Origin of the sequence: Pseudomonas brassicacearum subsp. brassicacearum (assembly GCF_008801605.1) — a bacterium.
Taxonomy (GTDB): domain Bacteria; phylum Pseudomonadota; class Gammaproteobacteria; order Pseudomonadales; family Pseudomonadaceae; genus Aquipseudomonas; species Aquipseudomonas brassicacearum.
Genome location: NZ_VZPJ01000001.1, coordinates 345,617 through 576,302, shown reverse-complemented (window position 1 = coordinate 576,302; position 230,686 = coordinate 345,617). Strand labels below are relative to the sequence as shown.

Here is a 230,686-nt window from a genome sequence, read left to right as displayed (position 1 = left end):
GTGCCTGCAACCGGGCGTGAAACTGGACTTTCGTCATTTGCCGGATGGCCATGTGGTCAGCGCCGCCGAAGTGCAGGCTGAGCTGGCGCGCATCGAACACGTCCTCCAGCCGTTGGACATTGTCCTGATCAACACCCGCGCCGGGGCGCTGTTTGGCCAGCCTGGGTATCTGGATGCCGGGGTTGGCATCGGCCGCGAGGCCACGTTGTATCTGCTCGAGCGTGGCGTGCGGGTGGTCGGCACCGATGCCTGGAGCTGGGATGCGCCGTTCAAGTACACGCGCGAACGTTTCGCGGCCACGGGCGATGCTTCGATCATCTGGGAAGGGCACAAGGCCGGACGTGACATCGGCTACGGCCAGATGGAGAAACTGGCCAACCTGGAATGCCTGCCAGCCCATGGTTTCCAGGTGTCCTGTTTCCCCTACAAGATCAGGCACGCTTCGGCTGGTTTCGTCCGTGCCGTAGCGATTTTCGAGGAATGAGCGTGACTGCGGACGCTGCTTTGACGATTGTCGATCCTCGATGGACATTGTTTGTGCGGGTCGCGGCGGCTGGAAGTCTCAGTAAAGCGGCTGTTTTACTGGATATGCCGCAGTCCATGGTCAGTCGAAACATTGCTCAGCTCGAATCGCAATGTGGCGAGCGGCTGTTTCATCGTACTGGCCGTGGAGTGCTCCTGACTGAGTTTGGGGAGCAGTTGCTGCCTTGCGTATCGAGTCTTATCGCGGACGCCGAAGGCCTGGCCGATGACATTCGTACCCGGCGTGGGAAACCCGTGGGGGAGGTGGTCGTAGGGATGCTGCCTTCGGCGGTCCGGCGGTTTGCCGGTACGCTTTTCGCGGCGGTACAAGCACAGATGCCGGGTGTGAGATTGCACCTGATCGAGGGCGCGAGTGCGCAACTCGAAGAGCAGCTGCAGGATGGTCGTCTGGATATGGCGCTGGTCCTGCGCGAGAACGAAGCCAGCATCGGCGAGGCGTATCTACTGGCCAGGCTGGCGCTGCATTTGATAGGGCCAGCCAGCGATCCGCTCTTTGCCGAGCGAGACATTGCGTTAGAGCGGCTATCTGGATTGCCACTGGTAGTCCCGGGGCGTCCCCATCTGTTAAGGGCCAGGCTCGATCATCTGGCCGCCGAACAGTGCGTGGAGTTGTGCGTTGCGGTGGAAGCCGACTCCGTCCAGCTCCAGTACGAAGTTGTCGCGGCTGGCGGAGGTTATGCGATTGCCTCTGTGCTGCCGGGCTCGCTGGATCAACGACTGATTTCATCGCGCATTATCGAGCCCGTGCTGGAGCGCTTTGTCGTGCTGGTCGAGTCGCCCCGTCGCCCCTTGACCCGTGCTTCCCGTGAAGTGCGACGGCTGATTTGCAATCTGTCCATGCCATCGATTTGAGCGATAGCTGCTTTCGATCCCAAGCAGTATCCGGTGGGGTGCGCGCCTCGTAGGGTGTCAGTCAATCAATGATTGATACCCGATTGCGAGGTTAGCGATATGCATCATGCCCAAGAGTCCCAAGTCATTACCCCGACGCTTTTTCTCAGCGACGCCGATGTTGCCTCGCTCGCCGACTGGAGCACAGCCGTTGCCGCGCTCGCGCAGGCGTATGCCTGCCCTACGACGGATGCCATGGTGCCGCCTCGTTCCATGGCCCGCGGCGACGGTATCTGGTTGCGCAGTTTGACTGCTGTACCTCCCGCTGGCGGCCAAATGGGCTGCAAGTTGATCGCGGCCTCCATGCGGGCACGCTGCGCCAGCTACCTGATCGCATTGTTCGACCAGCAAACCATGGCGCTTAGCGCTTTGATCGACGGCAATCGGGTGACGGGTTTGCGCACGGCGGCAACCGCTGCGTTGGCGGTCGATTTGCTGGCGCCCAAGCGCGCGCTGCGGGTGGGTGTGATTGGCTCGGGATTTGAGGCCCGTGGCGCGTTGGACTGCCTTAAGTCCGTGCGCGATGTGGCCCATGTCCGGGTGTTCAGTCCAACGCCCGCGAGCCGCGAGCGCTTTGCCGAAAGCTTCAGGCCGGGGCTGGACATCCAGGCGGTGAACAGCGCGCAAGAGGCCGTGCAGGATTGTGATGTGGTGATCTGTGCCGCTCGCAGCCGTGATGAGTCTCCTGTATTGCAAGGCGCCTGGCTTTGCCCGGGCGTCACGGTCGTGTCATTGGGCTCCACCTTGCCAGAGCAACGGGAGGTTGACCCGGCCACGATGGAGCGAGCCGTCTGCATCGTCGCCGATATGCCACAAGAGGTACTTCACGATACCGGCGACGCCATTGCCGCGATCAGTGCCGGCGTTTATGTCGTCGACAAATTGGTCGCGCTGTCGGATCTGGTCGCGGGTCGCGTCAATCCGCGCCAGAAAGAAAGCGACATCGTTCTCTACAAATCGGTTGGCTCGGCGCTGCAGGATGTCGTCATCGCACAAGCGTTGTACGAGCGCGCCAGGCAACAAGGCCTCGGCATCGAGCTGCCTGCCAGCATTGTCCCTGTCTCGAAATAACCCCTCCACTGTTCGAAGGAAAATCATCATGGCCACTTACAAGAAAGCTGATGCCCGCGCCTGGGCCCGTGAATACCTGGTGGGCTGCTCGGCTGTCACCATCCCCAGCTTCAGTGCTGACCTGAAGCGTCTCAATGAGCGTGGCATCCGCCACGACATCGAGCACACGGTTGGCCTGGGCTACAGCAGCACGTTGCTGTGCAGCGAACTGGCGATCTCTGCCCAGGAAAACGCTCAATTCACCGCCTGGGCCCGTGAGTCGGGGAAAAACCTGATCCTGTTCTTCCACGCGGCCTTTGGCACGCTTGCCGAGAATATCGAGGCGGTGAAGCTCGCCGAGAATGCCGGTGCAGACATCGTCCTGCTTTCCTATCCACCACAGTTCTGGCCGACCAGCGAGCAGGAAATCTACGACTACACCAAGGCATTCTGCGACGCGACGGACCTGGCCGTCATGCTCTTCCCGATTCCGCTCTGGGGCTTTGAGCGCGTGCATCCGGCGGGTATGTCGCTGGAATTGGTCCGTCGGCTGCTGGCCGATTGTCCGAACATCGCGGCCATCAAATCGGAGCAAGGGTTTCCGCTGCCGGCGGGCATTTGCGAGATGTATTACCACTTCCGTGATCAGGTGGTGATCAGTTGCCCGATCGAAGGTGACGCCATTCCCTTGATGAGCCTGATGAAGCTGCAGTTTTCCGGCACCAGCAACACCGCCTGGATGAGCGACTACTACCCGAAAGCGTTCGAACTGGCCCGCACGGGCCGCTTCGAAGAAGCGATGGAGCTGTATTGGAAGGTCAACCCGGCACGCAGTGCCAATGGCGCCGCTGCGCAAAGCTATGCCGGCGGTACCGGGGTGCTCAATCGCACGATGTGGAAATACCAGGACTGGCTCGCCGGCTTCAACGGCGGCCCACTGCGTGCCCCGGCGATGCGCGTGCCGGATCGCCTCATGAAATCTTTGCGCCAAGGGTTGGTTGCGGCGGGTCTGCCGGTGACTTCGGATCCGGATAGCGCGTTCATGATCGGGCGTTACCCTTGCTGATTAAGAGGATTGCAAAGTGAAGCATTTACTTAAGGATCCAACGCTGTGGCGCACCGGTGCCTACATCGCCGGCGAGTGGTTGAACGAGACGCCGCACGGTCGGTACACGCTGCGTAATCCGGTGGATCAAGCAGTGCTCATCGAGCTGCCGCGCTGCCGCGAAACTGAAGTTCGGCACGCCATCGATGCGGCGCATGCGGCCTTTGGTCCATGGCGACGCTTGACGGCTAAACGCCGGGGTGAGGTGTTGCGCCGTTGGTATGAGTTGATGGTTGAACATCGGGAGGACATTGCCACGCTGATTACCCTGGAGGAGGGCAAGCCCCTGGAGGAGGCGCGGGGTGAGGTCGATTATGCTGCGTCGTTTGTACGATGGTTTTCCGAAGAAGCCACACGGGTGCGCGGTGATTTGATTCCGGGCGTAAAGGACACTCAGCGTATTGTGGTACTGCGTGAACCCATCGGGGTTTGCGCCGCGATCACGCCCTGGAATTTCCCCGCTGCGATGATCACGCGCAAGGCAGCTCCGGCACTTGCGGCGGGCTGCACGATGGTCGTGAAGCCTGCCAGCCAGACACCCATGACCGCCCTGGCCCTCGCTGAACTTGCGCAGCGGGCGGGTGTGCCGGCTGGTGTGTTCAGTGTGATCACGGGGAATGACACCCGCGACATTGCCGGTGAACTCACGGCCAACCCGTTGGTGCGCAAACTCACCTTCACCGGGTCTACGGAGGTGGGCCGATTGCTGTTGGCGCAAGCGGCGCAGACGGTCAAGAAATGCTCCATGGAGTTGGGCGGCAACGCCCCGTTCATTGTCTTCGACGATGCTGATCTTGATGCGGCGGCTGACGGAGTGATGCTGGCCAAGTTTCGCAATGGCGGGCAGTCCTGTATTGGCGCGAACCGGGTCCTAGTGCAGTCAGGGATTCACGACGCACTGGCCGAGCGCATCGTCGAGCGCATGGCACGCTTGAAGGTGGGCAATGGCCTGGAGCCGGGAGTACAGGTCGGGCCGTTGATCGATGACGCGGCGGTACGAAAATCCCAGGCTCTTGTTGATGATGCACTGGCGCAAGGTGCTCGACTGCTGTCCGGCGGCAAGCCTCATGCGCTGGGTGGGTGTTTCTTCCAGCCCACCTTGTTGGCTAATGTGACTCATGAAATGCGGGTCGCTCGCGAAGAGATCTTCGGCCCGGTCATGCCACTGGTGCGTTTCGACAGTGACGACGAAGCCATTGCGATGGCCAATGACAGCGAGTTTGGATTGGCGGCGTATCTGTACAGCCGTGATGCGGCACGCATCTGGCGTAACGCCGCGCGCATCGAGTCGGGCATGGTGGGCATCAACTGTGGCTTGATTTCAAATGAAGTCGCACCCTTCGGCGGCGTGAAGCAGAGTGGTCTGGGGCGAGAGGGATCTCACCTTGGGATCGACGAATTCCTTGAAGTTAAATACCTCTGCTGGGATGGCTTGGAAAGCGTTTGAACTAACGTCGTGAAAGGCCGATGGATAGCGGTTCGCATGAGCCGCAGTTCGCCGGCCCTTTTTATTTGTTCTGCCGCAAAGGCAGGCATCCCGGTCAAGGCGCCCGGCTCATCTGCGAGACCCATCGCCGCCAGCGATACCTCGGATTGTGCAAAGCGATTTCAGCGCTGATATCCGATTCGATAGTCTCGTGGCTGATCCGGCATTTGCGTCGGCATTCCATGTTTCTGCGGCATTGACGCGATGACGCCGCAGCGCTTGTCGGTGCGCCATGCAATGTCTGCCCGAGTGAATAAGAATAATTAGGAGAGCGTGATGATTGCAGCAGTCGGTAAGGTCCTGGTGATCGGAGGAGGGTTCTCCGGTATGACCGCGGCTATCCAGCTCGCCCGTCAGGGCATCGAAGTGGACCTCGTCGAAATCGACCCTTTGTGGTGTCCTTTGGGAGCGGGAATTACGCTCAGTGGGCCCACGCTGCGAGCACTTGATACGGTTGGGATTCTGGAAAGGGTCGCTGGGGAAGGGTACCTGTCGACCAATTTCGACGTGTTTTCACCGGTGGGCGACCTGATCGTGCAATTGGCGCTTCGACCGCCGGTCAGCGATAAACCGATTCCCTGTGGTGGCGGTATCCTGCGCCCGGTGCTGGCTCGAATCTTTGCCGACAGGACGCGGGAAGTGGGTACCCGAGTACGCCTCGGCATCACCTATGACAGCGTCATCGAGCGTGACGATGGCGTTGAAGTGTCTTTCACCGACGGGACCACTGAACGCTATGATCTGGTCGTCGCCGCTGACGGTGTGCATTCGCGCACGCGAAAGGACTTTTTCCCGGAAGCACCCTCGCCAAAACCCATTCATCAGAGCGTCTGGCGCGCGGTGCTGAAACGTCCGCCGGAAATCGTGCGTCCCAGTCACTGGCTGGGACGCACCAAGGTTGGCGTCAATCCGATTTCCGAAACGCACATGTATATGTTCCTCATGGAAAACCGCGAGTTTTCCGAGTGGATCGATCCGGCCAGCTGGCCGGGTGAAATGGCGCGCCTGTTGAGTGAGTTTCCAGCCCCGATCCTGCAAACGCTGGTGCCGCAACTGTACGAGGCGGGCGCCAATATCGACTATCGTCCGCTGGCCAATCTGTTGGTGCCGTTGCCCTGGCACAAGGGCCGTATCGTGCTGATCGGCGACACGGTGCATGCCACCACGCCGCATCTGGCTTCTGGGGCTGGCATTGGTATTGAGAGCGCCATCGTGCTTGCCGAAGAATTGCTCGCCAGTAGCAATCTACAGACGGCCCTGAGCCGGTTCGAAATGCGGCGCTGGGAGCGTTGCCAACTCGTGGTCGAGAATTCCGCGCGCCTGTGCGAGATAGAGAAAAGTGGTGGGGACAAGGAAGAGCATGCCCAGATCATGCGTGAGTCCACTGCGACGTTGGCTGAGCCTATCTGAGTGATCGCGACCCTTCTGAATGGGAAGGGTCGCGCTGCTTGTCTTCAGGAGCAGTGATCGAAAATAACGACCTCTTTGACGTAGGCAAAAAAAGACGCCGATGTCAGCACCACGCCGTCCTCGGCAAGTTTTTGAAACAGCGCACGCTGATACTGCCGAAAGGTAGAAAAGTCCGCTTCATTTTCAAACCACAGGCTGGAGGCACCTTCGTATACGTTGATGTTTGGACCGAAATAGGCCGTCACCTTGTCACCCTCGGGTAAGTACCGGGAGCGAACATACCGGCGTAAGGCGTTCTGGAAGTCAGGTTGTTCCCGGGTAATGCTCTCGTGAGCTGCGTCCCAAGCGTCGAAAAAACGATCGAGCGCCATGGCTGGATTCTTCTTCAGCAGGATCATCACCTTCCATGGGAGAGGCGCTGTAGCGGTGCTAGCCGTCTCCACTTCATCCATCAATTGAGCAAGCTGCTCGGAAAGGTCAGCGAAGTTCTTTGCATCAGGGCCGACGGTTTGCTGGGTATAGGGATCGCTGAAGGTGCGAATCAAACCTGGCACGTCTTCAAAAAACAGCTCCGTAATGGAGTCTTTGTGAAAGGACTGTGCGTAGGCACTGTCGGCGTCAACCCCGAAAGCCGCGTCGATGACATGGTTCTGCACGTACCGTTTGACACCTAGCGGTTTGGCTTTAGCGATTGCTCCGTGGGTGTGCTCCACATAGTTTAAAAACTCGGCATGCGTCATTCCGGGTTTTCTGCGTACAGCGGCTAGGATTTTTATCATGAGGCGTTCTCGCTTTTGGCAGGGTTGACGGGGTTTGAACCTTAAATGCACTTCGTGCGGTTGGTATTCATCTGATTGTTTTTCAACACCAAAATATAAGGCCAGGTTTGTCCCGCAAACCAATCGGTATTCATGCTGGTAGGTATCGCGCAATAACATGCTTGGTAAGCGCTGAGCTCGTTCCGCCATCGCTCATTGCCACATGCGATTTTTCGTAGGAACTGCACACGAATCAATCAAGACGATTCTCAGAGAGCATTTGGATAACCATGGCTTCGGTGGCGTTGGGATTCATATGGCGGATTCCTCGGCCGCCACTCGACTAAATCCCAATGATCCCTGGGTAGACTTTGCGGTGGCTTCAATTTCTCGCTCGGTTGGACGTGCGCCGGTAGTTCTGCCCAATATCGGTGGGTCTATTCCTAACGATATGTTTGCCCATTCCCTTGGGTTACCGACGCTGTGGATACCTCATGCCTATGCAGCCTGTGCTCAGCATGCGCCGGATGAGCACCTGTTGACCGGTATTGTTCAAGAGGGGCTGAGGATAATGGCAGGGCTGTGGTGGGACTTGGGAACGCTTGAATTCACATCGCGGACTCACGGAATAACCACGTAGTGTTTCGCAGCTTCCTGTAGTGCCGCGACCCGTGATCATGCCAGCGTTGGTCTTTTGAGCGTTCACTCTGCGGCAACGATAAACAAAATTCTTGGTATTGGTTGGACATTATACGGGCGACATACTCGAGGCAGGCTAGTGAGTCTGGTGTTAAAAAATAAGTGATTCCTGATCTCGCCGCAGTACAGCGAGCTAGCGAGTCTCGCATAGACCTCGCGCTGCAACACAAAGCCGGTTTTACGTTTAATCATCGACTAGATCGATTTGCATCTGCCCTGGGTGTCGTCGACACCCCCTGAAAACACAATAACTCTTGATTCGGCCGCCACGGCCATCAGCAGGCGAGGGGAATAACATGCAACATACCCAAACCGTGACGCTCGGTGATAACCGAGCCGTGTCCGCTACAACAAAACTTTATATCTGGGCTGCCGCTATTCTCCTATGTGCAGAACTGATCGGTTCGGTCAGCATTCCCTTGGGCCCCGGGAAGGTCGTGCTTCTTCCTATGGTATGGGCCTTGCTGCTCGGCGCTGCCGTAGGGATTGCCAGCAAGCGCATGCCCGGAACGATTGGTATCGATACCCGCGCTCAGGTGCGTTCCGCCTCAATCCTGCAGCCGGCTCTGTTGATTTTCATCGCCAAGCTCGGCTTGGTGGTGGGCGGGTCTCTGCCGGTGGTGTTTGCGTCCGGTTGGGCCCTGGTCTTTCAGGAGTTCGGCCACTTCGTCGGCACGGTGCTCTTGGGTTTGCCGGTGGCCCTGCTGCTTGGGATCAAGCGAGAGGCGGTAGGTGCGACGTTCTCCGTAGGGCGTGAGCCAAGCCTCGCAATCATTGGCGAACGCTACGGCATGGACTCGCCCGAAGGGCGTGGCGTGCTCGCTGAGTACCTGACCGGTACGCTGTTCGGGGCGTTGTTCATCGCCATCGTTGCCGGCTTCGTCACCAGTCTGGGCATCTTCCACCCGAACTCCCTGGCCATGGGCTCGGGTATCGGCTCAGGCAGCATGATGGCAGCGGCAGCAGGTGCCATCGCTGCCCAACAAACCCCCGATGTGGCCAAGGAAGTCATGACGCTGGCAGCAGCGTCTAACTTGATCACCACGACGATCGGCACCTATTTCACGCTATTCATTTCGCTGCCTTTGGCCGTGTGGGGTTACCGCGTCCTTGAGCCGATGATTGGGCGGACCACCAAGGCGTCTACTGCTCAGCATGGGCCGATGCATGATGAAGTCTCACTTGAGACTGTCGAGCTGGGTTGGCTTGGCAAGGTCAGCGCGTGGTTGGCTGCCTGCGCGCTGGCACTGATCGCCAACTACGTGGGCTACAAGACGCTGTCGGGGGACGCGTTCGTGGGCGTGGCACTCATGTTGTTTGCAGCATTTGTCGGTGAGGGGGTATGTAGCCTGCTGCGCCGCAAGATTCCTGCTGTATGCATCGTCTCGCTGGTGGCGATGTTCATGACCTCTCCGCTCTGCCCCTGGGCTACGGAGATTGCTCGCCTTACCAGCTCGATCAACATCCTGGCCGTCATCACTCCGATGCTGACCTTCGCAGGGCTCTCGATTGCGAAAGATATCCCGGCTTTCCGCCGTTTGGGTTGGAGGATCGTGCTGGTGTCGTTCCTGGCCAACCTCGGTACTTTCATGGGAGCGGTGATGATCGCAGAATTGTTCCATTAACAGCATCCGCTAGGCATGGCGTGGCGCTGCCTAGCGCCGCGCGCAGCCCTGGCGCTTTTCTAACGCAGCAACGCCGGCCGCTATTGGACCTCAACAACATTTCTTCGCCAAATCAGCGATCGCGTAGCCTAACGCCGCGTGATTCTGCCGCATGAATGCTGCGTAGTATTTGACCGATGGTGCTGGAGGATCTGTTATGAGTACCTCCAGTTTTCCTGAATCGATTTCTGACTGGAAAAGCTCCTTGGGCATGCAGCTCGTCCCTAAGCCGGCACAGACAAGTCCCTTCAGCGCAACCGCTGGTGATTGCCAAGTGGGAAGAGAAAAAGGCTGAACCGCGACATTCAAGCACTCGCTCCGCTGCATACCAGCAGAACGAGTCAGCTTGATTGCATGGACACGCCGGCTTCTCCCGCCATGCCCGGCAGAGAATTAACTACCGGGCAAGTCAAGATCAGCGTACAGGCGGAGCGTATTGGAGACCGCCTTGGCTCCACAATGCGTTCAGCCCGCGTTTAATCTTCATGTCACTGCCCGTCCCCAGATTGCGTTCAAAGGATTCGCCGTAGTTGCCGACCTGGGCAATAATTTTCGCCGCCCAGTCATTGGGCAGGTTCAGGTCTTTGCCGAGTGCACCTTCCGTTCCGAGTAACCGCGCGATGTCGGGATTCTTGGAAGATTTGACCATGTCGGCGACGTTCTTCGAGGTAATGCCCAGTTCCTCGGCATTGAGCATCGCGGCGAGCGACCAGCGCACTACGGTGAACCAGTCTTCATCGCCTCTGCGTACCGCAGGGGTCAATGGCTCTTTTGAAATCACGTCGGGAAGAACCGCGAAGTCATCAGGGGTTGCGAGTTTAAGGCGCTGGCCGTAAAGCTGCGATTGGTCCGTGGTCAGAACATCACAACGTCCTGACTCCAGTGCCTTGAAACTCTCATCAGACGTATCAAATGTGATGGGGGTGTACTTCATGCCGTTGCTACGGAAGTAGTCCGACAGATTCAGCTCGGTAACCGTACCGGCCTGGATGCAGAAGGTGGCGCCATCCAGTTCCCTCGCGCTTTTGACGCCGAGCTTTTTATTTATCAGAAAACCCTGGCCGTCATAATAAGCGACGTTGGTGAACTGGATGCCCATGGCTCCATCTCGGGACGACGTCCAGGTCGTGCTTCGAGAGAGCATGTCGACTTCTCCCGATTGCAGTGCGGTAAAGCGCTCCTTGGCGGTCAACTGAGTGTACTTGACCTTCTTTGCGTCGCCGAAAACGGCTGCTGCCACGGCACGACAGACATCGACGTCGAACCCATGGAATTCACCTTTGGCATCCGCATATGAAAACCCCGGAAGGCCGTCGCTGATGCCGCATTGTACGAACCCTTTCTTTTTAACGTTATCAAGCGTTGCCCCCGCATGGGCAGTGATTGCAAACACGCTGCCGAGGGTTAGGCACGCTACGGTTGAGGCCAATTTCAACAGCTTTTTTTCTTGTTTCATTATGATGCTCTCGTGTTTGGGGCGGGTAAGTTGCTAAATCCGCACGCAGCCAGGCCGTCGGCCTGGTGTTCTGGCGTAGCGTTCAACATCAAAATCTGGAGGGCAGAAACAAGAGCAGGGCGTCAGGGAACCCAGCAAGGACTGTATTTCTTTTTATTATTTGGCATGGTTGTCTTCTTATTGTTGTTTCGGCTTTGAGTGCCGGTTTACGGTGGGACGGCAACGTTCCATCAGGTTAACGGTAGTGATTGCTCTACCAATTGGGTCCAAACAGCTACACCAGGCTCAATGACCTGATCGTTAAAGTCGTAGTAAGGGTTATGCAACGCGGCTGACGGTTTCTCTCCATCGACCCCCATCCACAAGTAAGCACCGGGGCAGGCCTGGAGCATGAAAGAGAAGTCTTCCGAGGCCATTGAAGGATTACATCCCCACTGGACTTTTGACTCGCCCACAGCCGCAACCGCCGCCCGGCGAACCATTGAGGCTGCTTGCGGATGGTTTTCCGTGACGGGATAACCAACGAGGTACGTCAACTGTCCCTTGACGTCGAAGGTCACCGGTAACTGTTCTACGAACTGACCTATCAGCGCTTGGACCTTGTCGCGAACCGGAGACTGCAAGCAGCGTACTGTTCCCTTGATCACCGCCGTTTCAGGAATGACATTGATCGCTTCGCCTGCGTTGATTTGGGTGACACTGATCACCGCACTGTCGAGCGGGGATAGCCGCCGAGAGGGGATCGTCTGCAAGGCGAGGATCAGCTGCGCCGCAGCAATGATGGGGTCCGCCCCTTTGTCCGGCATAGCGGCGTGACAGCCTTTGCCTGTCAGGGTGATTTCAAAGGTATCCAGAGACGCCATCATGGGACCGGGATTGATCACCACGTGCCCAGCCGGGGCGCCCGGCCAGTTGTGCAGACCGTAGATGGCATCCATGGGAAATTGCTTGAACAGTCCGTCGTCGATCATTTTTTTTGCCCCCGCGAGACCTTCCTCGGCGGGTTGAAAAACAAAGTGGACGGTTCCGCTGAAATGCCGGGTTTCACTTAGATGGCGAGCGGTGGCCAGCAGAATTGCCGTATGCCCATCATGCCCACAGGCATGCATGCAGCCTTGATGAGTCGATTTGTGGCTACAGTGTCCCAGCTCCTGGATGGGCAGGGCGTCCATGTCGGCTCGAATGCCGATGGTAGGGCCCTGGCCATTGCTCAAGGTGCCGATCACGCCGGTACCGCCCAACCCGCGATGGACTTCGACTCCAAAGCTTTCAAGAAGCTGTGCAACACGGTCAGAGGTCTGCAGTTCGTTGTAGCCGAGCTCGGGGGTCGCGTGAAAACCACGGCGCCAGGTAATGGCGTCTTCTATCAAGGCTTTGGAGATCGACATGGTGCTTACTCCAGGCTCGCGCCGTAGCCGAAGCTGGCGGCAGGTTTAGCAGCGGTTTCGACCCAAACACTTTTCACTTCGCTGTATTCGCGAAGAGCGTCCAGCCCGGAGGAACGACCATAGCCGCTCTCGCCGTAACCGCCGAACGGTGAGCTGACGTGAATAGTCTTGTAGCCGTTGATCCAGAAGGTCCCCGCGCGGACTTGCTTGGCCACTCGGTGTGCACGACCGACATCTCTCGTCCATACACCGCCGGCCAACCCGAAGCGACTGTCGTTGGCGATGCGGATTGCATCGGCTTCGTCTTTGAACGGGATGGCGACCACCACCGGCCCGAAGATCTCCTCCTGTGCGCAGTACAGGTCGTTCGTTCCGGCCAATACGGTTGGGTTGATGTAGTACCCAGGCTTGTCCGGAATGGGATCTGCATCTTGGCCGACCAGTTTCGCGCCATCTTTCAACGCGCCTTCGACCATGGTTTTTACATGGTTGTACTGTTTGGCGTTGTTGATCGGGCCTATCTGCGTTTCAGGATCGCTCGGATCGCCGACCTTGAAGTTCGTGGCTGCCCGGGCAAGGGCTTGGGTGAATTTTTCAAAAATCGACTCCTGGACCAGCAAGCGAGAGCCTGATACACAACTCTGGCCAGCACCGGAGAAAATTGCTGCTTGAGCGCCGCGCAATGCGACGTCAAGATCGGCATCCTCGAACACGATGTTTGCCGATTTTCCACCCAATTCCAGCACCGCAGGGATGCAACGCTGCGCGGCTGCGACGGCGATGTGTCGGCCTGTTGCTGGCGAGCCCACAAAGACAACTTTGCGGATGTCAGCCTTGGCGATAAAGCCTTGGCCGATGGTGTGACCAAAGCCTGCGATGATATTGACCAGACCCTTGGGGACACCTGCACGCTCGATCAATACGCCGACCACGAGCGACGACAAGGCGGTCAGCTCAGAGGGTTTGAGGATGACCGCATTGCCCGCGGCGATGGCCGGTGCGATCTGCCAGCCGCATGTAAAGATCGGAGCGTTCCAGGGCGTAATTTGCAGGACAGTGCCCAGTGGCTCGTAAGTCACGTAGTTTAGATGCGAGGTCGGAACAGGAATGACTTCGCCGTGCAGTTTGTCTGCCCAACCTGCGTAGTATTCGAACATTTCCGCGACCTTGGACACCTCGACCTTGGCGTCACGAATGGGCTTGTTGCCCGTCAACGATTCGATCTGTGCGAGGCTGTCAGTGTTTTCGCGAATAAGCGTGCCGACCTGATACATCGCACGGCCACGCGTTTGGGCAGTGAGCGCCCACCATTGGGCCTGTGCTGCCTTTGCCACTTTGTCGGTCTGTGCAATCAACGTCTCATCAGCATCGGGGAAGGTAAGCAACACGCTGTCATCGTGAGCATTTCGTACTTCTACCGTGGAGCCGTGACCATCGATGAACTCGCCACCGACGAAGCTGCCGACCACACTGCGATCACCCCAGAATGGGCGCATCAGTTCAAGGATTTTTTGAGCGCTCATTGATTATTCTCACGGCCATAAAGTTTGGCATCGGTGCGCTGGACAATCGCGCAGAAGTCTTCGTTATCTGGCAGCGATTCGCTGCTGGCTTCCCAAAGCAGGGCGACGATCCTGGACAGGGGAAGGTCGAGATCCAGGCTGTCGGCCAGGTCACTGGCGAGCCCAACGTCTTTGCGCATCAAACCCATGGTGAAACCCGAGTCATACGCCTTGTTCAGGACCCAGTTAGGGAACATGACCTGGGTAGCGCCACTGCGGCCCGAACCTGCGTTCAACCCCTGCAACAGCTTTTCAGGTTCCACACCTGCTTTAGCGGCCATCGAGACGGCTTCCGCGGTGCTGATCAAGTGACACGCGGCGAGCATGTTGTTGGCGATTTTTGCCACGTTGCCGGCGCCACATTTACCTACATGAACGCGCGTACCGCTCATGCCTTCCAGTACCGGCATGGCGCGAGCCAGATCCGCATCCTCTGCGCCGATGACCATCGACATGGTCCCGGTAGCGGCACCCTTGGGCCCGCCGGAGACTGGTGCATCGATGAAGGCGATACCCATTCTTGCCAGTGCAGTGGCGACCTTGCGGCTGGCTTCAGGGGTGGAGGTGGTGGTGTCCACCACGATCAGGCCTTCACGGCCGAATTCGATAATTCCACCCTGACCCAGGCACACCGCCTCCACATGTTCGGCTTTAGGCAGGGACAGGATCAAAACATCCGATTCCTTGATCAGCTGTTTACGGTCAGTGATCGGTTTGACGCCTTTCTCTTTAGCCTGGGCGAGCGCCGCTTCAGAAAGATCGAAGCCACTCACATCAAAGCCTTTGCCAGCGAGCGTTGCGGCCATGCCACCGCCCATGTTACCCAAACCAATGACGCCAACTTTCATAGTCATTTGAACAGTCTCAGTTAATAGTTCTGTACGAATTCGAGGATGACGTTGCCGGCCGCTTGCGGCTCAACGAAGACCCTACCGGGAAGGTCACGATGGGGAACTTCGTTGTGTTCGAGGATCGATCGCAATGTCATGAGGCTTTTTGTGTGCAGGCGAATGGAAATAGCGTGAGGGGATTGCTGAGCCCTCTTGGGCAGGTCCATGCCTGGAAACTCCTGGGCCGCTGTCGTAGCGTCGATGGCACGCAACACACCGCATTGGGTATCTGCTTCCAGGACGGCGCCTTTATATTTCACCGCATCGCCATAGATGGCGCGCCAGCGAGGTTCAAGCAGCTTGGGGTCTGCCAGATAGGTGATGGCGAGAATCCCGTCCGCGCCATTTGGATGGTTCTGCCAGCCTGGAACCCAGATCAGCTCAGGACGGTGTTGATGGCAGATAAAGTTGGAGGCGTCGGGCAGTGCTGGGTCGATAAAGAGCGCCAGCGACACCACCGCTTCATCGTGGCGACCATCGGGGAGGGTCATTCTGCGGCGGAAATCAATACGCCCCTGGCTGTCGAGTCCAGCCTCGACCATCCGCCCATGATCGGCATCGGCGTCCTTGCTGTGCAGCGCCACCAACGAGACACCTTCCTCGCCGCGGTCAAGGAATTGACCCAACTGGCGTCCGAAGCAGAAGCCGTTCACCGAGTTGGTACCGAACTTGGACGGGTCATCGACACCAATCAGCTCGATGAAGTTGCTGGGGAACATCATCAAGGACGTCACGCTTCCCCACGGGTGATAGCTGACTGGAGAAGGCGCGAATCCCATCCTGCGATAAAGCTCCAAAGCCTCGGCGTGATTTCGCACGGTGACCAGGGGGTGATCGATACCCTGCGGAAATTGAGCAACGGCTGTCATGGTGGTGGCTCCTGGTTAGCCTTGGGATTTTGTTGTGAAGGTGGCGAGAGACGTTGGGGTATTGCCGACAACCTTGGCCGGAGTCCCGGCGACAACCGTTCCAGCGGCCACGGATTTGAGCACTACCGAGTTGGCCGCCACGATCGCGTTGGTGCCAACTTCGATGTTTCCGAGCACGGTCGCTCCCGCGCAAATCAGTGCGCCTCTACGGACTTTCGGGTGTCGGTCGCCGGCTTCGTTGAGCGTGCTGCCCAGCGTCACCCCGTGCCACAGGCTGACCTCATCCTCGACTACGGCGGTTTCGCCAATGACGAGGCCAATGCCGTGATCGACAAAAAGGGATCTGCCCAGGCGCGCCGCCGGATGGATATCGATAGCCCAGGTGTTTGCTGCCCAGTTCTGCACGAGCACGGCGCTTTGCACGTCACCCTCAGTCCACAGCACATGGGCAATGCGATAAGCCTGAACCGCCTGGATGCCACGGAACGTGAGGAAAGCCGTGAGGTGGTCCAGGCAGGCAGGATTGACGACTTCCAAATGGTTGATATCGGCGGCGGCGGCCTGCGCGATGGAGGGGGTGGCGGCGATGATCGACTTGAACCAGCTTTCCAATGCCACGTTGCTGGCTTGCGCTTGCAGCTGACGTGCAAGGTTCGCGGCGAGCGCAGCCTCGAAGGTGGAATAGGCCAGCAGGTGGCTTGTCGCATAGTCGCGTAGTGCCGGGTTGCGCTCGGCCAGTTGGTGGGCTTGATCGCGAAGGCGCTGCCAAAGGGGGCTCATATCCATCTCCTGTTGCTGATGGATCGAGTATGGACACGCCGCGGAAGCTCCAGCAATATTCACAAATTCGAAACTTTGTTGCCTTTAGCGCAACACAGGGAGATGTATGAGCTTGGTGCAGGATCGTCGAATCCTCTATTTCTTCGAGGCCGTAAGACTTGGCAGCGTACGAGCTGCGGCTGATTTCCTGAACGTCGCGCCGTCCGCCGTAAGCCGGCAGATAAGCCAGCTCGAGCAGGAACTCGGTGCGCCACTGCTGGAGCGGCATCGGCGGGGTGTAAAACCTACCGAGGCCGGTGACCGCGTACTGGGCTATTACCGCCAGCGTCTGACGCATCAAGAACTGTTGCTTGATTCCCTGCAGGCGTTGCGAGGGCTTCAGAGCGGATCCGTGGTGCTGGCGGTGGGAGAAGGATTCATCGATGGATTGGCAGGTCCGCTGAGCAACTTCTCAGCGCTCTACCCAAAGGTCGAAATTCAGGTGAATGTATGCGGTAGTAACGAAGTCATACGGCAGGTCGTAGAGGATGAAGCGCATTTAGGCTTGGTATTCAACCCGGCGGCTGATCCGAAAATACGCACCCACGCCTCCCAACCGCAGCCGGTCCGCGTGATCGTTAATCCACAGCACCCTTTGGCCCAAACCAAAAGCCCGATTCCGCTTGAAGGATTGGACTCGTACCGACTGGCGTTGCCAGGTGTCTCCTTTGGCATCAGACAGATTCTCACGCTCGCTGAGCATCAGTTGGGTGTCATGCTAAATCCGACCTTGACCTGCAACACCATCGCCATGCTCAAGCGTTACTCCATGCAAGGCGGAGTGACGCTCCTGCCCACGTTCGTGGTGGACGAAGAGGTGGAGGCCGGTCGCCTTTGTACTCTGGCTCTGCACAACGAAATTTTTGCCAGCCCGCGAGTGCATTTGATCAGCCGCTTGGGAAGGCAACTGAGTGTCGGCTCGAGTCGCTTACTCACCATGTTGCTTCAGGACATGTCTGCGTTTAAATCGCGCTGATCCATCCGATTCTTGATCGACGTTCGTCGCGGGTAGCTGCCTGTCACCAAGGGCCGCTATCGACCCTGATTCGCAGCCCTGAACTAACCCATCATGCTCAGCGACTGGGTGCGTTCTGCCGCTATAGCACTCGGCTGCGAACTCGCAATCCTGTTCACGGCTTCATGGTGGGCAACCACAGGCCGAGTGGCAGATTCATGAACCGATCGCGCGTTCGGCGGGTGTATCTGATCAGGTCATCGAAGCGCTGCGTCAGCAGACATCGCCGCGATTCACCCGAGATGATGAACTGCTGGTTTATCGAGTGGGCAAGACGCTGTACGAGACTCGCCGTATCGACGACGGTCTTTATGCGCAAGCTGTGCAAGCGTTTGGAGAGCCCGCTGTCGTCGAGTTGACGGGGGTATTCGGATATTACGCACTGGTTGCGATGACTCTGAATGTCTTCTCTGTTGCGTTCAAGGTCCAGGATCGAGTCCAGGATGCTGACGTGCACTGAATCGGCTTGTTGCTGGAGCAGTTTGCACCGCGAGATGAGCATCTAGGCCTAACTCTGTTCAGGAACTCGCGATTGCACTCTCAGAAATGACAGTTCGGCATACCAGAATAAGTCCCGTACAGGCGGGGCAGGGACAAGGTGCGCCCATTCCTTCAGGGCATGATCGGTAGTTCAATGAGATTCGGGCAGCCTGAGCGAATACCTTCTTCGACAGCTCCCGCAATATCGCCGGCGCGCTCGATCCTGCGGGAAGGGACCCCCAGGGAGGAGGCGAGGGCCAGGAAATCGATCGCCGGGTCGCAAAGTTCCATGCCGATGAACTGGTCAGTGCTTGCACTTAGATAGTGCGCCTGGCTACGAGCGTAGTTCTTCAAAATGTTGTATTCGCCGTTGTTCATGACAACGAACGTGACCGGCAGCCGTTCATGCGCCGCCGTCCAGAGTGCTTGCGGTGAGTACATTGCCGAGCCATCACCGACCAGACAGACTACCGGGCTGCGGTCCAGGCCAAGCGATGTACCGACGGCCGCCGGCATGCCCCAGCCCAGGATGGCGCTGCGGGTAAAAAGATACTGGCGGGCCGAATGGGAATCCAGGCAGGCACGGACATGAGGAATCGTGGCGGGTGCTTCGTCGACGATCCAGACGTCCGGCCCGATTGCCCGGATAGCCTCGTGGGCAGCCACGAAAGGCGTTGTCACCGGAGTGTTGAATTCGCGACTGACGCGAGCGGCGACGTCGGCACGACGTGTATCGCGTTCTTGGCCCGCGACGTTTCGCAGCGTCGCGATTGCCTCGCTGTGTGGGGCCAATTTCTTGTCCAGTATCGGCAACAGCGTTTGCAAGGAGAGTCTTATATCCCCGATCAGCCCTAGTGCTGTCTCGTGGACTCTGCCTAGTTGGTGTCCATCGCCGGTCAATTGGATAAGGCGACAGTGAGATGGAATAGCGGGGCCCTGGGAATATTGATAGCTGATCAACGAATGGCCGCCGAGCAGGAAGACCGCGTCGAAGTCAGAGAACGTCTCCCTGATATCGCAAGCCTTCGCAGACAGCGTTCCCCGCCACTGCGGATGAGCTGTCGGGAACGGAATATGCCCGGGCCAGGATGGCCCGTAGACCGGCGCGCCGAGTGCTTCGGCGAGCATCACGGCTTCAACTTCCGCGCTCGACTGGATCACTTCTTCGCCAACGATAATCGCCAGACGACCGGGGGTAGTTGTCGCTAAGGCCGCGGCCAATTCCTCAATCGCCCCGGTCACGGCACCGCGCTCGATTCGCGATGGCGGGCCGGCCTTTACATCCGTGTGTTGCTCCATCACGTTAATCGGCAGGGAAAGGAAAACCGGACCGGCCGGCCCCGTGCGACAGTCCTGAAACGCACGACGCAGCAGCATCGGGATGTGTTCGGGATGATGAATTTCCTCCGCCCATTTGACGCTCGGTCTAGCGAGAGCGACGAGGTCTCCGTGGAGCAGCGGGTCGGTCACGCCATGTCGCGTGTCTTGTTGACCCGCCGTGACGACAAGCGGCGTATTCGCCATCTTCGCGTTGAGAATGGCGCCCGTTGCATTGCCGAGTCCACCGGCCGTATGGAGGTTGACGAAGCCAGGGCGACCGGATGCCTGCGCATAACCGTCGGCCATCGCTACGACTGAGGCCTCTTGGAGGCCGAGGATGTATTGGATGTCTGAGGCGCCTGAGAGGGCGTCGAGCAAAGCCAGTTCGGTTGTTCCCGGATTGCCGAAGACGTAGCGTACACCTTCGCTGCGAAGCACTTCTACGAACAGGTCCGCGCCGCGTTGCCCGCGGCTGTTGAAAGAAACATTGGATCTTAAAGGCATGGCGCAGAACCTCATCTGATCTGGAAGCTTTGATTTAGCTGGCTTGCTGTGGCGACTGTCGTGCGGCAATCGCATTGCACAAGGCCCGGGCGACAGGTGCGTAACTGGTCTGGCTGGGCTGGCCGGCTTCGGGAGCCCCGGTGGGATTGATCAGGTGCACGGCGATCTGTCCTGGCAGCCATGAGACGAGTGGCCAACGGGTGCGATAGACAGGTTTGGGCCGGGTATCTCCGGTGGTCGGATCAAAATCGCAGGATGTCACAAACGCTATCCCTATCAGGCAAGCGCCTTGGAGCTGCGAGCGCACACGACCAGGATTTTTCAAGAAGCCCAAGTCCGCGACAACGACCGCGTCATGAATGATCAAGCGGCCTTCGTCGCTCACTTCGATATCGAGAACGACCGCCATGCAGGTCTGCGCGTCATAGTGGGCAGCGATGCCTTGCGCCCGACCATGTCTTGGGGGCTTGCCCCAATGAGCTTTCTTTGCCGCTTCGGTGATGACGCTCCGCATTCGATGGCCATCGACGCTTGATGAGTGCTGAGTGCCGTCGTTCACCGCCAATACCGGATCAATCAGCGAAAGCAGATAGTCCCTGTGATCCAGCTTGCAGGCCCGCACCTGCGCGGCCATGAGTCGCTGTTCGGCGAACAGGCGGAGCAACAGGCCGTTTCTGTCCAGATTGCTGTCGAGCGTCGATTGCCAAGTGAATGGGTCAAGGGCACTGACGTGCGCATCAGGATGGCTCATTGCATTTCTCCTTCCGGTTGATGGCAAGAGGTCCAGCTAAAGCGATGTGTCCTTGGTGCCTGTAACGCTGGCACCGTAGGGGCAGTCATTGAGGGTACTTTAGGGGGAAGGATCTGACGTCAGAGTGACCGGAGGCTGACAGGAACATGTCAGGCGTTGGGCGAGTCGGCTTTCCAACCAGTGGGCCTATGGAGCAGTCACCGGAACGGCTCGGTACACGGCGACCTGGTCTGAACGTATGGTTTCTTTCAACACGTAAGTCGACCCCTCCTTGCTGTCGATCTCCCAGTGTTTTTCCGCCTTTGATGCTTTTGCGTTAAAGCCCGACTCAGGCACGTTGTCGAAGCTGTCGTATCGGTACAGGTTGTAAGGCACGCCTGGCTTGAGTCCCGATACAGTGACAGTCAAGTTCACCTTCGCGGAAGCAGGACGAGTACTGGAGCCTTCGCCCATTGCCGGTTTTTCTTCATTCGCGTCGGTTGTCAGACGAACCGGCAGCGTCTTGCCGTCTCGGTCGATAACCCCGGTTATGGCCACGCCATAGTTTTTTCCGCCGCCAGGCAATGAATACACCGGTCGAGACTCGTCATTGGCCTCTTCGCGGTTCGCCTGAAATGCTCCGAACTTGAAGCGGTAAAGATATGCCGGTTTTCCATTGGGCGACCAAAGACCGTTATCGCTGAACGTAATGACGTCATCAGCGTAATAGGTAGCAGGCTGGGTGACTGGTTTTGTGGAAGAAACGCCAATGACGGGAACGATATGGTCGTATTCGCCATCGCCTTCGCCCCCCTCTTCATTTTCGAATTGGGAAAAATTTTCGTAAACGCCGATGATGACCGGATAACCGGACACTACATTGCCCTTGACCCATGCCAGGAATCTGTTTGCGTTCGCCGTGGTTGGGCTGTCCCACTCAACAGCTTTCAAGCGCATTTGAGCAGCGGTGGCCCCATCGTTCCTCCCCAATAGTAACTGGCTGCCCCGCTTGGATTGTTTAACGTTCGGGCTGGCGATTGCGCGGGCATCGAATTGTGAAACGTATTGGCCATAGTAAAGTCCGGCACTGATGAGCGCGGTCTCACCGCAATAGCCATAGTTCGCTTCCCATTGAAGGCGTGGAGGAATGTCGTTCATTTCGGTGCGGTTTTTTGTTGCGCCTATTTCTGCCGAGTTCGGCTGAGTGTCTGCTGCATAGGCTATTGAGAAAGGTGCACACAGGGTCAAAGCCATTAACAGACACAGAGGTCTTGGGGGCGTGAACTGGCTTTTCATGAGCCTGCTGAAGTCAAACATTCTTATCACCGTTACTGACTGCCATGGGATGTATCAGCAAGTGGAACAGAATAATGTCGTGGTAGTCTTAAAATTTGCCCTTGGCAACGGACTGTTCTTACATGGGGGCGGTCCGCAACGTTGGAGTATTTTTTCCATAGGAGGTCTCGCGTGCCCTGGAAGTCAAATCTTGTAGTGCTCGCCCTGTCTGCCGTTGCCTTTTCGGCGCAGGCCCAATCCGATCGTCAAGTGGTCGAGGACATGGTTACTCGCTCGGCCAATGTCTGCCCGGGCCACAGCACAGAACGCACCACGCCCACGGTGAAGGCGGTGCCTGTCGGCGCGTTGCGGGTTATGCTCGACCGCGGCTTGGTCATGTGTCCTGACCGACGCCTCGATGTCGACGCACCGGCTGTGTTCTACGGTAGAGTTGGCGTGTTTGAATGGAACCCCGAAGTGCCTGCAAGCTCGGAGGTGATCGCCAAGCAGATCGACGCCATGACCCGCAAGGACGAGTACCCATCGGACACCTTGGTTTGGGATGCCAAGGGTATGCCACTTGAGCAGCGCACTGTGCCGGCCTTCGAACCCAAGCCAGGGGCTGCTGTGCTGTACCAGGTACGGTGAGCCCTGTCGGGGAGGCGCTTGGAAGTAAGCCGCTCGGCTTCAGGAAACAGCGGACTGCCTCGACTGACGGCTTAATCCAGGCGTCTTGCCTGTAATACGCTTGAATGCGCGGCTGAAAGCCGCCTGGGATGTATAGCCCAGGCGTTGCGCCACCTCTTCAATCGGCAGCCTTTCAAGCGTCAACCACTGGCTCGCAAGCCGCATCCGCACCTCAGTGACGTAGCGCAGTGGGGCCATGCCAATAGTCGCTTGGAAACGGTCCGCGAAGACCGAGCGAGAGGTATTGCATTGCTCCGCCAGCTGCGCAACGGTCCAGTCGCGCCCCGGTTGTTGATGGAGCGCGAGAAGCGCACTTGCCAAGCGTGGATCGCGTAATGCAGCGACCAGGCCAGAGGCATTACCGCAGGCGCACTCCACCCAGCCGCGAACGACCATGGCGGCCACCACGTCGGCCAAACGCGCGAGGATGCCGGCGAAGCCGACACGTGCGGCGCTGACCTCGCGCTCCATGGTGGCCAGGATAGGCACCAGTCCGGGGTAACGCTGGCCACCGGCATCAATCAGCATCAGGCCCGGCATCAGCCTGCCAAGGCCATGGATACTGCCCAGTTCAAACTCCATGCAGCCACTGAACAAAAGGGTGGTTGGCGTGGGGCTGGCATCGGTCCCGGCATCCACCGCGCTGACCGTATCACCGAGGGAGGCACCGTCTAAACGGTCGATGTCCTGAACAGGCACCTCCGCATGGGAAAGCAGTTGATGGGCCGCGCCATGGGAGATGAATACGGCGTTGCCGGCAGATAGCGCATACGTTGTCCCGTCTTCCATCCGCAGCACTGCATTGCCGACCGCCAGGAAGTGGAACCAGGCATGTCCAGGTTTGGCAGCGAAGCCCAGGCCGAAGGTTGGACCGGCTTGGATACGTCGGTACTCGACGCCACGCAGGCGCATGCCACGCAACAGTTCGTTGATGAGATCCGAGGAGAGGGCAAACTGATCGGTAGGCATCGTTCAGGTGTTTCAGTCAAAAAATCGAGGTTTTTGATCATAGATCATCCAGTACCCCACGCCTAGACTGCGGGTCGCCATTCAAATTGGGAGATCCGTGCAATGACTGATTGTGTGTGTAATGCCGTATCCGACAGCCGTCCCGGCGCCGGGCTGTATGTAGAACCTGCAACCCCTGCGTGGATGGCAGTCTTCTCGTTGGCAATGGGCGTGTTCGGATTACTCACCGCCGAGTACCTTCCGGCCAGCCTGCTAACGCCGATGGCTACCGATCTGGGCGTGTCCGAAGCGCTGGCTGGCCAGGCGGTAACGGTGACAGCAGTGGTGGCGCTGTTCGCTGGTCTGTTGGTGCCAGGCCTGACTCGCGGTATCGACCGCCGCTGGGTGCTGCTGGGTTTTTCCACCTTGATGATCGCATCCAATCTTTTGGTCGCCGTTTCCTCCAGTTTCGCGGTGCTATTGGTGATGCGTATCTTGCTGGGCATCGCCCTTGGTGGGTTCTGGAGCATGGCGGCAGCGGTGGCGATGCGCTTGGTACCGGGAGCTTTGTTGCCTCGAGCGCTCTCGATCATTTTCAGCGGCATTGCCGTCGGGACGGTGGTTGCGGTCCCGCTGGGCAGCTACCTGGGCGGGCTATATGGCTGGCGCAGCGCGTTCTTTGCAGCGGCGGCGGTAGGTCTTGTGACCCTGGCTTTCCAGTCGTTCACGCTGCCGCGCCTTGCGCCGCGCACGCCGGCACGCCTGCGCACCGTACTCGAGGTTTTGCGGCGCCCGGGCATCGCCATGGGGATGTTCGGTTGTGTGCTGGTGCACAGCGGCCACTTTGCGATGTTCACCTATGTTCGGCCATTCCTCGAGGGCACCACCGGCATCGGTCCGCAAGGGTTGTCGCTGATGCTGCTGGGTTTCGGTGTGGCGAACTTCGGCGGCACGCTGTTGGCCGGGTGGCTGCTTGAGCGTCATCCACTGGCCACCCTGGTGTTGATGCCCGCGCTGGTGGGCGTTGCGGCACTGGCGTTGGTTCTGTTGCCGGCCTCGGTGCCAGGGCAGGCGGTGCTGCTGGCGATCTGGGGCCTGGCCTTTGGCGGTGTGCCGGTGGCGTGGTCGAACTGGGTCGCCAGCGCGATACCTGATCAGGCGGAAAGCGCCGGAGGCATGGTGGTGGCTTCTGTGCAGTCGGCCATCGCAACGGGCGCCGCTGCTGGCGGTGCGATGTTCAGCCTCGGTGGCAGCGCAGGCGTATTCGTAGCGGCGGCGGTGCTGATGCTGCTGGCCGCGCTGCTGATTGCGTTGCGTGTTCGAGTCCCTTCGGCCCATGGCAGTGCCCAGGCCAGGCCGGCGCTGCACCTTTGATCCGGCTCCCCCGGTAGCCGCTTGCGGATCACCAGCCGCTTACTGTTCTCGGAACGCTTACGCTGGAAGGCTTGTCACGGCCCACTGACGCACCGGCCCCCTGCGAGCTTGCGCGCACGATCCTGTTCCTCGTTTGGGGGAGCTGGTTTTCATTTTTATTACATCCTTTGGAACGCTTCTCTCTGCACGGTCACTCAGGTGTAAGGATGTCGCCGCTCATACCGGGTCATTTGCATTCTTCTATCTGCCGATCACTAAGAGGACATGCCATGGATACGCCTAATGTACGTGCAAGCCGCGAGCTGACTCGTGTACCTGATGAGATACAGCAGGAAGCAACGCAACAGGCCTCTCACTCTCCTGACCTTGGCCCTATCGGGTTAGCGATGAGCGTGCGGCTCCAAAACCATTTCGAGGCTCACCTTGAAACAGAAGCCGGCTCCGATCAACCCGCTGCCCCTGCTTCAAGCGCACGCAACGCGGAGCTGACCGCCATTCGCGATGACCGTGCTCAACGGTTGGAGGCAGGGGGCTATAACGTCCATGACATGGAGAAGGCGGAAAAAAACGCCGGCAGAGCCGACAGATTGTTTGCGTCAATAAAGTCCGGGATGGGGGGGACGCCCTTTGCGGCGCTCACCGAGGCAGGCAATTTCAAGCCGTCCATCCTCCAGGTAGCGGGCCAGCATGCCAATACCGTACGCGAAGCGGCTATAGAGAACGCGATGGCATGCTTGTATGCCGGTATGGCGGATGCTAGCGGTAACAAGCTGATTGCAGGCTTCAAGCCTGGTTATTACCTTAAACCCGAGAGCAATACGCTGCACCCGGCGCTTCAAGCATCAGTGGCGGAAAAGCTGCTGGCGTTGGACAAAGGTCCATTGCGCAATGCTTTTGACGAAGCCAATAAGTGGCTTACCGGATTTGCCGTACGTAATACTGCAATGTACGCGTCAACACTTGCCATGACGGCTGCTGGCAAAGAGCACCTGGATGCAGTCCTGCAGCCTGCCCTACGGCCGGTCACGGCTATCATCGTGGGTATGGCAATCGAGCATTACAATGTGAGCCGCGATCGCACTAACCATTTAGCTGACCCGGCAATGCTCTATGGTCGTCGCGATGCTGTACCGCAAGGGCAGGCTCATAAGCCTATTGATCAAGATACCGAATGGCTGGATGACTTTCAGACGTTAAAGGATCTCGATGCCACTGCCCTGGTCAAGATGGTCTCCGCGCGGCTGGGTGAAGGCGCGGCTACGGCTCTGAATGCGGTCATCAGCGGCGATGCCTTGAAAGAGATAGCAGACCCGGTCAGTGTTTTAGGAAATGGTCTCCTGATTGGCGGTTTTTCTGCCATGGGCGCGGGTACAACCGCCACAGCCAACTTGGCCAAGTCGAAGGAACTGGGAAAAATGGCGGCTACCGCAGCCTCGGAGGGTGTAAAAAACGTATTGGGTACCCTGGCTTTCGGGCTGTGGGCAGCTGGCGCCTCGCTAGGTGGATCATTGCCGAAAAAAGCCGTCGCTGCTGTCGATGCCCATGTACCAAAAGCAGTAGAAGGAAGCGCAGATGCAGCTGGCAGGGTGGCGGTCAAGGGAGGTGAGCTTGCAGTCAAGACATCGCTCACTGGCGCCAGGTTTGCCAAGGAGACAGCTGTTTCAGCGAGCAACCACGCAAAAAGTGCAGCCCAAGCGGCAGGGGATGGAGTCATTAGCGTTGCTAGCGCCATTGGCACCACCTCCCAATCGGCCTGGGACAAAAGCGTGGGCGCCCTGAGGCAACGCCCCACGGCCACCTCTCAAAGCCAAGTCGTTCATGGTCAGAGCGTGCCCATGCAGCCGCTCGCAGCTACGCAGGTCCAAACGTCGTCCTCAGTACCCGCGCGTCCGCCTGCTCAGGATGATGGCGATATCGTGTAGCAGCCTTCCTCGTCGCGCATTGTCGTCTTTCCCTAATGTCCAGGGATCGGACACCAGATACGAGTCTCGTTCCCCGCTCCAGGATTCAGAAAAAAGCCACTCGGATGAGTGGCTTTTTTGTGCCTGTCGAAAAAAACGAGTTGAGTTATAAAGAAGCTCAAGAGCGCTACGGCACTCAGGGCTAACGCCCGCCCATTAACCAAACGTCAGGCGTTCAAAGATGGGAGGCGTAGTTCAATGTTGACGAGAAGAAAGTTCATCACTGCTGCTGCAGCAACGGGGGTGGGTGCCGCAGGGGCCCTTGCGTTCCACACCTTGAGCAAGGGCAGTGTGGAATATGAGCATGCCGTGAAGCAGATATGGCGTCACAGCGAACTCGATTCGAGTAACGTTCCTGCAGTACTGCGCGAACTTGTGCGCTACGCAACCCTGGCGCCATCCAGTCACAACACCCAGTGCTGGAAGTTCGGGCTGGACGATCAGTCGATTTCAATCCTGCCTGACTATCAACGCAGATGTCCGATTGTCGATCCAGACGATCACCACCTTTTTGTCAGCCTCGGCTGCGCCGCCGAGAACCTTGTGCAGGCAGCGGCAGCGATGGGCTTTAGGGGTGATGCCGTTTTCAATACCGGGAAAAACGAATCATGGAACATCTCCTTGGAGCGCGCAGCGCAGGTCCGAACTCCGCTTTTCGAGGCAATCCCGCGTCGGCAGTCGACCAGGGCCGAATTTGATGCCAAGCCTCTTTCAAACGACGAACTGCGGCTTCTGGAAATAGCCGGCTCGGGAAATGGCGTTCGGGTTCAGTTGCTCACGGATAAACAGGACATGGAGAATGTCCTTGACTTCGTGGTTCAGGGAAACACCGCACAGATGCGTGATCCGGCATTTGTGCGCGAACTCAAAGAATGGTTGCGTTTCAACGGAGGGCAGGCTGCGAGGCAGGGCGACGGACTGTTTACAGGTTCTTCCGGCAACCCAACTGTCCCCAGTTGGCTTGGTGGCCTGATGTTTGATTTCTTTTTTTCCGAAGAGTCCGAAAATGACAAGTACGCGCGACATGTTCGGAGCTCCTCCGGCATTGCGGTATTTGTTTCAGCGCTTGAGGACAAGCATCACTGGATCGAGGTGGGTCGTGCCTTTCAACGGTTTGCTTTGCAGGCAACGGCGATGGATGTTCGAACCGCTCACCTTAATCAGCCGGTGGAAGTCGCGTCACTCAGGCCGCAGTTCGCCAAATCAATCGGTATCTTGGGTGAAAGGCCTGATCTTGTCATTCGGTTCGGTCGTGGACCCGAGATGCCCAGATCCTTGAGGCGCCCAATTGAAGCCGTACTGTTGTAGACGCCTGACAATTCGTTCCAGCGGACGTTGGGGTGAAACAGGTGTAAACCTATTTCAGGACCACCTTGCTCTAGGGTATCGGCATGGTGGCGATCCGGCTTTCCACCTGATTACCTCCCCAGAGCCGGTTGACTACGCCTGAAGTCTTAGCGCGCTGATGATAAAAGCATGAAGGCTATTGACTGCTTTAGACCCGCGAGAGGTTCGGCTACGTAGAATCGACACTTCCATAGGTTCAATGTTTCCTAAGCCGTGTTCGTTGCTTAAGACGTGAAGCGATGGCTGCACGCTGCACTGAGTGATCGCGGCGATAGCGAGTCCTCCCTCGACTGCGGCCACCTGGCCAGCAAGGCTGGAGCTGTTGTATACCACCTTGAATTCACGTCCCTGCTGGGTCAGTGAGTTCACTGCATAGCGTCGAGCCAGGCTCTCCCTTTCGTAGACTGCAATGGGCACCGGGTCTCGCCTCCATAGTTCGAACTGGGGTGAACCCACCCAAACCATAGGTTCCTTGAAGAGGAATGTGCCGCTTTGAGGCGAGTCTCTGGACACCAGCGCAAGATCAAGATCGCCGCTTCGCACACGTGGTATCAGCGTGGTCGACTGTTCACAGGTCAACTCTATTTCCACGCCTGCGTAGCGCGGCGAAAAGCGCTTCAGAACGGGCGTGAGATACTTTGCCGCGTAGTCCTCCGCGACGCCAAGGCGGATTCGTCCGGTTAACTCTTCACCGTGAAATGCCGCTTGGGTTTCTGCATGGAGTGCAAGTATGCGGCGGGCGTAGCCCAGCAGCGTCTGGCCGTCAGCGGTCAGGTGTAGGTGCCTCGGGCCACGACTCAATAGCGGCCGTCCAAGGGCTGCCTCCAGCTTCTTCATCTGCATGCTGACAGCTGATTGCGATCTGTTGACCTCGTGGGCTGCACCCGATAGAGAACCTGCATCCACCACTGCCACGAAACACTTGAGCCAATCGGTCTGCAAATCGCTGGCAGGCATCGCTGTCACCTCTATTCGTTAATCGAATGGCTACGACGTGAATTATGCGCTTTTCATGGCGGCTGTTCACTCGCAGGATGCTGATCAGAATCGACACACTGGGATCGGATCATGCCATTTGAGACTTGGTTGCTCTATCTGTTTACCTGCTGCGGCATAGCGATAGTGCCAGGACCCAATGCGCTATTAGTGCTTACCCATGGAGCCATTCATGGGAGCCGAAAAACGTTGTTCACTATCACGGGTGGCGTTCTCGGCTTTGCCGTCGTGCTTTCACTTTGCGCATTGGGATTGGGAGCGCTGATCCAGGCGTCGGCCACCTGGTTCACAGCGTTGAAGATAATCGGCGGGCTTTATCTGATCTGGTTGGGCTTCGGGCTGTGGCGCTCCCCACCCGTGAGTCTTGATGCGACGGGTACCAAGAACTTCCGAGGCTGGTCTCTGTTCCGCCAGGGGTTGGTATCGGCCATTTCAAATCCCAAGGCGCTGCTGCTATTCACCGCATTTATCCCGCCATTCCTGGACCCCCACAGAAGCATCATCGCGCAGACGGTCGTCATCGCATTGACTTACGCCGTGGTGGAGTTCGTCGTTGAGTATCTAGTGGCCAGCGCTGCGCACCAGGTCAGGCCATGGTTAGCCCGAACCGGGCGGCGATTCAATAAGGTCTGTGGTGGTTTTTTTGTTCTTTTCGGGTTGGTTCTGCCCGTCCATGCTTGAAGCCATGCTTCGTTTTGGAGCCGACGGCGGCAGCGCCCCGCGTTGTGCAAAATACTGTGCGGGCGTGCTCCCCAGGGCCTTTTTGAACATGGTGATAAAGGCGTTGACCGAGTTATAGCCCAGCTCGGTTGCAACGTTCTGCACCTTCGCACCACTGGCCAACTCTCGCAGTGCAACGACAAGGTGCAACTGTTGCCGCCAGCGTCCAAACGTAAGGCCCGTCTCACGAATCATCAATCGAGACAGCGACCTGTCGCTCATCGCCACGCGTTTGGCCCATTCGGCTGACGTACTGCGGTCGGAAGGGTCGAGCGTCAGTGCATGGGCTATCGCACGAATTTTGGGATGACTGGAGATGGGGAGGTTGAAGCGCTCACGCGGCATTTCGACCAGTTCGTCGAGGATCACTCTCGCAAGCCTGGCGGCATGGCCAACCGGAGGATAATCGGCAGGCTCCTGTGCCAGCCGATCAACCATTTCCCGGATCATCGGGGAGATGGACAGCGTGCAGCAATCCTCGGGCAGCTTCGCCGCTCCGGGGTTCACGAACAGATAATTGAGCCGGGCATTCGCTGTCGCCCGTGCGCTATGGGGCACGCCGCCCGGAATCCAGACACCGCAGTTGGGCGGTACGATCCAGATCTCGTTGTCCGCAGTACAAGTGACCGCCCCGTGCAGCGCGAGGATCAGTTGACCCTTGCGATGCACATGCGTCGGCACTTCCGCTTGGTGATCTGCAAAGTCGAGCTGCCGGGCCACCGCCGTCCGATCCGTGAGGTCGGGGTCGAAGACAGAGACGGCTGATGGTGTGGGCGGCATCGGTTGGCAGCTTTTAGGGATATTTTGGAAGAATACTGAATTTATTTGCGTTTGCAACGCAGCAATAATGGTTCGCATGAACATCCTATCTGCTGTGAACAAACCACCTGGGCGCGCCGACGTCGGCATAGCGCACGCGGTAGTGTCTCTCCTGCAAACTCCTGCCATGAGGGCAGATGTGGACGCGTTGCTGTTTTCGGCGAAGAGCTTTGCCGCGGCGATGTTGGCCTACTATGTTTCGCTGCGTATAGGACTTGCCAATCCCTACTGGGCAATAGTGACTGTCTACATCGTCTCGCAGACGTCTGCGGGTGCGTCGCTCAGTCGCGGTGTCTATCGCTTCGTGGGAACCCTCGCCGGGGCGGCGGCAACGGTGGCAATCATTCCGAATTTCGTGAACGACCCTATCGTATGCAGCGTGGTGCTCGCCTGCTGGATCGGCCTGTGTCTTTATTTCTCGCTGCTTGATCGCACGCCAAGAGCCTATGCTTTCGTTCTTGCGGGTTATACCGCGAGCCTGATCGGATTTCCCTGCGTCCTTGATCCAGGCACGGTGTTTGATACAGCCTCTGTGCGGGTCCAGGAAATCTCCATCGGGATACTGTGTGCGGTTCTAGTGCATCGCTACATCCTGCCCAAGCGTATGACGGGTCAGTTCATTGGCAAGCTGTTGGCAGCGCTGCGGGACGCCCGTCAGTTGGCAGCTGACGCCTTGAAGGGAGCGCCGAGCGAGAATCGTCGCGACCGCACCCAGCTCGCAGTAGATCTTCTTGCCCTTCAGGGGCTTGCAACGCACCTACCCTATGATCCTGCCCCTGGGCTGCGGCACGAGTCGGTACAGTTGATCCATGACCGGCTCGCGCGATTGCTTGCGCTCGCTGCGGAGATCGAGGACCGGATCCATTCCCTGGGTATGGACGGCTACAACGCGCCCGATGAACTGGTCGCTTTGCTCGATGACATTGCGACGTGGATCCCGGCTGTCGAGGCGGTCGACCGGGAGGGCGTGGCAATGTGTTTAATCGCCCATGCACGCGAGATCAACAAACGTTTCGACGTAGACGCCGCAGCGCCTGGCGTCAGGCTCGCCGCTAATCTCGCCGGTTATCTTGGCGAAATGATTGGCCTGCTCCAGGACTGCGACAACCTGGGGCGCCACATCGTGACTGCCGACCTATCACACGAGGCGACAGTGCTTCATTGGCCCAAGCCCGCGAAGGGCTACATCTATCACCGCGATCGCTGGATGGCGGGCCGGGCCGCGTTGGGTGCCATCGTCGGCATCCTGATCAGCTGCGCTTTCTGGATCTGGTCGGCCTGGCCTGAGGGCGGGACAGCCGTATCGATTTTCGGCGTATGTTGCACGCTGTTCGGGAATGTCGATGCGCCAGCCCCTAACGTCATCAAATATATGCTCGGCTCGATCTATGGGGTGGTCATCAGCTTTGCCTACAGCTTCGTCATTCTTCCTCAGGTCACGGACTTCGCTCTCCTTGTTGCAGTGCTAGCACCGGCGTTCCTGTTCGCGGGTTCCCTGCAAGCGCGTCCGCCGACAACGTTCATGGCACTCGGTATCACCCTGACCATTCCGATTCTATCGGGGCTGCGCGCCACCTACGCCGGCGACTTCGCTGCATCCCTCAATACTGTTGTTGCGCTCTTCGCGGCGGTCGGATTCGGGGCGGTCAGCATGACCTTGTTCCAGACCGTCCCGGTCGACGCGGCGATCAGCCGGTTGCTTCGATTGAGTCGCAGGGGCGTCAGCCGTCGAGCGCTGGGTAATGTAGCCGATGACCGGCATTGGACGAACCTTATGATCGATCGCACGGCGCTGCTGCTACCAAGGCTACGGGTGTCCAACAAAGGCTATTCAGATGTTCTCGACGATACCTTGCACCATCTGCGCGTCGGGCACGCTGTTGGGTCGCTTCGCAAGATCATCCCGCAGGTTGACGGCAACATTGCCGAAAAGCTGGGTGAGCTGCTTTGCGCGATCGCCGCACGCTTCAGCGCCAGAGACCTTAAGGATCATGTTGATCCGATCGGATTTGACCAGCGTATCGAGACCTTGCAGGTGATGATCGCTGACAGCTCGATCAACGACCGCTCCCGGATCGCCGAGCTGCTCATGGACCTTGGATTTGCACTAGGTCCCAGTCATACGGCGAGTGCGCCTCATGATCGTTGATCTCGACGTCGGTGGCGTCCTCATCCCCGGTTTACTGGCGCTGGTATTCGTCGCCATTTTTGCCACCGTCGCGATAATCCGCGTCCTCCGCGTCGTGGGCATCTACCGCCTGTTCGCTCACTGGCCGCTCGTCGAACTCGCCATTTTCGCGCTCATCTACGGTTTGCTCGTGCAGCATCTGCCCTCAATCGGACACTTATCTTGAAGCCTGTTCTATCCTTGCTCAGCCGCTATGCCCTGACTCTTTGCCTCGTTGCTGGCGCCACGCTCATTGCGCTAGGGGCTTGGAACCATCACGAGCGAACGCCCTGGACTCGCGACGGGCGAGTGAGCGCGGATGTCGTGCAAATCGCACCGGAAGTCTCCGGTACTGTCAGTGCCGTCCCGATCGTTGATAACCAGTATGTCCATCGGGGTGACATTCTTTATGTGATCGACCCGCTGCGGTACCGGCTCGCAGTGGCGGCGGCCGAAGCCGACGTCGAAGCCAAGCGTCAGGATAGGCTCGTTCGCCAGGCGGCGGCGCGGCGGCGCGGCCAACTCCGCGATATCGTGTCCCAAGAAGATGTTCAGCAAACAGGAGGTGCGGCTGCGGTGGCGGGCGCCACCTATCAAGCAGCGCTGGCGGCTCTGGACCTCGCCAAACTCAATCTCGCCCGCTCTACTATCCGCTCGCCGGTCGATGGCTATGTCACTAACCTGAGGTTGCGGCCTGGCGACTATGCGACGGCCGGTTCGGCAACGGTTGCTGTCCTCGACGCGGCGAGCTTCTGGGTCACTGGTTATTTTGAAGAGACGAAGATCCGGCAGATCCACGTCGGCAAACCGGCGCGGATCATGCTGATGGGCTTTGATCAGCCTGTGTCGGGGCATGTCGAAAGCATCGGTCGCGGGATCGAGAACAGTAACGATTCGCCAGGTCATCTCGGCCTGCCAAATGTGGCGGCGACATTTACCTGGGTGCGTCTTGCGCAGCGGATCCCGGTTCGTATCCATATCGACAGGGTGCCAGCAGGCGTTGAATTGGCCGCAGGCATGACCGCGAGTGTTGAGATCATCCCGCTTTGAGGCGTTGTGCTTTTCAGCCAGCCAACCAATCAGGGGAGGGCATGTCCCTCTAAAATCTCGAATCCGTCGTCAATGGGTGCGTAACCAACCACTTCACGGGTCTTATCAATGGAAAGGCGCTTGTATCTATTGTCTGATACGCCATGAACCACATGGAACCCGTTCAGCTCCGCATCCACGCAACTTCTAAGTAACGCTACGACATCCCTCTCGCTGATAAACGCAGCTACATCTCTGTGGCTGTGGGTCTCTCCAGGCTGAAACTCGGCTACGTTTGCAATGCGGACTGCAATGGTCGTCATTTGACCATCGTTTGCATACATCGATGCGAGAGCCTCCCCAAATGCTTTGCTGACCCCATAAAGATTTCCTGGCCTGGGCGACATGTGTTCATGTACCTGGACGTCCTTTGGGTAACCCTCAATGGCTTGGGCACTGCTCGCAAATATGAACCGCCTGCAACCTTGTGCCTTCGCGGCGAACAGCATGTTGTAGGTGCCAACAATATTTACAGGCAGGAGGGAAGTCATGAAGTTAGCGTCTGGACTCGGGTCAGCAGCCAGATGAATCACGGTGTCGATGCCTTCGCAGGCCTCAAGGCAGCTTGACTGATCCCTGACATCAAGAGAGAAACTTTGCGCTGGTTTCGGAAATTTCCGTACATCGATATCAGCGAGGCGCAAATCCAATCTGTCGGCTTGCGCGGTCCAAAAAGCAGTGCCAATCCGACCCGCCGCACCTGTGACTAAAATTTTTCGCGCGCTCATGTGTATGTGTCCTTACCGTTAAGCTGCATTGAGCATTTGAGATCAGCAGTGCCTGATACATGTCGCACCGATCAAGGTGAGCGGTGGGGGGGCCGGCCGATAGTGTTTCAGAAACTTCGGCCCGCGCCGACTCAGGTGGTGTCGGCTACAGTTCCTTGTAACCGCAGGAATGTATCACGACCGCCACGGAATATTGATCATGCCGAAACACCCTCCGTTCCAATCGCTTGGCTGCGCCGAATGCCGCAACCACGAGGCATTGGGGTTTGATTTCACCATGGCCTTCCAGCCTATTTTCAACGTCCGGACACGCGCTGCGTATGCTTATGAGGCGTTGGTCAGAGGCGTCAATGGCGAGTCGGCTGGCTACATCCTGGGGCTCGTGAACGACAGCAACCGCTACCGATTCGACCAGGCCTGCCGGGTGAAAGCCATCGAGGAGGCCGCAAGGCTGGGCCTGCTGGAGATTCCCGATTGCCTGCTGAGCATTAATTTCCTGCCCAACGCCGTATATCGACCAGAGACGTGTATCCGGGCCACCCTGGAAGCGGCGCGCCTGACCCATTTTCCACCGGAAAGGCTCATGTTCGAAGTGACCGAAGGCGAGAAGGTGGTGGACCCTGAGCACCTCAAATCGATTTTCGTGGAGTACGAGCGCCAAGGTTTCATTACCGCCGTCGACGATTTTGGCGCTGGCTATTCGGGCCTTAATCTGCTGGCCATGTTCCAGCCGCAGGTGCTGAAGATTGACATGGCACTGACCCGAGGCATCGATCAAGACTCGGTCAAACAAGCGATTGTCGAAGGCATCATCCTGGTCGCCAGGCGCTTGGATATCCTGGTCATCGCCGAAGGTGTCGAGACCCGTGAAGAAAGCTCGACGCTTCTGGGCATGGGAATCGAGCTGATGCAGGGATATTTGTATGCAAGGCCCGAGGTCGGTCATCTCCCGGCTGGATGCTTTGACTTGGGTTGATGTGCCCAAGCCCTTTGCGTCCACGATATTCGATGGGCCATTATCGGGCCTCGACACAAGGACGCGTCCCATGCCCACACCTGTACTCCACCTCTTGTGCGGTAAAATTGCTTCGGGAAAATCCACGCTGGCCCGATCGTTAAAGGCCGAACATTCAGCCATTTTGTTGAGCGAAGATCACTGGCTTTCAAAGCTCTACCCTGATCAGATCAAATCGGTGGCGGACTACGTCCTGCATGCGCGCCGGATCCGGGATGTCCTGGGGCCGCTGGTCATCGACATGCTCTCGGCGGGGACTCCCGTGGTCCTCGATTTTCCTGCCAACACCCCAGCAGATCGTCATTGGCTACGCAGCCTGGCTGACACTGCGAAAGTCCCTCACCGTGTTCACTACATCGAAGTTGAAGATGACACCTGCCGTCGCAGGCTGCACCACAGGAATGCGCGTGCCGAGCATGACTTCGCAGCCACTGATGCTGAATTCGATCTGATCACGAGCTACTTTCGTGCACCAGACCAGGCGGAAGGGCTGGATGTGGTCATACACCGGACTTGATCCGTTGAAAATGTCGGCGCATTGAAAGTGGGTTTGTAGCTTGCGAAATACGGGGCATCGAATCCATAGGCTCGATACGGCAGGAGTCCTTCACGATCCCATCCAGTTATCCAAGAAATCCGTGAGTATGTCTGTGGATAACTGCGCTGAGGCCAGGTAGGCAGAGCGTTTTAACGGGTGCTCAAAAAATGTACAGGCAGATTGGTATCATCCCGCCGTAGGCCATTGAATTTAAACAGGGCGCTGAAAACCGGGATCACCTTGCATGCATGTTCATCGACTCCATTCGAGAAGTGGCGAGCTTGGCAGCTGGAATGTCTGACAACAAAAAGCCCGCGCATGACGGGCTCTCTGTATGGGGTCAAATCCTTTTGTCTGTTCAATCTGTGCTTCGTACTGTAAATATTTCGTGAAAAGCACGTTGCGGGAGCGAAATAACCGGCCCTCAAAAGCCCGCGTAAGGCGTGCTTCTCCATGAAGAAGATCGGTTAACGGTTGAACCGCTCGACCAATGAGTACTGCGTGGACGCGGTCCTGGTCAGTTCCTTATTCAGATCTGCCGATTGGTGCGCCTGTTCCGAGGATTTATCGGCCAAGTGGGCAATGGTCGTAATGTTTCGGCTGATTTCCTCGGCGACGGCAGTTTGCTCTTCAGTGGCCGCGGCAATCTGGGTGGTCATCTCGGTGATGTGGGAGACCGCTTCGCTGATGCCCACCAATGCCTTGTCTGCCTCCAGTACCCAGGTCACGCCTTCCTGGGCCTGACGATGACCGCTCTCCATGGTCTGCACGGCGTTGTTGGACGACGCCTGGAGCTTGGTGATCAGATCATGGATCTGGGTGGTGGATTGCGAGGTGCGTTGGGCCAGTTGGCGAACCTCATCGGCCACGACGGCGAAACCCCTGCCCATGTCACCGGCGCGCGCTGCTTCGATGGCGGCATTTAATGCCAGCAGATTGGTCTGGTCGGCGATTCCTTTGATCACGTCAACGACTGTCCCTATTTCATTGCTGTCTTTGGCCAGCTGTGCAACGGTCAGGCCTGTCTCGCCGACCGCGGCGGAGAGGCGCTCGATCGCCTCTCGGGTGTCTCGGGCCACATCGCGGCCGCGATTGGTCAGCAGGTTAGCTTGTTGAGTAGCGTCAGCCGTGCGCTGGACGTGGCTGGCGACTTCCTGCGTGGTCGCGGCCATCTGGTTAACCGCGGCAGACACCTGTTCGGTTTCGACGCGCTGACGATCCAGCCCTTTCGAGCTGTCCGTGGCAAGTACATCGGATTGTTCCGCCAGTTTGCTGAGTTGCTCGGCGGTGTCTTGCAGGCGCGTCAGGCAAGTCTTCAGGCGCGAAGTCTGGCTGACGAAGGCGGTTTCCAGGCGCGCTTGTGGTCCGCGCGCATCGCTGTACATCTGAGCGATCAGTAAGTCGGAGGTAGAGGGCTCTGCCATCTGCAGCAGGCGCAAAGTTCCTCGCATCTGCCAGCGTGAAGAGAGCAGGCCGATCGGCACGGCGATGCCTACGGCTACGGCAATCGCAATGGGCGTGCTGAAGAACAAGCCGCCCATGGTGCCTGCCAGCCCCATGGCTAAGAACGGCAAGCAATCCAGCAGGGACGCTTGCCAAGCATCTTGGCGGGGGACGGCTGGTTTTCCCTGGCTGATGCGCTTATACAGGGACTCAGCTCGACGAATCTGATCAGTCGTCGGTTTGATTCTCACCGATTCAAAGCCCACCACCTGACTGCCTTCAAATATTGGTGTGACGTAGGCGTTGACCCAGTAGTGATCGCCGTTCCTGGAACGGTTCTTGACGATACCCATCCATGGGCGGCCTTGCTTGAGCGCACCCCACATATGGGCAAATACGGCAGGGGGGACGTCAGGATGGCGGACGATATTTTGCGGGGCGCCAATTAGATCGGCTCTATCAAACCCACTGATCTCCACGAAGGCGTCGTTGCAGTACGTGATAACGCCTCGCTCATTGGTTGTCGAGATGAGTTTCTGTTGAGGCGCGAGTGAAATTTCACGCTGCGTAACTGGCTGATTATTTCTCATTCCGACTGTTCCTTGATTCCTTGAGGAGGCCATCGGCCGGTATTTGAAAAAAATGAGCGCAGTTCTATAAAAAATTCTTTTATAACAATGAGTTGAATTTATTTTTCAAGCTGTTTTGGTTCGAATCGCTCTTTTGGATATAGGCTTGTTCTTGATTGAAAAAAACCGTTGTTACCATCGAAGAGACTAGCTCTTCTATTAACAATCAGTCAGTTGTCTATCGAGGTTTTTCCCGTGCTATTTCTGTCGCGGAGATCATTGCCAGTGTTCCTCAGTTTTGGGACTTGGAGTATGAGCGGATCAAAGGGGCCCTCTGAAGCCGCATGACGCGATGCGCAAATGCCGTAGGGCACTTCCAATGTCCTGACGTAACGTAAAGGGGATGGCGACAAGGCGCTGAACTTGGAAGGGCACAGGGCAGACCGATCCGGAGTACTTGATGATGCTGATAAAAAACAATTCATCCCAAACTGACGAACCGGGTGTACAGGTTCATCCTCCACGCCGCACAGCGCCTGCCGGCTCCGGGTGTTAACGAGGTGCTTGTATTGCTGCTGCTATTGCCAATGGTGCGGCAGGTGGGAACGGCCATGGAAATGAAACGGTACGCGCCGAACCTGCTTTCAGCTCAGTCTGGTCAGATACGCCGGCACTTGTTGCTCAGGGAGCACTGACAGAACCTTCAACCGCTGCAACATGCGTTGGCGGGCGCGGTGGAGGTGTTCCTTGAGGTTCAGCGCAGCGGCGTCGAATGCGCCATGCAATAGCAGCTCTAGAATCAGGCGGTGCTCGGCCAGCATGGCTTCGTCGGGACCGAGGCCCAACTGACTGTAAAAAATCCGACTGATGATCCTCGGGCTCTGGGCCTGTCGGATCAGTGTTGCGATCTTGCGATTGTTTATTCCGGCGAGGCAGTGGTAATGCAGGTCTTCTTCAAGTTGCTCGATGCATGCGAGGCTGCAATGTGGGTTGCTCTGTGCCTCTTTAACCCGAGCCAGCATCGCTTCAAGGGTCTCCCGGCTAAGTCCTGGTGCGCTCTGGCGTAACGCCTCAGGTTCAAGGCAGGCGCGCAACTCGTAGTCTTCGGTGACCTCCCTGGCGGTGAGCGGGCCGGCCAGCCACTGGGAGTAGGGTTCCTTTTCCACCAGGCCGCGGTCACGCAGACGCATCAATGCCTCGCGTATCACCGCCCGACTGACGCCGTAATGCTCGGCGGCCTTTTGCTCGTCGAGCCGATAGTGCCCGAAAGCAATACAGGTCGATAAAGCCGAGCCAATCTCGTCGAACATCCGCTCGCCCAGCGGCCGGGTATCGACCAGTTCTTCGCTGCTATCGAGGCCGAGTTGCTTGTGGGTAACGGCCAGCCGCAGTGGCTCCACTTCAACCCCCTTCGGGTTGACCAGATAACCGCGGCCGTCGAATCGACTGATCAAGCCTTCCTTGTGCAGCAGGTCCAATGCTTTGCGCACCGGTACGCGGCTGGTTCCGAACAGTTCGGCCAGAGGTGCTTCGAGCAGGACGAGTCCTTGAGCCACCTCTCCATTCACGATGGCGTCACGCAGGAGCTGGCGGATCATGGCGTAGCGCGATGCAGTGCGGTAATCCTCGGCGGTCATCGATCTCATACGCTTCTCGAAAGGCGGGGGCAGATTCTCGCACAAGTCTGTTGTCACCGTGGACCACGTCATTTGTGCGCGTTCGTTGGGCCGTTGTTACTGATCTGCACCAAAACGGATATTTTTCAATTAGTACATTTGGTGTTGTTGGCTGATCATGCATGAAAGGCTTCGCAAAATTGAAATATCCACCCGCTTGGAAAGGTGTCTAGCCCGTGTGCTAGCTGCAGGCTGCTTGCTCAGGTGAGCGCCCTGACATTCCTTCATCGCTCATTCTGGCACGCTATCTGCTCTGTAAAACGTACATTTTAATAATGAATACGTTTTTGGTGGATCAGATGTCCTACACCATTCCTCAATTACCGTTTGAAGCCGATGCATTGGCGATGGCGGACGCATTCGCCTCGGGCAGCAGCGACCCGGTCAAGGCGTTGGAAGAAACGCTGGCCAGGGTGGCGGCAGTCGATGACGTGTTCATCTCTCTCTGTTCGGCGCGTGCCTTTCGCGAAGCCCACTCATCGGCCGCACGCTGGAAGGCCGGACAGCCGGCAAGCAAACTGGACGGCGTCCCCGTTGCTTGGAAAGACATGTTCGACGTCGCAGGCAGTCCAACGACCGCAGGCGCAGCCGTGCGCCGCGACATTACGCCAGCGCTGCTTGACGCTAATGTCGTAGGCCTACTGGCGAAAGCCGGAATGGTCAGCGTCGGCAAAACAAACCTAAGCGAGTTCGCTTACTCAGGCCTTGGACTCAATCCCCATTTTGGAACGCCGCACAATCCAGTCGGGCTGGACCAGCCACGCATTCCGGGCGGCTCGTCCTCAGGCTCAGCGGTCGCGGTCGCGGCGGGAATCGTACCGATTGCCATGGGCACGGATACCGCTGGGTCAATCCGAATTCCAGCGGCCTTCAATGGGCTGGTGGGGGTTCGCAGCAGTTGCAGGCGCTACAGCCGCGAAGGCGTCTTCCCGCTCGCGCATACCCTCGACAGTGTCGGGCCTCTGACACGTAGCGTGCGTGATGCCTTGGCTATCGATGACATCCTGTGCGGGCGCACCAAGTCGACATCACTCATCCCTCACAGTTTGGCAGGGCGGCGTTTTTGGGTCGACCAGGCGGTCCTTGATGATGCACGTGTAGAACCTGCGGTACGTGACAACCTGCTGAACTGCTTGAGCGTATTGAAAGATTACGGTGCGCTGATTGACCTGCGGCCTTCGCCAGCCTTTCAAGCGACGCTTCAGCTTATCGAGCAGCAAGGCTGGCTCGGCGCCCCTGAGGCTTTCGCCCTGCATCAGCCTCTGCTCGACAGCGATGCCGCCACCCGACTCGACCCCCGCGTGCGACGCCGTCTGGAAGCCGCACGTGCATTTCCCGCCAGCCAGTTGATCAACCTCCACAGCGCGCGCAACCGGCTGCAGCAACAAATGACCGATGAGCTGGATGGGGCGTTTTTGATCACACCAAGCGTAGCCCATGTAGCGCCACCTCTGTCGCCACTGGAAGCCGATGACGAGCTTTTCGTGCACACCAATCTCGCTACGTTGCGCCTGACCATGCCCGGCAGTTTGCTGGATCTGCCGGGTGTGTCACTGCCGAGCGGCCGCGATGCGCTCGGTTTGCCCACCGGCATGTTGATTAGCGCGCCTGCGGGCGAAGACTTTCGATTGTTGCGCGCGGCGCTGGCAGTGGAAGCCGCGTTGCGCCAGCCCTGAAACATCCCACGACTGATTTGATAAAACCGCAGGAGAACAACGATGGCTAAAGAAATTCTGTGCGCCTTCGGCGTCGACGTAGACGCCGTGGCAGGCTGGCTGGGCTCATATGGTGGTGAGGATTCGCCCGACGATATTTCCCGCGGTCTGTTCGCCGGCGAAATTGGCGCCCCGCGCTTGCTCAAGTTGTTCGAGCGTTACGGCCTGCGCACCACCTGGTTTATCCCCGGGCACTCGATGGAAACCTTCCCCGAACAGATGAAGGCCGTGGCCGACGCCGGCCACGAAATCGGCGTGCACGGCTACAGCCATGAAAACCCGATTGCCATGACCGCCGAGCAAGAAGAAATCGTGCTCGATAAATCCATCGAGCTGATCACCCAGGTCACCGGCAAACGCCCCACTGGCTACGTCGCGCCGTGGTGGGAGTTCAGCAAAGTCACCAACGAGCTGCTGCTGAAAAAAGGCATCAAATACGACCATAGCCTGATGCACAACGACTTCCATCCCTACTACGTGCGCAAGGGCGACAGCTGGACCAAGATCGACTACAGCCAGCACCCCGACACCTGGATGAAACCCCTGGTGCGCGGCGAAGAAACCGATCTGGTGGAGATTCCGGCCAACTGGTACCTCGACGATTTGCCGCCGATGATGTTCATCAAAAAGGCCCCCAACAGTCACGGTTTCGTCAACCCGCGCCACCTCGAGGAAATGTGGCGCGACCAATTCGACTGGGTCTACCGCGAACACGAATACGCGGTGTTCACCATGACCATCCACCCCGATGTATCCGGTCGCCCGCAAGTGCTGCTGATGCTTGAGCGTCTGATCGAACATATCCAGAGCCATGCCGGCGTGCGCTTCGTCACTTTCGACGAAATCGCCGACGACTTTATCCGCCGCCAACCGCGTACCTGACACCCACCCATTCTCCGAGGCGCGATTCATGTCTATCTACAACAAGCTTGACCTGACTGGTTGGAAACCCCGGCAGTTGACGTCCCAGGAAGTACGCTTCGCCACCTGGATCGCCTTCTTCGCCTGGGTGTTTGCGGTGTATGACTTCATCCTGTTCGGCACCTTGCTGCCCGAGATCGGCCGGCACTTTGGTTGGGGCGAAGTGGAGCAAGCTGAAATCGCGACCTGGGTGGCAGTCGGTACCGCGGTTGTCGCGTTGGCCATCGGGCCGATCGTCGACAAACTGGGGAGACGCAAAGGGATTATCTTCACGGTGGCCGGTTCCGCACTGTGCTCGGCGCTGACCGCGATTGGCGGGGCGTGGGGCAAGTCGCCGCTGATTCTGATCCGTTCGTTGGGCGGCCTGGGCTATGCCGAAGAAACCGTCAATGCCACCTATTTGACCGAGTTGTATGGCGCCTCGGAAGACCCGCGGCTGACCAAACGTCGCGGCTTTATCTACAGCCTGGTGCAGGGTGGCTGGCCGGTCGGTGCGTTGATCGCGGCGGGCTTGACCGCGTTGTTGCTGCCGATTATCGGTTGGCAGGGCTGCTTCATCTTCGCCGCGATTCCGGCGGTGGTGATTGCGATCATGGCGCGCAAGCTCAAGGAGAGCCCGCAGTTTCAGATCCACCAGCGCATCACTGAGCTGCGTAAAAACGGCGCGGTGACCGAGGCGCAGAACGTCGCCGTGACCTACGGCGTCGACTACGACGAACACAGCAAGGCAGGCCTCAAAGCCGCGTTCCGTGGCCCGGCCCGTCGCGCCACCTTGGTGATCGGCGCTGCGCTGTTGCTCAACTGGGCGGCGATCCAGGTGTTCAGCGTGTTGGGCACCTCGGTGATCGTCAGCGTGCACCACATCTCGTTCGAGAACTCGTTGATCATCCTCGTGCTGTCGAACCTGGTGGGTTACTGCGGCTACCTCAGCCACGGCTGGATGGGCGACAAGATTGGCCGCCGCAATGTGATCGGCCTGGGCTGGATGCTCGGTGGCCTGTCGTTTGCCGGGATGCTGTTCGGCCCGAGCAACATGCCGATGGTGGTCGGGCTGTACAGCCTGGGCCTGTTCTTTCTGATCGGGCCGTACTCGGCGGCGCTGTTCTTTATCAGTGAAAGTTTCCCTACCAGCATCCGTGCCACTGGTGGCGCGATCATTCATGCCATGGGTCCGATTGGCGCGGTGGTCGCAGGGTTTGGCGCCACCCAGGTGTTGTCTGCCGGCAGTGACTGGCAGACCGCCGCACTGTGGTTCGGCGCGGTGCCATGCTTCTTGTCCGGTGCCCTGATGTTTGCCGCACGCCATGTGCGTCCGGAAACCGTTCAGTAAGGAGTTTTTGATGAGCCGTAAAGTTGCCTTGATTACCGGTGCCGCCAGCGGCATCGGTCAAGCCCTCGCCGTGGTCTATGCGCGCACTGGTGTGGCGGTCGTCGGCGGGTATTACCCGGCCGATCCCCATGACCCGCAGACCACGGTGGCGTTGGTGGAAGAAGCCGGTGGCGAGTGCCTGATGCTGCCGCTGGACGTGGGCGATACCGCTTCTGTGGACGCCTTGGCCGCACAGGCCGTGGAGCATTTCGGCCGGCTGGATTACGCCGTCGCCAACGCCGGTTTGCTGCGCCGTGCGCCGTTGCTGGAAATGACCGATGCGCTGTGGGACGAGATGCTCAACGTCGACCTGACGGGGGTGATGCGCACCTTTCGCGCGGCGACTCGGCATATGGGCGAAGGCGGCGCGCTGGTGGCGATTTCGTCGATTGCCGGTGGCGTGTATGGCTGGCAAGAGCACAGCCATTACGCAGCGGCCAAGGCAGGTGTGCCAGGGTTGTGTCGTTCGCTGGCGGTGGAGCTGGCGGCCAAGGGCATTCGTTGCAATGCGGTCATCCCGGGGTTGATCGAGACGCCGCAGTCACTGGATGCGAAGAACTCCCTCGGACCGGAAGGCTTGGCGAAAGCGGCGAGGGCGATTCCGTTGGGGCGGGTAGGGCGCGCGGATGAAGTGGCTTCATTGGTGCAGTTCTTGACCAGTGATGCATCGAGTTACCTGACCGGGCAGAGCATCGTGATTGATGGCGGCCTGACCGTACGCTGGCCTGACTGACTGTACTGGATCAAAAGTGTGGGAGCGGACTTGCTCGCTCCCACATTGGAACTGTGTTTTTTTCGGGAGATTGTTTACATGCCCCAACTGACTAATCGCCGCGCCGTGATCACCGGCGCCGGTAGCGGTATCGGTGCCGCCATCGCCCGTGCCTATGCGGCAGAAGGCGCGCGCCTGTTGCTGGCCGACCGCAACGCCGTCAGCCTCGCCGAAACCGCTATCACCTGCCGCAACCTCGGCGCCGAAGTGGTGGAGTGCCTCGCCGATGTGGGCACCGTCGAAGGTGCCCAGGCCAGTGTCGACCGCTGCGTCGAACATTTCGGCGGCATCGACATTCTGGTCAATAACGCTGGCATGCTCACCCAGGCACGCTGCGTCGACCTTTCCATCGAGATGTGGAACGACATGCTGCGCGTCGACCTCACCAGCGTATTCGTGGCCAGCCAGCGTGCCTTGCCGCATATGCTCGCTCAGCGTTGGGGGCGGATCATCAACGTGGCCTCGCAACTGGGCATCAAGGGCGGCGCCGAACTCACCCATTATGCCGCGGCCAAGGCCGGGGTGATCGGCTTCACCAAGTCCCTGGCGCTGGAAGTCGCCAAGGACAACGTGCTGGTCAATGCCATCGCTCCGGGGCCAATTGAAACGCCATTGGTCGTCGGGATCAGCGACGACTGGAAGCGCGCCAAGGCCGCCGAGTTGCCACTCGGCCGTTTCGGCCTGGCGGATGAAGTGGCGCCCACCGCCGTGCTGCTGGCCAGCGAGCCGGGTGGCAACCTGTTTGTTGGCCAGACCCTAGGCCCGAATTCCGGCGATGTCATGCCATGAGTGAGGTGTAGCCATGTGCGGACTCTGCGGTTTGCTCGGCGAAGACCTGCACTGGAGCGACCCCCTGGGCGATGAGCTGCCCAGGCGCCGCGAACGCCTGCGCCGCATCGCGGCAATCAATCAGGTACTGTCGGTGTTCCGGCTCAAGGTCGAAGACTTTCAGGGTGCCTCTTATCTGCTGCTCGGCGCGACCGGCAAGCAAGAACTGGCGAGTGGCCTGGATCAACTCTGGCGAGCGGCCGAAACCATGCTCGGTCGCCCGTTGGACCCCCTGGACCCGCGCCTGTTGGATCACTTGGAGTCAGCCGTATGAGCATCGCTCTCAACGTCATCACCGGTTTCCTCGGCAGCGGCAAGACCACCTTGCTCAAGCGCCTGCTGCAAGGCGAGAGCCTCGGCGATACCGCTTTGCTGATCAATGAATTCGGTGACGTCGGCATCGACCATCTGCTGGTGGAAGAAGTCGCCCCGGATACTGTGCTGCTGCCCAGTGGCTGCATCTGTTGCTCGATTCGTGGCGAACTCAAAGACGCCTTGCTCGGCCTGTTGCAACGCCGTGAGCGTGGCGAAATCCCGGCGTTCAAACGGGTGATCCTGGAGACCACCGGCCTGGCCGACCCGGCGCCAATCCTCGCCACGTTGAACAACGATGTGCAATTGCGCGGACGCTTCCACATCGGCTTGGTAGTCACCTTGGTTGACGCCAGCCATGCCGCGCTGCAAGAGCGCCTGCATCCGGAATGGCTGGCCCAGGTCGCCGCCGCGGACCGCTTGCTGTTGAGCAAGACCGATTTGGTGGAGGACTGCGCCCCACTGCGAGCGCACCTGCAAGCGCTCAATGCCGGTACGCCGATCCTCAATACCTGCGACGTGCGCTGCGGCGATCAACTGTTGCTCGGTGAAGGTCTGCGCAGCGCCGAGCCGACAGTGGAAGTCGGTCGCTGGCAACTGCATCGCAGTACCAGTGCCACCCACGGCGCTGCGCAAGTGTGCAGCCTGACCTTCGACCAGCCGCTGGATTGGGTCGGCTTCGGGGTTTGGTTGTCGATGCTGTTAAGATGCCACGGCGAACGAATTCTTCGTGTCAAAGGACTGCTCAACGTGAACACCAGTAACGCCCCCATCGTCATTCATGGTGTGCAGCATTGTTTGCATGCCCCGGTGCATTTGCCCGCCTGGCCGGGCACTGACCGACAATCGCGGCTGGTGTTTATCCTGCGTGGCCTCGATCCCGCGCTGCTGCGGCGCTCCTTTGATGTGTTCTCCCAGCGGTTCGCCGCATGATCACACTCCGCGTCCTTGGCACCTCTGTGACTTTGCTCGAATGCCTGCGTGTTCGTGCGGAACAGGAGTTGGGCATTCGCCTGGTGTACCAGGTGCACGACGTCGAACAGGCCCAGCGCATCGCGGTGATGCAGCCCGACAGCTACGACCTGTACGACCAGTGGTTCCACAACGTCGACTTCGTATGGCCGGCCCGGGCGATCCAGCCCATCGATACGCGGCGCATTGCGTTGTGGCATGAGATCAACGACCTGCCCAAGCGCGGCCGCCTGTCCGCCAACGATCGGTTGGGCAGCGGCAGCGTGCCTAGCGAGCGCTTATTCGTGCAGCACGATGGCAGCCTCGGCAGCACCGTCACTGAGCGAATCAGCATGCTGCCCTTGACCCATAACGCCGACAGTTTCGCCTACCGGCCCGAGCGCTTGCCCGAGGGTTTTCGCCACGACAATGAAAGTTGGGGGTGGTTGCTCGACCCCGCGTGGCGTGCGCGCACTGCGCTGCAAAGCGATGCGGCCATCGGTGCCCTGGATGCTGCGCTGGCGGCGCAGGGCGCGGGGCTGGCGCGCTTCAAGGACATCGGCAATATGAGCATCGAAGAGATCGATGTGCTGGCCGATATTCTGGTGCGCAAACAGAGGGAAGGTCACTTTGCGGCGTTCTGGTCCGATGACGAGGAGGCCGCGCAATTGATGCTCAGCCCGAGCATCGATATCCAGAGCCTGTGGTCGCCGACGTTGATGCGCCTGCATCGCGCCGGGGTGAAATACCGTCTGGCGGTACCTCGCGAGGGCTACCGCGCCTGGTTCGGCGGTTTGTCATTGTCGCGCCACGCCCAGGGCCCGGTGCTGGATGCGGCCTACGCATACCTCAATTGGTGGTTGTCCGGCTGGCCCGGCGCGGTGATGGCGCGTCAGGGTTACTACATCGGCAACCCGGCGCGCAGCCGCGACCATCTGAGCAGTGCCGAGTGGGATTACTGGTACGCCGGTCAACCTGCGCGAGAGGAGTTGCTGGGCAGTGATGGTTTGCCGCTGATTGACATCGGTGATGTGCGCGATGGCGGTTCCTATGAGCAGCGCATGGGGCACATCGCTGTGTGGAACTCGGTGATGGATGAGCACAACTATCTGGTGCGTCGCTGGGGCGATATTTTACGGGCGGGGGCGAAAGGCTCCCGCAGGCCGGGGAATGGCGGGCCGTGCTGACATCTATGGTGATACCCACAGGTCCTGCTGACGCCGGTCTCATGACCAGCGTCAGCAGCGAAAATAAATGTGCCCCTTTAGCGCCCCAAGCAGGTTTTCAGGCGCGAAGAAAAACTGTCGTAAGACGACTTGCTGCCCGTACCTGGCTTACGTCTCGTAAGCAATGGTGTAGCTGTTACCGGAACGCTTGATATGAGCAAAGCCGAGCGCGGCCAAGTGCATGCCAGCGACCATCAAGTTGTCTGAACTGGCAACATCCAGCAGCCTCGTTCGCGTGGCCGCCGATAGCAATGGGTCCTGGTCGAAGGCAATCGTGACATCGGGGCGCGCGATCTGAATCTGAGGAAAATGAACGATATCGCCCCACACCAGCAGGCTGCTCGCCGCAGACTCGAAGCGGTAGCCGCAATGCCCGACGGTATGCCCAGGCAACGGCATCGCGCTGATTCCAGGCAGTACGTCATTGGCGGTGAACGGGCGCAGATTTTGCCGGTACCGCTCGAACACCCTTCGTGCAAACAGAAAGTTTCCACGCGCGCGTTCACTGGCTTGACCAAGGTGGCCATCGTCCTCCCAGAACGCTAGCTCTCGCTGGTGCACAACCAATTCAGCATTGGTGAAGGCCATTTCTCCCACTGCGTTCAACAAGCCACCGATGTGGTCGGGGTGCGCGTGCGTCAGCAGAATCGTATCTATTTCGCCGGGTTGCACGCCAGCCAATGCAAGATTGGCCAGCAACTCGCCGCCCCATTGATTGAAACCGCCGGCGCCGGCGTCGATCAGAATCGTGCGGCCACGCCCACGTACCAGATAACAATTGATATGGATCGACGCTGGCTCGCTGATCCCGGCGGCCAACTGAAGTCGGGCCGCCTCCGTTGGCGCGATATTGGCGAGAAAATCCAGGCTCGCACCCAAGTAGCCATCGCTGATGGCTGTGATTGAAAACTCGCCGATTTGCTGGCTGGGGAGTCTCCGGTGATTTATGTCCACGTTACTCATGACTGTAACTGCACGGTCATTGCGCAATAGACATCCAGCCCCTGCAGATCGCTGGATTTTGCCTGAGTGCAATCCAGTTTGGCCAGCCAGCGGTGTGCAGGTCTCTTGTCCAAAGCAACTGCGTGTAGCGCTAAAGGTGTAAGGCCTAATTCAATCAGTATTTGAGGGCCTTGTTCACTGAGCAACAGGAATTCGTCCGCGCCCACGGCAACGGCTCGGTCCAGCCCGGCATAGAGGTTGCGCCTCCAATCAGTGATGTGCGACTGCCAACGGGAAAAATTGCCACCCCCTTTTTGGCGGTACTCGTCGCTCTGCAACACGGCTGGCGTGTCGACTGAATGCAGGGCCAGGTAGGCCGGGCAATTGTCGCTCAAGGCTTTGAAACGCTGTGAGGAGCTAAATCCGCTCACCGAGATCAGCGCTGGCAGTTTTTCCAGGCTGTAAAACGCATTCCACTCGGCTTCGCTGGCGGGTTCAGCGTAGTTGCATTCGACTGTGTAAATCATAAATTTCACTTCATGGGTTGATGTTTCATCATGCTAGTGACACGGTAATCGCTTATAAAACGACTTTATTGCACCATTCAGTGACTAAACATCAAGGTGGATGCCTGGACTTGCCTCAGGAAAACCCATGCGTCGAAAACTCCCTAGTAACGCCGCCTTGATAGCCTTTGAAACAGCAGCCCGTCATGGCAGTTTCGCCCGTGCCGCAAACGAATTGGCCTTGACCGAAGGCGCCATCAGTCGGCAGATGGGGCGCCTGGAAGCCTTTCTGGGCGTTACGCTATTCGAGCGCGTTGGCAACCGCGTGCGGCTTTTGCCTAACGGTGAGCGCTACGCTGCCCAAGTGCGCGAACTACTCGACCGGCTCGACAGGGAAAGCCAGTATTTGATGGGCCAGCCCAACGACGGCGCAAGCCTGGATATCGCCGTCAGCCCAACCTTTGCCCTGCGTTGGCTAATTCCTCGGTTGTCCGGCTTTGGCGAGCAACACCCGAATATCTGCGTGCACCTCTCGGAACGTATGGAACCGTTCGTGCTTGCCGGCAGCGGCTTCGATGCCGCTATCCATTTTGAGCACCCAGCTTGGACAGGCATGCATACGCATCGGCTGTTGAGCGAAGTGTTGATTCCGGTCTGTCATCCTGACCTCCTGGACCCGGGCAAGCAGGCAACGGCTCTGGATTCACTGCCGCGATTGCACCGCCGGCAGAACCCGGATGCCTGGCAGCGCTATGCCCAGGAAACCGGGATTGTCCTGAGCAACGCAGCGATGGGCGCGCGCTACGATTTGCATGCGATGTTGATCGAAGCCGCACTGGCTGGTCTCGGCGTGGCCCTTGTACCGCGCTTGTACGTGGAAGCAGAGCTGGCGCAAGGCCGGCTGGTTGCGCCATGGCCGCAGGAGACGAATGTCGCCAAGACTTTTTGCCTCGTGTTACCCGAGCCCCTTGAGCTGAGCCGCGTGCCCATCCAGGCATTTGCGCATTGGCTTTTGAAGGAAGCGCAGGTGAAGTAGGGGCGTGCAGTGGTATCAGTACCGGGTCGATTCCGTAGGCCACGCTAGTATTGATCACCCCCGGGTGACAGTGTCGGTGCGCGACAGGGGCACTCAGTTGGCTGAAATCCTCCATGGCCGCGCGAAGCGGGCACGTTGAGACTATGCTCATTGCCACTGCAGGCAATGTGCTGGTTTCACGTGTCGCCCACCAAGGAAAGGAGTCTGTATGTGTCTGATTCTTCATGCCCGGTTCTATTATCTGAATGGTCGAATGCGCAGTCTGGTAACACGTGTCCATCGGCGTATTTCGAACGCCCACAAAGTCTTCTGGCGCTTCGCCGGCTGCGTGACCGGGCTGGCGCTGGTTGCTGTCAATCCGGCCCAAGCTGCCGACGGCGGCATCGTCGGCGGCTCTACCGCAAGCTATAGCATTGCCTTCAGCAACTCCTACGCGGGCAGCGATTTTCGCAAGGTGATGGTGCGCAATTGGCAGGAGATTGCGGCCCAGGCGCAAAAGGATGGCTTGATCCGCGAGGCTCCGGTGGTCAGCGCCAATAACTCGGCATCGGAACAAGCGGCCCATATCCAGGACATGATCGTCAACGGCGCCAACGCCATCGTCATCCTGGCCGCGTCCGACACGGCCCTCAACGGGGTGATCCGCGATGCCTGCAACGCCGGCATCGTGGTGGTCGTCATGGCCAGCCTGGTCACCGAACCCTGCGTCTATACCGTCGACTACAACTGGTCCGCCATGGGCCGCGTGGAAATGGACTATATCGCCGGGCGCCTCAAGGGGAACGGAACGCTGCTGGAGATTCGCGGCATTGCCGGCGATGCCACCGATAAAAACATCAGCGACGGCATTCGCAAGGCCGCTGGCGACTATCCGGGCCTGAAGTTCGCCAAGACGGTATACGGGAACTGGACGGCTTCTGTCGCACGCAAGGAGGTGGCGCTGGCGCTGCCGTCACTGCCCAGTATTGATGCCGTTGCGACTCAGGGCGGTGACGGTTATGGCGCAGCCATGGCGTTCAAGGCGGCGGGACGCCCTTTGCCAATCATCGTGATGGGGAACCGTCAGGACGAACTCGCCCTGTGGAAACAGGAGCGCGATGCCAATGGCTACGAGACTGTCTCTGTCTCTGCTTCCCCGAGCGTCTCCCAGGTGGGTTTCTGGGTGGCCCAGCAGATTCTGGCGGGCAAGCAGGTGCCGAAGTTCGTCGAGGTGCCGCTGGTACGCATCGATGCGAAAGACCTGGACACCTGGCTCGCCACGATGCCGGTGGGCGGCGCTGCCAATCCTCCCTACAGCCAGGCTTCCGTTGCGGCGATGATCGACGCGGCCATCAGCAACACGGCGCCGCCGACGCCTTTGCCGGAGGTGACGAAGCAGTAGTGGCAGGCGTGGAGCGAGGAGGCGAGGCGCCATGTTGACATTCAAATCCTCCACGGACAGGCCCATTGCCGTCAGGATTGGCCTGGCGGTCGCCGCGCTGGTGTTCCTGATGCTGGTGGTATCGCTCGTGAACCTCTATGGCCTGCGAGGCATGGTTCGTGCGGTGGATTCCGCCAGCCATTCCGCGGAAATTCTGGCCTCGGTCAACGGGGCCACCGGGCGGGTGGAAAACTTCATCGCCACCCGCGACCAGGAAAGCCTGTCCCAGGCCGAAGGCATGGTGGCGACGGCTATCGCCGGCCTCTCCGCCATTCCGGTGGCAGAGGCGCAATCGCTCAAGGGCAGCCTGGAAAGGCTCGCCGCGGCAATCGCCGCCTTGCGGGCGGCGACCCTGACCATGGATGGCGAAACGGAGAACATGACAGCCCACTACGGGCGGATGCGAGAGGCGACGATCCTCGTCGAACAGGGCATCGCCGATGGGCTGAAGGGGATTGATGCCCGCGCCGCTGAGCACGAGGCGCGGGTGAGCAACATCGAAAGTGCTCACCGCATTCTGGATATCCTGCGCGACGGCGAACGGATCATCATCGTCAATGTGGCCAAGATGCTGGTGTCCGGTGATGGGGCGGCCGTCACTGCGGCGCGCAACGCCTGCGCAGCGCTCCCGCCGGTGGTCGAGCAATTGCGCGAGTTGATGGAGGCGCCGCAGGAGCGAGAGACGTTGGACCAGTTGGCGATGGCGGTCGCTGCTGTCAGCAAGGCGGTCGAGCACCTTGGCGAGACGCCCAAGCTCCGGGGAGACGAGGCTTTGCGGCATCTGGCCGCCGTCGAGGATCTGGTCGAGCGCCTCGATGTCATGCTGGGTGAAGTGGACGAGCATGTTTCCCGTGACGAAAATGACATTCAGGCGGCAACCGGCTTGTTGCACAACGCAGCCGCGTTGTCCAAGCGTTTCGCCGAGCGTGTTGCCACCCTGGAGGCGCAGACCTTGTCGTTTCGCCTGTCACCGTCGGCCGAGGTCGCCGGCTCGGTCGGCGAGATTCTGGACGAGCTCTCCCGTCTCGCGCGGGTTCTCCCTTCGTCCGTGGGGCTGCAAGCCAAGGCTACCCCCCTGACTGTCAGCGATCAGATTGCCGGCTACCGGGCGGCATTCGCCCGGTTTAATCAGGCGAGCAACGCCTTGAGCGGCGCGCGCGACCAGGTACGCAACGAGGCACGAAGCGCCGGCCTGTTGGTTGCGCGCTTCGCAGGCCAGGCGCGCTCCGATGCCTTGATCCACAATGACCGCGGCATGCTTGCGACGATCGTTGCGGGTACCGTCGCCATCCTGCTGGCCGGCGCCATCGCCTGGAGCACGTCGCGATTCATCGCCCAGCCCATCGTGGCCCTGGCCTCGGTCATGCGCCGGCTTGCGGCCGGCGACTTGAACGCAAAGATCGCCAGCGCCGAACGCGGCGACGAGATTGGAATCATGACCCGCGCCGTACGGGTGTTCCAGGAGAATGCCCTGCGCATCCGGGTGCTGGAGGCCGAGGCCGAAGCCGAGCGACAGCAAGTCCAGGCCTCTCTGGAGAGAATGGTCGCCGAGCGGACCGACGCGCTGCACCACCAGACCGAGGTGCTGGAGGCACAGGCCATCGAACTCATCCAGGCGCGCAACCAGGCCGAGACGGCTAACCAGGCAAAGAGCGATTTCGTGGCCACCGTCAGCCACGAACTGCGCACCCCCCTGACCCTCATTCTCGCCCCTCTGGAGCAGCTCTCGGCGGCGACCACCCCACCGGCGGACTGGCATGTGCAAGTCGACCGCGCTCAACGCAACGCGTTGCGCTTGATGAACCGGGTGAACGACATCCTCGATTTCTCCAAGGCCGAAGCGGGCAAGTTTGAGTTGTGTCCGATGCCAGTCGATTTGAACAAGACGGTGGGTGTGCTGGCCGAGGATGCCGCCATGGTGGCCGAGGGTAAAGGCTGCACCTTGACCTGCAGCATCGATCCCGCGCTCGGCACGGTGTTCCTGGACCCCCGGCACTTCGAGAAGATTCTCCTCAACCTGGTGAGCAATGCCATCAAGTTCACGCCCGCTGGCGGCACCGTGCACCTGACGGTGACTGCGCTTGATGGCGAGCGATTCGAATTTGCAGTGCAAGACTCGGGGATTGGCATTGCGCCTGACAAACTGCCGTTGCTGTTCCAGCGTTTTTCCCAGATCGACAATTCCGCCACACGCCACTACAGCGGCACCGGCATCGGTCTCGCCCTGGTCAAGGATCTGGTCGAACTAATGGGGGGCGAAGTCGGCGTCAACAGCGAGCCCGGGCAGGGCTCGTGCTTCTTTGTTCGACTTCCGCTGGGGGCCGAGCAAAACACTGTACCGACCGAAGTCAGCAACATGTTCGAGCGATCATCACCGAGCATGGCAAGCACAACCGAGCAGCGCCACCTGCGTTTCGACGACGGTCGCCTTGGCATTCGCAATGACCGGGCGCCGATGGAAGAAGCGGACGAGCAGCACCCGGAACACGCCCTGCGATCCAAAGTGCTGGTAGTCGACGACAGCCCGGAAATGCTTGGCTATCTCAGCGAGCTGTTGCGCGACGACTACAGCGTCGCCACCGCAACTGATGGCGAGCAGGCCTGGGCACTCCTGCAGCGTCGGCCCATCGATGTCGTCGTCTCGGATGTAATGATGCCGAAGCTCGACGGCTTCGGCCTGACTGCCAGAATCAAAGGCAGCCCCGGTTTTGCCCATTTGCCCGTGATCCTGGTGACCGCCCGCGGCGGTAGCGAGGCCTGCGTCTCCGGGCTGGAGAGTGGCGCCGATGACTATATCGCCAAACCCTTCTCGCCGCTGGAGCTCAAGGCTCGCGTACGGGCGGTGCTACGCATGAGCCAGGTGCAAACCGAACTGAATGCAAAGTCCCGTCAGGCGGGCATGGCCGAAATCGCTACGACTGTACTGCACAACGTCGGCAACGTCCTCAACAGCGTGAACGTATCGGCAGAACTGGTCAGCAGCCAGATGCGCACCTCCAAGGCCCAGGGGTTGGGCAAGGTGGCGCAAATGATGAACGAACACGTCCATGACCTGAGCGACTTTCTCACCAAAGACCACAAGGGGAAGATGCTGCCTGATTACCTGCTCAAGCTGGCGAAAGTGGTGGCGCAAGAGCAACAGGGCATCATCGAAGAACTCGGGCAACTCACCAAGGGCATTGACCACATCAAGACCATTGTCGCTGCCCAGCAGTCCTATGCCGTCGCCGTCAGTATCGTCGAGACAGTGCCGGTCGCAGAGTTAATCGACGATGCCTTGCGCATGAGTGCTGGATTACTGGCGCGCCAGGAAGTGACGGTGGTCAAGGACATTGCCGACTTGCCCCTGCTGCCCCTGGACCGGCACCGGATGCTGCTGATTCTGGTGAACCTGATCAACAATGCCAAGCAGGCGTTGGACGGCGTGATCGATCGTAGCCGATGCGTCACGTTCAGCGCGTCTCTCGCTGACGGGGCAGTATTGCGTATCACTGTGGCCGACAACGGCAATGGGATTGCGCCTGAGCACCTGGCGCGCATCTTTTCCCATGGTTTCACGACGCGCAAAGACGGTCACGGTTTTGGCCTGCACAGTTGCGCGCTCGCTGCGCAGGAAATGGGTGGCAGCTTGACCGTGCGCAGCGACGGGGCCGGGCAGGGCGCTACCTTTATCCTCGATATTCCCCTTGATGCGCCGCTGAGTAAGCGATGAATGCCGAACCGGCACATTCTACGGGTCGATGATATGGCGGGCTGACCGGAGCCTCAAAGAGGGATGTGGGTTGTCGACAAGACCTGGCGCAAGCCCATGAACGAGCGAATCTGGCGAACCCCGGGCAGGTAAAGCAATTGCTCCGCGTGGAGCCGGTTGAAACTGTTGCTGTCCTTGGTGCGCAGCAACATGAAGTAGTCGAACTCCCCGGTCACCACATGGCACTCCATGCAGCCGGACACCTTTTGTGCGGCCGCCTCGAATGCGGCGAAGGATTCCGGTGTGGAGCGATCCAGCACTACGCCGATCAAGACCACCATCCCCGCATCCAGCGCTTCATTGTCCAGCAGCGCGACAATGTCCTTGATCAGGCCGACCTGCTTGAGCCGTTCGACGCGCCTGAGGCAAGCAGGGGCACTCAATTTCACCTTCTCTGCCAGCGCCACGTTGGAGATGGAGGCATCTCGTTGCAGGGTCTTGAGAATGGCGCGGTCGGTTCGATCCAGTGGATGCGGCACTGGGTCTGAGGTGGCTGGCTTCTTGTGAGTATTTGTTGCTTTCATATCGATTTCTACGCAATGAAAGTATGTTTTGTGCGGTGTTTGAAAAGTTATGTTTCTTTATGTGGTGGAAACTTGCAACACATATTTTTCGGATTCTTCTTAATATTGAACTCATCGAAGCGCCTCCGGAAAGAGCCTGGAATGCGGCCTTTTCCCTTTCGGTCTGGCGCTTGGATATCCCATATCAAGGAGCAGAGTCATGAATCTGAATCGTTTTGAACGTTATCCATTGACCTTCGGTCCTTCTCCCATCACGCCCTTGAAGCGCCTCAGTCAACATCTGGGGGGCAAGGTCGAGCTGTATGCCAAACGTGAAGACTGCAACAGTGGCCTGGCCTTTGGTGGGAACAAGACGCGCAAGCTCGAATACCTCATTCCCGAAGCGATCGAGCAAGGCTGCGATACGCTGGTCTCCATCGGCGGCATCCAGTCGAACCAGACCCGCCAGGTCGCTGCCGTCGCTGCCCACTTGGGCATGAAGTGCGTGTTGGTGCAGGAAAACTGGGTGAACTATTCCGACGCGGTGTATGACCGCGTAGGCAACATCGAGATGTCGCGGATCATGGGCGCTGATGTGCGGCTTGACGCCGCTGGCTTCGATATTGGCATTCGGCCAAGTTGGGAAAAGGCCATGAGCGATGTCGTGGAGCAGGGTGGCAAACCGTTTCCGATTCCAGCGGGTTGCTCCGAGCATCCCTATGGCGGCCTCGGTTTCGTCGGCTTTGCCGAAGAGGTGCGGCAGCAGGAAAAGGAACTGGGCTTCAAGTTTGACTACATCGTGGTCTGCTCGGTGACCGGCAGTACGCAGGCAGGCATGGTTGTTGGTTTCGCGGCTGACGGTCGTTCGAAGAATGTGATTGGTATCGATGCTTCGGCCAAGCCGGAACAGACCAAGGCACAGATCCTGCGCATCGCCCGACACACCGCTGAGTTGGTGGAGCTGGGGCGCGAGATTACGGAAGAGGACGTGGTGCTCGATACGCGTTTTGCCTACCCGGAATATGGCTTGCCCAACGAAGGCACATTGGAAGCCATCCGACTGTGCGGCAGCCTTGAAGGCGTGCTGACAGACCCGGTATATGAAGGTAAATCGATGCACGGCATGATTGAAATGGTCCGTCGTGGTGAATTCCCCGAAGGTTCCAAAGTGCTTTACGCACACTTGGGTGGGGCGCCGGCGCTGAACGCCTACAGCTTCCTATTTCGTAACGGCTAAGCGTAGAACTGCTTTTGGAGTCATCTGTGGGAGCTCGCTCCCACAGGGAATTGCGTCAGCCTTTAGGCTCAGGAATCACGCCGGGAGTACCACCATGCATGCGATATCGCAGTCTGCAATCTGGGTGAAAGAACCGCTGGCGGATACCGGGGTCGTCATCGTGACCAGCGCCGCGTTGCCCAAGTACCTGATTGACAAGTTGCATATGGAGATCGACGACTGGGACCAGGTTGCTTATCTGGTGGTCCAGCAATCCAGGGCGTTCATGCTCGACTGGTTGCAGTTTGGGGCCAACCCGATAGATACGGCACCGGCGACCACTTGCCGGGCCAGCCAACTGCTGCGCGGTGTATCCAAAGGCTGCTTTTTACTGGATGTCGAAGTCAGCCCGATACCCCGTCTCACCTGGCTGGGATCAGTCTGCGGTCACCCACTGCGTGTCCTCAAACTGGAAGACGCAGCCTCCCATGCAGCGATCGATAAACAGGTGGAAGAGATTTTATCGGTGACCCGGACACTGGTGAAAAGCGGGTTGCAAGAGCGTTGTTTCATTTAGCGAAAGTCATCGCCACATACGCCTGAATTTATGACCCCAATGGAAAGGCCGCACTCATGAGCCGACCTGCCGACTGTCGTTCTAAAACCATGAAGTGGATGCGTGAACCTTCGAGCTGTACCCGCATCGTTGTCATCGTGTCCGCAATTGACAGTGATCATATTGACCTGATGCATCATGGGTTCAGCTGTTTTGACAATATCGCGCTTGTACAGGTTGAAGCTTCGGATACAGGGGCTAACAGGTGCGTTGAAGTACACGTGGCGGGGTGTGATTACAGCTTTCTCGTTTGCGGTGAACTTGAAGAGCATTTGTTGAACAATCTTTCCATTGGCAACCCGTGCATCTACCAGATAGGGCAAGACAGCTGGGCCGAGCGCTCCGTCATTGACGCGGTAGAGCAAGTCAAAAAACTCGCCCGATTGAGCTATTCGCGCCACCTGGAAGCGTTGCCCGACATTTGCAGGAGATGCCCATGAACCTGTTCGATATTCGTGCCCAATGGCCGGACCAGACCACCGAAGATGCTCAAGAAGTTGCTGAATGGCGGGACGCCTTGCTGTCGGTTATCGCCCATAGCGGCACGGCACAGGCCAAACAGATCCTCGACATGCTGGTGGCTGTGGCAAGCACCTCGGACATCGGTTGGCGGCCCAGCCATAGCACGCCTTACATCAATACCATCAGCGTTGAGTGCCAGCCGGTATTTCCAGGGGACCTGGCCATCGAAGAACGGCTGGCCTCGATCATGCGCTGGAATGCGTTGGCCATGGTTGCCAGGGCCAACTATGCCTATGGCGAATTGGGCGGCCATATTGCCAGTTATGCCAGCGCGGCGGATTTGTTCGAAGTGGGCTTCAACCATTTTTTCAAAGCGCGAACCGAAAGCAGCGGTGGCGATCTGGTGTTCTATCAACCGCACTCGGCGCCAGGGGTCTATGCTCGGGCGTTCCTCGAGGGACGCCTGGAAGAAAAGGATCTGCTGCATTATCGGCAAGAGATCAGCGCGCGCGCCAAGGGTGCCCGAGGTCTGTCGAGTTACCCGCATCCTTGGTTGATGCCGGACTTCTGGCAGTTTCCAACGGGCTCCATGGGCATCGGTCCGATCAGCTCGATCTACCAGGCGCGCTTCATGCGTTACTTGGAGCATCGAGGCCTGCAAGACAACGTCGGGCGAACCGTCTGGGGCGTGTTTGGCGACGGGGAAATGGATGAGCCGGAAAGCATGTCGGCACTGACGCTGGCCGCGCGGGAAGGGCTGGATAATCTGGTCTGGGTGGTCAATTGCAACCTGCAACGGCTGGACGGGCCGGTTCGTGGCAATGGCCGCATCATCGACGAGTTGGAGGCGCTGTTTGGTGGTGCAGGCTGGAACGTCATCAAACTGGTTTGGGGCGCCGACTGGGACGGTTTGTTTGCGCGCGATGCGGATGGCGCGCTGGTCAAGGCGCTATCGAGCACCGTCGATGGCCAGTTCCAGACGTTCGCGGCAAAAGACGGGCGCTTTAACCGTGATCATTTCTTTGGCCAGAACGAGGCATTGGCGCAGTTGGCACAAGGCCTGACCGATGAACAGATCGACCGCCTGAAACGTGGCGGTCACGACATGGTGAAAATCTTCGCCGCCTATCAAAGCGCGCTGCTCGAAGGCAAGAAACCCACCGTGATTCTGGCGCAGACCAAGAAGGGCTTCGGCATGGGCGATGCCGGGCAGGGCAAGATGACCGTGCACCAGCAGAAGAAGCTCGACAGGGAGGCGCTGATCGCGTTCCGCAATCGTTTCAACCTGCCGTTGACCGATGAACAGGCTGCCTCGTTGAGCTTCTTCAAACCCGACGAAGACAGTGCAGAAATGCGCTATCTGCATGAGCGCCGCTGTGCATTGGGCGGCTACATGCCATCGCGTCCTTCGAGTGCCGAATCATTGGCGGTGCCTGACGTCAGCAGCTATGGCGCGTTTGCCATTGCTGCCGAAGGCAAGGAAATGTCCACCACCATGGCGTTCGTTCGAATGCTCAGTGGTCTGCTGCGGGACAAACAACTGGGCCCGCGCATCGTGCCGATCGTGGCGGATGAAGCGCGTACGTTCGGCATGGCCAGCCTGTTCAAGCAGATCGGCATTTACTCCAGCGTGGGGCAGCGATATGAGCCGGAAGACATCGGTTCGATCCTGAGCTATCGAGAAGCGCTGGACGGCCAGATTCTCGAAGAGGGCATCAGCGAGGCCGGGGCGATCAGTTCCTGGGTTGCAGCGGCGACCAGCTATTCGGTGCATGGCTTGCCGATGCTGCCGTTCTACATCTACTACTCGATGTTCGGCTTCCAGCGCATCGGCGACCTGATCTGGGCGGCGGCGGATCAACGGGCCCGCGGCTTTCTGCTCGGGGCCACCGCAGGCCGCACGACATTGGGCGGCGAAGGTCTGCAGCACCAGGATGGCAACAGTCATCTGATGGCGGCGATGGTCCCCAATTGCCGTGCTTACGATCCGGCATTTGCCGGCGAGTTCGCGGTGATCCTGGATCACGGCATGCGCCAGATGCTGGAGCGTCAGGTGGACGAGTTTTATTACGTCACCTTGATGAACGAGAACTACCCGCAGCCCAACCTTCCTGCAGGTGTCGAACAGGCGATCATCAAGGGTATGTATCTGTTTGCCCGGCATGAAGTCGAGGGTGCGCGTGGAAGTGTCCAGTTGTTGGGTTCCGGCGCCATCCTGCGCGAAGTGATTGCCGCTGCCGAGTTGCTGGCCAGCGATTGGGACATCAACAGTCAGGTCTGGAGCGTTACCAGCTTTACCGAGCTGGCACGTGATGCCCGTGAAGTGGAACGCTGGAATCGACTGCATCCTGGACAGCCTTCGCGCTGCAGTCATGTCCAGGCGTCGCTCAACGACTCGGCGCCGATCATTGCCTGCACCGATTACGTTCGCGCCTTGCCGCAGTTGATCGCCAGCTATCTCGACGCCCGTTACACCGTACTTGGCACCGATGGATTTGGTCGCAGCGATACTCGCGACCAGTTGCGCAGGTTCTTCGAAGTGGACCGCCACCAGATTGTCTTGAGTGCGCTGACTGCACTGATGCACATGGGGCGCCTCGATGCCAGTGTGTGTGCCGAGGCCATTGAGCGGTACGCCATTGATGTCGATGCGGTGGCCCCCTGGGAAGCTTGATTTCAAGAGGGGGGTATATCCGTTGTTGCGGTAACGGCCGCTTATGGTTCCGCTTTTACAGCGGCTCACTTTTGAAAAGCCCGGGAGCCGGCCCAGTCAAAAGTAAGCAAAACGCTTTTGCCCCACCACTCGGCACCTCGCTTAGGCTCGGTGTGCCTGAACGAAGGCATTGCTCCGTGGGCCGCCGCGAAGGGCCATCCATGGCCCAGCGCGGCTAACCCGGCATCCATGCCGGGTTGCCCACTGCGCAATACCTTCGTTCAGCCAGCGTGGTTAACGGGGCGCCCGAGATCAACGTCCACCGCGAGGCGGCCTGGTAGCCGACCTGGTTCTTGATAGGACCGCGTTTCTTCTGTGGGAGCGGGCTTGCCCGCGAAGGCGGTGTGTCAGTTTGCGGTGATGTTGGATGTGCTGGCCTCATCGCGAGCAAGCTCGCTCCCACAGGTTTTGCGGTGCACATGGATTTTGTGTCTGCCAAAGATCCAATGTGGGAGCGAGCTTGCTCGCGATAGCGGAGGTTCAGCCACATCGGTGCCGAAATGTACCCCGCTCTTGCTCTTGCTCTTGCTCTTGCTTTAGATCTTGATCTGGGTGCCCCGTTAAACCACGTTGGCCGAACGCAGGCATTGCGCAGTGGGCATCCCGGCATGGATGCCGGGATAGCCGCGCTGGGCCATGGATGGCCCTTCGCGGCGGGCCCACGGAGCAATGCCGGAGTGAGGGCACACCGAGCCTAAGCGAGGTGCCGAGTGGTGGGGCATGAGCGCTTTGGTTACTTTCGCGCTTTTCGAAAGTGACCCGCTGTAAGAGCGGAACCCTAAGCCGCCGTTACCAAAAAAACGGATATACACACCCCCCGTCCAGAAAAACGCGAATAGATTCCCCCCCCAAAAAAAGCCTCAACTACCCTAGCCAACAGCCAGAATAGTCGCCACCAACGCCAGAGCCCGAGGCACCAGCGTATCCAGTTCCAGGTACTCACGCTCGGTATGAACCTTGCCACCCACCGGCCCCAGCCCACACAGGGTTGGAATGCCCAGGCTGGCAGTGAATCCGGAGTCAGCACAACCACCGGTGAACTCGCCCTCCACACTGAAACCCAGCGCCAGGGCCTTTTGTTGGTAGATCTGCAGCAGCCGTTCGCTGTGACAGGCTTCCATCGGCAGAAAGGTCGTCGCTTCCTTGAGGATGGCGCGGGTGCCGATCAGCTCTTCTTCCGCGACGATGCCCAGGATCGCGGTAAAGATCTGATCCCAGTGCTCGAGTTCGATGAAGCGCACGTCCAGCCTGGCGGAGGCGCTAGGCGCGACGGTGTTGCTGGACGTGCCACCGGATATCAGGCCAACATTGGTCGTGATGCCTGCTGAGTAATCGGTCAAGGCATGCAGCTTGACGATCTTGCGTGCGAGGGCTTCGATGGCACTGGCTCCGTCGGCATGGTTGACCCCGGCATGCGCCGCGCGGCCGCTGACTTCGATGATCAGCGTGGCGCCGCCTTTGCGTGCGCTGACCACGTTGCCGCTGGCCCGGCCGGGTTCGGTATTGAGCACGGCACGCGCGCCACGGGCGGTTTTTTCGATATGGGTTCTGGCGCTGCCGGAGCCGATTTCTTCGTCCCCGGTGTACAGGACCTGCACCGGATAGGGCAACTCACCGGCGCGTTTGAGAGCCTTGAGCGCGAAGCAATTGAGCACCAGGCCGCCTTTCATGTCGGCGACGCCGGGACCATAGGCGAGGTTGGCGTCGCGGCTGTAGCCGCGAGTCGAGGTGGTGCCTTTGGGGAACACCGTGTCGCGATGGCCCAGCAGCAGCACCGGCTTTCCAGAGGCACCTGGCACTTCGGCGAGCATCACGTCGCCAAAACCATCGACTGGCATGCGCTTGAGCAGGATGCCGTCGGCTTCCAGTTCCGCCGCGAGCAGCGCGCCTACCGCGTCGACGCCCGCCTTGTCATAGCTGTTGGAGTCGGTGTCGACGATACGCTGCAGCAGCGCTTCCATGGCGTGGCGCTGGTCGGCAAGCCAGTCCAGCGCCTGTTGTGGCGTGGCACTCATTGCGCCTGCTCCCGCAACTGATGTTCCTGAGTCAGGCGTGCCGCGTCATTGCCCAGGTCCCAGAACAGACCGGCCATGATTTGCAGGCTTTCCTTGACCACCGGTGCCAGCAAATGCTCGTTCGGCGCATGTTGCGAGCAGGCCGGGTACGAGTGCGGCACCCACAATGTTGGCAGGCCGAGCACGTCGGCGAACACGTCGTTGGGCAGCGAGCCCCCAAGGTTTGGCAGCAGCGCAGGTTTTTTGCCGGTGGTCTGTGTCAAGGAGCTGAGGGCCCAATTGACCCATGGGCTTTGCGGGTCCAGCCGAGTGGCATGCATCACATCGATGCGGCTTTGCTTGACCTCGACATTGCTGAAGCCATGAGCATCCAGGTGGGCACGAACGGCCGGGATGAAGGTCGTGTAGTCGCTGTTCACCACGAAGCGGATATGGCAGTGGGCATTGGCTTTACCTGGGATCGCATGCACCGGGGCGTCCGGGTTGCCGGTCTTGAAGGCAATGACGTCGAGGGTGTTCCAGCCGAATACTTTTTCGCTCAGGGAGAGCTGCGGATTACCCCAGTTGGCGTCGATGTCCGGATCGCCCGGCCCGCCACCCACGTCAATGTCGGCCAGTGCCTGGCGAACCGGCTCCGGCAGTGTCTCGGGCTGCAGGCCTGCCACCTTCACCCGGCCCTGTTCATCGATCATGCTTGCGATGGCATTGGCCAGAATGATGCCAGGGTTGGCCAGCAAGCCGCCCCAGTTGCCAGAGTGATGAGCGCCTTCGCGCAAGTTGACCACCAGCTCGAAGTTGAACACCCCACGCGAGCCGAGAAAAATCGTCGGTCGTGATGCCGCCAGGCGCGGGCCGTCCGAGGCGATGAAAACATCCGCCGCGAGCTCTTCGCTGTGGGCGGCACAGAACGCATTCAGGCCCGGCGAGCCTTCTTCTTCGCCCATTTCCAGCAGCAGTTTGACGTTAAAACCCAGCTTGCCGTCGCGAGCCTTGAGCGTTTGCTCCAGCGCGGTCAGGTTGATCAGGTGCTGGCCTTTGTTGTCCGCCGTGCCGCGGCCGTACCAGCGATCGCCTTCGACCGTGACTTGCCACGGTGACAGGCCTTCACGCCATTGCGCTTCATAGCCGCGCACCACATCACCGTGGCCGTAGCTCAGTACAGTCGGCAGTTCTGGATGCTCAATGCGTGTGGCGATCATGAAGGGCCCACGCTCTGCCACCGGGTTGTCATAGATCTTGACGCTGAAGCCCATGGCCTTGACATGCGGGGTGATGAAGTCATTGAGATAGCGATACAACTCGGGCTGGCTGTCCGTTGCCTGGCTTTCGGTGGGCAAGGCGACGCTACGTTCGAGCAGATTGAAAAAGGCGCCGTTGTCGAATTGCTCTGTGGTGTTGCTGATGGCCAATGAACGACTCATGAGTGGACAAGCTCCAGTGTTTGGGCAGGATTGTCGTGAAGGTGGCAACGCACGTTGCCCCCGATAATGGAATCATTGGCCGGGTAGGCCGTTTTGCACGGTGCGAAGCAGCTCGGGCAGCGCGGGTGGAAAGCGCAACCGGACGGAGGTGACATCGGATTGGGAAAGGTGCCGTGCAGGCCGATGTCGGGAATGCCCAGGTGCGGATCGGGCGTGAGCACCGAATCCAGCAAGGCGCGGGTATAAGGGTGGCCGGGTTCAGCAAACAACGATTCGCGCGTACGCTCTTCGACGATGCGTCCCAGGTACATCACCGCTACCCGGTCGGCGAGGTGTTCGATGACCGCGAGGTTGTGGCTGATCAGCAGATAGGTCAGGCCGAATTCGCGCTTGAGGTCTTGCAGCAGGTTGAGAATCTGCGCCTGCACCGACACATCCAGTGCTGAGGTGGGCTCGTCGCAGATCAGCACATCGGGGCGCATGATCAGCGCCCGTGCGATCGCGACTCGCTGGCGTTGTCCGCCGGACAGCTGGCTCGGGTAGCTGTCGATCACTCGCTTGGGCAGGCCGACCACATCAAGCATCGCTTCGGTCTTCTTGCGCCGCTCGGCGGGACTGCCGATGTCATGCACGATCAGCGGCAGGGTAATGATTTCGCGCAGTGTCTTGCGTGGGTTCAGCGAGGAATACGGGTCCTGGAATATCGGCTGAATATGCCGGGACATTGCCTTGCGATCAGTCGCCGCCAGGTGTTTACCGTTGACCAGCACATCGCCGCTGGTAGGCGGCAGCAGACCGAGCAGCAGCTTTGCCAGGGTACTTTTTCCGCAACCGGACTCACCTACCAGACCGAGAGTCTCGCCCCGCATCAGACGCAGGGAAACGCCATCGACGGCTTTCAGGATGGCGGCGGGTTTGAAAAAGCCCTGGTTGATCCGAAACTCGCGGCGGATGTCACACAGCTCCAAAGCGATGTCTTTTTTCATGACCGTGCACGCTCCTGAAGGCGAATCGGTGCTGGCGCCGGTGCGGCGAACAGGCAGCGCGCCATGTGTCCGTCCTGTTCGACTTCGGGGATGTTCTGCGCGCAGGTCGGTATCGCCTGAGCACAACGATTGCGAAACGCACACCCTTGCTGTTCGCCTACCAGGCTCGGCACCAGGCCTGGAATCGAACCCAGCGCCTCACCCGGCCTGGTCTGGCCAGGGATTGGAATACTGGCCAGCAGACCACGGGTGTACGGATGCTGCGGGTTCTCGAACAGTTGCAGGGCAGGGGCGGTTTCGACGATCTCCCCGGCATACATCACGGCGACCCGATCGGCGATCCGTGCCACCAGCCCAAGATCGTGGGTGATGAAGATCACCGCCAGGCCGAGTTCTTTCTGAATGTCGCGAATCAGGCGCAGGATCTGCGCTTGAATGGTCACGTCCAGTGCAGTGGTGGGCTCATCGGCGATGATCAGGTCCGGTTCGCACATCAACGCCATGGCGATGATCACCCGTTGGCGCAAACCGCCAGACAGTTGATGCGGATACTGCCGCAAGCGCTCGGTGGCATTGCTGATACCGACTTTCTCCAGCATCTGCCCGGCGCGAACCAGAGCATCCTTGCGCGACACCTTGCGATGCCGGGTCAGCACTTCGCTGAGTTGATCGCCAATGCTGTAGGCCGGGTTCAGCGAAGTCATCGGTTCCTGGAAGATCATCGCCAGGCGATTGCCGCGCAGGTCGCACATGTGCCGTTCGCTCTGGCCGATCATGTCGATACCGTCCAGCGTCAGCCGGGACGCGGTACGTTTGGCCTTGCGTGGCAACAGGTCCATCAGCGCCAGCGACGTCAAGGATTTACCGCAGCCTGATTCGCCGACGATGCACAGCATTTCACCGCGCTCGACTTCAAAGCTCAGACCGCGCACTGCATGCAGCGTGTCATCCGGCGTCGGGCTGTTGCCCATGGGGATATCCACGCGCAGGTTTTCTACATGGAGTAGTGCCATGTTCGGTACCCTCTATCAGTTACGGCGTCTATCAGTTACGGCGTCTATCAGCTACGGCTGTCTATCAGTTACGGCCGTCGGGCAGGATCAGATCGCGCAGGCCATCGCCGACCAGGTTGATGCCCAGCACCAGAATCATCAGGGCGACGCCGGGAATGGCGATGACCCACGGGGAAAAGAACATGTAGGGTTTGCCTTCGGCGATCATCAAGCCCCAGGACGGCGTCGGCGGCTGCACACCCACCCCGAGGAATGACAGTGCCGACTCCAGCAGGATTGCGTGGGCCATTTCCAGCGTCGCGACGACGATCAGCGCGCCGACCAGATTGGGCAGGATTTCACTGGCCAGAATGCGCAGGGTCGAGCAGCCCAGCGCCTGGGCCGAGGCCACGTATTCCGCATCGCGAATCTGTTGCACCGAAGCCCTGACCACCACCGCGAAGCGATCCCAGAGCAGGCAGCCGAGCAGCACAATCACCACTTTCAGCGAGCCGCCCATCAGCGAGGCCGAGGCCAGCGCGACCATCACCACCGGCATCGCCAGCCGGGTGGTGATCAGGTAGCTGATGAACGCATCGATCTTGCCGCCGTAGTAACCCGCCAACAGCCCCATGACGGTACCGATAAAGCCGGAGATAAGCGCCGCCGCAATGCCGATGAACAATGAAATACGTGCGCCGTAGAGCAGTCGAGACAGGTAATCACGGCCCAGCTTGTCGGTTCCCAGGACGTATTCCCAGGTGCCGTTGGCCATCCATACCGGCGGTTTCATACGCAGCATCACGTCTTGCGCATAAGGGTCATAAGGTGCCAGCCACGGCGCGAAGAGCGCCCCCGTGAAGATCATCAGCAACAACACCGTGCCGATGGCGAAACCACGATGACGAAAGCTCTTGCCAAGTACGCGGCTCAGGCTGCTGGGGGGTGACAGGTAGTCATTGATCGCGAGGGTAGTGGGGGTGCTCATGTAAGCCTCCTAGCGCACGCGAATGCGCGGGTCGAGCAGTGCGTTGAGCACATCGGCCAGCAAGGTGAGGATGATGTAGATCACTGCGATGAGCAGGACCACGGCCTGTACCACCGGAAAGTCATCACGGGCGATGGCGTCCCAGGCGAGCTGTCCGATACCTTGCAGGGAGAACACGGTTTCGATCACTACCGAACCGCCGAGCATGAAGCCAAACTCCACCGCCGCCAGGGCGACGACCGGAATCAAGGCGTTGCGCAGCGCATGCTTGAACAACACGCGGGCAGGGCGCAGGCCCTTGGCGCGGGCGGTGCGGATGTAATCGGAACTGAGCACATCGAGCATGCCAGCACGGGTCAGACGCATGATTGCCGGCGTCGCGTAATAGCCCAGGGCAATGGCCGGCATGACGAAGTGCAGCATCGTCGAGTTGCCGGACACCGGCAGCCACTTGAGCGTCACCGCGAACACCACGATCAGCATCAGTGCAAACCAGAAACTGGGCATTGCCTGACCCAGCACCGCGATGCTCAAGGCCAGTCGGTCAACCCAGGTGTCGCGTTTGACCGCGGCCAGCACACCCAGTGGAATCGCCACCAGCAAGGCGATAGCCAGCGCCATGGCGCCTAACCCGAGAGTGATCGGCAAGCGGCTGGCGACGAGGTTGTAGACCGACTCCTGAAAGAAAAACGAGTTGCCCAGGTCCAGCCGCAACAAATCGCCCAGCCAGTTGAAGTACTGGGTCGGTAGCGGTTTGTCCAAACCGTACTGCATGCGGATCTGTTCGATCTGCTCGCTGGTGGCTTCCGGTCCGCCGATGGCCGTGGCCAGGTCGCCGGACAGGTGCAAAAGGGAAAAGCTGATCACCGACACGGTAATGGCAACGCAAACAGCGATGCCCAGACGGCGCAGAAGGAATCCAAGCATGGCAAGTTTCCTCATATCCAATGGATGACAGGTATGGGGACGTGTCCGTGGCGCGGGTCAGTCCGCAAGCCACGGCACCTCTCGATCAATCCGCTCGGTTGCGGATTACTTCCAACTGGACTGAACGAAACGCGGCAGCTCATCCGGGTACGACGTGAACGCCAGCTCGGAGGTGTAGGCGTAGTTCATCGAGTAGTTGAACAGCGGCGCCCAGTACGCCTGTTCGCTGATGCGCTGCAACGCCTTGCGGTAGTTGTCCTTGCGCAATTGCGGGTCGAGGGCGTTGTCAGCGGTCTGCAACCAGCTCTGGACTTGCGGATCCTTGATGTTGTCGTCCGGATTGCCCTTGAACCAGGTGCCGGCCGACGCCGAGGTGTCGAGGATCGAGAACGAGCCCCAGGCCTGAAACGACATGGGTACCTTGCCGCCACGTTGCTGATCGCGCAGGGCGGCGTACTTCAAGTAGCGCAGCTTGGCGTTGATGCCCACGGCCCGCAGGTTGCCGATGATGGCTTCGACGTAATCCCGGTCGCGATAAGCGAAGATTTCTGTCTCGAAGCCATTGGGGTAACCGGCTTCGGCGAGCAACGCCTTGGCCTTGGCCGGGTCGTAGTTGTAGACCGTGGCCGCGGTGGTATCGCAGCCGAACTGGCCTGGATAACAGGCCACCTGCAAGGGCTTGGCTTCGCCCCCCACCAGTTGCGTGGCCAGCGCGTTGCGGTTGATCGCATGGTTGATGGCCTGACGCACCTTGAGCTGCTTCATCGGCGAGTTTTCCGTGGAGGTGCCTCGAGCATCGAGAATCAGGAAGCCGATGCGCATGGTTTCGCCGCTGGTCACGGTCAGGTTCTGCATACCTTTAAGGTCGACTGCCTGATCCGGGGTCACACGCCACGTCCAGTCGACACCATCGGTCATCAACTCGGCCAGACGGGTTTCTGCATCCGGAATCACCCGGAACTTCAGGTGGCCGATATGCGGCTTGCCTTGTGGGCTGTCCGGAAAGTAGTCCTTGTTGATCTCCATGGTCACGCCTTCGCCAGCCACCACCGACACGGCTTTATACGGCCCGGTACCCACTGGCTTGCGGCTGAATTCAGCCAGGCCGACCTTCTCGAAGTACTGCTTGGGAAACATGGGAACGGCGTTGGACAGGTATTCCAGTGCCGGAGGGAAAGGTTTTTTCAAATGCAGGCGGACGCTGTAGTCACCGGTTTTTTCGGCGCTCTTGATCCAGTCGACGTTTTGCACGGTAACGACTTTCGCTTCGGGCGACACCACGTAGTTGAGGGTGAACACCACGTCGTCGGCGGTGAAGGCGTCGCCGTTGTGAAATTTGACGCCTTTGCGCAGCTCAAAGTCGATGGTGGTGTCGTCGACCTGTGTCCAGCGGGTGGCCAACATGGGTTTGTATTCGCCGCTCTTGGGATCGCGGTAGATCAGGTTGTCCCAGATCAGCCGGCCGAGAATCACACCTTCGCGTAGATCGTTGTGATAGGGGCTGATGTTTTCAGGCTCGCTGTCGGAAGCGTAAACCAGGGTGTCGTTGGCTTTACCGGCATGCGCCGGAAAACTGCTGATGAGGCCCATCAGCGCAATACTGCAGGCGAAACCTTTGATGCCCATGCCGTCGTCTCCGTTGGCGAGAGTGGTTGAATCAAAGGGCAGCGAATCGCAAATGCGGTAAACGAGGAGGAGAAGCTCAGGCGTAGTTTTTTTTGGTCTGGACACGAATGTAGGGAAAGGCTATCAATGCCACAAGAATAATATTTCGATACTTGCGTTGCCGAAAAGGCAATCCATGGGGGCGCCGATGCAACTGTATGGTGTGCAGTCCACGGCACTGCGTTATTTTCTGGAAGTCGCGCGATGCGGATCGATCAGCGATGCTTCCGTGCGCTTGAATGTCGCCGCGTCAGCAGTGAGCCGACAGATTGCCAAGCTCGAGTTGGCCCTGGATGCCAGCCTGTTTGAGCGTCGTGCCCGAGGGATGGTGCTCAGCGAGGCGGGGGCGCGACTGGCGGCCTATGCGCGCAAGTCGCAGCTTGAGGCTGAGCAGGTGGTGCTGGAGATTACCGAACTGCATGGCTTGCAGCGGGGCCATGTGCATGTTGCCTGCTCGGAAGGCTTTGCACTGGAATACATGCCCAGGAGCATCAGCGCGTTCAGGCGTGAGTATCAGGGCATTCATTTCACCTTGGAGGTCTGTGCGCCTGCCGAAGCGACCGAGAAGGTGCGTTCCGGCGAAGCCGATCTGGCGATGACTTTCAGCCTGACGCCGCAGAAGGAAATCAAGGTCGAACATGTCCTGAGCGGGGCGATTTTTGCCGTGGTCGCCAATTCCCATCCCTTGGCCGGACGTGAAGCGGTCAGCCTCGCCGAGTTACAACCCTGGCCCATTGCGTTACCCAAGGCCGACACCACGATACGGCAACTGTTCGACATCTGTTGCGGTGTACAGGGGTTGTTGTTCGACCCGGTGTTGACCACCAACTACGTTGCCGCGCTCTATAGCTTCGTTCGCGAAGAAGGCGTTATCAGCCTGGCCAGCGAAATGACCTTGCAAAAGCAGGTGGCGGACGGGGTCCTGCAATGCGTGCCGATCCTTGACGAAGGCATGCAGGCACGCCGCATCGAACTGCAAAGCATGGCCGGCCGCAATCTACCGGCAGCGGTTTGTGCCTTCAGGGATTTTCTGATTGCGGATCTGGCGAAAGCGAAGCGCTGAGTCGGGTGAATTTTTGAACATCAGCCGCCGCGCTGTATCTGCTCCAGTATCAGGTTGTCGGTGATGTTCATGTCGTCCAGCAGCAGAAACATCTTGCTCAACACCTCGGCCATTTTCCTGTCGGTGTCGGCGAACGGCAGGTAGAACTCCGTGGAGCTGCTGCCTGCGGGCACGATGCACAGGTAGTTGCCAGGTTCGATATGGATGGCCGCGCTGCCCAGATGAATGCGGTAGTTCGCACGCTGGCCGGTAATGTGCAGAAAATGCCCTTCACATTTAACGTTTCGCAGCCCTAGCCCTCGAACCAACTCACCGACCAGTTCGGCGCGGCGTTGCAGGGTTTCTTGGCTGGTGCTGTAGTCGTCTGCGGTGTGGGCCACGGAGACCAGCAGGTCGGCGTCGCGCATGATTTCCGAGAACAGCAGCGGTGGTACTTGCTCAAGGGGTAGGGCTTTTTGGTCGCGGTGGAACGCAATCGTGTCGAAGGTAAAGTGTTCTGTTTCCGAGAGATAATGGCCGGTATCCAGAAAGTTGAACATGGCGTATATGCCGTGCTCTTTGCTCTCGTAGTAGATGTCCTCGACGCTTGAGGTCGACCAGTTGCGGACCTGCAGCAACCGGGCGGCGACTTTGCCTTTGAGGCGGTGGCCGGCAAATCGGTTGGACCACAGGCCGGTGTCTCGCTCAGCAGGTGTTAACAGGTACAGCTCGCGAAAGGCCTGTTTGAACGGCTGCACGCGGCGCTGGGTCACCACTTCTTTCTGCCAGGCCGACAGTTGTCCGGCCGTGAACAGATGAAAAGGGTGAGCGATACGCAGAGTCTTTTCAGCGACGTGCTGGCGGCCTTCCAGGTCAGTCACCGTCAGCGTTGCGGCATCGAGCCAGCCCAGCGTAGCGTCGTCGGCTTGCACAATCAGCTGTTCGAGCAGCAGGCGAACCGCGGGCATTTTCAACAGCGGCTTCAGGTCGTCCAGAGCCAGGGTTTCGCCGCTGCTCATCATCGTTTCCAGGGTGCGGCAGAAGCGGGCGATCTGTTCCTTGAGCTGGGTCTGCTGCGTTTTGAGGGCGATGAAGTCTGGGTTTTTGCGCACCGCAGGCGGCGCGGTCTTGAGTGTTTTTCCGGCTTTGCAGATGTGCAAGGTGGGCGACAAGCCGTCGATGACGAGCGTGACGTCATAGCCATCGATGGTGGCGGCCGTCAGCGCGGATTCGGCGATCTGCGATTCCATGGCCCATTCCAGGCGAATCGCCGAGGGGTAACCGGCGACACGCGCCAGGTTTTCCAGGCCTGCCTGCACCGCCGCGTGGGAGTTGGCCTGGCGTTGAGCGCCGTATTTGCGCACCTCTTTGTGCAGTTTCTTGAGGGTCAGATAGCGTTGGCGTACGTCGTCCGCATCCTTGACGGGCAGCAGGCCATAGATACGCATGGCCGGCTGTGCGTGGCGGGCCAACTTCTTTTCCAGTGCCGGTCGACCGATGCCCTGGTAGGCGTCGAGCAGCACACGCGTCTCGGGAAATGCCCAGTGCGAGGGTTCAAGTGCCGCGAGGTATTCGCGCAGGTGGTCGGGGTCGGCTTCGGCCAGTGCCTTGTCCAGCAGGTAGCGGTCCACCACACCCACGGTTTCATCCAGCGTATTGGGCAGGTCGGTGCCCCAGCCGGACTGAGGTGCCAGGGCAATGTTCAGGTATTCACGCTGGAAGGCTTGCAGATCACTCCAACCGAGCGCGTCGAGCACCACACGGCTGGCTTGTCCGGCGTAGGGCAGGGCAGTCAGCAGGCTGTTTCTGGACAAACCGGTCAGCGCCGGGAGCAGCTCTGCCGACGGGTGCTTGGGCAACGCCTGAAGCGACAGGAAGCGTTCGAGCACCGCGGCCGTGTAGCCAAATCCGTCGAGAAAGTTATCCGGCGTCATGCCCAGTCGTTCGACGACCGCCAGGGCCTGCAGCAACCAGCGGGTCTGATACACCTCGACCGAACGGAAGGTGTCAGCCAGCTTCTCGGCGTTAGCGGGCAATCCAGCCAGGGCGTCCTCGACATAACGAACGGTGAAGTTCGCCAGTTCAGGGGGCGCCGCAGCAGCTTCTTCAGTGGGGGGCTCATCGCTCTGGGACGACTCATCATCAAGGCCTTCGTCTTCCGCGGCCTCGTCGTTTGAATCGTCCTCGTCGAACGCTTCCTCGGCGTACCGATCCAGGTCCACATCATCGCTGTCCAGCCCGGCGTCGTCGGCGTAGAACATCATGGCGCGGCCCCAGGTATTGGCTGCCCGGACGAAGCGAGGGTAGTCGAGGCGGCCCGCTTCCAGCAGGCCCAGCGCGATGCGCTGGATTTCCTTGTGCACGTAGATATACGCGTCGGCGATTTTCCTTTGTTCGTCACCGGGCGCTGAAGGGGGCTGCTCGCGGTTCCAGCTGCCGTCCAGCAACCATTGGGCGAAGGTCTGCCAGGCCGGGGTGGGCGGGTAATTGCTCAGGCGACTGATGCACGTAGGGACGTCAGGCAAGGCCCAGGCCTGGTCCGGGCTTCTTCGGTAATAGGCCGGGCCATCTTCGTCAGTGGGCAATGGATAGTCACTGTCCTCGAAGGCAAATTGCAGCATGTGCTGCAGCCGCGCGCAGATCTGCTCCAGTGAATAGGCATCCGGGTGAGCCGTGATCCACGCATCGCAGAGTCGATACTGCAGGCCATAGCGCTGTTGATCGCGGCGGTCCTCCAGATCGTCCCAAACGGTCGGGAACACAAAACCATCAGCCAGTGCTTTGGGCCCCTCCTGGGGATGCTGCCTGACCCAGTCATCGGCTATGCGCAGGCAGTCGATGCCGTCCCAGAAATCGGGCTCGAATTGGTCATATGGGCTGAGCTCGGGATAGTCATCCAGCGCTCTATCACAGAATGCTCGCAGCGCAGCGAGGCGTGTGGCTTGTTCGGGCACAGGACGGCGTGATTGCATGAGGGTATCCGAGGAAGAGAGTGACGAGAATCAACCGCCAATCAGCGGCACCAGGCGGATAAACGCGAGGGTGGAAGGGGGGCTCAATTCGATTGTCTCATCGAGACTTTGCAGCATGACGCCGTTGTGCAGGACGCGGAACGCACGGGCCTCAAAACCCTTCAGGGCTCGCTCGACCTCAACGCCGACATCCAGGTCTGGAGGTGCGCTGGCTTGGGGCATGACCACCGCACCTTCACTGGCTTGCTGAAGAACGTCCCGCTCGCTCAGGTATTGGCGGTCGAGCACTTCACGCAGCGATACGTGTTCCAGCCAGTGCTGGACCGACAGCGCGGCGATCTGCTCGGCAACGGTCAGGTGAATGAGCTCGGCGACCGTCAAGGTCAACGAGCTCGGTGTCAGGGTGACAGGGGGCAGCAAAGGCTCCTGGCGTGCGCCTTTCAGGCAATAGCTATGAACCACGAACTCCATGACGCATTCCTTGCAAGCCAGGCCAGCCGGGGGGATGGCGCCTTAGCATATCCGGCTCTGCAATAAATTTCATCGCGCCGCGCGCTCAGGCGTCGTAATAGAAGCCTGACAGGTGCTGGTTTACGACATTACTTTTTCACAATAGCCATCCGGCGACCACTCATGAAGCACAGCAGGCCTCCCATCGCGGTCAGCGCGCTCAACGCATAGAACATCGTCGGTGCCGGGGTGTGCATCAGCAGGTATCCGCAGATCACCGGGCTCAGGGCGCCGCCGAGCGCTGCCAGGTTTTGAGCACCGTAGTAGCTGCCGCGCAGTTTTTCCGGGGCCAGGGTATCGACGAAAAGGAATTCGGCCGGGTAAATGATCATTTCACCGAGGGTGAAAATGAACATCGCCACGCACCAGCTCACCATGTCGTCCGCCAGGCTGAAGCCGATCAGGCCAAGCATGAACAGGCTGGTGCCCGCGGCAATCCAGTAGCGCAACTTCTCGCGATCGAGGAACCGGCCGATCTGGTATTGCAGCACAATTACGGTGATGGCGTTGCAGGCGAGCAGGGCGGCCATGATGTCCAGCGCGCGTTTGGATTCGTGGGTCACCAGCAGGTATTGCGACAAGTAGAGGGTGAAGCGTCCGTGCACCACGGTGCTGAGCAGGCAGCCGCACGTGAACATGATCAGGGTACGGTCGTTTTTCAGGGTCTTGAGCGTCTTGAGAAAACTGGGTGGTTGACCAATGACCGCTGGCGGCGCGGCATCCCTGGGGATGCCGGTCATCAGGAAGATGCTGAAAAACGCGATGCCAGCGGCGATCAGGAACGGCGCTATCGGGTAGACACCGGCAATCACCACGCCGAGCATGGGGCCGGTGGCATAGCCGATGTTGGTCAGGGTGTAGCGCAGGGAAAATGCCTTGGCGCGCTGGCCCATGGGCAGGTTTTCGCTGAGGATCGCTTTCGAACCGATAAGGAACAGCGCTGACGCGGTCTCGGTGATCACCACGGTCATGGTGGTCAGGTAGAGGTTTTCGGCAAAGGTCAGCAGGATGAAACCGATGGCACTGGAGAGCATCGCCAGGATCAGCAGGCGGCGCTTTTCCAGGCGATCGATGACATATCCGCCATACAGCGCCAACAGGGTGGCGATGAACACTGCGATACCGAGCAGCAAGCCGACATCTTGTTGGTTGAGGCCCAACTTGTTGCTCAAAAATAGCGTGAGCAATGGACTGGTAATGGCGCGGCTGACGACGATGGTCAGTGAAACGATCATCAAGCGTCGGATAACGAGCGAGTAAGTGGCCACGGTGGTGCAAATGTCCTTATTCAGATGTTTGGCGTTCGCCGCAATACCGCGTCGCGGCTATCGCGGACAAGCCACCGATCCAGTGTGCGTACCGATTGCAGTTCTTCAATGCGCCACAGTTGCCCCAGCAATCCTTCAGCCTGTTCCCGCGGCATCACCCGCATCGCCAGGCTGAAAAACTTCTGTTCCAGAGCCACATCGGTCAGCGGATTGCCTGGTGCGCCCAATGGCACTTCTACGCACAAGCTCGCCTGCCGGCCATCCACGGTCCGCAGCGTCACCATGGGCTCGCCATCCTCGGACAGACGCGGGTCGACTTCAAGGTGAATGCGCGACAGCCATTGGGTCATGCGCGGATCGTTACGTTGTGAATCGTCATACGCCTGCAATCGACAATGCCCTTGCACCAGTCGTGCGGCCAAGGCATATGACAGGCTCATTTGCGCCGCTGCAAGGGTGCTGACGTCCCGGCCGCCACACATGTTGTGAAGAAACCCGCTCAGCCGCACCAGCACGTCTTCAACCTGGTCGACCTGTGCATTCAATTGATCCAGCAGCAGCCCCAGGGCGTCGATGGCCGAATGGGTCCCGCGGCAGGAGGCATAGGGTTTGATCGAGCAGCGGGCGAGCTTCCAGACCACACCGAGGTCCGCATCCAGCGCTTCGGGCATGGAGGTCTTCGGGGCGAGGGTTTTCAGAAAACCACCCCAGACCTCATCGAACAACTGCGTCGGCCCGCTGATGCCTTGTTGGGCAAACCGCGCCGCCAGTAGCCCACCTTCTGCGGCACGTCCGCTGTGCAGCTTCTTGCTTTGCGAGCCGTCGTGGATGAAGGCCCACAGGCCACCGCTGAAGCTACCGGCAATGCCTAGCGCCGCGAGGGTTTGCCGCGCATCCAGGCCCAGGATCCGCGTGCTGGCTGCTGCCGCACCGAACACTCCACAGGTCGCGGTGGAATGCCAACCGGCGCCGTTGTGGGCTGAATAGCCACCGCATGCTTCGAGCACCCGACGACCCACTTCATAGCCGATCACTACGGCGCTGATGAGCTCACGACCACTCACTGGCCGTGCAAGCTGCGAAACTGCCGCCATCACTGCTGGCAGCACAACGGCACCGGAATGATCGCAGCCACCGGTGTCGTCCAGCTCCAGGGCATGGGCGGCAACACCGTTAAGCATTGCTGCCTGAGCCGCGCCAACCTGCAGATCAGTGCCCCAAACCGACACCTCACCCGTTTCACCGACAAACACCTTGCGCGCCTGTTCTGCGACACCGCTATCGGCTCCGGCCAGCGTGGCGCCGAACGTATCGAGAATGTGCCGCTTGGCTTGCGCCACCAAGGCAGGCGGCAAATCTTCAAACCGCAGGTCCACACAGAATTGCGCCAGACGTTGTAGACGTTCGCTCATAAAACGTAATCCCGATAATGTCGCTCGTAAACTGACGCCGGATGATCCTCGGCGACCGGCGTTGCGGTTTCTGCCCACCACCGCGCGACCTCGGCACCCGTGGCGATCCACACGTCATCGTGCTGCTGAATGCCCTCGATCAACTCGCGCAACACGCCTATCCGTCCCGGCGTGGCGATGATTTCCGGGTGCAGGCGAAGCACGTAGCACAGGCCAAAGCGATGAAACCCGGCGAAGTCCATTCGCAGGTTGCCCAAGGTATGGCTGTAGGACGCGATCCGCGATTGCCCCGGCGGCACCGCCGGGCTCAAGTTGAAGGCGAAGTAAGGCTCGTCTTCCAGTTCATAATGCAGAGGCAGTTCAATGACGCTGGGGGCAGTCGGGTGAGCGAATGGCAAGTCATCGCCGCGCCATGACGAGGACCAATGAATGCCCTGGGCTTTCAAGGTCTCGATGAACCCCGGCGCACCATTGCCCGCCGGGATTCTAAAGCCGAGCGGACGCTGGCCGGTCAGCCCGGCCAGGGCCTCACAGCCCTTGGCGATGTCATCGCTTTGGGCGGCCAGGTCCAGCGTGTCGTAGTCCTGATGACGATAGCCAGCGCAGGCGATTTCATGGCCGTCGGCCTGGATCGCCTGAATGTGTTCGGGGTTTTCCTGCGCAACGATACCGGGGACAAACCAACTGCTGGAGACCCCGAGTTCCTTGAACAGGCCGAGCAACCGCTCCACGCCGCGTTGGGTGCCGTAGCGCCATACCGACAAGGTCTTGTCACGTCCGGCGACTTCCGGGGCTTGGGTCAGGATGCCGTGGATGTCGTTGTAATCGACGGTCAGTACCACGGCGCAGCGATAGCCTTTGGGCCAGAGAGTGGAATCAGCCATGGTGATGCTCCTTCAGCCACCACTGGGCGACGTCGCGGCAGGTGGCGAACCACACGTCGTCGCGCTGGCGCATGTGTTCGAAGAGTTTTTCCAGCAGCAGGATGCGCCCCGGCTTACCGGTAATCTTGGGGTGGAACAGGGTGGTCAGGCATAACCCTTCGTCCATCGCGCCGTCGTATTCGCGGCACCAGTTATCCAAGGTCAGCGCGTAGCTGGCCGTGCGGTCCAGCCCGGATGGGAAGTTCGGCGCGCGGGTGTAGGCGAGGGAGGCGTAGTCGTCCATTTCCCAGCGGCCAGGGATTTCCACCAGCGGCGTATCGAACCCCGGTACGTTCACCAGGTACGGTCGATCATCACCGCGCATGCTGCTGGAGTAGGTAACACCGGCCTCCACCAGCATTGCCGGGGTTTCGGCACGCCAGTCGCCGGACGGCGTACGAAAACCTTCGGCGCGAATGTTCAGGTGTTTCCAGAACACCTCGCGGGAGGTGTTCATCACCTCTTTTTGCTGATCCAGCGTCAGGGCGTAAAAAGATTCGTGTTTGTAGCCGTGATAAGCCACCTCATGCCCGCGCTCGACAATCGCCTGGCACTGTCTCGGCCAGTTCTCTACGATCCAGGCCGGCACGAAGAATGTCGTCGGGATACGGAACTCGTCGAGCAGATCGAGCAGGCGTGGTAGCGCCCGGTAAGGGCCATAGCCACCGAAACCGAAATACTCGGGCTTGCGCCAGATCGAGCCGTTGAGCATGGCGTCACCGGTCGGGCCATCGAGGTCGAAGGCCAGGGCCAGGCAGGCCTTGTATTTGTCAGGCCAGGTGGGTTGGGGCGAGGAGGACATCTGTAGTGCTCCATTGTTTATCTGTAAACACCAGACCCTTGTGGGAGCGGGCTTGCTCGCGAAGGCGTCAAGTCAGGCAGCAGTGACGTTGAATGACACACTGCATGCGCGAGCAAGCTCGCTCCCACATTGGATTCAGGTTGCCTGCGCGGTTACTTCCCGGCGTTGATGGTCACGGTCTTGATCGCACCCAGTTCCAAGTCCCACTTCTTCAGGATCGCCTGGTAGCTGCCGTCATCGATCATGCTCTGCAGCGCAACTTTCACCGCTTCGCTGAGTTCGGGTTTTTTCTTGCTCACACCCATCCCGCTGAACTGCTTGGAGATCGGCAGGCCGACGGTCTTGTACATGTCCTTTTCCTGGGTCTTGAGGTAGGGCAGGGTTTCGCTGCCCTGCATGGCCGCGTCGATGCGGCTCTGGCGCAGTTGCGCACGGGCGTCGGCCGAGCCTTCGGTGCCGATCACATTGATCGCAGGCTTGCCGGCGGCTTCACAGTTGGCCTTGCTCCACTCGGCGATTTCCGTCGGGAAGGTGGTGCGGCGACTGGTGCCGACCTTCTTGCCGCACAGGTCGACGATCTCGTTGGTGTCCTTGTTTTTCTGCAGGGTGTAGAACTGCGGACCGCTGGTGAAGTAGTCGATGAAGGTCACGCTGGCCTGACGTTCGGCGGTGTCGGTCATGCCCGACAGCACCATGTCCACGCGGTCGGTGGTCAGGGCGTTGATCATTTGTTCGAAGCCGGTTTCCTGCCACTTGATCTTCACGCCCAGGCGTTCGGCCAGGGCATTGCCCAGGTCATAGTCCAGACCGGTGAGGGTGTTGGTGGCCGGGTCCTTGAAATCCATCGGCGGGTAGTTCGGCATGATCGCTACGACGATCTCGCCCTTGGCCTTGATGCTGGCCGGCAACTCGGCGGCAAAGGTGAAGCCGGATGCCATAACGCCTGCGAGCAATGCTGGAATAACGAAGTTCTTCATGGTCGTTCTCTTTTGAGTGTTGTGAGCGCCAACGGACGCTTAGGTTCGAACGGCAGAAATGAAGCTTTGGGTGCGAGGGTTTTGCGGACTTATTAGTATTTCTTCGGGGCTTCCAGCCTCCACGATCTGCCCGCCGTCCATGAACACCATGCGGTTGGAAACCTCGCGAGCGAAGCCCAGTTCATGGGTGACGACGATCATGGTCATGCCGGTCTGCGCCAGATCGCGCATCACCGACAGCACCTCACCGACCAGTTCCGGGTCGAGTGCCGAAGTGGGTTCATCGAACAGCATCAGCTTGGGACGCATGGCCAATGCGCGAGCAATGGCGACGCGTTGCTGCTGGCCACCCGAAAGCTCGATCGGGTAGCTGTTGCGCTTGTCGGCCAGGCCGACGCGGGCGAGCAGCTCCAGGGCTTCTTCATTCGCCTCTTTGGGTGAACGCTTGAGTACTTGGCACGGCCCTTCGATGATGTTCTGCAGCACGGTCATGTGCGGGAACAGGTTGAAACGCTGGAACACCATGCCGGTGGACAGGCGTTGGCGGGCGATCTGCGTTTCGTTGAGTTCGTGCAGCTTGTTGCCGACGATCCGGTAACCCACCAGTTCGCCGTCGACCCACAGGCCGCCTTTGTCGATTTTTTCCAGCTGGTTGACGCAGCGCAGCAAGGTGCTCTTGCCCGAGCCGGACGGGCCGATGATGCACAGCACTTCGCCTTGCTCGACTTCGATGTCGATGTCCTTGAGTGCGTGGAACTGGTCGTAATATTTATTCAGGCTCACGGCCTTGACGATGCTTCTCATGTGGGGCTCCTCAAGAACGCTTGCCGGCACCGCGGGCGAAACGACGCTCCAGGCGGCTTTGACCAAAGGACAGGACAGTGACGGTGGCCAGGTACCAGATACCGGCGACGATCAGCAGCTCCATCACGCGGGCGTTGGCGTAGTAGATGTTCTGGGCGTTGTAGAGCAGTTCCGAGTACTGGATGACGCTCGCCAGCGAGGTCATTTTCACCATGCCGATGAACTCGTTGCCCACCGGTGGAATGATGATGCGCATGGCCTGGGGCAGGATGATCCGACGCAGCGCTTGCAGGCGCGGCATGCCGATCGACTTGGCGGCTTCATACTGCCCGGTGTCCACCGAGAGCAGGCCGGCACGCACCACTTCGGCGGTGTAGGCACCCTGGTTGATGCTCAAGCCAAGCAGGGCCGCCACGAATGGGCTCATCAGGCTCACGGTGTCCATTTCGAAAAGGCCCGGGATACCGATAGTGGGAAAGATCAGCGCCAGGTTGAACCACAACAGCAGTTGCAGGATCAGCGGCGTACCGCGAAACAGCCAGGTGTAGGTCAGCGCCACATAGCGCAGGATCGGGTTGGCCGACATGCGCATGATCGCGGTGATCACGCCGAACACGATCCCAAGCGCCATCGCCAGCACCGCCATGACGATGGTATTGAGCAAGCCCCACATGATCGCCTGGGAGGTCAGGAACTGGCCGATGTACGACCATTCGATCTTGCCTTCGGCGAAGGCGCGCACCAGGCCGATGAGTGCGATGACGATCACCGTGGCGAAGAAAATCCGCCCGTAGTAGCGCCGGGGCACATGATCGTACTGGGTGATGTCGAACTGGTTTTCCGCCAGCTTGCGCTCCGCCTGGAGTCGTTCTGCCTGTGTCTGGCTCATGTTTGGTTCTCCATACTCGGTTTCGGCGCTATCGCTGTGGGAGCGAGCTTGCTCGCGATAGCGGTGGGTCAGTCCACGTTGATGTTGAATGTGAAACCGTAATCGCGAGCAAGCTCGCTCCCACAGGTTTTGTGTGCAGCTTCAGAGGCGGAAGCCCTGATAGTCCTCGGTCCATTGCTGCTGGGCGGCGAGGGCGGTTTTCAGCCGGCCGATCTGTTCGCGCACCTGTTGTGGCGCGGTCCCGCCCCAGCCGCTGCGGGCAGCGATGGCGGCTTCGAGGGTCAGGCTTTCGCGTACTTGCGGTGTGAGGCGCGGGTCGATTTCCGCCAGCAGCGCGGGGGAGGCTTCCCACAACTCGATGTCGTGTTTCTCGCAAGCCTGGACCAACGCACCGGTGATCTCGTGAGCTTCCTTGAACGGCACGCCGCGCACCGCCAGCCAATCGGCGACTTCGGTGGCGAGGGTGAAGCCCAGCGGTGCCTGGCGACGCAGTTCTTCGACGTTGACCTTCATGGTCGCAACCATTCCGGCCATGGCCGGCAGCACCAGCAGCAGGGTGTCGACGCTGTCGAGCACGCCGTTCTTGTCTTCGCTCAAGTCGCGGTTGTAGGACAGTGGCAAGGATTTTAGGGTGGACAGTAGGCCGGTCAGGTTGCCGATCAGGCGTCCCGCCTTGCCCCGTGCCAGTTCGGCGATGTCCGGATTCTTTTTCTGCGGCATGATCGAACTGCCGGTGGCGTAGGCGTCATCCAGCGCGACCCAGCGGAACTGCCGCGACGACCACAGGCAAAACTCTTCGGCCAGGCGCGAGATATTGATGCCGAGCATGCTGGCGATGAACAGGAACTCGGCGACGTGATCGCGGCTGGCCACGGCGTCGATGGAGTTTTCGCAAACACCGCTGTAGCCCATTTCCTTTGCCGATTGCTGAGGCAGACGCGCGATAGCCGAGCCAGCCATGGCCGCCGCACCCAGTGGCGACAGCGACGTACGCACGTCCCAGTCCACCAGGCGCTGCACGTCGCGCAGCATCGACTGGGCGTGGGCCAGCAGGTGATGAGCAAACACGATCGGTTGTGCCTGTTGCAGGTGGGTAAAGCCGGGGCAGATGCTCTCGATGTGTTGCTCGGCCTGGTCCACCAGCGCTTGCTGCAAGCCCAGCACTTCAACGGCCAGGGTGCGCACGTGGTCACGCAGGAACAGCCGCAGGTCGTTGGCGGTCTGGTCGTTGCGCGAACGACCGGCACGCAGCTTGCCACCCAGGGCGCCGAGGCGCTCGGTCAGCAGGCGCTCGATGAAGGTGTGGACGTCTTCGTCATCCAGGGTCGGGGCGATGCTGCCAGCGCGAAAATCTGCGCCGATGCGTTCCAGGGCGTCGAGCATGGTCAGGGTTTCCTGCTCGCTCAGCAGCCCGGCGCGCTGCAATTCCCGGGCATGGGCCTTGGAGCCGGCCAGGTCGTACGGGGTCAGTCGGAAGTAGCGTTCAGGGCAACGGGACAGGGCCGCCAAGGCTTCGGAAGGGCCGCTTTTGAAGCGAGCACCCCAGAGACGGTCGGTGGGTTGGGACATTGTTGTTTTCCTCGTCGGTAACGCGAACTGAAATGGGTAATCCGGGCCGAAACGTCGCTGAAAAATAGGCGAGCGAAATCAGGCCAGAGCAGTTTTCAAGGGGGCAGTTGCAACGGAGCGAGAGCTGATCGAAGTGTCAGCTTTTAATGTTTCGAGATCAGTGGTTTGGCACTGATACCGGGGATTTATTGGCGGTTGCCAAGCCTGCTTTTCTGTGTTCATTATTATTAGGTCAGCTATTTTTTTTGTTGTTGGACACAGATTGTTGAATAGGGCGCCAGAGGTAAATAAGCATTATGGAAACCCCACTTTCCAATTCCGGAAACCCGCCGCCGAAACCTCAGCAACGGGCACCGTTAGCCCTCAGTGGGCTGGACTTCAAACTGCTCAAAGTGTTCAAGGCCGTGGTCGAGGCAGGAGGCTTCAGTGCTGCGCAGAATGAGCTGAATGTGGGGTTGGCAGCCATCAGCAAACAGATTTCCGACCTGGAGATTCGTATTGGCATGCGCCTTTGCACGCGGGGTCGAGAGGGCTTTCACCTGACAGAAGAAGGGCGTCTGGTGTATCAGGCGTCAATAGATTTATTTGCCTCGGTCGACAACTTTCGCGACCGTCTTAGTTCTGCACAAAATGAACTTGTCGGTGATCTTGGTGTGGGGGTTATCGACAATACGATCTCCGACGATAATTCACCGTTAGTTGCCGCGCTTAAGCGTATAAATGAACAGTCGCCCAAGGTCAGGTTTCAACTTCAGGCCACGCAACTTGATGAGGTTGAAAGAGGTGTCGTCGAGGGGCGATTGGTGGCGGGAATTGTGCCGATTTATCAGAAGCGCGAAGAGTTTGATTACTACGCGTTATACGAAGAACGCTCGGAGGTTTATTGCGCGCTCGGCCACCCGCTGTTCTCCATGGCGGACGCGGACATGGGGGAAAATGTGCTCAAGGATTACGGGTGCATCAACCATCGCTACGCGATTCATCGCGACAAACTGAAATTTGCCCACTACGACAGCTTTTCCGCCTCGGCAACCCAGGTGGAGGCCGTTGCACTGCTGATCAAGACGGGGCGTTTCCTGGGGTTCCTGCCCCAGCATTACGCCGCGTCGATGGTGGCGCGGGGAGAGTTTCGCGCGGTGCGCCCGGACCTGTTCAACATCGTCACGCCGTTCAGTCTGATACTGCGCCATAACATTGTGCGCAGTCCCCTGGTCAAGGCATTTGCCCAGGCATTGGGCGTGGACTTAAAAGCCCCGGTTTGATTGTTTTTCGCGTTAAGCATTAACGGACACTGATGGCGAACAGAGCGATAGACCAGGCTTAAAGCTCCAGCATTTACAGCAATACTAACGCTGTACTATTGGGCCTATCTGTCGTGTCGACTGATTGAGTCCACAGCCGGTTGCTGTCAGTCAAAACGCGCCTATGGCTGAGCCTGCTTTCGCCTCGGATCGTCACAACGCTTAGACCCTCTTTTTATTTAGGCGGGACTTTAGGCGAGGTCCCCCCTGATCCGATCGTCAGACTGTCATTGCACGATTCATGGCGACAATTTGCTCATGTGTGAACTGACTGCCGGGAGCCATGAACTTGGCCAGAAGTGTGTCCCGGTTTTGAGGCGCTCTCATTTTATCAGCCGCACATAAGGCCGATTTAAGCTCTGGCAATGTGAGTTCCGTGCAGTACGCAGGCGTGCCTGGTTGCTGATGCCACGAGCTCTCAAGGCTGCCAGCGGCAAGCGCGGTGAAGCCGGTATCCTCGACAAGATCCTGCGCGATTGCCTCAGCCTTGATGTCATTCCCGGCTACAGGCAAGGCGATGCGCGCTAAAGACCCGGCGGGTTGGCCTTTGTCGGCAAGCGTCGCTGCGAGAACGGCGTTCCATGCCTTAACGACCGGGCGGCCAATTTGCTCGCTTACCCAGACACTCTCGGGTTTGCCGTCGTCAACCTCTTTGATCCCCCCGTCACGTCCTGGATAGTAATTGGATGTATCGATGACGACGACTTTCTCGGGAGCATTACTCAACGTCTGCTTGAGATCAGGGTATTTAGCGAAGGGGATCGAGAGGATAACAACGTCAACCTCGGACACAGCCTCTTCCTTGGTCACCGCCTGTACACCGATTTCGTTGGCGAGGTTCTGAATGCTCTGGGGGCCCTTCGAGTTTGCCAGTTTAACTTCATGGCCGCAGGCAGCGAGCTTACGGGCAAGGGTAGCCCCAATGTTGCCTGCGCCGATAATTCCGATTTTCATTTCAATAAACTCCTCACCTATCAACAACTATTCAGTTACCGCTTGGCTGGGTGTGCGAATGAATTAAGCGTGTCGCGAAGCGCCAGCAATTCTTCAGGCGTCAGCTGACAAGCGGATTCAATCTTTTCAGTCACTCCCCAAAGCTCATGCCGAAGTGCTTCGCCTGCGCGAGTGAGCGCGATGAGCACGCGACGCTCATCGGCTCGGTCACGCATTCGAGTCGCAACGCCAAGCTGCTCCATCCTCTTCAAAAGCGGCGTGATGGTGCCGGTGTCCATGCCGAGCTTTGTACCGAGATCTCCAGGTGCTACCGACACGGTTAACCTCATTCTGCCGGTGCTTTGTATCCCGCCAGCATGTTCAATACCTCATCATGCGCACCGTTCGCTTCAGCAAACCGCAATGGCTTGGCGCGTTCGACGACAAGCTCGCGTGGGGTCGGGGTGTTCTCGAGTAGCTCGAAGATTTCATTCAAGAACTCGTCCAAAGGCATGGCATGTTCGTCATTTTCCTGCCCAAGCAACGTGGTGCGCACACCCGGTGGCGCAAGCTCGATAACCTCGACTGACGAGTCCTCCAACTGCACGCGAAGACTTTGAGTGAACGAATGAACGGCCGCTTTGGTTGCGCTGTAGGTCGGTGTCGCAGGCAGCGGGACGAATGCCAGAGCCGAGCTGACATTGATGATCGTTGCGCTTGGCTGCTTGATCAGTTGGGGCGTGAAGGCATAGACCATGCGAATCGTGCCGAGCAAGTTCGTGGTCACGATGTCTTCGGCGGTGCTCAGGTTTTGCGGGTCAGTCAGATCCTCCCAGTGCATGATGCCAGCGTTGTTGATGAGCACGTTCAGATTCGGGTGACTGATCGCCAGCGCTTCGCTGGTGCGCTGTATGGATTGTGGATCGCAGACGTCCAGCAATACCGATTCAATACCTGGATGTTCCGACATGATCTTGTCGAGCAGCGCCTTGCGACGTCCCGCGATGATGACGTTGTTTCCCGCCTTGTGAAGCCTGAGCGCCAGGCCAAGGCCTATGCCTGAAGTGCTGCCAGTAACCAGAATCGTGTTGCCTGTGCTGTTCATAGTAAACTCCGGTAAGGGTATTCAAGCGGACAGGTGTCCACTTACAAAAAAACTACCGGACAACTGTCCGCTTTGCAATGCAGCGAAGGAAAAAACTTTGCCCAGGAATGACGAATTGGCGATGCGTTCTGACGCCAAGAAAAACCGAGAACGAATTCTGAAGGTCGCTGTGGCAGAGCTGACACTCGATCCTGCGGTCCCGCTGAGCGCGATTGCGAAGAAAGCCGGCGTGGGGCAGGGCACGTTCTATCGCCATTTCGCCAACAGAGAGGAGCTGGTATTCGAGGTCTACCAATTCGAGATGCAGCAAGTGGCCTCGTTGGCGGAACAACTGCTCGCCACAAAAACCCCTAAGGAGGCCCTCCGAGAGTGGATGGACTGCCTCGTTGAATATGCAATGACAAAGTCGGGACTTGCGGCCGCGATACGGCAAGCAGCCTCTACTTACGAGTTCCCAGGGAAGTCGGGATACGCGCCAGTCCAGGCAGCGGCCGAGTTGCTTTTGAGGGCTAATGAAAAGGCCGGAACGATTCGTAGCGGGGTTACCCACGACGACTTTTTTCTAGCCACTGCCGGAATATGGCAAGTAGATTCCCAGAGCGAATGGCGCTCACGTCTTGCCAGATTGATGGACCTGGTGATGGATGGGTTATGCGCTGGCAGCCCCGAAAGCCTGAAGAAGAGAGACGTGTAGCATTCAAGTTGGCGGTCGGCGAACAGCGTGCCTACAACGAGCGATGCAAAGGCGCTAGCATGAGTGCTTACTCATAGTAGGGAACATCATGAGAAACCTCCCTCCTTCTTCGAGCCTGCGGGCCTTTGAAGCCGCTACCCGGCACGCCACGTTCACTGCGGCAGCAGAGGAGTTGCATGTCACACAGAGCGCAGTGAGCCACCAGCTCAAGCATTTGGAGCAGCTCTGGGGATTGCAGCTGTTTCATCGCAGCAGCTCGCTGCACCTGACCTCGGCAGGAGCCGCGCTTGCACCCATCGTGCGGGAGTTCTTCATGAAGCTCGAGGCCACCCTGGCCGATTTGCGAGAGCAAAACGGCAGGCAGCGGCTGAGCGTCAGCACGACCTATTCCTTTGCCTTGAAGTGGTTACTGCCCAGGCTGCCGGATCTGGCGCAAGCACATCCGGAAATTCTGCTGACGCTGGACAGTACCGATAGTGCCATTAACTTCTCGACGACAGACCCGGACGTTGCGATCCGCCTGGGCAGCGGTCATTTCCCGTCGCTGTTTTCAGAGTTTCTGTTCCGCGAGCAGATTTTCCCTGTCGCCAGCCCGGCTTTGCTTGCGCGCTTTGGTACGCCCCAAACGGCCGCCGAATTGCTGCGCTATCCGCTGCTGACGCGCGATGGTGCAGCGCTGGTGCCGAAATGGGAGCAGTGGTTTGCCCAGGTGGGCGTCGAGGTCACGACTTTGAAGGAAAGCATTCGTTACGCAGACACCAACATGACCATCGAGGCGGCGCTGTTGGGACAAGGTATCGCGCTGGCACGCAGCGGGCATGTTGAGGCCGAGCTCAATGACGGCCGTCTTGAAAGACTTTTCGAACTGCCGTTCGCATCCCCTCTGGCGTATTACTTTGTCTGCCCCAAAGGGATCGAGACTCAACCTCATATTGCCAGCTTTCGTCGTTGGCTGGTCACGCAGGCCGTAGGTGTGCAACACGCTTATGCATGAGATTTTATTCATGCCTGGATGAAGAGACTTTGCTTTTATAGCCTGACTTGAGCGGTCTAGGATGATGCATGCCTTTACACATCATCTGCCTCGTCTTGTTCGCCGCGCTGCTGCACGCCAGTTGGAATGCCATGCTGCGCGGAGGCGCCGACCGTTTGTGGTCGATGACCATCATGTGCATGGCGATAGCCCTGGCGAGCGTCATCGTGGCGACGCTACTGCCTCCGCCCGCCCGTGCAAGCTGGTTCTGCGTCGGACTGTCCGCGGTGTTGCACGTGGGTTACAACCTGTTCCTGGTGCGCAGTTACAAGTCTGGAGACCTGGGCCAGACCTATCCCATCGCCCGCGGTGTCTCTCCAATCCTGATTGTCCTGGCCGCTTCGCTGTTCGCCGGTGAGCGTGTGGCGCCGAGTGGGCTGCTAGGCATTGCGTTGGTGTCGACTGGAATCATCTCGCTGGCCTATACCGGGCGCCGGCGGGCGTTGCCTGACTTGCCCTACGCATTGGGAACCGGTTGTTTCATTGCCGCTTACAGCGTGGTTGATGGCATAGGCGTTCGCCTCTCCGGGACGCCAGTGGCCTACACCGCCTGGATGTGCCTGTTGTGGGGCGTGATGATGCCTCTGGTTTATATCGGACTGCGGGATGCCCGAAGCCTCTTTGCCTTGCGGCCAGGTATCGCCGTGGCCTCCGCTGGCGGGCTGGTTTCATTGCTGGCCTACGGGGTCGTGATCTACGCCATGGCCCATGCACCGATGGGGGCGGTGTCCGCCCTGCGAGAAACCAGCGTCATGTTCGCCGCTTTGATCGGGTACGCCTTTCTTGGCGAAGCATTGACCTTGCGCAAGCTGCTGGCCTGCGCAGTCATTGCCCTCGGTACGCTGGTTATCGGTTGACGTTGCTTGTTTTCATTTAGCCGTGAGGATTGACCATGAATGATGATTCGCAAAAGCCAGTGATCCTGATCACCGGAGGCGGGCGCGGGATCGGGGCGGCGACTGCCATGCTGGCCGCTGAGCAAGGTTACGACGTCGTGCTGACCTACATCGCCGATCAAGCGTCGGCGTTGGCGGTGGCAGAACAGGTCGAGGCCAAGGGTGCCCGTGCCTTGGCGGTACGTGCCGATAACGCGGACCCGCTACAGATCGCTGAACTGTTCGCCACCGTTGACCAGCGCTTCGGACGAATAGATGTGCTGGTCAACAATGCCTCGATACTGGCACAGCAGTCTCGCTTGGAGGATCTTGGCTTCGAGCGCATGCAACGAATATTTGCGGTCAACACATTGGGCCCGATGCTCTGCGCGCAGCAGGCTACCCGGCGCATGGCCTATCGTTATGGCGGGCGTGGCGGTGCCGTCATCAACGTCTCCTCGGCGTCGGCCCGCCTCGGTAGCCCGAATGAATACGTGGACTACGCGGCGTCCAAGGGGGCGGTCGAAACGTTCACGACGGGCTATGCCAAGGAAGTGGCTCGGGAGGGTATTCGGGTCAACTGCGTTCGCCCCGGGCATATCTACACCCAGATGCATGCCAGTGGCGGAGAGCCGGGCAGAGTCGACCGGGTGAAGGAAACGATCCCGATGGGGCGTGGTGGCCAACCGGAGGAGGTGGCGCGGGCCATTCTCTGGTTGGCGGGCGCGGAGGCTTCGTTTGTGACGGGCACCTTCCTGGATGTGACCGGAGGGAAGTAGACCGGCTAGCAAGGTCGTTTTTCCAATAAAAGCGCCCGATTATTGCCGCTGCACCGCGGCCGGTCATGCCGTACTCGGCGTGGCATGACCGGGGCGCTTTGCGGACTACTTTTGCGCCATCAATGCCTTTCTTGCTGCCTTGTCGTGTTTCATGGCAGCGATTTCACGCTCGCAGGCCTCGACGTCGAACGAGTTGTCCCACTTGGCAATAGCGATGGTGCCAATGCCGTTACCGATCAAGTTGGTCACCGCCCGGGCTTCGTTCAGGAACCGGTCAATCCCCAAGAGCAAAACCAGGCCTACCAGAGGAATGGAGTGGATGGTTGTGAGCGTGGCAGCCAGCGTTACGAATCCCGCACCCGCCACGCCAGCCGAGCCTTTTGAGGTCAGCAGGAATACGCCCAGCAGAATCATCTGATCCACAAATGTCAGCGGCGTATTGGTCGCCTGGGCGATAAAGATGGCGGCCATGGTGAGATAGATGCAGGTGCCGTCCGCATTGAAGGTGTACCCGGTTGGCAACACCATGCCCACGACGGATTTTTTGCAGCCAAGCTTTTCAAGCTTCACCATCATTCGCGGCAGCACGGCTTCGGTTGAGCAAGTGCCAAGTGTGATGAGAATTTCATCTTTGAAATAACGAAGAAATTGCAGCAGCGGCATGCCCGACCATCGAGCAACCGTACCCAGCACGACCACGATGAAAATCAAGGTCGTGATGTAGAGCGCGACCAGCAACTGGCCGAGCGACAGCAAGGTACCAATTCCGTATTTGCCAATGGTGAAAGCCATGCCGGCACCGGCACCAATCGGAGCCAGGCGCATGACCATCGCCACGATCTTGAACAGGCCCTGCAGGAACAGATCAAGGGTGTTGATCAGTGGCTTGCTGGTTTCGCCCATTTGAACCAGTGCAACGCCCATCAATACCGAGAGCAGGATGACCTGGAGCATGACGCCGTTGGAGAATGCGCCGATGAAGGTTTGCGGGATGATATTGAGAAAGAAATCAATGGTGCCGCCTTGTGCACTGGCAGCTTGGCTGTATTTGCTGATGGCACCGCCATCAAGCGCACTGGCGTTGATGTTCATGCCGACGCCAGGCTTGACGATGTTGACCACAATAAGGCCAACGACCAGGGCGATGGTTGAAAGAATCTCGAAATAGATCAGCGCTTTTACGCCAATCCGTCCGACTTCTTTGATACAGCCCATCTTGGCGATACCGACAACGACCGTACCGAAAATAATCGGTGCCAACAGCATTTTGATCAGTTTGATGAAGCCATCGGCAAAGGGTTGGAGCTTGGCGCCGATGTCAGGCACGAAGTAACCGATTGCTGCACCGATCACGATGCCGATCAGCACTTGCACATACAGCTGGCTGTACCAGCGGGACTTGGAGATTTCCACGGGAGCACCTCATTTTATTTTTGTGATGGGCTGTGGCTTGGCGTCGAGAGGGGACACCGGGTGCTGCGGCCTCTTTCAGAGAGACCGCAGATCGGCGGTAGTCAGCCTTCGCCCAACTCACGCATGACGGCATACAAGGCGGACTTGGCTTCAAAGCCGACACCAGGAATATCCGGCAGGCCGACATAGCCGTTTTCCACGCGAATGCCGTCAGCGAAGCCGCCGAATGGCTGGAACACGTCCGGGTACGATTCGTTGCCGCCCAAATGCAGGCCCGCGGCGATGTTCAGGGACATCTGGTGCCCCCCGTGAGGCACTACGCGGCGCGAAGACCAGCCCATTTCCTCCATCACTTTCAGGGTGCGCATGTACTCCACGAGTCCGTAGGACAGGGCGCAGTCGAACTGGAGATAGTCGCGATCAGGGCGCATGCCGCCGTGGCGCAGCAGGTTGCGGGCGTCCTGGTGGGAGAACAGGTTTTCCCCGGTGGCCATGGGCAATTCATAGTGATTGGCGAGCTCGGCCTGGAGCGCATAGTCCAGCGGATCACCCACTTCTTCGTACCAGAAGAGGTTGTACTTCTTGATGGCTTCGGCGTAAGCAATACCGGTTTCGAGATCGAAGCGACCATTGGCATCGACCGCCAGTCGACGACCATCGCCTACGACTTCAAGGACCGCTTCGATGCGACGGATATCCTCGTCCAGTGGCACCGCACCGATCTTCATCTTGACGACGTCATAGCCACGATCCAGATAGCTCTGCATTTCTGCCTTGAGCTTGGTCTGATCCTTGCCAGGATAGTAGTAGCCGCCTGCTGCGTAGACCCAGACCTTGTCATCTGCCTCGCCGTTACGGTAACGGTCCGCCAGCAGGCGATAGAGCGGTTTGCCTTCGATCTTGGCGACCGCATCCCACACAGCCATGTCGATGGTGCCCACTGCGACCGAGCGCTCGCCATGACCGCCTGGCTTTTCGTTGGTCATCAGGGTTTTCCAGATGGCGAACGGATCCAGGTTGTTGTTTTCATGGTCGACGAGCGTATCTGGATCGGCTTCCGTGATACGCGCCAGGAAGCGATCACGCATCAGCGCGCCTTGCCCGTAGCGGCCGTTGGAGTTGAAGCCGTAACCGATGACGGGCTTGCCGTCGCGAATCACGTCAGTGATGACAGCGACGACCGAGCAGGTCATTTTTGAAAAATCGATATACGCGTTGGCAATGGGGGAGGCAATAGAAACAGTTTTTTCACGAATGTCTACGATGCGCATGACGGGGTCCTCTTGTTGTTTGTAGTCCCACGTTAGGCTTTGCGATGTCACCCGCCCAATGCTATTAATGCCGCACCCTATGCACAGGAGGCATGGCCCTTGGAACTCGTTTGGCTTGAGGATTTTTCAGCGCTTGCGGAGTACGGCAGCTTCGTTCGGGCAGCTGAGGCGCGGCACGTTACGCAGCCGGCATTCAGTCGCAGAGTGCGCTCGCTGGAGAGCTGGATGGGAGTGCAATTGTTCGTTCGAACGCCTCAGGGCGCGACGCTGACTGAAGCCGGGAGGCAAATTTTGCCAAGTGCCCAGGAGGCTGCCAGGCGCTTGTACAGAATGCGCAACGAGGCTCAAGAGGTTGCTGGGATGGCTGCCAGGTCGCTTCAATTTGCGGCAACGCATTCCCTGTCGTTTACATTTTTTCCCAGGTGGCTTCGAAGCTCGGAGAGCGGTGCCCCCATCGAGGCTGTGCAACTGCACTCCGATAGCATGGCTGTCTGTGAGCAGATGCTGATACATGGCCAGGTCCAGTTTCTACTCTGCCATCGCCATCCCGATGTTCCACCTTTGCTCGCCCCAGATCAGTTCATCGGCAAAAAGGTGGGTGAAGACGTTCTTGTTCCTCTGGCGAGTGCTTCTGCCAACTTCGGCACCTCGCCTGCGGCATTGCCATACCTGGCTTACACCCATGAGTCTGGACTGGGGCGTATCGTCGCCCACAGGCTGCGTGGCAAAGAAGATTACCTGCACCTCAAGCCACTTTTCAGCAGCCACCTTGCTGCGGTGCTGATGTCCATGGCCCTGGAAAGCAAAGGCGTGGCCTGGCTGCCCAAGAGTCTCACCGAGCAGGAAATGCTGGATGGACGCTTAGTCAGAGCGCTCGACGAAAGCTGGGATATACCGCTGGAAATTCATCTGACCCGTCCAACAGCGCCACTCAGTCAATCTGCCGAAGCGTTCTGGGCCCGGGTGGGGCCGTGACCCGGCGCGTTTCAGGTGACACGCTGCGTTGCCCAATAGTGATAGGAGGTGACGTGTCCGTCGCATGACTGCCTGGCGACACGTCAACGGACCCAGAAGGTCAAGGCAGTGAGGTTGGGTTGTACCGACTGACCTCGAACTCCTCCAGAGCATCCAGCAGCGCGTCGTTGAAGTATTGCTTCGAGGCGCGATCCCACAGGATATGAAAGGCCGGTGCCTCCACACTTCCCGTATGGATCACGATCACATTGATCCGCGCCGCCGATGTCTGCGCCACCGCCCCTGGCTTGAAGGCCGGGAAGCTGAGGTCGACCCCGCAGAGCTTGGCCATCACCTGGGCAATCGCACCTCCGCTGAGCACCAGGCAGGCGTGGCTGTCCTGGCGGGGCAGCAGGTAGTTGGCCTGGTGGTCGAGTTCCCAGCGCGCCTCTTCATCGGCAATCCGCTGACCCTGATCCTGGGGGCTGCCCAGCAACACATATTCGGTCTGTGACAGGCGCGCCACCCAGCTGCCGTCGGCCTGGGCGGTGGCGCGGTTGGGGGCGTCCGGCAGGGTGAAGCCGCGCGCTGTGAGGTACTCGGCACTGTGGCTGCCACGAAAGCCGACTCGGGGCAGGTCGGTCTGGTCGACCAGGTGGTACGGTTGCGTGAGTGTCTCGTGGTCTTTCAGACTGGTCATGGCTTAACCCTCCTGGCGTTGGTTGGTGGGGTCGAAGAAGGGCAGTTGCACCACTTCGGCCTGGACGATGATGCCGCCCTCGACGCGAATCGGAATGTGCTGTCCCGGGGCACTCTGCTCGATACCGGCGTAGGCCAGGCCGATGATTCGGCCCAGCGTCGTGGAGTATTCGCAGGAGGTGACGTTGCCGCTGATGTCCGGGCCGTTGAGTACCAGGTGGCCTTCCAGCGGTTGTACGCTGCCCTTGGGCAAGGAGAAACCCACCAGTTTGCGTTTCAGCGGTTGGGCTTCGAGGATGTCCACCGAGCGCCGGCCGACGAAGAATGGTTTGTTGCGGCTGACCGCCCAGCCCATGTCGATTTCCGCCGGATGGGTCATGCCGTCGGTGTCCTGACTGATGATCACGTGGCCTTTTTCCAGGCGCAGCAAACGTTGGGTTTCGACGCCGAAGGGGCGGATGTCATGGGCCTTGCCGGCCTCCATCAGCGCGTCCCAGAGCATGAGCCCGTGACGCGCCGGCACGTGGATTTCATAGCCCAGTTCGCCGACAAAACCCACGCGCAGCAAACGGGCCTTGATGCCCGCCACGGTGCCCTGGCGCACGCCCAGATAAGGAAACGCTTCGGCGCTCAGATCCAGGTCGGTGCAGACCTGCTCCAGCACTTTGCGCGAATCGGGCCCGGCGACGTTGACCGCGCAAATAGCCGCGGTGACGTTGGCGACGTCCACGTCGAGGCGCCATTGCGCGTTCCACTTGAGCATCTGCTGGTAGATCCGGTCGACACCACTGGTGGTGGCGGTGACGTAGAAGTGATTTTCGGCCAACCGCGCGCAGACACCGTCGTCGATCACCACCCCGTGCTCGTTGGTCATCAGCGCATAGCGGGAGCGGCCGACCGGTTGCTTGAGGAAGGCAAAGGTGTACATGCGGTTGAGCAGCTCGGCGGCGTCCGGGCCGCGCACATCCAGGCCACCGAGGGTCGAGACATCAATGATGCCGACCTTGTTGCGCACGTGCAGGGCTTCGGCCTGCATGCAGGCTTCGCGATCCTTAGCGTTGCCATAGTAGGCCGGGCGTTGCCAGATGCCCGCAGGCATCATCTTCGCGCCAGCTTGCAGGTGACGAGCGTGCATCGGCGTTTGCCGGTACGGATCGAACGCGCGACCGGCGACATGCGCCAGTTTTTCGGCCACAAACGGCGGCCGTGCCGTGGTCACTCCGGTTTCGCTGATGTTGCGTTGGGTGGCCCACGCCACCAGCCGGGCGGTCGGCAGCGCCGAGTGACGACCCTGAGACGGGCCCATGCCGACGGTGGAGTAGCGCTTGACCAGTTGCACGTCGCGATAGCCGATCTTGGTCGCGTTGACGATGTCGGCCACTTGCAGATCCTCGTCGAAGTCGACGAAGTCCTTGCCTTTGGGATGCGGGAAGATCGGCCAATTGAAGTTGACCCGGGCTTCACCGCTGAACGATGCGCGTTGCGTGCCGACTGTCAGGCCCAGCGCGAGGGCGGCTTCGGCACCGGCATTCACGCCATCGGCAATCACGTTATCCAGCTGATGACGACCGTTGACCGAGCCGGCGATATTCAGATTCCGTGGCAGGCCGCTGAGCGTGAACTCGGCACGTTGATCGTCGTAGGCCAGTTTGCCGCCGGCCTGGCACAGCAGTTGATAGACCGGCATGTAACCGGCGGACATGCACAGTAAGTCGCACGCCAGATATTGCCCGCTTTCGGCGACCTGGCCCTGTGCGGTGATCTGGCGCACATCGACGCCGTTGATGTGGCGCATGCCTTTCTCGTGCAGGGCCTCATAGACGGTGCTGTTGCCCTGGTGGTAGATCTTGCGTTGCGCCAGTGCGCGTAGCAGGGATTCGTCCGAAGGCCCTTGGCGCAGGTCCACCACCGCGACGACATCGACGCCCTGGTCATGCAGGTCCAGCGCGGCGAGGTAACCGTCATCGTTGCCCGTCAGCACCACGGCGCTGTTACCCGGTTTGACCGCATACAGCTTCATCAGCCGTTGCGCGGCGCTGGTCAGCATCACGCCCGGCAGGTCGTTGTTGCGAAAGATCACCGGCTGATCGAACGCGCCGCTGCAAACCAGGCATTGGCGAGCGCGCACTTTGTACAGGCGTTTGCCCTGGATCACCGGCAGGTAGTTATCGGTGAACCAGGCGTTGCACGTGGCTTCGGTCAGGATCTGGATATTGGCGTGTTGCTCGACCGCCGCGAGCAGTTCGCGGCGCAGGTTTTCAGCCTTGTTGCCGTCGATATCGAAGCGGGCGTAGGTGAGCGACCCGCCGAGAATCGGCTGTTGTTCGATGAGCAACACCCTGGCCCCCGCGTTGGCGGCGGTCAGGGCTGCGTGCAGCCCGGCGGGACCGGCACCGATCACCGCCACGTCGGTAAACAGGTAGGCCTTGTCGTAGTACTCAGGCTGGAACTTCAGGTCGAGCACACCGAGACCGGCCTTCTTGCGAATGATCGGCTCCCAGACCTTCCACATGCCCTTGGGCTTATAGAACGAGCGGTAGTAGAAGCCCACCGGCATGAATCTGGAGAACTTGCCCAGGTAGGCGTCGCGGTCGTTATCCAGCGAGCCGTTGACGTTCTGCGCCGTCACCTGCAACCCCGCGGACAAGGCGTGAGCATCGGCCAGCACATTGGGTTCCTGGGGCAGTTGCACCAGGCTGTTGGCATCCTGGCCGGCCATGGTCAGCGGGCCGCGCGGGCGGTGGTATTTGAACGAGCGGGAGATCAGGAAACGCCCGTTGGACAACAGGGCGCTGGCGATACTGTCGCCTTGCAAGCCTTGGTAGTGCTGCCCGTCGAAACTGAAATCCAGCGGCTGATCGCGGTTGATCAGCAGGCCCATGGGGGCGGGTAGGCGATTCATCCTGCGATCTCCTTGGGGGCGGCGTTGAATTCGACACGGCTGCTGAAGAGCTCCTTGGGATCGAAGGTCCGCAGGATTTCGTCAGTGACGGTGTGCCGCTCCGCGAGAAACCAGTAGCTGGAGGGGTTGTGCATCCACCACTCGCGCACCACGCCGGCGAGGTTGTCGGTGTTGAACACGTAATCAGCCCATTCGCCGTCGCTGCACGTAACCGGGTCGGGCATGGGTTTGAGTTCACCGCCATAGGTAAACTCGCTGATATTGCGCGGCCCGTTGAGCGGGCAAGTCATGATTTTCATAGTCCGCTCTCCGTCAGTGACTGGCCGCCGTAGCGCCCATTTCGTTGACTTGCTGGAAGGTCGAGAAACGTTCGAGGCCGAACGGCTTGATCAGGTCTGGCACCTTGCCGCCGCTGGCGACCAACTCGGCCATGGTCTTGCCGCAGATCGGCGTGGCCTTGAACCCCCAGGTGCCCCAGCCCGCGTCGAGGTAGTAATTCTTCACCGGCGACAGGCCCATGATCGGACTGTAGTCCGGGGTCATGTCGGTGATCCCGGCCCATTGGCGCATCAGCTTGGCGTTGGCCAGGAACGGGAACATCTCGATGGCATGGGCCAGCAGGCTCTCCTTCAGATCGAGCGTGGAGCGGGTATTGAACAGCGGATAGGGGTCGGAGCCGCCGCCAAACACCACCTCGCCACGACTCGTTTGCTGCACATAGCAGTGCAGGGCAGAGGAACTCACCAGCGGATCGAGGAACGGCTTGAACGGCTGGGTGACCATCGCTTGCAGCGGGAAGGTCTGGATCGGCGACCGGATTCCGGCCTTGGCCATCAGCAATGAACTGTGCCCGGCAATCGCCTGCACCGCGCAACCACACTTGATGGTGCCGCGGTTGGTCTTGACGGCGGTGATGGCGCCATTCTCGATGATCAGGTCCTGGACTTCGGTGAGCTGATGGATTTCCACACCGCGCTTGGCGGCTTGTTTGGCGTAGCCCCAGGCCACGGCGTCGTGGCGCGCGGTGGCGCCGTCGATGTGCCACAGGCCGGCGAGCACCGGCAAGTGGCCGGGATCGAGGTTGAGGCTGGGCACCAGTTCGCGGATCTGCTGGCGGTCGATCATCTCGGTGCGACCGCCGAAGTGCTTGTTGACCTCGGCCCGCTGGCGGAACGAGCGCACCGTGGCATCGGTGTGGGCCAGGGTCAGTTGGCCGCGCTCGGAATACATGATGTTGAAATCGAATTCGTTGGACAGCGACTGGAACATCCGCACCGACTCGGCATAAAAGCGCACGCCTTCGCTGGTCAGGTAGTTGGAGCGGATTACCGCCGTGTTGCGTGCGGTATTGCCGCCGCCCAGGTAGGACTTCTCCAATACCGCGACATTGGTGATGCCGTGGTACTTGGCCAGGTAATAAGCGGTGGCCAGGCCGTGGCCGCCGGCACCGATGATCACCACGTCATAGCTCGATTTGAGTTCCCGTGGTGGTGGCAGATCCACTTCCACCGGGTACTCCGAACTCAGCCCGTATTTCAATAGATTGAATGGCATAAGGCCTCCGATTGGCTGCGTAGGGCCCGGTGTTGTGCAAGGGCTGCGGTGACGGTGTTTTTCATCAGGAAGGCAATGGTCATCGGGCCGACACCACCGGGTACCGGGGTGATCGCCGCGACGTGCGCCAGGGCGCTGTCGAAGTCGACGTCGCCCACCAGACGGCTGCGGCCATCGTCGTCGATACGGTTGATGCCAACGTCGATCACCACGGCGCCAGGCTTGAGCCAACTGGCGTCGATCAACCGCGGGCGACCCACCGCAGCGATGACGATGTCGGCCTGCCGGCACAGCGCCTGGGGATCCGGGCTGCGCGAATGCAGGACGGTCACCGAGCAGTCGGCTTGCAGCAACAACGCGGCCATGGGTTTGCCGACGATGTTCGAGCGGCCGATCACCACTGCGTGCTTGCCGCGCAGATCGCCGCAGGTTTGTTCCAGCAAATACAAACAACCACTGGGGGTGCAAGGCGCGAGTACCGTGCGACCCTGGCTGAGGCCGCCGACGTTCTGACTGTGGAACCCATCGACGTCCTTGTCCGGCGCGATAGCCTCCAGTGCCCGCAATTCATCGATATGGGCAGGCAGCGGCAGTTGCAGGAGAATACCGTGGATCGAGCGATCGGCATTCAGTCGAGCGATCAGGATGAGTAGCTGTTCAGTGCTGGTGTCCGCAGGCAGCCGATGTTCCAGCGAGCGGATACCCACCTCTTCGGCGCGCAGGATCTTGTTGCGCACGTAGACCTGGCTGGCCGGGTCGCTGCCCACCAGGATCACCGCCAGTGCCGGTTCAATGGCCTGCTCGCGCAGGCGCACCACGTCCTCGCGGACCTGTATCAGCACGCGGGCGGCGCTGGCTTTGCCGTCGATCAGTTTGTGCGTGTTCACCGGAAGATCACCGTTCTGTCCTGGTTGAGGAAAACCCGGTGCTCCAGGTGGTACTTGACCGCCTTGGACAGGGCGACGGTTTCGGTGTCACGGCCGGTGGCCACGAGATCGTCGGGCAGATAGACATGATCGACGCGCTGCACTTCCTGCTCGATGATCGGTCCTTCATCGAGGTCGCTGGTGACGTAGTGAGCGGTGGCGCCAATGAGCTTCACGCCACGCTGGTAGGCCTGGTGATACGGCTTGGCGCCTTTGAAACCTGGCAAGAACGAATGGTGAATGTTGATCGCCCGCCCCGAGAGTCGCTTGCACAGGTCATCGGAGAGGATTTGCATGTAGCGCGCCAACACCACGAGTTCGGTGCCGGTGTCGTCGACGATCTTCATCAGTTCGGCTTCCTGCCGGGCCTTGGTGTCCTGGGTCACCGGCAGGTAGATGAAGCGAATGCCTTCGCGTTCGGCCATGGGGCGCAGGTCGAGGTGGTTGGAAACGATGGCGGTGATGGTCATGTCCATCTCGCCCTTGTGGTAGCGGTAGAGCAGGTCGGTCAGGCAGTGGTCGAACTTGCTGACCATCAACAACACGCGCATCGGCTCGCGGGTGTCGTGCAGTTCCCAGGTCATCTCGAACGCCCTGGCGACGTCGGCGAAACCGTCCTTGATCTGTTGAATGTTGCCCTGATGACCGTCGTTGAAGCGGAACACCGCACGCATGAAAAACCGGCCGCTGAAATCATCATCGAATTGCGCCATCTCCCCGATGTAGCAACCGTTGTCCGCCAGGTAAGTGGTGACGGCCGCGACGATGCCGGACACCGCGGGACAGGTGATCTTGATGATGAAATGGTTTTTTTCGTGTTGCATGACACGTCCTCGGGATGATGGCGGCAGTTCATCGCATAGCGAAAAATGTCTGAGGACAGCAGGCTCATTCCTTGAGCGTATTTTCTTGTAAGGAATAAAATATTCCTGAAGTGGCTTTATAGGGGAGTGGAGGCGGGACGTCTAGGGGGTTGGGAAAGTTTTTTAACTGAGGGGAATTTTTTGTGAGGGGCGGCGACTCGTTTCCGTCGGTCGAACGCGGTCAAAAATGTGGGAGCGGGCTTGCTCCCACAGGTTGATCTTCATGCTTCGGGAGGGGGGCGTTATTCTTTGTCGTTGCCGTAGTTCATGATCGACAAAAGCCGGATAGGCACCTGCACCAGTTGCTCGGGGCCATGGGGGATTTCGCCTTCGAACGTCAGGCTGTCGCCAGCCTCCATGCGGTAAAGCTGATTGCCGTGGCGATAGATCAGTTCACCTTCCAGCAGGTGAAGGAATTCGGTGCCGGGGTGAGAGAAGGTCGGAAACTCTTCACTCGCGTCATCCATGCTGACCATGTAGGCCTCGAAGCTTTTCTTCGGCCCGCGGGTGTGGTTGAGCAGATGGTAGGTATGGCCTTTCTCGGTGCCACGGCGCACCACTTCCATGCCCTGGTCAGCCTTGACCAATAGCGCACTGCCGTCTTGCTGGTCGTATTCGCTGAACAACTTGGACAGTGGCAGGCCGAGCACGTCGCACAGGCGGCTCAGGGTATCGAGACTGGTGGACACCTGGGCGTTTTCGATCTTGCTCAACATGCCTTGGCTGATATCGGCGATCTTGGCCACGTCAGACAATTTCAGATCCTGAGCCTGGCGCTGGCGCTTGATCTGCAATCCCAGGTATTGCTCAAGCTTGAGGCGCGGGGCGGTTTCGGTCGACATAGTCATCAATCCTGCACACTTTCCGTTCAGTAATATTAGTTTCGCACTGAGAAAGTGCAAATAGCGGCGTTCCGCTCGCGTCTGTCGAGCGATATTCCCACGGGGAAAAGAATTTTCCCATATATACAGCACAAAAGCGCTTTCTGAAGACCGTCGGCGCTTCACTCGCGAATCTGGCAAGGGCCTTGCATTCCTATTGGGAAACTAACTTTCTTTTTAGGAATAAAAAGTCAGTCCAGGCCCATCCACAATGTTTTGCCCTTTCGCGAGGAGTGACGAGCAATGTTGCCAGCAGAAACCCAGCGCATCATCGACAAGCACGCAATCAAGTACGTGCTTGCGCAGTTTGTGGATATACACGGGGCGGCCAAAACCAAATCGGTGCCTATCTGTGGGCTCAAGACCGTTGCCGAAGAGGGGGCTGGTTTTGCCGGATTCGCGATCAGCGGCATGGGCATGGAGCCCCACGGGCCGGACTTCATGGCCCGTGGCGACCTGTCCACCCTGACCCCGGTGCCCTGGCAGCCGGGATACGGGCGAGTAGTGTGCATCGGCCACGTCGACGGCAAGCCGCATCCATACGACAGCCGTTATGTGTTGCAGCAACAAGTGCAGCGCCTGGCAGAAAAGGGTTGGACGCTCAACACCGGCCTGGAGCCCGAGTTCAACCTGATGCGCCGCGACGAGCACGGCAAACTGCAACTGGTGGACCTCAGCGACAACCTGGACAAGCCTTGCTACGACTACAAAGGCCTGTCGCGCTCCCGCGTTTTCCTTGAGCGGCTGACCGAAGCCTTGCAGGCCGTGGATTTCGAGGTCTATCAAATCGACCACGAGGACGCCAACGGCCAGTTCGAGATCAACTACACCTACAGCGACGCCATGACCTCGGCGGATCGCTTCACGTTTTTCCGCATGGCCGCCGGTGAAATCGCCAATGACCTGGGCATGATCTGCTCGTTCATGCCCAAGCCGGACCCGAAACGCGCCGGCAACGGCATGCATTTTCATCTGTCGATCAGCAGTGCCGAAAACAAAAACCTGTTCCATGACGCCAGCGACCCCAGCGGCATGGGCCTGTCGAAAATGGCTTATCACTTTGCCGCCGGCTTGCTGGCCCATGGTCCGGCGCTGTGTGCCTTCGCCGCGCCGACGGTCAACTCCTACAAGCGTCTGGTGGTCGGCAATTCGTTGTCCGGCGCGACCTGGGCGCCGGCCTTTATCGCCTTCGGCGCCAACAACCGTTCGGCCATGGTGCGGGTGCCTTACGGCCGCCTGGAATTCCGCCTGCCGGACGCTGGCTGCAATCCCTATCTGGTCAGCGCCGCGATCATCGCCGCCGGCCTGGATGGCATCGATCGCCAGTTGGAAATCGACCACGTCTGCAATGAGAACCTCTACAGCCTGAGCCTGGAACAGATCGCCGCGAGGGGCATCAAGACCCTGCCGCAATCGCTCAAGGAAGCCTGTGACGCCCTGGAGGCCGACCCGCTGTTCGCCGAGGTGCTGGGCCCGCAGATCGTGGGCGAGTTCATCAAGCTCAAGCGCATGGAATGGGTGGAATACAGCCGCCACGTCTCCGACTGGGAGATCCAGCGCTACACCGAATTTTTCTGACCCTCAGTGTTTTGACAACCATTCGGGCACCCGGCACGGCGTCGAGTGTTCAGTGCCTTCGAAGGAGACTTTGTTATGTGTGGGATCGTAGGTCTTTACTTGAAAAACCCGCAGCTGGAATCCCAGCTCGGCAAGCTGTTCGAACCCATGTTGCAGGCCATGACCGACCGTGGGCCGGACAGTGCCGGGTTTGCCATCTATGGCGATGAAGTGGCGGACGGTTGGGTCAAGCTGACCCTGCAGGCAACCACCGAAGGCTTCGATTGGAAAGCCCTGATGGGCGAACTGGAAGGGCGTCTCGGCTGTTCGCTGGACTGGTTTCAGAACGCCAGCGCTGCCGTGCTCAAAGTCAATGCCCAAGAGGCGCCGGTACGTCTGGCCCTCGCCGAACTGGCGCCGAGCGTGCGCATCATGAGCGCTGGCCAGAGCATCGAAATCCTCAAGGGCATGGGCTTGCCCCAGGAAATTTCCCAACGTTTCGGCCTGGCCGGCATGAAGGGCAGCCATATCATCGGCCACACCCGCATGGCCACTGAAAGCGCGGTGACCATGGAAGGCAGCCATCCGTTTTCTACCGGCGCCGACCTGTGCCTGGTGCACAACGGCTCGCTGTCGAATCACTTCCGCCTGCGGCAGGAACTCAAGCGCGAAGGCATTCACTTCGAGACCGACAACGACACCGAAGTGGCCGCCGGCTACCTGACCTGGCGCCTGCAGCAGGGCGATTCATTGAAAGAAGCGCTGGATCACTCGCTGGAAGATCTGGACGGTTTCTTCACCTTCGCCATCGGCACCCGCAACGGTTTTGCCGTGATCCGCGACCCGATTGCCTGCAAGCCGGCGATCCTCGCCGAGACCGACGATTACGTCGCCATGGCGTCCGAGTATCAGGCCTTGTCGAGCCTGCCGGGCATCGAACACGCCAAGGTCTGGGAGCCGGCACCGGCCACCATGTACATCTGGGAACGCGAGTCAGCTTAAGGAGCGCACACATGAAAACCATCGACCTTTCCACGGCCACCGTGCGTGAACTCAATCAGGCGTTGCACGACCAGGTCAACAGCGTTGAAGAGCGCGAATGGGTGGTGACTCATTCGGACGGCAAGCACAACCTCGCGGTCGGGGTGAACGAAGTGCTGTCCATCGATATTCAGGGGCACGCCGGCTACTACTGCGCGGGCATGAATCAAAAGGCCTCGATCACCGTTCACGGCAATGTCGGCGTCGGTTGCGCCGAGAACATGATGTCGGGCTACGTCCGCGTCAAAGGCAGCGCCTCCCAGGCGGCCGGTGCCACGGCCCATGGCGGGCTGCTGGTGATTGAAGGGGATGCCGGCGCGCGTTGCGGCATTTCCATGAAGGGCATCGACATTGTCGTGGGCGGCAGCATCGGTCACATGAGCTGCTTCATGGGCCAGGCCGGGCGTCTGGTGGTCTGCGGCGATGCCGGTGATGCGCTGGGCGATTCCTTGTACGAGACCCACATCTACGTGAAGGGCAATGTGGAGTCCCTGGGTTCCGATTGCGTCGAGAAAGAGATGCGCGCCGAGCACCTCCAGGAGCTCCAGGACCTGTTGAACCGTGCCGGTTTCGCGCACAAGGCGGCTGACTTCAAGCGCTACGGTTCGGCCCGTCAGTTGTACAACTTCAAAGTCGATAACGCGTCCGCGTACTGATCCGCGCGAGGAGAACAGATATGAGCGACCCCATCAGCCAAAAAACGGCTCCGGTACTGCGCGAGTCAGCCACCTTCGACCGCCTGACCATCCAGGAAATCCAGCGTGCCGCCGAGACCGGCATCTACGATATTCGCGGCGGCGGCACCAAGCGCAAACTGCCGCACTTCGATGATTTACTGCTGCTCGGCGCCAGTGTTTCGCGTTACCCGTTGGAAGGTTATCGGGAGAAGTGCGGCACCGACGTGATCCTCGGCAACCGCTTTGCCAAGAAGCCGATCCACCTGAAGATTCCGGTGACCATTGCCGGCATGAGTTTCGGTGCGTTGTCGGCCAATGCCAAGGAAGCCCTGGGCCGTGGCGCGACCATCGCGGGCACCAGCACCACCACCGGCGACGGCGGCATGACCCCGGAGGAGCGCGGCCAGTCACAGCATTTGGTCTATCAGTACTTGCCGTCGCGCTACGGCATGAATCCGGACGATTTGCGCAAGGCTGACGCGATTGAAATCGTCCTGGGGCAGGGCGCCAAACCTGGTGGCGGCGGTATGTTGCTGGGGATGAAAGTCACCGAGCGTGTAGCCGGCATGCGTACCTTGCCCATCGGTGTGGACCAGCGCAGCGCTTGCCGTCACCCGGACTGGACCGGCCCGGATGACCTGGCGATCAAGATTGCCGAGCTGCGCGAAATCACCGATTGGGAAAAACCGATCTACGTGAAAATCGGCGCCAGCCGGCCGTACTACGACGTCAAGTTGGCCGTGAAGGCCGGGGCGGATGTGATTGTGCTCGATGGCATGCAAGGCGGCACGGCGGCGACCCAGGAAGTGTTTATCGAACACGTGGGGATTCCGATTCTGTCGGCCATCCCGCAAGCGGTACAGGCTTTGCAGGAGATGGGCATGCATCGCAAGGTCCAGCTGATCGTTTCCGGCGGGATTCGCAACGGTGCCGACGTCGCCAAGGCGATGGCGCTGGGGGCGGATGCGGTGGCCATCGGCACCGCCGCGCTGATCGCGCTGGGCGACAACCACCCGCGCCTGGACGAGGAACTGAAGAAAATCGGCTCGGCCGCCGGTTTCTACGATGACTGGCAGAACGGTCGCGACCCGGCCGGGATCACCACCCAGGACCCGGAATTGTCCAAGCGACTGGATCCGGTGGAGGGCGGCCGCCGCTTGGCCAACTACCTGCGCGTGTTGGTGCTGGAAGCCCAGACCATGGCCCGGGCTTGCGGCAAGTCGCACCTGCACAACCTCGATCCCGAGGATCTGGTGGCGCTGACGGTGGAGTCGGCGGCCATGGCGCGGGTGCCGTTGGCGGGGACCAACTGGGTTCCGGGTTCAGGTACCGGTTACTGACCAAAACCTGTGGGAGCGAGCTTGCTCGCGATGACGGTGGCACAGTCAAAACTGCTGCAAGCTGACCCACCGCTATCGTGAGCAAGCTCGCTCCCACAAAGTCCTGTTCGTGACATTTACATACGAGAGGCCGAAAAGGCCCGTATCTCATTCTTTATTGCTCGCTGCCCGACACCCACCTTTCTTTGCAGGAGCTTTGAACATGGTCAATCGTCTTCTCGGCAAATCCTTTCTCGGCTTATTGGCGGCCGGCGCACTTGCGCCATTGGCCCAGGCCGCCGATGCACCCACGTTGAACACCGGCAGCACCGCCTGGATGGTCACTGCCGCGGTGTTGGTGTTATTCATGTGTCTACCGGGTCTCGCCTTGTTTTACGGCGGCCTGGTTCGCGCAAAGAACATGCTTTCGCTGTTCACTCAGTGTTTCGGTATCGCCGGCCTGGTCGGCGTGTTGTGGGTGATCTATGGCTACAGCATGGTGGTCGACAGCACCGGCATGATTGAGGGGCAGGTGACGTTCAACAGTTTCGTCGGTGGTTTGAGCCGGGCCTTCCTGGCGGGCATGACCCCGGAGAGCCTGGTGGGGGATATTCCGGAGGGCGTGTTCGTGACCTTCCAGATGACCTTCGCGATCATTACCCCGGCGCTGATTGCCGGTGCATTTGCCGAACGCATGAAGTTTTCGGCGGCGCTGTGGTTCATGGCGTTGTGGTTCACCCTGGTGTATGCCCCGGTGGCGCATATGGTCTGGGGTGGTGCGGGCGCGTTGATGCATAACTGGGGGGTACTCGATTTCGCCGGAGGCACCGCCGTGCACATCAATGCCGGCGTCGCCGCTTTGGCCGCCTGCCTGATCCTCGGCAAGCGCAAGGGCTATCAGAACACGCCGATGCCAGCCCACAACCTGAGCCTGACCATGGCCGGTGCGGCGATGCTCTGGGTGGGGTGGTTCGGCTTCAACATCGGTTCCGGCGGTGGCCTCAACGGCACGTCTGGCATCGTCATGCTCAATACCCAGTTGGGGGCCTGCGCCGGCATTCTCGGCTGGATGTTCACCGAGTGGTTCAAGGTTGGAAAACCTAGCGCTCTGGGCCTCGCCAGTGGTGCCTTGGCCGGTCTGGTCGGCATTACCCCTGCGTGTGCCTATGTCGGCGTCGGCGGTGCGTTGGCCATCGGTTTGCTGTGTGGGGTGTTCTGCTACTTGAGCGTCACCGTGCTCAAGCGTCGCTTTGGTTATGACGACAGCCTCGACGTATTTGGCCTGCACGGTATTGGCGGGATGATTGGCGCGGTGCTGACTGGGGTGTTCTGCGTGCCGTCGGTGGGAGGATTGGTCGAAGGTGTGACCATGGGGGCCCAGGTCGTGGCGCAAATCAAAGGCGTGTTGCTGACGACGGTCTACTGCTTTGTCATCAGTTGGCTCATTCTCAAGGTGATCAACGCGGTGATCGGCTTGCGTGCCAATGAGTCGGTGGAGGAGATGGGGCTGGACCTGGCTGAACACAACGAGCGTGCCTACAACCACTGATCGTTGCTGTTGATCGACAGGGTTCACCTTCGAGTGTTCACTTGGAAAAAGTGGTGCTGTATCTGCTTGCTTTGGTGTGTATATCCGTTGCTGCGGTAACGGCGGCTTATGGTTCCGCTCTTACAGCAGGTCACTTTTGGAAGAGCCGGGAGCCGGACCAGCCAAAAGTAACCAAAAGCGCCTTGCCCCACCACTCGGCACCTCGCCTAGGCTCGGTGTGCCCTCACTCCGGCATTGCCCCGTGGGCCGCCGCGAAGGGCCATCCATGGCCCAGCGCGGCTACCTCGGCATCCATGCCGAGGTGCCCACTCCACAATGCCTGCGTTCGGCCAGCGTGGTTAACGGGGCGCCGAGATCAAAATCCAAAGCAAAGCAAGAGCCTATGTGGCTGAACCACCGCCATCGCGAGCAGGCTCGTTCCCACAATGGTCCTGCTGTGAACACAAGACTCAAGAAAACCCAAGATCCCTTGTGGGAGCGAGCTTGCTCGCGATGAGGCCCGCACATCCAACATCACCGCAAACTGACCCACCGTCTTCGCGAGCAAGCCCGCTCCCACAGGGGAACGCGATCACCCAGAGCCAGGTCGGCTATCAGGCCGCCTCGGTTCTGTTTTTGATCTGGGGCGCCCCGTTAACCACGCTGGCTGAACGAAGGTATTGCGCAGTGGGCAACCCGGCATGGATGCCGGGTTAGCCGCGCTGGGCCATGGATGCCCCTTCGCGGCGGCCCACGGAGCAATGCCTTCGTTCAGGCACACCGAGCCTAAGCGAGGTGCCGAGTGGTGGGGCAAAAGCGTTTTACTTTTGACTGGGCCGGCTCCCGGGCTTTTCAAAAGTGAGCCGCTGTAAAAGCGGAACCCTAAGTAGCCGTTACCGCAGCAACGGATATACACACCATCCTCACGTAAAAAGCATGCCTCTCGGAACAGAAACTCAAAATCTCCGGGAACGCTCAAGTGAACAGCATTACACCCTCGAACGGGCCGTACGCGTTGTGCTCAACTCACCACCAGACGGCTAGCAGATGCCAGCCCACGGGCGTGCTGCAACTGGCTGGCGATCAGGGTGTTCTTGAGCAGATAAGCAATGGTCATCGGCCCGACGCCACCGGGTACCGGCGTGATCGCGCTGGCGACGGTGCGCGCGCTGGCGTAGTCGACATCGCCCACCAGATGGCTGCCGGATTCGTCGGTAATACGATTGATCCCGACATCGATCACCACCGCCCCAGGCTTGAGCCAACTGGCATCGATCAGCGCTGGACGGCCTACCGCTGCGACGACGATATCGGCCAGTCGACACAACGCCGGGGCATCGACGCTGCGTGAGTGGACCACGCTGACCGAGCAATGAGCCTGCAACAGCAGGGTCGCCATGGGTTTGCCGACGATGTTCGAGCGCCCGACGACCACGGCGTGCAGGCCGCTCACATCACCGCAGGTTTCCTGCAGCAGACGCATGCAGCCGCTGGGCGTGCAGGGCGTAAGGACTTCTATGCCTTGCACCAGGCCGCCGACGTTTTCCCGATGAAAACCGTCCACGTCCTTGATCGGGTCGATGGCATGAATGACGGCCGCCTCGTCGATATGCCCCGGCAATGGCAACTGCACCAGAATGCCATTCACCGTGGCATCGGCGTTCAGTTGGGCAATCAGTTCCAGCACCTGGCGCTGGCTGGTGTTTTCAGCCAGACGGTACTCCAGTGAGCGGATGCCGACGTCCTTGGCTCGCAGCAGCTTATTGCGCACGTAAACCTCGCTGGCCGGGTCTTCACCCACCAACAGTACCGCCAGGGCAGGGTAAATGTGCTGCTGCGCCAGGGTCAGAACCTCTTCTCGAACCTCGTCGAGAACCCGGGCGGAGATGGCCTTGCCGTCGATGTCGCGGGCAAGTGCGGGGGTGGTGCTGATCAAAAGAGTCACCGTTGTCTTGATGGATAGAGGGCCGAAATAATCATCGAGGCGTCGTTGCACCTCGATGATTCATCAGGGATCTGCAGGCAAGGGCGCTCAGACTACCAATTGATGGCTGCCGTACACCACAAGGACACCCGCAATCAGCGTGAGGTAAGGCAACCAGCCCGCGCGTTTCTGACCCGTGTCGGCCTGAACGTAGAGATCGTTGAGCATGGCTTCGGGGAACAGCCCCTTGTCCTGCACATAGTGGCGGTAGCAGAACACCGGCAGGATCAACAGCGCCAGCAGCAGGCCGGTCATCAGGGTTCCGGCGCCCCAGATATCGGCGCCCAGCCCCATGCAGGCCAGGTTGACGAAGCTCAGCACGCCACCGGCCACCAGGAGCACGGTAGGGGCCCTGTACGGGCGCGCCCAGTCGGGACGATCCAGGCGATGGATCCAGCCAGCGTTGAGGTTGAGGAAGTTGAAGATGATGTAGCTGACGTTGGACGCGGCGAGCACGAAGACATAGTCGGACATCAGCAACAGCAGCAGGTTGAAAGACAGGTCGGTCCACATCGCGGCGGTGGGCGCGCCGTGTTCATTGGTGCGGCCCAGGTACTTCGGCAGCCAGCCGTCCACCGACGCCTGGTACAAGGTGCGCGATGAGCCGGACATCGACGTCATGATCGCCAGCAAGGTGGCCAGGACCAGCATGATCAGCACGATGTTGGCGACCAGTTTGCCGCCGCCGATACTGTCCGCCATCACCTGGCCGACGCCCATGCCGCTGTAGATCGCGGGCGACAACAGGCCGTTGTAGACCGCCGGAGAAACCACTGCGCCGCTGGCGTCCAGCACCGCCGGTGTCACCAGTTGGCCGAGCCCCAGGCTGCCTTGGAACGCCAGGGGCACCAGGGTGAACACCAGGATGCACAGCAGGCCCGCATAGAAAATCGCCTTGAACGTGTCGCGCTTGGGGTCTTTGAATTCCCGCGTGTAGCACACCGCCGTTTCGAAGCCGTAGGTGGACCACGCGGCCATGAACAGACCGCCGGCCATCAGCGACCAGCCGGACAGATCCCAGGGGCCATCGACCACTTGCCCGGCCGCATCATGGGCCAGGGGGTACAACGGCAGGAAATTGGCCTGGGCCGAATCACCGGTGAACAACGGCACCACGCCCACCAGCAGCAAGGGGATCAGCGATGTCACGCCAAGCACCAGGGTCAGACGCGCCGAGCGCAGAATGCCGCCATGCTGCACGGCGAAAACCGTCAGCAGGATCAACAGACCGATGGCGAATGTCGCATTGATCCGCAGCGACAGGCCACTCTTGATCCAGCCCAGATCGAGCAGGGTCAGTTGCCAGGTATTGATCAGCGCATCGGCGGGGAACAGTGCGGTGAGTATATAACCGGCTGCCAGCCCAGAACCGATCGACAGCACTGGCGACCAGGCCAGCCAGTTGCACCACACCGAAACCGGTGCGATCAGCTTGCTGTAACGCACCCAGGCGACCGCGCCATAGACCGAGGCACCGCCGGATTTGTGCGGGAACAGTCCGGCGATTTCGGCGTAGGTGAAGGCCTGGATAAACCCGAACAGGATCGACACGATCCAGACGATCCACGCCGGTTTGCCCACCGTGGCGGCAATCGCACCGATTGAAAACAGCACCAGCGCGGGTACGCCACTGGCAACCCAGAATGCCCCGCGCCAATCGATCTTGCGGTGCAGGCTGCCCACTGAGCTGGCGGCCTGCGGTACGGTCTCGAACGTAGTCGCTTCCATCTTCGTATTCCCATGTCTGAGTAGCGGAGTAGTGGGGGCAGTCAAAGTCAGGGTGGCGCTCAGGTCCGTCTGGTTGATCAACTGCGCACCCGGCTCTTGTCCGGGTCGTAGAAAATCGCTGCGGTGACCTCGGCGCTGATGCGCTTCTGCAGGCCATCGACTTTGCCGATCTCAAGCATGGTGCCGACGTCGGCGCAGGCCACATCGACCCGGCACAGCGCGATGTTGCTGGCCAGCAGCGGCGAGCGGCAGGCACTGGTGATGACCCCGACCTGGGCCCGGCCGCGATACACCGGGTCACCGTGGTGGGCGGCTTCGTTGCCACTCAGTTGCAGGCCCACCAGCTTGTGAGTGGGGTGGGCGCTGCGCCGCAACAGCGCATCGCGGCCGATGAAGTCGTCGGTTTTGCTTTTCATCGGCACAGAAAAGCCGATACCCGCCTCGAAAGGATCGGTCTGGTCGCTGAATTCGTAGCCGGCGAAAATCAGCCCGGCTTCGATGCGCAGCATGTCCAGCGCTTCCAGGCCCAGTGGCACCAGGCCCAGCGGTTGGCCCAGTTGCCAGATCCGGTCCCAGACCCGCTCGGCGTCTTCGGGCTGGCACCAGACTTCGTAGCCCAGTTCGCCGGTGTAGCCGGTGCGCGAGATCATCAGCGGGCAGCCGTCGTAACCGTCCAGGCGGCCCACCAGGAACCGGAACCAGCCCAGGTTTTCCAGGCTCGGTTGGGTCGCTGGGGTCCAGACCATCTGTTTGAGCAGCTCACGACTCATCGGGCCCTGGACGGCCAGGTTGTGAATCTGCTCGCTGGCGGATTTGACCCAGACCTTCATGCCGAGCTTTTGTGCCTGTTCGCGCAGCCAGGCCCCGGCGTAATCCTCACCGCAGATCCAGCGGAAATTGTCCGGGCCCAGGCGCAGCAGGGTGCCGTCGTCGAGCATGCCACCGTGTTCGTGGCACATCGCCGAATACACCACTTGACCCACCGCCAGGCGCCGTACATCCCGGGTCAGGCAGTACTGCAGCAAGGCTTCGGCGTCGGGGCCGATGATTTCGAATTTGCGCAGGGCGGTCAGATCCATCACCGCGACGCGTTCACGGCAACCGAGGTATTCCTCGATTGCGCCATAGCCGTCGTAGCGCAACGGCAGCCACCAATTGCGGTAGTCGGTAAAGCTGCCGGTCAAGGCGCTGGTGCGTGAGTGGAACGCGGACTCACGGGTGAGGATCGGGTCGGCATCGGCCGTGGTTCGAGTGCTCATGGCGATGGAAAAACGCTCCTTTTCGCTGTAGATGCGGACCTGGATATCGGTCGGGTTCCAGCCGTTGGCCGGGTCGATGTCATCCGGGCATGAGGTGCTGCCACACAGCAGGTCGGTCATGGCCCGCAGGAGTACGTAATCGCCGGGACGCGACCAGGGCTCGTCCAACGTCATCTGCTGGTGAGCGTCGATCCCGGTGTTGAAGAACAAATTGATCGCCGGCCAACCGCTGCGAGCCTCGACCCCGTGGGGCGCCAGGGCCCGGCTCAGGTTGTCGCTGCAGTTGTCGTGCCCGAAGTAGCCATGGCTCTCGTAGTAGCGCGCGGCGCAGGCCAGGGCGAAGGAATCGTGGCGGCCGACGGTGTCACGCACCACTTCCAGCATCGGCTGCATCTGCCGGTCGAAAAACTTCGAGAACAGTCCCGGAGCCGGGTAGGCGCTGCCGTTCAGGGTACGGGTGACGGTCTGGTCCAGGTCCAGTTCCAGGCCGCGATCCAGTGCCCGTCGATCGAGGGCGACGAAGTCCGAGCATTGGCGACCGGCGACATCCAGCACCTGCACGTACTGCCCTTTGCCGACGGTGTAGCTGTGGGCGGTGCCGGCGTGAATTGTGAATTCGTCGAATAACTCACCCAACGGTTCGGGTAACGCCGGGAGCAGCAGCGACGAGGGATTGGCTCGGGTCACCCACAACCGCAGTTCGCTGGGCCGGTACTGTCGATCGACGGATGTGGGGCCTGCGGGGGCGGCGACAATTACCAGCAGTTCATCGCTGGCGACGAAGTGGCGACTGAAGTCGGCAGGGCTGTCCTCGTCCCAGAGCGAAGCCGCGCTGGGCAGTTGGTAAGGCTCGACACCGCGTCGGCTCAACGCTTGGTTGATGCGCCGAGCTTGCACCGTCGGCTCGGTGAGCCGTGCGCCGATGAACCCGCAGGCCGCCGAACCGCTCAATGCCCAGGCCGCCAGCGCGCTACGACCGTTGGCGTCCACGGCCAGCAGTTCACAGGGTTGCTGTCCTTCAAGGTCGATCACTTGCAGGCTGTCGCCGGGCTGCAAGGCCACCAGCGTCAGGCCGCCGGCCGCTACCCGATAGCGCTCCAGGGCCGGGGCCCGGGCAAACAGTCCGGGCTCCCGGGGATGAGAGACACGAGGTGCGTTCATGAGAACCTCCCGGTCAGCCGACCGACGTGATGGACGTTGGCGGCTCGGCAAGGTACGCCGCCATCGAGTCGTCCAGTGCATGCAGCCAGGGGGTGTGGTGCGGCGGTGACTGGGTGCCGGTCATCAACGAGCGATAGGACTTGTCGCGATAACCCATGATGTTTTCCGCTTTGTCATGCTTCCAGTGCAGGAAGGTTTCATTGACGGCGGCGATGTCGAAGTTCGGGTAGTCGGTGGCGTCCACCAGGTGCTGGATATAGGCACCCTGGTATTCGAACATCTGCTGATTGGTTTCCAGTGTCTGTTCCCGTTCGTGCCATTGCCGGCTGTCGGCGATCATTGCAGCCTGATCAGGCAGTTGAACGCGCCCCAGGATGACATCGCGTGCGTACCAGGCTTGGGCGTCGAACATGTTGAAGGAGTACCACTGGTCCTGCATGCCGAGGTAGATCAGTTGCGGGTTGGACTCCCAGAAAATGCCTTTGTACAGGTTCATCGGCCATAGCCGGTTATCGGTCTTGAGGCACAGTTCGTCCGGCAGGAAGGGGAAGTGATGTTTGTAGCCGGTGCAAAGGATCACCGCATCGATGGTCTTGTGGGTGCCGTCGATAAAGTACGCGCGGTTTTTTTCCAGGCGCTGCAACAGCGGCTTTTCTTCCCAATTGGCGGGCCAGTCATAGCCCATGGGCGCGGTGCGGTAGCAGCTGGTGATGCTGCGGGCTCCGTATTTGTAGCACTGGGAACCGATGTCTTCGGCAGAATAGCTGCTGCCGACGATGAGCAGGTCCTTGCCCTTGAACTCCAGCGCCTCGCGAAAATCATGGGCGTGCAGGATGCGCCCGCCGAACTGCTCGAATCCGGGGAAGTACGGCATCTTCGGCGTCGAAAAGTGCCCACAGGCGTTGACCACATAGTCGAACTCTTCCGAGGTCTGGGTATCGCTGCCGTGGTCGTGGGCGACCACCGTGAAGCGGCGAGTCGCTTCGTCAAAGGTGACCTGGCGCACCACGTTGTTGAAACGGATGTAATCCCGTACCCCGGCTTTTTCGACGCGGCCCTTGATGTAGTCCCAGAGCACTTCCCGTGGCGGGTAAGAGCCGATGGGGCGGCCAAAATGTTCTTCGAAGGTGTAGTCGGCGAACTCCAGGCATTCCTTCGGGCCGTTCGACCACAGATAGCGGTACATGCTGCCGTGCACCGGTTCGCCGTTCTCGTCCAGACCGGTGCGCCAGGTGTAGTTCCACATGCCGCCCCAGTCCTGTTGCTTTTCAAAGCACACCAGTTCGGGAATGGCGGTGCCCTTGTCGCGGGCCGACTGGAAGGCGCGAAGTTGGGCCAGGCCGCACGGGCCGGCGCCGATGATTGCTACGCGTATTGTCATGAGCGTGCCTCCTGAAGGGTTTCAGCGAAAGATCACTGTCTTGTCCTGGTTGATGAATACCCGGTGTTCCAGGTGGTATTTCAGTGCCTTGGAAAGGGCGACGGTTTCGGTATCGCGGCCGATGGCAACCAGCGAATCGGGCAGGTGCGTGTGATCGACGCGCTGGATTTCCTGCTCGATGATCGGCCCCTCATCGAGGTCGCTGGTGACGTAGTGGGCAGTGGCGCCGATCAGCTTCACGCCGCGGTCGTAGGCCTGGTGATACGGCTTGGCGCCCTTGAATCCGGGCAGGAATGAGTGATGGATGTTGATCGCACGCCCCGACAACTGCTGGCACAGGCCGTCGGACAGAATCTGCATGTAGCGCGCGAGCACCACCAGGTCGGTCTGGGTGTCTTCGACGATGCGCATCAGCTCGGCCTCCTGGCTGGCCTTGCTGTCCTTGGTGATGGGCAGGTAAATGAAACGGATGCCTTCACGCTCAGCCATGGCCCGCAGGTCCAGGTGGTTGGAGACCACGGCGGTGATGTGCATGTCCATCTCGCCCTTGCGGTGTCGATAGAGCAGGTCGGTGAGGCAATGGTCGAACTTGCTGACCATCAGCAGCACCCGGGTCGGTTGGCGCGAACTGAACAACTGCCACTGCATGTCGAAGCCGCCGGCCAGGTCGCCCAGGCCTTCGCGCAGGGTGCCTATATCACCGTCGACGCCGGTGTTGAAACGGAACACCGCGCGCATGAAAAACTGCCCGGTGAACTCGTCGTCAAACTGTGCCAGTTCGCTGATGTAGCACTGCTGCCGGGCCAGGCAGGCGCTGATCGCGGCGATGATCCCGGATGCCGCCGGGCAGGTGATCTTGAGAATGTAATGTTCGCTGGAGGCGTCCATTGAAGGCTCCTGATTAAATTAAGGGGCGGCTCAGCCCTTGGCCGTGCGTTTGGTTTTTTCCGGGTCGTCGAAGGGCAGGGCATGGGTCACGGCGCCCGCTTCAAGGCTGCCGCGCACCTGCAGTGCAATACCGGGCACGGAGCAGGCGACGCTCAGGCGGGCGATGGCCATCGAGCGTTTGCTCAGGCGCGAGTACATGCCGCAGGTGATCACGCCGACTTGCTGGTTGCCCTGCCACAGGGTGTCGCCGGCCTCGGCCGGGCGTACGCCCTCGAGCAGCACACCGGTGATCTTGAAACGCTCCTGACCGCGCAGGCGCAGGTGTTCCTCGGCGCCACGGAAGGCTTGTTTGCCGGGCGAGACGGTGAAATCCAGGCCCATTTCCCACAGGGTGTCGCCGGCCTTCTGGTCAGCGAAGGGGTACATCTGCGAGTTGTCATAGGGGAAAAACATCAGCGAGCTTTCCACCCGCAGCCAGTCCAGCGCGGTGAAGGCACACGGGATAATCCCCAGGCTGGCACCCTGTTCGAGGATGCTGTCCCACAGGAACGGTGCATCGGCCGCCTTGCAGAAAATCTCGTAGCCGCGCTCGCCGGTGTAGCCGGTGCGGGAGATCATCACCGGGCGTTCGAACAGGCGCGTCTGCAGGTGATGGAAGTACGGCAACTGGCGGACGCCGGGCACGTGCTCGGCGAGAAAGTCCACCGCCAGCGGCCCTTGCAGCGACAAGTCGTGCAGGTCGTCGTCGAACAGCACCGCCACTTGCCGGCCCAGGGCGGAACGCACCAGCATTTCATGCCCGGTGCCAGCGCCATGCACCACCATGAACGCGTTAGGCCCGGTGCGGTAGACGATGCAGTCATCGACGAACTTGCCGTCCTCGTCGAGCATCGAGGCGTACACCGATTTGCCGGGGTAGAGTTTGGCGATGTCGCGGGTGGTCGCCCATTGCAGCAGGCTTTCGGCATGGGGTCCCACGTAATGGACTTTTTTCAGCCCCGACACGTCCATCAGGCCGGCACGGGTGCGGATCGCTTCGTGGTGGTCGGCCAGCGCGCTGCTGTAGGTCCAGGCGGTGCCCATGCCGTTCCAGTCTTCAAGGTTTGAACCGAGGGCACGGTGCCGCTCGGCCAATGCAGAAATACGCCATGAAAGGGTCATGTGAGGGTCCTTGTCGGGAAAGAGAGATCAGGCGTGCGGGTCGAATTGGCTCAGCCACTCGACCAGCGTGTGTCTGTAGCGGGTCATGCCCTTGTAGTCGGCGATAGGGCCGGGCAGGTCGCGCAGCACGCGATGCAGGCGACAACCCCAGCCGGGTTGAGTGACCAGTTCGTCCAGGCTGATCAGGTAGGTGCGGATGCTGAACATCACCGCGTTGCTGCGCGGCAGACGGGCCATCACCTGCAGCTCGACGCGCAGATGCACCTGTTGGCCGACGTTTTCGGCGGTGATGCGGCCGCGGTCGGCGCCCCATTCATGGAACGTCTCGGGCGAGGAGTCCAGGCGCGGCTTGATGGTCAGGGTCCAGTTCAGGCGCCGCACCGGCTGACCCACTTGCAGGTTGAGCAGATACTTCAGCGCACGGTCGAACACGCCCATCTGGTGGGCCATGGGCACCGGTGAATGCCACTGCTTGAAGCTCATGCCGGCGTCGAAGGCCAGGGACCAGTCAGCGGGACTGGTGACCAGGCCGGCGTCCATGTACAGATCGCTGTCACGTTGATCGAGCAGGGCGAAATCCCCCTGAACCTGTCGGCCGATGAACTCCAGCGGCGCGCAGGGCAGGCTGGTGGCATCACCGAAAATGAACGGCTGATCGATCTCCAGCAGGCGGTTTCGCCAATGCCAGCGGTCGCCGTCACGCACCAGGCTGAACCACTGCGGATAGTCGGCGGCCAGGTGTTCCATCAGCATCTGCAAGGCATCCCAGGCTGCTACTTGCATGTGCGGCATCACCAGGTAGCGGCGCGGGTCCTGATCCAGTACCAGGGCGCGTTCGGCCATTTCCGAACAGTAGTGCTCGTCGATGTCGAAGGCATGCTCATAGATCGAGCCGGGGTCGCGGGAGGTGGCCGGTTCGATATTGACCGAGTACAGGTAGCTGTCCTCGACAAAGGGGAAGGGGAAACGGCGGATTGCCGCAGGGCTGTTGCGAAAGCTGAAATCATCGCGATAGCTCAGCACGGGGCTCGCTTGCAGGGGCATGTCACTCACTCCTATAGGTCCAGCGAAATGCAGGGGCCGCTGCCGCGTGAGACGCAGGGCATCAGAAAGTCGGCCTGCTCGGCCGGGCAGAGGAAGCTGTCGCGGTGTTCGATGGCACCGCCGGTGTGGCGGGTGATGCACTGGCCGCAGACCCCGCCACGGCACAGGTTGGGCACTTGCAGGCCTGCGTGTTCGAGGGCTTCGAGCAGGCTCTGGTCGGCCTCCACCCGCAGGCGACGACCGCTGCGCAGCAGGTGCAGGTCGAAGGGTTGGCCGGGTTGCGCGCCTTTGAACGTTTCCGAATGCACGCGCTTGCGCGGCCAACCGAGGCGCGAGGCCTCACGCTCAACCGCGTCGAGCAGAGACTGCGGGCCACAGGTGTAGACATGGCTGCCCAGCGGCCGGTCGGCGAGGATCTGGCTCAGGTCGGGGCGATTGTCATAGGCATGCAGGCGCGCGCCGAGGCGCAGTTGCAGTTCGTCGAGGTAGGCGTCGCTCAGGCCCGGGCGGAACAGGTAATGCAGTTCGAAATCGGCCTGCTGCTGTTCCATCGCAGCGATATAGGCCATGAACGGCGTGATGCCGATGCCGGCGGCGATCAAGATATGCAGGCGTGCAGTGCCGTGGGGGGCGAACAGATTGGCCGGTGGTGAAATCTGCAACGTGTCGCCGACCTGCACCTGGCGATGCAGGTACTGCGAGCCGCCACGAGAAGCGTCCTGCAAGCGCACGGCGATGCGGTAGTGCTGGGTGTGCGCCGGGTCGCTGGTGAGCGAGTAGGCGTTGCGCACCTTGCCCTCGGCCAGTGGCAGATGCACCTGCACATGGCTGCCGGGCGAGAAGCCGGGCAGGGCGCCGTCGCAGGCCGTCAGGGTGAATTCGCGCACCACCGGCGTGAGCATTCTTGCCGCGCTGACCTGAACGTCGAGGACCGCGCTCATGGCTGGAATGCCGCATAGGGTTGGTCGGGGTTGATGCACACGCCGAGGTAAGCCCCCAGGCGCCGGGAAAAATGCGTGCGCACCTCCAGCCCGACGTGGCAACCGACGCAGTTCAGCGACGACTCCGGCCCGGCCGCCTGGGTCAGGCCACAGTGCGCGCAGTACACCTGGCGCAGGCCGGGCGTTGCGCAGGTCATGCTGATCTCGTCGTCTTCCAGGCCAGCGGCGCGAGCCTGCCCGTGAACACGCCAGACAAAAGCTTCATCGCCCAGCAGGTAGAGCCGACACCCAACGGTTGCGCTGGCCAAGGCCTGTTGCAGGTGCCGGGTGAAGTCGGCTTGTTCGCCGTTCAACAGCAGGGGATTGTCCAGTTCAGCGACAACCTCTGTGCAGACGGTTGCCGATTGCATCACCACGATGGGGCGGCTAAGGGTGGGCTTCATGCGGGCTCTCCAAAGTGCTTTTTTATTTCCTGTTGGGAGAGATACTTTCCTATGGGGAAAATCTTCTCAATCTGGAAAAAGGGCTATGCCTTTGGAGATAAGCCTTGCTACACGGCCGTCCGGGGCATGGAAGTTGCTGGTGTTCGAGGAATGTGGAGCAACCGGACGGGGAGTTATCGAGAGTGCGAACACGACCGCAGTGGTGGCCGCTCTGGTTAGGGCCTGTGCGCCCTGAACAGGCCCGCAGCGTGCGTAAGCTGTTGGCCGGGTTGCCCTTGAGCCAGGCGCACGCTGACGGTGCCTTATCGGGTTTTCTGGACCGTTTCGACGCACTGCTGCCGCCTGCCAGATTGAACCTGATCCTTGGCGGCGAGGACCTCAGCCCGACGCGACGCGGTTTGATCGAGGGCTGCCAGGACGTGGTGACTTGCCCCTGGCGCGACGCAAGCGCGGCAGACACCCCCCAAAGCTGCGGCCCGTGTCGGCAACGCGGCGTGCACCGACTGGTGTGCGCCTTGCCCGAGGGCCAAAAGGGCGTGTTGCTGCTCGATAGCCCGAAACGGGCCGGTGCCAGTTGGCGCCAGTTACTGGAAGAGGTGGCGCAGGCGGTAGGCATGGCTGTGCGCTTGCGCAGCTACAACCGTGAGCAGCAGCGCAAACAGGCGACGTCCCGCCACGGTGCCTTGGCCCGTGAGCTGCACGACTCGGTGGCACAGCAACTCGGTTACCTGTCGTTCCAGGCCCATGGCCTGCAATCCCAGTTGGGCGAGCCGGAACAAGCCACTGCGGGTTTGCAGGACCTGTGCGCTGGCTTGAGCCAGTTGCAGCGCCAGGTGCGCGAGTTGATTACCAGTGCGCGTCTGACCATGGACGGGCGCTCGCTGCGCCAGGCACTGGCCGACTCGGTCGCCGAGTTCTCGCGGCGCTGCATCATCGTGTTCGAGCTGGACAACCGCCTGGCTGACGATGCTTTGAGCCCGGGAACCGAGTTACAGATTTTGCAGATTATTCGTGAAGCACTGGCTAACGCGGTGCGCCACTCCCATGCGCGGCATGTCCGCATCGAGTTGCGGCAAAACCAGGACGGTGATGTCTCCATTTCGGTGGAGGATGACGGCATCGGACTCAGTCCGGCGTCAGGGGAGGCCAATCATTTCGGTCTGGCGATTATCCGCGAGCGCGCCGCGAACATTGGCGCCCGATTGACAATTGAGGCGATCCGCCCGCATGGGGTCCGCGTACATCTTGGCCTTCGCTGCCATCAAGACCAGCCACAGGGGAGTTTCGATGGACTGCACAACCTTATTACTGATCGATGATCATCCGCTGTTTCGCAAAGGCCTGGCGCAGCTGTTCGGCGCCAGTGACGACTTCGAAGTGGTGGGGCAGGCGGCCAGCGGTCGCGAAGGCATCAACCTGGCCGTGAGCCTGGCGCCGCAGCAGGTCTTGCTCGATTTGCACATGCCCGGCTTGAGTGGTTTGCAGGTGCTCGATGAACTGCGTCAGTTGCGCCTCGACTGTCAGGTGGTGGTGCTCACTGCGTCGATGGATCGCGCCGAGCTGTTGACGGCCTTGCGCCTGGGGGCCAGTGGTTATGTGCTCAAGGAAACCGAGCCCGATGCGTTGTTGAGCTACATGCGCAATTGCCACAAGGGCGCGATCGTTCTGGATTCAACCCTGGTTGCCCTGCTGGCCGATCAGGACGAATCGGTGAGCCGGCCTGCGTACGACCCGGACCTGCCAGACACAGGCAACCTGACCGAGCGCGAAGGGCAGACCCTGGCCCTGATCGGTGCCGGCATGAGCAATAAACAGATCGGCCGGGAACTGGGAATCAGCGATGGTACGGTCAAGATTTATGTGAGGAATCTGTTGCAGAAGTTCAGCCTGCACTCACGTCTGGAGTTGGCGGCGTGGGTGCACAACGGCGCGTCGGTAAGACACGAGGAGCGTCATTAGATGAGGGAAAGCCCGGAAGCTTTTGCACAGACACCGAGCGTGCACCTGATGGATCGCTTTCCCGCCGCCCTGCTGGAATTGCGCGACAACGGCCAGATCGCTCACTTCAACCTGGCCTGGACCGAGTTGATGGGGGCGCCGGGCGCGGAGCGCAATCTCATCGATTATGTGCACCAGGAAGACCGCCCGCTGTGGCGCAAGGCCTTGCATGAGCTGCGTCGGCGTCCCGAGACCTCGTTCAATCAACGCCTGCGTTTTGTACATCCTTCTGGTGAATTACGCTGGTTCGAGGTGAACCTCAAGCGCGGCCCGCAGGGGTTCTATCTGGTCGTCGGGGACGTCACGGCACACAAACGCCGCGAAATTGCCTTGCAGGCCAGTCAGCGCAGCAGCATGAGCCTGCTCGATAGCATGCCTGGGCTGATCTATCGGGGCCGTAACAACCGCGACTGGACTATGGAGTTTGTCAGTGCCGGCTGCCTGCAACTGACCGGATATCCTGCGGAGCGGCTGGTGGACAATCATGAGTTCACTTACAACAGCCTGATCCTGGCGCAGGATGCCGACTACGTCTGGCGCGAGGTGCAATATGCGTTGTCGCGCAACGAGCCGTTCGAGCTCAATTACCGGATTCGTTGCGCCGATCAGTCGATCAAGCACGTCTGGGAAAAGGGCATCGGGATCTATGCCGATACGCGTGAAGTGCTGGGTATAGAGGGGGCGATTTTCGAGCGAGCGGCAGGTCAGGCCTCAGTTCGCTGAGTCGCCGCTGATCCCTGGCCGGGATCGCGGCGAAGTGTCGAGCGTGTCGCTACTTGTAATGTTGTTCAAACACCGCCAACTGCTCAGGCTTGATCAACTGAAAGGGCACCCAGACGTCCGTTTCCACCGGCTCTCCCTTGATCATCTTGAGTGCTGCCTGTACCGCGCTGGTCGCCTGGGCCTTGGGGTCCTGGAACACCGAGGCGACCAGCATCCCACGCTTGATCGCTGCCAGGCCGTCAGGCAAGCCGTCGATGCCGACAATCGCGATCTCGCCCTTGGCTTTGCCGGCCTGTTGCAAGGCCATGGCCGCACCGATGGCCATCTCGTCGTTGTTGGCGACGATGGCATCGAAACGACTGCCCGCCAATAGCCAGTTGCTGGTCAGGTCCATCCCTTTGTTGCGCTGCCACTCGGCGCTTTGCTGCTCGACAATCTTGATCCCGGGATAATCCTTGAGCACCTGTTTGACGCCTTCGGTGCGGTCGTGGGTGGCGTTTTGCGCCAGGTCGCCCATGATGATCGCAAGGTTGCCCTTGCCGCCGAGCTTTTCGGCCAGGTAGCGCATTTGCAACTGTCCGGCCTCGATGTCATTGGACGCGACCGTGACCACGCCTTTGGGCAAGGTGCGCTCGTCCGGGTGACGGTTGACGTAGACCAGCGGCGTCTTCGCTTCGACCGCGGCGCGGGTGATGTTGGCCGTGGCGGAGGTGTCCACCGGCAGGACAATGACCGCGTCCACTTGCTGGTTGATAAAGCCCTGGACCTGGTTGAGTTGGCGCACCACATCGCCTTGGGCGTCCTCGAACTGAATCTGCACGTTTTCCTTTTTCGCGGCCTCGTCCAGGCCATTACGCACGTAGGTCATGAAGTTGTCGTCGACCCTGGCGATGCTGACGCCGATGCGATAGTCGGCGGCGGCCCATTGGCTGAAGAGCAATAGCAGGGTGGCGAAAAGCAGTGTGCAACGACGCATGATGGTTTTCCTTTTGTTGTTATGAGTTGTACGTCACCAAAAGATGAAAATCTGCCGCACGTTTTGAGTTAGACGAACGCTTTATCGATCAAGCGTGAAGGCCTGCCTGAAACGCTCAAGCGCAACCTCGCTGTCACCGCTGGCCCAGCCTTCGAGGCCGACGACACCGCTGTATCCCATGCCGAACAAGGCCCTGGCAATGGCGGGATAATGGATTTCACCGGTACCGGGCTCCATGCGCCCCGGGACGTCGGCAACCTGGATTTCGCCGATGGCGCTGCCGGCGCGCTGGATCAGTTCGATCAGGTTTCCTTCGCCGATCTGTGCGTGATAGAGGTCCAGGTTCATCTTCAGGTGCGGGCTGCCCACGGCCTCGATCAGCGCCAGGGTGTCGTCAGCGCGGGCGAATGGTGTGCCCGGGTGGTCGACTTCGGTGTTGAGGTTTTCCAGCAGGAAAACCCGACCCGCGTCCTCGCCCAGGCGGGCGATTTTTTCCAGCGTCTTGCAGGCGTTCAACCACATGCGGCCAGTGGTTTGGGCAACAGGTTTGACCGGCAACCCCTGGTCACCCAGGCCGGTGCCATGCAGGTTCAGGCTAGGGCAGCCCAATTGAGCGGCGACGGCCAAGGATTCCTGGGTGCTGTCGAGCAGGTGCTGGATGTCCTCGGGATCGGTCAGGTTGCCGCAGATGTAGCCGGTCATGGAGGTGAAATCCGCGCCGGTCGCCGAGAGGGCCCGGATGTCTTTGGTCGTCCAGTTCCATATCTCGACGCTGAAGCCTAGTGCGTGGATGCGTTTGACCCGCTCGGTAAAGGGCAGGTCGAGGAAGACCATCTCGGCGCTGATCGCCAGTTTGAACGGTGTGAAACTCATGACAGAGCTCCTTGCACACGCACCGCTTTGCCCTGCTGGAAGGACTCGATACAGGCACGGGCAATCGCCAGTGCTGCCCGCGCGTCTTCACCGCTGGCCAGAGGTTTTTCACCGCTGCGCACGCAACTGACGAAGTGGTTGAGCTCGGCCACATAGGCATCACGCAGCAGGTCGGTGTCCATGCGCTGGGTGTCGGCCTGGACCCCATTGGCCAGGTACCGCAGCAAGTCAGAGTCGTTGACGTTGCCCATGGTCAGCATGCCAGCGCTGCCGAACACTTCGCCGCGGACATCGTAGCCATACACTGCCTGGAAATTGGCCTCGGCCGTGGCGATGGCGCCGTTATCGAAACGGATCGTGACCACCGCGGTGTCGAGAAATCCTTTGTCCTTGTAGTCCGGTGCGATCAGGGCATCGGCCATCACAAAAACCTCAACCGCTTCGGCGCCCGGATTCAGGTAGCGCAGGGCATCGAAGTCATGGATCAGGGTTTCGAGGAAGATTACCCATTGCGGCGACGCGGCCGGGTTGTTCAGCGCTGGGTCGCGGGTCAGCGAGCGCAGCAGTTGTGGCGTACCGATGCGGCCGCCGACCACGTCCAGGTGAGCAGTGCGAAAACTTCTGGCAAAGCGACGGTTGAAGCCAACTTGTAGCGTCACCCGCGCGTCAGCAGCGGCGGCGATGGCGCGGTCAGCTTCGTCCAGGGTGATGGCCATCGGTTTTTCACAGAACACCCCTTTGCCGGCCCGGGCCGCACTGATCACCAATTCGGCATGGCTGCGTGCCGGGGCGGCAATCAGCACGGCGTCGATGTCCGGGTCACCGAGTAATTGCTGTGGGTCGGTATAGACCTTCTGCACGTCCAGTTCTGCCGCCAAGCGTGCGGCTTGGCCGGGGGTAGGGTCGGCGATGGCGGCGAGGCAGGCGCCGGGGATGTGCCGGGCGGCGGTCAGGCCGTGAAAACTGCCCATGCGGCCGGCGCCGATGAGGCCAAGGTGAATGGTCTTGGATGTGCTCATGAACATGACTCCCTTTATTGTTTTTACGACTCGGCGGTAAGAATGTCCTCGTCTGTCCAGGCAGGGAGCAAGTGCTGTGCCAATAATTAACTAATTGATACTAAAGGGAATTTATTTGTTTTTATTGAAATTCATGTTCATTTAAATGACATGTCTATACTGACATGTCGAAAATATGAACAGTTGGCCGGATAATGAACCAGCAACCTGCAGCATTGAGCGCCGAAGACCGTGACTACCTCACCACGCTGGGCCCCGCGTCGTTGAACGAAGGGCCAGGCACTGCGCTGGATGAGGCTTGGCGCGCGTGCTTGCAGGGAGCTATCGAACGGCCTGCCGGGATCCGCCGGGTGATTTGGGAGTCCTGGTTGCGCAGCGTCGCTGCCGGCCTCGATCCGGAAGACGGCGAGTACCGTTTTGTCGCGCCTGCCGACCTGACCGCGACCCTGGCAGCCAACCGGGTGCTGATCGCCGCTGCGGCGCAAGTCATGCGCGGTTTGCTCGCCTATAACCCAAGGGGCCATATCAACCTGACCGATGCCGAAGGCACGACTTTGTATTTCTGTGGCCTGGACCTCACACCCATTGGCAGTCGACTGCTGGAGTCGGTACAGGGCACCAATTGCACCGGGCTGGCGATCGTCGAAGACCGTTTGGTGTATGTGTTGGCCGAGGAGAACTTCGGGCTTGGCCTGCGCCAGCGCCGCATGCATTGCGCCGCCGCGCCAATTCGCGATCCCCAGGGCCGGACGCTGGGTATGTTGACCTTGACGGCGGAACCCGGCTGGTTTCATTTCCATACGCTGGGCACGGTCCAGGCCGCGGCCGAGGCGGTCTCGAGGCAGATGGCGCTGCAAGCCTTGCTGGAAGAACAACAGACAGTCCTTGAGGTGCTCAACGAGGGCTTGGTGGTTTTGGATGAGCAGGGCCGCATCAAGGCGCTCAACCATTACGCCCGACAGTTGTTCCGCGTCGGCCGTGACCTGCTCGGCAGCCCGTTCAAGAGCCTGGGCCAGAGCGAATTGACCGATGCCGTCCTGCTGGGGGGCGGGGAAGGGGTGCGGGACCTGGATTGCACCTTTGAACTGCACGACCGCAGCCATCTGGCCTGCCTGGTGTCGGTCTGCCCGCTGGAGCAAGGCGGGCGGATTGTGTCGTTGCGCGAGAACCGACGCATCCGGGAAATCACCCGGCGGATCATTGGCACCCAGGCCAGCTACACCTTCGAAACCATCCTCGGCCGCTCACAGGCGATTGAGGATGCACTGCACCTGGCGCGGATTGCCAGTCGCAGTGATTCGACCACGCTGATCCTCGGTGAGAGCGGCACTGGCAAGGAGCTGTTCGCCCAGGCTATCCATAATGGCAGCGACCGATGTGGCGGGCCTTTCGTGGCGGTCAATTGCGGCGCCATTCCCCGTGACCTGGTGCAGAGCGAACTGTTTGGTCATGTCGAAGGCGCCTTCACCGGAGCGGCGCGCGGTGGGTCGGCAGGCAAGTTCGAATTGGCCGATGGCGGGACGATCTTCCTCGATGAAATCGGTGACATGTCCTTTGATGCGCAGGTCAGCCTGCTGCGTGTCCTGCAGGAAGGCGAGGTGACACGGGTGGGGGCGAAAAAATCGCTGCGGGTCAACGTGCGCATCATCGCCGCCACCCACCGCAACCTGAGCCAGGCAGTGGCCGAAGGCGCCTTTCGTGAGGATCTTTACTACCGGCTCAACGTGCTGAACCTGACGGTGCCGCCACTGCGGATGCGCCGCGAAGATGTGCCGTTGCTGGCGCGGCATTTTCTTGCGCGTTGTGCCCGGTCGCTACGCAAGTCGATGCAGGACCTTTCGCCCGCGGCGCTGGACATGCTTGGCGCCTATCACTGGCCAGGCAATGTCCGTGAGCTGGAAAACGTCATTGAGCGGGCCACCAACCTGGCGATGACCGAACTGATCGAGCCGAGCGATCTTGCCTTGGAAATCAGGCAGCGAGGGCGCCCATCGACATGGGGAAGTGTCCCTGAGCCGCGGATGGCGCCGGACCTTGGCACCCATGAGATGAATGCCATCATCGCCGCCCTCAAGGATACGCGCGGAAATATCCGCCTGGCTGCTCAGCGGCTGAATGTGTCGCGGGGTGGGTTGTACAACAAAATGAGCCGGTTTGGGCTCAAGGTTGATGCATTTCGTTCTTAGCGGGTGACGCATGGCCAGGGGGGAGGTCAGAAAGCGGTTTTCTTGAAGCAGCGAGCGGACACGCCCCGAAAGAACGACCAAATGGCGAGCCCCTGCACGACGACTGCTGTTGTCACGACGGCGACGATGGCGTGATTCGGATCGGTGAAGAGCGAGCGCAACAGGCCGAAAAAGGCCGGGGCGAAGGCGTAGGTGGCTTGGCTGATCGCGACCATCAGGGCGATTACCCTGGCGGTTTGTTCACGGCTGAGCTCGGTCTGGGCTATCAGTGGCGGCAAGGAGGTGGCATTGCCAATGCCTGAACCGATCAACACCACGGCTATCCAGGCCACTGTCGGGTGAAGATCCAGGCCGAGAAGCATCAGCGTGCCCAGCATCTGGATGACATAACCGAGGCAGGCCAGTTGTCGGCGGTTCATGCCTTGGATCATCAAGCGTGCGGCGACGTATCGCCCGCCCATCGCACTGGCAGTGGCCAGACCCATGGCGAATGAGGCCTCATGCGCCCCCATGCGACCCACCAGAATCGAGTACAGGTGCGCGATCAAGCCGATCTGGGCGAACAGCCCCAAGGACATACCGGCTGCCAGGGTGCGGAAACTTGCCGAGCGGAGGGTCTGCATGGCGGTCCACGGCGTGGCGCTGGCACTGATCGGTACGGGTTCCGGTTGGTCTGCATGGTCGGGATGTTGCCCCAGGCTTTCTGGGCTTTTGTTGAAGACCAGGAAAGCGAAGGCGCCTATGAGCAGCACCGCGACAATGCTGATCGCCAGCGCCGCCATGGCAAAGCCGAACCGCTCGATCAGCAACACCCACAGCGGCGAAAAGATCACCCCACCCAGGCTGGCGCCGTTGTAGGCCTTGCCCAGGGCCTTGGGTCTCTCCTTGACGTACCACGGCGCGATCAGGGTGTTAACGGCCGCAGCACCCAATGTCACCCAGCCGATACCCGAGCAGAGGGCGCCGGTATACAGCACCCATAACTGGTTGGCGTGAGCCCAGATGTTTACGCCAATGCCCAGGACGATGCTGCCCAGCAGGGTGATGGCGGGTATCCCGAAGCGCGCGTAAAGGCGCGGCAGGTTGGCGATGACAAGCGTGCCGCTGAGAAAGTGCAAGGTCACGGCAGCCGAGACCTGGGCGATCGGCCAACCCGTGCGCTCCATGACGGCTTGCATGTAAATCGGCGGCCCATAGAAGCCGATCCCCCAGCCGATAATCGCCAGGATGAACGTGCAGGCCAGTACGGTTTTTCCATAAAAGCGGGTGTGTGTCATCGCCATCTCCTCCAGGGTGGCTCACAGACTATGGGATCGACAGGTTCCTCACTTCGAGGTGCGTCGAACTGTGGATGTCGGGCGGGTGATCTTCATGGGCAAAGATGCAATCGTCGAACCGACCTCTTCGACAATCCGCAGAACGACCGCACCAAGCTGTTCCTGAGCCAGATCCTGCATTGAGGATGAAGTCCAATAGCCTAGCCTGGCGTCTGTTAAAAAAATATTCGTAGCGGGCTGTCGATTTCGGCCAATGCCATTCGATTAACCCATAGAGCCGCCACACGGACGGCCTAATCCATCCACTCTCAGGAGATCAGAGCATGCGATTTATGGTGATCGTCAAAGCCAGTCCGGAATCGGAAGCCGGAGAAATGCCCAGCGCGGAACTGCTGGCCGCCATGGGTGCCTACAACGAAGAGCTGGTCAAGGCCGGGGTAATGCTCGCCGGTGAGGGCCTGCGCCCCAGTGTCGAGGGCGTGCGCGTGCAGTTTTCCGGCAAGGACCGGACGGTGATCGACGGGCCCTTTGCTGAAACCAAGGAGCTGATCGCCGGCTTCTGGATCTTCAAGGTCCAGTCGTTGCAGGAGGCCATCGACTGGGTCAAGCGCTGCCCGAACCCGATGGACAGCGACAGTGAAATCGAGATCCGCCAGATCTTCGAGCTCGAGGAGTTCGGTGAGTCCTTTACCCCCGAGTTGCGCGAGCAGGAAGAACGCATGCGGGCGCAGATGTCCGATCAATCGTGAAACCGACCACAGGAGACCCCACCATGAGAATCATTCCTTACCTGACCTTCAACGGTAACTGCAAGCAAGCTTTCGCCTTGTATAAGGAGGTACTGGGCGGCGATCTGTTTTCCATGTCTTTTGCCGAGGCCCCCGAGGAAACCGGGATGCCCAAGGATCCCAACCTGATCATGCACACTTGCCTGACCGTCGGCGCTTTCAGCCTGATGGCCTCCGACTGCCCACCGGGCCAACCGTTTCGCAAGCCGCAAGGCGTGTCGGTTTCCCTCAACGTCGACAGCGTGGAGGAGGCCGAGCGGCTGTTCAATGGTTTGAGTGCAGGTGGCAGCGTGTACATGCCCCTGGAGAAGACCTTTTGGGCGGAACGCTTTGCCATGTTCGAAGACCGTTTCGGGATTGCCTGGATGGTCAATTGCGAGGGGGAAAAATAAGTCGAGCGCAGCCCACGGATGGACGACTTGGGTGAGCACGCTCCAGGGTTTGCCTCTGTCAGGTGAACCTTGCGCCAATACTGCGTTCACTTATTGAGTTGCCGTTTCAAGTGGTCCTGTGGGAGCGAGCTTGCTCGCGATGGCGGAGTGTCAGTCTCTATCTCTGTAACTGATCCACCGCTATCGCGAGCAAGCTCGCTCCCACAAGGGATCAGTCTGAATCCGGCGGCTGCCCTCCAGTGCCGATAAGGATTTCGCATGCATCCAACCTCGTCCACATTCCCCTTGAACGCCGCCGTCGAACGCGAGCTCAGTCCACGTGCGGTCAGTACGGGAATCGTCCTCGGTATCCTGCTGACACCTTCCAATGTCTATGCCGGGTTGAAGATCGGCTGGTCGTTCAATATGTCGATCATTGCCTTGCTGGTTGGCTATGGCATCTGGCAAGGCTTGGCGAGTCGATCGGTGGGTCGGCTGCCCTGGACACTGCACGAAAGCAACATCAACCAGACCGTGGCCTCTGCCGCTGCGTCGATCATTTCCGGTGGGCTGGTCGCGCCCATCCCGGCCTATACCTTGCTGACCGGCCAGCAGTTGGACGCCATTCCCATGGTGGCCTGGGTCTTTTCGGTGAGCTTCCTGGGGATTTGGATTGCCTGGTACCTGCGCCCCTCACTGCTCAATGACAAGGCGCTGAAGTTTCCCGAGGGCATGGCGACCCTCGAAACCCTGCTGCATATCTACAACCACGGCCACGAAGCTGCGACGCGCTTGAAGGTGCTGCTCAGCGCCGCGTTGCTGTCCGGGCTGGTCAAGGCGGTCGACACGTTCATGTGGACCATCTCGCGCTGGTCTCCGAGCGCCCAACTGGAGCGCCTGACGTTTACCGCCGACCCTTCGCTGTTGTTAGTGGGGTTTGGCGGAATCATCGGTATTCGCGTGGGCCTGACCCTGCTGCTCGGTGCCTTGCTGGCGTGGGGCGGGTTGGCGCCGTGGCTGCTGGCGCAAGGCTTGGTGCGGTTGCCGCACGGCGGCAGCGGTCCGCAGTTCGCTGCGTTGGTGGAGTGGTTGCTCTGGCCGGGGGTGAGCCTGATGGTCTGCTCGACCCTGGCCTCGTTGGCGATTCGCTTGTGGGCATTGCATCGGTCCACCAAGGCGGGCGGCGGGGCGATCTGGACGATACCCAAGCCTGGGCCTGCCGTCGGTTTCGTACTGTCGATCATCCTGGTGGTGAGCCTGCAAGTGCTGTTGTTCGGCATCAATCCGTGGATGGCCTTGTTGACCATTCCCTTGGCGATCTGCCTGGCGGCGGTGGCCGCCCGAGTGGTCGGCGCCACGGGCATTCCGCCGATCGGGGCTATCGGCCAATTGTCCCAGTTGAGTTTCGGCATCGTCGCCCCGGGGCAGGTGCCGATCAACCTGATGAGCGCCAACACCGCCGGTGGTTCGGCCGGGCAGTGCACCGACTTGATGAACGACTTCAAGGTAGGCCGGGCGATTGGTGCCACGCCGCGCAAGCAGTTGATCGCCCAGACCCTGGGGATTTTTGTCGGTAGCATCGTCGGGGTGTTGGCTTACCTGGCCCTGATCCCGGACCCGCAAACCATGCTGCTCACCGAAGAGTGGCCGGCCCCGGCGGTCGCTACCTGGAAGGCTGTGGCACAAACCTTGACCCTGGGCCTGGATTCATTGTCTGCGAGCATTCGCTGGGCGATTTTCATCGGCGGCCTGGTCGGCTTGTTGTTGGGAATCCTCGACAGCCTGCTGCCGGCGCATCGGGCTCGCTACCTGCCAAGCACGGCGGCCTTGGGCCTGGCCTTCGTCTTGCCGGCCTCGGTGTCGCTGATGATGGCCCTTGGTGCGGTGCTGACGTGGCTGGTGAGCTGTCGTTGGCCGAGCCTCACGGAACGTTTCGCCATCACCGCGGCGGCGGGGTTGATTGCCGGGGAGAGCATTACCGGGGTGGGGGCGTCGTTGTGGCAGATGCTTGGGAATGGGTGAGATGGAGTAACTATCGACGGTTGGGGTCCGTCAATGCGATGGGCGCGCTTCAGAGAGGTGTGTATATCCGTTACCGCGGCAACGGATATACACACACCTAAGCAGCAAGCCTGCCAAGCCGTCCGGTTCAGGTCTTCCCTGCGGACAGGCGGGTCAGCCCCGCGGCCAAGTTTGTCGGGGACGCCTTCATCGAGATTGCCGCCGATCTGGTCGAGCGCAAGATTGGGCCGGACACATGCTCTGAGCAAGGGGTTGTGTTGCCAATTGGCTCCCCATCAATCGGCCGGTTCAAGGCGCGGTGGGCAGCCCCAAGACCACTCAGTCCACGAAAGCTGGGTGGTTTTGGGTTTTTCGTTGTCGACGAGGGTCAAATTGCTAAGGCTGGGCTGCGGTCTTGGTGGAGACAATCTTGCCGTAACCTTCTACCGGCAGCGTCTCATGGACCACCAAGGTACGTTCTTTGCGACACTTGAACTTCACCCCTTTGCGCGGCGCCATGACTCTGGCCGTCTCCATGCACATTGCCTTGGAAGCAAAGGTTGGCCCTGGTTGTCGTTCATCGACACAGCCTTCGAAGCCACTGCAGATCGTCATCACAACAAAATAAACAGTCATCATCTCGGTGTTGCTCCATTGAGTGATGCGATTGATTACTTCCTGTAGTCCAGGTCGGTGGCCTAAACGTTTTGCGGGGTTGCTTGCGGATGATGAGCTTCGATTTGAACCCCCAGCAATGGCGCATTGGTACCGTGCGTCGGGAAACCGTCACTGTATTAATTTATTTTTATTAGGTAGGTTTTTATGCCAATAAGTTGGCGCCATGGCGGCTGTAGTAGACGCTTTGAGGAGCGGTCGGGATAGCCTGCAGGCACCGATATTCAGGCGTTAAAAAGGAAAGGGGTGGGATAAAGGGAAATGCCGCTCAGTTAAGAAACGAAACCTGTGGGAACGGGCTCGCTCCCGCTGGAAATTCCCTTTACCCACAAAGGAGCTGATGGCAGCAGAACCGACTATTCTTTCGGAACACTGCATTCTTGGCAAAAAGGGACGTCATGCCAGACATTGATCGCACCACCGGCCCCAGACACGGCATCACATGCGGTGATCGAACCTGTTCGATTGGGCCCAGGTTAGTAAGGCCCTGGCGACTGCGAATGGCCTCAATAGCGGTTTCCTGTGTTTTCATGGCCACTTCCGGATACGGTCAGGACCTGCCAACCGCAGCGGGTCTCGAAAAAGCCACGGTCACGGTTATTCAAGCGCAGGAAATCGTTTCCAAGGCCACCCTCGGTGCCGTTCGCTGGAGCGGCCCTGAATCTGGCCCGCAAGCCCAGCGGGGCAAGAACATCGCGCTTGTCGCAGAAGATTTGCGTAACGGAGGCATTGTCGGTGTCGCGCAGGGTGCCCGGGAGGCCGCCAGCGCGTTGGGCTGGACGCTGAAGATATTCGATGGTGCCGGCTCATCGGCCGGGCGCGCAAAGGCCTTTGCCGATGCCCTGGCCGCGAAGCCCGACGGTCTCATCCTGTGTGGCTCCGATGCCCTTGAGAACAAGGCGGCGCTGCTGCTCTTCGCCAACAAGGAGGTACCGGTGGTTGGCTGGCACGCCGGAGTACGCCCGGGGCCGATTGACGGGACGCCGGTGGCCATGAACGTCACCACCGACCCGCTTGAAGTGGCGCGCCTCACGGCCATGGCGGCAGTGGCGCAGTCAAACGGACGCGCCGGCGTGGTCATCCTGACCGACTCCAAGTACAGCATTGCCATGGCGAAAGCCAAGGCCATGGAAGACGTCATTCGGGCCTGTCGTGAATGTACGTTGCTGGAGGTGCGCGATGTGGCGATCTCCGAAAGTGGCGAGAAGATGCCGGCGATCACCAAGGAACTGCTTCAGCGCTATGGCAAGCGCTGGACCCATACGTTGGCCATCAACGACATCTATTTCGACTACTCGATTGCCTCGCTGACCAGCGCCGCCATACCCAGTGATGGCATCAGTCTGTTGTCTGCCGGTGACGGCAGCGCTTCGGCTTTCTTGCGCATACAGGCAAAGACCTACCAGACCGTGACTGTGGCCGAGCCGCTCAACCAGCACGGCTGGCAAGTGATGGATGAATTGAACCGGCTGTTTGCAGGTCAGCCAGTGAGCGGCTTCGTCGCGCCGATTCATTTGGTCAATAACGACAATATCGCCTTCGATGGCGGGAAAAAATTCCAGTACGATCCTGACAATGGCTATCGAGACATCTATCGCCACCAATGGAATCCCTGACGTTGGATATGACTTCCCGGTTTGGACGCCAGCTCTTGCCACAATCGCTGCGCGCACAATTCACCCTGGCGTTCCTGACGCTGGCGCTGCTGATCCTGGCAGGCGGTGCTACGGCGGTCTACGCGCTGCGCACCTCAAACAGCGCCACTCGCCAGTTGACGGATGAACGACTGGTCCGCATGCAAAATGGGCAAGACATGGTGCAGCGCACCTTGCTGATCGAACGCCAGACCGACCAGCTTCTGACAACCCGTTCCTCCGACATCCTGCGCTCAAGCTATGCGGCGACCGTCGAACAGCTTGAAGCGCTCGATCAACTGGTGCAGCAACTGACTGCCGCAAACAGTGGCGTGGCGATACTCGATATGCATCAGTCGAGTCAGATGTTCCGCAATACCGCCAACATCGTTGCGCAACTGCGAGAAAGCCTGCTGCAAACCGAGGTCACCTTCGAGCAGACCCTGGAGGACCACACCGCTCGATTGACGGCGACCAACACCCGGGCCAGCCTGGAGCTGGCGGTGCTGCTTTTCGATCTGCCGCAGGCGGTTGACAGTGAGGCCGTGCAACGGCTGCGGGCCCGATATGAGCGCCTGCCACGCACCGCAGGCGCGTTATCCGACGCTGACGTGCAGACGCCGGATCTCTTCTCCCTGCGCCAGACGCTCATCGATCAACATAACGTCCTGCAGCGCTTCAACGAGCAACTAAAGAACGAGGCCGGGGGCCTCGTCGCGGTGGCCCGTACGCAATCGAGCGCCTACACCCAGGACTATCGCGAAGCGGTGCAGCGTCTGGTCGAGGCCTCGAATCGCAGCCAGCAATGGGTGCTGATCATGTTGGGCGCCAGCCTGGTGTTCGCCTGGTTCGTGACCCGGGTTTTCATGGGCCGTCATGTGCTCGTGCGCCTGAATGAAATTAGCCGGCAATTGCGTCAGGAACACACGGACAAAACGCATTTGCTGATGGCCGACCATGGGAAGGACGAGATCGGCAACATGGCGCGGGCGGTGAATCAATTTCTCGAAGACCGGCTTCAGCTGGAGAAAAGAACGGCTCAATTGAGTATCGCCACAGAGCGGCTCGCCGTGCAAAACGACCGATTGGAACAAGAAGCGATCATCCGTACCGGGCAAGGTCATGTCCTGGAACTGATCGCCAGGAGCACCGAGCTTACAGAAGTGCTCGACAGCCTGGCCCACCTGGTCGAGTCCCAACTGGAGGGCATGAAGGTCTCCATCCTGCTGCTGGATGAGGAGGGTAAACACCTGCTGCACGGGACTGCACCCAGTTTGCCGAAAGCCTATTGCCAGCTCATCGACGGAATTGAAATCGGTCCGAACGTCGGTTCATGTGGCACCTCGGCGTATCGACGAGAGCCGGTCATCGTCACGGACATCGAGCAGGATCCACTATGGGAAGCATACCGTTCACTCGTTGCGCCCTATGGGTTTCGCGCCTGCTGGTCGACGCCGATCCTGTCCCATGAGCGAAAGGTCTTGGGTACGTTTGCCTTGTATGCCAACACCGTGCGCAGCCCCAGCGCGGCCGAGACGCAACTGATCGACCTGGCGACACCGCTTGCCGGCATTGCGATAGAGCGCCAACTGACCGAAAAACGCATTCGCTTCATGGGCGACCATGACGCACTGACCGGGCTGCCGAATCGCACGCTGCTCGAAGACCGCCTCAAGCAGGCGATGCTTTATGCCCAGCGCTACAACCGGCTGGTGACAGTGGTGTTTCTCGACCTGGACAAGTTCAAACTGGTGAATGACAGCCTTGGGCACAGTGCCGGGGACGAACTGCTGAAAACCGTCGCCCAGCGCCTGCTGGGGTGTGTGCGGCGTACCGACACTGTCGTGCGACTGGGTGGCGACGAGTTTGTGATCATCCTGTTCGACCAACCCTCGGACCTGGACGGCGTGACGCCAGTCCTGCACAAAATCCAGGAAGCCATCCTGCGGCCGATTCAACTCGGCGGCCATACGCTTCACGTCACCTGCAGCATGGGACTGGCCACATATCCGGCCGACGGCAGCGATACCGACACGTTGCTCAGCAATGCGGACGCCGCCATGTACCGGGCCAAGGAGCTGGGGCGCAACAGCTTCCAGTTCTATACGAGCGAGATGAATAACAAGGTCCAGGGCAAGCTCGCCATGCAAGATGGGCTGCGAAGCGCACTCTACAACGACGAGTTCCTGTTGTTGTACCAGCCACAAGTGGATTTGCAGTCAGGCCAGATCATCGGCGTGGAGGCATTGATCCGTTGGCAGCATCCCGAGCTGGGCATGGTCTCTCCCATCAAGTTCATTCCCCAGGCCGAAGAGACCGGGCTGATCGTACCCATCGGCGACTGGGTGATTCATACCGCCTGCAGACAGAACAAGGCGTGGCAGGATGCCGGCTGGCCGCCGATCACCATGTCGGTGAACATCTCGGCTCGCCAGTTCATCGAAAGGGACCTGATCGACCGGGTGATGCATGCCTTGCAGGAAACCGGATTGGACCCGATGTACCTCGAGCTGGAGCTGACCGAAAGCCTGATCATGCAAGACCTTCAGCAAGCCATCAGCAAAATGAAGGCCCTGCAAGCCATGGGGATCAGCCTCTCGATCGACGACTTCGGCACCGGCTATTCCAGCCTCGCCGCATTGAAAAGCTTCCCGATCGCGAGGCTCAAGATCGACCAGTCTTTCGTGCGCGATCTACCTGACAACGAGAACGACAAAGCCATCGCCACCGCTGTGATTTCGTTGGGGCACAAGCTGAATCTCAAGGTCATTGCCGAGGGGGTCGAAACCGAGGAGCAGCAAACCTTCTTGCGTGATAACGGCTGCGATGAAATCCAGGGGCACTTTTTCAGCAAGGCGGTCAGCGCGGAGGAAATCAGCCGGTTACTGCGTACGTCCGGAGTGTCTGAACCAAGCCGCCTTGCCAGCCCTGGTTCGGTCAGGCAAAAAAAACGCGAGGTAAAACGCCCGAGCGGTCCAATGTCCGGGCGTTGATGACGCAGCGTGCGCTAGCGCGCTGCTGTGCCGGCCAAGCCTGCAATCAGGCGCGAACACCCACACGAGTGTGCAGGTGTTCGGTGTTATCCAGCCTCAGAACTGTTCGGGTTGCAGTTGCAACAATGACGGGCTGCCAGCGCGGATGCTTTGTTCCAGGCTGAGGATGCGCGGTAGCAGACGGCTGAAGTAGAAGCGCGCGGTGCCCAGCTTTGCACCATAGAACGCAGGGTCTGTGGCGTGTTGGTGTTCGGCTGTCTGGGCCATGCGTGCCCACATGTACGCGTAAGCGACGTAGCCGAACAGGTGCAGGTACTCGACGCACGCGCTGCCGATGGCGTGGGGATCGAGGCTGGCCTGTTGCTGCAGCCAGTCGCTGAGGTTTTCCAGGCGTTGCACGGCGTCCAGCAGCTCGGCGGCATAGGCGGCGCCGGGCAGGTAAGCGAAGTCACGGATCTGAGTGGTGAACAGCCGCAGGGCCACGCCGCCGTTGCCCACTACTTTGCGCCCCAGCAGATCGAGGGCCTGGATGCCGTTGGTGCCTTCATAGATTTGAGCGATGCGCACATCGCGTACCAGTTGTTCCTGGCCCCATTCGCGGATGTAGCCGTGGCCGCCGAATACTTGTTGGCCATGGATGCAACTGTCCAGGCCGGTGTCGGTGAAGAACGCCTTGGCCACTGGCGTCAGCAGGGCCACCAAGGCTTCGGCGTCGTGTCGCTCCTGGGAGTGTTCGCAGAACTTGGCCAGGTCCAGTTGCTGGCCGACGTAGCAGGCGAAGGCCCGGCCGCCTTCGGTCATGGCCTTCATGCTGAGCAGCATGCGGCGCACGTCGGGATGGACGATGATCGGGTCGGCGATCTTGTCCTTGGCCTGGGCGCCTGCGGGGGACCGGCTCTGGATGCGTTCCTGGGCATAGCGGCGGGCGTTCTGGTACGAGGCTTCGGCACAACCAATACCCTGGATGCCAATGGATAGCCGCTCGTAGTTCATCATGGTGAACATCGCCGCCAACCCCTTGTTGGCCTCGCCGATCAGCCAGCCACTGGCACCGTCGAAATTCATCACGCAAGTGGCCGAGGCCTTGATGCCCATCTTGTGTTCGATCGAACCGCAGCTGACGGCGTTGGATTCCCCCAGCATACCCTGTGCATCAACGTGGATTTTCGGCACCAGGAACAGCGAGATGCCCTTGGGCCCGGCGGGCGCATCCGGCAGCTTGGCTAGGACCAGGTGAATGATGTTTTCCGTCAGGTCCTGCTCACCGCCGGTGATGAAGATCTTGCTGCCGGTGATCTGGTAGCTGCCATCCGCCTGGGGTTCGGCGCGGGTGCGAATGATGCCCAGGTCGGTGCCGGCATGGGCCTCGGTAAGACACATTGAGCCGGCCCAGCGACCCTCATACATCGGCGGCAGGTACAGCGCCTTGAGTGCTTCGCTGGCGTGGGCGTCGATGGCCAGGCAGGCGCCGGAACTCAGCGCCGAGTACAGGGCGAAGCTGGAGTTGGCGGCGTAGAGCATTTCTTCGAACTGCACGGCGAGCATCTTTGGCATCCCCATGCCGCCATAGGCCGGGTTGCCGCTCAGGCCAACCCAGCCGCCGTCGATGTAGGTCGAATACGCGGCCTTGAAGCCGCCCGGTGTGCTGACCTGGCCGTCGTGCCACTGGGCACCTTCCTCGTCGCCGCTGCGGTTGAGTGGAAAGATCAGGTTATGGGTGACCTTGGCGGCTTCTTCGAGAATCGCATCGGCGGTGGCGGCATCGACAGTATTCGCCAGCGCGGGCAGGCGGGCCCAGAGGTTCGGTGCGTTGAAGACTTCGTGCAGGACAAAACGCATGTCGCGCAACGGGGCGTTGAATTCGGGCATTGCAATGAGCCTCATGCAAGGAAAGGAGGTTGGATGGCCGCAGTTGCGCGGATCACGATCCCAGGCCCCGCTGACGTGCGGGTGCTCGCCGGCCCACGAGACGGCCGGTGAGACGCCGGGGCTGTCAGCGATACCTGAGTTTTTTTGGCGTTCGGGCTAGAGATTCTTCGCCATGTCGCGCAGTACGAACTTCTGGATCTTGCCGGTGGAAGTCTTGGGCAACTGGGTGAAGACCACCGTGCGTGGCACCTTGAAACCTGCCAGGTGCTCGCGACAGAAGCTGATGATCTCGGCTTCGTGCACCTCTTCACGGTCGGATTTCAGGGTGATGAAGGCGCAGGGGGTTTCTCCCCATTTTTCGTCAGGACGGGCCACCACGGCGGCTTCCAGAACCGCCGGGTGTCGATAGAGCACGCCTTCCAGCTCGATGGTGGAGATGTTCTCGCCACCGGAAATGATGATGTCCTTGAGCCGGTCGCGGATTTCCACATAGCCATCGGCATGGGTGACGGCCAAGTCGCCGGTGTGGAACCAGCCGCCTTCAAAGGCTTCGGCGGTGGCGCTGGGGTTCTTCAGATAGCCCTTCATCACGGTGTTGCCGCGCATGAAGATTTCACCGATGGTCTGGCCGTCATGAGGTGTCGGTTCGAGCGTCCTTGGATCGGCCACCATCAGCCCCTCCAGGGTGGGGTAGCGTACGCCTTGGCGAGCCTTGATCTGGGCTCGCTGCTCCAGTGGCAACTCATCCCAGGCCGCGTGCCAGGCGCAGAGAGTCACCGGTCCGTAGACCTCGGTCAGACCGTAGACGTGGGTGACCTTGATACCCATTTCCTCGACGGCGCCAATCACCTTGGCCGGTGGTGCCGCTCCTGCAACCATGGCACTGACCGGATGGTCGATCGCGGCCTTGGCCGAGTCGGGCATGTTCACCAGGGCGTTGAGCACAATGGGCGCACCGCAAAGATGGGTGATCTGATGCTCGCGAATCAGGTTGAGGATTTTTTGCGGATCGACCCGGCGCAGGAACACATGGACGCCGGCCAGGGCGGTCACGGTCCAGGGGTAGCACCAGCCGTTGCAATGGAACATCGGCAAAGTCCAGAGATACACCGGGTGATTGCCCATGGCCCACGTCATCTGGTTGCCCAGGGAATTGAGGTAGGCGCCGCGGTGGTGATAGACCACGCCTTTGGGGTTGCCCGTGGTGCCAGAGGTGTAGTTCAGGGAAATGGCCTGCCATTCATCGTCTGGCCACTGCCAGGCGAAGTTCGGGTCGCCCTCGGCAAGAAACGCCTCGTAGTCCAGTTCACTGTTTGCCTGGCCTTCGCCGTACTCCGGATCGTCAAGGTCGATCACCAGGGGCGGGTGGTCGAGCATGCCGATGGCTGCTTGCACCACGTCATGGAACTCACGGTCGGCGATCAACACCTTGGCTTCGCCATGGGCCAGCATGAATGCGATGGCCTCGGCATCCAGGCGTACGTTGAGGGCGTTGAGCACCGCTCCGATCATCGGCACACCGAAATGCGCTTCAAGCATGGCGGGAATATTCGGCAGCATGACCGCCACCGTGTCGTTTTTACCGATGCCGCGTCCGGCCAGGGCTGAGGCGAGGCGCCGGCAGCGGCTGTAGGTGTCGGCCCAGGTGCGCCGGATCGAGCCGTGGATCACGGCCGGGTAATCGGGATAGACGCTTGCGGTGCGCTCGATGAAGCTCAGGGGTGTAAGGGCGATGTGGTTGACGCCAGTTGGCGCAAGACCTTGCTCGTAGATGGACATGGCTGGGGTACCCGGTGGCTGATTATTAGCTCTATTGGCCGAGGTTCTCGTGGTCACGAGCTGCCGGTGCTAGCTGAATCGCAATGCGATTGTCGGCAGGCGCGTTCACCACAGAAAAGCTCGGTGACTTATCCGGGGGAATTTATATACTGTTTGCCGATTGATATGGAAGTACTACCTGAGTTGTATAGTATATGTACCATATGTTGCTGATCCTCTTTTTACGACAGGTTTTCTGATGATCTCCACCTCCGTTCGCTTGCACGGCTGGTTGCGCCTGCAACGTGAAGGCATGGCCCTGGCGGCTTGCGCCGATGCCCTTTGCCGGGCCTTGCAGGACTGCGCGCAAATCCGCCGGGCGGTCTACCTGAGCTGGCATGCGCCAAGTGGCATCTATCGGCATGAAGGCCGTGCCCGGCATTTGCCGCCGGGCTTTGGTGAGGCTTTGCAAAGCAGTGACCGGGCGCTTTTCCAGCGCTTGCAGGACGAGGGACGATTGGAGCTGGCTCAGGTGCGTCAGCTCGATTGCTGGCTGGCCGGTCGTCTGCGTCGTGCGTCCCTCGAGCATGGCCAGGTCCTGGAGTTGGCCCTGCAGCCGGGGCAGCAAGGCTTGCTGTTGGTTGAGCTACAGCCGGAAGTGGGCCAGGACTGGCTGGTGGCCGTGCACGAATTGCTGAATCTGCTGTTGGCCAGTGTCGGTGGCCAGTTGCGCGATTCGCCGCTGCTCGGCCATGACCCGCAGCCAAGTGCATTGCTTGATTCGCGAGGCCGACCGCTGGAGCTCAATGAGGCGCTGATGGCGCTGCTCGAACAGCTGTCGTTGGTCGATGCTTCGAGCCTGTTGCCGGTCAGCCACTCGCACCTGGTGCAGGCCTGTCTGGCCCAGCAGCGAGCCATCGAGAACGTGGAGGTGCAGGTTGCCGAGCAGATCCTGATCTGGACGTTCATTCCCGACCCCAAGGCCAATCGTGTGCTGGCCCGGTGTCGCCAGGCCACCGCGCAGATCCTCGCTGAGCGCGAGTCGGCCAAGGCGCGGCGCCTGTACCGGCTGATCACCGAAAATACCACCGACCTGATTTCCCGACATACCCCGGACGGCTGCTTCCTCGATGCGTCACTGGCTTCTTGGACCTTGCTTGGTTACTGGCCGCAGGAGCTGCATGGGCGTCGGGCCCACAGCCTGTTTCACCGACAGGACCAGGCTAGCCTGATGCAGCGCACCCGCGATGCCCTGGAGCTGGACGGCTATCACACCATGACCTACCGCATTCGCCATCGCGACGGCCATTACTTGTGGTTCGAGACCGCGTGCCGTGCCATTCGCGAAACCTACACCGGCGCGGTGGTTGAGGTGATCAGCGTGTCGCGGGACATCACCGCCCGGGTCCAGGCCGAAGAAAACAAGCGCCGTTTGGCGGAGGTGGTGGAAGCCAACACCGACCCGGTGCTGTTCATCCAGCCCGATGGCGCGGTGACCTACCTCAATCCGGCGGCGCGCCGCACCCTTGGACTGGATGCGCAACACAGCCTGCCTACGCTGGATGCCTTTCTCAGCGCCGAGGTGCTGGCCAGCCTGGAACAGGAAGGGTGGGATTATGCCGAGCGCAGCGGCCGCTGGAGCATCGAGGCTCGCCTGCAACCGCCGGCCGGAGGGGCTTCGGTGCCGGTGTCGTTGATGCTTCTGGCCCATCGCGCGGCCAGTGGCGAGCGTTTCTATTCGCTGGTGGCTCACGACCAGTCCGAACGAGAGTTGCGTGAAGCCCAGCAGCGTCATCATCAGGACGAACTGGCCCACACCGCGCGCCTGGTGACCCTTGGTGAACTGGCCTCGGGCATTGCCCATGAGATGAATCAACCGTTGGCGGCGGTGGTCAATTATGCCAACGCCAGCCAGCGCTATTTGCAGGCCCTGGGCAGTCATTCCGAGGCCGCCGAGAAGGTAGCCCAGGGGCTGGAGCGGATCGCCGTACACGCCAATCACGCATCGGAGGTGATCAAGCGCCTGCGCGCCTTTCTGCGTAAAGGTCGCCGCCGTATGGAGGCCTTGGACCTCAGTGAAGTTGCCCGGGCAACCACGCGCCTGTGCCTCTGGGAAGCGAACAGTTGCCAGGTGGAGATCGTGGAGCGGTTGCCGGATAATCTGCCGCTGGTCTACGCCGACCGGGTGCTGCTGGAGCAGGTGCTGCTCAACCTGCTGCGCAACGCCATCGAGGCCAATCGCGAGGCCCATCCCGGCCTGCCGTCGCAGATCGTCCTGGCGGTCGAGCCTGGGGCCGACGGCGGGGTGCAGGTCAGTGTCAGCGACCAGGGACACGGTGTGCCGACGGCGCAACTGGAGCAGATCTTCACCCCGTTCTATTCCAGCAAGGTCAACGGCCTGGGGTTGGGGCTGTCCATGAGTCGCAGCATCATCGAAGGTTTTGGTGGCGAGTTGCAGGCCCGGCCCTTGGCCGTGGGCTTGCAGATGCGCTGCAACTTGCCGGGGCCGACCCTGGCCGGCTTGGCCCGACAACAAGAGGAGTAAGGCAATGGTGAATGTGGCGGAGCAGGTGGTGTATGTGGTCGACGATGACCAAGGCATGCTCGACTCGACGGTCTGGCTGCTGGAGTCCGTGGGCCTCAAGGCCCTCTCGTTCACCAGTGGCCGGGAATTTCTCGAGGCCTGCGACAACCCGCTCAATGGTTGCGTGCTGCTGGACGTGCGCATGCCAGGCATGGGGGGGCTCAACGTGCAGGAAGAGATGCGCAACCGTGGGCTGCGCCTGCCGGTAATCTTCGTCAGTGGGCATGCCGATGTGCCGATTGTGGTGCGGGCGTTCAAGGCCGGGGCCCATGATTTCATCGAAAAGCCCTACAACGAACAGTTGCTGCTCGACAGCGTGCAACAGGCCTTGAGCCTGGCCGACGACAGCCAGACCGTCAGCGTAGGCCTGGCGCGGGTGCAGGCCCGGCTCCAGAGCTTGACCCCGAGGGAAAATGACGTGTTGCTGCCTCTGGTCCAGGGCTACACCAACCGGGAAATCGCCGAGCAGCTTGGGGTCAATGTCAGGACCATCGACCTCTATCGTTCCCGTGTCATGAAGCGCATGGAGGCCGAGAACTTGCCGCAGCTGGTGGGCATGGCGATTGTCGCTGGCCTGGTCGACCCGTTGCAGTTGCGCTGAGGGCTTGGCTCAAGCCGTGGTGACAGACAACGTTGCTTCGGCTGCGACTTTGGAAGCCAATACCCGTTCTATGGCCCCAGCGAGCAGGCTCTCCAGCAACTCATCGTGCTCGTGTTGCTCCAGAGGCTGGTGCGCCAGCCAACTGGGCGCGCTGTTGAGCAGGGTGGCAATGGCGTGGCCGGCAGCGGCTAACGCTTGAGAGGGGAGACGCCGAGCAGGGCCCAGCATCAGCAACAGCCGCCGTTCGTAGTGTTCGCGTAAATACCGTACTCGCAGTTGCTGCTCGACATTGAGACAACCGCTGTCGCGCTCCACCAGGCGAAAATGCCAGGGCATCTCCCGGTGCAGCTTGAGGTGGGCGCGGATCAACCGTTGCAGGTTGCCGCGCTTGTCCCGGGGTTGCTGTTCAATGCGCCCGAGGGTGGCCAACAGCTCCTCGAAAAACTCCTCGATCAGATCGGCCAGCAGGTGCTGCTTGCTTGGGTAATGGTGATACAGCGAGCCAGGTGTCAACCCCAGGTGGCTTGCCAGCTCCCGCATGCCAACCTGGCCGAAGCCCTTGTTGGCGAACAGCTCCAGGGCCTTGTCCCGGCTCTCGGCGAAGCGCGAGCAGCGCTCAGCCATAGGCATGGAAACCCCGCCCGGACTTGCGTCCCAGATAGCCGGCGGCGACCATTTCCTTGAGCAATGGAGCCGGGCGATATTTGCTGTCGTTGAAGCCTTCGTAGAACGCCTCCAGGATTGCCAGCAAGGTGTCCAGGCCGATCAGGTCCGCCAGGGCCAGCGGTCCGATGGGCTGGTTGCAGCCCAGGCGCATGCCCGCGTCGATATCTTCGGCGCTGGCCAGGCCTTCCTGGAAGACCAGGATGGCTTCGTTGATCATCGGCACCAGGATCCGGTTGACTACGAAGCCCGGACGGTTCCCGGCGGTGATCGCGGTCTTGCCCAGCCGTCGGGCCATTTCCAGGGCCATGGCGTGGGTTGCGTCGTGAGTCTGCAGGCCACGAATCACCTCGATCAGGCCCATTACCGGCACCGGGTTGAAGAAGTGCAGGCCGATAAAACGTTCTGGATGACTGACGCCGGCAGCCAGTTGAGTAATCGATAGGGAGGAGGTGTTGGACGCGATCACGCAGTCGCTGCTGACTTGAGTGGCGACCTGTTGCAGCAGTCGCAGTTTCAGCTCGAGGTTCTCGGTGGCGGCTTCGATCACCAGTTGTGCATCGGCCAGGCTGGCGTAGTCGGTGCTGGTGCGGATCTTGTCCAGGGCGAGATGTTTCTGCGCTTGGCTCAGGGTCTGCTTGGCGATTTGCCGATCGAGGTTCTTGGCCACGTTGGCCAGGGCTTTTTCCAGGGCGCTGGCGGAAATGTCCAGCAAGGTCACTTCGAAACCGGCCAGGGCGCAAACCTGTGCTATGCCGTTGCCCATGGTGCCGGCGCCGATCACGCCGATTGTCTGCAGATGCATGTGGGGTGTTTCCCTTTTTTTGCGCGCCCCAGCGAGCAGCCACTGGCTGGCCCTGGACGCGGTCCGCTGGAGGGGGCTCGACAGATGGTGTGCCGTGCCCCTTAATGCCGCCAGTCTAGAGGCCGCCGTTGGGTGGGCCTATGCCATAACTGCTCAGCGATGCTGGCGTTTTTTGCCATCCGGGAAGTGGGGAAACTGGGTTTATGCGGGAAAAGGATTCGGTCGCGGTCTACTTCGTGCACACCATGATCCACGCGTTGCGGGACCAGCCTCAACGGCTGGCGGCGATACTGGCCGAGGCCGGCATCGACCCGGCGTTGCTGGGGCAGCCTGAGGCCCGGGTTTCAGCGAGCGCTTTTGCTGCTTTGTGGCTGATCCAGATTCGCGAACTACAGGACGAGTTCTTCCAGCTGGATTCCCACGGCATGCCGGTCGGCAGTTTTGCCCTGATTTGTCGGGGATTGATTCAGGAACCCGACCTGGGCAAGGCCTTGCGCCAGTGCCTGGGTAACTTCGGGTTGTTCCTGAGGGACTTTCGCGGCAGCCTCAGTGTGCGCGGCAAGCGGGCGGTGATCAGTCTGCAGACGTGCTCGGCGGATCCGGATGCCCGCCGTTTTGGTGAGGAAACCTTCCTTGTGCTGATGATCAGCCTGCTGTGTTGGCTGGGCGGGCGGCGTATTCCCATCGATCGCGCGGACTTTCGTCAGTCGCGCCTGGCCCTCAGCGACGATGCGCTGCTCTGGGGGCCCAACCTGAGCTTTGGCGCCGAGCGCACGGAAATCGAATTCGCCAGCCGCTACCTGCGCTTGCCAGTCGTCCAGGACCTGGCCTCCCTCAAGGTATTTCTGCGCAGTGCGCCGCAATGGCTGGTAATCCGTTTTCGCAATCAGCATGGCCTGGCTACGCGGCTTCATCAGTGCCTGCGCCACAGCCATTACAGCCAGTGGCCGACCCTGGAAGCCTTTGCCAGTGACTTGCGGATGAGCCCCAGCACCTTGCGTCGACGCCTGGAGCGTGAAGGAAGTTCGTTCCAGGAAATCAAGGACGAGGTCCGCCGTGGGCTGGCCGTCGAGCTGCTGCGCCAGACTGGCAACAGCATCAGTGACATTGCCGAACAGACCGGCTTTCAGGAGCCCAGCGCCTTCCATCGTGCCTTCAAGAAATGGACCGGCGAAAGCCCCGGTCGCTATCGTGCACGCTTCCAGCGGTCGGCATGACCAGCCCACAGGCCACCGCGGCACTGACGGCCTGCTGGCGGCTTACCGAACCCAGCTTGCGTCGGGCATTGAGCAGGTGGAAGTCGATGGTGCGTTCGGAGCAGGTCAGGATGTGGCTGATCTCCCAAGTGGTCTTGCCTTCGCTGGCCCAGTACAGGCAGTCCATTTCCTTGGGCGTCAGGTCCTGGCGCGGTTGGGCAGGCCGCTGCAACTGATGTCGTATCCCGGCGAGCAGGTAGGGGATGAGCATGAACAGTTGGTAAACGGCGGGGTTGGAAAAACCCTTTTGTTCGGTGATCTGTGTGTCGTCGAAGGCCACGCTCAGTGTTCCCCTGAGCATTTCGTAGCGCAGCGGGATACTCACGCCGCTGCGCAGGCCGTGTTGCTCGCGTTGCTCCCAGAAGTGCCGGGAGCGTCCCCGGGCGCGCCGTCGCTCGCTGTCCCAGAAAAGCGGCACCAGTTCGCGTCGACAGTGCCTGAGTATCGGGTCGATCTCGATCAGCCCGTCACAGCGGTAGTGTTCCAGCCAGCGTTTGGGAAAGGTGGTGATGAGGCCGGCCAGAGGGTCGGTATCCCTCGGCGCTACCGGCCCCAGGCTGATGAGGTAGCTGCCGAAGCCGAGTTGGCGCAGCACTTTGTTCAGCAGGCGCTCCCAATCGCAACGGTTGGCATCCTTGGCGAGGCTCGTGAAGGCGGTCAGCGTAGCGGCACGCTCGGCCTGGGTCCGGCCGCAGGCGGGGGAGTGGTGTTTGTCCATAAACGGATCGCTCTAGTTGTAGCAGGAATGAAGCAGTCGCAGTACGGGGAAGGAAGGGGCGCATGCCCCTTCCGGGAGGATCACTTGTGCACGTGACACCGGATGAAACTGCGGAACAGGTCCAGGCCGTTTTCGGTGAGGATGCTTTCAGGGTGGAACTGCACGCCCTCCACCGGCAGGTGGCGATGGCGCACGCCCATGACATAGCCGTCGTCCGTGGATCTGGACGTGATCTCCAGGCAGTCGGGTAGCGGCTGCTCGCTGATCATCAACGAGTGGTAGCGGGTCGCCCGAATCGCATGTGCCTGGGTGTGGTCATAGACGCCCTTGCCATCGTTCTCGATCGTGCTCACCTTGCCGTGCATCACGTGTGGGGCCCGGCAAACCTGGGCACCGAAGGCCAGGCCGATGGCCTGGTGACCCAGGCACACACCCAACAGCGGCAGGCGCCCCTGAAAGTGCCTGATCACTTCGATGTAGCCCACGTCGGCCGGATGCCCAGGCCCAGGGCCCAGCACGCAGAAATCCGGCGAGAACGCTTCAATGCGCTGGATGAGGTCCGGTACGTCGTGGCGCTCGACATGGGTTTCCAGCCCCAGTTGTTCCAGGTACTGGCTGATGATGAAGACGAAGCTGTCATAGGCGTCGATCAAGAATACTTTCACAGTGCGATCTCCTGGCCGGTCACTGCCCGGTAAACGGAACCCATCTTGTACAGCGTCTCTTTCCACTCAAGCTCTGGCACCGAATCGGCTACCACCCCGGCGGATGCACGCAAGTGGTACGTGCCCTCGTCGAAGACCGTCGAGCGAATGCACAATGCGGTGTTGACGCTGCCATCGAAACCGACCAGGCCAAGGGCCCCGGCATAAATGCCCCGGCGGTTGCTCTCCATTCCCTCGATCAGCTCCATCGCCCTGACCTTGGGCGCGCCGGACATGGTGCCTGCGGGGAACGAAGCCTTGATCACGTCGTAGGCATCCAGGCCTGGGCGCAGCAAGCCGCGAACGTTCGACACCATGTGGTAGAGGTGCGAATACTCTTCCACCAGCATGAACTCATCGACCTCCAGCGAACCCGCCTGGCACACGCGACCGATATCGTTGCGACACAGGTCGATGAGCATCAGGTGTTCGGCGCGCTCCTTCTCGGAGCGGGTCAGCTCCAGGACCAACTGAGTTGGATCGACGCCAGGCTTCTTGCCCACGGTGCCGGCGATCGGGCGCATCTCGATCAAGTCGTCCTTGATCCTGACGAACAGCTCGGGGCTGGCGCCGATCAGGTCGATACCACCTACGTGAGCCAGGTACATGTAAGGGGAAGGGTTGCGCAGGCGCAGGTTCTGGTACACATCGAACGGTGAAACCTGCGAGCGGATGCGAATCTCATGGCCGAGCTGGATCTGGTAGACGTCGCCGGCGCGGATGTGCTCCATCGCCACTTCGACACGCTCGACGAATTGCTCCGGGGTCACCGTGCGCTCTTCCTCGAAGCCCTCGGGGTACGGTAGCGGAGCCAGCGACTCGGCTGCCGGGGTTGTGCTCAGGAAGGGGTAGTCCTCCAACGTACGGGGCGACCAGAGATCGTGGTTGTTGATCAGGGTTTCGACGATGCCATTGCTGTGGAAATAAACCAGGGTCTGATAGACCGACAGGGCAATGAGCGGGTAGTCGTAGGTCTGTTTGGCCAGATCGGGAAGTCGCTCGATCAGGCGAACGCAGTCGTAGGAGAAATAGCCGAAGAAGGCCAGGCTGGAAGGGGCATTGGCCGCCGGCTGGAACGTTGCCTGGATCGCCCGGAGCAGGTTCCACGCCGACTCGCTGTCGGGTAGATGGATCTTGTGTTGCGGGTCGACCTGCATGCCCGCTTGCCGCAGGCTGGCGGACAGATGTTCACACAGGGCGGCGCAGCCTCGCAGTTGGGCCTGGCCCTCATTGATACACACTTCGAAAAGCGGTTCGAGCCCGATGATCGTCGCCCGGCGATCACGGCTTGGGCCGGACAGTGATTCAAGAATGAAAACAGACTCGCGACCCAGTTGTTCCAGTGCATTTGCATATATGCCAAGTGCATCCGTAGGTCGACGTTCTTCGCGGCGAAGAACATTCACGCCAATTAGATTTTTATTCACGGTTAATACCATATTCAAGGTGTAACGATTCAGACACTCGATTAAGAGAGCGCCACGGGAATATAAAGCGCGCAGGCACTTTAAATGCGTGTTGACGGATGTTCTGAATAGACGGGGCGGACGCTGTTCATGTCGCGCGCACTAAAAAGCTTGCAATGGATTGCAGCCAATTGTTGCGCAGGGCACAAGGCGCGAGCGCCTTCGATTTCAGAGGGGAAAGATCAGGACGTTGCTGGCAAGCAGCAGACAGGCTCCGGTCTTCGCTAGATTAGCGACGCCAGATATTGCTTTTGAAGATGGCCAGAATGGCCCGGGAACAGCTGTCGGGATAGCTGTGGGAGGAACTGATAGCAGAAAGGTGATAGTACATTTTTAGACATCCCAGTCTTGGCTAAGCACTGCGGGAATAATTGGCAGTGCGGCGAAATTACCAGCGTGCCCTGGGGCTGTCAACTGCTGAGGGAATATTAATATTTCATTCATTTCTGAATGTCGACGAGGCGAAGAGCTATCCCTACGCGTATGTAACCGCGCGTGCTTTTAACAAGAAACTCGTGCGCGCACAACTGCGAGATAGCGCAGCTGGGTATTTGTAAGTTCTGTTACTAACGTAGCGGCCGTTGAGTTCCAGTAACCCATCAAACCTGAGCGGCTGAAATGAAAGAGCATTTAGAGACATTCAAGAAGCGGTACGATCCGATTCATCATGCCTATTGGACCGACGTCCTCAGCGACACCGAGCTGGCGGCCTGGCACCAGGCACAGTTGCGGGAAGTGGTCGGCCACGTGAAGCGGTCCTCGCCGTTCTACTCCAGGCACCTTGCCCAGGTCGACGAGCGTTCGCTGACCTTGGATGACCTCGCCACCCTGCCATTCACGACCAAGGATGATCTGCGCGAAGCAGGCTTCGACATCTTGTCCGGTCCGCTGGAAGACAGCATCTTCTATTACGAGACCACGGGGACCACCGGACCCGCCACGCCATGCCCACGGGACCGCAAGGAAAGCTACGCGAGCAATCGCCAGCTGGCGATGGCCTACCAGGCCGTGATCGAAAAGCATTTCCCGGGCGAAAAGACCGTGGTCGGCATCATGGGACCTACCGAGGTCCATTCCTTCGGTGACACCCTGGGTGATGTCTGCACCCAGCTCGACCTGTGCAACGCCAAGATCTGGCCGCACTCACCGGTGATCGGCTGGCCCAAGGCACTGCAACTGCTCAAGGACCTGCGGATCGGTGTGCTCGCATCGGCGCCGGGGCTGTTGCTGGCCATGGCCAAGGAAGCCGAGCGCCAAGGCTTGAACCCACGCGAGGACTTCGCCCTGCGCGCATTCATGATGAGCGGCGAACTGTGCACCCCTGCATTGAAGAACAACCTCTACAGCCTGTGGGGCGCGCAGGCCTACAACAGCCTGTATGGCTCCCAGGAAGCGATGATCATCGCGGCCTGCAACGCCAACGACCAGTTGGTGCCGCATCGCCTCAACTACATCATCGAGGTGCTCGATCCCAAGTCCGGGGAGAGCCTGGGCTGCACCGGCGACGGTGAGTTGTGCGTGACCATGCTGATCCCTGGCAGCAAGCCGTTGATTCGCTACCGCACGGGCGACCTGGTCTCGATCCAGTCGCGCCCCGGCTATCCGCAATCGATGCGCCAGACCGTCAAGGTCGTCGGTCGGGTGAAGGATGCCGTGCAACTGAACGATCGCGCCTTCTCGGCCGCACAGATCGAGCAGGCGCTGCTTGAAGGCGTCGAACAATGCCTGGGTTACCAGATCATCCTCAGTCGCGCCAATGATCGCGACACCGTCATCGCCAAGCTGGAAATGTCGCGCTTCTTCGAAGGCGATCGTGGGCGTCTGGTGCTGCTGATCAAGGAGCGCCTGCGCGAACGGCTGGGGGTCGATGCGACGGTCATGGTGGTGGGCGATCTGGCCGAGCATGTGAACCTTGGCAGTTGGTTCAGCTGGAAAGAAGCGCGCATCGTCGATCAGCGTCAAGGCCAGTGAGGTCAGCGATGAGCCTGTCTGTTCGCGTGATCGACAACGCCAATGAACTGTTCGAGTCCGTCCGGCAACTCAGGAGTCGCTACCTGGGGACCAACCCGGCACGGGAGGATGACTTCGAGCGCAGGGAGCAGGTGCGCGACGCTTTGTCCTATCACTTGGTCTACCTGGACAAGGACGAAGTGGTCGGGACGTTGCGCGTCACCCCGCTGGGTCATGGCCTGAGCTTCGTCGAGCGAGCGGTCGACGTGCAGGCCTATTTCGAACAATCGACGGATGCCTTCGATGCCAATCGCCTGGTGCTGGACGAGCGATACCGCGGCGGTCGGCACCTGCGCATGTTTCTCCTGCAAGCGGCCATTTGGCTGAAAGCCAACACCCACCTGCGATTTATCTCGGCACTGTGCCGCGGCCAATTGGCTGCGCTCTATGTCGGCCTGGGCGGGCGCGTGCTGGTGGATGACGTTACCTGGACCGGGGAACAGGTCGAGCGGCGCTACAGCCTCGTGTACCTGGAACTCGAAAGTGTTTACCTCAATGTTAAAGGAGCCAATTGAAATGCAAGCATTCTTCAAGGAACTCGACGCTATCGTCGACGCGGGCTGGGCCCAGATCAAGCAGGGCGCCTACTGGAAATTCAGCCTGGACAACCCGACGCCGCCAGCTCTCTACCAACAGCTCATGCTGCAGGTCTACCACTACACCCGCTACAACTCGGTGAACCAGGCCGCCTGCGCCTTCAGTGCCGATCCAGAGGAAACGACGCTGCTGCGCTTCGTCTACAAGCACGCCCTGGAAGAGCTGGGTCACGAGCGCATGGTGCTGCGTGACCTGGAATCGGTCGGGCTGCTGCCGCAAGCCATGCCGGCGCCCCTGGCGCCGACTCAGGCACTGATCGCCTTTCTCAACGATGTGGCTATCCGCAAGGGGCCGATCGCTCGCCTGGGCTACAGCTACTGGGCCGAGGACGTCTACGAGCACATCCAGCCGATCCTGGAACGGTTCCGTGCCGACCTGGGCTTGAAGGATGAGCAGATGACCTTCTTCGTCGCCCACTCGACCATCGACGAGAAGCACGCCGAGGAAGTGCGTATGGCGATGCAGCGTGCGGTGAAGACCGAAGAAGATCGTCGTCAGATCAAGGAAGTGGCACGCGTCACGCTGTGGCTGACCGGGCAGTTGATGGAAGAGGCTTTGCGCGCCTACCTGGCTGGCGAAGAAGGGTTGCGGGAGGCGTCCTGAATCATGAATCTGACCATCATTGTCGGGTCAAGCCGACCTTGTGGTGTCAGTGCACGGGTGGTGGCGCTGGTGCGCCGCCATCTGGGCGAGGAGGTCGCGGTCGATGACATCTGGCTCAAGGATTACCGGATCGATTACTGCGACGCCGACAACGCCTGTTCCGACCAGGACTGCCAAGTGCAGGACGACGTCGGGCAGTTGGTGGCGCGGCTGGACCGCGCCGATGCGGTGCTCTATCTCCCCGTCATGCATGCCTACGGCACCAACAGTCGCTTCCAGGCGTTTCTGGAGCGGGTCGGCTATGGCTTCCTGCGGCCACGGGAGCGTCCGCTGCGCGACAAGCTCGCGGCGATTGCGGTCGTCGGCCGACGCTATGGACACACGGCGGTTTTCTCCCAGGTCGCGCTGAATGTCCTGCTCAACAAAATGATTCTGGTCGGCTCGGGATTTCCGCCGTGCTTCCAGACCCAACTGGCCCACGATCCTGAAGCGGAACAGGCCCTGCGCGAGACATTGGACCGGCTCTGTGAGCATCACTGTCGACTTAACCCCCCAGCCCTTGCGACAGGCAAGCCGGAAAGAATCCTGCGGCCCATTCAATTTCAGAAGGGATAACTGTCATGCCATTGAAAGATTCATTGCTCGCGCTACTGGTCGCGTTTCTCTGGGGCGCGCAGGTCACTGCAGTGAAAATCGGCGGCGCCGAGTTGCCGCCTATCCTCATGGTCGCCATGCGCTACGCGATCATGGCGCTGTTTCTCCTGCCGCTGCTCAAGCGCGTCAAACGTGAACAGTTGGCGTCCGTGGCCCTGATCGCCACGATTACCGGGACCTTGCATTTCGGTTTGCTGTATTGCGGTATCGCCCGGGTAGACGCCTCTACCTCGGCGATCATCTATCAACTGGCGGCACCGTTTACCCTCGTCCTGGCATTCGCGTTACTGGGGGAAGTCCTGAAACTGCGACTCCTGGCGGGCATTCTGCTGGCGTTCGCCGGCGTCCTGGTGCTACTGGCTACGCCATCGGCGGGCGGGACGTTTATCGGCATGTTGCTGGTGGCGCTGGCGGCCTTGGCATTCGCTGCCGGGTCAGTGTTGACCAAACGTCTCGGGCCCCTCGATCCGCTGGCCTTGAGTGCCTGGACGGCGGTCATCGCCGCACCGCAACTGTTGCTGTGGTCGTTCGTCCAGGAAGGCGAGCAATGGACACGCGTCTACACGGCCAGCGCCCAGGCGTGGTGGGCGGTGCTCTACACCGCGCTCAGTGGTGGTCTGCTGGGGTTCGGCCTGTGGTTCTGGTTGCTCGGCCGCAACTCGATGCAGCAATTGAGCCCGTACCTGCTCCTGGTGCCGGTGTTCGCGATCGCTGTCAGCCAGGTCATGCTCGCCGAAGGTTTCAGCCAGCGCCTGGTGATTGGCGCCGTGTTGACGCTGTCAGGTGTGGCGCTATGCCAACTGCGCCTGCCGGCAAGATTCTCCCTCAAGGCGGCTAGCAAAGGACAAGGGGTGGCGGATGAACCGCGTTGATCGACTGCTGCTCGGCACTTTGCGCCTGGTCCACCGCTGGCAGTTCGGTTTGAAGCTGCGCTGGCACAGCGGTGCGCATGGACGCCTGGCCTATCTGCAAAGCCCTGCACGGCAACAGCGGACGACACTGGTCATGCTCCATGGCTTGGGCGCCAGCAAGGATCAGTGGGGCCCTGCGATGCTGGGCATGGCGCGCCATCACCATTGCGTTTTCGTCGACTTGCCGGGGCATGGCCAATCCGTGTACGAGGCGGGTGCCGGCTTTGGACCCCAGGCAATGCTGGCGGAGCTCGAAGGCTTGCTGGAAACGCTCGTCGAGGGGCCCTTCGTGCTGGTCGGCAGTTCTTTGGGCGGGTGCGTGGCCGGGCTGTATGCCGCCAAACACCCGCAGCGTGTCAGTCACCTGGTCTTGCTGGCGCCTGCCGGTCTGGGCGAGCAAACGCTAGGCCCCACATTGAAAGCCGGCCTGCAAGGGGCGGGGACGGTGTTTGGCTATCGTACGGTCGAGGAGATGAAGCGCTTCTGGAGCCTGGTATTCAAGGCGCCGCCCGAGGTAGGAGGGCGCTTGGCCCAGGCCATGGCGGCCAGCGGCAAATCGAGGTTTGCCACGGTGCAGCGGGTCGTCGAGGATTTTCGACGCGAAGGCCTGGACGTGCTGCTCGAACGGTTGCCACAGATTGCTGCCAAGACGCTGGTGATCTGGGGGCGGCACGACCAGGTGTTTCTGCCAGCGACCCTGGATAACCTGCTCCAGCAACTGCCCGATGCACGCGGCGAGTTCATCGAGGACTCCGGGCATGTGCCCTATCTTGAACGGGGTGCCGATGTGGTGGCGGCCATCACGCGGTTCATTGCAACGTCCAGGGGTTAGGAGGATTGGATCAAAGCCTGGCCGCCAAAGTCCCCTTTCTGACCTCCCATAGCCTCAACAGCCGGGTACCGCTGCCGTAACGTGCACTTGACTGCGCACGCAGAGGGAGCGTCCTGATGAATCGTAGAACCTTTATGCTCGGCGCCGCCGGAGTGGGTGCATTGATGGTCGGGGCGGGGGCGTTGTTGCGTCCGAGCGATCGCGGCAGCCCTTACAACGAGTATTTCCGCGCGCTGAACCAGGAGCTGAAGCGCCATGGGCCGATGCGCCCCGTGATGCTGATTGACCTGGACCTGCTCGATCACAATATCAATGTGGTCAAGCAATCCGTCACCCGTGCTGGTAAACATTTGCGCCTGGTGGAGAAATCCCTGCCATCACCGGGACTGCTGACGTACATCGCCAAACGTACCGATACCCGGCGGCTGATGTCGTTTCATCAGCCGTTTCTCAATCACGACGCGGTGACCTTTCCCGAGGCAGACATTTTGCTCGGCAAGCCTTTACCGGTACGCTCGGCCGAGGTGTTTTACCAAACCCACAAGGGAACCTTCGACCCTTCCAGGCAACTGCAATGGTTGCTCGACACCCCCCGGCGGCTGATGGATTACCTGGCATTGGCGCAAGGCCTGGGCATCCGGATGCGGATCAATATCGAGCTGGATGTCGGCCTGCACCGTGGCGGAGTCGCTGACCACGCGCTGCTCGGCGAGATGCTGACGCTGATCAGTGCCCATCCGCAGCAGCTCGAATTTTCAGGTTTCATGGGGTATGACCCGTTTGTCGGCATGGGCGTGCCCAGGGTCCTCGGTTCGTCACAGGCGCTGTTCGACAAGGTGATGGTCATTTACAACGGCCATGTGAATTACCTGCGTGAGCACTTCCCTGCGCTTTGGCACGAAGGGCTCACGCTCAATACGGCTGGCAGCCCCAGTTACGCTATACATGAGCAGGAACGCTTGAGCAGCGAGGTCTCGGTGGGGACGGCATTTCTCAAGCCGACCCATTACGACCTGCCATCGCTGGCCGAGCATGTGCCGGCGGCCTTTATTGCAACGCCCGTGCTAAAGAGCACGGGGGCCGTCAACTTCCCAGCCCTGGATGACAAGTCCCGATTGTTCTCCTGGTGGGACCCTAATCAGCGCGCGACATTCTTCCTCTACGGCGGTAACTGGATGGCCGAGTTCGAGTCGCCCGAGGGGCTGCAAAGCAATGAGCTTTATGGTCGCAGCTCCAATCAGGAAATGGTCAACGGCTCCCTGGCCGTAGGGTTGAACGTGGAAGACCAGGTGTTTTTACGGCCGACCCAGACTGAATCCGTGCTGCTGCAATTTGGCGATTTGCTGGCCGTGCGCGGCGGGAAGATTGTTGAAACCTGGCCTGTGTATTGATCGGAGCGTGAAGGCGAGCTTTTGGCTTGGCCGGGAAAGCGCCTTCAAAGACGACCCCGAAACAGAAACAGCATCAGCGCCACCAGGCAGGCCGTCGTCTGAATCCCACCCAGCGTCGTGACCGGCGCGAAGCTCAAGACCGAGGCCAGCCAGGTGGTCAGCGCAGCCGCACCCATGGAGAGAAAACCCAGCAGTGCAGAGGCCATCCCGGCTTCCTTGCCGAAAGGGCCCATGGTGATTGCCGTGCCCAGCGGATTGGCCAGGCCCATGCCCCACAGGAAGGTGATCATCGAGAGGGCATACCACCCAAGACCAGGCGCGGCTGGACCGACGAGCAGCAGGCCGCCGCCGGCCATGGCGCAGGCAATGCCCACGAGTGTGGCGATTCGGGCGCCATGACGATGCGCCAGGCGCGGAGCCGCCATGCCGGCTGCGAACACCACGAATACCGTAGAGGCGAAATACAGGCCGGTCTGCAACGAGGTCAGGCCGATACCTTGCATCAGGATGGCGGGCGCCGCCGCGAAGGAGGCGAACAGGCCGCTCATCAGCAGGCTCATTGAAAGGGCAGGGAGGATGAAGCGCTTGTCCAGCGCCAATCTGCCATAGGCAAGCACCACGCTCTTGGCCGAGTGCGGCGCCCGGCGATCGGCGGGATGGGTTTCTCCGAGGTCGCGCACGTAGAAAAAGGCCAGCACAACGGCGGCCAGTCCCACCAGGATGAAGATGGCACGCCAGCCGAGCGTGACGGACAGGACGCTGCCGGCCAGCGGCGAAAACCCAGGCGCCGCCGCAGTGGCGATCATCGTCAGCGACAATGCCCGGGCGAGCGTCTCGCCTTCAAACAGATCCCGGGCGATGGCGCGCGACAGCACCGAGGCTGCGCACACGCCCAACGCCTGGACGACGCGTCCGGCGATCAGCACATCAAGGGTGGTGGCAAGGCCGGCGATGACGGTGCCGACCACGAACACCGAGAGGCCGCCAAGCACCAGCTTCTGGCGCCCGTAGCGGTCGGCCAGTGGCCCGACCACCAACTGGCCCAAGGCGAACGTGATGAAGAAGCTGGACAGTGTCAGGCCGAGCTCGCGAGCAGTCACGCCCAAGTCTTCGCCGATATCCGCGAACGCCGGGAGAATGATGTTGGTAGACAGCATGCTGATCGCCGCCAGGCCTGCCAGCAGCGCTACGACTTTGCCGGTCAATGGTTGTGTGGAGGCGCGCGGTTGGGTACTGGCAATCGCCAATGAAGTTTGGGCTTCCATACATCCTCCGGCGTCAAAATGATGGTCGTAATATTTTGCTAAATATGATGATCGTCATCTCTGGCGTCAAGCTAAATATCGGGAGGGCGCAGGTGTCGCCCTCAAAGCGGCAGCGTTCCGTTCGGGGCCGGACTGACCAGCGATGCTTGTGCGAATGAACTATTTGAACGGACGGGAAACGGGTGAGGTCTACGTTTTTCAAGCGTTGTGACAGGAACCTATCCGATGCCTTCAATGGACATTCCGCCGCTGCTCGAAGCACTGCTTCTGGCCCGCGGTCCCGGCGGGCAGGAAGACGAAGTCCGGGAAATATGCCTCAGGGAGCTGGCCAAGCACTGCGATGAGGCCTTTGTCGACGAGGCCGGCAACGTCCGGGGCCTGATCAAGGCTACGGAGGGGGCTTCGCAGGCATCGCCCATCAGGGTCATGGCTCATCTTGATGAAATTGCCATGATCGTGAAGAAAGTAAGGCCTGACGGTAACCTTGAAGTCGTCGCGCTAGGCGGTGCCCAGCCCATCTGCTTTGGTGTGTGTCCGGTCGACATACTCGGCGATGGCCAATGCCTTCCCGGCGTACTGTCTTACGGTTCCATGCACAACAGTGGCGGTTCTGCCCAGGGGCGGGATGTGCTGTCAGGAGCGGTGAAGTGGAGCGATGTCCATGTGATTACCCGCTGTTCCCAGGAGGAATTGGCGTATGCCGGTGTCCGGCCCGGCGTACGCGTGGTACTCAGCCGACACTGGCGTCAGCCGTTCCAAGTGAAAGACACAGTCGCTGCTCACTTTCTGGATGACCGGGCGCCATTGGCGGCAGTGATCACCACGGCGCAGCAGTTGAAAAACCAAAGGCATGCGCTCAAGCAAGACGTCTGGTTCGTCTGCACGACACTTGAGGAAGAGTCCAACGCCGGTGCGCTCTATGCCTCTGCCCGCGTACCAGGCGACACCACGATCGCGGTCGAGGTGGGCCCGGTGCTGGAGGAATACGGGACGGTTTTATCGGCAGACGCGATTATCAACACCGGGGATCAGAAGGGCTATTACACCCGCTCTGTCGTGGACGCCCTGGTCAAGGCTGCACAGCGCTCGGGCTATCACCCACAAGTAGCGCTCCTGGTTGATTTTGCTTCCGACGCGAGCGCCATCCTGAGTGCTGGCCTGGCCGCTCGGGTGGGTTGCATCGCCATTCCGACGGAAAATACCCATGGCTTTGAAATGGTGCTCCATGAGGGGATCGTTGCGTGTGCGGCGACACTCACTGAGTACCTGCTTCATCCCGATCGGTGAATACGTAGTGTCTGCCACCGGACAGTTGATCAACAAGGGTGTCCCCACACAGGCATTTCCATTGATGGAACGCGCATCTAACTGATTGTAAATAAACGACTTATCACTTGGCACGAATCATGTTGATAGAACAGTGAGAAGCACCGGGAAGTGGTGCTGAATCTATCGAGCAGGAGTTCCCATGCCACGTGAAATTCGTTTGAATGCCTTTGAGATGAACTGTGTCGGTCACCAGTCGCCTGGTCTCTGGAGGCATCCCAAGGATCGCGCCTGGCAGTACAAGGACCTGGATTACTGGACCAACCTGGCCAAGCTGCTGGAGCGCGGCAAGTTCGACGGCATCTTCATCGCCGATGTGATCGGTATCTACGACGTGCTTGGCGGCAATAGTGATGCGGCCATCCGCCAGGCGACCCAGGTGCCGGTCAACGATCCACTGGCGTTGATCACGCCGATGGCGCTGGTGACCGAACACCTGGGCTTTGGCCTCACCGCCTCTTTGACCTTCGAGCACCCGTACCCCTTCGCCCGCCGGCTGTCCACGTTGGACCACCTGACCAAGGGGCGCATCGGGTGGAACATCGTCACCTCTTACCTCGACAGCGGGGCGCGTAACCTCGGGCAGAAGGCGCTGAGCGATCATGATGCGCGCTACGACTATGCCGACGAATACCTGGAGGTGCTCTACAAGTTGTTCGAAGGCAGTTGGGAGGAGGGCGCGGTGGTGCGCGACCGTGAGCACGGCATTTTCAGCGACCCGAGCAAGGTCCACGAGATCCGTCACCAGGGCAAGCACTTTCAGGTGCCGGGCATCCACCTCTGCGAACCGTCGCCGCAACGCACGCCGGTGCTCTACCAGGCCGGGGCGTCGAGCCGTGGCAAGGACTTCGCCGCCGGGCATGCGGAATGTGTGTTTGTCGCTGCGCCGTCCAAGGTGATCCTGAAGAAGACCGTGGCTGATATTCGCCGGCGTGCCGCCGAAGCCGGGCGCGATCCGCGCAAGGTGCTGATCTTCAACCTGCAGACGGTGATCGTCGACGAAACCGATGCCAAGGCGCAGGCCAAGTGGCGAGAATTGAAGTCCTACAGCAGCTACGAGGGCGCGTTGGCGCTGATCTCCGGCTGGACCGGCATCGACTTCGCTCAGTACCGACCTGACCAAGTCCTCAAGCACATCCACACCAACGCCATCCAGTCGGCGGTGGAAACCTTCTCTACCGCTGACCCGGACAAGCAGTGGACCGTCCAGGAACTGGCCGACTGGGTCGGCATCGGCGGCTTTGGCCCGTTGATTGTCGGCAGTGCGCAAACCGTGGCCGACGAGTTGCAGGCTTGGGTCGAGGACACCGATGTGGATGGCTTCAACCTGGCCTACGCCCTGGCCCATGAAACCTTCCGCGATGTGGTTGAACTGCTGGTGCCCGAGTTGCAACAGCGCGGTGCGTACAAGACCGAATACCGCCCCGGTACTTTGCGCGACAAGCTGTTCGGCGACGGCCCGCGACTGCCGGGCAACCACCCTGGCGCCGGCTATCGGGACTTGAGTCGCCTGGCCCGGCGCACCCACCTCGCTGAACCGGCCTTGGCCGGCGAGGAGTAAGCCCATGAGTGTCTACGAACTCAATTCGCCACTGCCCGACAGCGTGACTGACAGTGCCCTGGCGGCCTTGCAACGCTGGGCCAGGGAGCGACCGACGCAGATCGCCCTGCGCCATCGGCGTCTCGGCATCTGGAAAGCCTGGCGTTGGATCGATGTGCAGCGCGAGGTCGAATGTGTTTGCGATGGTTTGCGCCAGCAGGGCTTTGCCCCAGGCGCGCGGCTGGCGCTCAGTGGTGCCTTCGAGCCGAGCCTGTTGATCCTGGCACTGGCCGCACGCCAACTGGGCGGGCACAGCGTGGTGATCGACCGCGACAGCCGTGGTGGGGATCTACAGCGCCAGTTACGCCTGGCCCGTCCGACGTTCGCCTTTGTCCAGCGCCGCGAAAGCGTATCGCACTGGCTGCAGTGTGGCCTGGATGAGGATTGGCCGCTGCGGCTGTATTCGGCCCAGGCCAACGCAGCGAGTCGCGGCCTGTGGCAAGTGCAGTCGCTGTCGGTGCTGTTCGTCAGCGAGGCGCCGACCGCACAGCGCCAGGGCTGGGCCCAGGTCGCCGAGGACACAGTGGTATGGGTCGACGAAGGCACCGAATGGCGCGATGGCTTGACCCACTTGTTCAGTCGTTGGCTGGACGGCGGCGAAGGCCTGGCATTTCCGGAAACCCGCGAGTCAGCCAGTCGCGATCGTCGCGAGATCGCCCCGACGGCCTTGTTGCTGTCCGCCGTGCGAGTCGAATCGCTGGCGGCGGAAATCGAGGCTCGCCTGCCACTTCCAGGCAGTTGGCGACGGCGCCTGTGCGAATGGACCCTGGATGATCCGCGGCGTGGCCTGCGACGCTGGCTCAAGGCGCGGGTGCGGCATCTGCTTGGCTTCCAGCGGCTGCGCCGGATCGAAGTGCCGAGCGCGCCCGCACACGCCGTATTGCAAGGACGGGCACCTCAATCGTGGTTGCAGGAGTACCTGGAGCGAGCGGCATGAGTGCGCTGCTGGAGGTGCGCAACGTGTCGCTGTCGTTCAGGGGTGTGAAAGCGATTTCCGACCTTTCGTTCAGCGTAAAGCTTGGCGAAATCTGCGCGTTGATCGGGCCGAATGGTGCGGGCAAGAGTTCGCTGCTGAACATCCTCAATGGGGTCTACCGGGCCGATGCCGGCCAGTTGTTCTTCGCCGCCGAACCGTTGCGCCGCCCGCATCCGCTGAAGGCGGCGCGGCTCGGCATCGGCCGGACGTTCCAGAACAATGCGTTGTTCAAGAAAATGAGCGTGGTGGACAACCTGCTTACCGGCCTGTCTCGCTTCCAGCGCACGTTTTTTCTCGAACAGGCCCTCGGCCTGCCGCGTGCCCGGCGCGAGGCGCGGGCGTTCGCCGAGCGTGCCGAGCGGGTACTGGAATTCCTTGAATTGCAGGCCTGGCGCGACGTCGCCGTGGGCAGCCTGGCCTACGGCCTGCAGAAACGCGTGGAGCTGGGCCGGGCACTGATCGCGCAGCCAACCCTGCTGTTGCTCGACGAGCCGATGGCCGGCATGAATGCCGAGGAGAAACAGGACATGAGCCGCTTCATCGCCGACATCAATCGCGATCTTGGCACCACGGTGATTCTCATCGAGCACGACATCCAGGTGGTCATGGGCTTGTCCAGCCATGTCGTGGTGCTGGACTACGGACGCAAGGTCGGCGACGGCTCGCCGGCCGAAGTCCAGGCCAATCCCGAGGTGATCGCCGCTTATCTGGGGGCGCCTCACCCATGAACTTTTTTCTGGAAACCCTGATCGGCGGGTTGCTGGCCGGCACCCTGTATTCGCTGGTGGCCATCGGTTTCGTTCTGATCTACAAGGCCAGTGGCGTGTTCAATTTCGCCCAGGGCGCCATGCTGTTGTTCGCCGCGCTGACCTTCGTCAGCTTGCGCGAGCAGGGCCTGTCCTTTGCCCTGGCGTTGGTCCTGACGGTGTTGGTGATGATCGTCGGCGCATTGTTGATCGAGCGCCTGGTGCTGCGGCCGTTGGTCAACCGTTCGCAGATTACCCTGTTCATGGCCACCCTCGGCCTGTCGTTCATCATCGAAGGCCTCGCCCAAGGGCTGATGGGCGCCCAGGTGCGCGCGCTGGACCTGGGCATCGAGGACGTTCCGCTGTTCGTCGGCGAGATCATGATCAGTCAGTTCGACCTGATCGCCGCCGGAGTGTCGGTGCTGACGGTGGCGGTGCTGGCCTTGCTGTTCAACAAGACCCGCGTCGGTGTCGCCCTGCGTGCCGTGGCCGACGATACCCGTGCGGCGCTGTCGCTGGGCATCAACCTCAACCGCATCTGGCAGATTGTCTGGGCCGTGGCCGGCGTGGTCGGGCTGGTCGCCGGGCTGCTCTGGGGCGCGCGCCAGGGCGTGCAGTTTTCGCTCTCGCTGGTGGTGCTCAAGGCACTGCCGGTGCTGATCATTGGTGGCTTCACTTCGATCGGCGGGGCCATCGTCGGCGGGCTGATCGTCGGCGCCGCCGAGAACCTTGCCGAGGCCTACATCGGGCCGCTGATCGGCGGAGGCATCACGCCCTGGTTCGCCTATTTCCTCGCCTTGATCTTCCTCTACATCCGTCCGTCCGGCCTGTTCGGCGACCGGATCATTGAACGGGTATGACGCCATGACCGCTACTGTTCCGCGCCTCACTGCCAGCTTCGACGAGGCGCCCCTGACCCTGGTGCGTCGGAACTGGCGGCCGGGCCTGCTGCTATTGCTGCTGGTGGCCTTTGTCGGCCTGCCGTGGCTGGGTAACGACTATTGGCTCAATGCGATCCTGATTCCTTTCCTGGTGTTGTCGCTGGCCGGCCTGGGGCTGAACCTGCTGACTGGCTACACCGGCCAGACGTCGGTTGGCGCCGCCGGCTTCATGGCGGTGGGTGCGTTCGCCACCTACGGCCTGCTGTTGCGCGTGCCTGGCCTGCCGTTGCCGCTGGCGCTGCTTGGCGGCGGGGTGATCGCCGGGTTGGTCGGGCTGCTGTTCGGTATCCCCAGTTCGCGGATCAAGGGCTTCTACCTGATGGTCACCACGCTGGCCGCGCAGTTCTTCCTGGAATGGGTGTTCGCCAAGTTTCCCTGGTTCTACAACTACGCCTCGTCCGGCACCATCAGCGCGCCACGCCTGGAGTTGTTCGGGCATAACCTGGCCACCCCGGTCGGCCGCTACCTGTTGACCCTCAGTTGCGTGGTGCTGCTGACCTGGGTGGCGATCAACCTGGTGCGCAGCCAGGTCGGCCGCAACTGGATGGCGATCCGTGACATGGACACCGCTGCTTCGGTGATTGGGATTGCGGTCGAGCGCGACAAGCGCATGGCCTTCGCCGTCAGTTCGTTTTACCTGGGTATCGCCGGGGCGCTCTGGGCGTTCGCCTACCTGGGGACGGCCAGTGCTGGCAGCTTCGACATCAACCGCTCGTTCCAGATTCTGTTCATCATCATTATCGGTGGCATGGGCAGCATTGCCGGCGCCTTCATCGGCGCGGCCTTCATCAGCCTTGTGCCGATCCTGCTCAGCCATGCCGGGCAATGGCTGTTCAACGGCAACGTCGACGCCGGGCAACTGCAGAACCTGCAGAAGGTGCTCTTCGGCGGTTTGATCATCTGGTTCCTGATCAAGGAACCGGAAGGACTGGCACGCCTGCTCGGCGATCTGCGCGAACGCATCAGGGTCTGGCCGCTGCGGTTCTGAGCGCCGACCCACGCCCCAACAGACCTTGACCCGACCAAGGGAAAGGAGGTTTCCAACACTGCACAAGAAGTACAAACCATGCGTAGAACCTTGCCTCGCCTCCTGTTCGCCGGTCTCTTCGTGGCTGGCGTCCAGGCCCTGCTGCCGACCGTCACCCAGGCCGCCAGCAACCAGCAATTCATCCCCATGGCCACTTACCGGGTCGGCGCCTATGCCTCAAGCGGTATCCCGTGGTGGGCGGGGGAAATCGACTATTTCCGTTACATCAACGAGGTCGAAGGTGGCATCAACGGCGTCAAGCTGGTCTGGCAGGAGTGCGAGACCGAGTGGAACGTCGATCGTATCGTCGAGTGCTATGAGCGCTACAAGGGTGGGCTGGACGGTGCGCCGACAGCGTTCTTCTTCACCCACAGCACGCCGGGTTCCTATGCGCTGATGGAGAAGGGCGCGGCCGACCGGATCCCGCTGATCGACGGGGCTGGCGGGCGTACCGAATCCACCGACGGCAGCGTGTTTCCCTATGCCTTCCCGCTGCTGCTCAATTACTACGGCCAGGCCTCGGTGGGCATCAACTACATCGCCGAGCGCGAGGGCGGTTTCGACAAGCTCAAGGGCAAGAAGATCGTCACCGTCTACCACGACTCCGCCTATGGTCGTGAAACCCAGGCGCCGATGACCTTGCTGGCGCAGAAGTACGATTTCGAGAGCATCCAGATCCCAGTGGCCGATCCAGGCAACGAACAGTCCGCGCAATGGCGCCAGGTGCGGCAGATCAAGCCGGACTGGGTGTTCCTGCGGACCTGGGGCGTGTCCACTCCAGTGGGGATCAAGACAGCTGCGCGGTTCGGCATCCCGGTCGATCACATCATTGGTGATGTCTGGGCCGGCTCCGAGGCCGATGTGATCCCGGCTGGCCCTGCCGCCAAGGGCTACCAGGCGCTTGCGCCGTTCCCGGGCGGCGACGGTTTCGAGATCCACAAGCGCTTGCGTCAGTCGATCCTCGACTCCGGCAAGAGCGACCTCAAGGACCGCAGCTATTTTGGCAAGGTCTACTACAACATCGGCCTGATCAACGCAGCCATCGCGGTCGAAGCACTGCGCACGGCCCAGGCGAAGTTCGGCAATCGCCCACTCAACGGCGAGGAAGCGCGCTGGGGCTTCGAGCACCTGGACATCGATGCCGCGCGGCTCAAGGCCAGTGGTTTCGAAGGCCTGCTGCCGCCGCTGAAACTGTCCTGCTCCGACCATGAGGGCGGCGGTGCGGCGCGCGTGCAGCAGTGGGACGGCGAGAAGTGGGTGCTGGTGACCGACTGGGTCCAGGCCGACCGCGCCACGCTGCGCCCATTGATCGAAGCCAAGTCCGCGGCCTACGCCAAGGAAAAGGGCATCACCCCACGAGACTGCGCCAGCGAGCAGTGAGCCGCCGTCGATAACTGTCGCCCGGCCGCCGTTGTGCGGTCGAGCACTCAAGCCGAGAAAAAATCATGCATGCAACCTTCAAACGTAGCCTCGCCGCCTTCGGCCTGGCGCTCGGTGCCTGTGCGGCGCTGATCCCGGCTGCCCAGGCGGCCAACGAACAGTTCTTCCCGCTGGCCACCTTCCGGGTCGGCGCCTATGCCTCCAGCGGCATTCCGGTCTGGGCCGGGATGATCGACTACCTGCGCTACATCAATGAGGTGGAAGGCGGGATCAATGGCGTCAAGCTGGTCTGGCAGGAGTGCGAGACCGAATGGACGGCGGAGAAGGGCATTGAATGCTACGAGCGCTTCAAGAATGGCCTCAACGGCGCGCCGGTGGCGATCTACTCGCCCAATGGTGCACCAGCGGCCTATGCCCTTGCGGACAAGGCCGCCGCCGACAGGATTCCCTTGATCACCCTCGGCTATGGCCGCACCGAAGCCACCGACGGCAGGGTGTTCCCCTACAACTTCCCGGTCATGCTGACGTTCTACAGCGAGGCCTCGGCGTTCATCAACTATGTGGCCGAGCGCGAGGGCGGGCTGGACAAGCTCAAGGGCAAGAAAATCGCCACCGTCTACCACGATTCTGCCTACGGTCGGGAAACCCAGGGGCCGCTGGCACTGCTGGCGCAGAAGTACGGCTTCGAGAACATCCAGATCGCGGTGGCCGATCCGGGTAACGAACAGGCCGGGCAGTGGCGCCAGGTGCGACAACTCAAGCCGGATTGGGTGTTCCTGCGCACCTGGGGCGTGTCCACGCCAGTGGCGATCAAGACCGCGGCACGTTTCGGCTACCCGGTGGAGCGCATCGTCGGCGACATCTGGGCCAGTTCCAACGAAGACGTGCTGCCGACCGGCGAGGCGGGCAAGGGGTATCTGGCGCTGACACCCTATCCGGGCGGCGCCAACTTTGACATCCACCAGCGCATCCGCCAGTACATCCTCGACACCGGCAAGAGCGACCTCAAGGATCCGAAGAGCTTCGGCAGCGTCTACTACAACTCTGGCCTGGTGAACGCCGCCATTGCCGTCGAAGCGATCCGCGCCGGGCAGAAGCATTTCGGCAATCGCCCGCTCAACGGTGAGGAAGGTCGCTGGGGCCTGGAGCACCTCGACCTCAACGATGCACGCCTCAAGGAAATCGGTTTTCTCGGGCTGATGCAACCGCCGCGGTTGTCCTGCAACGACCACGAGGGCGGTGGGGCGGCCAAGGTGCAGCAATGGGACGGCCGGCAGTGGAACCTGATCACCGATTGGGTCCAGGCCGACCGCGCCACGTTGCGCCCGTTGATCGATGCCAAGGCCGCCGAGTACGCGAAAGAGAAGGGCGTGACCGCCCGCGATTGCGCGGCGCAGTAACCAGGCACACAGCTCGCAAATCGAAACGCAACCGGGCGCGACTGCGCCCAAGGGGTAGGAAACCATGACCATTGAGGCCCTTGCGGGTACTGAGAATCGTGAGTTGCTGGCGGTGCAAGACATCGAAGTGATCTACGACGGCGCGATCCTCGCCGTGGCCGGGGTTTCCCTGCGGGTCGGACAGGGCGACATCGTCGCCCTGCTTGGCGCCAACGGGGCCGGCAAAAGCACCACGCTCAAGGCCATCTCCGGGCTGGTCCAGGCCGATCGGGCACAGGTCAGCCGTGGACGGATTGTCTTCCAGGGACAGGACACCGCCGGGGTTGCGGCCAATTTGCTGGCACGCCAGGGTATCGTCCATGTGCTGGAGGGACGGCATGTGTTCGCTCACCTGACCGTCGAGGATAACCTGCGTAGCGGCGGTTTCCTGCGCAAGCCGACGCGACGGGCGCTGGAGCAGGATCTGGAACGTATCTATGCCTGGTTCCCACGGCTGAAGACCAAGCGCAAGACCCAGGCCGGACTGACCTCGGGCGGCGAGCAGCAGATGCTTGCCATCGGCCGGGCACTGATGACCAAGCCTCGACTGGTGCTGCTCGATGAGCCTTCGATGGGCCTGGCGCCGATCCTTGTCGAAGAGATTTTCGCCATCGTCGCGCAGCTCAATGCCCAGGAGGGCGTGAGTTTTCTGGTGGCTGAGCAGAACATCAATGTCGCCCTGCGCCATGCCAGCTACGCCTACATCCTGGAGAACGGTCGGGTGGTGGGTGAGGGTGACGCCACGGAGCTGGCGGCGCGGGAAGACATCCAGCATTTCTACCTGGGTGGCAAGGTTCGCTGAGGGAGGCGCGATGCAACTGTTGGCTGGGCAACAGTCCGCCGACAACTTGCCGCTCACGGGGCTTTCATGCGTATCTGGGTGTCTCGTCAACTTATTGAATATAAAGAGTTTTTAAGTTTGGTACGGGCTGTGCTTTGGCTCTGGGTGAACCCGTTATGCATGGAGTAGCACATGACCGACTCACCGTCTTTCGATCTGCCTGGGCAGGCCCGTCCGGTGCCGCGCAGCCCGGCCCATATCATCCGTAGCGACGCCGAGGCCATCGAGGTGGCGCAGCGCCTGGCCGAGGATTTCTCCCGCGAGGCTGCCTTGCGCGACCGCGAGCGACGGTTGCCCTGGGAAGAGCTCGAACGCTTTTCCGCGAGCGGGCTATGGGCGATCCGCGTGCCGAAGGCATACGGTGGCGCCGAGGTGTCCTATGCCACTCTCAGTGACGTGGTCGCGATCATTTCCGCTGCCGATCCGTCCCTCGGCCAGTTGCCGCAGAACCATTTCGGTGTGCTCAGCAACCTCAGTCTGACCGGCAGCGAGGAGCAGAAGCGCCGTTACTACGCCAAGGTGTTGCAAGGCTATCGTTTCGGCAATGCCTTTTCCGAAGCGCGCAGCCAGTACGTCACCACCTTCCAGACGCAGATACGCTTCGACGGCGACACAGCCGTACTCGACGGCGAGAAGGCCTACTGCACCGGCGCACTGTTCGCCCATATCGTGCCGGTTGCCGGAGTGGATGAGGAAGGGCACGTCCATATCGCGCTCGTCCCACGCGATGCGGCGGGCCTGACGGTGATCGACAGTTGGGACGGTTTCGGCCAGCGCATTACTGCCAGCGGCCAGGTGCGCATCGACGGCGTGCGGGTGCCAGCGAGCGACGTGGTGCCGGCCTGGAAGGCCTATGACCAACCTACCTCCGACGGCCCGATCTCGCAAATCATCCAGGCTGCGGTGGACACCGGCATTGCCCGTGGCGCCTTCGCCGAGACCTTGCGCGTAGCACGCCAGGCGCGTCCATGGGTGGACAGCGGGCTGCAACACGGCTGGCAGGACCCGCTTGGCCAGGCGCTGATCGGTGAGTTGGCCTGGCGCCTGCAGGCGGCCGAAGCGATTCTGCGGCGCGCGGCGCATGCGGTCGACCGTGCTGTCGCCGAGCCCTGCGAGGAGCGGGTGGCTGAAGCCTCGGTGATCGTCGGCCAGGCCAAGGTGCTGTCCACCGAGATTTCCCTGGAGGCGTCCAGCCGCCTGTTGGAGTTGGGCGGCACCCGCAGCGTTTCGGCCAGTCAGGGGCTGGACCGGTTCTGGCGCAATGCGCGGACCCATACTCTGCACGACCCGGTGCGCTGGAAATATCACTTGGTCGGCAATCAGCTGCTCAACGGCATCAAGCCACAACGTCATTCCTGGAACTGAGGTATCGCGCATGTCCAACTTACATTCCCAAGGCCGTAGCGACCTGGCCCATGCTCGTCATGTCGAGGCTGCTTTGCTTGACTACCTGCGAGCCCAAAGTGCCCGTCATGAAGCCCTGGTGATCGCCGCGGTTGGCGAACTGCGCATCCGCATCGACGCTGCCGATGCCTTGCTGGAGTACGCCGACGAGTCCCAGTCGGCCGCCATCGCGTTTCGCCTGGCCGCCGCCGAGGCGGCGCGCCTGGCCGGTCATGTGTACTTCGAATTGGCCGGTCGCAGCCTGCCGCGACCCTGGCCGGACAACCCCGAGCCGGCATTGCTGACCCAGCGTCGGCTGCTTGGCGACCATTACCTCAACGGCGCTGCGTTGGCCGACGGACAAGGGGATGGTTTGAGATAAGGAAGGCGGCAGATGCCTCGTTCTGTGGGGGCGAGCCTGCTCGCGATAGCGGTGGGAACGATCAACACCCCAGAGCGTGGGCAAGCTCTCTCGCCACGGATGCAGTTTAGTGAGCGGTCACTTTCTCCTGGCCGGCGCGGACGTCGAAGGCGCCGCCGGTGAAGGCTCCTTCCACGGTGACCTTGCCCTTGCCGGGCAACAGCGGGAACACCAGTTCGGCGAAGCGGTAGGCTTCTTCCAGGTGCGGGTAGCCGGACAGGACGAAGCTGTCGACGCCCAGGTCGGCGTATTCCAGCAGGCGTGCGGCGACGGTTTCGGGGTCGCCCACCAAGGCGGTGCCGGCACCGCCGCGTACCAGGCCAACACCGGCCCACAGATTGGGCGCCACTTCCAGCTTGTTGCGGTCGCCACCATGCAACGCCGCCATGCGCCGCTGGCCCTCGGAGTCCATCTTGACGTAGTTGGCCTGGGCGGCGGCGATGGTGGCGTCGTCGAGGTGGCTGATCAACTCGTCGGCAGCGTCCCGTGCGGCTTCGCTGGTTTCCCGTACGATCACATGCAGGCGCACGCCGAAACGCACGCTGCGGCCATGTCTGGCTGCGCGGGCGCGCACGTCGGCGATCTTCTCGGCCACGGCCGCTGGCGGCTCGCCCCAGGTCAGGTAGGCGTCCACATGCTTGGCCGCCAGCTCGTGGGCCGCTTCTGATGAGCCGCCGAAGTACAGCGGTGGGTGGGGTTGTTGCACGGGTGGGAAGAAGTTCTGGGCGCCACGTACCTTCAGATGCTTGCCATCGAAGTCGACGGTCTCGCCTTGGAGCAGGCGCCGCCAGATGGTCAGGAACTCGTTGGAGGCGTCGTAGCGTTCGTCGTGCGTGAGGAACACACCGTCGGCCTCCAGTTCGGTAGCGTCGCCGCCCGGTACGACGTTGAGCAGCAGGCGACCACCACTGGCCTGGTCCAGGCTGGCGGCCTGGCGTGCCGACGCCGTGGGGTTGCCCAGCGAAGTGCGCAGCGCTACCAGCAGCTTGATGCGCTGGGTCACCGGAACCAGGCTGGCGGCGGTCACCCAGGGATCCAGGCAACTGGCCCCGGTGGGAATCAGCAGGCCATCGTAGCCGAGCTGATCGGCGGCCACGGCGATCTGGCGCATGTAGGCGTTGGTCGCCGGTCGGCCGCTGCCGGAATGGCCCAGGTAGCGGGTGTCGCCGGAGGTGGGAAGGAACCAGAAAATATCCAGGCTCATGAGGTTTGATCCTTGTGCGGTTGGGAGTCTGGAAAGGCGCATAGGCCCTTCCGGTATCGCAACGCTTGGCGTATTGGGGCTTTGTCGGCCGGGCCGCATCGCCTGGTTTTATTTTGATTAGATCGACAGTTGCAGGGCTCGGCCCGGGCGTGTGTTGACGTCCGGACGGCGCCGGTTGACCACCAACTCGCCGATGGCGATCAGTCGCGCTCGCGTGACGTTGCGACTCAGGCCCAGCAAGCTGGCTGTGCGCACCTGGTTGCAGTGGCAAAAGCGGTAGGCGGCGCGCAGCAGGCTGTCTTCAACCTTCTCGTGGAGGCCGCCGGCCTGTTCTTCGAACAACCGGTGGAAGGTGCGCAGCAGTTGTTCGTCGGCGCTCTCGCCGAGGCTGGCCTGCGGTTGTTCCTGGCGCTCGATCCGCAGGGACGACAGGCGCAGGTCGTCTTCCTGCACCAGGCCGTTGCGGCATACCAGCAGGGTGTGGTGGATGACGTTCTCCAGTTCGCGAATGTTGCCCGGCCAGCCGTAGTCCACCAGTTTGCGCTCGGCTCCCGAGGTCAGGCGCACTTCGCCGTAGCCCAGGCGGTTGCAGTAGGTCTTGATGAAGTGACGGGTCAGCGGCAGGATGTCGCCCGGCCGCTCACGCAGCGGATAGAGTTGCAGGCTGACCACGTCGAGACGGTAGTACAGATCCTCGCGGAAGTGGCCGGCGCCGATGGCCTTGTCCAGTTGCACGTTGGTGGCAGCGACTACGCGCACGTCGATCGGGATGCTCTTGCGCGAGCCCAGGCGCACCACCTCGCGCTCTTGCAATACACGCAACAGCTTGACCTGTATGGCCATCGGCAGGTCGCCGATCTCGTCGAGGAACAACGTGCCGCCATTGGCCTCCTCGAACCAGCCGGCCTTGGCGGCGAGGGCGCCGGTGAAGGCACCTTTCTCGTGGCCGAACAGCTCCGCCTCCACCAGCGATTCGGAAAAGGCTCCGCAGTTGACGGCGACGAATGGCCCGGCGCGTCGGCCGCTGAGGTTGTGGATGTGGCGTGCGACCAGCTCCTTGCCCGTGCCGGTCTCGCCAATGATCAGGACGCTGGCCTCGCTGGGGGCGACCTGTTGCACGTGGGCGAGCAGCGCCTGCGATCTAGGGTCTTCGAAGACCTGTGCGGTCGCCCGGATCGAGGTAGCCAGTGTTGGCGAAGGGGGGAGAGTCAGCAGTTGCATGGGCATCCCTATGAGTAGAAGGAGGGGGTAGGCCGCGTCTGGTTCAGCGCCCATTCACCCAGTTCGTGGAGTTTGTAATCCACCGGGTCGTGCAGGCTCTGGGTGCGCAGGTTGCGCCAATGGCGGTCGAGACGCAGCGATGCATGGGTGGCGCGGGCTCCGGTGACTTCGAACAGACGGCTACAGATATCCAGGCCGGTGCGTACGGCGGCGACTTTGGCGGTGGCGATGGACAACGCCAGTTGTGCGCGTTCCTCGGCACCCAGCGCGAGCCCCTTGTGCCAGGCCTCATCGAGCTGCTCGGCGGCACGCTCCACCAGCAGGCGCACGCTTTCCAGGCCGACCCAGAACTCACCGTAGTGACGCAGCACGTAGGGGTCTTCGCTGACATGCTGAGCCTTGGAGCGGAACCACGGACGGCCTTCCTTGAGGGTGTACTGACGAGCCTCTTCCAGGGCGCCTTCGGCGATGCCGAGGAAGATATGGGAGAAATGCAATTGGGCGATCAACGGGCGCAGGCAGGCGAAATGCGTGCTCAGGGGGCCGGGGTCAAGCAGCAACTCGTTCTCTTCCACGCGCACCCGTTCGAAGGTGGCGCTGCCACTGTCGGTCTGGCGCTGGCCCATATTGTCCCAGTCGCCGTGCAGGGTGATGCCGGTGCGGCCACTGGGGATCGCGGCAATCAGCAGTTTGCCGCCGGCGCTTTCGTCGATGGCCGAGGCGATCAGCATTTCCGAGTCGCTGGCACCGGAACAGAAGCTCTTCTTGCCGGAAAATTCCCGCCAGCCGTCAAAGGTCTTGACCACGGTACGGGTGTCCAGGGGGTTCAGTGCATTGCCCCAGAACCAGTTCTTGCGGGCGGTCTGTTCGAACCAGGGTTGCCACTGATCGGGGCGCGAAAACAGGCGCACGGTGGCCAGCATCAGGTGCTGGAAACCGAAGACGTGGGCGATGGAACTGTCCACCTTGGCGAACTCGCGCACCACCCCAAGGGTTTCGCTCCAACTGGCGCCGAGGCCGCCAAACTGGGTTGGAATGCTCAAGGCCAGCAGGCCGCTCTGGCGAATGGCGTCGCGTTGCTCCTTGGGCGTGCCGCCGGCCTCGTCGCGCTCTACGGCGGTTTCGGCGAATTCCACCGCCAGGCGGCGGGCGGTCTGCAGCGGGGTCAGTACGGTGGGCTGTTGTTGGGTTCTCACGCGATATCCCTCGCAAAAAGGCCTTCCAGGCAAATGCAGTCGTGATTCATGCGGGCTCCTCAGGCGATCTTGCGCAGGGCGTGTGCCTGGCCGGAAAACAGGCGAGCGGCGCGCGCGGCCGCCAGCTCGATGCGCGACTGCAAGGTCTCGCTGACGATGCGGTAGTCGGCGAAATCGGTCTCGCAGGCGTACACGCCGATGGGCAAGGTGAGTGACTGGAAGAAGCTGAACAGCGGGCGCAATTGGTGATCGAGGACCAGGGCATGACGCTCGCTGCCACCGGTGGCGGCCAGCAGTACCGGCGTGTTGACCAGGGCGTCCTGACCGACCAGGTCGAACAAATGCTTGAACAGGCCCGGATAGGTGCCGCGATAGACCGGTGTGGCCACCACCAGCAGGTCGGCAGACTCGATCAGGCGCAGTTCGTGCTCGACGGTTTCCGGCAATTCCTTGCGCCACAGCGCGCCGCCCAGCGGACGGACAATGTTGCCCAGTTCGATCAAGTGGGTATCGATGACCAGATGCTGGCCGAGCTCGCCCAGGATGGCTTCGGTCAGTGCCAGAGTGCGGGAGGGGCGGGAGGTACCGCCGGAGACAGCGACGACTTTCAGAGGAGTGCTCATCCTAGGTGTTCCTGTTGGACTGTTGATCGGGGTACATGGGCTTGAGCAAGGGCCGTACCAATGTGAAAAGCCCAGTGTTTACTGGGCTTCGCGGGGTAGGAGAGGGGGGTGACTGTTGATCTGGCGGATGAATTGTTGAGTGGCTGTTGCACAAGCAACAGTTGAGCCGATGTTCCTGCGGCAACAGTTTTCAGTGCTGGGATTGATGCACGTCGAGCAACGGCTTCAGTTCTTGTTTATTCAGCAAGTTGGGGCGGGACAAACATGCAGCCGTCCTAAACAGCCGGCCGCCGCATCGCCAGAATGGCCGCACCGAAGCCGATGAACGTCGAGCCAACGAGCCTGCTGATCCACACGGAAAACGCGGGCCGTTTCAGCACGCCTTTGGCCTGGGCCGCGATGGCGGCATACAGGCTCAAGGAAACCAGTGACAAGCCTGCGAATATCGAGGTGAGGAGCAGGAACTGCGGTAGCAGTGCGGCGCTCTGGTCGATGAATTGCGGGAACAGGGCGGTGAAGAACATCGTCGCCTTGGGGTTGGTGATGGCTGTCAGGAAGGCCGACTTGTACAGCTTTGAACGCGATGGCTTGCTGGTTTTGCCATCGGCTTGCACATCCTGCGCGAGTATCGGGCTCTTTTTGAACAGCTGCCTGGCGCCCAGATAGAACAGATAACCCGCCCCCAGGACTTTCACGGCGTTGAACAGCCATTCGGAGCTGGCGAGCAACGCGCCCAATCCCAGCATGGCGGCGGCCGACAAGCAGAACAGCCCGCTGGCGTTGCCCACCGACGACCACACCGCGTAACGCGGCCCGTAGGCCAGGCTGTTATTGATCGCCATCAAGGTGGCAGGTCCGGGACTGGCGATGGCGATTGCCGCGACCAGGGTAAAGGCGAGAATTGAGTGCAGTTCCATTGATCACATTCGCGACTGATTGAGAGGATGTGCATCCTACAGGAGAACCTGGGGTTGGCTGAATACGGCCACCCAGCGTTTCCATTGGTGCAGCCACGCTCGGGGTGTTCATCGAGTGGTTCGCGACCCTGCTGGGGCCTGGCCTTGAGCGCTGAGCCGTCGGGGCGGCTTTAATGCTACAGTCCGGCCTTTCCTGGGGGAGGGGCGCGTCATGCGGATCGTAGTAATGGCTTTGACGATGGCGCTGCTGGGCGGATGCGCCACGGCCAACGAAACCTTTGGCATGGGACAGCTCTGCGGCCGCCATCCTTACTGCGGTGCGGCGACCGATATCGAGATCATCAAGGCCTCGACGAATGACAACGACGTGTATTCACGCGCGCTGGCACCGTTTGCCGTCGTCGACCTTCCTTTCAGCATCGTCGCCGATACGCTGATCCTGCCTTATACGATTTTTCATATGAGGCCTGCCGAGGAGTAGGTGTATTGCCTCGACGGGTTGAATCCGTGGGGCAGCAATGCGGCATTTTTGGTGACGATCACCGCCTACAGATTTCGCGAGGGACGCACATGATCGACGGTTCCGCTGTCTTGACAGTTTTTTTGGTCTACCTGGCTGGTGTCGTGATTCCTGGACCGAATTTCGTCGCGGTGGTCCATAAGGCGGTGGCGGCTACGCGCTCTGAAGCGCTGGCCTTGGTGGCGGGAATCGTACTGGTCAACCTGTTCTGGTCCACCTGTGCGATTGCAGGTCTCGGGGTTGTATTTGCTGCGCTCCCTTGGGCTGCGCTGGTTGTAAAGGTTCTGGGCGCAGCCTACCTGATGTGGTTCGGATTCCGACTGCTGATCAACGCGGGGAGGAATGCGCCGGGCCCGCTGAATGATGCCGTCGCCGGTAGTTGCCGCCAGTCCTTTATTCAGGGGGTGATCACCAACATTGGCAACCCCAAGTCCATGGCTTTCTATGCCGCTGTTTTTTCAGCCGCGGCTCCCGCCCACGTTTCGCCAGGCACGTTTTTGTCGATGCTGGCAGTTGTCGTGGTGGTTTCAATGGCCTGGTATGCAATGGTCGCAATTGCGCTTTCGCAACCGAGGATTGCTTGCGCCTATCAAGGTAGGAAAAAAGCAATTGATCGACTGTGTGGTGGTTTGATCTTGTCTCTGGGGATTCGCCAGCTGGTTTAGCGAGTAGCCGTTGCTGGAGCAAGCCTTCCTCGTTGCACGCCAGGTCGGTGTTCCGCTGACCGACCTGGCGCTTACTGCCCAGCTGTTCAAACCCCTGCGGTGGCCTCGCGGACGAAGTCTTCGTAGGTGCGCAACGGACGCCCGAGGATGGTTTGTAGCCGTTCCACGGTTCCTTCAGCAGCCTGCATGCCAAACGTCTGGATACCGGACATCATCAGGCGCATGTCATAAGCCAGCCAGGCGGGACCGTACGCGGCCAATTGCGCTTCGAAGGCGGCCACATCGTCACCGCCGTAGGCGATCTCGCGACCCAGGGCTGAACTCCAGATATTCGCCGCGGCGGCACCGGTCAGTGCTTGTGGGCCGACCAGCTCCAGGGTTACACGGTCCAGGGCCGAAGGTGCCCTGTCGCGTCGCAGCAACTCGGCAGCGGCGATATCGGCGATGTCGCGGGCATCGATCATCGAGACGCCCGCCGAGCCGATCGGCATCGGGTACACCGAGTAGTTCTGAATCGTCTGCTGGACCATCAATTCGTTTTGCATGAAGTACGCCGGGCGCAGGATGGTCGCCGGGATGTCGAGGCTTTCGATCATGCGCTCGACCGTGTGCTTGCCGGTGAAGTGCGGAACGTGGGTGAACTTGTCAGCGTGAATCACCGACAGGTAGACGATGCGCTCGATGCCGGCATCGCGAGCGAGGTTCAAGGTGATGAGGGCTTGTGTCACCTCGTCGGGGGTCACGGCATTGAGCAGGAACAGCGTACGCACCGACGCCAGCGCCTCGCGCAGCGAAGGCACGTCGGTGAGGTCGGCAACGACTTCAGTCACGCCCGCCGGGAATGTTCCCTTGCCAGGCTGGCGCACGAGGGCTTTGACGTCGGCGCCTGCGTCGGCGAGGCGCTGGATGATGAGTGAACCGATGGTGCCCGTGGCGCCGGTAACGAGAATGCTCATGTTGAATCTCCTGCAAAAGGGTGGGTAGCCGGAAAAGTCCGCTACGGCCTTGTCGGCCCGTTGCGATGATCAAACGATATTCCGTTGCAGAAACAAAACGAAGACGCCAGGATGTAGACACTCCGTTTCAAAAGTGGAACAGCATGAACCTGAACGCGCTGATCGATTTCACCCTCGTCGCAACGAACGAGGGGTTGGGAAAAGCAAGCCGTGCGAGCGGAATATCCAAGGCAACCTTGTCGCGCCGCATTGCCGACCTCGAGGAGCAATTGGGCGTCAGGCTGATCGAGCGCAGTGCGCGTGGTCTGAAGCTCACCGAGGCTGGAGAGCTGCTGCTGAGCAGGGCCGAAGGGCCGTTGGCCGAGGTGGTCGAAGCCATGGCGGCGGCGAAGGAGGGCGTATCGACGCCTCGCGGACGCTTGCGTGTCGCTGCCCCGGTCCTGTTTTCGCAGCTGGCGATGGGCGGCATCGGCGCAGCGTTTTGTGCGGCTTACCCGGACGTCACGATCGAGGTCATTTCGGAGGATCGCGTGGTTGATCTCGTCGAGGAACAATTTGATGTCGCCATCCGGATCAACCCCAGCCCGGACAGCGATTTAGTCGGTCGCTGTTTCGCCAAGGACCGGCTGGTGGTGGTGGCCGCGCCTGGATTACCTCGGCCTGCACCCGGCGCCATCCGCTCAGTTCCCGGTGTTGTGATGTCCAGTTTCGAGCCCACCCATTGGACACTCGATGGCGGCAGCCTGATTCTGGAGCCGATCCCCAGGCTGCGCTTCTCTTCGTTCCTGATGATCCGCGATGCGGCCATCGCCGGTGGTGGGGCTGCCCTCATTCCACAGTCCATCGCATGGAACCAGTTGGCCAGTGGCGAGTTGGTCCAGTGGGGCACGGTATCGGGGAAGGAAGCCGAACTCTGGGTCTTGCACACGTCCCGGCGTCTTGCTGCACCGAAGGTGCGTGCATTTGTCGATTTCATGTGCGCCAGGTACCCGGACATGTCGTTGGTACTGAAGGGGTAGGGACGATCAATCTCACGTCGGGTTGTCGGCAATGAGCCTCACCCTGTGGCAATCGGCCGGTCCGAGTTTCTGACCGCTTGAGGATCGAACATCCATCGGCATGAGGGCCTGTCCGGACGTGTTGTCCAACAGCACGGAACGCGTTTCTCCCGGCTCGAACAGGAAGCGTTCACCCCACTGTCGCAGGCTGACCACGACCGGAAAGATCTCTCGGCCTTTCTCTGTCAGGACGTATTCCTTGTAGGCGCTTCCATCGGATGCGGGTCGAACGTCGAACACCCCGACCTCGACCAACGCCTTGAGTCGCGAAGCCAGAATGTTCTTGGCCACGCCCAGGCTCTTCTGAAATTCGCTGAAGCGGCGAATGTCGTCGAATGCATCACGAATGATCATGAGCGACCAGCGATCGCCAATCACGTCCAGTGTCCTGGCTACCGGGCATTCGCTGTTTTGCGGTGAAGCGTTTTCCATTGTATTGACCTCCTGAAAAAGCATCGCAAGTCCGGTCGATGTCTGTGGTTGCAAATCGAAACCTGATCAGGCAACAATCCAGTCAGGTTTTCAATTGAAACCAGTTTAGCGTCAAGGAGACGTGCATGACAGCAGATGTCGATTGTTGCACCCAGCAGCCTTCGGGAAATTTGAGTGACGACCAATGTGCCGGGCTTTCGCCGGCGCTCACGTTATTGTTTTCCGTGACCTGCGCACTGGCCGTCGCCAATGTCTACTTCGCCCAGCCCTTGCTCGCCTCGATGGCCGAGAGCCTGGGCGTCGCGTCAGGATTTATCGGGGTGGTGGTGACGGCCACTCAGGTGGGTTACGCGCTGGGGTTGCTGTTCATCGTCCCGCTGGGGGACAGGGTCAACCGTAAACGCCTGGTTTTCGCGCAATTGGTGTTGTCCGCGCTTGTGCTGGCGGTCGTCGGTGCCGCCCAGCATTGGTTGGCTTTGCTGGGGGCCATGATCGTGATGGGCTTGCTGGCGGTGGTTGTCCAAGTGCTGGTGGCCTATGCCGCCGTGCTGTCTACGCCCTCCCAACGGGGGCAGGCCGTGGGAACCGTCACCAGCGGCGTGGTCCTGGGTATTCTCCTGGCGCGGTTTACCTCTGGAGTGATTGCCGATCTGGCGGGCTGGCGCGGGGTTTATTTCGTTTCCGCGGGATTGATGCTGACCATCGCGGCAGTGTTCTGGGCAGTGGTGCCTGCCGCCGTGTCGTCACCTGACCGGCAGCCTTACCTGGCGCTCATCCGGTCGCTGTTCAAGCTGTTCATGACCGAGCCGGTGCTACGGATCAGGGGGCTGCTGGCCTTGCTGATCTTTGCCGCGTTTTCGGTGTTATGGACCGCCATGGTGCTGCCGTTGAGCGCCGCGCCGCTGTCGCTTTCACATACGGCCATCGGCCTGTTTGGCCTGGCTGGCGTCGCCGGGGCCCTGGCAGCCAGAAGGGCCGGTCGCTGGGCCGATCAAGGCTTTGGACAACGCGTTACCGGCTGGTCGCTGGGGCTCCTGACGCTCTCCTGGCTGCCTATCACGTTTACCGAAACCTCCCTGATCGCACTGGTGTGCGGCGTGGTGTTGCTCGACTTCGCGGTGCAAGCCGTGCATGTCACCAACCAGAGCTTGATCTTCGCAGCACGGCCCGACGCGCAAAGTCGCATGGTCGGCGCGTACATGTGTTTCTACTCGGCGGGCAGCGCGCTGGGCGCGGCGGCCGCGACCCAGGTTTATGCGCTGTGGGGCTGGATGGCGGTCAGCCTGCTAGGCGCCTTGATCAGCCTCGCCGCGTTGGCAGTGTGGAGGCTCTCGCTTCATTGCGGCCACTGCTCAAGCAGGATCGAGACGAACTTCTCCGCAGCCGGGGAGAGCGATGCGCCCCGGCGGTAGACCAGGCCCAGCGAGCGGTTTACCACCGGCTCGATCAGCGGCACGCTGACCAGCGTTGGATGATCCCCGGCCGGCATCGCCAGGCTGGGCATCGCCGACACGCCGAGGCCAGCCTCGACCAATCCCAGCGACGTGGACAGGTGCTGCACTTCGTAAAACCATTGCGGGCGCCAGCTCAGGCCCGACAGTGCGTGGTCCAGCAGCATGCGGTTGCCGCTCAGGCGACCAACACCGATCAGCCGATAATCACTGAGTTCCGACCAGGTAACCGCACTGCGTTCAGCCAATTCATGATCGCGCCGGCAGGCCAGCACAAAGGGTTCGTTGACCAGGGGCACGAACTCGATGTCCGGGTGCTGGCCGCTCATCATGTTGATGCCGAAGTCGGCTTCGCCGCGCAGAACCGCTTCGAGCCCTTCGTTGGCGCTGAGGTCGAGCAGGCGGATGCGGATTTTCGGGTAGCGCTCGTTGTAGAGGCGGATCACCGAAGGCAGGAAATAAAACGCTGCCGTGGGAATGCAGGCCAAAGTTACCCGGCCGATCTGCCGCTCCGCCAGCTCGCGGATGTTGAGAATCGAGTCGTCGAAATCATCCAGCAGGCGCCGCGCCTTGGGCAGGAAATCACGGCCGACGCTCGTCAGGCTGACCTTGCGGGTGGTGCGATCGAGTAAAGCGGTTCCCAGGCCTTCCTCGAGTTTTTTCATCCGTCGGCTCAAGGCTGGTTGCGACAGATGCAGTGCGTCAGCGGCTTCGTGGAAACTGCCGAGTTCGGCGATTTTCACGAAAGATCGTATGTCCTGGAGTTCATATTCCATGTGCTACCTCACCGAGGAAGGGCCGTGCGCGATGATAATTAGCGTAAAGCAATTCATTTGTGAAACGCAATAATCGCTCTGATCTTTGCATTGGAAACACTTTTCAAACCCTGCCACTCTTGTTTCCAGAGCATCAATTATCCAGATTGATCAACAAGAGTTAGTGAACATGCAGCGAATTCCTTGTGTGCTAATGCGCGGCGGTACGTCCAAAGGCCCGGTATTTCTCGCCTGGGATCTGCCGGTCGCCATCGCCGAACGTGACGAGCTGCTGCTCAACCTGATGGGCTCGGGCCATGAGTTGGAAATCGACGGCATCGGTGGCGGCAGTCCACAAACCAGCAAAGTGGCGATCGTCAGCCCATCGCTGCACCCTGATGCGGATGTCGATTATTTGTTCGTCCAGGTCATGGTTTCCCAGCGTCGGGTCGATACCGCCCCCAACTGCGGCAACATGCTCTGCGCCGTCGGCCCGTTCGCTATCGAGCAGGGACTGGTCAAGCCTTCCGGCGACCTGACCCGGGTGCGTATTCGCAACCTCAATACCGGGACTTTCGTGAATTCCGAAGTGCAAACCCCGGAAGGCAAAGTCCGCTATGAAGGCGATACCGCCATCGATGGCGTGCCTGGCACAGCGGCTCCGGTGCAACTGACCTTTCTCGATGCGGCGGGCAGCAAGACAGGGAAACTCTTTCCCACTGGACAACCCCAGGACCTGATCGACGGCATCCCGGTGACCTGCATCGACATGGCGATGCCGATGGTGATCGTTCAAGCCAGTCAGCTTGGCAAGCGCGGCGATGAAAGCCCCGCTGAGCTGGACGCCGATAAAGCCTTCCTGCAGCGCCTGGAGTCCCTGCGCCTGAAAGCCGGCCTGGCCATGGGCTTGGGTGATGTCAGTGACAAGGTCATTCCCAAACCGGTGCTGGTGTCTCCGGCCAAGTCTGGCGGGACGGTCCAGGTGCGTTATTTCATGCCGCACAACTGTCACCGCGCCCTGGCGATCACCGGTTCCATCGGCTTGGCCACTGCGTGTGTGACCGAAGACAGCGTCGTCGCACAGTTGCTTGGCATCGTCAGCGAGCCGCGCTTGCAACAGGTTCGGATTGAGCACCCAAGCGGCGGCATTGATGTCGTACTGTCCTACACCGGTGAAAAGGGTGAGACCATTCGGGCTTCGGTAGTACGTACCGCGCGCCGGCTTTTCTCAGGTTACGTCTACGCCACGGCGTCCCAGCGGCTGGCCGGATAGCCCAGGCAGCCAGGGTCTTTTGCATCAGAACAATTCTAAAAATGGGTGATGCCATGAAAGTTGTTAAATCGCTCTACTTCCAGATCATCTGCGCCGTGCTGCTGGGCGTGGTCGTCGGGCATTTCTGGTCGCAACAGGCAATTGCCCTGAAGCCGCTGGGTGATGCCTTCATCAAGCTGATCAAGATGATGATCGCGCCGGTGGTGTTCTGCACCATTGTCACCGGCATCGCCGGCATGAGCGACAAGCGCTCGCTGGGGCGTTTGTTGAGCAAGACCATGCTGTTGTTCCTGGCGCTGACGGTGATCAGCCTGATCATCGGCCTGGTGTCGGTCTACCTGTTCAAGCCCGGCGCGGGCATGAACATCGATCCGACGCAGTTGAGCACCCAAGGATTGTCGCAGTACACCGAATCCGCCGCGAAACTGAGCGTGGTGGACTTCTTCATGCACATCATTCCCGACACCTTTATCGGCGCCTTCAATAAAGGCGAGGTGTTGCCGGTGCTGTTTATCGCGGTGCTCTGCGGTTTTGCCCTGTCGTCCTTGGGTGAGCGCGGCAAGCCGGTGCTGGAGGTCCTGGAATCAGCTTCGCACATGGTCTTCAAGATTTTCTCCTACCTGATGCGTTTCGCTCCGATCGGCGCTTTCGGGGCCTTGGCCTTCACGGTGGGGCAGTACGGGATCACGTCGCTGGGCTCGCTGGCCAAGCTGATCATGACCTTGTATATCGCCTGCGCCTTCTTCGTCTTCGTGGTGTTGGGCAGCATCTGCCGCGCACATGGCTTCAGCCTCTGGAAGCTGCTGCGTTATCTGCGTGAAGAATTCCTGGTGGTACTGGGGACGTCCTCGACCGAACCGGTGATGCCGCGAATGTTGGAAAAACTCCAGGCCCTGGGTTGCAAGAAAGGCGTCGTGGGGCTGGTGCTGCCGACAGGTTACTCGTTCAACCTCGACGGCACGGCGATCTACCTGTCGCTGGCGGCGATCTTCATTGCCCAGGCCTGCAACATCGACCTGACGCTGACCCAGGTCATCAGCATGCTGGCGATCATGCTGCTGTCGTCAAAGGGGGCCGCGGGTGTGACCGGCAGCGGGTTTGTCGCCCTGGCCTCGACCTTGACGGTCATCCACGACATTCCCCTGGCGGGCCTGGCCCTGTTGATCGGGATCGACCGGTTCATGTCCGAAGCGCGGGCGTTGACCAGCCTGGCGAGCAACGCCGTTGCGACCGTGGTGATCTCCCTTTCGGAGAATGCCTGCGACCGCGAACTCCTGTTGCGGACCCTGGATGGCAAACCCGCCCTGACGCAGACCCCGGCAACGGACTCAGCCTGGGACGACACGAAGGTCGCCAAACACATCTAGCCGCTCGCGGCTGACTCGACGGCACCACATCAGCTCACTCACTACCTGCGCCAGGCACACTTTTGCGTGTTGCCTGGCGGGTTGGGGGGCGTGCGCCTGAATGTCAGCCAAGCTACTCATAACAACAAGAGAACTGACATATGCTCGCTTTACTTGGCTTGGCCATGGTGGTGGTCTTTACCTTCCTGATAATGACCAAACGGTTGTCACCGATCGTCGCCCTGACGGTGGTGCCCATCGTCTTTGCCGTGCTCGGCGGCTTTGGCGGGACCACCGGCAAGATGATGTTGGACGGCCTGAAAATGGTCGCGCCGTCGGCGGCACTGTTGTTGTTCGCGATCCTGTTTTTCGGCCTGATGATCGACGCCGGTCTGTTCGACCCGTTGATCCGCAAAATCCTCAAGCGGGTCAATGGCGACCCGATGAAGATCGCCGTGGGCACTGCGCTGCTGTCGCTGTTGGTGGCGCTGGACGGTGACGGCACGACGACTTACATGATCACCTGTGCCGCGATGCTGCCGCTGTACAAACGCATCGGCATGAATCCGATGATCCTGGCGACTGTTTCCATGCTCTCCTTGAGCATCATGAGCGGCATGACCCCTTGGGGCGGCCCGGCGACCCGCGCGATCGCGGCATTGGGCCTGGATGCCGGTGAGTACTTCGTGCCCTTGCTGCCGACCATGATCGGCGGTGCGATGTGGGTGGTGTTCACGGCGTTCCTGCTAGGTCGTGCCGAGCGCAAGCGCATCGGCAACGTCCAGCTGCAAAGCGGTGGCGGTGACTGCTACATCAACGCGATCATCGAGAATACGCCGCACAAGCGTCCGAAGCTGGCCTACGTCAACCTGCTGCTGGTGGTTGCGGTGATGGTTGCGCTGGTGATGGGGCTCATGCACTCGGCGATCCTGTTCCTGATCGGTTTCGTCCTGGCGCTGATGATCAACTATCCGCAGTTGGACATTCAGAAGGAGCGCATTCTCGCCCACTCGGGCAACGCCATGACCGTGGTCCTGCTGGTGTTCGCCGCGGGCATCTTCGCCGGGATTTTTTCCGGGACGAAAATGGTCGATGCCCTGGCACAAACCCTGGTCGACTGGATTCCGCCTTCCTGGGGCCATCTGTTCCCGCTGGTGGTGGCGATTACCAGCATGCCGCTGACCTTCGTATTGTCCAACGATGCCTACTACTTCGGTGTCGTGCCGATCCTGGCCAATGCCGCTGCCGCCTATGGCATCGATCCGGTGGAAATTGCCCGGGCGTCCATTCTCGGCCAGCCGGTGCACTTGATGAGCCCGCTGGTGGCCTCGACCTTGTTGCTGGTGGGCATGGTTGACCGCGACCTTGGCGACTTCCAGAAAGCCACCGTCAAATGGGCGGTGCTCACGTCCCTGGTGATTACTGCACTGGCGCTGCTGACCGGGGCGCTGACGCTGTTTTCCTGATTCACCCGACACCTTAGCTTTTTGCCTGACACGCCTGCGCAAGCGGGTGTGCGCTGGCTTGCACGCCAAATAACAACAACGAGTAGCTCGACATGACCACTTTGCTTACCCGCGGGGCTTTGTTTCCAATCCTTGGGCTGTTGCCTCTGGCCTCGGCCAGTGCCGAAGGTTTCATCGACGACAGCAAACTCAAGCTGCAATTGCGCAACGTCTACTTCAACGAAAATTTTCGCGACGAGCACGGGATGAGCGCACGGGCGGCGAGGACCGCCAAGAGTGAGCGCACCGAATGGGCCCAGGGCTTCCTGCTGGATTACCAGTCAGGCTTTACGCCGGGCACCATCGGCTTCGGGGTCGACGCCCTGGGCCTGCTCGGGGTCAAGCTCGACTCCGGGCGTGGTCGCAGCGGCACCGGCCTGCTACCGGTGCATGACGACGGTCGCGCCGCCGACGAGTTTGCCAGCGCAGGGATGACCGCCAAGGCCAGGGTGGCCAAGACCACGCTCAAATACGGCACGTTGCTGCCCAAGACTCCGGTGCTGGTCTACAACGATGCGCGGCTGTTGCCCCAGACTTACCAGGGCACCCAGATCAGCAGCACTGACATCGACAACCTCACCATCACCGGCGGGTATCTGGAGCGTTTCAAGCTGCGCGATTCGAGCGACAGCATGCCCATCGTGCCCGATGGCTACGGCGGCGATAAGTCCGGTGACTTCAGCTATGCCGGTGCCGACTACAAGTTGGGCAAAAACATCCGCCTGAGCTACTTCTATGGCGAGCTGGAGAATTTCTATCGACAGAATTTTGCCGGCATCCAGCATGATCTGCCCTTGGGCGCTGGGGTATTGACCAGCGACCTGCGCTACTTCAACAGCGTCGATTCGGGGTCGGCCTACGGTGGCAAGATCGACAACGACATGCTCAGCGGATCGCTGTCCTACGCCGTTGTCGGCCATACACTGAGCGCCGGCTATCAAACCCTCAGCGGCGAGGCGGGCCTGCCTTATGTCAGCGGCGCCACGGTGTACTCCTTCAGCAACGTCGGGATCGGCAAGTTCATCGAGGAAGACGAGAAGACCTGGATGCTCGGTTATGGCTACGACTTCGCTCGCCTCGGTGTGCCCGGCCTGACATTTTCCACCCGCTACCTGAGCGGCAACGACGGCAAGTCCAATACCACCGTCAAAGAGTGGGAGCGTGACGCAGAGATCGCCTACGTGGTGCAGCAGGGTACGTTCAAGGGGCTGGGGGTGAAGTTGCGCAACTACGTCTATCGCTCGGACTTTTCCCGTGGCCGTGACAGCAACCGGATCTATTTCACCTACGACATCGCGCTTTGGTAGGACGCCGTGCGCGACGGCCGGTGCCTTGGCGTAGCGTGCCCCCAGGGCACGCATCCAACCCAACACCCCATGTGGGAGCGAGCTTGCTCGCGATGACGGTGTCAGATCCAGCATCATCGTTGGCTGATGGTCCGCCATCGCGAGCAAGCTCGCTCCCACAGGGAAAGGGGCCCGCGCTCATCACGGTGGCCCGGTTCGATTCTTTGCGACATCATGGCGGCAATTTTCTTTGGGGCAATGCCCGTCGAGGCCGCTATGGATCGCAACCGAGACCGACGTAACAAGCTTTCCCTGGATGGCCTGAATTTTTTCCTCGCGGATGTACGCGATGGGCTGGGTCCTTACCTGGCGATCTACCTGCTGGCGGTGCATCGCTGGGACCCTGCCAGCATTGGCGTGGTGATGACGGTGGCCGCTATGGCCGGGCTCGTCGCCCAGGCGCCCGCCGGAGCGCTGATCGACCGGGTGCGCAGCAAACGTGCCGTGGTGGCCGTGGCTGCCTTGATGGTGACGCTGGGTTGCCTGGTGCTACCGTTCACGTCTTCCTTCGGCCTGGTGGCGCTGACCCAGGCGCTCGGCGCCGTGGCGGCGTCGGTCTTCGCGCCGGCCATTGCGGCCATCTCCCTGGGCATTACCGGCGTCCGGGCCTTTACGCGGCGTACTGGGCGCAACGAGACATTCAACCACGCGGGCAATGCCTGCGCAGCGCTGCTGGCGGGTGGGTTCGCCTGGCTGTTCGGTCCCATTGCGGTGTTCTACCTGATGGCCGCGATGGCATTGGCCAGCATCGTGGCGGTCAGTTGCGTGTCCGCCGAGGCCATCGACCATGACGTGGCCCGGGGCCTGGAGGCCGGTCAGTCGGTGCAGGGCCCGACGCCCTCGGCGCTGCGCGTGTTGCTGGATAACCGCACGCTGCTGTTGTTCGCCATTTGCTGCGGGCTGTTTCACCTGGCGAACGCGGCGATGCTCCCGCTGGTCAGCCAGAAGCTCGCCCAGGCCAATGCCCACCTGGCCACGCCGCTGACGTCGGCTTGTATCGTCGCGGCGCAACTGGTCATGGTACCCATGGCGTGGCTGGTCGGCGTCAAGGCCGATGCCTGGGGACGCAAGCCGTTGTTGCTGGCCGGCTTCCTGATCCTGCCCATTCGAGGGGTGTTGTACGTGCTCTCGGATGACCCCTATTGGTTGGTGGCGGTGCAGTTGCTCGATGGGATCGGTGCCGGGCTGTTTGGCGCGCTGTTTCCACTGGTGGTCAAGGACCTGACCCAGGGCACCGGGCGTTTCAACGTCAGCCTCGGGGTGCTGTCGACGGTGTTCGGGTTCGGCGCGGCGTTGAGTAACAGCCTGGCCGGCTTTGTGGTGCAGGGGGCTGGCTACAGCGCGGCGTTCCTGACCCTGGCGGCGATTGCTGCGTTGGCATTTGGTCTGTTGCTGGCGATGCCCGAAACTTTCATGCACAGCCGCGCCCCACAGCCCGGCACGCTTACGGTCGCTGACGGCGGGGTCGCTTGAGCCTGCGTATCACCTATGTGTGAGCGAGCTTGCTCGCGATGGCGACCGGCAATCAGAGCCTGGGTACCGGCCGTTCCACGACGCTCCAATAGGACGAGGTGTCGATGAGGCTCAAAACGCGCCCTTGGTCCATGTCCTGGTTCAGCACGCCTCGTATCAAATCACCGGCCAACCAGCTCGCCGTATTAGCTGCCAATACTCGACCTTCGGCATTGAGCAACAGCGCTTCATTGCTGACTCTCATCAGGCTGCGCACGAGCAAGGGTTCCAACGAGTGCAGGGAGATGTCGGCGGCGGCAACGCCAATGAAGCGATCATCGAAAAAAATCGGCACGGAGAAGGCAACGATGTACTGCTCGGTGCCATACAAGTCGACAAAAGGCCCGTCTATGGAGGGCTGGCGAGTCTGCTGCGGACGGGTGTACCAAGGCATGTGCAGGTAATCGTAGAAACGATCGCTGCGGCTATCGAGATTCAGCTGCAAAGGCTGGACTTGTTCGTTCTGGGTCCGGCACCACCACTGCAGGTGCATCTCGCAATCTTCCAGCTCACCAGGGGCGAAAACCACGCCAGCGCCATGAAACTTGAGACTCTCGGAGTCAAGGATCTGCCGGACGCCACCCAACAATGGCTTGAGGTCGCGTTGATTGGGGCGCCTGGTCTTGCACCGTTGCCGTTCCCAAATGCTCGATACCTGGGCGCCCAGGTCGTTGAGACCCTTGAAGACGTTACCAATGGAAGCGTTGATCAACGTTGCGCATTGGGATAACCCATTTGCTGAAATTTCGTTATCCATGGCTCTAACTCATGCCTCGGAAGGGACAGTGCGGTGTTTGCTGGCGACACGGACAGGCTGTCGGGCGGTGTTTGGAGTCAGTTGTTGAGCAAGTTCTGTTCCAGTCATCAGGCATCTTGCGCCATCTGCTGCAAGCGTATGGCGGTCAAACGCCGGACGCCGCGAGCAACATGGGCTTCGGCCAGTGCCCCCGCCAGATTGGCATCGTTCGCAATGATGGCCTCCAGAATCGCCCGGTGTTCCCACTCGATCACTTGGGGATCCGGTTGCTCATCAAATGGCAACCATAACAACTCCCCCAGTTCCGCCTGCAAGCGGGCCTCGCTGTGGGTCAGCCGTACCGACTGCGACGCCACGGCAATTTCGATGTGGAACCTGGCGTCGGCACGTCGGCGCTCCAGACGTTCTTGTGCCTTGGCCAGCGCATCGATGTAGCCACCCAGCCGCGCATGTTGCTCAGGGCCGGCGCGTTGGGCTGCCAAGCGGGCGGCGGCGCCTGAAATGGCTGCGTGCTCGTCGGCCAGGTCACGCAATTCAAGCGTGCTCATTTCACGCAATTGATCGAACAACGCCTGATCGGTGGTTTGTGGGGCGGCGCAGATAAAGCTGCCGCCGTTGCGTCCACGCCGGGTTTCGATGACCCCGCGCTCTCGCAAGGCAGCCAACGCATCGCGCAGGGTGACCGTGGCGACGCCGAGTTGGGTGGCCAGGGTACTTTCGCTGGGGAGCTGTTCACCTTCGACCAGCAACCCCAGGTCAATCATTTCAACCAGGCGGCGGGTGACGGATTCCGTTTTCCCTTCCTGACTGAGGCGTATGAGGCTTGATGTAGGGCTCATGGTCGTTTCATTCATTGGCGGCGTCGTCGACGCCTGGACTCAAAAAATTCTATTTCATAGTTCAAAGGCATTTTCAGGGGCCACTGGCGCGGAATTCTAGGGATGAAAAGGCGTTTAAGTCAAAAAAACCTGGCTGAATTTGGTTTTCCTGGGGTTCTCATGAACTAAAAGATATGGTTCCATATGTTTAAGCGAGCCGAGATCGCATTCATCCGAACCCAGGAGCACTTCAATCATGAGTCACTTGACCCGAGCAGAGTGGGAAGCCAGAGCCAAGGCGCTGGACATCGAGGGCCGTGCCTTTATCGACGGGCGATACAGGCCTGCCAGTTCAGGCGCTACCTTTGAATGCGTGAGTCCTGTGGACGGGCGATTGTTGGGCCTGGTTGCAAGTTGCGATGCCGCGGACGCCGAGCTGGCCGTGACCAGCGCCCGGGCGGCATTCGACTCCGGCGTTTGGTCGCGTCAGGCACCGGCAATGCGCAAGGCGGTCATGCTGCGTTTTTCCGACCTCTTGCAGTCTCACGCCGAAGAGCTGGCACTGCTGGAAACGCTGGACATGGGCAAACCGATCGCCGACTCGCTGGCGGTCGACCTGCCTGGCGCCATCGATAGCATTCGCTGGTGCGGGGAGGCCATCGACAAGATCTACGATGAGGTGGCCGCGACGGCGGTAGATCAGCTCGGGCTGGTGACGCGGGAGCCGGTCGGGGTGGTCGCTGCCATCGTGCCGTGGAATTTCCCGTTGATGATGGCTTCGTGGAAATTGGGGCCGGCATTGGCGACCGGCAACTCGGTGATTCTCAAGCCTTCAGAGCGTTCGCCGCTGACGGCTATTCGTATCGCACAGCTTGCCCTGGAAGCAGGGTTGCCGGTCGGTGTGCTCAATGTGCTGCCAGGCCATGGACACACGGTGGGCAAGGCCCTGGCCTTGCACGGTGACGTTGATGCGCTGGCGTTTACCGGTTCCACCCGAGTGGCCAAGCAACTTCTCGTGTATGCGGGCGAGTCGAACATGAAGCGGGTTTGGCTGGAGGCGGGGGGGAAGAGTCCGAACATTGTCTTCGCAGATGCCCCAGATCTACAGGCAGCCGCCGAAGCGGCAGCGGCCGCCATTGCTTTCAACCAGGGCGAGGTGTGCACCGCCGGTTCACGTTTGCTCGTCCAGGCTTCCATCAAGGCGCACTTCGTGCCGATGGTGGTCGAGGCTTTAAAAGGCTGGAAGCCAGGCCATCCACTGGATCCCGACACCAATGTCGGTGCGCTGGTGGACGCGCGCCACCTGGAAGGGGTGTTGCAACACATTCGGCAAGGACAGGATCAAGGCGCCCAGTTGTTGCTGGGAGGGCGCGTGGCATTGGAGGAAACCGGCGGCAGCTACGTGGAGCCGACACTGTTCGACAATGTCAGCAACTCGATGACAATTGCCCGGGAAGAGATTTTCGGCCCAGTGCTGTCGGTGATCGAATTCGACGAAGCCGAGGATGCGGTGCGCATCGCCAACGACACGCCTTACGGGCTGGCTGCAGCCGTCTGGACGGCCAATCTGTCGCGCGCCCACACCATGGCCCGCGCACTTCGCGCCGGAAGTGTCTGGGTCAACCTGTATGACGGCGGCGACATGATGGCGCCGTTCGGTGGCTACAAGCAGTCCGGTAATGGCCGCGACAAATCCCTGCATGCCTTCGATAAATACACCGAGATCAAGGCCACCTGGATACAGCTCTGAGGCATTTCTGGTGAACCACGTTACGGGTGGAATGGTTCTGCCTGCTTGACGCTTACTCAACGAATTCCTTTTTGAAGGATGGCGCAATGAACAGCCCAATAAGCTCCACGGCAGCCGTGGACCAGGACGCGGAGCAACTCCGTGCCCTCGGGTACACCTCGAGTTTCGAACGTAGCATGAGCCTGTGGCAGAACTTTGCCCTCGGGTTCACCTACCTATCACCGGTAGTCGGCGTCTACACATTGTTCGGCCTGTGCCTGGCAACGGGCGGGCCGCCCATGTTCTGGTCCTACCTGCTGGTGGGGTTCGGGCAAATGCTGGTGTGCCTGATTTTTTGCGAAGTGGTGTCCCAATATCCCATCTCCGGCGGTGTCTATCCGTGGGCCCGTCGCCTGGTGGGGAAAAAGTGGGCCTGGATGGTCGGCTGGATCTACGCCATCTCCCTGTGCGTGACCATTGCTGCCGTAGCTCTGGGCGCCGGTCCCTACATTGCCAACCTGCTGGGTTTCGAGCCGTCGCCGGTCACCAATACCTTGGTCGCGCTGGTCCTGACCGCTACTGCGACGGTCTTGAACCTGAGCGGCACCAAGCTGCTGGCGCGGGTGGCTATGTTCGGCTTTCTGTGTGAGCTGGTCGGGGCGTTGTTGATCGGCGGCTATTTGCTGATTTTTGAGCGCCACCAGCCCTTGAGCGTGTTGTTCGACACGTTCGATATCTCCATCGATGGGGAGTACTGGCCGGCCTTCCTGGCCGCATCACTGGCCGGGATGTTCCTTTACTACGGTTTTGAAGCGTGCGGCGATGTGGCCGAGGAAACGCCCAATCCCAGCCGCCAAGTCCCCAAGGCCATGCGAATGACGATCTGGATCGGCGGTGCCGCGTCGATCTTTGCCGCCCTGGCCTTGATCCTGGCCGTGCCTGATATTGCCGCCGTTGTTTCCGGCCAGGACAAGGACCCCATGGCCACGATATTCGGCGCGGCGTTCGGTCCGGTCATGTCGCGGGTGGTCATGGCGGTGATCACGGTTTCGTTCGTTTCCTGTGTGCTGAGCTTGCAGGCATCCGCCAGCCGCTTGTTGTATGCCTACGCCCGAGACGAGATGCTCATGGGCAGTGGCGTGCTGAAGAAAATCTCCCCGGCTACCCATGTGCCGACCGCCGCCCTGATGGTCTGCGGGGTGCTGCCGGCGATCATCGTGTGTGTCGGTTTCTATCTTCAGAACGCCATCGCGCTGGTGGTGAGTTTTGCCGCCATCGGTATCTACCTGGCATTCCAGATGATCGTCGGGGGTGTGATGTACGCCCGTCTCCGGGGCTGGACACCCAATGGCCAGTTCACCTTGGGACGTTGGGGCTGGCCGGTGAACATCGCTGCGCTCTGCTATGGCTTGTTCGCCATCGTCAATATGTCCTGGCCGCGTATGCCAGACGCGCCGTGGTATGTGAACTACGGCATCGTGTTGGTTGGCGCCATCGTGATCTTCGTCGGCCTCGTCTACATGGTCCTGTTTCGCCCCTACGAGAAAGGTACCGCCCCGGCTTCCGATGCCTGGAAAAAAACCTAAGCGACATGACGGCCTGCCGCCGGGCGCGGCAGGCAAATCCTCTGATGATAAAAGGGTGAACGCTATGACGTCTCGAATCCATTCGATGCTGTTTGGGTTGCTCCTGATTCTGGCCAGCCATGGGGTTCTGGCAGCCAGTCAAAACGATACCCTGGGTGTGATCCATGACTATATGAAAGCTTGGAACGCTCGCGATGCGGAGGCTGCGGCGAAGTACTTCACCGAGGACGGCGAGTTCCTCGACGCCTCGGTGGGGACACCGCAGGTCGGCCGGGAAAATGCCAAGACCCAGGTGATCGAAGTGTTCATGCACGCAGTGCCGGATCTGCAATGGACGATGCTGGGCGAGCCGATCGTCAACGGTGAAAGCATTGCCTTCGAATGGGAATTCAAGGGACACAATACCGGGCCTTGGAGCACCGAGACGCCGGCCACCCAGCGCCCCCTTAGCTTCAAGGGGGTGAGTTTCATCCGGCTCAAGGAGGGCAAGATTATCACGCAGCACGACTACTATGACGCCCTGGGTTTCAACAAGCAGCTCGGCTGGTAGATCAATGTTCCCGCCGCGAGAGCTGTAGCAACAAACCAGGCTCGGCTCTCCTGGCCGAGAGCGTCCAGCCGTGGGCCTGGGCGATTTCCTGGCAGATCGTCAAGCCCAGGCCGGCGCCATGGTCGCGGCGATGGGCCCCGCGCCAGAAGCGAATGAACAGGTGTGGCAGTTGCTCCCGATCCACCCCGGGGCCCCAGTCTCGTACGCTCAGGCTATCCTCGCCGACGTCCACTCGAACCTCTGTGCCCCGAGGGGCGTGTTGGATGGCGTTTTCCAGCAGGTTCTTCAACAAGGTGAAGAGGGCGCTGCGATCCGCCTGCCATGGGTCAGCAGAGGCAGCGTTCTGCGCCAGCACCAAGCGCACGTCTGCGGCTTCGGCCATGCGCTGCAAATAGTTGCTGGCTTCCCTCGCGACATCGGCCAGTTCGACCTCGGCAAACTGGTAGTTCCGGGCCTCACTGGCTTCGGTCAGGAGCAGCAGTTGCTGGACTTGACGGGTCATGTGAGCGACATCGTTGAGCAACGCGTTGCGATCGTGGCTGTCCTCCATCAATTCGATTTGCGCGCGTATCAGCGCCAGCGGTGTCTTGAGCTCGTGGGCCGCGGTTGCTAGAAACTCCTGTTGGGTCCGGTAGCCATGTTCCAGGCGCTGGAGGACCCGATTGAAACTGTCCACCAGTGGCACGACTTCGGACGGTACGCTGGTGGCCTGCAAGCGTGAATGCAGGGAACGAGGCGAAATGGCCGCGGCCGACTCCGACACCTCGCGCAAGGGTCTGAGCGTATAGCCCAGGGTGATATAGGCACAGGCGGCAAAGACGAAGAGCAGCACCAGGCTGAACAGGACGATACCGGCGCCCATGAATGGCAACGCGAATGCACCATGGAAGAGGTCCATCAGCCGTTCGCTGACGGCAAGTTGCAGGAACCAGGTCTTGCCGTCGTGTTCGACCGGCGCGGTGGCGCCATACATCAGGATGCCCTGGCGCTCGAACTTGAACGGTTCGTGCTCTGAAGGACGCACCGCGGTGCTTGCAGGCCAGAAGGTTGCTTCGGTGGACGTCAGGACCACGTTTGCCGAGGCGTCCAGCACGCGGTATCCGATGTCTTGCGGCATGCTTTCATAGGTCCAGATTCGATCGGCCTCGCTGCGATCGAATCCGACCGGGCGGCCGGCAGGATCGAACTGGAGTTTCTCCGCCAGCTCCTGGGTGCGTTCGGCCATGTTCATGACCAGCAGGATGTCGCTCTGGGAGGTGACCAGGGCCAGCGCCGTCAATACGATCAGCAGGATGCTCAGCGCCACGCCAGCAATATAGGCCAGCAACACTTTGAATCTGAGGCTACTCAGCCACGTCGACCTGGCGCAGCGCATAACCAAGACCTCGCAAGTTGACAATGCGTTGGCGGGAACCGATGGCAAGCAGCTTGCGGCGGATACGGTGAAGGGCCACGTCCAGGGCGTTCGGCGTGACCGCCTCGCTCAAGCCCCAGCCTGCTGCCTCTATCGTCTGACGGCGGACGATCTCCCCAGGTTTGCGCAACAGCAGCAACATGATCTGCATTTCCGCTGGCGCCAGAGCAATGCTTTCATTGGCACACCACATGCTGCCGGTGTCGGGTTGCAGGCTCAGGTCGCCATGGCTGGGCGCCAGTGGGCGACAGTCCACGGGGCGTCGCAGCAACGCTCGCACGCGCGCGACCATTTCATCCATGGCAAAGGGCTTGGGCAGATAGTCATCCGCGCCGGCATCGAGCCCCTGTACCCGATCATGCAGGGCATCCCGCGCCGTGAGCACCAGGCACGGGATGCCTAGCCCGGCGCTGCGCAGACGCTTCAACAGGACGAGCCCGTCGCCGTCCGGCAACCCGCGATCGAGGATCAGCGCCTGGTAGGGCACACGCTGGATGGCCGACCACGCGCCATCCATGCGGTTGATCACATCGACGGCGATCCCCGCATTCGCCAGGCCCGTGCAGACCAGGTGCGCCAATCGTTCGTGGTCCTCGACCAGCAGAATGCGGCTCATCAGAAGCGGTACAGGTAGCCGAACAGCGCGCTGTTTTCGGTAGAGCTGTCTACCAGCGGGCTGTCCTTGATCTCACTGGCGAGGCTCGTCGCTTTGATATCGAGGAACAGGGCGTGGTGTTTATCGAACATGTAGTTTCCCCGGACGCCAAATTCGGTATTGAGGGCAGACTTGCCATCATAGGCCGCACGATCGATGCGGGCCTCACTGTCGCGCACGCCAAAATAATAATCGACGTATTTTTTGTCCTGCCACATCGCCGTGACTTGGGGTGTGAGCGTGATGTGTTCGCCGACCCGCCAGGTCCGCTCCAGGCCCACGTTGAAGCGCTGCCCCTTGCTGTTGCCCGACACCTCCGACAGCCACTCGGCGCGCACGTCCACCAGACCGGTGTGCCACTCCACTTTGGCCCCCGCCCAGAAGCTGCTTTTGCGGTCGCTCATGCCATCGAAGACCCGCGCGTCGTCAGCGTCGTAGCCACTGAAGTCGTACTGGCCCATGAGGCTGAAATCGATTTGCTGGGTGTCGCCGATCTCGAGTTGTGACAGCTTGACCTCGGCGTTTGGGCCGAACACCCGTAGGTATTCGTTCTCGAAGTAGATCAGCGGTATCGCCTTGTTGTCACGATCGATGCCGGTATAGGGCTGCTGGCTGCTTAATGCGCCGACCCCCAGTCCCCAGGACGAAGACGGTTCGGCGTTATCAGACTCGGCCGCCTGTGCGGCCATTGCTGAAATGGCCACGGCGAGCAGGAACACACTCGGGATTGTCGAAACGGCTAAGCGCAAAGGCATTGAGTTCTCCAACAGGACAGGATGAATGCACGCCCATCGTCGAGAACTTTCTCTTACCGAATACTTACCGTTATTTGTCGAATGCTTGATCTTGATCAAGGCAAATACAAATTCCAGCCCCCCGGGTGGATATAAGTGCCAAGCAGTGCAATATCAGGCGTGATGGCCATTTGGTATTGCGTTAAGATCGTTCAGGATCAGCGTGTATAACAGCGGTTTTACAATAAGTTCACGCATCACTAATTCAGTATGAAATGAGGCTTGAACGGAAATGCTCAGGAATGCACCGCTGCGTCTGAAACTTTTATTGATACTGCTACTTCCCTTATTGGGGTTTCTCACCTTGGCCGGGGTCTTTGTAGTGGATAACTACAAGACACTACGCGATATGAACACCACGGTGACTGCCAGCGCCACGGCGCAGAAGTTGAGTCAACTGATTACCGTATTGCAGCGCGAGCGCGGAGCCAGTGGGGTCTTCCTGGGCAGTGGCGGCAAGTCCATGGGTGAACGGATGTCCCAGGCGCGCCAGGATGCCAATACCTCGGTCGAGGTGGTGCGCCGGTTGTCTGCGTCGGGAAGCACGCAATTGGACAATGTCCTGCGGGCATTGGACGCGTTGCCCACCATTCGCGGGCAAGTTGATAAGTTGAGTATTAGCAGCACCGAGTCGGGTGTTCGTTATACCGAGATCATTCAAACGCTCATGGGTTACACCCACTCTCTGGAAGCAACGATCAACAACGCCACCATTGTCCATGCGCTCGGTGCCCTTAATCAGTTTATCGAGATGAAAGAGCGGGCCGGACGTGAACGGGTGGTACTCGGTCTGGTGTTCAGCCAGGACCATTTCGATGAGACGTTATTGTCACGCTTTAGCCGCAATCTCGGCGAGTTCTCCGCTTATTCCGACGGGTTCCGTCGCAAGGCCCAGCCAGGATTACTTCAACAACTGACTGATCAAATGCTGAAACCCGCTGCGGTTGCAGTCGACAAGTTGCAACGCCTGGCATTCGAGGTGCCATTGGGGCAGCCGCTGGGCATCAAGCCCGAGGCCTGGTTTGAACTCTCCACTCAACGCATCGACATGATGAGCCAGGTGGAACAAGCCCTGGGTGAAAGCGTCAGTCGCCTGGCGACACATGAGCGCGATGAAGCAAACCGTGCATTGTGGCTGACCATTGGCGCGGTCGTCGTGGCATTGCTTGCGGTGACGGTGCTGTCGTATGTGATCATCCGCATGATCGATTCGGCGGTGCGCGATGTGAACCGCGTCCTGAATGACTTGGCCCAGCGTGATCTCACTGCCAGGGCCACCTATGACGGCCGGGATGAGTTCGGCCAGATCTCGCGAAACCTCAACCGCATGGCGCAAGAGATCAGCGGGGTCGTGCAGGAAATCGGCAATGCCACGGCGCAAGTGGCAACCGCGGCGCAAGAGTCTTCCACGGTGACGGTCCAGACCAGTGAGAGTGTCGAGCAGCAGCGCCAAGGCACTGAGCTGGTGGCCACCGCGATCAATCAGATGAGCGCCACGGTGCGCGAGGTGGCGCAAAGTACCAACGACGCTGCGCACATGTCGCAACAGGTCAATATCAGTACGGCTCAAGGTCGGGTGGAGATCGAAAGTACCATCGGCTTGATTCGCCAATTGTCCGCGCAAGCCGAAGAGACCGCGGGGATCATTGGTGATCTCAAGCTGGAAAGCGACGCCATTTCCTCGGTGCTCGACGTGATTCGCGGCATTGCCGAACAGACCAATCTGCTTGCGCTCAATGCGGCCATCGAAGCGGCGCGAGCTGGTGACCATGGTCGCGGGTTTGCAGTGGTCGCGTCCGAGGTGCGCACCCTGGCGCAAAAGACCCAAGAGTCCACGGGCAACATTCAACAGATGATCAGCAACCTGCAGGCCGGCTCCGATCGTGCGGCCCTGTCCATGCAGCAGACCTTGGGCAAGGCCCAGGATGGCGCGAGCAAAGTCGAGCGAGCGGGCGAGTTGTTGGTGGAGATCGCCGAAGGCGTGGCGACGATCAGCGACCGCAACATTCAGATCGCCTCCGCTGCTGAAGAGCAGAGCGCGGTGTCCGAGGACATCAATCGCAATGTGAACGAGATCAATGATCTGGTAATCCAGGTGAGCGCCGGTGCCGAGCAGACGGCAATCACCAGCCAGGAACTCGCGCGCCTGGCCGAGTACCAGCAACAGTTGGTCAGTCGTTTCAAGGTGGCTTAGGTTGCCGCGGTATTTGTGACGGTGTGGTAGAACAGTGTCGTCGTGATGATGCTTCAGCCAACGTAGCCCGGGCCTTTAACGAAAAGGCCCGGATTTGTTCCGTACGTTTCGGGATCAGAACTTTTTCGGTACGGGCAGGGGCCGGTCAATACAGCCATGGTCAGGTGCGCGTCGCGCAGGCAAGGGCACCAGCGAAACCAATTCCTCTTCGACGATTTGATTGCTCATGGCCAATTCCAGCTCGGGGCAGTCAATGCTGAGCCAGTCACCGTGTTGGAGCGGCACATTCGCGGTGCGATGGCTCAAGCTGTGAAACACGTAATGAACCAGCCCAGGCTCGAGAAACTGCTCATGTTTCTCCAGGAACTCTTCCGAGTATCGGCGCAAACTCTGCCAGCGATGCAAACTCATCCGGTGGTGACTTGCCGTCAAGGGTTGGCCGTCGCGTTCTATCTGGACATTGATGGCCAGATCAGCCTGCAATTCCCCCACGATCAATGCCGGGGCAATCGCACAGGTACGCAAGTGCGCATGCGTTGAAGAAATGGCGTCACGACTGTGCAATACATGATCGTGAATATCGTTGCCCAGGGTAAAACCAATGAAGCGCAGCGCGCCAAACGGGTCGACCCAATAGAGGCAGACAATGCACGGCTCGCTACTGATGCTTTGTGAATGATAAGGCACCTGCAAAGGGTCGCCGTCGGTCTTGAGCAGTCGGCCGTTACCTTTGTAATACCAGGCTTGTTCTGTCTTGGCGGTACAGAGGGTGATTTCGCTGATCTGGACCAATAAGTTGTTATCGGGCTTGAGCGGCGGTCGGTATTTCACCGCCGCAGGCGTAAGCGGGTAGGGTGTGGACGGCAGGTCCTTGAGATAGGACTCCCAATCCATATTCCGATCCGCGCAATGGGCCAGGGCTTCATAAAGATTTCCCTGGGGTGGGCGCACCTCCCGGCTTTGCCCGGACTTGAAGTCAAATACGCCAAGACCTCCTCGCGGCACTGGAGAGTCCAGCAACATTACATAATGGGTCATCACTTATCCTCCAGGGTCAAGCGTGCGGACAGAGGGACGTAGTCCTTGAGTCCGTTGAAAGCCGGGTTTGTCTCTTTGAGCCGTAAGGACAGCAAGCCCCCCGTGATACTTCCGGCCAGTGCCAGGAACAGAATCGCGGTAAGCCCCCACGTCATGGCGATGTAGCCAGCGACGACAGGCGCGACGCCGCCTCCAAGAATCTCTCCGCAGCCCACCACCAGGCCCGTCGCGGTGGCCAATAGACTGGGCGGCACTGATTCGCTGGTCAGTGGACCGACCGTCATGCAGATCAGGCTGAAGTTGATGAAGGACAAGAAAAATAATTGAAGGAACAGTAGCCAGGGCAGCGGTGGGCTGATGATCAATAAACCCACCAGCAGCGCGCTGATCATGAAGCAGATGGAAACCACTGGCTTGCGACCCAGTTGGTCGGACAAGCCGGGAATGACCAGTTGGCCAAAAAAACCACCCAGGCCAATTGCAGAAATGATCATGGCCATGGAGAAATTGCTCAGGTGCAGGATGTCTGTCAGGTAGCTGGGGAGCAGGGCGCACAGAACGAACTGGCACGTCAGAATGCAAAGCATCAAGGCAATATTGAGCCGTACATTCCCGCTGGACAGGGCCGTCCTCCACTGACTTTTGGAGGTGTGTGCAATCGACACCGCGCTGGGCGCCTGGGTCGGTTGGTAGGTTCTATAGAGGTACCAGGCCACTAACAGGCCGGGTAACGAAATGATGGCGAATACGGCGCGCCAGGATCCGAACATTTCCAGCAAGACACCCGCCAGCAGCGGTCCGAGGCACAGGCCAATGATGGGGAACAAGGCCTGTTGAATGCCTAGATTGAGTCCGCGCCGGCAAGGCTGCGAAACTTCGTCGGTGACGATGATACTGACTGGAGTGAAGGCACCTTCACAGACGCCCATCAAGGCGCGCAAGAGCACCAGGCCCACCAGGCTGGTGATCAATGCAGACGCGCCGGCCAGAAGCGATAGCAGGGTGATCGACAGCACCAGCAACTTCTTGGGGCCCAGTACCCTGATGGCGGCGCCCATAAACAGGGCAGAGCCTCCCCATGCAAATGCCAGGATGGCCGACAACATGCTCAAGTCCTGATAGTCCAGGGCCAAGTCACGCATGATCACCGGGAACAGCGGCATGATAATGAACCTGTCCAGTCCTACCAGCCCGAAGCTCAGCGACAGAAGCGTGATCATGCGTCTTTCATAGCCGCCCCAAGGTCGAGCGACCAGATACTTCATCTCCATGTTCCTTCCCCTTCTTTCCCTAGTGCTTTCGAAGCCCTCTCGAACGAGGTGAACGCCTGCGATCCATACTCCGGCAGCCAGGGACAGGTGTGCCCCTGGCTGGGTGCCGGTGTTTTATCGGGTCTGTCAGGCGACCCACTTGCCCACGGCCATTTCAGCGGTGAAGCCGGGGCCGAAGGCCGCCAGCATGCCCGTCGCGCCATCGACAAGCCCGCTGTCGAACTGGCGCTTGAGCACATCGAAGACCACCACGCTGGCGATGTTCCCGGCTTCGCTCAAACTGTCGCGAGACTGCGCGACCCGACCGGGTTCCAAGTCCAGTTGCAGGACCAGTTCATCAAGAATTTTCCGTCCGCCGGTATGGAAGATGAAAAAGTCATTTTGAGCGCAATGTTGATTGAAGGTCTCGTAGTTCAATTCCTCCATCATCGGTGCGACATCTTTAATGGAGTTCATGACAGCCTTGTCCAAGGTGAAATGAAAGCCGCTGTCTTTAACGTCGTATTTAATGTAGTGCTCGCTATCAGGCAGGAAGTAAGACCCGGTATTGGCGATCTTGAAACCAGGCGCCTGGTCATCGGCGCGCATAACGCAGGCCGATACGGCATCGCCGAATAACGCGGCTGATATGAACGCGTGCAACTTGGTGTCCTGGGGTTGATAGCAGAGCGATGAGAACTCCAGGGAGACGATGAGGACATGGTTGTCCGGCGCCCGGCTGGCGAAGTCATTGGCTCGATTGATCGCCGCGGCGCCTGCCACGCAGCCCAGTTGAGCGATGGGCAGTTGTACGGTCGACGTTCGCAGGCCCAGGTCATTGATCAAGTGGGCTGTCAGCGAGGGCATCATGAAACCGGTGCACGATGTCACCGCGACCATGCGAATGTCATCGATGGTCAGCCCGGCATTCTCGATGGCTTGGCGCGCCGCGATGGACGACATGCGGCGGGCTTCGCGCTCATAAACGATACTGCGGTGGGTGAAGCCGGTGTGCACCGCCAGTTCATCGATAGGCAGGACCAAGTGCCGTTCGTTCACCTGCGTGTTTTGAATCATTCGTTTGGCAAGTGCCATTCGTGGATGATCATCATGCAACTGCTCTAGATGCTCGATCATTTGTTGCTGGGTGATCTTGTATTGCGGAAACAACAGACTGGGTTTACAAAGAGTAGACATGACAAGTCCTCGGCGAGAAGCCAATAAAGTTAGAAGCACATTTAAGGCAATGACTGCAAAGCAGGACTCTGAAAGACAGAATCAAAGCAGCGGGCTGGAGAGCCAAAAAACTTGACTGTTGTTATCGAAAGAGCGGGGTGTAGCGGGCGCCTGGTTTGTTATTTCACCAGTACAAACTTATAGGCATATTGCCAGGCCAAGTTGCTTTCCCGGACATGTTTGCGAATAACCATGCGCACAGGCGCACCGCTGACGACTTGCCGGGGATCGGTGACATCAACGATTTCCGAGGCAATCACCAGGCCATCGTCCAGGCGCACCATCGCCATGAAGCGGGGCACGGTTTCGCCATAGCCCATGGCCGCCAGTATCGGATTCTCGGCATGGGCGCTGACTTGGATCGTGCCGGTGCGTGAGCAGCGATACGGTTCCACATTCAACGAATTGCACGCGCCGCAGACGGTGCGCCGAGGGAAGAAAATTTCTTCGCAATCCTGGCAGCGGCTGCCTTCGAGACGGTATTTGCCGCCATGCTCGCGCCATTCGCGCAACATGCTGGCGGTGGTCATGCGGTGAATCTGTTCAGGGTAAAGGGACATGGTCGGCTCCTTAATCGTTGGAAAGCACAATGACGCTGTTGTGCGCGGCGTACCCGCCCAGGTTTTGCGAGACGCCAATACGGGCGCCTTTGACTTGGTTGTTGGACTCGCCGCGAAGCTGTCGGAACAATTCAGTAATGTGCAAAATCCCATCGCAACCGGAGGCGTGGCCGCGTCCGATGTTGCCGCCGTCAGTGTTCAGGGGAAGTTGCCCATCAAGGGCTATGCCGCCTTCCAATACAAAGTCGCCTGCCTGGCCTGGACCACATGCGCCCATGGATTCCATTTGAATCAACCCGGCGCCCAGCAAGTCGTAGACTTGCGCCACATCGATATCCTTTGCAGTGATGCCGGCTTTTTTGTAGGCGATTTCGGCGCAGGCCATCGAGTTGGCGGAAACCGCCATGCCTACATCTTTTGGCAGCCCTGGAAATTGCAACGTCGGGTTGTGATAGCGCGTGCCGAAATAGTGCGATACGCCGGTGTAGGCACAGCCACGGATAAATACCGGCTGGGTCGTGTAACGGTGCGCAAGGTGTTCGGCAACCAGGATGGCGCAACCGCTGGCTTCACCCCAGGCCAACATCGAGCCACATGCTTCGCTACTCTTGAGTGCTTCGAGGGACGGAATCGGCACGCCATAGCGGGTAGCCGTGGGGGTGTTATGGGCATAGATACGCATCTGCCGCCCAAACGTTGCCAATACATCCGCCTCGCGTCCTGCATAACCGAACTTTTCAAAATATTCGGCGGTCGCCAGGGCGAAGGCGTCTGTGTGTGAGATGCCGAGAAAATAATCGTATTCACATTCAGTGCTGGAGCCAATGTACTCGGCGTAGTTGATGTGATCGGTCATTTTTTCAAAGCCGCCGCACAGGACAATGTCGTATTCACCTGAGGCGACCATTTGGTGAGCCATCTGGAACGACACCGAACTGCTGGTGCAGTTGGCAGTACTCATGAACGTGGGGGCAGGGCTGATACCCAGGGCATCGGAAATGGTCGGGCCCAGGCCTCCGTATTCAGAAATGCCTTCACCGTGGTAGCCATAGGCAACTGCCTGGAGTTCGCGGGGGTGCATCTTGATGGCGTTGAGCGCCTGGTAGGCGGACTCGACGATCATCTCCTTGAAAGTCTGACGAACTCTGGAACTGCCGGGCTTAGGGGTATAGGCAGCCGAAACGATAGCAACGCGTCGTGCGCTCATAAAAAAGTGCTCCTTGCTGGATGGATTGGAATCAGAGATAGGCCGTCAGGGCATAGTCGGGCCGCAAGTATTTGAACTCGTACTTGATCGACGTCCCGTAATCCACGTAGTACTTATCCTCCAGCAGCGTGCGCAGCGGAACGTTGGTCTTTTGATAGGCTTCGATGGCATCGGTGACGGTCAAGGCAATGGCATCGCTGCCTGCACCAAACCCATAGGAAACCACCAGGATTCTTTCGCCGGGACGCGCTTGATCGAGGACGTTGACCAAGCCCAGCAAAGGGCTCGCTGCCCCAGCATCGCCGACGCTCTGGGCATAGATGCCAGGTTCTATTTGCGCCGTCGTGAATCCCAGGTGCTTGCCGAGAGAGTAGGGGGTCGACACCAGGTTCTGTTGAAAGACGACATAATCGAAATCACCGGCCTGCGCATGGATCTTGGCCATCAATCCCGAGGCAGCACGGCGAGTCTGGTCTTCAAGGCCGATGCTGTTCTTGTCCGAACCCAGTCCCATTCCCGACCGGATATAGCGGTCCCCTTGAGGCCTGATGTTGTCAGCGACATCCGCCGCGCAAGAAAAACTTGCGTCAAAATGCGCGATCACATTTTCTGTACCCAACAGCAGGGCAGCGGCGCCCGCTCCGGCGTAGGACTCTGTCAGATCACCGGGGGCGGTGTTGCGGTTGATCGTATCGGCGCCCACCGCCAACGCGTTGCCCACCATGCCCGATGCTACCAGGGCGTATGCAATCTGAAGGGCGCTGGTGCCTGATTTGCCGGCAAACTGCACGTCAGCACAAAAGGCGTCATAGCCGCAGCCAAGCATTTCCAGGATGATCGCGGCCGAGGCCCGGGAGTCATATGGATTGGTGCAGGTGCCAAGATAAAGCGCTTCAAGGGAACAAGGCGGCGCTTTGTCCAGTGCGCGTTGGGCGGCAAGGACGCCCAAGGTAATGACGTCTTCATCAGGCTGCAGTACAGCCCTTTCGAGAACACCCAGTTGACCCTTTACCAAGCTCAAATCGGTGTTTTTCCACACCTGGATCACGTCGTCCACCTTGAGCCGGCAGACCGGGATGCCCGCGCCATAGCTCACAATTCCTACTTTATTCATGTGTACTTCCTCCAGATTCCGTTCTTTCACCTGCTGGCAGAAAGCCGTGACAGGTGCATGAAATATTTAGAAACTATCTATTGGTGCTCGCAAAGTGATAAATGGCGGTCCCATGCCCATAAATCGGCAGGTTCAAGCGTCAGAACCTACCGGTCAACCTATGAACAATAGGTTTGTTTTCGTACAATCATTATGTATGATACGAAACGTACCGTATCGTTAAGGTAGCGTTAAAAATTTATGACTTTCCTTCTCATATCTCCCTATTTAGAGGTAATAAGCGCTCAAGAGACCCCCTGCTAAGCAGAAGCTGAGATCAAATAAACATACAAAACGAAACGATCCGTTTCATTGCTTTTCGAGAGAATCCTATACCCTGAGTCTCTTTTGTCAAGCGCCATATTGGAGATTTTGATTTATGGCCCGTAAACCATCTCGGAGCTCCATTGGCTCATTGAGGAGCCCTCACACGCACAAAGCGATCATCATTTCTGCCATAGAAACCCTTAAGGAGTGCGGTTACTCGGGGTTGAGCATCGAGGCGGTGGCCCGCCGCGCTGGCGCGAGCAAACCGACAATCTACCGGTGGTGGGGTAACAAGGCAGCCTTGATCGCCGAGGTCTACGAGAGTGAAAGCGAGCAGATTCGCAAAGAGCCTGATAAAGGCTCTTTCAAGGAGAATCTCAATTTCTTGCTGCTCAATCTCTGGAAGGTCTGGCGAGAAACGATTTGCGGGGAGGCTTTTCGATGCGTCATTGCTGAGGCCCAGCTCGATCCCAGCACGTTGCCCAAGCTGAAAGACGAATTCATGGAGCGGCGCCGGGAGTTGCCTCGCAAGCTGGTGGAAAAAGCTATTCAGCAGGGCGAGTTGCCCAAGGATACGTCGCGTGAATTGCTCTTGGATATGATCTTTGGGTTTTGCTGGTACCGGCTGTTGACCGAGCAGTTGGAGGTGGAGGCAGATATCAATGAGTTCACGACACTGCTGATGAACGGGGTATTGCGTCCGACTTCGGCGGCGGTTCAAGACGCCGCCGAAGCCTGATTATCGGGGAGGGGATGCGCTTATTTCGTGCCGCTGAATTGTGCATGAAGGCTCGGCAGGATGCTGGCCAGATGGTTGAACTCACACAAGTCATGCACCGCAAATTCATAAGCCAGGGTTTCCAGCTCAACCTCTCCCAGACCGTTTTCTTCCAGTAGCTGAGCGGCTCGCTCGGCGCCTGGAAAACGCTGCATGGCGGGGTGGCTGCCGACCCAGTAACGGCTCGTCAGGTACAAACCCTCCGGACATTCCTTGAACAAGTGCGCCATCAGCGACACCGGCACTTGCGGTTCATGGGCCAGGCTCATCAGGGCGCTGACGCTGCCGTCTATTTTGGATTCGCGGTACAGGTCCGGACAGAAGCCCAGCTCGCAGGGGTCCCTGAAATCAATGTGCAGGTGCATGAGGCGGTCACCGACGTACTCGGAGGCGCAAAAGGTATTGCCATACAAGCGCTCCTCGAAGCTCAGGGTATCGTCCAGGAGGCGCTCGTGATGAACACAGGGGTTTTCCACATGGGCATAAGGAAACCACAGGGTGTAGCGTTCAGCCTCCAGTGGATGCCACATGAACCACCACTTGAGCATCTCAGCTGTGCAGTTGGGGAAAAACTTGCGACTTTGCACGTAGGCCATCGGCCCTGGCAGCAGCGCGTATCCGGCCTCTTCGCTAATGAAATCAGTGGCGAGCATGCGGTTAAGGTCTTCAACGCTGGGCGTCAAGGCGTCAGCCAAGGGCATGGGGCCTTGCTGTATCTTTTCGACGGCACTGAGCGGCACGCTGATCTTCGAGCGGAAAAAGTCGGCGTAGGGTTTGCCTTGGATGGCCCGCTGATTGGCTAGGAACTGCTTCTGCATTGGCAATGAGAAGTAGGTGAAAGGTGTCATTACGCGCGCTTCCATGACGGTATTTCCTTGGTAGTTCGTGAAAAGCCCGCAGCATCGGCTGCAAAGTCCTCACGTGGTGTTGTAAAGGGACAATGACGGGACCAAAATAGGTAGGCTGAAATAAAAAGTCAAATTTGAATTAGAACTATAAAGAGATGAGCTCATGGACAATGCCATTGGCAAGCCTTCCCTGCCTCGTGCTTCGCGACTCGATGGGCAGGCAACGCGGCTGCAGATTCTGGAAAAGGCGGGTGAGTTGTTTGCCGAACAAGGGTTGGCCAACACCACCAGCAAGCAGATTTGCGAACGTTCGCAAGCCAACAGCGCGGCGGTGAATTATCACTTCGTAAACAAAGAGGGCCTGTACCGCGCGGTATTGCTCGAAGCCCACGCTCGGTTGATGCGGATGGAAACTCTGGTTTCGCTTAACGAGCGGCCAGGGTCGCCGCAAGACAAATTACGTGCCCTCATCACCGTGTTGGTCGAGCGCCTGCACGACCATCCGGATGGCTGGGCGCTGAAAGTGCTCACGCGCGAAGTGCTTTCGCCTTCTCCCGAGTTCGAGGTGGTGCTCAAGGAACAATCGTTTCCCAAGGCGCACATTCTGCGTGGCTTGCTTGGACAAATCATGAACTTGCCAGCGGATCATCCGACAACCCTGCGCAGCGCCATCAGCGTCTTCGCCCCCTGTCTTTTTTTGCTTATAGCCCATCAGCCGTTAAAGCAGCATGTACTGCAAGGGTTGAGTCTCGAGCCGCAGGGTTTGATCGACCACATGATGAGTTATGCCCTTGGTGGGCTCCAGGCAGTGGCGGCGACTGCGCACGACGCTGCAAGCTGACGCGCAGCCCATGGTTATCGGGGGCTACCGTTGGCGCGCGTCCATTGAGTAGGCCCCGCCGCCGCGCGCGACGATGTAGAGGGCCAGAAAACCCATCAGTACAGGAAACTCGATGCCCCGATCTATCCAGGGCCATGTCGGTCCCAGCGCATAGCTGATTGCAACCATCTCAATGGCGATCAGCAGGGCGACGAGTCGCGTACCGAGCCCTATCGCCAGCATGAGCGCACCGACCGTCTCCAGGAGCATGACCAGGAAGGCAAGCTGTGCCGCGAAAGGCAGCCCCATCACGTTCTGGATGAGGTTGATCGACGCGCTCATTGGATCAGCCATCGATCCATGGGCGGTGCGCAGAACCTTCGGCAAGCCGTGGGTAAACAGGATCACGGCGAAGACGATCCGCAGCGCGGCGTACAGGTGAGGTTCGAAGCGGGCGACTCGTGCAGTCACCGTGGCCACCGCGCAGCGCAGCGATGATAGGTCTTGAGTTGTCATGGGAAATCCTTGGCTGGTTTGCTTGAAGCACTGATACATGACGTCGATAGGCCTTTTGAATACTCCGAAGGCGCTATTGTCCTTTGGCAGGCAGCCCCATCTTCGCCAGCGTCAGCGTTTCATCAGCGCGCCCCCATCCGCCGTCTGCAACCTCTTCGACCAGCACCATGGTGAACGGACGAACTCCCTCGCCGAAGTATTCGACGAACATCTCTGTGGTGCGATGAATGATCTCTTCTTTGCGGGCGTGGTCCAGGATTCCTTCGGGAAATTTATAGTTGGCGAATGGCATCGGTTTGCTCCGTGGGTGTGAAACAGACTGGGTCGGGCGAACAGCCCATGGCGCGCATTTTTCTTGTTTGGGCCCTGGAGATAAACCCTGCCGAGTTGCCATCTGAATTCAATAACCGTGAACAATCGACGCCGTGGAACGCTCTCACGTGCCAACCTCCGGATGCATGCGGTGTCATTTGATTTTCGCCGCAAGAACCGGATAGCGGGTTCTGCCCAGGTGTTCTCTTCTAGGCACTCACATCAAGAGGTGCCCATCATGAACTTTCGCATCACAGGCCTTGCCCCCGATCCATTCCGCGCGCTGTTTGGATTGTCCGATGAAGCACTCGCCTCGCGGGGGATAAGGCGTTATGTCGTTGACTGCCAGCCAGGCTTTCCTGATCGCATAGAAATGAAAGATGCGGAGCTGGGGCAACGCATGCTCTTACTGAACCATGTCAGTCAGCCGGCCAACTCGCCGTATCGCGCCTCCCATGCGATTTTCATCCGAGAGGGGGCGCCCCAGGCTTACGACGCCGTCAACCAAGTGCCCGAGGTCATGCGCATCCGACTACTGTCCCTGCGTGCTTTTTCCGAGGAGGGGATGATGCTTGATGCCGATGTGGTGGACGGACAGGCAATAGAGCCTGTGATCAGCCGGATGTTTGCCAATCCTGAGGTCAGTTACATCCACGTTCACAATGCTAAGCAGGGGTGTTACTCGGGGCGGATAGATCGGGTGTAGGCAAGGGGAGGTCGTGCTTGCAGACTTGGCTTGAAAGCATTCGGGCCTGCAAGCCTGGAGCATCGCTCCACGGCCCGATGCGCGGAAGCGATACTGAGTTGGCTGTTGTCAGTGCGAATGACGCGGCTCACCACTACGAGCAATCACCCGCAGGTGCAACGTGGCCGGCTCCAGGCAACCCCCGGTGGAAAGCTGTCCCACCAATTGCCGGTACAGCTCCTGCCAGGGCGTTTGCGAAGGCGGAATATTCGGCGTCCATTCGCGTCGGCGCTGGGCCATCTCGGCGTCGTCGATCAGCAGGTTCACGGTGCGGGTATTGAGGTCCACTTTCAGCCGGTCGTTGGTTTTCAGCAACGCCAGGCCGCCGCCCACGGCCGCTTCCGGGGACATGTTGAGGATCGATGGGCTCGCCGAAGTGCCGCTCTGGCGACCGTCGCCGAGGCAGGGCAGGGAGTCGATGCCTTGTTTGATTAGCGCGGCCGGCGGGGCCATGTTCACCACCTCGGCGCTGCCGGGATAGCCCACCGTGCCGACACCGCGAATGACCAGGATGCAGCGCTCGTCGATGTCCAGCGCCGGGTCGTCGATGCGGGCGTGGTAGTCCTCTGGTCCTTCGAACACGATGGCCCGGGCTTCAAAGCTATTCTCGGCGCCGGGCTCGGACAGGTAGGTCTTGCGAAACGCTTCGCCCACCACCGACATCTTCATGATCGCGCTGTCGAAGAAATTGCCGCTGAGCACGATGAAGCCGGCCCGGTGCTTGAGCGGGGTATCGAAGGGATGGATCACATCGGTGTTGCTGGTCAGGCTGCTGCCGACGATTTCGCCGATGGTCCTGCCGCTGACCGTGGCGCAGTCTTCATGCAGGCGCCCGGCTTTTTGCAGTTCGTGCATGACCGCTGGCACGCCTCCAGCCCGATGGAACCCTTCACCCAGGTACTTGCCCGCCGGCATGCAATTGACCAGCAGCGGCACGTCCTCGCCAATCCGTTGCCAGTCCTCCAGGCTCAGCTCGACGCCCATGTGCCGGGCGATGGCGATCAGGTGCGGCGGGCAGTTACTCGAAGCACCCAGGGCCGAGGCGACGGCGATGGCGTTCTCGAAGGCTTGGCGGGTCATGATTTGTGACGGGCGAATGTCTTGCAGCACCAGTTCGCAGATGCGCTTGCCGGTGGCATAAGCCATTTGCCCGCGCTCGCGATAGGGCGCCGGGATGCTCGCGCAACCGGGCAGGGACATGCCCAGGGCTTCGGCCAGGGCGTTCATCGACAAGGCGGTGCCCATGGTGTTGCAGTGACCCACCGACGGCGATGCCGCGGTGGTCATTTCCATGAAGCCTTCGTAGTCGATCTCGCCGGCGGCCATCAGGTTGCGCGCATGCCAGAGCACGGTGCCCGAGCCGATCAGCTCGCCCTTGTGGTGACCGTCGAGCATCGGCCCGCCGGACAGGACAATGGCCGGCAGGTCGGTGGTCGCCGCGGCCATCAGGCAGGCCGGGGTGGTCTTGTCGCAGCCGGTGGTGAGCACCACGCCGTCCAATGGGTAACCGTGAAGAATCTCCACCAGCCCCAGGTACGCCAGGTTGCGGTCCAGCGCGGCGGTGGGGCGGCGCGACTGTTCGGCGATCGGGTGTACCGGGAATTCCATGGGAATGCCGCCGGCATCACGGATGCCGGCCTTGACCCGTTGTGCCAGTTCCAGGTGATGACGGTTGCAGGGCGTCAGGTCGCTGCCGGTCTGGGCGATGCCGATGATCGGGCGTCCCGACTGCAGCTCTTCGCGGGTCATCCCGTAGTTCATGTAGCGTTCGACATACAGGGCGGTCATGTCCGCGTGGGCAGGGTCATTGAACCATTGCTCGCTGCGCAGGCGGCGTTTTGACGTGTCACTCATGATTCATTTCTCTCTTGTAATTGGATGAATCGGTCACGGTCGTGGCGTTTTAGCGGTCCAGCAGTCCTCGGGCGGCGAGGTTACGCAGCAAGGCGCTGACACCAAAGGTCCAGGGGGCGGCATCGCAGCTGTGGGTCACCTGGTTATGCAGGCTTCCGAGCAACGGGCTGCTGATGCTGACCACGTCCCCGCGTTTGTGGGTGAAACCGCTGCCGGCATGATCACGGTCTTCGGTGGGGGCGAACAGGGTACCGAGAAACAGCACAAAACCATCCGGGTATTGGTGATTGGCGTTGAGCGTCTGGCCTGCCAGGTCCTGCGGGTCGCGGCTGATCTGGCTCATGGAGCTGGAGCCGTGCAGGCGATAGCCATCCTCGCCTTGTACCTGAAGATCGACCACGCAATCCCTTACATCATCCAGGCTGAAGTGTTCGTCAAACAGGCGAATGAACGGCCCGATGGCGCAGGAGGCGTTGTTGTCCTTGGCCTTGCTCAGCAACAGCGCACTGCGGCCTTCGATGTCCCGCAGGTTGACGTCGTTGCCCAGGCTGGCGCCGTGGATCTGGCCACGGCTGTTCACCGCCAGCACCACTTCCGGTTCCGGGTTGTTCCATTGCGATATCGGATGAATGCCGATGCGGCTGCCGCTGCCCACGGCGGCCAGGACCGGTGCCTTGGTGAAGATCTCCGCATCCGGGCCGATGCCAACCTCCAGGTACTGCGACCACATGCCCTGTTCGATGAGCAGGGCCTTCAGGCGCATGGCTTGCTCGGAGCCCGGCACGATCGTGCGCAGGTTGTCGCCGATCACGCTGTGCACCGTGGCGCGTACGGCTTCGGCCTTCGCGGCATCGCCGCCGGCCTGTTCCTCGATCACACGCTCGATCATGCTGGCGGCGAAGGTCACGCCAGCGGCCTTGATCACTTGCAAGTCCAGTGGCGGCAACAGCGACGGCTTGCTCGGGTCGGCATCAGGGCCGGTGTTGGCCAGCAGGGCTTCGACACTGGCGATGAAGGTGCCGGGCGTCTGTCGCACGGCGGCCAGCGGCGATTCGGTTTCCAGCAGATCACTCAATGTCGCAAAACGATCCGAGAGATCGAACACGCCGTCGCTGCGCAACGCAATGGGCGAAGGCCCGGCGATCCGGCCTGGCACCCAGGCACGTCCAATCAGGGTTCCGGCCACGCCATCGACGGGCAGGGTGTTCTCGGGAGTAAGCAGTAGCGACATGGCCAGTCTTCCTGTTCGTAAAGCCTTCACGCTAGGGTGGCCGCTCGATAAACTCCAATGAGATATATTCAGTATTTGATAACGTCGGGTTATCGCCGGCCTGAGGAATAGCCATGTCAGATCTGTCCTTCTCCAGCTTCTGCGGCTGGCTCAAGTTCCGCCACTTGCTGCTGATCGACACGTTGGGGCGCACCCGCAACATGCACCTGGCGGCGCAGCAGATGAACCTCAGCCAGCCGGCCATCAGCAAGATGCTCAAGGAAATCGAAAGCCTGCTCGGCTTTGCCTTGTTCGAACGGCTGCCACGGAGCATGCCGCCCACGGCCGTGGGCGAACACGTACTGCGGTATGCGCAGATTGCCTTGAATGATGCGCGCTCGTTCGTCGAACAGATCAGCAGCTTGCGCGAGGGCGGCCACGGCTTTCTCAAGGTCGGCGGGATCTTTGCCGCCACTGCGGTGGCTTTGCCCGAGGCGATCCTGCAGATCAAGCAGCGCTGGCCGTTGCTGTCGATTGAAGTGGTGGAGCAGACCAGTAACCACCTGATGGAGATGCTTGAAGAGAAGACGCTCGACCTGGCGGTGGCCCGTTTTACCGATCAAAGCCAGCAGCAGCGCTATGACTTCCAGCCGTTGGCCCCGGAACCGTTCTGCATTGTGGTCAACTACCGCCATCCGTTGGCTGGCGCGGGTCCGGTCTCCTTGCAGCAACTGGTGGACTTGCCGTGGATTCTCTATCCGGTCGGCACACCGATTCGCGCACGCATGGAGTTGGCCTTCGCCGAGGCTGGCGTAGGAATGCCGCGCAATACCATCGACACCATTTCCATGCAGACCTTCCTCCAAGTGCTGCAGCGCGGGCCCATGATCGGCATGCTGCCCAATGCAATGGTCGACCCGCTGCTCGAAAGCGGTCAGCTCAAGACCCTCGATACCCCACTGCACCTGGCGCCGCAGGATTACGGCATCCTCACGCGCAAGGATGAGCCGTTGGTGGGCGCGGCGCTGGAGTTCGCCGAGATCCTCAAGGACAACGCGCGCCTGGCCGCCATGCAGCCCGCTTAAGGGCAGTATGAATCTGTGGGAGCAAGGCTTGCCCGCGATGCAGGCGCCTCGTTTCCCCTCAGACCGCGTCGTCTTCATCGCGGGCAAGCCTTGCTCCCACAGATGACTCGTCACAGGTTCCATGGGTCTGAAGATCATTTCGATAACGCATCGTTATCAACTAATCCAAAAATGCCATTGGGAAAGAATCGCTTCCCGACAGTAGAGTCCTCGTTCAATCGCCGGATGATTCGCTCATTCGACGTGACCCAATAAAAACAATCAGGGGTTACCTCATGCAAACCATCTCCGAGCAGTTGCCCGCGCAGGCTCCCGCCTGCGAATTGGATTTCGAAGACCGGACCTACCGCAAGGTCATCTGGCGCATCCTTCCGGTCCTGCTGTTGTGCTACATGGCGGCGTACCTCGATCGGGTGAACATCGGGTTCGCCAAGCTCGACATGCTCAACGAGCTGCAGTTCAGCAACACCGTATATGCCTTGGGCGCCAGTATGTTTTTCTGGGGCTATTTCCTCTTCGAAGTCCCCAGCAACCTGTTGCTGCATCGCTTTGGCGCGCGGTTCTGGATTGCCCGGATCATGCTGACCTGGGCGGTGGTGTCCATGGCCGTGGCCTACACCGTGCCGCTGGCGGCTTTCTTCCACCTCGAATCGAGCACGATGTTCTATGTGCTGCGTTTCCTGTTGGGCATCTGTGAAGCGGGCTTCTTCCCTGGCGTGATCCTGTACCTCAACTACTGGTTCCCGACCCATCGGCAGAGCCGGGTGATGTCCGGGTTCCTGCTGGCGTTGCCGGTCAGCCTGACCCTGGGCGGGATACTCTCCGGTTGGCTGATGAACAGCATGCAAGGGGTGCATGGCCTGTCTGGCTGGCAATGGATGTTGCTGATCGAAGGCATTCCTTCGATCATCATGGCGTTCGTGGTGATCGTCTGCCTGGCCGACAACATCGACAAAGCCAAATGGCTTTCTGTCGCGGAAAAAGCCCTGCTCAAGGCCAACCTGCAAACCGACAACCAGGGCAAGGCCACGCGCTTGAGCGAAGTGTTCCTCAACCCGCGGGTGTGGTTGCTGGTATTGATCCTGCTGACCTTCAACACCGGCTTCTATGGCCTGGCGTTCTGGATGCCGTCGATCATCAAGAGCACCGGCATCACCAACAGCTTGCACATCGGTTTGCTGACCGCCATTCCTTACTCGGTGGCAGTGGTGGTGATGCTGCTCAACGCCCGGCACTCCAACCGCACCGGTGAGCGGCGCCTGCACGCGGCAATTCCGGCGTTCATTGGCGGCGCCGGCCTGATCCTCAGCGCGTTCTTCGCCGACAACCTGGTGTTGTCCGTGCTCTTTCTCAGCGTCTCCGCTTCGGGGATCCTCAGCCTGATGCCGATTTTCTGGACCCTGCCGGGCACCGTGCTGTCGGGCGTCGCCGCCGCAGCCGGGATTGGCATGATCAACGCCATCGGCAACCTGTCGGGTTTCACCGGTTCGATGATCACCGCCGTGGCCGAGACCCTCACGGGCAACATCAACAACGGCACCTATGTATTAGCCTTGTGTCTTTTGGTCAGCGGTGGACTGATCCTGGCCATTCCCGCCTCGATGCTCGGCAGGACACCCAAGCACGCCACCACGGCAGCCCAACTGGAGACCGCATGAACCTACAAAACAAGCGCGTACTGGTCACGGCAGCGGGGCAGGGCATAGGCTTGGCCAGCGCCATTGCCTTCGCCCGGGCCGGTGCCGAGGTGTTCGCCACTGACATCGATATCCACGCACTGGCGGGGATCGAAGGGATCACCGCCATGACCCTGGACGTCACGTCGCCCGTTGCCATCAGCGCCGCCTGCGAGCGCATCGGTGGGCTCGACGTGCTGTTCAACTGCGCAGGCTTCGTACACAGCGGCAACATCCTCGACTGCGACGAGGCCGCCTGGGCACGTTCGATGGACCTCAATGTCACGGCCATGTACCGGATGATCCGTGCGTTCCTGCCGGGCATGCTGGCCCGTGGCGGCGGTTCGATCATCAACATGTCGTCGGTGGCCTCCAGCGTCAAGGGCGTGCCCAATCGCTTCGCCTATGCCACCAGCAAGGCCGCGGTAGTGGGCCTGACCAAGGCCGTCGCCATCGACTTCGTCAGCCAAGGCATCCGTTGCAACGCGATCTGTCCGGGCACCGTGGATTCCCCCTCGTTGCGCCAGCGCATTGCTGACCAGGCCGCGCAGCAGGGCGTCGATGAGGCACAGGTCTACCGGCAATTTCTCGACCGCCAGCCCATGGGCCGCATCGGCCACACTGAAGAGATCGCGCAGTTGGCGTTGTACCTGGGCAGCGATGCGTGCGCCTACACCACGGGTGCCATCCACATCATCGACGGTGGCATGAGCATCTGAACCCCGGTCTTCACTTGAGCAGGAGCACGACATGAAACTATTGCGCTACGGCGAAAAAGGTTCGGAAAAACCCGGGCTGTTGGATGCCGACAATCAGATCCGCGACCTCTCGGCCCATGTGCCGGACATCGCCGGGCTGGTTCTCGGCCCGGATAGCCTGGCAACGCTCGCCGCCCTCGACCCGCGCAGCTTGCCGATCGTGGCCGGCCAGCCACGGATCGGAGCCTGTGTCGGCCAGGTCGGCAAATTCATCTGCATCGGCCTGAACTACGCCGACCATGCGGCCGAGTCGAACATGGAGGTGCCAAAAGAGCCGATCATCTTCAATAAGTGGACCAGTGCCATCTGCGGGCCGAACGACGACATCCAGATCCCGCGCGGCTCGCTCAAGACCGACTGGGAAGTCGAGCTGGGCGTGGTCATCGGGAAAGGCGGGCGCTACATCGACGAAGCGAACGCCCTGGAGCATGTCGCCGGCTACTGCGTCATCAACGATGTGTCCGAGCGCGAGTGGCAACTGGAGCGCGGCGGTACTTGGGACAAGGGCAAAGGCTTTGACACCTTCGGTCCCCTTGGGCCGTGGTTGGTGACCCGGGACGAAATCGCCGACCCGCATACGCTGGACCTGTGGCTGGAGGTCGACGGACACCGCTATCAGAACGGCAATACCCGAACGCTGATCTTCAGCGTGCCGCAACTGATTGCCTACCTGAGCCGCTGCATGAGCCTGCAACCTGGGGATGTGATCTCCACCGGCACGCCGCCCGGCGTCGGCTTGGGCATCAAGCCCAACCCGGTGTTCCTGCGTCCGGGCCAGACCATGCGCCTGGGAATCCAGGGCTTGGGCGAGCAGCGCCAGGTCACGGTGCAGGCGGACTGAGGGCTAGACCGGACCACTGCTATCGCGAGCAAGCTCGCTCCCACATTGGATCTTCGGCAGGCACACAATTCATGTGCCCCGCAGGCCCCTGTGGGAGCGAGCTTGCTCGCGATAGCGATGGTCTGGCTTAACCTCACTTGGGATCAACACGCCTCACGCGCTTCATCACCACCACAAAAAACACCGGCACAAACACCACCGCCAGTGTCGCGGTGATCATCCCGCCGATCACTCCGGTACCGATGGCCTGCTGGCTTGCCGAACTGGCGCCCGTGGCAATCGCCAGCGGTACCACCCCAAGGATGAAGGCCAGCGAGGTCATGATGATCGGCCGCAGGCGCAGGCGTGCTGCCTGGAGCGTGGCGTCGATCAGGTCGTGGCCTTCGTCGTACAGGCTCTTGGCGAACTCGATGATCAGGATCGCGTTTTTCGCCGACAGGCCGATGATGGTGATCAGCCCGATCTTGAAGAACACATCGTTAGGCATGCCGCGCAACGACACGGCCAATACCGCGCCGAGCACACCCAACGGCACCACCAGCAACACCGAGGTCGGGATCGACCAACTCTCGTACAGCGCCGCCAGGCACAGGAACACCACCAGCAGCGACAGGCCCAACAGGATGGGCGCCTGGCTGCCGGACAAGCGTTCCTGCAAGGACAACCCCGTCCATTCCTGGCCCAGTCCCGTCGGCCCCAGGGCCACCAGCCGTTCGATTTCAGCCATGGCTTGCCCGGTGCTGTAGCCCGGTGCCGGTTCACCGGAAATGCTCACCGCCGGATAACCGTTATAGCGGGTCAATTGCGCCGGCCCCTGGGTCCAGCGGGCCTGGACGAAGGCTGACAACGGGACCATTTTTCCGCTGTTGTTGCGCACATGAATCTTCAGCAAGTCTTCGACCTGGCTGCGCTGGTCGCCCTCGGCCTGGACCACCACCCGTTGCATGCGCCCCTGGTTGGGGAAGTCGTTGATGTAGGTCGAACCCACTGCCGTGGACAACACACTGCCGACGTCGGCAAAGGAAATGCCCAGGGCATTGGCCTGCTTGCGGTCGACCTCCAATTGCACCTGCGGCGCCTCCGCCAGGGCGCTTTCACGCACATTCATCAGCATCGGGCTTTTGTTGGCGGCGGCGAGCAATTCGCTGCGGGCCTGCATCAAGGTGGCATGGTCGAGGCCACCACGGTCCTGCAAACGGAACTCGAAACCGCTGGACGTGCCCAGGCCGTCCACCGGCGGCGGTAGCACCGAGAACGCCATGGCGTCCTTGATCTGGCTCAGCGCCAGGTTGGCGCGGTCGGCGATGGACGCCGCCGAATCATCGGCGCCGCGTTGCGACCAGTCCTTGAGGGTGGTGAAGGCCAGGGCCGCGTTCTGCCCACTGCCGGAAAAGCTGAAACCGAGAATGATCGTGCTGTCACCGACTCCCGGTTCACCGGCGTTGTGGGCTTCGATTTGTTCCACCACCTGCACCGTACGACTCTTGCTGGCACCCGGTGGCAACTGGATGTCGGTGATGGTGTAGCCCTGGTCTTCCACCGGCAGGAACGAGGAGGGCAGGCGACTGAACAGCAGGCCCATGCCCACCAGCAACACGCCGTAGATCAGCAGATAACGGCCGCTGCGTTTCACCGCATGGGCCACCCAACCTTGATAGCGCTCGCCGAATCGGTCGAAACCACGGTTGAACATGCCGAAGAAACCGCTCTTGGCGTGGTGATCACCCTTGGCGACCGGTTTGAGCAAGGTCGCGCAAAGCGCCGGGGTCAAGGTCAGTGCGAGAAACGCCGAGAACAGGATCGAGGTCGCCATCGACAGCGAGAACTGCTGGTAGATCACCCCCACCGAGCCCTGCATGAACGCCATCGGAATGAACACCGCCACCAGCACCAGCGTGATGCCGATGATCGCCCCGGTGATCTGCCCCATGGCCTTGCGCGTGGCCTCTTTGGGCGACAAGCCTTCCTGGGCCATGATCCGCTCGACGTTCTCCACCACCACGATGGCATCGTCCACCAGGATGCCGATGGCCAGCACCATGCCGAACATCGTCAGCACGTTGATCGAGAACCCCAGCGCGAGCATCGTCGCGAAGGTGCCCATCAGCGCCACCGGCACTACCAGTGTCGGGATCAGGGTGTAGCGGATGTTCTGCAGGAACAGGAACATCACCGCGAACACCAGCAACATCGCCTCGCCGAGGGTGTAGATCACCTTGGTGATCGAGACCTTGACGAACGGTGAGGTGTCGTAGGGAATCTTGTATTCCACGCCGGCCGGGAAGTAGCGCGACAGCTCGTCCATCTTGTTGCGCACCAGGGTCGCGGTGTTCAAGGCATTGGCGCCCGGCGACAGTTGCACCGCCACGGCAGTGGACGGCTTGCCGTTCAGGCGCGTGGAAAACTGGTATTCCTGGCTGCCGATTTCCACCCGTGCCACGTCGGCGATGCGCACCGTCGAGCCGTCGGGGTTGGCCTTGAGCACAATGTCGGCGAACTCCTGCGGCGTGTTGAGCTGGCCTTTGACGACGATGGTCGCGGTGATTTCCTGGGTGCTGCGGCTCGGCAAATCGCCCAGGCTACCGGCCGACACCTGGGCGTTCTGCGCCACGATGGCGGCATTGACGTCGGCCGGGGTCAGGTTGAAACCGACGAGTTTCTGCGGGTCGATCCAGATCCGCATGGCCCGTTCGGCCCCGTACAACTGGGCCTTGCCGACACCGTCCAGGCGCTTGATCTCGTTCATCACGTTGCGCGCCAGGTAGTCGCTGAGGGCCACGTCGTCGAGCTTGCCGTCGCTGGAGGTGAGGGTGATCAGCAGCAGGAAGCCGGCGGAGACTTTGTCCACTTGCAGGCCTTGCTGGGTCACCGCTTGCGGCAGGCGCGACTCCACGGCCTTGAGGCGATTCTGCACGTCGACCTGGGCCAGTTCCGGGTTGGTGCCGGGTTGGAAGGTCGCAGTGATGGTGGCGCTGCCCAGGCTGCTCTGGGACTCGAAATACAGCAGGTTGTCGGTGCCGTTCAGCTCTTCCTCGATCAGGCTGACCACGCTTTCATCCACGGTTTGCGCCGAAGCACCCGGGTAGACGGTGTAGATCTCGATTTGTGGCGGGGCCACGACCGGGTATTGCGCCACCGGCAGTTGTGGAATGGCCAGGATACCGGCCAACAGGATGAACAACGCGACGACCCAGGCGAACACCGGGCGGTCGATGAAGAATTGCGGCATGGCTTAGTGTCCTGCCTGTGGCCCGGGAACCTGGGCGAGGGGAAGTGGGGTGTCATCGACCTGGACGTGCTCGCCGGGACGGGCGTGTTGCAGGCCTTCGATGACGATGCGGTCGCCGGGCTTCAAACCTTGCGTGACGACCCAGCGATCGTTTTGCGCGACGCCCAGTTGCACCGGTTGCTGGCTGACCTTCTGCTCGGCGTCCAGCAGCAACACCTGGGCGACTCCGGCGCTGTCTCGCAGGATCGCCCGTTGAGGCACGGTGATGCCCTGGCTATTGACCGCCTGTTCCAGGCGCACGCGAATGAAACTGCCAGGCAGCAAGTCCAGGTCGGGGTTGGGAAATTCGCTGCGCAGGGTGATCTGGCCGGTGCTCGGGTCGACGCTGAGGTCGGTGAACAGCAATTTGCCGGGCAGCGGATAGGGGCTGCCATCGTCCTGAATCAACGTGGCCTTGGCCTGGCCCTGGCCGACCGCTTGCAAAAGCCCTGAACGAAAGGCGCGGCGCAGGTCGTTGAGTTCGCGGGTCGACTGCGTGAGGTCGGCGTGGATCGGGTCCAGTTGCTGGATCAACGCCAACGGCGTGCTTTCGTTCTGCCCGACCAGGGCGCCTTCCGTCACCAGGGCGCGACCGATCCGTCCGGAAATCGGCGCGGTCACCGTGGCGTACCCCAGGTTCAGTTTTGCCCGTTCCACCGCGGCCTTGCTGGCAGCGACGTCAGCGGCGGTCTGGCGCACGCTGGCCCGGGCGTTGTCGTAATCCTGGCCACTGATCGCCTTGTCATCGATCAACTGGGCGTAACGTTGTGCCTGCAAGCGGGCCTGGAACGCATTCGCCTCGGCCTTGCGCAACGCCGCCTCGGCACTGTCCAGGTCGGCCTTGAATGGTGCCGGATCGATGCGAAACAGCACCTCGCCCTGTTTGACGTCGCGGCCTTCACGAAACACCTGCTGCAAGACCACGCCGGCCACCCGCGCCCGGACTTCGGCGACCCGCGGCGCGGCGATCCGGCCACTCAGCTCGTTGCTGATCGACAGTGGCCGGGCCTGGACGGTTTCAACGCGCACGCTTGGCAGCGGAGCGGATGCCTCCGGGGTCGAGGCGCTATCACAGCCACTGAGCAGCAGTGCCCCGACCAACAGGCCCAGTGTGACGAAAGGAATCTTGGACATGGTGCTTCCCCAATATTGAGCCGCCCATGGTAGGGGGCGAGGTCAATGGCAGGGGTGAAGCTTTGTAGGCGCTCTGTGAAATTGTGTAAGCACCCTAGTGGTCTGTTTCAGGGGCCACTAGATCCGAAAATGTCCCACCAACTGCTGTTGACGGTTGGCCATGGCATGCAGCGAGTGGCTGGCCTGCGATGCTTGTTCCATCTGGCCGGTCAAGGTCTCGCTGATCCCTCGAATGTCACTGACGCGATGGCTGATGTCCTCGACCACAGCGCTTTGCTCCAGGGCAGCGCTGGCGATCTGCTGGTTCATGTGCTCGATCACTTCCACGGCGTCGCTGATGTGTTGCAGTGCCGCCTGGGTCTTTTCGACTTGAACGACGCTGTCCCTGGCCTGCTCGCGGCTCAATTGGGTGCTGTGCACGACCTCCTGGCTCAACTGTTGTAACGCTTCGATCACCGTGCGTATCTGCTCGACCGAGTTCTGGGTGTTGCTGGCCAAATGGCGGACTTCGTCAGCCACCACCGCGAAGCCGCGCCCCTGTTCACCCGCCCTGGCGGCTTCGATGGCGGCATTCAAGGCCAGCAGGTTGGTTTGCTGGGCAATGGCGCAGATCACGTCCAGCACCTGGCCGATGTGTTGACTGTTGCCGGCCAGCGCCTGCACTTGCTCAAGCGTGGTCTCCAGGCGCCGGTCCAGGCTGTCGATGCTGGTGACCGCGTTGGCGAACAATTCACGCCCCGATCGGCTGGCGTTTTCGGCAACGGTGGCGGCATCGGCCGCCTGGTGGGAGTGGCGGGCCACTTCCTGGGCATTGGTGCTCATTTCATGCAGGGCGGTCGCGGCCAGCTCGACCTCCCGGTACTGCGTGTGCATGCCTGCGCTGACTTCCCGGGCCACCTGCGCCGAGGTATCGGCGGTGTCGCGGGTGTCCAGGGACGCTTGCTGGATATCGCGGATGATGGGCTGCAATTTGTCGAGAAAGCGGTTGAAGCCCTTCGCCAGTTGGCCCAATTCATCGTGGCGGTCGTTGGGCAGGCGCTGGGTGAGATCGCCGTCGCCCTCGACAATGGCGTCGAGCATGTGCGCCACCCTGAGCAAGGGCCGTGTGACGCCGTAGGCCGTCAGCCAGATAAGCAATAATCCCAGACAACTGGCGAGCAAGCCCAGGCTGAGGTTGAACCAGTTGGACTGGCGACGCTTGTCGTCCAACTGGGTCTGCATTTGCAGGGCTGGCGCTTGCACAAGCGACTCAGGCACGCGTATCTGCAATTGCCAGGGCGTATTGGCGGGAGCGGTTTGCACGGCTTGCTGAACGTCGATGGAGATGCCATCAACCGTGCCGCTATGGCCGGCAACTTGCCCTGACGGGGAAAGAATGTTGATCTCGCTGTGGCCGGGGTACAGGTCGTTGGCAAGGCTGGCGGCGAGTTGCTGAAGGGTATCGAGGCTGATGTCCATGCCCACCACGCCGATGACTTTGCCCTGGTCCAGCAACGGTATGGAGATGCTGCTCATCAACGTCTTCTGGCCTTCGACCTCGATCGCGTAGGGCTCTGTCACGCAGGTGCGCCCCTGGGTCTGCGGGCAGACGTACCAGGCGTTGGCCGGCTCGCTGCCCGGTGGTGCGGTGTTGGCGCTGATCTGGGCTTCGCTGAGCACCTCTTGCACCAAATTGCCGGGTTGGCTTTGCGACCAGTACAGGGCAAAGCGACCTTTTTCATTGCCGGCCAGATCGCGTTGGCCAGTGAAACCGACATCTTCACCGACCAGCGCGTCGGGAAGCAGTACCACGTAGAAACCGAGGACTTTTTCGCGGTTTTGAAGGGCTTGGCGGGTCGCGGCGATCAGGTCCCGGCGCAGTTGCCCTGGCGTCAGTCGCCCGTTCCACGCTTGGGTGCGCAGTTGCAGGACCTGCTGGGCAAAACCTTCCCCATAGATCGCCGTTTCGCTGAAAAAGCGTTCCACCCGCTGACCATGGGCCATGGCCTGTGCCTGCAGGCCTTCCAGGGCCGAGCGCCCCAGCAGTTGACTGCTTTGCTGCTTGAGCAGCGTTGCGCCTTGCTGGTTCTGATACAAGGAAGCGCCGGTCAATGCCCCGACGACGGCGAGCAAGCACAGGCCACTCAAGAGCGTGATCCGCCATTGGATAGAGAGACGAGCGAAGAACATGCTGAGGTTTCCTGCGCTTAGGGATTTTTATTGTTCTGTGCCCAGCACTGTTTGAAGGACGGGCAAGGCTATCTTGCGGGAGGAAACGCCTGCCGGTTATCCCGAATCGGCAGCCGCTGCACGCTGCATGCAGGAGTGTTGACCTGTTTTGGGGCGCGGCTTTGGATGCTGCCGTTTTGGGATAGCGAAGGGTTTTGGCAAGGGCCTAGGATCGAATCCAGCGTGCAAGCAAAACAATAAGCTTTTGGAAGCCGGCGAAGCTGGCCGCCTCCGATCCAGCAACACTGCCTCATACAATAAGGTCAAGAACAATGAGTGTATCTTTCCCGATCAGCAGCTCGACGGAGTTGAAGCGCGGCGCCTTGGGTGTCGGTTTCATCATCTTCTTTGTGATTTCGGCGGCGAGTCCCTTGAGCGTCATCGCCGGCGGTTTCCCCATTGGCATCATGCTGGGCAACGGCGCTGGCACGCCGGCATTGCTGCTCCTGGCCTTGCTGGTGTTACTGGCGTTCTCGGCGGGCTACACCGCCATGTCCCGCCACATGACCAACGCCGGTGGGTTCTATGCCTTCACCTCCCGCGGCTTGGGTGGCCTGGCCGGCGGCGCGGCGGGCGTGCTGGCGATGTTTGCCTACAACATTCTGCAGGTTGGCCTCTACGGCATGTTCGGCGGCGTGGTCAGTGGCACGATGGCCAGCGTCTTTGGCCTGGACTTGCCTTGGTGGACCTATTCGTTGCTGGCGATGGCGAGCATCGCGATTCTTGGCTATCGCAAGATTGACCTGTCGGCCCGGGTGCTGTCGGTGGTGGTCATTGCCGAGTACCTGGCGATCCTGACGCTGGATTTCGCCATTCTCAAAACCGGTGGCGACAGTGGCATCAATCTCGATTCGTTCGATCGCAGCCATGTGTTCAGCGGCACGCCGTCCATCGGCTTGCTGTTCTGCTTCGCGGCGTTCATCGGCTTCGAGGCCACCACCATCTACGGCGAGGAGGCGAGAAATCCGCACCGCACGATTCCCATTGCCACCTACAGCTCGGTGCTGTTGATCGGTGGTTTCTATGCCTTGTCGGTCTGGGCGATGGTGATTGGCGTCGGGGCCGACAAGATCGTGCCGACCCTGCAAGCGCTCCAGGATCCCACCACGTTCATCTACGGCATGTCCGATCACTTTGTCGGCCCGCACCTGACCCAGATCATCCGCGTGCTGTTCATGGTCAGCATCTACGCCGGGCTGCTGGCGTTCCACAATGCCGCGGCGCGTTATTTCTATGCCATCGGTCGTGACGGTTTGCTGCACAGCCGGTTGGGCACCACCCATCGCGTGCACCAGAGTCCGCACATGGGCTCGGTCCTGCAAAGCCTGATCGCGGCGGTGGTGGTGCTGATCTTCGCCGCGCTGGACGCCGATCCGATCCTTCAGCTGTTCGCCTGGTTTTCCAACCTGGCCACGCTGTGCGTGATCCTGCTCATGGCGCTGACCTCAGCGGCGGTGTTTGTCTATTTTCGCGCTCACCCGGAGCTGAAGCTGGGGCTCTGGCGCGGTCGGATTCTTCCGGTCTTTTCGTGCCTGGCATTGCTGGCGGTCCTGGCCCTTGCGGTGATTCATTTCGACGTGCTGACCGGCGCCAGCCAGCTTCTGTCCTATGGCCTATGCGCTGTGATTCCCGCCGCGCTGATCGTCGGCGTGTTCCTCGCCGCTCGATTGCGCAAGGTATCGCCCGAGCGGTTCATGGCGCTGGGAAGCCACAAGCTCTAAGGCGTCAGGCACAACGTCAATCCACCCAGAAAACAAGTCCGCTGTCGTTCGGGACGGTTCGTCAGCGCGTGAAAGGAAGGTTCTATGCACGATTATCAAATGCTCATCAATGGGGCTCGGGTCGACGGTGAAAACGGGCACTTTGATGTGCTCAATCCGGCGACCGGTACGGTGTTCGCTCGATGCGCAGCCGGTTCCCTGGCCCAGCTGGACCTTGCCGTCGAAGCGGCGCAGTCGGCCTTTGTCGAGTGGCGACACAGCACCCATGAAGATCGCCGCCAGCGCCTGCTGAGCATCGCTACCGATCTCGAACAGGAAGCCGAGGCGTTGGCCCGGCTCATTGTCCTGGAACAGGGCAAGCCACTGGAATTGGCGTTCTCCGAAGTGATGGGTGCGGTGGCCTGGACGCGCTATGCCGCCGAGCAGCAGATTCCCGTGGAGTTGGTGGAAGAAACCCCGACCCAGCGTATTGAACTGCACCGCAAGCCGTTGGGCGTGGTCGCGTCGATCACGCCTTGGAATTGGCCGTTCATGATCGCTGTCTGGCACATCATGCCGGCATTGCGGGCCGGTAACTGCGTGATCAGCAAACCATCGAGCCTGACCCCCTTGAGCACCCTGCGCCTGGTGGAAGTCATCGCTCGCCACGTGCCTCGGGGCGTGATCAATAGCGTGACCGGTGAACAAGGGTTCGGCAGTGCGATCACCTCCCACGCCGGTATCCAGAAGATTGTCTTCACCGGCTCCACCGCCACCGGCCAGAGCGTGATGCGCGGCGCCGCCGGCAACCTCAAGCGTCTGACCCTGGAGCTGGGCGGCAACGATGCCGCCATCGTGCTGCCAGGCACCTCGGTCGCGGCGGTCGCCGAAGATATTTTCCAGGCCGCATTCCTGAACATGGGGCAGACCTGCGCCGCTCTCAAGCGGTTATACATCCACCAATCCCAGTACGAGGCCTTTGCCGAGGCCCTGACCCTGATCGCCAAGCGTCAGGTAGTGGGTGACGGCCTGGCGCCCGGGGTCACGTTTGGCCCGGTGCAGAACCTCGAACAGCTGGCGCTGGTGGAGGAACTGGTGGCGGATGCCCGTGCCCAGGGCGCGCGTGTGTTGTGTGGCGGTGCTCGTCTGGACCGCCCCGGCTTCTTCTATCCGCCGACGCTGGTCGCCGATGTGACCGATGGGCAGCGCCTGGTGGATGAGGAGCAGTTCGGGCCGGTGTTGCCGCTGATTGCCTACCAGGATGTCGAGGATGTCCTGCGTCGCGCCAATGCTGGCGACATGGGCCTGGGTGGATCGGTCTGGGGACGCGACAGCGAGCAGGCACAGGCCCTGGCCAGTCGCCTGGAATGTGGCATGGCCTGGGTCAACTGCCATGCGCAGATCCAGCCGAATACGCCGTTTGGCGGCAGCAAGATGTCCGGGTTCGGCGTCGAGTTCGGCCTTGAAGGGTTGTTGGAGTTCACCGGCCAGCAACTGCTGTACGTACGCAAGCGTGAAACAGAGTGAGGAATGCAACCATGTACGAGCAATACAAGACAGCACCAAAAAAATTCTGGCACCCGATGAGTTCTTCGGCGCCGGCGAACCGGTCCAAGACGTTGATCATCGCCCGTGGCGACGGTAACTACATCACCGATATCGAAGGCCATCGCATGCTCGATGGGGTCGGCGGTTTGTGGAACGTGAACGTGGGCCATAACCGGGCTTCAGTGAAGGCGGCCATTGCCGCGCAGCTGGACGAACTGGCTTATTACCAGACCTTCGACGGCATCGCCCATCCGCGGGTGTTCGACTTGGCCGAGCGGCTGACGTCGATGTTCGCCCAGGAAAACATGACCCGGGTGTTGTTCAGCTCCGGCGGTTCCGATGCGGTCGAGACGGCCCTGAAAATGGCCCGCCAATACTGGATCGCCAGCGGCGAGCCAGGGCGCACGCGCTTTCTGTCATTGCGCAATGGTTACCATGGCGTGCACGTGGGCGGCACCTCGGTGGGCGGCAACGGCGTGTATCACTACAACCACGGGCCGCTGCTGGCTGGCTGTCATCTGCTCGACACGCCGTGGCTGTACCGCAACCCCTGGGACTGCCGCGATCCGGAAGAACTGACCGCTCACTGCATTCGTCAGTTGGAAGACCAGATCGCACTGCTCGGCCCGCAGACCATTGCCGCGCTGATCGCCGAACCGGTGCAAGGTGCCGGCGGTGTGATCGTGCCGCCGGCGTACTACTGGAAGAGGCTGCGCGAAGTCTGCGACCGCCACGGCATCCTGTTGATCGCCGATGAAGTGGTGACGGGTTTCGGCCGCACCGGCTGCATGCTCGGCAGTCGTGGCTGGGGCGTCGCTCCCGACGTACTGTGCCTGGCCAAGGGCATCACCGCCGGTTACATCCCCATGGGCGCCACGGTCTTCAACCAGCGCATGGTCGATGCCATCGAGAACGGCCCGGGTTTCAGCAACGTAATCATGCACGGCTACACCTACAGCGGGCACCCGACTGCCTGTGCGGCGGCCCTGGCAGTGCTGGACATCGTCGAGGCCGAGGATTTGCCGGGCAACGCCGGGAAAGTCGGTGCCCAGTTGCTGGAGCAACTGCAACCGCTGACCGAACGTTATGCAGTGGTGGGCGAAGTGCGTGGCAAAGGCTTGATGATCGCCGTGGACCTGGTGGCGGACAAGGCCACGCGCGAGCCGCTTGACCCTGCAACGGGCCTGGCCTCGCGCATCGCCGAGCAGGCGCGCCTGGCCGGCGTATTGATGCGCCCGATAGGCAACAAAATCGTGATGTCGCCGCCGCTGACTCTCACGTCCGACGAGGCCGCCATGATGGTCGGCGCGTTGGACAGCGCACTCGCTGACTGCCGTTAGCCCGGCCAGCCGGTGCCGCTTGCGGTGCCGGCTCCTGCATATAAAAACAGCCTACAAGGGCGCACCACAAGGAGCTCCAGCCATGCGAAATCTATTGCGTATGGGATTTTTCGGCAGTGGCCTTGCCTGTACGCTGGCGCTCTGCGCTGCGAGTCAGGTCCAGGCCTATGAGTTGTATGCCGATGACGACACTCACCTCAACGCCGACATGCTGGCCGTGTTCGGTCTTTTCAACAGTCGCAAGAATTACGACGGCAGGCCAGGTGGTTCAACCTGGCGCGAAGGCTTCATCAAGTATGGCGTCAGCGGCGACCAGGGCCTGGCCGGCCATGGCACCGCCTACGGGGCGTTCAGCCTGGTCAGTTCCGCCACCTGGGGCGATGGCGACGCGGCCGGCAATACACTGGGCAGCGAGCGCACGACGAAGATTGAAGACGCTTACCTGGGTTGGCGTTCCGCCGATCTGTTCCCCGTATTGGGACAGGACGGTGTCGATATCTCCGGCGGCCGCCAGGTGGTCAAGCTGGGCAGGGGCTTCCTGATCAACGATGACGGGCCGAACCTGGGAAAGGGGCCTGCCGATGGTCGCTTGAATCGCGGTGGAGCCTATTACCTGGCTGCCCGGCACGCGTTCGATCAAACCGCCGTATTACGTCTGGGCGGGCAGGATGGGCTGCATGGCAGTGTGGTGTGGCTCAAGTCCGATAACCGCGCCCAGGCCGAAACCGAACTGGCCGCCGGTACGCTCGATTACACCGCCAAGGCGGGCACGTTGGGGCTGACCTGGATACATGGCCTCGACGTGAACGAGCAGTGGGCCAGCGATTTCCAGAAGCAACGCAAGGGCATGGACGTCTACAGCATTCGTGGTGAAGGTGACGCGGGCATCGAGAACGCTAGCCTGGCATTCGAATACGCCTGGCAGGACAAGGACGCCGGCCCGCAGAACGCCTGGTACGCCGAGGCCGGCTACACCTTTGCCGATCTGGCCTGGGCCCCGAAGCTGACGTACCGCTACAGTCGTTATTCCCAGAAGTGGGACTCGCTGTTCACCGGGCAGAGCACCGGCTATGGCACCTGGTTCCAGGGCGAAGTCGCGGGTAACTACGCAGGGCCCTTCAACAGCAATACGGCTATCCACCATGTCGGCCTGAAGGCCACGCCACTGGAAAACCTGACCCTCGGCGTGTTGTATTTTGATTTCAACACGGTACGCAAGGATAGCGCCCTGAACCTGGATGCCCGTGAGCTGGATCTGTATGCCGAGTGGGCGGTCAACGAGCATGTGATCATCACTCCGCTGATAGGGCTCTACAAGCCGGATCGGGATGCAACGACCGGGGCCAATCAAGTGGCGGGCAATGGCACCAACGTGTACAGCCAGGTGACGGTGGCCGTTCCGTTCTGAAGTAGGGGGTGTTCGATAAAACCTGTGGCGAGGGAGCTTGCTCCCGCCGGGACATGTAGGAGCTGCCGAAGGCTGCGATCTTTTGATCTTGATCTTTCGCTTGGGACTCAATGGGGGGGGCGAAAAGATCGCAGCCTCGCTTCGCTCGACAGCTCCTACAGGGCAGCGGTATGGCCGCACCTCCGGTTTCTAGCCGATGGCAGGCGGATTCTGCATTCTCTCGGCAATCCGCCGGGTGGTGTCCATCACCATTTCAATCACGGTTTCCTGGCGCAGCAGTTTGAAGCTGTCGGTGCTGCCGACGGCTGAAAGGCTGCCCACCACCTCGTCGAGCCCAGGGTTGATGATCGGTGCCGCGATACCGGTGAGTCCCAGGTTGAGTTCGTCGTGGGTCATGCAATAGCCGTCCTTGCGGATCTTTTTCGCCACTTTGGAGAAGCTTGCCCAGTCATAGCCGTTGTCGGGGTCGTTGGCCATGTGTTCTTCGAACAGGCGTTGCAGGCGCCGTCCCTTTTGGAAGGCGATCAGCACCTTGGATTGCGCACCGCGAAAAAACGGCAGCGGCTGGCCGCGACCGAATGCGAACTGGTAGGTGTCGTTGGGTTCGGCGATGTAGGTGTTGATGATGTGGCCGTCATAGAAAACGCTGGCGAACACCGCCAGGCCCGTGGCTTCGGACAGCTGGTGCATCAACTCGCGGCCCGCCACGAGGATCGGGTCGTACTGGCGCATCATCCAGTCGAGCTCGATGATCCGTGGCCCCAGGCCGTAGCTACCGGCATCCACCCTGACCAGCAGGCCCGCATCACACAAATCCTTGACGTAGCGGTACACGGTCGCCCGTGACAGGCCCATGCGCTCGGCGATGGTGTCGGGGTCGATCTTCAGCGTTGCCGGGTCGAACAGGTCCAGCACACTCAGCATTTTGCTCAGACTGCTCATTTCGCTCCTAAAGGGGGGGATGGCGCGTAGGTGGTCGTTGGGTGAGCACTATAGGTAGGTGCGCCGATGATGAAAAGCCCGCTCGCTCGGCGAACAGGGCGTTGCCACGATACGTCAGTGCTTGAGAAAAACATACATATTGAAGGTAGTATTTACGTCATATTTTTGCATAAATCTCAAAATAAGAGTTTTTATGTATAAAAATGCTTGAGCGTAGGGTTTTTCTGTGTGATAAATCTCAGCCACTGCAAACGCTCGATCAAGAGGGCTGGAAATGAATGGTGCGCAACTGATAGTGAACGCGGCGGTGGCGAGTGGTATCGAATACTGCTTCGCCAATCCCGGAACGACTGAAATTCCCCTGGTGGCAGCCATGGCCAGTGCGCCAGCCCTCAAGCCGGTGTTGTCCTTGTTCGAAGGGGTGTGCACCGGTGCTGCGGACGGCTATGGCCGGATTGCCGGCAAGCCGGCGATGACCCTGACTCACCTGGGGCCAGGCTTTGCCAATGGCATTGCCAA

General features: G+C 60.4%; 198 protein-coding genes and 6 pseudogenes (2 of these 204 cut by a window edge). 104 read left to right on the top strand and 100 right to left on the bottom strand.

Features of this window, described 5'->3' with window-relative positions; translation table 11 throughout:
* From F7R20_RS02530 to F7R20_RS02505, 6 genes are all read left to right on the top strand, one after another.
* On the top strand, nt 1-484 hold the 3' portion of the coding sequence (locus F7R20_RS02530; protein WP_003200387.1) for a cyclase family protein. It extends 302 nt beyond the left edge of the window; 484 of the gene's 786 nt are visible here — the last part of the coding sequence; its start codon lies beyond the left edge, outside the window; its stop codon occupies nt 482-484.
* Nucleotides 481-1,395: a LysR family transcriptional regulator gene (locus tag F7R20_RS02525; RefSeq protein WP_032833224.1), complete on the top strand. Its 915-nt coding sequence runs from the start codon at nt 481-483 to the stop codon at nt 1,393-1,395. Before F7R20_RS02530 ends, F7R20_RS02525 begins: the two co-directional genes overlap by 4 nt.
* 99 nt (nt 1,396-1,494) lie before the next feature.
* Nucleotides 1,495-2,505: an ornithine cyclodeaminase family protein gene (locus F7R20_RS02520; protein WP_003200391.1), complete on the top strand. Its 1,011-nt coding sequence runs from the start codon at nt 1,495-1,497 to the stop codon at nt 2,503-2,505.
* A 28-nt stretch (nt 2,506-2,533) separates the two neighbouring features.
* The gene (locus F7R20_RS02515; RefSeq protein WP_003200392.1) at nt 2,534-3,550 is read left to right on the top strand and encodes a dihydrodipicolinate synthase family protein; all 1,017 of its coding nucleotides are present in this window, start codon (nt 2,534-2,536) and stop codon (nt 3,548-3,550) included.
* 16 nt (nt 3,551-3,566) lie between these two features.
* Complete coding sequence (locus tag F7R20_RS02510) at nt 3,567-5,036, top strand: NAD-dependent succinate-semialdehyde dehydrogenase (protein ID WP_003200393.1); 1,470 nt, start codon at nt 3,567-3,569, stop codon at nt 5,034-5,036.
* 315 nt (nt 5,037-5,351) lie between these two features.
* Nucleotides 5,352-6,485 (top strand): FAD-dependent oxidoreductase, encoded by a 1,134-nt coding sequence (locus tag F7R20_RS02505; RefSeq protein WP_003200394.1) that lies wholly within the window; start codon nt 5,352-5,354, stop codon nt 6,483-6,485.
* Between the two features lie 44 nt (nt 6,486-6,529).
* Here F7R20_RS02505 and F7R20_RS02500 read toward each other — a convergent pair whose 3' ends face one another.
* Nucleotides 6,530-7,423, bottom strand: a complete 894-nt coding sequence (locus F7R20_RS02500) for an EthD domain-containing protein (protein WP_232002323.1) — start codon at nt 7,421-7,423, stop codon at nt 6,530-6,532.
* Nucleotides 7,424-8,238: 815 nt separating this feature from the next.
* On the opposite strand from F7R20_RS02500, the gene F7R20_RS02490 reads away from it, so the two are divergent.
* Entirely contained in the window at nt 8,239-9,567 is a 1,329-nt protein-coding gene (locus tag F7R20_RS02490) for a DUF3100 domain-containing protein (RefSeq protein WP_003200397.1), read from the top strand.
* Nucleotides 9,568-10,021: 454 nt separating this feature from the next.
* On the opposite strand, the gene F7R20_RS02485 is transcribed toward F7R20_RS02490, so the two are convergent.
* The 6 genes from F7R20_RS02485 to epsC form a co-directional block, all read right to left on the bottom strand.
* Nucleotides 10,022-11,062 (bottom strand): amino acid ABC transporter substrate-binding protein, encoded by a 1,041-nt coding sequence (locus tag F7R20_RS02485; protein ID WP_081352546.1) that lies wholly within the window; start codon nt 11,060-11,062, stop codon nt 10,022-10,024.
* A gap of 230 nt (nt 11,063-11,292) precedes the next feature.
* Nucleotides 11,293-12,450 (bottom strand): M20 aminoacylase family protein, encoded by a 1,158-nt coding sequence (locus tag F7R20_RS02480; protein WP_003200405.1) that lies wholly within the window; start codon nt 12,448-12,450, stop codon nt 11,293-11,295.
* 5 nt (nt 12,451-12,455) lie between these two features.
* On the bottom strand, nt 12,456-13,973 hold the full coding sequence (locus tag F7R20_RS02475) for an aldehyde dehydrogenase family protein (protein ID WP_003200407.1): 1,518 nt from the start codon (nt 13,971-13,973) through the stop codon (nt 12,456-12,458).
* The gene (locus tag F7R20_RS02470; protein ID WP_003200410.1) at nt 13,970-14,866 is read right to left on the bottom strand and encodes an NAD(P)-dependent oxidoreductase; all 897 of its coding nucleotides are present in this window, start codon (nt 14,864-14,866) and stop codon (nt 13,970-13,972) included. Before F7R20_RS02470 ends, F7R20_RS02475 begins: the two co-directional genes overlap by 4 nt.
* Nucleotides 14,867-14,880: 14 nt before the next feature.
* Nucleotides 14,881-15,771, bottom strand: a complete 891-nt coding sequence (locus tag F7R20_RS02465) for a VOC family protein (RefSeq protein WP_003200413.1) — start codon at nt 15,769-15,771, stop codon at nt 14,881-14,883.
* Nucleotides 15,772-15,786: 15 nt separating this feature from the next.
* Nucleotides 15,787-16,551, bottom strand: coding sequence for a serine O-acetyltransferase EpsC (gene epsC, locus F7R20_RS02460; RefSeq protein WP_003200415.1), 765 nt, complete (start codon nt 16,549-16,551; stop codon nt 15,787-15,789).
* A 106-nt stretch (nt 16,552-16,657) separates the two neighbouring features.
* On the opposite strand from epsC, the gene F7R20_RS02455 reads away from it, so the two are divergent.
* Nucleotides 16,658-17,566, top strand: coding sequence for a LysR family transcriptional regulator (locus F7R20_RS02455; protein ID WP_003200418.1), 909 nt, complete (start codon nt 16,658-16,660; stop codon nt 17,564-17,566).
* A gap of 154 nt (nt 17,567-17,720) precedes the next feature.
* Here the strand turns inward: F7R20_RS02455 and F7R20_RS32125 are convergent, their stop codons facing one another.
* From F7R20_RS32125 to F7R20_RS02435, 4 genes are all read right to left on the bottom strand, one after another.
* The gene (locus F7R20_RS32125) at nt 17,721-18,107 is read right to left on the bottom strand and encodes a hypothetical protein (RefSeq protein WP_013692923.1); all 387 of its coding nucleotides are present in this window, start codon (nt 18,105-18,107) and stop codon (nt 17,721-17,723) included.
* 110 nt (nt 18,108-18,217) lie between these two features.
* Nucleotides 18,218-19,909, bottom strand: a complete 1,692-nt coding sequence (locus F7R20_RS02445; RefSeq protein ID WP_003200421.1) for a thiamine pyrophosphate-binding protein — start codon at nt 19,907-19,909, stop codon at nt 18,218-18,220.
* Nucleotides 19,910-19,943: 34 nt separating this feature from the next.
* Nucleotides 19,944-20,660 (bottom strand): hypothetical protein, encoded by a 717-nt coding sequence (locus F7R20_RS02440; protein ID WP_003200423.1) that lies wholly within the window; start codon nt 20,658-20,660, stop codon nt 19,944-19,946.
* A gap of 186 nt (nt 20,661-20,846) precedes the next feature.
* Nucleotides 20,847-21,956: a hypothetical protein gene (locus tag F7R20_RS02435; protein ID WP_003200424.1), complete on the bottom strand. Its 1,110-nt coding sequence runs from the start codon at nt 21,954-21,956 to the stop codon at nt 20,847-20,849.
* A gap of 150 nt (nt 21,957-22,106) precedes the next feature.
* Between F7R20_RS02435 and F7R20_RS02430 the strand changes: the two genes are divergently transcribed.
* On the top strand, nt 22,107-22,562 hold the full coding sequence (locus F7R20_RS02430; protein ID WP_027912435.1) for a hypothetical protein: 456 nt from the start codon (nt 22,107-22,109) through the stop codon (nt 22,560-22,562).
* A 39-nt stretch (nt 22,563-22,601) separates the two neighbouring features.
* Here the strand turns inward: F7R20_RS02430 and F7R20_RS02425 are convergent, their stop codons facing one another.
* Nucleotides 22,602-23,570: an AraC family transcriptional regulator gene (locus F7R20_RS02425; RefSeq protein WP_003200436.1), complete on the bottom strand. Its 969-nt coding sequence runs from the start codon at nt 23,568-23,570 to the stop codon at nt 22,602-22,604.
* Between the two features lie 102 nt (nt 23,571-23,672).
* Between F7R20_RS02425 and F7R20_RS02420 the strand changes: the two genes are divergently transcribed.
* The 3 genes from F7R20_RS02420 to F7R20_RS02410 all read left to right on the top strand — a co-directional run bounded on the left by F7R20_RS02420 (nt 23,673) and on the right by F7R20_RS02410 (nt 28,192).
* Nucleotides 23,673-24,923, top strand: a complete 1,251-nt coding sequence (locus tag F7R20_RS02420; protein WP_003200438.1) for an MFS transporter — start codon at nt 23,673-23,675, stop codon at nt 24,921-24,923.
* A 269-nt stretch (nt 24,924-25,192) separates the two neighbouring features.
* Nucleotides 25,193-26,845: a hypothetical protein gene (locus F7R20_RS02415; RefSeq protein ID WP_033028089.1), complete on the top strand. Its 1,653-nt coding sequence runs from the start codon at nt 25,193-25,195 to the stop codon at nt 26,843-26,845.
* A 237-nt stretch (nt 26,846-27,082) separates the two neighbouring features.
* Nucleotides 27,083-28,192, top strand: a complete 1,110-nt coding sequence (locus F7R20_RS02410; RefSeq protein ID WP_003200442.1) for an Acg family FMN-binding oxidoreductase — start codon at nt 27,083-27,085, stop codon at nt 28,190-28,192.
* Nucleotides 28,193-28,324: 132 nt separating this feature from the next.
* Here F7R20_RS02410 and F7R20_RS02405 read toward each other — a convergent pair whose 3' ends face one another.
* Nucleotides 28,325-29,188: a LysR family transcriptional regulator gene (locus tag F7R20_RS02405; protein WP_013692932.1), complete on the bottom strand. Its 864-nt coding sequence runs from the start codon at nt 29,186-29,188 to the stop codon at nt 28,325-28,327.
* 111 nt (nt 29,189-29,299) lie between these two features.
* Between F7R20_RS02405 and F7R20_RS02400 the strand changes: the two genes are divergently transcribed.
* Nucleotides 29,300-29,908 (top strand): LysE family translocator, encoded by a 609-nt coding sequence (locus tag F7R20_RS02400; RefSeq protein ID WP_013692933.1) that lies wholly within the window; start codon nt 29,300-29,302, stop codon nt 29,906-29,908.
* On the opposite strand, the gene F7R20_RS02395 is transcribed toward F7R20_RS02400, so the two are convergent.
* Nucleotides 29,825-30,727, bottom strand: coding sequence for an AraC family transcriptional regulator (locus F7R20_RS02395; RefSeq protein WP_003200443.1), 903 nt, complete (start codon nt 30,725-30,727; stop codon nt 29,825-29,827). The two genes, F7R20_RS02400 and F7R20_RS02395, sit on opposite strands and share 84 nt — an antisense overlap.
* A 178-nt stretch (nt 30,728-30,905) precedes the next feature.
* Between F7R20_RS02395 and F7R20_RS02390 the strand changes: the two genes are divergently transcribed.
* The 3 genes from F7R20_RS02390 to F7R20_RS02380 are packed head-to-tail and all read left to right on the top strand — an operon-like array spanning nt 30,906 to nt 33,983.
* A complete protein-coding gene (locus tag F7R20_RS02390; protein ID WP_223529236.1) occupies nt 30,906-32,915 on the top strand; it encodes an FUSC family protein in 2,010 nt (669 codons plus the stop codon).
* Nucleotides 32,905-33,120: a DUF1656 domain-containing protein gene (locus F7R20_RS02385; protein WP_080684666.1), complete on the top strand. Its 216-nt coding sequence runs from the start codon at nt 32,905-32,907 to the stop codon at nt 33,118-33,120. The genes F7R20_RS02390 and F7R20_RS02385 overlap by 11 nt, the downstream gene beginning before the upstream one ends.
* A complete protein-coding gene (locus F7R20_RS02380) occupies nt 33,117-33,983 on the top strand; it encodes an HlyD family efflux transporter periplasmic adaptor subunit (RefSeq protein WP_003200448.1) in 867 nt (288 codons plus the stop codon). Before F7R20_RS02385 ends, F7R20_RS02380 begins: the two co-directional genes overlap by 4 nt.
* A gap of 29 nt (nt 33,984-34,012) precedes the next feature.
* On the opposite strand, the gene F7R20_RS02375 is transcribed toward F7R20_RS02380, so the two are convergent.
* On the bottom strand, nt 34,013-34,750 hold the full coding sequence (locus F7R20_RS02375; RefSeq protein WP_003200451.1) for an NAD-dependent epimerase/dehydratase family protein: 738 nt from the start codon (nt 34,748-34,750) through the stop codon (nt 34,013-34,015).
* Nucleotides 34,751-34,949: 199 nt separating this feature from the next.
* Between F7R20_RS02375 and F7R20_RS02370 the strand changes: the two genes are divergently transcribed.
* Both F7R20_RS02370 and F7R20_RS02365 read left to right on the top strand, forming a co-directional pair.
* The gene (locus F7R20_RS02370) at nt 34,950-35,726 is read left to right on the top strand and encodes an EAL domain-containing protein (protein ID WP_003200452.1); all 777 of its coding nucleotides are present in this window, start codon (nt 34,950-34,952) and stop codon (nt 35,724-35,726) included.
* A gap of 70 nt (nt 35,727-35,796) precedes the next feature.
* A complete protein-coding gene (locus tag F7R20_RS02365; RefSeq protein ID WP_033028090.1) occupies nt 35,797-36,282 on the top strand; it encodes an AAA family ATPase in 486 nt (161 codons plus the stop codon).
* Between the two features lie 488 nt (nt 36,283-36,770).
* Here the strand turns inward: F7R20_RS02365 and F7R20_RS02360 are convergent, their stop codons facing one another.
* Together F7R20_RS02360 and F7R20_RS02355 are read right to left on the bottom strand one after the other, a co-directional pair.
* Entirely contained in the window at nt 36,771-38,336 is a 1,566-nt protein-coding gene (locus tag F7R20_RS02360) for a methyl-accepting chemotaxis protein (RefSeq protein ID WP_003200457.1), read from the bottom strand.
* Between the two features lie 623 nt (nt 38,337-38,959).
* Complete coding sequence (locus tag F7R20_RS02355) at nt 38,960-39,952, bottom strand: GntR family transcriptional regulator (RefSeq protein ID WP_003200459.1); 993 nt, start codon at nt 39,950-39,952, stop codon at nt 38,960-38,962.
* Between the two features lie 338 nt (nt 39,953-40,290).
* On the opposite strand from F7R20_RS02355, the gene F7R20_RS02350 reads away from it, so the two are divergent.
* The 8 genes from F7R20_RS02350 to F7R20_RS02315 all read left to right on the top strand — a co-directional run bounded on the left by F7R20_RS02350 (nt 40,291) and on the right by F7R20_RS02315 (nt 48,046).
* Nucleotides 40,291-41,667: an amidase gene (locus F7R20_RS02350; RefSeq protein ID WP_087945360.1), complete on the top strand. Its 1,377-nt coding sequence runs from the start codon at nt 40,291-40,293 to the stop codon at nt 41,665-41,667.
* Nucleotides 41,668-41,709: 42 nt separating this feature from the next.
* Complete coding sequence (locus F7R20_RS02345; protein ID WP_003200462.1) at nt 41,710-42,588, top strand: polysaccharide deacetylase family protein; 879 nt, start codon at nt 41,710-41,712, stop codon at nt 42,586-42,588.
* A gap of 28 nt (nt 42,589-42,616) precedes the next feature.
* Complete coding sequence (locus F7R20_RS02340; protein ID WP_003200464.1) at nt 42,617-43,957, top strand: MFS transporter; 1,341 nt, start codon at nt 42,617-42,619, stop codon at nt 43,955-43,957.
* 10 nt (nt 43,958-43,967) lie between these two features.
* Entirely contained in the window at nt 43,968-44,729 is a 762-nt protein-coding gene (locus F7R20_RS02335) for an SDR family NAD(P)-dependent oxidoreductase (RefSeq protein ID WP_003200466.1), read from the top strand.
* Nucleotides 44,730-44,807: 78 nt separating this feature from the next.
* Nucleotides 44,808-45,557, top strand: a complete 750-nt coding sequence (locus F7R20_RS02330) for an SDR family NAD(P)-dependent oxidoreductase (protein WP_003200468.1) — start codon at nt 44,808-44,810, stop codon at nt 45,555-45,557.
* A gap of 13 nt (nt 45,558-45,570) precedes the next feature.
* Nucleotides 45,571-45,870 (top strand): hypothetical protein, encoded by a 300-nt coding sequence (locus F7R20_RS02325; RefSeq protein WP_003200470.1) that lies wholly within the window; start codon nt 45,571-45,573, stop codon nt 45,868-45,870.
* Nucleotides 45,867-46,841 carry a CobW family GTP-binding protein gene (locus tag F7R20_RS02320; RefSeq protein WP_003200472.1) on the top strand — a complete coding sequence of 325 codons (975 nt, stop codon included), beginning with the start codon at nt 45,867-45,869 and terminating at the stop codon, nt 46,839-46,841. The genes F7R20_RS02325 and F7R20_RS02320 overlap by 4 nt, the downstream gene beginning before the upstream one ends.
* Nucleotides 46,838-48,046 (top strand): ABC transporter substrate-binding protein, encoded by a 1,209-nt coding sequence (locus F7R20_RS02315; protein WP_003200473.1) that lies wholly within the window; start codon nt 46,838-46,840, stop codon nt 48,044-48,046. Before F7R20_RS02320 ends, F7R20_RS02315 begins: the two co-directional genes overlap by 4 nt.
* A 147-nt stretch (nt 48,047-48,193) precedes the next feature.
* Here F7R20_RS02315 and F7R20_RS02310 read toward each other — a convergent pair whose 3' ends face one another.
* Together F7R20_RS02310 and F7R20_RS02305 are read right to left on the bottom strand one after the other, a co-directional pair.
* Complete coding sequence (locus tag F7R20_RS02310) at nt 48,194-49,048, bottom strand: MBL fold metallo-hydrolase (protein ID WP_032833223.1); 855 nt, start codon at nt 49,046-49,048, stop codon at nt 48,194-48,196.
* Complete coding sequence (locus F7R20_RS02305) at nt 49,045-49,554, bottom strand: hypothetical protein (RefSeq protein ID WP_003200477.1); 510 nt, start codon at nt 49,552-49,554, stop codon at nt 49,045-49,047. The genes F7R20_RS02310 and F7R20_RS02305 overlap by 4 nt, the downstream gene beginning before the upstream one ends.
* A gap of 127 nt (nt 49,555-49,681) precedes the next feature.
* Between F7R20_RS02305 and F7R20_RS02300 the strand changes: the two genes are divergently transcribed.
* The 5 genes and pseudogenes from F7R20_RS02300 to F7R20_RS32185 all read left to right on the top strand — a co-directional run bounded on the left by F7R20_RS02300 (nt 49,682) and on the right by F7R20_RS32185 (nt 55,701).
* The gene (locus F7R20_RS02300; protein WP_003200479.1) at nt 49,682-50,569 is read left to right on the top strand and encodes a LysR substrate-binding domain-containing protein; all 888 of its coding nucleotides are present in this window, start codon (nt 49,682-49,684) and stop codon (nt 50,567-50,569) included.
* A gap of 208 nt (nt 50,570-50,777) precedes the next feature.
* The gene (locus tag F7R20_RS02295; protein ID WP_003200481.1) at nt 50,778-51,950 is read left to right on the top strand and encodes an ABC transporter substrate-binding protein; all 1,173 of its coding nucleotides are present in this window, start codon (nt 50,778-50,780) and stop codon (nt 51,948-51,950) included.
* A 31-nt stretch (nt 51,951-51,981) separates the two neighbouring features.
* Nucleotides 51,982-54,294: pseudogene (locus F7R20_RS32195) on the top strand (sensor histidine kinase); the annotation flags it as partial.
* Nucleotides 54,295-54,345: 51 nt separating this feature from the next.
* A pseudogene (locus F7R20_RS32190) lies at nt 54,346-54,840 on the top strand (response regulator transcription factor); the annotation flags it as partial.
* Nucleotides 54,841-55,701 (top strand): sensor histidine kinase, encoded by an 861-nt coding sequence (locus F7R20_RS32185; RefSeq protein ID WP_371916702.1) that lies wholly within the window; start codon nt 54,841-54,843, stop codon nt 55,699-55,701.
* Between the two features lie 53 nt (nt 55,702-55,754).
* Here the strand turns inward: F7R20_RS32185 and F7R20_RS02285 are convergent, their stop codons facing one another.
* The gene (locus tag F7R20_RS02285) at nt 55,755-56,264 is read right to left on the bottom strand and encodes an Lrp/AsnC family transcriptional regulator (protein WP_003200485.1); all 510 of its coding nucleotides are present in this window, start codon (nt 56,262-56,264) and stop codon (nt 55,755-55,757) included.
* Between the two features lie 199 nt (nt 56,265-56,463).
* Here F7R20_RS02285 and F7R20_RS02280 point away from each other — a divergent pair, with 199 nt between their 5' ends.
* The 4 genes from F7R20_RS02280 (at nt 56,464) to mdeB (ending at nt 61,211) form a co-directional block, all read left to right on the top strand.
* Nucleotides 56,464-57,480 (top strand): 1-aminocyclopropane-1-carboxylate deaminase, encoded by a 1,017-nt coding sequence (locus tag F7R20_RS02280; RefSeq protein ID WP_003200489.1) that lies wholly within the window; start codon nt 56,464-56,466, stop codon nt 57,478-57,480.
* A gap of 94 nt (nt 57,481-57,574) precedes the next feature.
* On the top strand, nt 57,575-58,036 hold the full coding sequence (locus F7R20_RS02275) for a hypothetical protein (RefSeq protein ID WP_003200491.1): 462 nt from the start codon (nt 57,575-57,577) through the stop codon (nt 58,034-58,036).
* A 56-nt stretch (nt 58,037-58,092) separates the two neighbouring features.
* On the top strand, nt 58,093-58,515 hold the full coding sequence (locus F7R20_RS02270) for a hypothetical protein (protein WP_003200492.1): 423 nt from the start codon (nt 58,093-58,095) through the stop codon (nt 58,513-58,515).
* A complete protein-coding gene (gene mdeB, locus F7R20_RS02265) occupies nt 58,512-61,211 on the top strand; it encodes an alpha-ketoglutarate dehydrogenase (protein ID WP_081352547.1) in 2,700 nt (899 codons plus the stop codon). Before F7R20_RS02270 ends, mdeB begins: the two co-directional genes overlap by 4 nt.
* A gap of 908 nt (nt 61,212-62,119) precedes the next feature.
* On the opposite strand, the gene F7R20_RS02255 is transcribed toward mdeB, so the two are convergent.
* The 7 genes from F7R20_RS02255 to F7R20_RS02225 all read right to left on the bottom strand — a co-directional run bounded on the left by F7R20_RS02255 (nt 62,120) and on the right by F7R20_RS02225 (nt 70,205).
* Nucleotides 62,120-63,265 carry a M20 family metallopeptidase gene (locus tag F7R20_RS02255; RefSeq protein ID WP_003200496.1) on the bottom strand — a complete coding sequence of 382 codons (1,146 nt, stop codon included), beginning with the start codon at nt 63,263-63,265 and terminating at the stop codon, nt 62,120-62,122.
* Nucleotides 63,262-64,686, bottom strand: a complete 1,425-nt coding sequence (locus tag F7R20_RS02250; protein ID WP_003200498.1) for a M20 family metallopeptidase — start codon at nt 64,684-64,686, stop codon at nt 63,262-63,264. Before F7R20_RS02250 ends, F7R20_RS02255 begins: the two co-directional genes overlap by 4 nt.
* Nucleotides 64,683-65,672: an ABC transporter ATP-binding protein gene (locus F7R20_RS02245; RefSeq protein WP_003200500.1), complete on the bottom strand. Its 990-nt coding sequence runs from the start codon at nt 65,670-65,672 to the stop codon at nt 64,683-64,685. The genes F7R20_RS02250 and F7R20_RS02245 overlap by 4 nt, the downstream gene beginning before the upstream one ends.
* Nucleotides 65,669-66,685, bottom strand: coding sequence for an ABC transporter ATP-binding protein (locus F7R20_RS02240; RefSeq protein WP_003200501.1), 1,017 nt, complete (start codon nt 66,683-66,685; stop codon nt 65,669-65,671). The genes F7R20_RS02245 and F7R20_RS02240 overlap by 4 nt, the downstream gene beginning before the upstream one ends.
* 64 nt (nt 66,686-66,749) lie before the next feature.
* A complete protein-coding gene (locus F7R20_RS02235) occupies nt 66,750-67,652 on the bottom strand; it encodes an ABC transporter permease (RefSeq protein WP_003200503.1) in 903 nt (300 codons plus the stop codon).
* A gap of 9 nt (nt 67,653-67,661) precedes the next feature.
* Nucleotides 67,662-68,579 (bottom strand): ABC transporter permease, encoded by a 918-nt coding sequence (locus tag F7R20_RS02230; protein ID WP_003200505.1) that lies wholly within the window; start codon nt 68,577-68,579, stop codon nt 67,662-67,664.
* Between the two features lie 105 nt (nt 68,580-68,684).
* Nucleotides 68,685-70,205 carry an ABC transporter substrate-binding protein gene (locus F7R20_RS02225; protein ID WP_003200507.1) on the bottom strand — a complete coding sequence of 507 codons (1,521 nt, stop codon included), beginning with the start codon at nt 70,203-70,205 and terminating at the stop codon, nt 68,685-68,687.
* Between the two features lie 187 nt (nt 70,206-70,392).
* On the opposite strand from F7R20_RS02225, the gene F7R20_RS02220 reads away from it, so the two are divergent.
* Complete coding sequence (locus F7R20_RS02220) at nt 70,393-71,307, top strand: LysR substrate-binding domain-containing protein (protein WP_028236576.1); 915 nt, start codon at nt 70,393-70,395, stop codon at nt 71,305-71,307.
* Between the two features lie 20 nt (nt 71,308-71,327).
* Here F7R20_RS02220 and F7R20_RS02215 read toward each other — a convergent pair whose 3' ends face one another.
* The 10 genes from F7R20_RS02215 to argH form a co-directional block, all read right to left on the bottom strand.
* The gene (locus tag F7R20_RS02215) at nt 71,328-74,258 is read right to left on the bottom strand and encodes a DUF4132 domain-containing protein (RefSeq protein ID WP_003200511.1); all 2,931 of its coding nucleotides are present in this window, start codon (nt 74,256-74,258) and stop codon (nt 71,328-71,330) included.
* 30 nt (nt 74,259-74,288) lie between these two features.
* Complete coding sequence (locus F7R20_RS02210) at nt 74,289-74,729, bottom strand: hypothetical protein (RefSeq protein WP_003200514.1); 441 nt, start codon at nt 74,727-74,729, stop codon at nt 74,289-74,291.
* Between the two features lie 128 nt (nt 74,730-74,857).
* On the bottom strand, nt 74,858-76,036 hold the full coding sequence (locus F7R20_RS02205) for an MFS transporter (protein WP_003200516.1): 1,179 nt from the start codon (nt 76,034-76,036) through the stop codon (nt 74,858-74,860).
* Nucleotides 76,037-76,056: 20 nt separating this feature from the next.
* Nucleotides 76,057-77,448: an MmgE/PrpD family protein gene (locus F7R20_RS02200; protein WP_003200518.1), complete on the bottom strand. Its 1,392-nt coding sequence runs from the start codon at nt 77,446-77,448 to the stop codon at nt 76,057-76,059.
* Nucleotides 77,445-78,332, bottom strand: coding sequence for a polysaccharide deacetylase family protein (locus tag F7R20_RS02195; RefSeq protein WP_003200521.1), 888 nt, complete (start codon nt 78,330-78,332; stop codon nt 77,445-77,447). Before F7R20_RS02195 ends, F7R20_RS02200 begins: the two co-directional genes overlap by 4 nt.
* A complete protein-coding gene (locus F7R20_RS02190) occupies nt 78,325-79,173 on the bottom strand; it encodes a polysaccharide deacetylase family protein (RefSeq protein ID WP_003200524.1) in 849 nt (282 codons plus the stop codon). The genes F7R20_RS02195 and F7R20_RS02190 overlap by 8 nt, the downstream gene beginning before the upstream one ends.
* Nucleotides 79,174-79,325: 152 nt before the next feature.
* Complete coding sequence (locus F7R20_RS02185; protein WP_003200526.1) at nt 79,326-80,150, bottom strand: ABC transporter substrate-binding protein; 825 nt, start codon at nt 80,148-80,150, stop codon at nt 79,326-79,328.
* 39 nt (nt 80,151-80,189) lie between these two features.
* Nucleotides 80,190-80,954, bottom strand: a complete 765-nt coding sequence (locus tag F7R20_RS02180; protein WP_003200528.1) for an amino acid ABC transporter ATP-binding protein — start codon at nt 80,952-80,954, stop codon at nt 80,190-80,192.
* Nucleotides 80,955-80,964: 10 nt separating this feature from the next.
* Nucleotides 80,965-81,843, bottom strand: a complete 879-nt coding sequence (locus tag F7R20_RS02175; RefSeq protein WP_003200529.1) for an amino acid ABC transporter permease — start codon at nt 81,841-81,843, stop codon at nt 80,965-80,967.
* Nucleotides 81,844-81,984: 141 nt separating this feature from the next.
* Entirely contained in the window at nt 81,985-83,412 is a 1,428-nt protein-coding gene (gene argH / locus F7R20_RS02170) for an argininosuccinate lyase (RefSeq protein ID WP_003200531.1), read from the bottom strand.
* A gap of 296 nt (nt 83,413-83,708) precedes the next feature.
* Between argH and F7R20_RS02165 the strand changes: the two genes are divergently transcribed.
* Nucleotides 83,709-84,674, top strand: a complete 966-nt coding sequence (locus F7R20_RS02165; protein ID WP_003200532.1) for a LysR family transcriptional regulator — start codon at nt 83,709-83,711, stop codon at nt 84,672-84,674.
* 258 nt (nt 84,675-84,932) lie between these two features.
* Here F7R20_RS02165 and F7R20_RS02160 read toward each other — a convergent pair whose 3' ends face one another.
* The 3 genes from F7R20_RS02160 to F7R20_RS02150 are packed head-to-tail and all read right to left on the bottom strand — an operon-like array spanning nt 84,933 to nt 86,751.
* Nucleotides 84,933-85,673: an NADPH-dependent F420 reductase gene (locus tag F7R20_RS02160; RefSeq protein ID WP_311195853.1), complete on the bottom strand. Its 741-nt coding sequence runs from the start codon at nt 85,671-85,673 to the stop codon at nt 84,933-84,935.
* 29 nt (nt 85,674-85,702) lie between these two features.
* A complete protein-coding gene (locus tag F7R20_RS02155) occupies nt 85,703-85,984 on the bottom strand; it encodes a MarR family winged helix-turn-helix transcriptional regulator (protein WP_223528550.1) in 282 nt (93 codons plus the stop codon).
* Between the two features lie 8 nt (nt 85,985-85,992).
* Nucleotides 85,993-86,751 carry an SDR family oxidoreductase gene (locus F7R20_RS02150; RefSeq protein WP_003200537.1) on the bottom strand — a complete coding sequence of 253 codons (759 nt, stop codon included), beginning with the start codon at nt 86,749-86,751 and terminating at the stop codon, nt 85,993-85,995.
* 121 nt (nt 86,752-86,872) lie between these two features.
* Here F7R20_RS02150 and F7R20_RS02145 point away from each other — a divergent pair, with 121 nt between their 5' ends.
* From F7R20_RS02145 to F7R20_RS02130, 4 genes are all read left to right on the top strand, one after another.
* Nucleotides 86,873-87,445 carry a TetR/AcrR family transcriptional regulator gene (locus F7R20_RS02145; RefSeq protein WP_028236570.1) on the top strand — a complete coding sequence of 191 codons (573 nt, stop codon included), beginning with the start codon at nt 86,873-86,875 and terminating at the stop codon, nt 87,443-87,445.
* 88 nt (nt 87,446-87,533) lie between these two features.
* Nucleotides 87,534-88,439: a transcriptional regulator GcvA gene (gene gcvA / locus F7R20_RS02140; RefSeq protein WP_003200542.1), complete on the top strand. Its 906-nt coding sequence runs from the start codon at nt 87,534-87,536 to the stop codon at nt 88,437-88,439.
* A gap of 68 nt (nt 88,440-88,507) precedes the next feature.
* Nucleotides 88,508-89,335 (top strand): DMT family transporter, encoded by an 828-nt coding sequence (locus F7R20_RS02135; RefSeq protein ID WP_003200546.1) that lies wholly within the window; start codon nt 88,508-88,510, stop codon nt 89,333-89,335.
* A 35-nt stretch (nt 89,336-89,370) separates the two neighbouring features.
* A complete protein-coding gene (locus F7R20_RS02130; protein ID WP_003200548.1) occupies nt 89,371-90,132 on the top strand; it encodes an SDR family oxidoreductase in 762 nt (253 codons plus the stop codon).
* Nucleotides 90,133-90,237: 105 nt separating this feature from the next.
* Here F7R20_RS02130 and dctA read toward each other — a convergent pair whose 3' ends face one another.
* Nucleotides 90,238-91,545: a C4-dicarboxylate transporter DctA gene (gene dctA, locus F7R20_RS02125; protein WP_003200550.1), complete on the bottom strand. Its 1,308-nt coding sequence runs from the start codon at nt 91,543-91,545 to the stop codon at nt 90,238-90,240.
* A 101-nt stretch (nt 91,546-91,646) separates the two neighbouring features.
* Nucleotides 91,647-92,816, bottom strand: a complete 1,170-nt coding sequence (locus F7R20_RS02120) for a mandelate racemase/muconate lactonizing enzyme family protein (protein WP_003200552.1) — start codon at nt 92,814-92,816, stop codon at nt 91,647-91,649.
* 99 nt (nt 92,817-92,915) lie between these two features.
* Between F7R20_RS02120 and F7R20_RS02115 the strand changes: the two genes are divergently transcribed.
* Nucleotides 92,916-93,791, top strand: a complete 876-nt coding sequence (locus tag F7R20_RS02115; RefSeq protein WP_003200555.1) for a LysR family transcriptional regulator — start codon at nt 92,916-92,918, stop codon at nt 93,789-93,791.
* A 100-nt stretch (nt 93,792-93,891) separates the two neighbouring features.
* Here the strand turns inward: F7R20_RS02115 and F7R20_RS02110 are convergent, their stop codons facing one another.
* The 7 genes from F7R20_RS02110 to F7R20_RS02080 all read right to left on the bottom strand — a co-directional run bounded on the left by F7R20_RS02110 (nt 93,892) and on the right by F7R20_RS02080 (nt 101,556).
* Nucleotides 93,892-94,470: a sarcosine oxidase subunit gamma gene (locus F7R20_RS02110; RefSeq protein ID WP_003200557.1), complete on the bottom strand. Its 579-nt coding sequence runs from the start codon at nt 94,468-94,470 to the stop codon at nt 93,892-93,894.
* A gap of 3 nt (nt 94,471-94,473) precedes the next feature.
* The gene (locus F7R20_RS02105; RefSeq protein WP_003200559.1) at nt 94,474-97,371 is read right to left on the bottom strand and encodes a 2Fe-2S iron-sulfur cluster-binding protein; all 2,898 of its coding nucleotides are present in this window, start codon (nt 97,369-97,371) and stop codon (nt 94,474-94,476) included.
* The gene (locus tag F7R20_RS02100) at nt 97,368-97,670 is read right to left on the bottom strand and encodes a sarcosine oxidase subunit delta (protein ID WP_003200561.1); all 303 of its coding nucleotides are present in this window, start codon (nt 97,668-97,670) and stop codon (nt 97,368-97,370) included. Before F7R20_RS02100 ends, F7R20_RS02105 begins: the two co-directional genes overlap by 4 nt.
* Before the next feature lie 13 nt (nt 97,671-97,683).
* A complete protein-coding gene (locus tag F7R20_RS02095) occupies nt 97,684-98,925 on the bottom strand; it encodes an FAD-dependent oxidoreductase (protein ID WP_003200563.1) in 1,242 nt (413 codons plus the stop codon).
* Nucleotides 98,907-99,812 (bottom strand): bifunctional methylenetetrahydrofolate dehydrogenase/methenyltetrahydrofolate cyclohydrolase FolD, encoded by a 906-nt coding sequence (folD, locus tag F7R20_RS02090; RefSeq protein WP_003200565.1) that lies wholly within the window; start codon nt 99,810-99,812, stop codon nt 98,907-98,909. The genes F7R20_RS02095 and folD overlap by 19 nt, the downstream gene beginning before the upstream one ends.
* On the bottom strand, nt 99,809-100,675 hold the full coding sequence (gene purU / locus F7R20_RS02085; protein WP_003200567.1) for a formyltetrahydrofolate deformylase: 867 nt from the start codon (nt 100,673-100,675) through the stop codon (nt 99,809-99,811). Before purU (F7R20_RS02085) ends, folD begins: the two co-directional genes overlap by 4 nt.
* A gap of 281 nt (nt 100,676-100,956) precedes the next feature.
* Nucleotides 100,957-101,556, bottom strand: coding sequence for a helix-turn-helix domain-containing protein (locus F7R20_RS02080; protein ID WP_003200568.1), 600 nt, complete (start codon nt 101,554-101,556; stop codon nt 100,957-100,959).
* Nucleotides 101,557-101,838: 282 nt separating this feature from the next.
* Between F7R20_RS02080 and glnT the strand changes: the two genes are divergently transcribed.
* The 5 genes from glnT (at nt 101,839) to F7R20_RS02055 (ending at nt 107,738) form a co-directional block, all read left to right on the top strand.
* Nucleotides 101,839-103,173 carry a type III glutamate--ammonia ligase gene (gene glnT / locus F7R20_RS02075; protein ID WP_003200570.1) on the top strand — a complete coding sequence of 445 codons (1,335 nt, stop codon included), beginning with the start codon at nt 101,839-101,841 and terminating at the stop codon, nt 103,171-103,173.
* A gap of 75 nt (nt 103,174-103,248) precedes the next feature.
* The gene (locus F7R20_RS02070; protein ID WP_003200573.1) at nt 103,249-104,154 is read left to right on the top strand and encodes a class II glutamine amidotransferase; all 906 of its coding nucleotides are present in this window, start codon (nt 103,249-103,251) and stop codon (nt 104,152-104,154) included.
* Between the two features lie 11 nt (nt 104,155-104,165).
* Complete coding sequence (locus F7R20_RS02065) at nt 104,166-104,849, top strand: GltB/FmdC/FwdC-like GXGXG domain-containing protein (protein ID WP_003200575.1); 684 nt, start codon at nt 104,166-104,168, stop codon at nt 104,847-104,849.
* Nucleotides 104,850-104,869: 20 nt separating this feature from the next.
* Nucleotides 104,870-106,210 (top strand): FMN-binding glutamate synthase family protein, encoded by a 1,341-nt coding sequence (locus F7R20_RS02060; RefSeq protein WP_003200577.1) that lies wholly within the window; start codon nt 104,870-104,872, stop codon nt 106,208-106,210.
* Nucleotides 106,211-106,412: 202 nt separating this feature from the next.
* Nucleotides 106,413-107,738, top strand: a complete 1,326-nt coding sequence (locus tag F7R20_RS02055) for an ammonium transporter (protein WP_003200579.1) — start codon at nt 106,413-106,415, stop codon at nt 107,736-107,738.
* Nucleotides 107,739-108,738: 1,000 nt separating this feature from the next.
* Here F7R20_RS02055 and F7R20_RS02045 read toward each other — a convergent pair.
* The 9 genes from F7R20_RS02045 to F7R20_RS02005 all read right to left on the bottom strand — a co-directional run bounded on the left by F7R20_RS02045 (nt 108,739) and on the right by F7R20_RS02005 (nt 119,707).
* Entirely contained in the window at nt 108,739-109,653 is a 915-nt protein-coding gene (locus F7R20_RS02045; protein WP_028236568.1) for a bifunctional 5,10-methylenetetrahydrofolate dehydrogenase/5,10-methenyltetrahydrofolate cyclohydrolase, read from the bottom strand.
* Nucleotides 109,654-109,749: 96 nt separating this feature from the next.
* Nucleotides 109,750-111,429 carry an APC family permease gene (locus F7R20_RS02040; protein WP_003200583.1) on the bottom strand — a complete coding sequence of 560 codons (1,680 nt, stop codon included), beginning with the start codon at nt 111,427-111,429 and terminating at the stop codon, nt 109,750-109,752.
* A 77-nt stretch (nt 111,430-111,506) separates the two neighbouring features.
* On the bottom strand, nt 111,507-113,849 hold the full coding sequence (locus tag F7R20_RS02035; RefSeq protein ID WP_003200584.1) for a DUF1989 domain-containing protein: 2,343 nt from the start codon (nt 113,847-113,849) through the stop codon (nt 111,507-111,509).
* Nucleotides 113,850-113,862: 13 nt separating this feature from the next.
* A complete protein-coding gene (locus F7R20_RS02030; RefSeq protein WP_003200586.1) occupies nt 113,863-115,230 on the bottom strand; it encodes an NAD(P)-binding domain-containing protein in 1,368 nt (455 codons plus the stop codon).
* Nucleotides 115,231-115,251: 21 nt separating this feature from the next.
* On the bottom strand, nt 115,252-116,118 hold the full coding sequence (gene purU / locus F7R20_RS02025) for a formyltetrahydrofolate deformylase (RefSeq protein ID WP_003200587.1): 867 nt from the start codon (nt 116,116-116,118) through the stop codon (nt 115,252-115,254).
* Between the two features lie 30 nt (nt 116,119-116,148).
* A complete protein-coding gene (locus tag F7R20_RS02020; protein WP_003200589.1) occupies nt 116,149-117,279 on the bottom strand; it encodes an aminomethyltransferase family protein in 1,131 nt (376 codons plus the stop codon).
* A gap of 27 nt (nt 117,280-117,306) precedes the next feature.
* Entirely contained in the window at nt 117,307-118,323 is a 1,017-nt protein-coding gene (locus F7R20_RS02015) for a heme-dependent oxidative N-demethylase family protein (protein ID WP_003200591.1), read from the bottom strand.
* An 11-nt stretch (nt 118,324-118,334) separates the two neighbouring features.
* Nucleotides 118,335-119,264: a PDR/VanB family oxidoreductase gene (locus F7R20_RS02010; RefSeq protein ID WP_003200593.1), complete on the bottom strand. Its 930-nt coding sequence runs from the start codon at nt 119,262-119,264 to the stop codon at nt 118,335-118,337.
* Nucleotides 119,261-119,707 carry a dimethylamine monooxygenase subunit DmmA family protein gene (locus F7R20_RS02005; RefSeq protein WP_003200595.1) on the bottom strand — a complete coding sequence of 149 codons (447 nt, stop codon included), beginning with the start codon at nt 119,705-119,707 and terminating at the stop codon, nt 119,261-119,263. Before F7R20_RS02005 ends, F7R20_RS02010 begins: the two co-directional genes overlap by 4 nt.
* Before the next feature lie 248 nt (nt 119,708-119,955).
* On the opposite strand from F7R20_RS02005, the gene F7R20_RS02000 reads away from it, so the two are divergent.
* Genes F7R20_RS02000 through F7R20_RS01990 form a run of 3 tightly spaced genes read left to right on the top strand, consistent with a single transcriptional unit; the run spans nt 119,956 to nt 122,428 of the window.
* Nucleotides 119,956-121,026, top strand: coding sequence for an ATP-binding protein (locus tag F7R20_RS02000; RefSeq protein WP_028236564.1), 1,071 nt, complete (start codon nt 119,956-119,958; stop codon nt 121,024-121,026).
* Nucleotides 120,995-121,666, top strand: coding sequence for a response regulator (locus tag F7R20_RS01995; RefSeq protein ID WP_003200599.1), 672 nt, complete (start codon nt 120,995-120,997; stop codon nt 121,664-121,666). The genes F7R20_RS02000 and F7R20_RS01995 overlap by 32 nt, the downstream gene beginning before the upstream one ends.
* Nucleotides 121,667-122,428 carry a PAS domain-containing protein gene (locus F7R20_RS01990; RefSeq protein WP_003200601.1) on the top strand — a complete coding sequence of 254 codons (762 nt, stop codon included), beginning with the start codon at nt 121,667-121,669 and terminating at the stop codon, nt 122,426-122,428. It begins immediately after the preceding gene.
* 49 nt (nt 122,429-122,477) lie between these two features.
* Here F7R20_RS01990 and F7R20_RS01985 read toward each other — a convergent pair whose 3' ends face one another.
* From F7R20_RS01985 to F7R20_RS01975, 3 genes are all read right to left on the bottom strand, one after another.
* Nucleotides 122,478-123,404: a sugar ABC transporter substrate-binding protein gene (locus tag F7R20_RS01985; protein ID WP_003200602.1), complete on the bottom strand. Its 927-nt coding sequence runs from the start codon at nt 123,402-123,404 to the stop codon at nt 122,478-122,480.
* A gap of 81 nt (nt 123,405-123,485) precedes the next feature.
* On the bottom strand, nt 123,486-124,277 hold the full coding sequence (locus F7R20_RS01980) for a TIM barrel protein (RefSeq protein ID WP_003200604.1): 792 nt from the start codon (nt 124,275-124,277) through the stop codon (nt 123,486-123,488).
* Entirely contained in the window at nt 124,274-125,296 is a 1,023-nt protein-coding gene (locus F7R20_RS01975) for a Gfo/Idh/MocA family oxidoreductase (protein ID WP_003200606.1), read from the bottom strand. Before F7R20_RS01975 ends, F7R20_RS01980 begins: the two co-directional genes overlap by 4 nt.
* A gap of 194 nt (nt 125,297-125,490) precedes the next feature.
* Here F7R20_RS01975 and F7R20_RS01970 point away from each other — a divergent pair, with 194 nt between their 5' ends.
* Complete coding sequence (locus F7R20_RS01970; protein ID WP_003200609.1) at nt 125,491-127,482, top strand: sigma-54-dependent Fis family transcriptional regulator; 1,992 nt, start codon at nt 125,491-125,493, stop codon at nt 127,480-127,482.
* A 26-nt stretch (nt 127,483-127,508) separates the two neighbouring features.
* Here F7R20_RS01970 and F7R20_RS01965 read toward each other — a convergent pair whose 3' ends face one another.
* Complete coding sequence (locus F7R20_RS01965; RefSeq protein ID WP_003200611.1) at nt 127,509-128,759, bottom strand: MFS transporter; 1,251 nt, start codon at nt 128,757-128,759, stop codon at nt 127,509-127,511.
* 64 nt (nt 128,760-128,823) lie between these two features.
* Between F7R20_RS01965 and glnQ the strand changes: the two are divergent.
* The 5 genes and pseudogenes from glnQ to F7R20_RS01940 all read left to right on the top strand — a co-directional run.
* A pseudogene (glnQ, locus tag F7R20_RS01960) lies at nt 128,824-128,942 on the top strand (glutamine ABC transporter ATP-binding protein GlnQ); the annotation flags it as partial.
* Between the two features lie 140 nt (nt 128,943-129,082).
* On the top strand, nt 129,083-129,508 hold the full coding sequence (locus F7R20_RS01955) for a YciI family protein (RefSeq protein ID WP_003200612.1): 426 nt from the start codon (nt 129,083-129,085) through the stop codon (nt 129,506-129,508).
* Nucleotides 129,509-129,531: 23 nt separating this feature from the next.
* Complete coding sequence (locus F7R20_RS01950; RefSeq protein WP_003200614.1) at nt 129,532-129,939, top strand: VOC family protein; 408 nt, start codon at nt 129,532-129,534, stop codon at nt 129,937-129,939.
* 258 nt (nt 129,940-130,197) lie between these two features.
* On the top strand, nt 130,198-131,940 hold the full coding sequence (locus tag F7R20_RS01945) for an OPT family oligopeptide transporter (RefSeq protein WP_003200616.1): 1,743 nt from the start codon (nt 130,198-130,200) through the stop codon (nt 131,938-131,940).
* 125 nt (nt 131,941-132,065) lie between these two features.
* A pseudogene (locus tag F7R20_RS01940) lies at nt 132,066-132,184 on the top strand (LysR family transcriptional regulator); the annotation flags it as partial.
* Between the two features lie 131 nt (nt 132,185-132,315).
* Here F7R20_RS01940 and F7R20_RS31550 read toward each other — a convergent pair.
* On the bottom strand, nt 132,316-132,456 hold the full coding sequence (locus F7R20_RS31550; protein ID WP_155252598.1) for a hypothetical protein: 141 nt from the start codon (nt 132,454-132,456) through the stop codon (nt 132,316-132,318).
* Between the two features lie 638 nt (nt 132,457-133,094).
* On the opposite strand from F7R20_RS31550, the gene F7R20_RS01935 reads away from it, so the two are divergent.
* Together F7R20_RS01935 and F7R20_RS01930 are read left to right on the top strand one after the other, a co-directional pair.
* Nucleotides 133,095-134,210: a substrate-binding domain-containing protein gene (locus F7R20_RS01935; RefSeq protein ID WP_003200620.1), complete on the top strand. Its 1,116-nt coding sequence runs from the start codon at nt 133,095-133,097 to the stop codon at nt 134,208-134,210.
* Entirely contained in the window at nt 134,198-137,221 is a 3,024-nt protein-coding gene (locus F7R20_RS01930) for an EAL domain-containing protein (protein WP_027912379.1), read from the top strand. The genes F7R20_RS01935 and F7R20_RS01930 overlap by 13 nt, the downstream gene beginning before the upstream one ends.
* Before the next feature lie 96 nt (nt 137,222-137,317).
* Here the strand turns inward: F7R20_RS01930 and F7R20_RS01925 are convergent, their stop codons facing one another.
* Both F7R20_RS01925 and F7R20_RS01920 read right to left on the bottom strand, forming a co-directional pair.
* The gene (locus F7R20_RS01925) at nt 137,318-139,090 is read right to left on the bottom strand and encodes an acyl-CoA dehydrogenase C-terminal domain-containing protein (protein WP_003200624.1); all 1,773 of its coding nucleotides are present in this window, start codon (nt 139,088-139,090) and stop codon (nt 137,318-137,320) included.
* 156 nt (nt 139,091-139,246) lie between these two features.
* The gene (locus F7R20_RS01920) at nt 139,247-140,869 is read right to left on the bottom strand and encodes an acyl-CoA synthetase (RefSeq protein WP_003200626.1); all 1,623 of its coding nucleotides are present in this window, start codon (nt 140,867-140,869) and stop codon (nt 139,247-139,249) included.
* 238 nt (nt 140,870-141,107) lie between these two features.
* Between F7R20_RS01920 and F7R20_RS01915 the strand changes: the two genes are divergently transcribed.
* Both F7R20_RS01915 and F7R20_RS01910 read left to right on the top strand, forming a co-directional pair.
* Complete coding sequence (locus tag F7R20_RS01915; RefSeq protein ID WP_003200628.1) at nt 141,108-143,393, top strand: PAS domain-containing sensor histidine kinase; 2,286 nt, start codon at nt 141,108-141,110, stop codon at nt 143,391-143,393.
* A gap of 4 nt (nt 143,394-143,397) precedes the next feature.
* Nucleotides 143,398-144,033, top strand: coding sequence for a response regulator transcription factor (locus tag F7R20_RS01910; RefSeq protein WP_003200630.1), 636 nt, complete (start codon nt 143,398-143,400; stop codon nt 144,031-144,033).
* 9 nt (nt 144,034-144,042) lie between these two features.
* Here F7R20_RS01910 and F7R20_RS01905 read toward each other — a convergent pair whose 3' ends face one another.
* Nucleotides 144,043-144,657, bottom strand: a complete 615-nt coding sequence (locus tag F7R20_RS01905; protein ID WP_003200632.1) for a TetR/AcrR family transcriptional regulator — start codon at nt 144,655-144,657, stop codon at nt 144,043-144,045.
* Nucleotides 144,650-145,501: a 3-hydroxybutyryl-CoA dehydrogenase gene (locus tag F7R20_RS01900; protein ID WP_003200634.1), complete on the bottom strand. Its 852-nt coding sequence runs from the start codon at nt 145,499-145,501 to the stop codon at nt 144,650-144,652. Before F7R20_RS01900 ends, F7R20_RS01905 begins: the two co-directional genes overlap by 8 nt.
* Before the next feature lie 203 nt (nt 145,502-145,704).
* On the opposite strand from F7R20_RS01900, the gene F7R20_RS01895 reads away from it, so the two are divergent.
* Nucleotides 145,705-146,718, top strand: coding sequence for an AraC family transcriptional regulator (locus F7R20_RS01895; protein ID WP_003200636.1), 1,014 nt, complete (start codon nt 145,705-145,707; stop codon nt 146,716-146,718).
* Here the strand turns inward: F7R20_RS01895 and F7R20_RS01890 are convergent.
* The 3 genes from F7R20_RS01890 to F7R20_RS01880 all read right to left on the bottom strand — a co-directional run bounded on the left by F7R20_RS01890 (nt 146,657) and on the right by F7R20_RS01880 (nt 149,618).
* Nucleotides 146,657-147,475, bottom strand: coding sequence for an autoinducer binding domain-containing protein (locus F7R20_RS01890; RefSeq protein WP_003200638.1), 819 nt, complete (start codon nt 147,473-147,475; stop codon nt 146,657-146,659). The genes F7R20_RS01895 and F7R20_RS01890 overlap by 62 nt on opposite strands.
* Nucleotides 147,476-147,555: 80 nt before the next feature.
* Nucleotides 147,556-148,140 carry an anthranilate synthase component II gene (locus F7R20_RS01885; RefSeq protein ID WP_003200640.1) on the bottom strand — a complete coding sequence of 195 codons (585 nt, stop codon included), beginning with the start codon at nt 148,138-148,140 and terminating at the stop codon, nt 147,556-147,558.
* The gene (locus F7R20_RS01880; protein ID WP_032833221.1) at nt 148,137-149,618 is read right to left on the bottom strand and encodes an anthranilate synthase component I family protein; all 1,482 of its coding nucleotides are present in this window, start codon (nt 149,616-149,618) and stop codon (nt 148,137-148,139) included. The genes F7R20_RS01885 and F7R20_RS01880 overlap by 4 nt, the downstream gene beginning before the upstream one ends.
* 645 nt (nt 149,619-150,263) lie before the next feature.
* On the opposite strand from F7R20_RS01880, the gene F7R20_RS01875 reads away from it, so the two are divergent.
* From F7R20_RS01875 to F7R20_RS01845, 7 genes are all read left to right on the top strand, one after another.
* Nucleotides 150,264-151,616, top strand: coding sequence for a phenylacetate--CoA ligase family protein (locus tag F7R20_RS01875; RefSeq protein ID WP_003200644.1), 1,353 nt, complete (start codon nt 150,264-150,266; stop codon nt 151,614-151,616).
* Between the two features lie 8 nt (nt 151,617-151,624).
* A complete protein-coding gene (locus F7R20_RS01870; protein ID WP_003200646.1) occupies nt 151,625-152,170 on the top strand; it encodes a GNAT family N-acetyltransferase in 546 nt (181 codons plus the stop codon).
* Between the two features lies 1 nt (nt 152,171).
* Complete coding sequence (locus F7R20_RS01865) at nt 152,172-152,855, top strand: iron-containing redox enzyme family protein (RefSeq protein WP_003200648.1); 684 nt, start codon at nt 152,172-152,174, stop codon at nt 152,853-152,855.
* Between the two features lie 3 nt (nt 152,856-152,858).
* Nucleotides 152,859-153,470 (top strand): flavodoxin family protein, encoded by a 612-nt coding sequence (locus F7R20_RS01860; protein WP_003200650.1) that lies wholly within the window; start codon nt 152,859-152,861, stop codon nt 153,468-153,470.
* Between the two features lie 5 nt (nt 153,471-153,475).
* Entirely contained in the window at nt 153,476-154,381 is a 906-nt protein-coding gene (locus tag F7R20_RS01855) for a DMT family transporter (protein ID WP_003200651.1), read from the top strand.
* On the top strand, nt 154,368-155,252 hold the full coding sequence (locus tag F7R20_RS01850) for an alpha/beta fold hydrolase (RefSeq protein WP_003200653.1): 885 nt from the start codon (nt 154,368-154,370) through the stop codon (nt 155,250-155,252). Before F7R20_RS01855 ends, F7R20_RS01850 begins: the two co-directional genes overlap by 14 nt.
* A gap of 185 nt (nt 155,253-155,437) precedes the next feature.
* Nucleotides 155,438-156,643: a DSD1 family PLP-dependent enzyme gene (locus tag F7R20_RS01845; RefSeq protein ID WP_162276485.1), complete on the top strand. Its 1,206-nt coding sequence runs from the start codon at nt 155,438-155,440 to the stop codon at nt 156,641-156,643.
* Between the two features lie 44 nt (nt 156,644-156,687).
* On the opposite strand, the gene F7R20_RS01840 is transcribed toward F7R20_RS01845, so the two are convergent.
* Nucleotides 156,688-157,908: a multidrug effflux MFS transporter gene (locus F7R20_RS01840; RefSeq protein WP_003200656.1), complete on the bottom strand. Its 1,221-nt coding sequence runs from the start codon at nt 157,906-157,908 to the stop codon at nt 156,688-156,690.
* Nucleotides 157,909-158,142: 234 nt separating this feature from the next.
* Here F7R20_RS01840 and F7R20_RS01835 point away from each other — a divergent pair, with 234 nt between their 5' ends.
* The 11 genes from F7R20_RS01835 (at nt 158,143) to F7R20_RS01785 (ending at nt 169,949) form a co-directional block, all read left to right on the top strand.
* Entirely contained in the window at nt 158,143-159,195 is a 1,053-nt protein-coding gene (locus F7R20_RS01835; protein ID WP_377589075.1) for a M28 family peptidase, read from the top strand.
* A gap of 181 nt (nt 159,196-159,376) precedes the next feature.
* Nucleotides 159,377-160,795, top strand: coding sequence for an LLM class flavin-dependent oxidoreductase (locus tag F7R20_RS01830; protein WP_003200659.1), 1,419 nt, complete (start codon nt 159,377-159,379; stop codon nt 160,793-160,795).
* A gap of 4 nt (nt 160,796-160,799) precedes the next feature.
* Entirely contained in the window at nt 160,800-161,771 is a 972-nt protein-coding gene (locus F7R20_RS01825; RefSeq protein WP_003200661.1) for an AMP-binding protein, read from the top strand.
* A complete protein-coding gene (locus F7R20_RS01820) occupies nt 161,768-162,538 on the top strand; it encodes an ABC transporter ATP-binding protein (protein WP_003200664.1) in 771 nt (256 codons plus the stop codon). The genes F7R20_RS01825 and F7R20_RS01820 overlap by 4 nt, the downstream gene beginning before the upstream one ends.
* Nucleotides 162,535-163,416, top strand: coding sequence for a branched-chain amino acid ABC transporter permease (locus tag F7R20_RS01815; protein WP_003200666.1), 882 nt, complete (start codon nt 162,535-162,537; stop codon nt 163,414-163,416). The genes F7R20_RS01820 and F7R20_RS01815 overlap by 4 nt, the downstream gene beginning before the upstream one ends.
* A 4-nt stretch (nt 163,417-163,420) precedes the next feature.
* Nucleotides 163,421-164,485: a branched-chain amino acid ABC transporter permease gene (locus F7R20_RS01810; RefSeq protein ID WP_003200668.1), complete on the top strand. Its 1,065-nt coding sequence runs from the start codon at nt 163,421-163,423 to the stop codon at nt 164,483-164,485.
* A 78-nt stretch (nt 164,486-164,563) separates the two neighbouring features.
* Entirely contained in the window at nt 164,564-165,904 is a 1,341-nt protein-coding gene (locus F7R20_RS01805) for an ABC transporter substrate-binding protein (protein WP_003200670.1), read from the top strand.
* Between the two features lie 65 nt (nt 165,905-165,969).
* Nucleotides 165,970-167,304 carry an ABC transporter substrate-binding protein gene (locus F7R20_RS01800; RefSeq protein ID WP_003200672.1) on the top strand — a complete coding sequence of 445 codons (1,335 nt, stop codon included), beginning with the start codon at nt 165,970-165,972 and terminating at the stop codon, nt 167,302-167,304.
* Nucleotides 167,305-167,368: 64 nt separating this feature from the next.
* The gene (locus tag F7R20_RS01795; RefSeq protein WP_003200674.1) at nt 167,369-168,145 is read left to right on the top strand and encodes an ABC transporter ATP-binding protein; all 777 of its coding nucleotides are present in this window, start codon (nt 167,369-167,371) and stop codon (nt 168,143-168,145) included.
* Nucleotides 168,146-168,316: 171 nt separating this feature from the next.
* The gene (locus F7R20_RS01790; RefSeq protein WP_003200675.1) at nt 168,317-169,549 is read left to right on the top strand and encodes an SfnB family sulfur acquisition oxidoreductase; all 1,233 of its coding nucleotides are present in this window, start codon (nt 168,317-168,319) and stop codon (nt 169,547-169,549) included.
* 10 nt (nt 169,550-169,559) lie between these two features.
* On the top strand, nt 169,560-169,949 hold the full coding sequence (locus F7R20_RS01785; protein ID WP_003200677.1) for a hypothetical protein: 390 nt from the start codon (nt 169,560-169,562) through the stop codon (nt 169,947-169,949).
* A 106-nt stretch (nt 169,950-170,055) separates the two neighbouring features.
* Here the strand turns inward: F7R20_RS01785 and ssuD are convergent, their stop codons facing one another.
* From ssuD to F7R20_RS01760, 5 genes are all read right to left on the bottom strand, one after another.
* Nucleotides 170,056-171,192, bottom strand: a complete 1,137-nt coding sequence (gene ssuD, locus F7R20_RS01780) for an FMNH2-dependent alkanesulfonate monooxygenase (protein WP_003200680.1) — start codon at nt 171,190-171,192, stop codon at nt 170,056-170,058.
* A gap of 117 nt (nt 171,193-171,309) precedes the next feature.
* Nucleotides 171,310-172,413, bottom strand: coding sequence for a sigma-54 interaction domain-containing protein (locus F7R20_RS01775; RefSeq protein WP_003200682.1), 1,104 nt, complete (start codon nt 172,411-172,413; stop codon nt 171,310-171,312).
* Between the two features lie 8 nt (nt 172,414-172,421).
* Nucleotides 172,422-173,609 carry an acyl-CoA dehydrogenase family protein gene (locus F7R20_RS01770; RefSeq protein ID WP_003200684.1) on the bottom strand — a complete coding sequence of 396 codons (1,188 nt, stop codon included), beginning with the start codon at nt 173,607-173,609 and terminating at the stop codon, nt 172,422-172,424.
* Between the two features lie 59 nt (nt 173,610-173,668).
* A complete protein-coding gene (msuE, locus tag F7R20_RS01765; protein WP_003200686.1) occupies nt 173,669-174,232 on the bottom strand; it encodes an FMN reductase in 564 nt (187 codons plus the stop codon).
* A gap of 275 nt (nt 174,233-174,507) precedes the next feature.
* Nucleotides 174,508-175,149 (bottom strand): LysE family translocator, encoded by a 642-nt coding sequence (locus F7R20_RS01760; protein WP_003200689.1) that lies wholly within the window; start codon nt 175,147-175,149, stop codon nt 174,508-174,510.
* Nucleotides 175,150-175,360: 211 nt separating this feature from the next.
* Between F7R20_RS01760 and F7R20_RS01755 the strand changes: the two genes are divergently transcribed.
* Both F7R20_RS01755 and F7R20_RS01750 read left to right on the top strand, forming a co-directional pair.
* Complete coding sequence (locus F7R20_RS01755) at nt 175,361-175,630, top strand: YceK/YidQ family lipoprotein (RefSeq protein ID WP_027912369.1); 270 nt, start codon at nt 175,361-175,363, stop codon at nt 175,628-175,630.
* Between the two features lie 89 nt (nt 175,631-175,719).
* The gene (locus F7R20_RS01750; protein ID WP_003200694.1) at nt 175,720-176,334 is read left to right on the top strand and encodes a LysE family translocator; all 615 of its coding nucleotides are present in this window, start codon (nt 175,720-175,722) and stop codon (nt 176,332-176,334) included.
* An 86-nt stretch (nt 176,335-176,420) separates the two neighbouring features.
* Here F7R20_RS01750 and F7R20_RS01745 read toward each other — a convergent pair whose 3' ends face one another.
* Nucleotides 176,421-177,290, bottom strand: coding sequence for an NmrA family NAD(P)-binding protein (locus F7R20_RS01745; RefSeq protein WP_003200696.1), 870 nt, complete (start codon nt 177,288-177,290; stop codon nt 176,421-176,423).
* 143 nt (nt 177,291-177,433) lie between these two features.
* On the opposite strand from F7R20_RS01745, the gene F7R20_RS01740 reads away from it, so the two are divergent.
* Nucleotides 177,434-178,309, top strand: coding sequence for a LysR family transcriptional regulator (locus F7R20_RS01740; RefSeq protein ID WP_003200698.1), 876 nt, complete (start codon nt 177,434-177,436; stop codon nt 178,307-178,309).
* A gap of 12 nt (nt 178,310-178,321) precedes the next feature.
* Here the strand turns inward: F7R20_RS01740 and F7R20_RS01735 are convergent, their stop codons facing one another.
* Nucleotides 178,322-178,780, bottom strand: coding sequence for a winged helix-turn-helix transcriptional regulator (locus tag F7R20_RS01735; protein ID WP_003200700.1), 459 nt, complete (start codon nt 178,778-178,780; stop codon nt 178,322-178,324).
* A gap of 125 nt (nt 178,781-178,905) precedes the next feature.
* Here F7R20_RS01735 and F7R20_RS01730 point away from each other — a divergent pair, with 125 nt between their 5' ends.
* The gene (locus tag F7R20_RS01730) at nt 178,906-180,192 is read left to right on the top strand and encodes an MFS transporter (protein ID WP_003200703.1); all 1,287 of its coding nucleotides are present in this window, start codon (nt 178,906-178,908) and stop codon (nt 180,190-180,192) included.
* Here the strand turns inward: F7R20_RS01730 and F7R20_RS01725 are convergent.
* On the bottom strand, nt 180,117-181,007 hold the full coding sequence (locus F7R20_RS01725) for a LysR family transcriptional regulator (RefSeq protein ID WP_003200706.1): 891 nt from the start codon (nt 181,005-181,007) through the stop codon (nt 180,117-180,119). The two genes, F7R20_RS01730 and F7R20_RS01725, sit on opposite strands and share 76 nt — an antisense overlap.
* A gap of 169 nt (nt 181,008-181,176) precedes the next feature.
* On the opposite strand from F7R20_RS01725, the gene F7R20_RS01720 reads away from it, so the two are divergent.
* The 5 genes from F7R20_RS01720 to F7R20_RS01695 all read left to right on the top strand — a co-directional run bounded on the left by F7R20_RS01720 (nt 181,177) and on the right by F7R20_RS01695 (nt 187,929).
* Entirely contained in the window at nt 181,177-182,259 is a 1,083-nt protein-coding gene (locus F7R20_RS01720) for a 4-oxalomesaconate tautomerase (protein ID WP_003200708.1), read from the top strand.
* Nucleotides 182,260-182,300: 41 nt separating this feature from the next.
* The gene (locus F7R20_RS01715; protein ID WP_003200711.1) at nt 182,301-183,626 is read left to right on the top strand and encodes a dicarboxylate/amino acid:cation symporter; all 1,326 of its coding nucleotides are present in this window, start codon (nt 182,301-182,303) and stop codon (nt 183,624-183,626) included.
* A 140-nt stretch (nt 183,627-183,766) separates the two neighbouring features.
* Complete coding sequence (locus F7R20_RS01710) at nt 183,767-185,071, top strand: CitMHS family transporter (protein WP_003200714.1); 1,305 nt, start codon at nt 183,767-183,769, stop codon at nt 185,069-185,071.
* Between the two features lie 92 nt (nt 185,072-185,163).
* The gene (locus tag F7R20_RS01705; RefSeq protein WP_003200717.1) at nt 185,164-186,417 is read left to right on the top strand and encodes an OprD family porin; all 1,254 of its coding nucleotides are present in this window, start codon (nt 185,164-185,166) and stop codon (nt 186,415-186,417) included.
* A 255-nt stretch (nt 186,418-186,672) separates the two neighbouring features.
* On the top strand, nt 186,673-187,929 hold the full coding sequence (locus F7R20_RS01695; RefSeq protein ID WP_003200719.1) for an MFS transporter: 1,257 nt from the start codon (nt 186,673-186,675) through the stop codon (nt 187,927-187,929).
* A 52-nt stretch (nt 187,930-187,981) separates the two neighbouring features.
* Here the strand turns inward: F7R20_RS01695 and F7R20_RS01690 are convergent, their stop codons facing one another.
* Entirely contained in the window at nt 187,982-188,725 is a 744-nt protein-coding gene (locus F7R20_RS01690; protein ID WP_003200720.1) for a PDC sensor domain-containing protein, read from the bottom strand.
* Between the two features lie 107 nt (nt 188,726-188,832).
* Complete coding sequence (locus tag F7R20_RS01680; protein WP_003200722.1) at nt 188,833-189,564, bottom strand: FadR/GntR family transcriptional regulator; 732 nt, start codon at nt 189,562-189,564, stop codon at nt 188,833-188,835.
* A gap of 235 nt (nt 189,565-189,799) precedes the next feature.
* Between F7R20_RS01680 and F7R20_RS01675 the strand changes: the two genes are divergently transcribed.
* The 3 genes from F7R20_RS01675 to F7R20_RS01665 all read left to right on the top strand — a co-directional run bounded on the left by F7R20_RS01675 (nt 189,800) and on the right by F7R20_RS01665 (nt 193,408).
* Entirely contained in the window at nt 189,800-191,293 is a 1,494-nt protein-coding gene (locus tag F7R20_RS01675) for an aldehyde dehydrogenase (protein ID WP_003200724.1), read from the top strand.
* Nucleotides 191,294-191,379: 86 nt separating this feature from the next.
* A complete protein-coding gene (locus F7R20_RS01670) occupies nt 191,380-192,858 on the top strand; it encodes an APC family permease (protein ID WP_003200725.1) in 1,479 nt (492 codons plus the stop codon).
* 64 nt (nt 192,859-192,922) lie between these two features.
* On the top strand, nt 192,923-193,408 hold the full coding sequence (locus F7R20_RS01665; RefSeq protein WP_032833219.1) for an ester cyclase: 486 nt from the start codon (nt 192,923-192,925) through the stop codon (nt 193,406-193,408).
* A 1-nt stretch (nt 193,409) separates the two neighbouring features.
* Here F7R20_RS01665 and F7R20_RS01660 read toward each other — a convergent pair whose 3' ends face one another.
* Genes F7R20_RS01660 through F7R20_RS01650 form a run of 3 tightly spaced genes read right to left on the bottom strand, consistent with a single transcriptional unit; the run spans nt 193,410 to nt 196,331 of the window.
* On the bottom strand, nt 193,410-194,738 hold the full coding sequence (locus F7R20_RS01660) for a sensor histidine kinase (RefSeq protein ID WP_232002333.1): 1,329 nt from the start codon (nt 194,736-194,738) through the stop codon (nt 193,410-193,412).
* 13 nt (nt 194,739-194,751) lie between these two features.
* The gene (locus tag F7R20_RS01655) at nt 194,752-195,438 is read right to left on the bottom strand and encodes a response regulator transcription factor (protein ID WP_003200730.1); all 687 of its coding nucleotides are present in this window, start codon (nt 195,436-195,438) and stop codon (nt 194,752-194,754) included.
* Complete coding sequence (locus F7R20_RS01650) at nt 195,438-196,331, bottom strand: MipA/OmpV family protein (RefSeq protein WP_232002335.1); 894 nt, start codon at nt 196,329-196,331, stop codon at nt 195,438-195,440. Before F7R20_RS01650 ends, F7R20_RS01655 begins: the two co-directional genes overlap by 1 nt.
* 172 nt (nt 196,332-196,503) lie before the next feature.
* Between F7R20_RS01650 and F7R20_RS01645 the strand changes: the two genes are divergently transcribed.
* Nucleotides 196,504-198,465 (top strand): methyl-accepting chemotaxis protein, encoded by a 1,962-nt coding sequence (locus F7R20_RS01645; RefSeq protein WP_003200736.1) that lies wholly within the window; start codon nt 196,504-196,506, stop codon nt 198,463-198,465.
* 114 nt (nt 198,466-198,579) lie between these two features.
* On the opposite strand, the gene F7R20_RS01640 is transcribed toward F7R20_RS01645, so the two are convergent.
* The 6 genes from F7R20_RS01640 to F7R20_RS01615 form a co-directional block, all read right to left on the bottom strand.
* Nucleotides 198,580-199,503, bottom strand: coding sequence for a hypothetical protein (locus F7R20_RS01640; protein WP_003200738.1), 924 nt, complete (start codon nt 199,501-199,503; stop codon nt 198,580-198,582).
* Nucleotides 199,503-200,768, bottom strand: a complete 1,266-nt coding sequence (locus F7R20_RS01635) for an MFS transporter (RefSeq protein WP_013693032.1) — start codon at nt 200,766-200,768, stop codon at nt 199,503-199,505. Before F7R20_RS01635 ends, F7R20_RS01640 begins: the two co-directional genes overlap by 1 nt.
* A 132-nt stretch (nt 200,769-200,900) precedes the next feature.
* Nucleotides 200,901-201,950 (bottom strand): type III polyketide synthase, encoded by a 1,050-nt coding sequence (locus tag F7R20_RS01630; protein ID WP_003200744.1) that lies wholly within the window; start codon nt 201,948-201,950, stop codon nt 200,901-200,903.
* Between the two features lie 158 nt (nt 201,951-202,108).
* Nucleotides 202,109-202,549, bottom strand: coding sequence for a Zn-ribbon domain-containing OB-fold protein (locus F7R20_RS01625; RefSeq protein WP_003200745.1), 441 nt, complete (start codon nt 202,547-202,549; stop codon nt 202,109-202,111).
* A gap of 10 nt (nt 202,550-202,559) precedes the next feature.
* Complete coding sequence (locus F7R20_RS01620; RefSeq protein ID WP_003200749.1) at nt 202,560-203,756, bottom strand: thiolase family protein; 1,197 nt, start codon at nt 203,754-203,756, stop codon at nt 202,560-202,562.
* A gap of 31 nt (nt 203,757-203,787) precedes the next feature.
* Nucleotides 203,788-204,870: a hydroxymethylglutaryl-CoA synthase gene (locus F7R20_RS01615; protein WP_003200752.1), complete on the bottom strand. Its 1,083-nt coding sequence runs from the start codon at nt 204,868-204,870 to the stop codon at nt 203,788-203,790.
* A 418-nt stretch (nt 204,871-205,288) separates the two neighbouring features.
* Between F7R20_RS01615 and F7R20_RS01610 the strand changes: the two genes are divergently transcribed.
* Complete coding sequence (locus tag F7R20_RS01610) at nt 205,289-205,915, top strand: TetR/AcrR family transcriptional regulator (RefSeq protein ID WP_003200754.1); 627 nt, start codon at nt 205,289-205,291, stop codon at nt 205,913-205,915.
* A gap of 20 nt (nt 205,916-205,935) precedes the next feature.
* On the opposite strand, the gene phlG is transcribed toward F7R20_RS01610, so the two are convergent.
* The gene (gene phlG / locus F7R20_RS01605) at nt 205,936-206,817 is read right to left on the bottom strand and encodes a 2,4-diacetylphloroglucinol hydrolase (protein WP_003200756.1); all 882 of its coding nucleotides are present in this window, start codon (nt 206,815-206,817) and stop codon (nt 205,936-205,938) included.
* 148 nt (nt 206,818-206,965) lie between these two features.
* Here phlG and F7R20_RS01600 point away from each other — a divergent pair, with 148 nt between their 5' ends.
* The gene (locus F7R20_RS01600) at nt 206,966-207,643 is read left to right on the top strand and encodes a TetR/AcrR family transcriptional regulator (protein ID WP_003200758.1); all 678 of its coding nucleotides are present in this window, start codon (nt 206,966-206,968) and stop codon (nt 207,641-207,643) included.
* Between the two features lie 24 nt (nt 207,644-207,667).
* Here the strand turns inward: F7R20_RS01600 and F7R20_RS01595 are convergent, their stop codons facing one another.
* Together F7R20_RS01595 and F7R20_RS01590 are read right to left on the bottom strand one after the other, a co-directional pair.
* Nucleotides 207,668-208,138, bottom strand: a complete 471-nt coding sequence (locus tag F7R20_RS01595; RefSeq protein ID WP_003200760.1) for a DoxX family protein — start codon at nt 208,136-208,138, stop codon at nt 207,668-207,670.
* A 73-nt stretch (nt 208,139-208,211) separates the two neighbouring features.
* Nucleotides 208,212-208,430 (bottom strand): tautomerase family protein, encoded by a 219-nt coding sequence (locus tag F7R20_RS01590; RefSeq protein WP_003200762.1) that lies wholly within the window; start codon nt 208,428-208,430, stop codon nt 208,212-208,214.
* Between the two features lie 258 nt (nt 208,431-208,688).
* Between F7R20_RS01590 and F7R20_RS01585 the strand changes: the two genes are divergently transcribed.
* Nucleotides 208,689-209,156: a DUF1203 domain-containing protein gene (locus tag F7R20_RS01585; protein WP_013693037.1), complete on the top strand. Its 468-nt coding sequence runs from the start codon at nt 208,689-208,691 to the stop codon at nt 209,154-209,156.
* A 108-nt stretch (nt 209,157-209,264) separates the two neighbouring features.
* Here the strand turns inward: F7R20_RS01585 and F7R20_RS01580 are convergent, their stop codons facing one another.
* Together F7R20_RS01580 and F7R20_RS01575 are read right to left on the bottom strand one after the other, a co-directional pair.
* Nucleotides 209,265-211,049: an IlvD/Edd family dehydratase gene (locus F7R20_RS01580; RefSeq protein ID WP_003200766.1), complete on the bottom strand. Its 1,785-nt coding sequence runs from the start codon at nt 211,047-211,049 to the stop codon at nt 209,265-209,267.
* A gap of 49 nt (nt 211,050-211,098) precedes the next feature.
* Entirely contained in the window at nt 211,099-212,280 is a 1,182-nt protein-coding gene (locus F7R20_RS01575) for a fumarylacetoacetate hydrolase family protein (RefSeq protein ID WP_003200768.1), read from the bottom strand.
* A 113-nt stretch (nt 212,281-212,393) separates the two neighbouring features.
* Between F7R20_RS01575 and F7R20_RS01570 the strand changes: the two genes are divergently transcribed.
* From F7R20_RS01570 to F7R20_RS01550, 4 genes are all read left to right on the top strand, one after another.
* Nucleotides 212,394-213,344, top strand: coding sequence for a LysR family transcriptional regulator (locus tag F7R20_RS01570; RefSeq protein ID WP_003200769.1), 951 nt, complete (start codon nt 212,394-212,396; stop codon nt 213,342-213,344).
* Between the two features lie 275 nt (nt 213,345-213,619).
* A complete protein-coding gene (locus tag F7R20_RS01560; protein ID WP_003200772.1) occupies nt 213,620-215,002 on the top strand; it encodes an MFS transporter in 1,383 nt (460 codons plus the stop codon).
* A complete protein-coding gene (locus F7R20_RS01555; protein WP_003200774.1) occupies nt 214,999-215,739 on the top strand; it encodes an SDR family oxidoreductase in 741 nt (246 codons plus the stop codon). The genes F7R20_RS01560 and F7R20_RS01555 overlap by 4 nt, the downstream gene beginning before the upstream one ends.
* Nucleotides 215,740-215,770: 31 nt before the next feature.
* A complete protein-coding gene (locus F7R20_RS01550) occupies nt 215,771-216,619 on the top strand; it encodes an ureidoglycolate lyase (RefSeq protein WP_003200777.1) in 849 nt (282 codons plus the stop codon).
* A gap of 133 nt (nt 216,620-216,752) precedes the next feature.
* On the opposite strand, the gene F7R20_RS01545 is transcribed toward F7R20_RS01550, so the two are convergent.
* The 4 genes and pseudogenes from F7R20_RS01545 to F7R20_RS32175 all read right to left on the bottom strand — a co-directional run.
* Nucleotides 216,753-219,848 (bottom strand): efflux RND transporter permease subunit, encoded by a 3,096-nt coding sequence (locus F7R20_RS01545; protein WP_003200779.1) that lies wholly within the window; start codon nt 219,846-219,848, stop codon nt 216,753-216,755.
* Between the two features lie 3 nt (nt 219,849-219,851).
* A complete protein-coding gene (locus F7R20_RS01540; RefSeq protein ID WP_003200780.1) occupies nt 219,852-221,021 on the bottom strand; it encodes an efflux RND transporter periplasmic adaptor subunit in 1,170 nt (389 codons plus the stop codon).
* A 117-nt stretch (nt 221,022-221,138) separates the two neighbouring features.
* Nucleotides 221,139-221,735 (bottom strand): annotated as a pseudogene (locus tag F7R20_RS32180) (methyl-accepting chemotaxis protein); the annotation flags it as partial.
* 261 nt (nt 221,736-221,996) lie between these two features.
* A pseudogene (locus tag F7R20_RS32175) lies at nt 221,997-223,004 on the bottom strand (PDC sensor domain-containing protein); the annotation flags it as partial.
* A gap of 497 nt (nt 223,005-223,501) precedes the next feature.
* Between F7R20_RS32175 and F7R20_RS01530 the strand changes: the two are divergent.
* From F7R20_RS01530 to F7R20_RS01515, 4 genes are all read left to right on the top strand, one after another.
* Entirely contained in the window at nt 223,502-224,950 is a 1,449-nt protein-coding gene (locus F7R20_RS01530; protein WP_003200784.1) for an APC family permease, read from the top strand.
* Nucleotides 224,951-225,034: 84 nt separating this feature from the next.
* Nucleotides 225,035-226,456, top strand: coding sequence for an aldehyde dehydrogenase family protein (locus F7R20_RS01525; RefSeq protein ID WP_003200786.1), 1,422 nt, complete (start codon nt 225,035-225,037; stop codon nt 226,454-226,456).
* Nucleotides 226,457-226,467: 11 nt separating this feature from the next.
* Nucleotides 226,468-227,817, top strand: coding sequence for an aminotransferase class III-fold pyridoxal phosphate-dependent enzyme (locus tag F7R20_RS01520; protein ID WP_003200789.1), 1,350 nt, complete (start codon nt 226,468-226,470; stop codon nt 227,815-227,817).
* 82 nt (nt 227,818-227,899) lie between these two features.
* Nucleotides 227,900-229,225, top strand: a complete 1,326-nt coding sequence (locus tag F7R20_RS01515) for an alginate export family protein (RefSeq protein ID WP_003200790.1) — start codon at nt 227,900-227,902, stop codon at nt 229,223-229,225.
* Nucleotides 229,226-229,414: 189 nt separating this feature from the next.
* Here F7R20_RS01515 and F7R20_RS01510 read toward each other — a convergent pair whose 3' ends face one another.
* Complete coding sequence (locus F7R20_RS01510; RefSeq protein ID WP_003200792.1) at nt 229,415-230,167, bottom strand: IclR family transcriptional regulator; 753 nt, start codon at nt 230,165-230,167, stop codon at nt 229,415-229,417.
* Nucleotides 230,168-230,441: 274 nt separating this feature from the next.
* Here F7R20_RS01510 and F7R20_RS01505 point away from each other — a divergent pair, with 274 nt between their 5' ends.
* Nucleotides 230,442-230,686 carry the 5' end (the start) of an acetolactate synthase large subunit gene (locus tag F7R20_RS01505; protein WP_003200794.1) on the top strand. 1,297 nt of this gene lie beyond the right edge of the window, so the window shows 245 of its 1,542 coding nt (coding positions 1-245); it begins with the start codon at nt 230,442-230,444; its stop codon lies beyond the right edge, outside the window.

Bases quoted from the DNA above. Each gene is read 5' to 3' on its own strand.
- F7R20_RS02525 (WP_032833224.1), top strand. From the start codon at position 481: ATGAGCGTGACTGCGGACGCTGCTTTGACGATTGTCGATCCTCGATGG.
- F7R20_RS02520 (WP_003200391.1), top strand. From the start codon at position 1,495: ATGCATCATGCCCAAGAGTCCCAAGTCATTACCCCGACGCTTTTTCTC.
- F7R20_RS02515 (WP_003200392.1), top strand. From the start codon at position 2,534: ATGGCCACTTACAAGAAAGCTGATGCCCGCGCCTGGGCCCGTGAATAC.
- F7R20_RS02505 (WP_003200394.1), top strand. From the start codon at position 5,352: ATGATTGCAGCAGTCGGTAAGGTCCTGGTGATCGGAGGAGGGTTCTCC.
- F7R20_RS02500 (WP_232002323.1), bottom strand. From the start codon at position 7,423: ATGTTATTGCGCGATACCTACCAGCATGAATACCGATTGGTTTGCGGG.
- F7R20_RS02490 (WP_003200397.1), top strand. From the start codon at position 8,239: ATGCAACATACCCAAACCGTGACGCTCGGTGATAACCGAGCCGTGTCC.
- F7R20_RS02485 (WP_081352546.1), bottom strand. From the start codon at position 11,062: ATGAAACAAGAAAAAAAGCTGTTGAAATTGGCCTCAACCGTAGCGTGC.
- F7R20_RS02480 (WP_003200405.1), bottom strand. From the start codon at position 12,450: ATGTCGATCTCCAAAGCCTTGATAGAAGACGCCATTACCTGGCGCCGT.
- F7R20_RS02475 (WP_003200407.1), bottom strand. From the start codon at position 13,973: ATGAGCGCTCAAAAAATCCTTGAACTGATGCGCCCATTCTGGGGTGAT.
- F7R20_RS02470 (WP_003200410.1), bottom strand. From the start codon at position 14,866: ATGACTATGAAAGTTGGCGTCATTGGTTTGGGTAACATGGGCGGTGGC.
- F7R20_RS02465 (WP_003200413.1), bottom strand. From the start codon at position 15,771: ATGACAGCCGTTGCTCAATTTCCGCAGGGTATCGATCACCCCCTGGTC.
- epsC (WP_003200415.1), bottom strand. From the start codon at position 16,551: ATGAGCCCCCTTTGGCAGCGCCTTCGCGATCAAGCCCACCAACTGGCC.
- F7R20_RS02455 (WP_003200418.1), top strand. From the start codon at position 16,658: ATGAGCTTGGTGCAGGATCGTCGAATCCTCTATTTCTTCGAGGCCGTA.
- F7R20_RS32125 (WP_013692923.1), bottom strand. From the start codon at position 18,107: ATGCTCATCTCGCGGTGCAAACTGCTCCAGCAACAAGCCGATTCAGTG.
- F7R20_RS02445 (WP_003200421.1), bottom strand. From the start codon at position 19,909: ATGCCTTTAAGATCCAATGTTTCTTTCAACAGCCGCGGGCAACGCGGC.
- F7R20_RS02440 (WP_003200423.1), bottom strand. From the start codon at position 20,660: ATGAGCCATCCTGATGCGCACGTCAGTGCCCTTGACCCATTCACTTGG.
- F7R20_RS02435 (WP_003200424.1), bottom strand. From the start codon at position 21,956: ATGTTTGACTTCAGCAGGCTCATGAAAAGCCAGTTCACGCCCCCAAGA.
- F7R20_RS02425 (WP_003200436.1), bottom strand. From the start codon at position 23,570: ATGCCTACCGATCAGTTTGCCCTCTCCTCGGATCTCATCAACGAACTG.
- F7R20_RS02420 (WP_003200438.1), top strand. From the start codon at position 23,673: ATGACTGATTGTGTGTGTAATGCCGTATCCGACAGCCGTCCCGGCGCC.
- F7R20_RS02415 (WP_033028089.1), top strand. From the start codon at position 25,193: ATGGATACGCCTAATGTACGTGCAAGCCGCGAGCTGACTCGTGTACCT.
- F7R20_RS02410 (WP_003200442.1), top strand. From the start codon at position 27,083: ATGTTGACGAGAAGAAAGTTCATCACTGCTGCTGCAGCAACGGGGGTG.
- F7R20_RS02405 (WP_013692932.1), bottom strand. From the start codon at position 29,188: ATGCCTGCCAGCGATTTGCAGACCGATTGGCTCAAGTGTTTCGTGGCA.
- F7R20_RS02400 (WP_013692933.1), top strand. From the start codon at position 29,300: ATGCCATTTGAGACTTGGTTGCTCTATCTGTTTACCTGCTGCGGCATA.
- F7R20_RS02395 (WP_003200443.1), bottom strand. From the start codon at position 30,727: ATGCCGCCCACACCATCAGCCGTCTCTGTCTTCGACCCCGACCTCACG.
- F7R20_RS02385 (WP_080684666.1), top strand. From the start codon at position 32,905: ATGATCGTTGATCTCGACGTCGGTGGCGTCCTCATCCCCGGTTTACTG.
- F7R20_RS02375 (WP_003200451.1), bottom strand. From the start codon at position 34,750: ATGAGCGCGCGAAAAATTTTAGTCACAGGTGCGGCGGGTCGGATTGGC.
- F7R20_RS02370 (WP_003200452.1), top strand. From the start codon at position 34,950: ATGCCGAAACACCCTCCGTTCCAATCGCTTGGCTGCGCCGAATGCCGC.
- F7R20_RS02365 (WP_033028090.1), top strand. From the start codon at position 35,797: ATGCCCACACCTGTACTCCACCTCTTGTGCGGTAAAATTGCTTCGGGA.
- F7R20_RS02360 (WP_003200457.1), bottom strand. From the start codon at position 38,336: ATGAGAAATAATCAGCCAGTTACGCAGCGTGAAATTTCACTCGCGCCT.
- F7R20_RS02355 (WP_003200459.1), bottom strand. From the start codon at position 39,952: ATGACCGCCGAGGATTACCGCACTGCATCGCGCTACGCCATGATCCGC.
- F7R20_RS02350 (WP_087945360.1), top strand. From the start codon at position 40,291: ATGTCCTACACCATTCCTCAATTACCGTTTGAAGCCGATGCATTGGCG.
- F7R20_RS02345 (WP_003200462.1), top strand. From the start codon at position 41,710: ATGGCTAAAGAAATTCTGTGCGCCTTCGGCGTCGACGTAGACGCCGTG.
- F7R20_RS02340 (WP_003200464.1), top strand. From the start codon at position 42,617: ATGTCTATCTACAACAAGCTTGACCTGACTGGTTGGAAACCCCGGCAG.
- F7R20_RS02335 (WP_003200466.1), top strand. From the start codon at position 43,968: ATGAGCCGTAAAGTTGCCTTGATTACCGGTGCCGCCAGCGGCATCGGT.
- F7R20_RS02330 (WP_003200468.1), top strand. From the start codon at position 44,808: ATGCCCCAACTGACTAATCGCCGCGCCGTGATCACCGGCGCCGGTAGC.
- F7R20_RS02325 (WP_003200470.1), top strand. From the start codon at position 45,571: ATGTGCGGACTCTGCGGTTTGCTCGGCGAAGACCTGCACTGGAGCGAC.
- F7R20_RS02320 (WP_003200472.1), top strand. From the start codon at position 45,867: ATGAGCATCGCTCTCAACGTCATCACCGGTTTCCTCGGCAGCGGCAAG.
- F7R20_RS02315 (WP_003200473.1), top strand. From the start codon at position 46,838: ATGATCACACTCCGCGTCCTTGGCACCTCTGTGACTTTGCTCGAATGC.
- F7R20_RS02310 (WP_032833223.1), bottom strand. From the start codon at position 49,048: ATGAGTAACGTGGACATAAATCACCGGAGACTCCCCAGCCAGCAAATC.
- F7R20_RS02305 (WP_003200477.1), bottom strand. From the start codon at position 49,554: ATGATTTACACAGTCGAATGCAACTACGCTGAACCCGCCAGCGAAGCC.
- F7R20_RS02300 (WP_003200479.1), top strand. From the start codon at position 49,682: ATGCGTCGAAAACTCCCTAGTAACGCCGCCTTGATAGCCTTTGAAACA.
- F7R20_RS02295 (WP_003200481.1), top strand. From the start codon at position 50,778: ATGTGTCTGATTCTTCATGCCCGGTTCTATTATCTGAATGGTCGAATG.
- F7R20_RS32185 (WP_371916702.1), top strand. From the start codon at position 54,841: ATGAGCCAGGTGCAAACCGAACTGAATGCAAAGTCCCGTCAGGCGGGC.
- F7R20_RS02285 (WP_003200485.1), bottom strand. From the start codon at position 56,264: ATGAAAGCAACAAATACTCACAAGAAGCCAGCCACCTCAGACCCAGTG.
- F7R20_RS02280 (WP_003200489.1), top strand. From the start codon at position 56,464: ATGAATCTGAATCGTTTTGAACGTTATCCATTGACCTTCGGTCCTTCT.
- F7R20_RS02275 (WP_003200491.1), top strand. From the start codon at position 57,575: ATGCATGCGATATCGCAGTCTGCAATCTGGGTGAAAGAACCGCTGGCG.
- F7R20_RS02270 (WP_003200492.1), top strand. From the start codon at position 58,093: ATGAGCCGACCTGCCGACTGTCGTTCTAAAACCATGAAGTGGATGCGT.
- mdeB (WP_081352547.1), top strand. From the start codon at position 58,512: ATGAACCTGTTCGATATTCGTGCCCAATGGCCGGACCAGACCACCGAA.
- F7R20_RS02255 (WP_003200496.1), bottom strand. From the start codon at position 63,265: ATGAGTGCCACGCCACAACAGGCGCTGGACTGGCTTGCCGACCAGCGC.
- F7R20_RS02250 (WP_003200498.1), bottom strand. From the start codon at position 64,686: ATGAGTCGTTCATTGGCCATCAGCAACACCACAGAGCAATTCGACAAC.
- F7R20_RS02245 (WP_003200500.1), bottom strand. From the start codon at position 65,672: ATGAAAAAAGACATCGCTTTGGAGCTGTGTGACATCCGCCGCGAGTTT.
- F7R20_RS02240 (WP_003200501.1), bottom strand. From the start codon at position 66,685: ATGGCACTACTCCATGTAGAAAACCTGCGCGTGGATATCCCCATGGGC.
- F7R20_RS02235 (WP_003200503.1), bottom strand. From the start codon at position 67,652: ATGAGCACCCCCACTACCCTCGCGATCAATGACTACCTGTCACCCCCC.
- F7R20_RS02230 (WP_003200505.1), bottom strand. From the start codon at position 68,579: ATGCTTGGATTCCTTCTGCGCCGTCTGGGCATCGCTGTTTGCGTTGCC.
- F7R20_RS02225 (WP_003200507.1), bottom strand. From the start codon at position 70,205: ATGGGCATCAAAGGTTTCGCCTGCAGTATTGCGCTGATGGGCCTCATC.
- F7R20_RS02220 (WP_028236576.1), top strand. From the start codon at position 70,393: ATGCAACTGTATGGTGTGCAGTCCACGGCACTGCGTTATTTTCTGGAA.
- F7R20_RS02215 (WP_003200511.1), bottom strand. From the start codon at position 74,258: ATGCAATCACGCCGTCCTGTGCCCGAACAAGCCACACGCCTCGCTGCG.
- F7R20_RS02210 (WP_003200514.1), bottom strand. From the start codon at position 74,729: ATGGAGTTCGTGGTTCATAGCTATTGCCTGAAAGGCGCACGCCAGGAG.
- F7R20_RS02200 (WP_003200518.1), bottom strand. From the start codon at position 77,448: ATGAGCGAACGTCTACAACGTCTGGCGCAATTCTGTGTGGACCTGCGG.
- F7R20_RS02195 (WP_003200521.1), bottom strand. From the start codon at position 78,332: ATGGCTGATTCCACTCTCTGGCCCAAAGGCTATCGCTGCGCCGTGGTA.
- F7R20_RS02190 (WP_003200524.1), bottom strand. From the start codon at position 79,173: ATGTCCTCCTCGCCCCAACCCACCTGGCCTGACAAATACAAGGCCTGC.
- F7R20_RS02185 (WP_003200526.1), bottom strand. From the start codon at position 80,150: ATGAAGAACTTCGTTATTCCAGCATTGCTCGCAGGCGTTATGGCATCC.
- F7R20_RS02180 (WP_003200528.1), bottom strand. From the start codon at position 80,954: ATGAGAAGCATCGTCAAGGCCGTGAGCCTGAATAAATATTACGACCAG.
- F7R20_RS02175 (WP_003200529.1), bottom strand. From the start codon at position 81,843: ATGAGCCAGACACAGGCAGAACGACTCCAGGCGGAGCGCAAGCTGGCG.
- argH (WP_003200531.1), bottom strand. From the start codon at position 83,412: ATGTCCCAACCCACCGACCGTCTCTGGGGTGCTCGCTTCAAAAGCGGC.
- F7R20_RS02165 (WP_003200532.1), top strand. From the start codon at position 83,709: ATGGAAACCCCACTTTCCAATTCCGGAAACCCGCCGCCGAAACCTCAG.
- F7R20_RS02150 (WP_003200537.1), bottom strand. From the start codon at position 86,751: ATGAACAGCACAGGCAACACGATTCTGGTTACTGGCAGCACTTCAGGC.
- F7R20_RS02145 (WP_028236570.1), top strand. From the start codon at position 86,873: ATGCGTTCTGACGCCAAGAAAAACCGAGAACGAATTCTGAAGGTCGCT.
- gcvA (WP_003200542.1), top strand. From the start codon at position 87,534: ATGAGAAACCTCCCTCCTTCTTCGAGCCTGCGGGCCTTTGAAGCCGCT.
- F7R20_RS02135 (WP_003200546.1), top strand. From the start codon at position 88,508: ATGCCTTTACACATCATCTGCCTCGTCTTGTTCGCCGCGCTGCTGCAC.
- F7R20_RS02130 (WP_003200548.1), top strand. From the start codon at position 89,371: ATGAATGATGATTCGCAAAAGCCAGTGATCCTGATCACCGGAGGCGGG.
- F7R20_RS02120 (WP_003200552.1), bottom strand. From the start codon at position 92,816: ATGCGCATCGTAGACATTCGTGAAAAAACTGTTTCTATTGCCTCCCCC.
- F7R20_RS02110 (WP_003200557.1), bottom strand. From the start codon at position 94,470: ATGACCAGTCTGAAAGACCACGAGACACTCACGCAACCGTACCACCTG.
- F7R20_RS02105 (WP_003200559.1), bottom strand. From the start codon at position 97,371: ATGAATCGCCTACCCGCCCCCATGGGCCTGCTGATCAACCGCGATCAG.
- F7R20_RS02100 (WP_003200561.1), bottom strand. From the start codon at position 97,670: ATGAAAATCATGACTTGCCCGCTCAACGGGCCGCGCAATATCAGCGAG.
- F7R20_RS02095 (WP_003200563.1), bottom strand. From the start codon at position 98,925: ATGCCATTCAATCTATTGAAATACGGGCTGAGTTCGGAGTACCCGGTG.
- purU (WP_003200567.1), bottom strand. From the start codon at position 100,675: ATGCAACACGAAAAAAACCATTTCATCATCAAGATCACCTGTCCCGCG.
- F7R20_RS02080 (WP_003200568.1), bottom strand. From the start codon at position 101,556: ATGTCGACCGAAACCGCCCCGCGCCTCAAGCTTGAGCAATACCTGGGA.
- glnT (WP_003200570.1), top strand. From the start codon at position 101,839: ATGTTGCCAGCAGAAACCCAGCGCATCATCGACAAGCACGCAATCAAG.
- F7R20_RS02070 (WP_003200573.1), top strand. From the start codon at position 103,249: ATGTGTGGGATCGTAGGTCTTTACTTGAAAAACCCGCAGCTGGAATCC.
- F7R20_RS02065 (WP_003200575.1), top strand. From the start codon at position 104,166: ATGAAAACCATCGACCTTTCCACGGCCACCGTGCGTGAACTCAATCAG.
- F7R20_RS02060 (WP_003200577.1), top strand. From the start codon at position 104,870: ATGAGCGACCCCATCAGCCAAAAAACGGCTCCGGTACTGCGCGAGTCA.
- F7R20_RS02055 (WP_003200579.1), top strand. From the start codon at position 106,413: ATGGTCAATCGTCTTCTCGGCAAATCCTTTCTCGGCTTATTGGCGGCC.
- F7R20_RS02040 (WP_003200583.1), bottom strand. From the start codon at position 111,429: ATGGAAGCGACTACGTTCGAGACCGTACCGCAGGCCGCCAGCTCAGTG.
- F7R20_RS02035 (WP_003200584.1), bottom strand. From the start codon at position 113,849: ATGAACGCACCTCGTGTCTCTCATCCCCGGGAGCCCGGACTGTTTGCC.
- F7R20_RS02030 (WP_003200586.1), bottom strand. From the start codon at position 115,230: ATGACAATACGCGTAGCAATCATCGGCGCCGGCCCGTGCGGCCTGGCC.
- purU (WP_003200587.1), bottom strand. From the start codon at position 116,118: ATGGACGCCTCCAGCGAACATTACATTCTCAAGATCACCTGCCCGGCG.
- F7R20_RS02020 (WP_003200589.1), bottom strand. From the start codon at position 117,279: ATGACCCTTTCATGGCGTATTTCTGCATTGGCCGAGCGGCACCGTGCC.
- F7R20_RS02015 (WP_003200591.1), bottom strand. From the start codon at position 118,323: ATGCCCCTGCAAGCGAGCCCCGTGCTGAGCTATCGCGATGATTTCAGC.
- F7R20_RS02010 (WP_003200593.1), bottom strand. From the start codon at position 119,264: ATGAGCGCGGTCCTCGACGTTCAGGTCAGCGCGGCAAGAATGCTCACG.
- F7R20_RS02005 (WP_003200595.1), bottom strand. From the start codon at position 119,707: ATGAAGCCCACCCTTAGCCGCCCCATCGTGGTGATGCAATCGGCAACC.
- F7R20_RS01995 (WP_003200599.1), top strand. From the start codon at position 120,995: ATGGACTGCACAACCTTATTACTGATCGATGATCATCCGCTGTTTCGC.
- F7R20_RS01990 (WP_003200601.1), top strand. From the start codon at position 121,667: ATGAGGGAAAGCCCGGAAGCTTTTGCACAGACACCGAGCGTGCACCTG.
- F7R20_RS01985 (WP_003200602.1), bottom strand. From the start codon at position 123,404: ATGCGTCGTTGCACACTGCTTTTCGCCACCCTGCTATTGCTCTTCAGC.
- F7R20_RS01980 (WP_003200604.1), bottom strand. From the start codon at position 124,277: ATGAGTTTCACACCGTTCAAACTGGCGATCAGCGCCGAGATGGTCTTC.
- F7R20_RS01975 (WP_003200606.1), bottom strand. From the start codon at position 125,296: ATGAGCACATCCAAGACCATTCACCTTGGCCTCATCGGCGCCGGCCGC.
- F7R20_RS01970 (WP_003200609.1), top strand. From the start codon at position 125,491: ATGAACCAGCAACCTGCAGCATTGAGCGCCGAAGACCGTGACTACCTC.
- F7R20_RS01965 (WP_003200611.1), bottom strand. From the start codon at position 128,759: ATGACACACACCCGCTTTTATGGAAAAACCGTACTGGCCTGCACGTTC.
- F7R20_RS01955 (WP_003200612.1), top strand. From the start codon at position 129,083: ATGCGATTTATGGTGATCGTCAAAGCCAGTCCGGAATCGGAAGCCGGA.
- F7R20_RS01950 (WP_003200614.1), top strand. From the start codon at position 129,532: ATGAGAATCATTCCTTACCTGACCTTCAACGGTAACTGCAAGCAAGCT.
- F7R20_RS01945 (WP_003200616.1), top strand. From the start codon at position 130,198: ATGCATCCAACCTCGTCCACATTCCCCTTGAACGCCGCCGTCGAACGC.
- F7R20_RS31550 (WP_155252598.1), bottom strand. From the start codon at position 132,456: ATGGAGACGGCCAGAGTCATGGCGCCGCGCAAAGGGGTGAAGTTCAAG.
- F7R20_RS01935 (WP_003200620.1), top strand. From the start codon at position 133,095: ATGGCCTCAATAGCGGTTTCCTGTGTTTTCATGGCCACTTCCGGATAC.
- F7R20_RS01930 (WP_027912379.1), top strand. From the start codon at position 134,198: ATGGAATCCCTGACGTTGGATATGACTTCCCGGTTTGGACGCCAGCTC.
- F7R20_RS01925 (WP_003200624.1), bottom strand. From the start codon at position 139,090: ATGCCCGAATTCAACGCCCCGTTGCGCGACATGCGTTTTGTCCTGCAC.
- F7R20_RS01920 (WP_003200626.1), bottom strand. From the start codon at position 140,869: ATGTCCATCTACGAGCAAGGTCTTGCGCCAACTGGCGTCAACCACATC.
- F7R20_RS01915 (WP_003200628.1), top strand. From the start codon at position 141,108: ATGATCTCCACCTCCGTTCGCTTGCACGGCTGGTTGCGCCTGCAACGT.
- F7R20_RS01910 (WP_003200630.1), top strand. From the start codon at position 143,398: ATGGTGAATGTGGCGGAGCAGGTGGTGTATGTGGTCGACGATGACCAA.
- F7R20_RS01905 (WP_003200632.1), bottom strand. From the start codon at position 144,657: ATGGCTGAGCGCTGCTCGCGCTTCGCCGAGAGCCGGGACAAGGCCCTG.
- F7R20_RS01900 (WP_003200634.1), bottom strand. From the start codon at position 145,501: ATGCATCTGCAGACAATCGGCGTGATCGGCGCCGGCACCATGGGCAAC.
- F7R20_RS01895 (WP_003200636.1), top strand. From the start codon at position 145,705: ATGCGGGAAAAGGATTCGGTCGCGGTCTACTTCGTGCACACCATGATC.
- F7R20_RS01890 (WP_003200638.1), bottom strand. From the start codon at position 147,475: ATGGACAAACACCACTCCCCCGCCTGCGGCCGGACCCAGGCCGAGCGT.
- F7R20_RS01880 (WP_032833221.1), bottom strand. From the start codon at position 149,618: ATGGTATTAACCGTGAATAAAAATCTAATTGGCGTGAATGTTCTTCGC.
- F7R20_RS01875 (WP_003200644.1), top strand. From the start codon at position 150,264: ATGAAAGAGCATTTAGAGACATTCAAGAAGCGGTACGATCCGATTCAT.
- F7R20_RS01870 (WP_003200646.1), top strand. From the start codon at position 151,625: ATGAGCCTGTCTGTTCGCGTGATCGACAACGCCAATGAACTGTTCGAG.
- F7R20_RS01865 (WP_003200648.1), top strand. From the start codon at position 152,172: ATGCAAGCATTCTTCAAGGAACTCGACGCTATCGTCGACGCGGGCTGG.
- F7R20_RS01860 (WP_003200650.1), top strand. From the start codon at position 152,859: ATGAATCTGACCATCATTGTCGGGTCAAGCCGACCTTGTGGTGTCAGT.
- F7R20_RS01855 (WP_003200651.1), top strand. From the start codon at position 153,476: ATGCCATTGAAAGATTCATTGCTCGCGCTACTGGTCGCGTTTCTCTGG.
- F7R20_RS01850 (WP_003200653.1), top strand. From the start codon at position 154,368: ATGAACCGCGTTGATCGACTGCTGCTCGGCACTTTGCGCCTGGTCCAC.
- F7R20_RS01840 (WP_003200656.1), bottom strand. From the start codon at position 157,908: ATGGAAGCCCAAACTTCATTGGCGATTGCCAGTACCCAACCGCGCGCC.
- F7R20_RS01835 (WP_377589075.1), top strand. From the start codon at position 158,143: ATGGACATTCCGCCGCTGCTCGAAGCACTGCTTCTGGCCCGCGGTCCC.
- F7R20_RS01830 (WP_003200659.1), top strand. From the start codon at position 159,377: ATGCCACGTGAAATTCGTTTGAATGCCTTTGAGATGAACTGTGTCGGT.
- F7R20_RS01825 (WP_003200661.1), top strand. From the start codon at position 160,800: ATGAGTGTCTACGAACTCAATTCGCCACTGCCCGACAGCGTGACTGAC.
- F7R20_RS01820 (WP_003200664.1), top strand. From the start codon at position 161,768: ATGAGTGCGCTGCTGGAGGTGCGCAACGTGTCGCTGTCGTTCAGGGGT.
- F7R20_RS01815 (WP_003200666.1), top strand. From the start codon at position 162,535: ATGAACTTTTTTCTGGAAACCCTGATCGGCGGGTTGCTGGCCGGCACC.
- F7R20_RS01810 (WP_003200668.1), top strand. From the start codon at position 163,421: ATGACCGCTACTGTTCCGCGCCTCACTGCCAGCTTCGACGAGGCGCCC.
- F7R20_RS01805 (WP_003200670.1), top strand. From the start codon at position 164,564: ATGCGTAGAACCTTGCCTCGCCTCCTGTTCGCCGGTCTCTTCGTGGCT.
- F7R20_RS01800 (WP_003200672.1), top strand. From the start codon at position 165,970: ATGCATGCAACCTTCAAACGTAGCCTCGCCGCCTTCGGCCTGGCGCTC.
- F7R20_RS01795 (WP_003200674.1), top strand. From the start codon at position 167,369: ATGACCATTGAGGCCCTTGCGGGTACTGAGAATCGTGAGTTGCTGGCG.
- F7R20_RS01790 (WP_003200675.1), top strand. From the start codon at position 168,317: ATGACCGACTCACCGTCTTTCGATCTGCCTGGGCAGGCCCGTCCGGTG.
- F7R20_RS01785 (WP_003200677.1), top strand. From the start codon at position 169,560: ATGTCCAACTTACATTCCCAAGGCCGTAGCGACCTGGCCCATGCTCGT.
- ssuD (WP_003200680.1), bottom strand. From the start codon at position 171,192: ATGAGCCTGGATATTTTCTGGTTCCTTCCCACCTCCGGCGACACCCGC.
- F7R20_RS01775 (WP_003200682.1), bottom strand. From the start codon at position 172,413: ATGCAACTGCTGACTCTCCCCCCTTCGCCAACACTGGCTACCTCGATC.
- msuE (WP_003200686.1), bottom strand. From the start codon at position 174,232: ATGAGCACTCCTCTGAAAGTCGTCGCTGTCTCCGGCGGTACCTCCCGC.
- F7R20_RS01760 (WP_003200689.1), bottom strand. From the start codon at position 175,149: ATGGAACTGCACTCAATTCTCGCCTTTACCCTGGTCGCGGCAATCGCC.
- F7R20_RS01755 (WP_027912369.1), top strand. From the start codon at position 175,361: ATGCGGATCGTAGTAATGGCTTTGACGATGGCGCTGCTGGGCGGATGC.
- F7R20_RS01750 (WP_003200694.1), top strand. From the start codon at position 175,720: ATGATCGACGGTTCCGCTGTCTTGACAGTTTTTTTGGTCTACCTGGCT.
- F7R20_RS01745 (WP_003200696.1), bottom strand. From the start codon at position 177,290: ATGAGCATTCTCGTTACCGGCGCCACGGGCACCATCGGTTCACTCATC.
- F7R20_RS01740 (WP_003200698.1), top strand. From the start codon at position 177,434: ATGAACCTGAACGCGCTGATCGATTTCACCCTCGTCGCAACGAACGAG.
- F7R20_RS01735 (WP_003200700.1), bottom strand. From the start codon at position 178,780: ATGGAAAACGCTTCACCGCAAAACAGCGAATGCCCGGTAGCCAGGACA.
- F7R20_RS01730 (WP_003200703.1), top strand. From the start codon at position 178,906: ATGACAGCAGATGTCGATTGTTGCACCCAGCAGCCTTCGGGAAATTTG.
- F7R20_RS01725 (WP_003200706.1), bottom strand. From the start codon at position 181,007: ATGGAATATGAACTCCAGGACATACGATCTTTCGTGAAAATCGCCGAA.
- F7R20_RS01720 (WP_003200708.1), top strand. From the start codon at position 181,177: ATGCAGCGAATTCCTTGTGTGCTAATGCGCGGCGGTACGTCCAAAGGC.
- F7R20_RS01715 (WP_003200711.1), top strand. From the start codon at position 182,301: ATGGGTGATGCCATGAAAGTTGTTAAATCGCTCTACTTCCAGATCATC.
- F7R20_RS01710 (WP_003200714.1), top strand. From the start codon at position 183,767: ATGCTCGCTTTACTTGGCTTGGCCATGGTGGTGGTCTTTACCTTCCTG.
- F7R20_RS01705 (WP_003200717.1), top strand. From the start codon at position 185,164: ATGACCACTTTGCTTACCCGCGGGGCTTTGTTTCCAATCCTTGGGCTG.
- F7R20_RS01695 (WP_003200719.1), top strand. From the start codon at position 186,673: ATGGATCGCAACCGAGACCGACGTAACAAGCTTTCCCTGGATGGCCTG.
- F7R20_RS01690 (WP_003200720.1), bottom strand. From the start codon at position 188,725: ATGGATAACGAAATTTCAGCAAATGGGTTATCCCAATGCGCAACGTTG.
- F7R20_RS01680 (WP_003200722.1), bottom strand. From the start codon at position 189,564: ATGAGCCCTACATCAAGCCTCATACGCCTCAGTCAGGAAGGGAAAACG.
- F7R20_RS01675 (WP_003200724.1), top strand. From the start codon at position 189,800: ATGAGTCACTTGACCCGAGCAGAGTGGGAAGCCAGAGCCAAGGCGCTG.
- F7R20_RS01670 (WP_003200725.1), top strand. From the start codon at position 191,380: ATGAACAGCCCAATAAGCTCCACGGCAGCCGTGGACCAGGACGCGGAG.
- F7R20_RS01665 (WP_032833219.1), top strand. From the start codon at position 192,923: ATGACGTCTCGAATCCATTCGATGCTGTTTGGGTTGCTCCTGATTCTG.
- F7R20_RS01655 (WP_003200730.1), bottom strand. From the start codon at position 195,438: ATGAGCCGCATTCTGCTGGTCGAGGACCACGAACGATTGGCGCACCTG.
- F7R20_RS01645 (WP_003200736.1), top strand. From the start codon at position 196,504: ATGCTCAGGAATGCACCGCTGCGTCTGAAACTTTTATTGATACTGCTA.
- F7R20_RS01640 (WP_003200738.1), bottom strand. From the start codon at position 199,503: ATGACCCATTATGTAATGTTGCTGGACTCTCCAGTGCCGCGAGGAGGT.
- F7R20_RS01635 (WP_013693032.1), bottom strand. From the start codon at position 200,768: ATGAAGTATCTGGTCGCTCGACCTTGGGGCGGCTATGAAAGACGCATG.
- F7R20_RS01630 (WP_003200744.1), bottom strand. From the start codon at position 201,950: ATGTCTACTCTTTGTAAACCCAGTCTGTTGTTTCCGCAATACAAGATC.
- F7R20_RS01625 (WP_003200745.1), bottom strand. From the start codon at position 202,549: ATGTCCCTTTACCCTGAACAGATTCACCGCATGACCACCGCCAGCATG.
- F7R20_RS01620 (WP_003200749.1), bottom strand. From the start codon at position 203,756: ATGAGCGCACGACGCGTTGCTATCGTTTCGGCTGCCTATACCCCTAAG.
- F7R20_RS01615 (WP_003200752.1), bottom strand. From the start codon at position 204,870: ATGAATAAAGTAGGAATTGTGAGCTATGGCGCGGGCATCCCGGTCTGC.
- F7R20_RS01610 (WP_003200754.1), top strand. From the start codon at position 205,289: ATGGCCCGTAAACCATCTCGGAGCTCCATTGGCTCATTGAGGAGCCCT.
- phlG (WP_003200756.1), bottom strand. From the start codon at position 206,817: ATGGAAGCGCGCGTAATGACACCTTTCACCTACTTCTCATTGCCAATG.
- F7R20_RS01600 (WP_003200758.1), top strand. From the start codon at position 206,966: ATGGACAATGCCATTGGCAAGCCTTCCCTGCCTCGTGCTTCGCGACTC.
- F7R20_RS01595 (WP_003200760.1), bottom strand. From the start codon at position 208,138: ATGACAACTCAAGACCTATCATCGCTGCGCTGCGCGGTGGCCACGGTG.
- F7R20_RS01590 (WP_003200762.1), bottom strand. From the start codon at position 208,430: ATGCCATTCGCCAACTATAAATTTCCCGAAGGAATCCTGGACCACGCC.
- F7R20_RS01585 (WP_013693037.1), top strand. From the start codon at position 208,689: ATGAACTTTCGCATCACAGGCCTTGCCCCCGATCCATTCCGCGCGCTG.
- F7R20_RS01580 (WP_003200766.1), bottom strand. From the start codon at position 211,049: ATGAGTGACACGTCAAAACGCCGCCTGCGCAGCGAGCAATGGTTCAAT.
- F7R20_RS01575 (WP_003200768.1), bottom strand. From the start codon at position 212,280: ATGTCGCTACTGCTTACTCCCGAGAACACCCTGCCCGTCGATGGCGTG.
- F7R20_RS01570 (WP_003200769.1), top strand. From the start codon at position 212,394: ATGTCAGATCTGTCCTTCTCCAGCTTCTGCGGCTGGCTCAAGTTCCGC.
- F7R20_RS01560 (WP_003200772.1), top strand. From the start codon at position 213,620: ATGCAAACCATCTCCGAGCAGTTGCCCGCGCAGGCTCCCGCCTGCGAA.
- F7R20_RS01555 (WP_003200774.1), top strand. From the start codon at position 214,999: ATGAACCTACAAAACAAGCGCGTACTGGTCACGGCAGCGGGGCAGGGC.
- F7R20_RS01550 (WP_003200777.1), top strand. From the start codon at position 215,771: ATGAAACTATTGCGCTACGGCGAAAAAGGTTCGGAAAAACCCGGGCTG.
- F7R20_RS01545 (WP_003200779.1), bottom strand. From the start codon at position 219,848: ATGCCGCAATTCTTCATCGACCGCCCGGTGTTCGCCTGGGTCGTCGCG.
- F7R20_RS01540 (WP_003200780.1), bottom strand. From the start codon at position 221,021: ATGTCCAAGATTCCTTTCGTCACACTGGGCCTGTTGGTCGGGGCACTG.
- F7R20_RS01530 (WP_003200784.1), top strand. From the start codon at position 223,502: ATGAGTGTATCTTTCCCGATCAGCAGCTCGACGGAGTTGAAGCGCGGC.
- F7R20_RS01525 (WP_003200786.1), top strand. From the start codon at position 225,035: ATGCACGATTATCAAATGCTCATCAATGGGGCTCGGGTCGACGGTGAA.
- F7R20_RS01520 (WP_003200789.1), top strand. From the start codon at position 226,468: ATGTACGAGCAATACAAGACAGCACCAAAAAAATTCTGGCACCCGATG.
- F7R20_RS01515 (WP_003200790.1), top strand. From the start codon at position 227,900: ATGCGAAATCTATTGCGTATGGGATTTTTCGGCAGTGGCCTTGCCTGT.
- F7R20_RS01510 (WP_003200792.1), bottom strand. From the start codon at position 230,167: ATGAGCAGTCTGAGCAAAATGCTGAGTGTGCTGGACCTGTTCGACCCG.